This is a genomic window from Paenibacillus turpanensis (assembly GCF_011421635.1).
Taxonomy (GTDB): Bacteria; Bacillota; Bacilli; order Paenibacillales; family YIM-B00363; genus Paenibacillus_AK; species Paenibacillus_AK turpanensis.
Genome location: NZ_WTLI01000009.1, coordinates 1 through 210678 on the forward strand (window position 1 = coordinate 1; position 210678 = coordinate 210678).

Here is a 210678-nt window from a genome sequence, read left to right on the forward strand (position 1 = left end):
CGCCGGCAGCGAGGCTGCGTCGGCGCCCGGCGGCATGCGGCGCAAGCTGCAGAGCGCCGCTGCGCGCCTGCGCGAGGCAGAGGCGCTGCTGGCCGGGCTGCCCGGCGCCAGATCGGCGGTGCGCGCGCTGCAGGAGAAGGCGGCGCAGCTGGAGGACAGCCGTTTCACGATCGCGCTGTTCGGCGCCTTCAGCGCCGGCAAGTCCTCGTTCGCCAACGCCTTGATGGGCCAGCGAACGCTTCCGGTATCGCCGAACCCGACAACGGCGGCGATCAACCAGATCGTGCCGCCGGACGAAAACGGCGCTCCGGGCACCGCGAAGGTGCACATGAAGTCCGCTGAGCGCATTCAAGAGGATATAGAAGCTTCGCTGCAGGCGTTAGGCCTTCGTGTAAAGCCGGGAATCGCTCCGTACGAGGGTCTACAGCAGGCGGCGGAGGTTAATCCGTCCCATGTGCCGGCTTCCGGGAAGCCGCATCTCGCCTTCCTTAAAGCGGCGCTGGCCGGATGGGCTGACGCCGAGCCACACTTGGGATCGACCGTTACGGTCGATCAAGAGGGCTTCCGCGCCTATGTCGCGGAGGAGCGCAAATCGTGCTTCGTTGAGCGGATCGACTACCACCATGAATCGCCGCTCAGCGAGCAGGGGATCGTGCTCGTCGACACGCCGGGCGCCGATTCCGTGAATGCCCGCCATACCGGCGTTGCCTTCACCTATATTAAAAACGCGGACGCGGTACTGTTCGTCACGTATTATAACCATGCTTTTTCGCAGGCGGACCGCCAGTTCCTTGAGCAGCTCGGACGGGTAAAGGACGCTTTTGCGATGGATAAAATGTTTTTCATCGTCAATGCGGCCGACCTTGCATCGTCGGAGCAGGAGCTCGACGATGTGCTTCGTCACCTGCAGGATAACCTGCTGAAGTTCGGGATCCGCAACCCGCGGATGTATCCGGTGTCGAGCCTGCATGCGCTGGAAGCAAAGCTGGCGGGCGACGAGGCTGCACTGGCAGACTCCGGTTTCGCCCGTTTCGAGGCGGATTTCTTCCGCTTTGCTTCCACCGAGCTGGCGGAGCTTGCGGTTTCCGGCGCTGAAGCGGAGCTGGGCCGTGCCGCTGCGCTCATGGAGCAGTGGACGGAGGCGGCACAGCAGGGCGAAGAGCAGCGGCAGGCGAAGCTTGAAGCGGTTGCGCGGAGCAGGGAGCAGGCAAAGCGCCTTCTGGCCGCCGCTTCCTCTTCAGAGGAGGAAAATGCGGTGAAGCGGGAAGCCCAAGAGCTGCTTTATTACTTGAAGCAGCGGCTGCAATACCGCTTCGGCGATTGGTACACCGACAGCTTTAACCCGACGCTGTTCCCGGTAGGGGCAGACGTTCGTACCTCGCTGCGAATCGCATACGGCGACTTGACCCGTTCGATTCGCATTGAGCTGGAGAATGAGCTGCTTGCCTCGACGCTGCGGATCGAGACCTTCGCTAAGAGCCTGCTGCGGAAGCAGCGGGATCGGCTTTCCGAGCAGCTGCGCGAGCTGCTGCAGGATTTTGCCAGCGGGGAGCTGCCTGCTGAGCCCTTTGAGACGGCCGATCATGAGAAGCTGTTTACGCCGCCGGAGGCTGATGAGAAGCTGCTGATGTCCAATTTCAAGAACGCGAAGGCGTTTTTTGAAGGAGAGGGTAAGAAAAAGCTTCGCGCCGAGCTGGAGAAGCTGCTGTTCGCTTCGATCGAGCAGGCGGTTGAGGCCGCTGCCGAGCGGTTTGCTCCGCATTACGCAGACAGCTACCGTGAAGCGTTCGGTCAGCTGCGCGACATGATCGACAGCGATGCAGCAGAGCACGCAGACGGACTCGAAAATGCGCTCCGTATGAACGTCGATATGGATGATTTACTACGCAGACAAACGCAGCTGCAATCATTACTCGGGGAATAAATAAATATAGGGAAGCTGTACCGCGAGGGCTCATAAACCCGTGCGGTACAGCTTTTTTTGCGTGCTCGAGGAACGGGTGCAAGGATTCGGATGATATCCATGAATAGAGGGGATATTTTCCAGAAAATCGACGAATTTGTGAAAATACGCGGAAATATGAGTGCATCCCTGAATTGAATGTGGAAGGGTGCGGTGCTAAACTTGCTAAAGATTTTGTGGCTCGCAAGAGGATACGGGCTGCTGAGGAGGTTGCGGGGTGGAAGTATTTCGTCAGCTCAAGTCATTTTACTGGATGGATCGTTGGTTAATTAGTTTTTCGCTCGTTTCGTTGATGGCGGCGACGGGACTCGGGCTGGCATACCCTTATTTGCTGCGGTATTTAATCGATTATGTAATTATTCCGAAGCAGTTCGCACTGGTCCCGATGCTCGCCGGCCTAATTGTCGTGTTTATTGTGTTAAAGGCGCTCATGCAGTTTGCGCACGGTTTTAGCGGGGGACGGATTGCCAACCGTTTTGCCTACCGCATCCGCAATGCGCTGTACGAGAAGCTTCAGGTGCTGTCGTTTGCATATTATGACAAAGCGAAAACCGGCGATCTCATGTCCCGGCTGACCGGTGATTTGGAAGCGATGCGGCAGTTTATCGGCTTTGGCTTCGCGCAAATTGTAAACGTTGCAATTATGGTTACATTTGGCGCGGCGGCGATGCTGAGCATTTCGTGGAAGCTTACGCTGTTTACCCTGATCACGATGCCGCTGCTGGCCTTTACGGCGATCCGTTTTGAAGGGAAAATTCATCCTGCGTTCCGGTTAATCCGGCAGTCCATGAGCAGTATGACGACTGCCGCGCAGGAAAATATTACGGGAGTCCGGACGGTCAAATCGTTTGCCCGCGAGCCTCATGAAATTACGAAGTTTGGCGGCATCAGCCGTAATTATCAGACGAACCATATCGACACTGCGAACATCTGGGCAAAATATTTTCCCGCGATGGAGCTTTTTGCAAATATGAGTGTTGTCATCTTGCTTGGCGCCGGCGGCTTTATGGTGCTGAACAAGCAGGTGACACTGGGTGAGCTGGTCGCTTTTTTCAGTTTGATTTGGTACATTATTCCTCCGGTTTGGGGGCTTGGCTTTCATATTAATACGTACACGCAGTGCAAAGCGGCCGGGGAGCGGATTCTGGAGATCCTGCACGAATACGTTCACGTTAAGGATAAGGAGCACGCCGCGGTGCTGCGGGAGGAGCAGGTTAAGGGCCATATCGTGTTTGATCGGGTGACGTTCTCGTACGGGGGCAAAAACTCGGCTGAGGCGCTTCATGATTTTTCGCTGGATGCTCCACCGGGGTCGGTGATTGGCTTTCTTGGGGGAACGGGTTCTGGCAAAACGACGGTGATTCAGCTGCTGCTGAGGGCCTACAACGTGCAGGAGGGGCGGATTACGCTGGATGGGATCGACATCCAGGATACCGCGTATTCCTCGCTGCGCAGCCAGATGGCAGTCGTGTTTCAGGAAACATTTTTGTTTTCCTCGACGATCCGCAACAATATCGCCTACGGCTGTAAGCTTGTGACGGAAGAAGAGATCATTCGTGCAGCGAAGCTGGCCAAGGCGCATGATTTTATTATGGAGCTGCCGGAAGGGTATGACACGATTGTCGGCGAGCGTGGTCTCGGCCTTTCCGGAGGACAGAAGCAGCGGATTGCCATTGCGCGGGCGCTGATTAAGCAGCCGAACATTCTTGTGCTGGACGATGCAACAAGCGCCGTCGACATGGAAACGGAGCACGAGATTCAGCAAGGGCTTCGTGAGGTGATGAAAGGGCGTACGACGTTTATTATCGCGCACCGGATTTCTTCGCTGAAGCATGCCGATGAAATCGTGGTGCTTGACGGCGGTCATGTGGTGCAGCGGGGCACCCACGAGGAGCTGCTGGCACAACCGGGTCCGTATTTGGAAACGTACCGCATCCAATATGCGGATGCAGATGAGTCTGGCGAGAAGCGGAGGGTGGCGAATTGAGCGAGAACAGGCAAAAGCAGGAGCTGGGGCAGGAACAGGAACAGGAGCGCTTTATTTATAAAGACGACGATGTGCTGGAAAAACCGTTTGACTGGGCGCAGGCCCGCCGCTTAGGCCGCTATTTGAAGCCTTACCGCAGGCAGCTGCTGCCGATCGTGGTTGTGATGACGCTGCTTGGTACGATTACGAAGCTGGCGGTGCCTTTTTTGATCGGCTATGCCATAGACGAAGCGATACGCAAGCCGAATGCCGGCCTGCTGATGGGCGTGGTGGCGGCCATGGCTGCGCTGTATGCGATTCAGATGGCGGCAAACTATTTCCGCATTCGTTTTACAAACCTGATCGGCCAGCGCGTCATTTACGATTTGCGGGATGATTTATTCAGCCATATTCAAAAGCTGTCCTTCCGGTTTTTCGACAAGCGCCCGGCGGGCTCGGTGCTCGTTCGGATTACGAATGATGTGAATGCGCTGCAGGAGCTTTTTACCAACGGGGTTGTTAATGTGCTGATCGACTTGGTGCAGCTGAGCGGCATTGTCGTCATTTTATTGTGCTTGAATGTGAAGCTGGGGCTTGCCGTCATTATAACGGTACCGATTATGTTTCTTGTTTCGCACACGCTTCGGAAACGGATCCGCAAGGCGTGGCAAAATGTCCGCTTCAAGCAATCGCGGATGAATGCGCATTTGAATGAATGCATTCAGGGCATTCGGGTGACGCAGGCGTTTACACAGGAACAGGAAAATATTCAGTATTTCAACGATTTAAACATGTCCAACCGCAAGTCATGGAATGTCGCGTCCGGCTTAAACCAAACGTTCGGACCGATTATCGAGGTCACCTCGGCGATCGGCATGTTTATCCTGTTTTACTACGGCACGAATTTGGTTCAAGGAAATGAGCTGTCCATCGGGGTTTTGGTCATGTTTGCAAGCTATATCGGCAACTTTTGGGAGCCGATTAACCGGCTAGGGCAAATGTATGCACAGGTACTGGTTGCAATGGCTTCGTCGGAGCGGATATTTGAATTTATGGATGAGCAGCCGAACGTTCCTGAGCGGCCGGATGCGCCGGAGCTTCCGCCTGTACGGGGTGACGTTCAGTTTGAGGATGTCGTTTTCGAGTATGAGCCGGGACGGACTGCGCTGAAGGGGATCAGCCTGGATGTCAAGGCAGGACAGTCGATTGCGTTGGTCGGCCATACGGGCTCGGGCAAATCGACGATTATTAATTTGCTTTGCCGGTTTTACGACCCGGTGTCCGGCACAGTCCGGGTGGACGGGACCGATATTCGTGAGGTTACGTTGCAAAGTCTGCGTTCCCAGGTGGGCATCGTGCTGCAGGACACGTTCATTTTCTCGGGAACGATCCGTGACAATATTCGTTACGGACGCCTTAACGCAAGCGATGCGGACGTGGAGTTAGCGGCGCGCGCCGTGCATGCGCATGAGTTTATTGAAAAGCTGCCGAAGGGTTATGACACGGAGGTGGAAGAGCGCGGCGGCATGCTGTCGATGGGGCAGCGACAGCTTCTCTCGTTTGCCCGGGCGCTGCTGGCGGATCCTCGGATATTGATCTTGGACGAAGCGACGGCTAGCATCGATACGGAGACGGAGGCGAAGATTCAGGACGCGCTGCAGACGCTGCTCGCGGGCCGGACTTCGTTTATGATCGCCCATCGGCTGTCCACAATTCGTGGCGCAGACCGCATTGTCGTGCTTGATCATGGGCGGATCATGGAGCAGGGCGATCACGACGAGCTGATGGAGCACGGGGGAATTTACCGCGGCTTGATTGAGGCGCAGTACAAATTTTTGGCGGAGCAGGCAGGGTAGATAGTGTGGTATTTGGGGGAGGGGGCCTTATCGGAGGCCCCTTTTTTGTATGCGGGCCAATCACGAACCAAAATACGAACTTAAACACGAGCCTAAACACGAAGCGAAACATCAACTCAAAACAAACATCAACTCAAAACAAACACCAACTCAAAACAAACACCAACTCAAAACAAACACCAACTCAAAACAAACACCAACCCTAAGCCCAAGCTAGCATAAATACAATCATTTGAAGCCGGTTCAAATAGAGGGGAATTATTCCACTATTTCAACACGCAAAAAATGATAAGACCCAAAACTTCCCCAATTATTAAGTTATCGTAAAAATAACGGAAATGTTGGGTCTAATTAAAAAAATGATGTCGATATAGCGGAAGTTTAGGGTCTTATTATCATTCCTCGCCCTACCACGAACAGCTGAGATGTCCTCATCTCCTCATTCCTCGCCCTACCACGAACAGCTGAGATGTCCCCATCTCATCATTCCCCACCATCATCACCTGCATATCAATCCGATTCTGGCTGGCCAACATCCTCTATCGCTCACGGCTCCTACTGTTTTCGCCGGTAACTTCGTATGCGAAGCTCCCCGCTGCCAGGCTCGATGACCCCCTGATCCACTAACCGCGACAACATTTTTCGCACCGTCTTGCTGCTTTTTCGTAAATACTCTGCAATTTGTTTAGGAGCAACAGGCTCAGAGGACGCGTCCATATAGCGCAAGATACTATGTTCCTCAAAGGTTAGACATTCACTCTGCTTTCTATGACCTCCGGACCATAATCCAAGCGCTTGCTGCACGATTTGCTGGCATCGTTTTGGTTTCTCGTTGACGTCGTCGTACGAAAAACGCAGAATCTTCCAACCGTCAAGAACGAGATGATTTTGCCGCATTAAATGGTCCGAAAACCGACTCTTGTTAATGTCCCGCCAATGCGATGCGTAACCGTCGACCTCGATACAAATCTTTACATCGCCTACCAAATAGGCAAAATCCAAAAAACGACGGCCCTCAAGAAAGTCGTGAACCTTGTACTCCGGATAAAGGTTATGAAAATGTCCAACAGCCGGGAACCACACCTTTTGTAAAAACAAGTGCTCCGCATGTCCATGCTCCTCTTTACTGCTAATCACCCCACTGTGTTCCTGCAAAAACTGCTCGTACGCCATTTCGAAGCGAGTCACCCTGATCTACCTCCTCAAAATAAAAAATGCCACCTCTTTGAATTAAAGAGATGGCATGGGCCTCATGCGTTATTTTTTGTCTATGGTAAAGGAGACGTGCGTTATTTTGTTTTTTTTATATTTCATCAATCTTGAAAATAGTATACCAGTTTGTACGTAAGTCATCTACAACCGATTGGGAATGGAAGGTAGGATAGACCAAAAGAAATACGCTGACCCAAACGCTCATAAAAAGCATGGTCAGGCAAGCCAAACGTTCGGAAAAAGCAAGGTCAGTGCAGCCCAAACGGCCCCGTGCGAAGCTCCCAGCGCGCGGTGTTCTGCGTCACATGACGGTGGTCAACCACCACATGCCAATAAATTCTCGGGTAACACCTTTTTTAAAAAAACAAGAACACAAAACAAGAGCACAAAACAAGAACACAAAACAAGAACACAAAACAAGAACACAAAACAAGAACACAAAACAAGAACACAAAACAAGAACACAAAACAAGAACACAAAACAAGAACAACCTCTCTCACACAACAAGAACTCGATCCCTAAGAAAAAAAACAAGAACACATATTCGCCAAAACGCACGCTTTGCTGTATGATATTTTAGGCAGCATCATTTTTTCTGTTTCAATCAAAGTTGCAAATTGATTATGGAATCGGTAGTCTATTTAACAAACAACTTGTACGATTGCCCGTGTTACAGGGATTGAAGGGGGAAGCCTTGTTGTCGTCATCACGTACTTTATGGAGATTGGTCGGAGGGTCGGCTTTTATCGCGACCTTGCTGTTAGCCGTAGGCTTTGTTTATGCCGTTAAAACGGTCGTAGCGCCCCCGCCGGCCCAAGAAGCGCCGCCAAACGCCGTGAAGCAGGATAATGTGCTGTTAAGCGATGATAAAATTAATATTGTCGCCTTAGGCGACTCCCTAACGAGAGGGACCGGGGATGAAACCGGAAAAGGCTATGTCGGTTATACTCAAGAAAAGCTGTCTAAGCTGTATAAGAAGCCGGTGTTTGTTTTGGCGAATTACGCGGTCAGCGGCTATACGAGCACTCAGCTGCTGCAGGATTTGCAATCCAAGAGCGGGATCGCGGATACGCTAAAGCAGGCTCATGTTGTCCTTTTAACGATTGGCGGCAATGATTTATTCGCCTTTGGGACTGAGCCGAGCCTAGAGAAGGTAAGAGCAAATGTAGAGCCTACTCTCGATCGTCTGAAGCAGATTTTGACGCTGCTGCATGAGGTGAATCCGAAAGCGCGGGTCATTTATGTCGGCCTGTATAACCCGTTTATCGACATTCCGGAGCTGCGCATTCTGTCCTTGGAAGCTGCCGCATGGAATAATAAGGCCTACGAAATTGTACACCAGTGGGAACAAATGACGATGGTACCGACCTACGATTTGTTTGAACAGCGGGTGAGCGATTATTTATCCTCCGATCATTTTCACCCGAACGGTCTTGGTTATGAACGCATTGCCGAGCGAATCGTCCAGGTGCTCGAGTAGCATTGCATGGCTTTGCTGGAAGCAGCCTGACCGGATGGTGTCGGGCGTGAGAGAAAACACCGGGAGGGGCGTAACATGGGGGAAAAGAGAGTAGCACCCAATGACGACAAGCAGATCATTCTCGCGGTTAGTGATGTAAAAAAAGCAATCGGCGGCAGAATGATTATTAAAGGGATCTCCTTCGATGTGCGCGAAGGAGAAATATTTGGATTTCTTGGACCGAACGGTTCAGGTAAAACGACGACGATCCGTATGCTGGTTGATCTGATCAAGCCGACGGCGGGGGCGATCACGCTTTGCGGCAAGGATGTACATAAACAGCATGACGAGGCCCTGCAGCATGTCGGGTGTATCGTTGAAAACCCGGAGCTGTATCCATTTTTAACCGGCTGGGAAAACCTTGAGCATTTTGCCGGAATGCTTCCCGGCGTCGGGGAACAGCGTATACGCGAGGTGGCGGAGATCGTCGGTCTCGATCAGCGGATTCATGATAAGGTCAAAACCTATTCGCTCGGCATGCGCCAGCGCCTTGGCATTGCGCAGGCACTGCTTGGCAATCCGAAGCTGCTGATTCTGGATGAGCCGACAAACGGCTTGGATCCGCAAGGGATCAAGGAGCTGCGTACGTTTATTCGTAAGCTAGCGGATCAAGGGATGGGCGTGTTTGTCTCCAGTCATTTGCTTAGCGAAATTCAGCTTATGTGCGACCGGGTTGCGATTATCTTAAACGGTGAGGTCATCGCTGTGGGCGAGGTGGACGAGCTGCTGAAAGAGCGGACCAAGCAGGTAAGCTGGCGGCTGGAACCGGTGGAAACGGGCAGGTCGGTGATCGCCTCTTTCGAAGGTGTGACCATGCATCAGCTTGAGCTTTCCGAACAGGAGAATGCCGGAAACCCTGCGTCTTTGGGAACGGATAACGTGGAGTCGTTCACTGCATTTGGGCAGCATATGCCGGAAAGCTTGGGCGGCGGTGGTGCTCCCGGTACCGTGACGGTATGGATGGAAAAGCTGGACGATATCCCGCTGATTAACGAGCAGCTGGTCGCCAAGGGTGTACGGATTTATGCCGTTGAGCCGAAGCAGCCTGCGCTTGAGGATCTATTCCTTACGCTGACGGAGGGGAACCGAATTGACTAGCCTATATCCGCTTATTCGCAATGAAACCGTGAAAATATGGAAAAAACGGCGTTTTCATGTGATTATATTAATTTTACTTGTGCTGATTCCGATCTTTACTTATGCGCAGATGCGGGTAGCGCAGACTCAGCTTAAGCAGACCGGAAGCAGCGATTGGCGCGTTGCCACACAAACAAGAGTACAGGATTATACAAGCCGTTTAAGCTCGCCGAGGATACCGGAGGAGTGGAAGGAATCGATCAAAGTCGAGGTGCAGCGGCTGCAGTATTATCTCGACCGGGATATCGATCCGCAGGCGCCCAACGGCGTGACCTTTACCCGGGTATTTCTAGCAAACTCTATTAATTTGTTTTTACCGTTGATGGTAATGGTCATTGCTTCCGATATGGTATCGTCGGAGCATGCGACAGGCACGATAAAGCTGCTGCTTACAAGGCCGGTTCGGCGCTGGAAGGTGCTGTTCAGCAAGCTGGTTGCGCTGATCTTTTATGTATCCATGATCGTGCTGGCGACAACCGTGGTGTCCTATCTTATATCCGGTCTGGTGTTCGGCTTTAGCGGTTGGACTCATCCGGTGCTGACAGGCTTTCGAATTAATGGCAGCGAAGTCGATACCTCGCGTATTCAAGTGGTCCCGCAATGGCTGTTTTTGCTGATGACGGCGGGTCTCGCTTGGTTCTCCGCTTTGGTCGTCGCGATATTGAGCTTAATGGTATCGGTGCTGATTCGAAGCACTGCGGCCGGAATGGGCGTTATGCTGGCGGCGATTATCGCCGGAACCATTTTATCGAACATGGTTTCCTCCTGGGAAACGGCAAAATATTTTTTTATGGTCAATCTCGAAACGACCGTGTACCTGAACGGAACCGTCCCGCCCATCAAGGGAATGACGCTTCCTTTTTCCCTCGCTGTGCTGTCGGTTTGGGCAGCCTGCGCATTATATGTTTCGTTTAGGGTATTTACGCGGAAGGATGTTTTAAACTAAAATAAGTCTGGTCTCTTTTGAAAATATTGGAGGTGTACGGATGGTCGAACAGCTTGACATATTTGCAAAATCGCAAGCCGGACAGGCTTCGGATTACGATGCGGACGCCATACAGGTACTGGAAGGATTAACGGCAGTCCGTAAACGGCCGGGCATGTACATCGGCAGCACGACCTCTTCCGGGCTGCACCATCTCATTTGGGAAATCGTCGATAACGCAGTGGACGAGCATTTGGCAAAGCACTGCTCCGAAATTCGCGTTACTATACATGAGGATCAATCGGTCAGCGTAAAAGATAACGGGCGCGGCATTCCAACCGGTATGCACAAGATGGGGGTTCCGACGCCGCAGGTCGTCTTTACGATCCTTCACGCGGGTGGGAAATTTGGCGGCGCGGGTTATAAAAAATCCGGCGGTCTTCACGGTGTCGGAGCTTCGGTAACGAACGCCCTGTCCGCATGGCTCGTCGTCGATATTCAGCGTGACGGCAAGCTGTACCGCCAGCGTTTTGAATCTTGGGTGGACGCTGACGGAAAGGAGCATGTCGGAGAGCCGGTAACCGGTCTTGATGTGATCGGCAACGCCAAGACGACGGGGACGAAGGTCACGTTCAAGCCGGATCCGAAGGTGTTTCACGGCAATGTGACGATCAACTACGATTTATTGTCCGAGCGCCTGCAGGAAATTGCATTCCTTAACTCCGGCTTGCGCATTGTTCTGCGCGATGAGCGCAGCGACGATGACAAAGAGGAAACATTTGAGTACGAAGGCGGCGCGGCGGAATTTGTTCGGTATTTGAATGAAGACAAGACCGTCCTGCATGACGTGATTCATTTTCATGGCGAGAAGGAAGACGTGGAGGTTGAAATCGCGCTGCAGTATAATGACGGGTATACTGAAACGATTGCTTCTTTCGTTAACTCGATCCCGACGCGAGGCGGCGGCACGCACGAAACCGGCTTCAAAGCGGCATATACACGTGTGATGAACGACTATGCCCGAAAAGCTGGACTGCTCAAGGAGAAGGACAAAAATCTTGAGGGCGGCGATCTTCGTGAAGGCATGATGGCTGTCATCAACATCAAGATGGCCGAGGTGGAGTTTGTCGGTCAGACGAAGGATCAGCTTGGAAGCGCCTTGGCGCGCAGCGCGGTGGATGCTGTCGTGTCCGAAGCGATGGCGGTTTTCCTTGAGGAAAATCCGCAGTCGGCGCAGCTGCTCGTAAAAAAATCGATACAAGCGATGAAGGCACGCGAGGCGGCGAGAAAAGCGCGCGAGGACGTGCGCTCGGGCAAGAAGGGCAGGGGCGAGGGCCTCAGCCTAGGCGGCAAGCTGACCCCGGCGCAGTCGAAGGATTTTACCCGCAACGAGTTGTTTATCGTAGAGGGTGATTCGGCGGGAGGCTCTGCGAAGCAGGGCCGTGATTCGAAGCACCAAGCCATATTGCCGCTGCGCGGAAAGCCGCTCAACCCGGAAAAGGCCAAGCTGGCGGACATCATGCGCAACGAAGAATACCGCATGATCATCGCTGCGATCGGTGCTGGAGTCGGCGCAGATTTCGAAGTGGAAGAGAGCAATTATTCGAAGATTATTATCATGACCGACGCGGACATGGACGGTGCGCACATTCAGGTGCTGCTCCTGACATTTTTCTACCGCTATATGAAACCGTTAATCGACGCGCAGAAGGTGTTCATCGCCCGGCCGCCGTTATATAAAGTGAGCAAGAAAAGCGGCAAGTCCGAAGTAACACGCTACGTCTATTCGGACGAGCAGCTGCAGGAGGTCATGAAGGAGCTTGGAGGCTCTAAGGGCATCGAGCTGCAGCGCTATAAAGGACTTGGCGAAATGAACCCGGATCAGCTGTGGGAAACGACGATGGATCCCGAATCGCGAACGCTCTATCAGGTTCAAATTGAGGATGCGGCGAAGGCGGAGCGGCGCGTATCCACCCTTATGGGGGATAAGGTCGACCCGCGGAAGCGCTGGATTATCGAGAATGTTGATTTTACGGAATACGAGGAGTAGAGGAGGGACCTGAATGAGTTCGACGGAACAACTGCTTGCGGCGGTGCTCGAGGATATCGTCGGGGATCGGTTCGGCCGCTATTCCAAATACATTATTCAAGACCGGGCGATCCCGGATGTCCGAGACGGCCTAAAGCCGGTGCAGCGCCGAATCTTGTACGCGATGTACGATGCCGGCAATACGCCGGACAAGCCGTACCGGAAATCGGCCAAGACGGTCGGAGATGTGATGGGCAACTATCATCCACACGGTGACTCGTCGATTTACGAAGGTATGGTGCGGATGGCGCAGCCTTGGAAAATGGCCCATACACTGGTGGACGGGCACGGCAACTGGGGCTCGATCGATGACGATCCTCCGGCAGCGATGCGTTATACCGAGGCAAGGTTGTCAAAGATCGCCCTCGAAATGCTGCGTGACATTGAGAAGCGTACGGTACCGTTCAAGGATAACTTCGACAATACCGCGAAGGAGCCGGTTGTACTGCCTGCGCGCTTCCCGAATCTTCTCGTAAACGGCGTAAGCGGAATTTCCTCCGGTTTCGCTACGGAAATTCCCACGCATAATTTGCGGGAAGTGATCGATGCTTGCATCCTGATGATCGGCAAGCCGGATGTAACGTTGGAAGAGGTCATGACCGTCATGAAAGGACCCGATTTTCCGACCGGCGGCATCATTATGGGTAAGGATGGAATTCTTGATGCATACCGGAGCGGGAAAGGCCGCATGTACGTACGCGGCAAAACAGCGATTGAAGAGACGCGCGGCGGCAAGCAGCAAATCGTGGTGACCGAGATTCCATACGGGATCGTCAAATCAAAGCTGGTTCTGGCGATGGAAAACGTTCGTCTTGAGAAAAAGGTCGAAGGCATCGCAGAGGTGCGCGACGAAAGTGGACGGAACGGCCTCCGTATCGTCATCGAGCTGAAGAAGGACGCAGATGCTCAGGGCATACTAGCGTATTTGTTTAAGAAAACCGACTTGCAAATCGCCTACAATTTTAACATGGTGGCGATTGTAAACCGTGCGCCGCGGCAGCTGGGCGTGCTGGACATGCTGCGGGCGTATTTGGCCCACCAGAAAGAGGTTGTTACCCACCGCTCCCAGTATGAATTGGAGAAGGCGGAGGATCGCGCTCACGTGCTCGAAGGGCTTGTGAAAGCGCTCAATATTCTCGATGAAGTCATTGAGACCATTAAACGCTCGAAAAACCGGCAGGATGCGCAAAAGAACCTGATGAGTGAATACGGGTTTACCGAGCGGCAAGCGGATGCCATCCTGACGCTCCAGCTGTATCGTTTAACGAATCTTGAAATTACGACGCTGGAGAAAGAGCATAAGGAGACGCTGAAGACGATCGCTTACTTACGCGGGATTTTGTCCAATGAATCTAAGCTAATGGGCGTAATTCAGGATGAATTGACGGAAATCCGCGATAAATACAGTATCGACCGCCGTTCTGAAATTCAGGAAGAGGTTGAGGAGCTCAAAGTAAACCTTGAGGTTATGGTACCGGCTGAGGATGTCATCGTCGCTTTGACCGCGGAGGGCTATATTAAACGGACCAGTAAGCTTTCCTTTACCCGTTCCGGCGGTGAAGTAGAATCCACCGGCATGAAGGAAGGCGATTATCTCCGCACGCTTCTTGAGGTCAATACGATTGAGAATCTGCTTATTTTTACGAAGCAGGGGCAGTATTTTCTGCTTCCGGTCCACCAGGTTCCGGAATTCAAATGGAAGGACAATGGAACGGCCATCGTCAACGTCATTCCGCTTGTAAAGGACGATAAAATCGTAAGCGTCATTCCGGTGAAAGACGTTGCGGAGCAGGGCAAGTCACTTGTCTTTGTAACCAAGCGGGGCCAGGTGAAGCGGACGGAGCTGAAGGATTACGCGACAAACCGTTCCACCGGCATTGCAGCCTGCAAGCTGGCGGACGGGGATGAAGTGATCCATGTGCAGCTCAGTAACGGAACGAAGGATGTCCTGCTTATTACGAAGCTCGGCATGAGCATTCGCTTCAAGGAAGATGAGGTAAATGCTATGGGCCGCGTATCCGCCGGGGTAAAAGGGATTCAGCTGCGCGAAGACGATGAGGTGATTTCATCGTTGTGGGTTGATGGCGATGAAGGCGAAATTCTTGTTATCTCCGACTTGGGTTATGCAAAGCGTTCCTTGCTTTTGGATTATTTGCTGCAAGGCCGGGGAGGCAAAGGGCTGTTTACGTTTGAGTTCAAGGAAGGCAAGCGTGTGAAGCCGAATGGAAACGGCCTTATCGAGGCATTCCGCGTGACGGAGGAGCTCCGTTTTTCGGCGATCTTGAACAGCGGTGCGCAGGCCGTATTTTCCAGCGAGGCGGCGCCGATCGAGGATCGGAAGGCGATCGGAAAACAGGTTGTGCCGGTTGAAAAAGGCGACAGTATAAGTGACGTTGTTGTACTGCCTGCAAAACTATAAAATGTCATCAATCGAACCCGCATGATTCAGCCGCAAACGACTGCGCTGAGCGCGCGGGTTCGACTCGTTTCGCTAGGAACACGTGAAACATGTTGTGAGCGCTGTCAAATAGGCGAATAACTACTCGATTAATGTCATAAACTATTCTCCTTGCGAACCTATCCTTGGTTTAGCAACCTATGGTACAATAAAAACAAATAAGATGTATGGAGGTACATGATGTACGCAGTCGAATTTGCGAAGCTATGGCATAAGCTCAGCAAAGAGATGAAACATCATATGGAATCGAGCCTGTCCCCATCTCTCACTGAAAGCCAGTTGGTAGTTCTGGAATTTATTATGAATAACGACCGGGTAAAGCCTTCCGATCTAATCGAATTTTTATCAACGACTCCCGCTGCAGTGACGACATTGATAGACCGTATGGAGAAGAATGAGCTTATTGTTAGAGAAAGAGACAGCCAAGACCGGCGAATTGTATGGATTCACCTTACAGATAAAGGCTTAGCGGAAGGGAAGAGGGGCTTGGAAATCCGACAGCAATACTTACAGGATTCTCTCAGCCGCATTTCGGCTCATAACCAACAGGTGTTAATCTATTTACTAGGCAAAATTGCACATGAAAAGCTCTCTTCCTAAACGAAAGAGAGCATAGACAACTCGTAGTATATGGACTTATTCTAAATGCTTACGAATATCCTCAAGTCCTTTTTCAAGTTGGGGGTATAGGCTGGCCGGCAGAAGCGGATCGCTTTTGTCGGCTATTATTTGTTCTAGAGGAAGTACACGGTAGTGCCTTTTCCCGTCCTCACTGTAAAACTGATGAACCCAGGTAGGGAGCGTGGCCGCCTCAGAAACCTGTACTGTTCCGTCGGACATGTTTTTCACAATTTGCAAGTTAACGATGACTCCGTAATCCGTATACTTTCCGCGCTGATTGGAAATGAAATTGCCAAGCGAATAAATGACATAGCCTCGTTTCGGCTTCCCATCCAATCCTTCGGTTTCAATAAACTCATCCGGCTGTACGACATGAGGGTGACTTCCAAGCACAATGTGAGCGCCTGCTTGAATACACTGCTCGGCGATCTCGCGCTGTTGAGGAGTAGGCACGAGCTGGTACTCGTTCCCAAGATGCAAAGCAACAGCGACGACATCCGCCCCGGAAGCGCGAGCGCGAATGATGTCACTGACGATTTTTTTATCGTCGATATGATTAACTAAATAAGGCTTGTCCTTTGGTACGGGAATTCCGTTTGTGCCATATGTATAAGCGAGCAGGGCCAGCTTAATTCCGTTGCGCTCAAGCATCGGAATCACTTCCGCTTCTTCCGGTGAAGCTGCCGTACCGGACGCGATAATTCCTCTTTCCCTCAATACCTCAAGGGTATGAATCGCTCCGGCGGCATTCCGGTCCATAGCGTGATTATTGGCTGTTGTCAGCATCGAAAATCCGGCTTTCTTCAAAGCATCCGCCAATTCATCCGGCGCATTGAAGCGCGGATAACCGGAATAGCCGCCGTTATCCTCCCCGGCCAGTGGCGTCTCCAGATTTCCAATTACCCAGTCGGCTTCGGCGAACAGAGGCTGGACATGGGCGAAGAAGCCATCGTAATTGTATGTTCCAGTCGATGCATCGTAGCCGGATGGAATTTGCGGGCTGTGCATCATAATGTCGCCTACAGCCATAAGCCGTGCTGTACGCATGACCGGCGGACCGCTGCGATCGGCCAGCAGGGCCGGATCGGAAGAGGGGGCATCCTGTGCGGTGTTGACGAGCCCACCGCTTTCCGAACTTTCCTTGCTGCCGGCAGCGGATCTTTCAACCTGCGACTGTTCTTGCAATTCCAGCGAAGGCTTTTCGTTGGTTAGGGTCATATCCGGAGACTGGCTTTCCCCTTGGCATCCGGATAAAAGCAGCAAAGCGGATACAAAAAGGAACACCCCGCCAAGGCGGGCCGTGTTCCTGAGTACGTTTTTCATCGTAATCGGACTCCATTTTCCTTGAGTTACTTCATAGATTATACCAAATGTATTAATTTTACTCAGCTTTCCTGCCATCTTGCCAAAATTCCGGCTGGCAGCACAAGACCCGAATTCGTGATCGGCAGTCCGATTTCACCGCTTGTAATCGTCCCGCCATACTTTTTCACGAGAGTCATCGACATAATGTTCTTCAAAACGGTCGGTGACAGGCCGGTCGTGTACGAATTAATCAGGAAAAATAGCGGAGTATCGGATAAGATCGAGGTGCAAAACTGCACGAAAGGATATAAGCTGTCCTCAAGCTTCCATACCTCGCCTCCCGGACCCCGGCCGTAGGACGGAGGATCCATAATAATACCGTCGTATTTGTTGCCGCGTCGTTCCTCACGCTGCACAAATTTAAAGACATCATCCGTAATAAAACGGACAGGGCGATCGCTAAGCCCGGAAAGCTGCATATTTTCCTTCGCCCAATGCACCATGCCCTTAGCGGCGTCAACGTGCACCACTTCGGCTCCGGCAGATGCGGCTGCAACCGAAGCGCCTCCGGTGTACGCAAATAAATTGAGCACCTTAATCGGGCGACCGGCATTGCGGATCGTACCCATCATCCAGCTCCAGTTTGCGGCCTGCTCCGGAAATAATCCGGTATGTTTAAAATTGGTCGGGCGAATGTAAAATTTCAGATCGCGATAACCAATCGTCCATCGTTCGGGAAGCTGACGTTTAAAGTTCCATTGTCCTCCGCCCGAAGAGCTCCGAAAATAATGGGCATCGGCCTGCTTCCATTGGGCCGTTTCCGTGCGCAGCGGCCATATAATTTGCGGGTCGGGTCTGCGGAGCACGACATCGCCCCAGCGCTCCAGACGCTCACCGCCTCCGGTATCAATCAATTCATAATCCTGCCAATCTTGTGCTACATACATTTTGTATTTCCCACCCCGGTCATGTCTTTGTCCATGCAATGTACTTTATTCTACAATACTTACCCTCTTGTGGCAAAATACGCTACAATATACGAAAAAACAGGGTAGAGGGGCGCTCCATTTTTTATGAAACGAAATTCGATTCTTCTTCTATTTAGCAGTTTCCTCATCTTATTCTTACTTCTTGCAATGTTCTTATCCTCAGAATGGTTCATGTCGTTTGACCAATGGGTGGGAAACTGGATACGCGGACTTCGCTCGCCGTCTATGGATGGGCTGTTATCGGTTTTTAGCGCATTGGGCAGCGTGCCGTTTTTTGCAGCTGTGCTTGTAGTTGCTTTTTTGGGTATATGGCTCGTAGGAAAACGGATAAGGGATGCTTTTCTTGTCCTGCTTAGTCTTCTAGTCTCGTATGGACTTAATACTCTCATCAAAAATACTGTCGCGAGGCCTCGTCCAGAAGGGCTGGACAGGCTGCTTGAAGCGGATGGATATAGCTTTCCGAGCGGAAATGCAATGATTGCGGCAGCCTTTTACGGCTTCTTGGCTTATGTGCTGTGGAAAGGATCGTCCAAAAGTCCAGCTGTAACGTCGGGTACGGCAGCATTTGCGGGCAACGTTATTCTTGGAACGGGCTTGTTCCGTATTTATGCCGGTGTCCATTACCCGACAGACATCATTGCGGGCTTCTTACTTGGCGGCGCCATCGCAGCCGGCTTCGTATTGCTTAGGGAGAAGCTTTCCGGTAAACGGTAACCTTAAGGCTGGTTCTGGGATATTGTAATTAGAAGGTTAGGCAATGTGTTTCTTCATGTTTAAACGTTTGGGATAAGCAGGTATACATTTCCACTCGAGCGAGTAGAATAGGGTAGCGAAGGAACGAAACGGAAAACACTCGGTGGAACATAGCAGTGTGTCCTTGTCAGCTGAGGCTGACTTTTTTGTTTATTATAGGAAGAACAGTAATTTTTGGGTCTTTTATTGGGGTAGACTAAGGGGGAGGTGGGAATGATGTCCGTGTCCATGTCTATTTATCCGTCGGATCATGATGTATATCTATTTAGACAAGGTAATCTGCATTTCAGCTATCATACGTTTGGAGCGCATCCGTGCATCGTCGATGGCATATCCGGAGTGCGCTTTTCCGTGTGGGCCCCGCATGCCAAAGAGGTGCGCGTTGCGGGTGATTTCAACGCGTGGAACGGGTTCCGTCATCCGCTGCAGCCATCATGGGATTCTTCAGGCATCTGGAACGGCTTCATCCCCGGTCTGAAGCAGTGGGATCGGTACAAATATGAAATGGTTACATGGGACGGCCGCCATCTGCTCAAAGCCGATCCGTATGCCTTTCATGCGGAAACCCGCCCGGGTACGGGCTCCATCGTATACGACCTAAGCGGTTACGAGTGGGGAGATTCAGAATGGCAGCGCCGTAAGCAGGAAAGCAATCCCTATTCGCGTCCCATGAACATATATGAGGTGCATTTGGGCACCTGGAAACGGAAGCCGGACGGTCTTCCCTATAGCTATCGCGAGCTGGCCGACCAGCTTCCGGCTTATGCAGCGGAGCTGGGCTTTACCCATATTGAGCTGCTCCCGGTCATGGAGCATCCTTACGACCGTTCGTGGGGGTATCAGACTACCGGCTTTTATGCCGCAACGAGCCGATTTGGTACTCCGAAGGATTTAATGTACTTTGTGGACCGCTGCCATCAGCATGGGCTGGGGGTAATTTTGGACTGGGTTCCGGGACATTTTTGCAAGGATGATCATGGGCTGCGCCAATTTGACGGACAGCCGCTGTACGAATACCCCGATGAACGAATGGCGGAAAAGCTGGAATGGGGGACGCTCAGCTTTGATTTCGGCAAGCCGGAGGTCGTTAATTTTTTGATCTCCAATGCGATCTTCTGGATGGATGTTTACCATATGGACGGAATTCGTGTCGATGCCGTGGCGAGCATCCTATCCCATAATTTCAGCAAGCCTCCCGAGCGGCATGTCATGAACGTTTATGGCGGTCATGAAAATCTAGAAGCGATCGATTTTGTAAAACGGCTGAATATGGCGGTGTTTCAGTATTTCCCGAATGCGCTTATGATGGCGGAGGATTCCACCGATACCCCGCTGGTGACAGCCCCGGTGCATCAAGGCGGTCTCGGCTTTAATTATAAATGGAATATGGGCTGGATGAACGATATGCTGCGGTATATGAAAAAGGATTCGCACTACCGGAAGTGGCATCATGACTTGATCACTTTTTCATTTTTTTACGCCTTCTCTGAAAACTTCGTTCTGCCGTTCTCCCATGACGAGGTTGTGCATGGAAAACGTTCGTTAATCAGCAAAATGCCGGGGGATTACTGGCAGCAATTTGCCCAGCTGCGCCTGCTGTATGGCTACTTAATGACCCATCCTGGTAAAAAGCTGCTGTTTATGGGCGGGGAGTTCGGTCAATTTTCGGAGTGGAAGGACCTGGATCAGCTGGACTGGCATTTGCTCGGCTATGAAATGCACGGGAAAATGCTGCGCTTTGTGAAGGAATTGAATGCTTTTTATGGTAACGAGCCTTCGTTATGGGAGCTTGATCATAGTCCGGAAGGCTTCGAGTGGATTGATCCGCACAATAAAGATCAAAGCATCATTGCCTTTATGCGCAAATCCGCACACGGAGAGCATTTGCTTGTGGTGTGCAATTTCACACCTGTGCCGCATGAACATTACCGGCTTGGTGTCCCGGAGCCCGGTGTTTACCGCGAAGTCCTCAACACCGACGATCCTGAATACGGAGGATCTGGCGTCATTAATACCGCCGAAGCTGCTTCCGAAGCTTCGCCGTGGCATTACCGCGACCACAGCGTCGTATTCCGCTTGCCGCCCTTTGCGGCAGTCATCTTGAAACGATCGAAATGGAAAGAGGGGATTGGCGATGAGGAAAAAAGAAGTCGTGGCGATGCTGCTCGCTGGGGGAGAGGGGCGCAGGCTCGGGGCGCTGACCAAGAATTTGGCGAAGCCGGCCGTGTACTTCGGGGGGAAATACCGGATCATTGATTTTACGCTCAGCAACTGCACGAATTCTGGGATCGATACGGTAGGCGTGTTAACCCAATATCAGCCGCTCGTGCTGAATTCCTATATCGGCATCGGCTCATCCTGGGATCTCGACCGCAAAAACGGCGGTGTTACTGTACTTCCGCCGTTTGTCGAGCAATGCGGCGGCAATTGGTACAAGGGTACGGCGAATGCGATTTACCGTAATCTTAATTTTATCGAGCAATATGATCCGGAATATGTGCTTGTCATTTCCGGTGACCACATCTATAAGATGAATTACGATGCGATGCTCTCTTATCATAAAGAAAAAGGCGCCGACGCTTCCATAGCAGTAATTGAAGTAAAGTGGGAGGAGGCAAGCCGCTTCGGTATTATGAGTACAGCGGATGACGGAACGATTACAGAATTCGCCGAAAAACCGAAAGAACCGAAAAGCAATCTTGCTTCGATGGGCATTTATATTTTTAATTGGAGCGTGCTTCGAGATTATCTCATTCGCGACGAAAACAATCCAGAATCCTCGAACGATTTTGGCAAGGACGTCATTCCGCAAATGCTTCGGGACAAGGTCAAGCTGTATGCTTATCCGTTTCAAGGCTACTGGAAGGATGTTGGCACAATTGATAGCCTGTGGGAAGCGAATATGGACCTGCTCGAGGACACCCCATCTCTCAACCTGAATGACCGCAGGTGGCGGATTTATTCGGTCAATCCGAACCAGCCTCCGCAATACGCAGCGCCGAGCGCTGCCATCAACTGCTCTCTCGTCAATGAAGGCTGTGCTGTGTTCGGCGAAATCAAGCGTTCCGTCCTTTTCTATGGAGTTCAAGTCGGTGAACATTCGTATATTGAGCAGTCGGTGATTATGCCGAATGCGGTGATTGGCAATAATGTCCGCATTTATAAATCCATTATCGGAGAAAACTGTGTTGTAGAAGATGGGGCTGTCATCGGTGATGAAACCGGACAAACGATCACATTGATTGGGGCGAATGAAACAGTTCAGGCGGAAAGGATGGGTTCGGTATGAATAGCATCATGGGAGTCATCAACCTTGTCAATGAATGGGACCATTTGGAGGAGCTGACCTCGGCACGCTGCCCAGCTTCTGTTCCATTCGGTGGAAGGTACCGCCTGATTGATTTCGTGCTGTCGAATATGGTGAATTCTGGCATCGATGACGTTGCCGTTTTTTCGCATAATAAATATCGTTCCCTGATGGATCATCTTGGTTCGGGCAAAGAATGGGATTTGGACCGCAAACGCGGCGGGCTGTTCGTTCTGCCGTTTATTCATGATGATGCGTTCAGCATACCTAGAGGGGACCTGTACCAATTTTACAATCACCGTGATTACTTTTACCGTGGCCCGCAAGAATACGTATTGGTCACGCGCAGTCACATCATCTGCAATATCGATTATCGTGATGTGCTGCGGCAGCATCTTGAGCGAGGAGCGGACATAACGGCCGTTTATACGACTATGGAGCAGACTGATGCGGCCAAATACCGCAAGCTCGAAATCGATGATAACGGAAGAGTTACGGTAATAGAGAGCGAAGAGGGACGGCTGAACAGCCCCTGTATCTCCATGGAAATGTATTTGATGAAAAAATCCCTGCTGCTTGATCTTGTCGATACATGCCTATCCCAGGGTTATTATCATTTGGTTCGCGACGGAATTATGAAAAATGTAAACCGCCTTCACATTTCCGGTTACCGGTTTGATGGGTATACGGCCATTATTAACTCGATTCAAAGCTATTACCGCCATAGTATGAACCTGCTGCAGCCCTCTGTTCTCCGTGAATTGTTTTTCCAGCCGAACAGCTTAATTTACACGAAGGTTAAGGATGAGCCGCCAGCGCGGTATATGAACGAGGCCATCGTCAAGAACTCATTGATCGCGAATGGCTGTACGATCGAAGGCCGTGTGGAAAATTGCATTATTTTTCGGGGCGTAAAAATTCATAAAGGGTCTGTCATTCGCAACAGCATTTTATTGCAAAACGGCGAGATCCAAGAAAACGTTATGGTGGAAAATGCGATCCTTGATAAGGATGTGTTTATAGACCGTGGACGGGTGCTCTCAGGAGCGCTGACGGCTCCTTTTATCGCCTCGAAGAAAAAAATCATTTAATTCGGATCGTAGGAGTGGTGAGCGGTGAACGTTTTATTTGTTGCCGGAGAATCAGTTCCTTTTTTTAAGACCGGCGGGCTTGCGGATGTCATTGGCTCGCTGCCTCAGGAGCTTAAGCGCCAAGGGATTGACGTTCGTGTTATGCTGCCGAAATACGAGGATATGGCACCGCACTGGAAGGAAGAAATGAAGCATGTGAAGGCGATCAATGTACTGATCGGCTGGCGAAATAAATATTGTGGGATCAATATGCTGGAGCATGACGGGATTACGTACTATTTTATCGATAACGAGTATTATTTTAAGCGCAGCGGGTATTACGGCTATGGTGACGACGCAGAGCGATTTACGTTTTTTTGTGAAGCGGCGCTGGAAGTGCTGCCTCACTTGGACTGGCGGCCGGATGTGATCCACTGTCATGACTGGCAAACCGGGATGATTCCGGTGTTTTTGAAATCGCACTACGCGTTAAGTCCATTCCACCAAGGAATCCGTACCGTGTTTACCATTCATAATTTGAAATACCAGGGTATTTTTCCCGAATACATTCTTCAGGACATGCTGAACTTAGGCTATGAGCATTTTCACCCCGATGCACTTGAATACTTTGGCTGTGTCAACTTTATGAAGGGCGGGCTGGTGTATTCGGATGTGTTGTCCACCGTCAGCAAATCCTATGCCGAAGAAATTACGATGCCGTACTACGGCGAAGGACTGGATGGACTGCTGCGCAAGCGAAGAGGGGATTTGTTCGGAATTATCAATGGTATCGATTATCATTCCTATAATCCTGGAACCGATACAGCACTTCCCGTTCATTATCAAAAATCGTTAACGAAAAAACAAAAAAATAAGCTTGCTTTGCAGGAGGCTTTTGGGTTAGCTGTAAGCGAAGAGACTCCTCTGATTGGCATTGTGACGCGGCTCGTACACCAGAAGGGACTCGACTTGATTTCCCATGTGCTTGACGAGCTGATGCAGAAGGATGTGCAGGTTGTCGTTGTGGGAACGGGAGAGCCCCGTTATGAGGGCTTGTTCCGCTGGGCGGCGGAGCGGTATCCGCAAAAGCTTTCCGCACATATTTATTTTGACGAGGGCCTTGCCCGCAGGGTATATGCGGCGTCCGATTTTTTTCTGATGCCTTCCCTTTTCGAGCCTTGCGGAATCGGGCAGCTGATCGCGATGCGGTATTTATCGATCCCGATCGTGAGAGAAACCGGGGGACTGAAGGATACGGTGATGCCTTACAACCAGTACACAGGCGAGGGCTGGGGCTTTTCCTTCAGCCATTACAACGCGCATGACATGCTGTATACAGTGAAGCGTGCGATCGAAAGCTGGAAAGACAGGGGCACGCGTCAGCGTATTCGCCGAAATATGCAAAAGCAGGATTTCAGCTGGCATACGTCAGCCAATCAATACCGATCTTTGTACGAGTATGTGAAAAAGCACAAGTAGGCTGAATGAATTAGGCTCATTCGTAGGGAAGAGGGCTGTAAAGAAACCCTCTTTCCATAGGTCAGGAGAATAGCTCGCAATTGCTTAATATTTCATCTGTAGGGAGCAGGGTGGCTTCATGGATTCCTACTCTATTCTTTTTCATAAAGGATTGTACCGCATGATACCCAACCGCATAACCCGCAAATGGGGATAAGCCTACAGGCGGATATCCTTGTTCCGCTGCAAAGGTGTCACCAAACATATAGCTGCTGACGCTTGCAAATCCTTGAATGTCCAACGAGTTCTTTAGTACCGCTATGGAATATTCTAAGTCTTCTTCTTCCATAGAAGTGACCCACGGCCCTAAAAGCTCTTCTCCGTAAAGCTCCTTTGCGAACGATTCCGCTAATCCTTCAATAATTAAGTAATCACCAACGGTAACGTTACCATGATTCCAATCGAAATACGAGAAACGGATATTATGATGAAATTCATGGGCAATAATTGAAGGGATTCTCGGAATATTGTATGAGTTTGGATAAATAGACGTTTGTATAAATCCTGGAATGCCGCCAAATCCACAATAACCCTTTTGAAGTCTGAGCTTTTCCGGGTCGGCAAGGTACATTCCGAATTTCAGTGTATCCGCCTTGATTTGTAATTGATTGTTCTCTATATACTGCAAGCATTGATGTAAAGTTTGCGCTGCGGTTTCAAGAACGTTTATCGCTTTTAGCTTGGCTAAGGCTTCTTCGCCGGCTTTTGTGCTTGAAATATCAAGATATCCAAGCATTTTGGCCGCAGAAATTACATCGTATCCGTTAGGCTGCTTTGCCTTTAAGGGCACATTTATAGTATTCCACATCTCCTCAAAGGGCTTCATCATTGAAAAGCGGAAATAATTTTCTCTTTCACTGTCCATAGAAAACAAGGTTTCGTACTGTTTTAATGTATCTTCCACGATGATCTTCATATTTGTCCCCTTATGTTATGTTTGCTTCTCTACAAATTCCTTCATCGCCTTATTCATAAACTTTGCCAATCCTTCGCCATACTGATCGATGTTGTTCGTAAATCGTTCATCCTCGATATATAGCTGTCCTAATCCATAAAATGCATCAAGAGTATAAGTCGTAACGTTTTCATTTAGAAAGTCGTACCATTCTTGAATGCTGGCTTGTACTTCTGGAGAGGCTGGGGATTGCGTACAAAGGCCGGCGAGTGTACGGAAAATCGCATCCCATTTTTCAGACAAGTCGTTTTGTTCATTTACGGACATTTTCTCTACTTTGTGCTTTAGGTTATCGACAGATTGATCTCCCCAGCGCTGGCGTGCTTCTTGTTCATATGGGTCATCCCGAAAGTGAAATCCCTCGAATCGTTCTTCGTTTGTCATACGGATTTCTCCCCTCATATGTTGGATCGACTTATCAATGCTTTCAATCATTTTGTCGATGCTATTTCGTTTATGGATCAACATTTTTCGTTGTAAAATGAATGCTTCCTGTCGGTCAAACGATGGACTGTCAATCATCTTTTTGATTTCCTTTAGGGAAAAACCAAGCTCTTTGAAAAATAAGATTTGCTGCAATCGTTCCAGATTCTTCTCCGAATAAAGACGGTAGCCGGAAACGGTAGTCCCGCTTGGGGACAATAATCCAATATGATCGTAATGATGCAGTGTCCGGACACTAACGCCTGTTAGCGCTGCTACTTCCTTCACTTTCATTTCCATCTCATACACCCCTCCTTTGATTGCTACTATAAAGCATCACGCAGCGTTAGGGTCAATACATGAATCACAGCCATTAACGTAAAGCTATTTTACAGCAAAAAAATGACGGGAGACTGGCCCCCGCCATTTTTCATGGATCGATCTATTTGCTTGTATTGCGTTTAAGCAGCAAGGTAATTACAGCGAATGCCAGCACCATAAACAAGATGGCATCAATATGCTCGGACGGATCGCTGTGTGCTGGTGGAATCGTACTAGCCGACTCGCTTTTGGCGACAACAGCTGCCGGTCTGTCAAACATTCCTCCGGAGGAGGCTGGCTGCAATGCCGTGCCGCCGGCGGGTACCGTTTCAAAGATGGAAGGCACTTTATTGGCCATATCAAAACCGCCCCTTTGAAGATTGTCTATGAAGGTTCTGTTATTAGGATAGACAAGCCCGGAGCTAGTTAGTACGCATTTGGGAAATTTTATTTTTGAACTGGTCGATGGTAATCCCGGAAAACAGCGAAAAGCCCCCTTGCTCCAGAGCGATCAGCTTTCCGTCCATGACCGGATAGAAGCCTTGAAACCCTCCGTTAATCCGGTAGTAATTGCCAAATTCTAGCTTTCGGAGAAAGCAAACATAGGTGCCCGGCTCTAGTGGCCCGGGATATTCAATATTTATGGTGTCCGCTGCGGGAGGCAGCGGTTCCACGCCGGTCGTCATCACGCGCAGCGTGGATGCCGCTGGACTTCCTTTAAAAACGCGTTTTACCTGAAAGGTTTGAACAAAGTTAACGAGACGTCCGCTTGGTGTTGTACGGCTTGTCGGATACGTTTCCATTTCTTCTGTGAATTGTCCGAGAACGACGAGGTCGGCTGCTTGGTTGAGCTGGTTAGCCGAAGCATAGGTTTCCGGCTGTATAAGCTGTTCCCCCAAAGGCGCTGGCAAAAACGCAGTTTCCGGTGCAGGAGCTAGCAGGGTGAGCAGCAGTAGGAATCGTATCATGGGTTCAATTTGAGCCTCCTTGAGATTGTCATCGGAAGCATTCCCGTTAAATGAGGATAATATGTAAAATATTGTTTAATTAGCTGAGGATAAATCAAGGTGTGGGAGGGATACTAGAGGAAAATTGTTCAAATGGAGGGATTGCCATGGAACTTCGCAATGAAATGGTGCAAATCGGTTCTCATCGTATTTTTTATCGTTTGGCAGGCAGTGGATCGGAAACGGTTGTACTTATGCACGGGATACCAACCAATTCCATGCTTTGGTCGACGGTTATACCGCAGCTTGCATCCTCATATACAGTCATCGCACCGGATCTTCTTGGTTTCGGCCAATCCGGCCGCGCGACTGCGCAAGAATTGACACTGCCGAAGCAAGCGGAGCGTATGATTGCGCTCCTTGATCAGCTTGGTGTTCGCAAAGCCCATTTTGTAGGACATGATTTGGGGGGCGGCATCGCGCAAATCATTGCCGTTCGTTATCCCGAACGTGTGGCGAGCTTCGTCGTGGCGGACGGCGTGTGCTTCAGCAATTGGCCGCTTCCGCATGTAGTCTCCTTGCGCGCTCCGATTGCGCCGGAATTTGAGCCGTCACCTATTTTTATTGAGCGGATGATCCGCGGCGGCTTATATCATCAGGAGAGCATCTCGCCGGAGCTGATTCATGCGTTTGTTGCGCCGTTCGATCATCCGTCGGGTCCGGAGCAGCTGCAAAGCGCGTCATTTGCGCTTGAACATCATCAAACGGAAGAGCTCGTTCCGTATTTATCGAAGCTGAACGTTCCGGCCACCTTCTTATGGGGGCAGCACGACCGTTACTTACCGCCGTATTGGGGCATGAGGCTGCAGCAGACTGTACCAAACTCTCAGCTTCGCATTATTCCTCAAGCCAATCACTATTCGATGCTTGACAATCCGGGCGTGTTTGCGGGCGAGCTGCTTCAGCATTTGCAGCGTGCGAGTACGATGCAGCGGACACCAGTGCTTGTTTGAATCAAACAGGCTTAGAATAAATTTGCAAAAAATACTTTCATATGCTATAATGAAGTTCTGCTTGAATATTGACCTCAGATTATGATTCCGATTCACTGGCGCGGTCATTGGAGCCGCAAGGACGGGAGAGAGGCAGGGCTTTCGTTGTTTTGGTTGTTTCAGAGGAGCGAAGCCTTCTGCACCACAGTTTCATCGACAGGAAGATGAAGGTAGCTTTCATATAGGTATTCACATGGAATCGGGATGGGCTTTCAAAAGAAATTGAAGGTTGTTCCTGTGATGTTCGGAATATGGGTAGTTGTTTACATTGTGCAGGTACAGGTTTCGGTTATGTATTCAAGTTGTTCATTTGGAACGTCCGCAGAGCCCCGGCTTGCTGCGCTGAAACGATCAGCGCGGTGTTGGGTGAAGCAGCGGAAGTCGTTCCCTAATCAAAGCGGTCGCCCTAGAGGGTGGCCGCTTTTCCAATTCCAATTGAAGCGCACCTATCGTAGCCCTCGTTTGAGGTTTTCCTCGTATTGGAGACAGAACACTGCTTACTGTTGTCTAAATTGTGGCATGAAGTTTCATCGATTTGTCACTAAATTTGGGCAATGGAATGTTACAATGCAGTGGAAGTCATTTCCTAAAGGAGGAATTCGATCGTGAGCCAAGTGTTGACCGATGTCCTAAACAAGCAAATTGCAAATTGGAGCGTATTATATGTGAAGCTGCACCGTTTTCACTGGTATGTGAAGGGCAGTCAGTTTTTTACGCTGCATGCGAAGTTTGAGGAGCTGTACACTGAGGCGGGGCTTCATGTGGATTCTCTTGCGGAGCGGGTGCTTTCCATCTATGGAAAACCGCTGGCGAAGATGAAGGATTATTTGGCGGTAGCCTCTGTGAAAGAAGCAGAAGAGGAAGAAACGGCGAACGAGATGGTTGCTTCCGTTGTCGCTGACTTTGAAGCGATGATTTCCGAGTTAAAAGAAGGCATGAAAATTGCTGAGGAAGAGGATGATGAAACAACGGGCGATATGCTGCTTGCGATTCATACCTCGCTGGAGAAGCATGTATGGATGCTGTCCTCATTCCTTGGTAAATAATGATCGTAACCAGTAAGCCCCTCTTGCCGAAAATACGGCTCGAGGGGCTTTTTTCTGTCATAAGAAAATAAAGTATTTTTCTTATTGCTTAAGATAAGATAAGTCCCCTTTTTAAGCACTACATGCTACCCGCGTACGTTCTTTAATTAGTAATTGGAAATGGAATATAATGAAGAGGACGTAGCCCAAGCGAAGACGCGGGAGCGTCCTTTTTATTGAACTAACGGGCAGATTTGCTTCACAAAGGGCAGATAGGTATAGTGATTTAAAGATGGATAAAATAAATGAAAATCGGTGAAATATGAAGAACTTATTTTCTATTGGTGAGATGTCAAAGCTCCATAACACGACAATACAAGCATTGAGATATTACGATCAAATAGGTTTGTTAGTTCCAATCCATATCGATGAAAATAGCGGATATAGGTATTATTCAACCGAACAATTTGAACAGTTGAATACGATCAACTATCTCAAGGCTTTAGGGTTCTCACTCAAAGAAATCAAAGAGCAACTCGAACACCGGGATATAGAAAGTTTCCTAGACATGTTGGAAAAACAGAAGCAAATTACAGAAGCTAAAATCAACGAATTGCACAGAATTAGTTTAAAGTTTCAGAGTAGGATGGAGGAAATTCAAGAATCAAGAATAATAACGGATATTGGAATCCCACATTTAGAGGAAACTCCTGCGAGGAAAATTCTTCGAATGAAAGATAAAATATCGTCTGAACCCGATTGGGAAGTATCGCTTAGAAAATTAGAAAATATCTCAAATTTAGGCCCTTCGATTTTTATCGGAAGAGTCGGACTAACTATTGGTGTAGAGCATTTGTTAAAAGATAAATTTGATGAGTACAACTCCATATTCATTTTATTGGACGAGCATGATGTGAACCATGAACAAGTCGCGTATTTTCAAAGTGGCCTTTATGCCAGTATCAAGTTTAGGGGAAATCATAACAGTTCCCCCAAGTACTACAACATATTAATAAATTATATTCAACAAAACGGCTTGAAGATAGACGGTGACTCCATAGAAAGGACGATCATAGACCACTATATCTCCAAAGACCCGGAAGATTACCTTACCGAAATACAAATTCCCGTAAAAGATTGACTCTCTTCCTACAAGAGGGTCTATATTTTTTGTTGGATACTCATTTCGGAAGGAGATTGTTGAATGTTTGATTTTAGCACATTACTTTTCTTTATCGGCACCTCTGTCATACTTATTATTATTCCCGGGCCTGATCTTGTCTTTACAATTACACAGGGCTTGGCAAATGGGAAAAGGGCAGGGGTTACAACGGCATTAGGACTAAGTATAGGGAATATTGTTCATACGGCAGCGGCTGCGTTAGGCCTGTCTCTAATAGTCAAAACTTCGGTAATTCTTTTTACAATTATAAAATCACTGGGAGCGATATATCTATTGTACCTTGCCTATAAATCAATAAAATACAGAAAAAAAGGAATTGATTTAAACGGTATAGATAATAAGCGGGAAAGACTTTTTCAAAAAGGTATATTGATGAATATCCTTAACCCAAAGGTAGCCATTTTCTTCCTTACCTTTTTGCCGCAATTTGTCGATTACGAAAAGAGCAATGTGACGTTACAGATGCTGTGTCTTGGGTTTATTTTTATTATTATGACAGCAATACTGTTCGGCTTATTAGGTTATTTTTCGGGGATATTCAGGGATGCGTTATTACGTTCCCCACGTAATTTGGTCATAATGAATATATTGGCTGGTTTGATTTTTATCTGCTTGGCATTAAAGCTAATGACAATCAGACTTTAAATAGTGGAAACCATCGGTGGAATTCAAGTGAAAAAAATTTTCAACTAACGGCGAACGTTAGCTCAATAAAATAGCGACAGTCTAGGACTTAATTTTCGTCCCTGGCTGTCGCTATTTCATATTCTAGACTCAGTCTAAAACTTATTTTTAGGGAGTCTGACGGTATGACAATTCGAATAGGCTCCTCGAATAAAGTCATCTAGTTTAATACTTTATTTTCTGCTGACAGTTTCATCATTAGCGCTTACTGGAGCTATGCCGAGGTTAATTCCTCGCTAAACTGGGAATACCCGAAGCGGCGGCCGGCGAACTGGCCGATGTCGGGAAGCGGGATGTCGCTGCCCTGCTCCACAAGGCCGGAGCACTGGAAGCGGATCATGCAATGAAGCTTCCCTGTTTGCTTGGATTGATGGGCGGCGAAGTCCCGGATTGCTTCCAGCAAACGTTCATATTCTTCGTTTCCTTTGACGTAAGATAAACAAATGTCGGTATAAATCTCTATTCCAGTTTCGTTTTCTTTCACATAAGCGGTAGCGGTCCAGCCGTTCGGGTTGCCGTGCTCCGGTTCAAACCCGTACATATTCCAAGACACGGGAATTGCGTTCCACATGGTTAATCACTCCTTTGGCGATATCATCAGCTCAGGTCTGACAATTTGATCAAATTGCTCTTCCGTCAGCAATCCGCTTTGTAACGCAGCTTCCTTTAAGGTTGTGCCTTCCTTGTGCGCCGTCTTCGCGATGGCGGCGGCATTTTCATAGCCGATATGAGGATTTAAGGCGGTTACAAGCATCAGCGAACGCTCCAAATGGCTCTGTATGACCGGGAGGTTCGCTTCAATTCCTACCGCACAGTTTTCGTTAAAGGAAAGAATGGCGTCGGCCAGCAGGGTAACAGACTGCAAGAAATTATAGATGATGACCGGCTTGAACACGTTAAGCTCAAAGTTGCCCTGGCTCGCTGCAAAGCTGATCGCCGCATCGTTGCCCATGACCTGGCAGACGACCATCGTCATCGCTTCGGATTGCGTCGGGTTCACCTTACCCGGCATAATCGAGCTGCCCGGCTCATTGGCGGGGATTGTAATTTCGCCGATACCGCTCCGTGGTCCACTGGACAGCCAGCGCACGTCGTTCGCGACTTTCATTAGGTCGGCGGCCAGCGCCTTGATAGCACCATGGACATACACCAGCTCGTCGTGGCTCGTAAGAGCATGGAATTTGTTCGTTGCGGTAATGAATGGGATGCCGGTATATTTAGCGATTTCATCCGAGGTCATCTCACCGAAACGGGGATGGGCGTTAATGCCGGTGCCGACTGCCGTGCCCCCGATCGCCAGCTCTAGAAGGGAGTCCGAGCTTGCTCGGATCATTTGCTCGGTTTTCTCCAGCATACGGTACCAGCCGCTGATTTCTTGTCCTAAGGTGAGCGGCGTGGCATCCTGAAGATGGGTACGTCCGATTTTAATGATGTTGGCGAAATCGCTGCTCTTTTGCGCAAGCGTCTTCTTGAGCACCCCGATGGCCGGCAGCAGCTGCTCGTCGATGGCGGTACGGGCGGCAAGATGCATGGCCGTCGGGAACGTATCGTTTGAGCTTTGCGAACGGTTCACATCGTCATTCGGGTGAATGCGCAGGTCGCTTCCTTGTTCGGCCAGAAGCTGGTTTCCGCGAAAGGCAATAACCTCGTTGACGTTCATATTCGACTGGGTGCCGCTGCCCGTCTGCCAGACGACGAGCGGGAAGTGATCATCCCAGCGACCTTCGATAATTTCATCGGCCGCGGTAATAATTGCCTGCGCTTTCCGTTCATCCAGCTTGCCAAGCTTCTGATTGGCGATCGCTGCGCTCCGCTTCAAGATAGCAAACATACGAATTACCGCGAGCGGCATACGTTCTCCGCCGATTCGGAAATTTTGAAGGCTCCGCTGTGTTTGAGCCCCCCAGTATTTGTCCGCGGGAACTTGAATTTCACCGATAGTGTCCTTTTCTATCCGATAGTTCATAATAACCTCCTGATCTTCAGTCAATAACGCTAATGATTATCATTCTCACTTGGATTCTATCACACGAACCGGTTGGAGAAAAGAGGAAGTTTCCAACATGAAACGCAGCTTTTGTCGATTAGCTCTACTGCATATTCAGTTTTGCTTATTCCAGCATGAACCATACTAGGTACTGTTATTTTTCCCAAGTAAGCGAATATGGCGGCTTTTCCTGTTGGATCGAGGAGGCGCTGTACGCATTTATGCCTTGAAATCAACAAAAAATGGCTGCTCCGGTATCAGGGGCAACCATTTCTTGTATGTGCTTCACTTGCCTTTATGCTTTTCTTTAGCCTTCTGCTTGCGAAGCAGCCATTTGCGTTCCTGAAGCGCAAGCCGTTCTTCCCGGGAGATTTGCTTACGCTCACGCTTCCGGGCATCCAGCTCTAGCTTCATGGCTTCCTGGGCGTAGGTCGATACACCGGAGGCTTTCAACTCCTTGGCCACTTGACGTGCCAGCCTTTTCGGGTTCACTTTGCGTTCCGCAAGCGGTTGGACCGAAGCTTCACGCGTAACCGTCTCTAGGAGAGGAAGCATCCGAAATTGGATAAATTCCATGACTTCTCCATCGAGCGGCTCGGAGCCGAAAATATGCTTACATGCCCGAAGCCTTGTGCCGTTTACACTTTCTACAATGCCTACCCAATACTGTCCATCATAATGTACGGTTAGTTTCATCGAAACCGCCCCCTCTAATATGTTGCTATAGAGTGACGGACATCCCGAGGGGGGAAGGTTACTGACACGGAAACGTTCGTCCCGTGCGCCTGGACTACCGACCAGGTCTGTGTTTTTACACTCTACTTCCCATTAGTATGAAAGATGAAGGGACTATTTTACAAGAACCAAAAACGCTTTTAAAAAAATTGGCTCATTTCATTATGCAGCAGCATATTCCTATTCATTGGAAATTTCCGTTGAGTATGATAAATTTTGTAGAGGATAGCTTCCATTTACTGATGTTATTTTGTGGGCGGGACATGAACGAAAGAGCAGGCTTTGTGATAAAAATGTTTTTTTACTGGAGGTATGTATGTGTCCATTGAGACAGAGCAGGATTTGATTTCGCTTCAAAAAATCGGGAAGATCGTGGCACTTGCCCGAGAGGAGATGGTCAAGAGCGCCAAGCCCGGGATGACAACAGCTCAATTGGATGAGATCGGCAAAAGAATTTTGGATCAATATGGTGCGGTGGCTGCGCCTAAAAAGGAATATAATTTCCCGGGCACTGCATGCATTAGTATTAGTCCTGTTGCCGCGCACGGCATTCCTGATCATACGGTCTTAAAAGAAGGGGATATCGTCAATATCGATGTTTCCGCCGAGTTCGACGGTTATTACGCGGACACGGGCGCTACTCTTGTGCTGCAGCCCGATTCGAGCTCATGGAAGCAGAGGCTGGTTGAATGCTCAAGCCGTGCACTGCTCAAAGGCTTGGAGAAAGCCAAGGCAGGCACAAGGCTGAATCAAATCGGGCGAGCTATTCAGAACGAAGCACGGGCAAGCGGTTTTCAGGTCATTAAAAATTTGTCGGGCCACGGAATTGGAAGAAAGCTACACGAGGCGCCAGACTCCATCGTTAATTATTATGAACCGCGGGACAGCCGTTTGCTTCGTGCAGGACTGGTGCTTGCGGTAGAAACCTTTATTTCCAGCGGAGCGGAGGAAGTGGAGGAAGGCAGTGACGGCTGGGCGCTCGTGACACCGGACGGCAGCTATGTCGCGCAGTTTGAGCATACGATTGTGGTTACGGACAAAGCACCGATTATTTTAACGGCGGTGTGACTTTCCTCCGCATCGCTGATACAAATAGGAAGATTAGAACAGGATTTGTAGGTCAGAGCGGCTGTGTCCTGTTGGTGAATAAGGTCCCGGCAAGAGGTTTTATCCAAAAGATACGTTATCTACACAGAGCGGACTGCCCAATGGAGGCAGTCTTTTTTCTGCAGCTGGAACATTGGATGTTGTAACGAGGCTTGAAAATTATAGGCTCAGGCTATTGAAACGCAGCTGCGAGTGTGATAAATTATACCTCATTAGAACTACAGAACTGAGATAGACTTTTGGTCACGATAGTGAGGGATAGCTTTGCCGGAGCGCAAGCACAAAATTATAGAGGCCGCAAAGACGTCGTTTTCTTTGTACGGGTATAAGGGCACAACGATGGACCGCATCGCTAAAATTGCCGGTGTCGGTAAGGGCACGATCTACATTTTTTTTGAAAACAAGGAAGTGCTGCTGAACGAAATCATTACCGGTTTGGTTGATGAAATGAACAGGGAAGCGGATAAGGCGATTTTGGGTAAGGAGACGATTCGCGAGAAACATCATGCCGCGATTTACGCGCTTCTGATGTACCGCAAAGAGCATGAATTGCTCATCAAGCTGGCTCGCGAAGAGAATGACATCGGCACGGAGGCAGTAAAAAAAGCACTGCAGGAGCTGGAAACGCAAATTGTAGACTTAATATCGAGCAGACTGACGCGGGCTATCAAGAATGGATGGATAAAAGAATGCGATCCCGAAATTACTGCCTTTGTGATGTACAAAATGTATACGGCGCTTGTTTATGATTGGGAATCCAAGCATTCGCCTTTAACCGATGAGCGGATTTCTGAGCTGTTTGGTTTGTATTTGATGGACGGATTGGCTGTAAAGAAGTAGAGAAATAAGGTTTAAACAAAAGGGAGCGGAAAGAACATGATGAAGGTAGTTCGGCCGTTGGTTTATGTTGTCATGGCCGCATTAATTGGCGGCGGATTTTATATGCTGCAGCCGGGTACGGCGCTGATGAGCAATCCCGGGGCTTCGGCGTCCGCGCCAACGGCGTATCTTGAGCGGAATGAGCTGAACGCGAGCTTTAAGATCGGCGGACGGATTTCCGAGCTGCTCGTGAAGGAAGGCGACGTGGTCAAGAAGGGGCAGGTCATTGCACGTCTGCAGAACGACGAGCTGCTCGCGAAGGTGGAGCAGGCTAAGGCGGCAGTCGCGCTGGCCGGCGGGAAAATCGGCGAAGCGACCGGCGCAGTGGAAACGGCGAAGGTGAAAGCGGAGCAGGGGCAAGACGCCGTGGCGCTGACAAGCGGCACGGTCGAGGCGCAAATCGCGCAGGCGGAGGCCGCTGTGAAGGCTGCGCAGGCGAAGGTCGATGCGATGCATGCCGGCGCAAGACCGGAGGAGCGCAAGCAGGCGGAGATCCAGCTTGCCGCGACGAAAGAGGTGCTCGCGGTAGCGGAGACGAATTTGCAGCGCGCGACGGCGCTGTTTCAAGAGGGGCTGGCCGCAAAGACGGATGTGGATAAGGCGAATGTTTCTTATCAGGAAGCGAAGGCGAAATACGACGCGGCCTTCCAGCAAAATGAGCTCGTGACGCAAGGCCCGCGCGAAGAGGAGGTCCGCGCCGCCGAGGCGCAGCTGGAGCAGGCGCAAAGCGCGCTGCAGCTGGCACAGGCGAGCCGTGCGCAGGTGCCGGTGCGCCAGGGCGACGTGAAGGCCGCCGGTGCGGCGCAGCAGCAGGCGGAGGGCGCGCTGCAGTCGGCGCAGTCCGCGCGTCAGCAGGCGGAAGCGGCGCTTGCCGAGGCGCAGACCTACCTCGGCTACGCGGAGCTTATCGCTCCGGCCGACGGTGTGATCATCGCCCAATCGGCGCAGCTTGGCGAGCTGGTTGGCTCCGGTTTCCCGGTATTTACGCTGCAAACGGCGGAAGAAACGTGGGCGAAGTTTTTCTTGACGGAGAAGGAGCTGCCGGGCTTGAAGACCGGTGACCGGGTGGAGGCGACTCTCGTGTCAACTGGGGAGACCGTGCAGGGCGAGATTGCTTTGATTTCCCCGGGGGCGGATTTTTCAGTGAAGAAAGCATCGCAGAATGCAGGTCAAACGGACATCCGCTCGTTCGGGGTGAAGGTTCGCTTCAACCAGCTGCCGGAATCGGCTCGGGCAGGGATGACGGTTTTATGGCGAGGATTAAGTACTAGCGCTGCTGCTGCGGAGCCGGCGGCTGCCGTAGAGGGCGCAGCTGCGGAAGGCCAAGGTGAAGATACTGCACAAAGCATAGAAACACAGCCTAAGGGTGAACAGTAATGCGGCTTACAATTCGTAATGTCATCCGTGATGAATGGCGGACGATTTTTACCGACCGCAGGCTGCTCGCCATGCTGCTCATCATTCCGCTGCTGTATACCTTGTTATTCGGATTTTTATATATGAACGGACGCGCCACTGAATTTCCGACCGTAATTGCCGACCATGATGACTCACAGCTGTCGCGGCAAATGGTGCAGGCGTTCGATGAAAGTGAATCGTTCCAGGTGATCCGGTTCACTGAGTCGGAGGATGCGCTCAAAAAGGCGCTCGCTTCCGGGGAGGCGAAAGTCGGAGTCGTCATTCCGAACGGCTTTTCGGCTTCGTTGAAGCATGGCGACGTGCTGCCGGTGCTGACTCTAATTGACGGAAGCAATATGATGATCTCCAATGCTGCTACGCGGGGGGCGAACGAAATCGTAAACACCTTCAGCCTCGGTTTTTCGGCCAAAAAGCTGCAAATGCAGGGGCTGCGGGATGAACAGATCAGCGCTACCTTTCAAGCGATCCCTTTCCGGTACCGGGTGCTGTATAACCCTACTTTTAATTACCGCGATTTTCTTGTATACGGGTTAGTCGGCGCCGCGCTTCAGCAGGTGCTGCTGCTCGGTATATCGATAGCTGTGACCCGGGATAAGGAGCGCGGCGAATGGAGTCGTTTTGCCGTATGGCGGCGAAACCCGTGGCGGATTGCATTTGCCAAATCCGTTCCGTATTTTGTGATCGGTATGATAAACAGCTTAACCACGCTGATCCTGGGCGTCTATGGCTTCCATTTGCCGCTGGTGGGGTCTTCGCTGCTCATGCTGCCTCTCGCAGCTGCGTTTACCTTTGCGGTGCTTGGAATCGGTTATTTGGCCAGCTTGTTTTCGTCAAGCTCGCTTAATGCGACGCAAACAGCAATGCTCGTTGCGGTTCCCTCTTTTATGCTGTCCGGCTTTACGTTTCCTTTTGAGGCGATGCCGAAGGCCATTTCCATACTCGGTCATATGCTGCCGCTGACGTATTTTCTGGATGGAGTTCGGTCTGTTCTGGTTAAAGGCGCAGGCTGGGAGTCGGTGGCACACAATTGTATATCGCTTAGCTTAATTGGACTCATTACGTTTTTCATCTCATTTGTGATAAGCCGTTTTGTCATTTTTAAAAAGGATTCGGATGTTTTATCGGCGGAGAATTCCGCGTCACAAGGACGGTCGGCGCTGCCTGCAGGGCATACCGGCAGTCCGTTATCGATGTAAGGAGTGTTTGTGGTGAAAATGAAAACACGCATTTCGGCGGCTTCCGCCCTGCTACTTTTTCTAACGGCTCTGTTGATTGTGCCTTCAGGCATTGCAGCAGCGGCGGATGAAGTGGATTACTACGGGGAATGGCTGTCCGAGCAGGATAAGAAAGCGCAGCAGTTTCCGGTATCCGAGATGGTTCATATGGATGAGATTGACCTGGAGACGGTATTGCAGCGGGCGACGGAGGTTTCCAACAATATAAAGCTGTTGACGTTGAAAAGCAGCTATTTGAAGGCGAAGTCGAGTGATGTGAACATTCAGGCGTCGGAGCTTTCCACCGGTGAAGCGCGGACCGTAACCCTGCCTACGACGGCCGAGCAGTTTATGGGCAGCTCGAATTACACCGTGCCGAAGCCTGAGGTGTGGATGGGACCTGTGGCGGAAACGAACACGGTGGTGACTGCTGTCGTTTATGGACAGGCGAAAATGGTCAGCGGAATGAACCGCCTTATTGAGAAGCAGCGTTTCCAGATGATTGTAACGGCAAAGCAGGTGGATTCTGAATCGATTAACGCGCAGATTCAGCAAAATGAAGCGGCGAAAGGCGTTCGGCTGCAAATGACGGGTCAATATGCCACCCTGCTTTCATTGAAAAAGCAGGAAAAGCTGATGGAGCAATATTTGGAGCTGCTTACGTCAAAGGTGAAGGCGGCGAAGGTGAAGCTGCAATACGGACTCGCTTCGGAGGACGATGTGACGAATGCGGAGCGCGCGCTGCAAAAACAGCAGGATGATTTAGCGGTTGTAAAAAATAATGTGTTATTATCGCTGGCGCAGCTTTCCTTTGATTTGGGGATCGAATATAATCCGGATTTGAAGGTAGCAGATCTGCCTGAAGCGACCTTGGAGCCGGTGGAGCGTGCGGATGTGGAGACGCTGGTGGAGAAGTCGTTTGCCATGCAAATGGCCTATGTGAACTTAAACCAAGCCGGCTGGGAGAAGAGTTTTACCACCGATCCGAACTTTAACGGGCGCGAGGCTCTTAACACGAATATTGCGCTGCAAAGAGGGAAGATCGCTCAGCTGCGCGTCGATTTGCAAAAGAAAATTGAAGCGGTGTATACCGAAGCGGATAATCTTTACGAGGCGTACCGTGTAGAGCGGAGAAATAGAGACGATGCACATGCCGACTACGAAAAGATGAAGATTCGCTTTGAAAATGGTGTCATCGCCAAGCATGATTTGGAGCAGCTTGCGTTTAAAGTAACCCAGGCGGATACGATGCTCGAGCTGGCGTCCATTAAATATGCGGTTGCGGTGGAAAAGGAAAAGGCGATGGAGCAGGGGCTCATCCCCTAGGAGATATTATTTGGCCTGATGCGAGGAGAATAATACAAGTAATTTGGATAAGCTCGGCCAAATGAACGCGGCAGACGCCGGATAATCCAAAAAATTTGTATTGTTTGTTCGGGAATGAGCGGAAACGGCCCTATGCGAGGTGGACAATACAAGTAATTTGTATAAGTTTGGCCAAATGAGCGCGGCAGGCGTCGGATAATCCAACTAATTTGTATTGTTCGCTCAGTCATAGATAGCAGCATCATTTGGCTAAGTTGTTCAACCACAATAAGAGCGGCATTCTTGAACCTCATTCATTAAGGTGCGAGAATGCCGCTCTTCGTTGATCAATTGGAGATTATGCGATGAGCTGCTGACTACTTATTCTCTTCTTCTTTCTTTTCTTCTCCGCCGCCTTGACCACCTTGCCCGCCTTGGCCGCCCTGATCTCCGCCACCTTGACCGCCTTGGTCACCGCCGCCTTGACCACCTTGACCACCACCTTGTTCTTGACCTTGCCCGCCGCCCTGCTGCGCTTGATCTTGATTCATGTTGCATGCTGTAAGCGCGAGCAGAAGCGAAGCTGTAATGACTAATACTGATAGCTTTTTCATGACATAACCCTCTTTTCACGTAAATTATTGGGATTTCATGCAGTATTATTCCAATCCAATGGACGGTTATTCGCAAAAGATGCAAGACAGGGTCATTTTACGCTAGAACGCTCTATGTTCCTCAGGCAAAGCCGATACAGCATACAAAAAAATGGACAATCAACCCCGTGACGGTACAAATTATGTCAGGGTACGCAGCCGATCTTTATCAAATCGGTTCCCCCTCCTTCTTCACCTCGCTTTATCGCATTTTCAAGGTACAATGTAAGACATAGATAGCGTATCGCTACAAAACTCCGGTTTGCTATCCCGTTGGTGGATAGTATACCTACTACGAAACGAAGCATGGGGCAGCGGAGCCAGAGTTTGTAGTGGCCAGATTGTTTTCTTCATTCATCCAATAGGGGGAGACTAATGAGCACCTTTTTTACACGTTGGTATGATCGGTTCATGGGACCTTTAGAAAGGGGGAGCTTCCAGCATATTCGACAGCGTCTTCTTCAGGCTGCAAAGGGAAAAGTGCTAGAGGTAGGCTCGGGAACCGGCGTCAATTTTGAATGGTACAGCAGGGTGACGGTTGAGGAGGTCACTGCAATTGAACCTGTTGACGCGATGCGCGAACAATCTCTCCAACGTGCGGCGAAGGCTCCGGTCACGATCCATCTATATAATGCAGGGGCGGAGTATCTGCCCTTTCCTGATGAAAGCTTCGACACGGTTGTCGCGACGCTGGTCATGTGCACGATCCCTGATCCTGTTCAAGCAATGCAGGAAATGTATAGAGTATGCAAGCCGGGCGGACGTTTTCTCATGTTCGAGCATGTGCAGCACGAGCATCGATGGCTTCGCTTTCTGCAAGATGCTCTAACTCCGATGTGGAAACGATGGTGCGACGGCTGCCATCTGAATCGAGATAGTATCGGCCTATTAGGTAAAGGGGGCTTTACGATCGTGCGGGAGGAGAGGCTTCTTGGCAGCCTGTTTGTCGTGGTCGAAGCAGTAAAAGAGAGATGAAGAGTAAGATTCAGGTATAAAAAAATACCATTCAGGAAAAATATGGACAACCAAGAAAGGGGGGATTCGTGATGACAAAAACGCAGGAAGAGCAATTAATTCAACTGAATGAAAAAATGAGCTCCGTAATGAATGATTGGACCGCGTATTGGCAAACGTATTCTTCGATTGATACATGGCCGTTTTGGGTCAGCGCGTTAATTTTCGTACTTCCATTGGTTGTCTTTTATTTTGCCATCGATAAATCAAAAGTATTTCAAGTCGGTTTTTTCGGATTTACGGCTCATGTGATTGCAGTGTACGTCGATCTGTACGCCGTATTTCACCGAATGTGGATGTATCCGTACAAGGTTTACTCCTTTCCGCCTGCCAGCTTCGGTGTCGATGCGGCGCTTATTCCGGTAGCTTACGCACTATTGTACCAGTGGACGCTAAATCATCGGAAAAATTACTATCTCTACTCGACACTCCTAGCGGGATTATTTTCGTTTGTCATCAAGCCTCTCATGTCGTATTTTGACCTGTTCCGGCTGCTTGAAACGAATTATTTTACGTTGTTTCTGTTATATCTCTTCGGAGGCTTTGGAGCAAAGTGGCTTTCCGATTTATTTACATATGCACATAACCAATCGGTCAAAAAGCCGGCGAATCCGTAGATTCGTCGTTTTTTTATGAGAATCGCACTGCCCTTGTGATGTAAAGCATGACACCACTCCTACTATTGGATATAATTTACAACAAGTGAAGGGTGAGGGGAGCGGTTGGTTTTGGCGGAAATTGTTGCGTTGAATGCGAATCGAATTGCGGATCATCATATTTGCTGCGCAATGTCGGATAAAAAGTCTGTGAACGGGGTGCAGCTAAAAAAAGAATGGCTGAGCTGCCGCTTTGAAGAAGGGCTGCAGTTTCAAAAGCTTGATGTGAAGGGAAAAGTATTTATCGAGTACGTGCCTGCTGAATACGCCTGGGCTCCTGTAGATGCCCCCGGATACATGATGATCAATTGTTTTTGGGTGTCCGGAAGCTTTAAGGGGAAGGGCTATGGGGCGGCTCTATTGGACCAATGTATGGAAAATGCGAAGGAAAAGCACGGACTCGTCATCTTAACCAGTGCGAAGAAGAAGCCCTATCTTTCGGACAAAGCGTATCTAGTGAAGCATGGATTTGAGGTGTGCGATACGGCGCCGCCTTATTTTGAATTGATGGTCAAACGGTTCAACTCCAGCGCTCCGGATCCTGTATTTCGGGCAAGCGCGAAGCAAGGAATTCCCGGAGGAAAAGAAGGTCTGGTTGTCTATTACACGAATCAGTGTCCGTTTACCGATTATTACGCCAACGACGAATTGGAGGAGATCGGGCAGGAGCTTGGGGTTCCCGTGGAACGGGTCAGACTTACAAGCAGGGAAGAGGCCCAAAATGCTCCGTCGGCCTGGGCAACCTACAGCGCCTTTTATAACGGAAAATTTCTTACGCATGAAATTTTAAATAAGAAAAAGGCAGCCACACTGTTGCAGAGGGGCTAGCCAGGTTAAAAGGCCTCCACCGCTAATTCAGCCAGTATGAGCAGTTCAAAATGCCGGACAAGCCCGGTATGGTTGAGCTGCTTTTTTATGCGCTCATTCGAGTGAGTTCGATCAATCAAAATAATCCAATGCGCTGCAAAAATGTAGTATTGCCGAAGCTCCGTGTAAGCAAGATTGTTTCATTGTTGATAAGTAAGCGGTTTTTTATAATCAAACGCACGAGGAGGTGGTTTTTTCGTTTGTTATCGTGGAATCGCTTTCAGTATGAATAGGAAAAAGGAGGCGTAAGTGTGAAGCGACTGTACCGTAAAGCATGTCTGCAGGTTGTCATCGGTGCTCTTTTACTTTCAGGAGCTGCCGTAACGGGTCCGGCTGTGCCTGAAACAGCGGCTAAGGGATCCAAGGAGTATCACTATGATTTTGGCAGCGGGCGTGTGGAAAAGGGTTACACCAAGGTTAAGGATAACACTGCATACACAAAAGGCAGAGGTTACGGGTTTGCGGACGTTTCAAAGGTCAAAGCCGAAGACCGGGATACGTCCGACGAGCTGCGAAGCGATTTTGTAACCATGAACGGTACTTCCTTTATCGTCGACGTCCCCAATGGCGATTACAGCGTAACGGTCATTGCGGGTGACGAAGAGGCTGCTCTAGCGATGGATATTTATGCTGAGGGGCATAAGGAGGCACTTGGGCTGACCGCTTCTGCCGGACAATATGCGGAGGTTACGTTCGCGGTCGCTGTCATAGACGGAAGGCTCGATTTGGAGCTGCAGGGGACAGACCCGCGACTCAATGCATTAACCTTGGAAAGGCTGCCGGAACGCACAGCGGGAGATAAGCCGAATGTTTATCTCGCTGGAGATTCGACGGTGATGTCGTACCCTTCGCGTTATTATCCGATGGCCGGTTGGGGACAGCGGATCGCGGAGTATTTTACCGATGGCGTAACCTTTACCAATAAAGCGATCGGCGGCCGCAGCTCCAAAAGCTTCGTAATGGACGGCAGGCTGGATACGATCTTGACAGAAATTCGCCCGGGCGACTATTTGTTCGTTCAGTTCGGACATAATGACGCTTCCAGTGTCCCGGAACGACATACGGAACCTTTTACAACATACAAAGAATACTTAACGATGTATATTGACGGAGCGCGGCAGCGTAACGCTGAGCCGGTGCTGGTCACGCCGGTCGGGCGAAGAAGCTGGGATGAAAACGGCCGATTTAAAAATGACTTTCCCGATTATTGGCTGGCGATGAAGCAGGTGGCAGAGGAAAAGCAGGTTCCGCTGCTCGATTTGAATTCAAGAAGTATTGCATTCTATGACACGGTAGGTATGGAAGAGACGAAGGCGTTGTTTTTCTGGCTGGAGCCGGGAGCTTATCCGAATTGGCCGGACGGCACACAGGACAACACTCATTTTCAGGAAGCGGGGGCTTTAGCAATCGCGAAGCTGGTCAGCGAAGGCATTCGCGATTTGGAGCTGCCGATCAAGGCGTACTTAAAATAATGGTTCGCCAAGTAAGGAGGCCGTGTTCATGAAAAAGCTCAATTATTTAAAGGTGTTTCTTCTTTTGGCCATGATATTGACGTTATTAGGAGATTATACTGCGCTGCCCGTTCATGCCGAGCCGAGCAAATACAAGTTTGATTTTGGCGATGGTGCTGTGGAAAAAGGCTATAAGGGCGTATCTGCCACTGACAAATACGACGCGAAGAAGCGTTATGGCTTTAATACCCCGGAAAATATGCTGAATGTACCCGCCTCGGGAGAAGGAGCATTACGTGATGCGGTTAGGTTTGTTACATTTGGAACGAAAAGCGACAACACGTTTAATGTGGATCTCCCAAATGGGCTATATGAGGTAAAGGTCACCCTGGGTGACACGATGAGAGCCAGCGTTGCAGCCGAGGGTGTGTTCCAGGTCATCAATATGACCGGCAACAACGCAACGGCCTCCTTCCAAATTCCGATCACAGACGGACAGCTGAATTTACTTGTTACCGAAGGCAAGCCGGGAACGCCGTATACGTTAAGCGCTCTCGAGATTGATAAGCTTTCCCGCCATCCGGTGATGAACCGGACCATTTGGATCGGCGGCGATTCGACGGTATGCAATTATTATCCTCTTGATCGCAGCGTTCAAGCTGGTTGGGGACAATTGCTGCCTAACTTCGTAAACGAAAAGACCTTTGAAGTACGCAACATGGCCTCAGGCGGGCAGATTGCAAGAGGCTTCCGCAACGATGGACAGCTGGAAGCGATTTTGAAGTATATTAAGCCGGGCGATTACTTCCTGCTGGAAATGGGCATTAACGATACGAACCCGAAAAATACGACGACGGAAGAAGAGTTTAAAGAAATTATGCGCGACATGGTTCGCCAGGTGAAGGCCAAAGGAGCGACGGTGGTTCTCGTTACACCGCAGGGGAGAGCCTCTCACTTTACTGCGGATGGCATTCATTCGTCCGTGGACCGCTGGTATCGGCATTCTACAGTTGCGTTAGCTGAAGAAGAAAATGTTTCGCTGGTCGATTTGAATGTGCTTAGCTCGGCGTACTTCACATCCATTGGGCCGGAGGCTACCCTTGCTCTTTACATGCAGGGCGATACGCTGCATCCGAACCGGGCCGGAGCGACGGAGCTTGCCCGGATCGTGGTGGAGGAGCTGGCACGCCAAGGTATGGACGGTTTTGTGCCGGAGTCGAAGCCCCGCCGCTGAAACAGATGAACCGCTTTTGATAGAGGAAGACTCTCCTCCAGAGTGCCACCAGCTGGGAGGAGAGTCTTTCCTTGTTTCTACGTTGAAATTATACATATGTAGTAGCTGTGGATAATTTCCGTTTCCTTATGATTGACGCTGTAGAATGAGGCTATCTATAATGAAAACATGACAATGACAATTTTATCCACGAAACTATATATTCCAACTCCTCGCGCAAACGTTATCAATCGTCAACGTCTCTTTGATCGATTGAACGAAGGGAAGAGTCGCAAGGTAATTCTCGTCTGTGCACCGGCGGGGAGCGGAAAAACGACGCTAGTCAGCTGTTGGCTTCGAAATCGTACTGAGCATGCTGCTTGGGTATCGTTGGATGAGAGCGACGACGATCCCGCACGCTTTTTGCTGTATCTCATTGCGGCCATACGCACCATTGCGCCTAGTGTTGGCGATCGCTTACTAAAGCTTTTACAAACGCCGCAGCCTCCTCCGCCGGAGCTGATTATTTCCAATCTCCTTAATGAAATCACAGGCATTTCATCCCCATTCTTTCTTGTCCTTGATGACTATCAATTCATTGCTTCAAACTCCCTCATTAACGATGCAATGAAGCTGTTGATTGAACATATGCCGGAACAGCTGCAGCTTGTCCTTATTACCCGTGAGGAGCCGCGGCTGCCGACCGCTAAGCTGCGTGCCCGGAACCAACTAACGGACATTCGTGCTGCCGATTTATCTTTTACTGTGGTAGAAACCTCACATTATTTGAAGAGAAGCATGGAGTTAACGTTGTCCGAGGAACATATTTCTTATTTGCAGCAACTTACGGAAGGCTGGATTTCCGGTCTACAGCTTGCCGCACTTACCTTGAGGGGACAGAAGGAGCCCGGACTTGCGGTGCAAGCTTTTACCGGAAGCCATCCCTTTGTATTGGATTACTTGGCAGAAGAGGTGCTCCAGCGGCTTCCGGACTTGATTCAGCAATTTTTGCTTTATACCAGTATTCTTGATCGCTTTTGCAGCTCGTTATGCGATGCTTTGCTGCGGTCGGAGGACAGCAGGTCAGCTGGCGGTGCCGCATACGCTAACGCGAATTCACAAGAAACGTTAACCTATCTTGAGCGGTCGAATTTGTTTCTCGTATCGTTAGATAATGAACGCTGCTGGTACCGGTATCATCATTTGTTTTCGGATTTGCTGCGGAAGCGGCTGCGTCAAAGCAGTGCCTTTTTACATGCTGATGGCGAACGATTGGTGGTTGATTTGCATCTCCGCGCCAGCGAATGGTTCGAGCAGCATGGCCTGGAAATGGAGGCCTTTCAGCATGCGATTGCTGCCAAGGATACGAACCGTGCAGCACGACTGGTGGAGGGAAACGGAATGCCATTGCTTTTTCGCGGAGCGGCCGCACCGGTACTCGAGTGGCTGAAAGCTTTGCCTAAGAAGGAACTGGATGCAAGACCCTCTCTGCGGCTATTGTACGCCTCCGGACAATTAATGAGAGGGGAGATATCCAATTTAGAAGCAGGGCTGCAGGCTGCAGAAACTGTTCTGGAAGGCTGTGAAATGGATGAGCGGACCCGGGATTTGCTCGGTCATGCCGCTGCAATCCGGGCTGCGCTTGCGGTCAGCAGACATCAAGCGGAAGTGATCATCGCTGAATCGCAGCGTGCTTTAGAATTGCTGAGACCGAACAATTTGGCGGTGCGTGTATCGACAATTTGGGCGCAAGGTTACGCTTATCAGCTTCAAGGAGAGCGTGATCGGGCAGGTAGGGCCTATAGCGAAGCCTTAGCCTTAAGTCAACAGCTTGGCCACACCGTGATCGAGATGATGGCAATGCTGGGCATCGGTTACATTCAGGAAGCGGGGAATCAGCTTTACCAAGCGGCTGAGACGTATCGGCGACTAAGCTTGTTGGCTGGCGATTCGCCGCTTCCGGCCTCCTGCGAAGCTTATCTGGGCTTGGCGCGTGTGACCTATGAGTGGAATGATCTGCCTTCTGCGGAGCAGCATGGGCAGCGTGCCGTACTTCTCGCAAAGCAGCTGGGTCAAATGGATCAAGCCGCTGCAGCCCTGCTGTTTCTTGCGAGGTTGAAACTAGCCACGAAAGAGACGGATGATGCGGCAGTTATTCTTGCAGAGGCAGACGATTTAGCGCGTCAACTAAATCATGTAATTCAGCTGCGGCATATCGCAGAGGTGCGTGTGTCGATACTGCTGCAGCAAAGAAACGTGGCGGCAGCCGCACATTTGGCCCGTGAGCATCATTTGCTTTGCAGCCAGGCTCGTGTATGGCTTGCACATGGCGACCCCGACGCCGCTTTAGCGCTGTTGGAGCCCCTGCTAGAGCAGGCGGAAGCCAAGCGCTTGGAGGATGAACGGCTCAAGGTTATGGTGATTCAAGCTGCGGCATTAGAGATGCATGGGCAATTCGAAGCGGCATTGGAACAGCTGTCTTATGCGCTGGCGTTGGGGGAGTCCGGCGGAATGCTGCGGGTATTTCTCGATGAGGGAATGCCAATATGGTATTTGCTGCAGAGGGCGACCACCAAAGGGATTATGCCCGAGTATACCGGCAGGCTGCTTACTGCTTTTAAAGGTGAGAATGGGGTCGGAGAGCGGAGCAAGCATGAACGGGATGAGGTCCCATGGCATGTTTCCGCACACTTGATCGAGCCCTTGAGTGATCGTGAGCTGGAGGTGCTTCGTCTGATTGCAGCGGGTTTATCTAATCGCGAAATCGGCGAACGGCTATTTCTCGCATTAAGCACGGTAAAGGGCTATAACCAGATCATTTTTAATAAGCTGCAGGTTAGCCGTCGTACCGAAGCGGTTGCGCGTGCCCGTTCGTTAGGCTTGATATAGGTTCTTTCCTAACCACCCTACTTAAGTATCTATATTTATCATTGAGGCTAGAGGTATAATGGTCGCAAAAATGCGGTCAGGGAGGTCACTCATGAAAGCAATCCTTTGCACAAAGTACGGTTCGTCCGATGTTTTGAAGCTCGCAGAGATCAACAAGCCCATTCCCAAGTCTAACGAAATTCTCGTTAAAGTGCATGCTTCAACGGTGGCATCTGGGGATATCCGCGTACGGAGCTTCAACAGTCCGTTGCTGTTTTGGCTCCCGATGCGCCTCGTCTTAGGGATTACAAAACCGCGAAACCCGGTGCTGGGAGTAGAGCTGGCTGGAGAAGTCGAGGCGGTAGGGACCCGTGTGACGCGATTTAAGCCTGGCGATGCTATCTTTGCGTTAACGGGATTGCGGTTTGGCGCTCATGCTGAGTACGCATGCCTTCCCGAGAACGGGGTGATAGCCCATAAACCGGCGAATGCAGCTTTTGATGAAGCTGCCGCCGTTCCGATGAGCGGAACCTCGGCGTTGTACTTTCTTCGAAAAGGCAATATCAGCCGAGGGCAAAAGGTTCTTATCTACGGGGCCTCCGGGGCGGTGGGAACGGCCGCGGTGCAGCTGGCCAAGTTTTTTGGAGCACAGGTAACAGGAGTATGCAGCTCGGCAAATGTACAGCTGGTGAAGTCAATAGGCGCAGACCAAGTCATCGATTACACCAAAGAGGATTTTGCACAAAGCAAGGAGCGTTTCGATCTTATTTTTGATGCGGTTGGGAAAACCTCGAAATCACACTGCGATAAGGTGTTAACCCCAAAGGGACGCTTTGTAACGGTTGACGGTCAGGGGATCGCGAAAGAGCGCACAGAGGATTTGCTCTTTCTTAAGGAGCTAATAGAGAAAGGCAAGTTTTCTCCGGTGATCGATCGGCGTTATCCTTTGGAGGAGGTTCCCGACGCGCACCGATATGTGGAAAAGGGGCATAAGAAAGGGAATGTTGTGATTGCGATGATTAGGTAGGTTCGATTCAAAACTTTCTTAGATTAGGTTGGTGTCTATACGGTACAAGTTCACTATACATATGCTGACATCAGACCTAGTGAAGGAGGGATTTGGAGATGAGTTGTGTCGGCGCAGTTCCATACACTTCCACTGCAGCTATCTTGGTTCTTTACATTTTGCTCGTAATTATTCTTTCTGCCGGTTTCTTTGTATAGTGTACAGCATATTAAACAAGAGCCGGGTTGCCTGGTTCTTGTTTCATTTTTAACAACCTGCGATTAAGGTGCGATGGTAATGAATAACTCATTAGGATAACCTCGCTTCTTTTAGATTCGATTCAAATGCACTCGTCCATAGAATGGTGCAAAATGGCAAAAACCAAATGGGTGAGAGTCTATACATGAATCATTCATGACACATAACCTATAGTAGAAATAACAAAGGAGGGATCGACGATGGGTGCAGCGGTAAAAGGCTTTACTTCCACGGCTGAAATCTTGGTTCTTTATATTTTGCTGGTCGTTATTCTTTCGGTTGGTTTCTTCGTTTAATTCATATGACCAAAAAGGAACAGTGGCCTCCCTTGGGCTCCTGTTCCTTTTTATCCTACATAGGTTTTATTTTCTTCCCACCACAGTGATATATCCGATGGAATCACCATGCTGCTCCATGATCGAGTTGTATTTGTTGGATGTTTCCCAAATCGCCGGATTCAAAAAAATACCGTTGTCCATTTGCTGATGCAGGTCAGGAAACTCGGTTTGATCACCGAAAGGATGGGGGAATGCGTGAGGACCGTCAATATGGAAATGTTGAAATGCGGATGTATTGAGCAGTGTCAGCCAATCGTTGGTGTCCATAAGCTGCGGTATTTGAAAATACCTTGTGATTTCTTCATGAACCTCCGGGGGCATTGGCGCCCGACTTACCATCTCTTTATCGTACAAGGTTCCGCCTGGACGCAGTACTCGGAAGTATTCCGAAAGCGCTTTGGCGGTATCTGTAAAAATCGATACGGATTCAACCATGACGATATCAAAGGAATCGGCCGGAAATGGCAGCGCGCAGGCGTCACCTTGTAGAAACTCTACGTTAGCCTGCTCCTTTTCAGCGCGTACTTTCGCTTTCGCGATCATATCCAGGCGAATATCTAGACCTGTCACAGAATGCCCTTGAGAGGCGATATAGCAGGACGTTCTCCCGGTACCGCAGCCTACCTCGAGAACGTTAGCGTTGGCTGGAAGGGGATACTGCTTTAGCTGCTGCAGCGTTGCCGCAAACCCTCCCGGATGAGCATTGCCAATACCCAGCTTAGAGATCATATCCAAATATTCCATGAGCTCGATGTTCCTTTCAAGTAGAAGATACTCCCATCATATGAAAGGAAATGATGATTGCCCCCACCCATCTCCGGAAAAAACGAATCACTTGGGAGACCTGTCCCTCCTATAAAATGAAGTATAATTACGTTTGGTGCATTGATATGTTGGAGCTCAGGATCAGGTTAGCGAGCTGGGTTCGATTTTGCAGTCCGGTTTTCGTCAACATGGATTGGACATGTTTTTTAACCGCTGCTTCACTGATATAGAGAGCAGCTGCTATTTTCGCGTTACTATCTCCTGTAATAAGCAGCTTTGCAACTTCCAGCTCTCGAGGGGTAAAGCCGAAATTCACTCCGATCTCACGATGAGGTATTTCATCTGAGTTTCCGTCGGTGTATTGGATCACTTGCTTGATAAAGCCGGCCAGCTTCTGGCCGCGGGTATCCAAAACATAATATGGAGCCGGTGTTGTTCCATCGTAATAAAAATGAACCACATCAGAAAGGCATTCGAAGCCAAGGCTGCGATATGCGAGTGTGCAATAATCGAGCGGAGGCGGGGAGGTGACAATCACCTTACCCGACAGTATTTGTTCGAAAAGCACACGTACAATGTCCGAGCGAAGATCGTCTCTTTCTAAATTTTCTACGTCCGTGGTAAAGAGAAAGGTGCCGATAGAGCGCTGCGGCTCAACCCAGTATTCATTTTGCTGCTTCGCAGGCAATTGATGAAAATATGCTGCCGACAGAGGAGCTTGAAGCAAGTAATGCATTGAATACTTATGGATGGGCAGAGCTGCATGCAGGCCAACCATTTTGCCGGAAGGATCACGCAGCAAGCGGAGCTCGGCCCCTAAATCCAGCAGCGGTTTAACTTCGATTCCGGCCAGCCGGTACAAGCTTTGCTTGGGACTTAGCGTATATCGGAACATTTCCCCGGTTACCGGGTCGGAGCATAACATTTTGATATATTTGCTTTGATTTTTACGCTGCGCGATGTAATCGTTAACCTCGGTAAGATGCTCATGTGTCATCTTTTCCCAAGAGTTGACTGAAGGTTTGGACAAGCGAAAATGTGCTCGTAAAACCGAATTATTCGTAAGAGGCATCACCTCAGAAATGTGCCAAGCCGTATGTTCTCTGTTGGTAATGCATTGTTTTATATTCAAATAATAATGCTCAATAAGCGCTTGACGGTACTGTTCAAAGGTATCGGGCATCCGCTCTTGAAACATGCTGCGTATGCATTCGCGCACGAGGTCGTGCAAATGCCAGCCTCTAGCTGTTCGCATCACAAAAGAGAGTCGGATGAGTTGTTCGAAGAGGGAATAGGGAAGCTCTTTTCCGAGCAATGAGCTTAATAATTCTTGTTGGAAGGTTCGCGGCACCGAAGCGGCCATAACAAGCTGGCGAAGCTCATCGTGGTCGGTTTCTTGAAGCCATTGGTGAATGATACTATGCAGCCCGCCTTGTACCTCATCAAAATCTAGTATTCCCTTCATGGCACAGGGCAGCAGCATCGACAGGGAGAGAGGATGACCGAGCGTTTTCATCCACACCGTGTCCACGATAGTCTCGTCCCGAATGCCATGAATGTTCAAGTACGCCGCGGTATCCTCGTAAGTAAGCTCCGTGACAGGTAAAGAAACGATTAGCCTTTGCAGTGCTGTGGAATGTTTCCAGGGGCCTTCCAATGGGTAGCGTCCTGAGATAATAATCAACACCCCGATAGAGAGCCTAGGCAGCCATTGCTCTCGAAGCCACGAATCAATCGTTCCCGCTTCTTCATACTGGTCCAATAGGAAAACAACGATTTGCCTCGCTGCTTTTTCATTGATCAAGTTTATACATTGCTCTTCAGTCAGCGCCTCCGTCATTCTTAAGGATGGCTCTATTTGTGCGGTTAACTGCCGGCAAAACGAAAGAGGATTGTTACCATAGTCACGCAGGTTTACAGCCGCATGTATGAAACCATGCCGTTGCACCGCCTTCCGGAATTGACCGAGTAACTGGCTTTTGCCCATCCCCCCTGTACCGTGAATATTTATAATCCGTTCTCGTTTGCTTTGCAGGTTTAGGAGGTACTGTTCAAATAACTGCAGCTCGAAGGCTCGACCAACAAAGCCGGCATCCTGCCAATCCTCGATTTGTTCCCCTATCGTTTGAAAGCTAGTTTTATCATTAGAAATGTTCATCGGAACCGTCTCCAGTTCTTGATTTATAGCTAATAGTATACTACGAATGCTACCTTTGGGTAATTCTTCCTTCCGTTTGCGGGTGGTATTTTTAGACGTATAGCCAAGAAACGGAGGGTACAGATATGACGTTGAAACCGATTGAGTTCGATCCGTTCAACCCGGTTGATCGGGAGCTGCTGAAAAAGAGGGAGCGCATCAGCGGGTCCGATATTTTACTGCGTATGCTGCTATTAGAAGGAGTGGATTGTGTTTTTGGCTACCCCGGAGGGGCGGTCCTGTTTATTTATGATGCCATGTATGGAAACGAGTCTTTTCGGCATTTGCTGACGCGTCATGAGCAAGGAGCCATTCATGCTGCAGACGGATATGCGCGGGCAACCGGGAAAACCGGAGTGTGCCTAGCTACCTCAGGACCGGGGGCGACAAATTTGGTTACCGGCATCGCAACCGCCTATATGGATTCCATTCCGCTTGTGATTGTAACCGGAAACGTGGCAACCTCACTGATTGGAACCGATGCCTTTCAAGAAGCGGATATTGTAGGGATCACCCAGCCGATCACAAAGCACAGCTTTTTTGTACAGCGCGTCGAGGATTTGGCGGTCACGATCCGGAAGGCATTTTTCATTGCCGGTACGGGAAGAAAAGGGCCGGTGCTCATCGATATCCCTAAAGATGTTTCGGCAGCCGTTACGGAATTCATTTATCCGGAAATGTTTGAAATAAAGGGATATCGGCCGAATGAGGCGTTAGACATGAAGGCAATCGATCTGCTCGTAGAGGAGGTGCTGGCGGCAAGCAAACCGTTGATCCTAGCCGGCGGCGGATTGATTCAAGCTGACGCTTCACCAGCATTAACAGAATTTGCGCAGCGGAATCGAATTCCCGTTACAACAACGTTGATGGGTTTGGGCGTTTTTCCGTCTAGCGATGAGCTTTGGCTCGGAATGCCGGGCATGCATGGCACCTACGCCGCGAATCAGGCGCTGCTGCAGTGTGACCTGCTGATTGCTGTGGGTGCACGTTTCGATGACCGGGTGACGATGAGGCTCGACGGCTTTGCGCCCCAAAGCAAAATTGTTCATATCGATATCGATGCGGCAGAAATTGCCAAGCTGGTGCCGACAGCTCTTGGAATAACGGGGGATGCCAAGGTCATCCTGGAGGAATTAAATCGGCGACTGTGCACCCCTTTGCTGGAAAGGCCTTGGAATGAGCAGGTCCGAGGCTGGAAGCGGGAGAAGCCGCTGCGATATACAGACAACGGGTCGGAGCTCAAGCCGCAATTCGTTATGGAATTGTTATCGCGAACAACGAATGGCAAGGCGATCATTACGACCGATGTCGGGCAGCATCAGATGTGGGCCGCGCAATTTTACAAATACAATCATCCCCGTTCTTTTATTACCTCCGGCGGATTGGGTACGATGGGCTTTGGCCTGCCGTCGGCAATCGGCGCACAAATTGGGCGGCCGGATCAGCTTGTCATCTCTATTAACGGAGACGGCGGCGTGCAGATGTGCATTCAAGAGCTGGCCATATGCGCGATCAACCAAATCCCAGTTAAAATTGTGGTGATTAACAATCAAACGCTTGGGATGATCCGGCAGTGGCAGGAAGTTATTTACAGTGGGAGGTTCACTCATATTGATCTATCCGGAAGCCCGGATTTTGTAAAGCTGGCGGAAGCATATGGTGTGAAAGGCTTGCGTGCTGCCAGCAAAGTAGAGGCCGAACAGGTTTGGGAAGCAGCTCTAAATACTCCGGGGCCCGTATTGATCGACTTTATCGTGCCGAAAGACGAATTGGTTCTACCGATGATCCCGCACGGAAAGACCTTACATGACATGATTCTGGAGGTTGAGTAGCGATGCGGAAATATACCCTGTCGGTGTTTGTGAACGACCATCCGGGTGTCATGCAGCGCATTTGCGGCTTGTTCAGCCGAAGAGGCTATAATCTTGAGAGCATAACCGTGGGGGCATCGGAGGAAGCAGGAAAGTCGCGAATGACGATTGTTGTAAAAGGTCACTGTGCCGAGCTGGAGCAGATGATGAAGCAGCTAACCAAGTTAATCGATGTGATCCACGTAGAGTGTTTAAATGAAAAGGCTTTTCTATCTAGAGAACTCATGCTGGTGAAATGTGCGGTTGCCCCAGAGAAGCGCCATGAATTAATGAGTCTCGTCGAGACGTTTCGTTATTCGATCATTGATATTGGTCCGCACTCTATTATGATTCAAGTGGTGGGAGAGGTCGAGAAGAATGATGCCTTTCTTCGAGTCATTCACTCATACAATCTAAAGGAGATTACACGAACCGGTGAAACGGCGATGATCCGCAGCTGCCTGGAAGCAAGCGTGTAAAAAGCTGCACACCCTTTAGGAGCTCTATGGTATGCTGGGAAGGAATAAGGATATCATCGAGGCTTAGTAGAATGTGCGGAAAGCGGGAAATGGCCATCATGTACACAAAAGACAGTTTAATGCGGGATCTTATGAACATGGGGATTGATCGACATGGAACTCTGCTCGTTCATTCTTCATTTAAAAGTATCGGTGTGGTCGAGGGAGGACCGCACACAGTGTTAGATGCCCTCTCTGAATATATGTCGGAAGGTTTACTTGTGCTCCCTACCCATACTTGGTCAACGATTAATAGTGAAAACCCGAAATTTTACGTTCAGGACTCGCCGACCTGTGTTGGAGTGCTCACCGAATTATTTCGTAAACGGCCTGGTGTCATCCGCTCACTCCATCCAACCCATTCTGTCGCAGCTCTCGGAAGGGATGCGGAGGAATTCGTCTCTGGAGATGAAAAGAGCGAGACCCCCTGCGGCTATCAAACAACGTGGCATAAGCTGCTGCAAAGAAACGCCACGATCATGCTCATAGGAGTCGATTTGCGCCGAAATACATTTATTCATGGGGTAGAAGAGTGGGCAGGAATACCGGGCAGGCTTACCGATCATTACGAGAAGCTGTTTACGGTATTGCCTGACGGCACAGAAATCGAGGTTCCCTCGCGCAGGCATTGTGGAGAAAGCTGGTCCCATTATTACTGGAAAGTAAACGATATTTTTATTAAAGAAGGGGCAATGTATACCGGGCGTTTTGGATTCGCAGAGACGAGAGTCTGTAATACAGAGAAGATGACGGAGATTCTCTTTGAAATGCTTCACAAAAATCCGAATCTATTTTCCAACGGGGATCCATTACCAAGAGGATGAACAACTCATATGGAAAGAACGTGAATCTACATTATGAATATCGAAATTACAAGAATTAAGGAACGCAGTGTTTTGTTTACTCACCATGTCCCTTCGGGTTGGAAGCTGCATGTTCAGCTTATTATGGGGGACCGGTACAATTATTTGATAGATACGGGTTTGGGCTCGTTAAGCATGGCCCCGGTTCTTGAATATTGCAAGAACAATGATAAATCAACGATTATTATTAATACACACTATCATTGGGATCATATTTGGGGTAACCATGTTTTGAAAGACAGAATCATTGTTTCCCACGAGCTGTGCCGGGACATGATTGAAAAGCATTGGGAAGAAATGCTTCAAAAAAACAACCAATATGTATATGGCGATGTAGGGAAGGCCCTCCCTACGCTGACAATTAAGAACGAGTTGTATTTTCCGGATGATCAGATCCGATTACTGCATACTCCAGGGCATACCCTGGATTCTATTAGTGTTCTTGACGAGAAGGATGGGGTTCTGCATGTTGGCGATAACTTTGGTGATTCTGCGGAGTTTTTGCTCCCAAGCCTAGCGTGTGAGAAGGACGTGTACCGGAACACAATTCTAAAGTACATAGAACTGCAAAAGGATTTTGATGCTTTTATATCCGGGCATTATGTTACAAATGACAAGCAGGTCTTTGAAAAGATTTTAGCCTTGCTTTAAGCTGCGGTAAGTAGAGCAGATAGCTTCGATTCGTGGAACAGGGTGATCTTTCCTGCATGAATCGAGGCTTTTTTTATCGTGGGTCGAGCAGCGACTGCAGAAAAAGAGTGCGACGTTTGTAGGAGGCGGCAGTGATCAATAGTTCGTTATAAATATACCATTTGTTACATAAAAAAATTAAGTTAATCGTTTTCTAATCTTTTATTGACATATCTAGACATTTTATGATTACATAAAATTACCAAGGTTACTTCCACTTCATGCCGTGGGATTTCCATTTTTATGAAGGGATGGACCTGGGGTGAGAGCTTTACATCTTTCTTATAAGGGGGGAGGAGAGGGAAACATCGCAGTCTTTTGGAAGCGATTTCAATTCTTGTCTTTGACTAATGAAATACGGAGGGAACGTAATGAAAAAAAGGATGAACAAGGTAATCAGTCTAATATTGTTGTATTCACTGACGCTATCTTTGTTTGTAGGCGGCTTCGTAAATACAACTGTATCTGCTGCCGGTTTTTCTATCTCCAACAGTGGAGGGTGGTTTGAAACAGCCTATGTCGAATGGTCACCTGTAAGTAATGCGGAAGGGTATAACGTTTATGTGAAGCCTGCAAGTGCGTCAGATTCCCAATATAAACAAATCGATACTGAACTCATCCGTAGATACCCTACATATTGGAGAGCTGATGCTGTAGGGCTTGCGGCTGGAAATTATGTAATGAAAGTAGAAGCGATGCTTTCGGGTGGTTCCACCGTAAGTGCGGTTACAAACACGTTGACGGTAGCGGCACATGACCGATCTGGATTTGCTTTTGCAGCAAACTCACAATACGGCACAGGTTCAGGCGCTTATCATGATGACGGTACTCTTAAAGCTGGTGCTCAGGTAATTTATGTGACATCCGAGACAGCACAAACCGTAACTCTTGATGTAAAGGTAAGCAGCTCAGGTTCTGTACAAACCGGTGTGGGTATTGGTGAAATTTTGGCACTGAGACAAAAAGGCTATGATACGACGCCTCTCGCCATCCGATTTATCGGAAAAGTAACAGCTGCTGATATGAGTGGACAACTGAACGGCAGCGGTTATCTTCAAGTAAAAGGTAAAAGTAACTATTCAGAAATGAATATGACGTTTGAAGGAATCGGACAAGACGCGTATGCCTATGGATGGGGGTTGCTGCTTCGTTATGTCGGTAATGTAGAAGTTAGAAACTTAGGTATCGCCCTATTCCCCGACGATGGAATTTCCCTTGATACAGGTAATGTGAATGTTTGGCTGCATCATAACGATATTTTCTATGGAACGGCTGGAGGAGATGCGGACCAAGCAAAAGGCGATGGTTCAACGGATCTTAAAAAAGGATCTACCTATATTACCATTTCTTACAATCACTATTGGGATGCCGGAAAAGCGTCTCTGGTCGGTTTGAGTGAATCAACGGAATTTTTTGTAACCCTACATCATAACTGGTTTGACCATTCCGACTCCCGTCATCCGCGTATAAGAGTGGCCTCTGTTCATATCTATAATAACTTCTTTGATGGAGTTTCAAAGTATGGGGTTGGGACTACGACAGGAAGCTCAGCCTTTGTCGAAGCCAATTACTTTAGAAATACGAAATATCCAATGCTGAGCTCCTTGCAGGGTACGGATGCATTAGGAGACGGAACGTTCTCCGGTGAAGATGGCGGTATGATTAAAGCATACAATAACATCATTGTTGATGCTGCAAGTCTTATTTATGCAAACTCCAATGCAGGAACAGCTGCAGCTGATGCAAGTTCATTTGATGCATATTTAGCTTCGTCCAGAAATGAAGCCGTTCCAAGCTCATACCAAACAGTAGTAGGTGGAACATCCTATAATAACTTCGATACCCGTATCGATTTGGGCGTCGACGCTGCTGATATTGACAACGTAAGCGATGTTGAACAAATTGTTACGGCAGAAGCTGGACGCTTAAACAAGGGAGATTTTACTTGGGAATTTAATGATTCAGTGGATGATGCATCGTCTAGCCTTAATACAGCACTCATGTCGAAAATAAAAAACTATACGAGTGCCCTTGTTTCTGTTGGGGGGAACTCAACGGAGAACCCAACGGATCCGACGGAGCCGACAGATCCAACAGAGCCAACTGATCCGACAGACCCAACAGACCCAACAAATCCAACGGACCCGACTGATCCGACAGATCCGACAACTGGAGAGTATGTTCATAACTTTACAACAGATGGAAAAGCGAGCGACTTCTTCGCGATTCAAGGGAACCTTTCCACAAGTAAGGGAACGGTGGTCTACAATGGCTTAACATTAACCCAATGCTTGAAAATCGAAAGCTCGACCAAAATTGAGTTTACGACCACAGAAAATGCAACTTTAACATTAGTATTTAATACAGCAGACGGTACAAAAATCAAGATCGATGGAACAAGTTATGCCATGCAGGATGGTGTGGTACGTGTAGACCTTCAGCCGGGCGCACATACCATTACAAAAGATGAAGTTACGAATCTGTATTACATGGAGCTAGAATAATAATACAATTATAATTTGATAAGAGCTGCCAACTGTATTGCGATATTTGCATACAGTTGGCAGCTTTTTTGTCTCTTCACGTTCAAACAGGGAATCGGCTCTATCGAAGAGCTAAATGGTGTTATGCCATTGAGGATATCATGATTTTTTAGTGCAATTAACCAATATAACTAAAAAAATATGAAATTAATACTTGCAGACACCGTTGGATTGGGGTTATTGTCGAATCATTGGGAATTTTATCTAATGAAGGAAGGCGGAAATGACATGGGGAATGATACGATTATACGTTTTGATAAAGTAACGAAAAGGTATGAGGACGTAGTCGTTCTAGATAAGGTGAGCTTCGAGATTGAGAGAGGTAAATTTTACACGCTGCTGGGCCCTTCGGGCTGCGGAAAGACGACGATCCTGCGGCTGATTGCAGGTTTTATGGAGCCGACGGAAGGCAGCATTATGTGGGACGATAAGGTTATCAATCATGTTCCGGCGAATGAGCGGCAGGTTAATACCGTGTTTCAGGATTATGCGCTGTTCCCACATCTGAATGTGTTTGAGAATGTCGCCTTCGGACTAAGGATCAAGAAGCTGAAAAACAACGTGATCAAAGAAAAGGTGCAGGACGCGCTGAAGTTTGTCAACCTCGAAGGGTATGAGGATCGCGAGATTCATGAGATGTCGGGCGGTCAAAGGCAGCGCGTAGCGATAGCGCGGGCGATCGTGAACGAGCCGCGGATTATCCTGTTGGATGAGCCTTTATCGGCACTAGATTTGAAGCTTCGGACCGATATGCAATATGAGCTGAGAGAACTTCAGCGCAGACTTGGCATTACGTTTATTTTCGTCACGCACGACCAAGAAGAGGCGCTCGCGATGTCTGACGAAATTTTCGTTCTCAACAAGGGACGGATTGAGCAAAGCGGTACTCCTACGGACATCTATGATGAGCCGATCAATAGGTTCGTCGCAGACTTTATCGGGGAATCTAATATTGTGAGAGGGCGAATGATACAAGACTATCAGGTCGAATTTGCAGAAAAGGTATTTGAATGCGTTGACGGCGGTTTGCAGCCGAACGAGCCAGTAGAGATTGTCATCCGCCCTGAGGATCTCGAAATCACAATGCCGGATCAGGGCAAGCTGCAGGTGAATGTGGATACGCAGTTGTTCCGCGGAGTCCATTATGAAATTTGCTGCTACGACGATGCAGGAAACGAATGGCTCGTCCATTCGACCAAGAAAGTAACGGTTGGCTCTCGAATCGGACTCGATTTCGAACCGGCAGCGATTCATGTTATGCGGTTTGGTGAGTCGGAGGAGGAGTTCGACAAGCGGCTGGAGGCTTACACGGAAGACGGCGGTGAGCGAGAATGAACAATCAAATTCGGAGTATTTACTACATCCCATATTTATTGTGGATTGTTCTCTTCGTTGTCGCGCCTATGATTCTTATCGTTTATTATTCCTTCCATGACATGGAAGGTGGCCTTAGTCTGGATAATTACAGCAAGTTTTTCACACCTGTCTATTTGGAAATGTCGTTAAGTTCTTTCTTTTATGCAGCTCTAATTACATTTTTCTCCTTGCTCGTAGCGTATCCTGCGGCCTATCTGCTCACCAAGCTCAAGCATAAGGAGCTTTGGCTGCTGCTGATTATCCTGCCTACCTGGATTAACCTTCTGCTGAAGGCATATGCATTTCTGGGCATTATGGGGACATATGGCCCGTTAAACATGCTGCTTGAGGCACTTGGTTTCGGACGGCAGCAGCTGTTGTTTACGGATTTTAGCTTCATTTTTACTGCGGTGTATATTTTCATTCCGTTTATGATTCTGCCTATCTTCAATTCTCTTGAAAAGCTAAATCCTACACTTGTAGACGCGGCGCGTGATCTTGGATCATCCGGTTGGACAACCTTTCGCAAAGTGATCCTCCCCTTAACGCTTTCAGGAGTGAAGACGGGCTGCCAGGCGGTATTCATTCCGTCGTTGTCGCTGTTTATGATTACACGTCTTATTACCGGCAACCGAGTGATTACGCTTGGAACGGCGATTGAGCAGCATTTTCTCGTCACGATGGATTGGGGAATGGGGGCGACCATTGCCGTGTTTCTGATTTTGATCATGGCTGCAGTGATGTTTGCTCTAGGAGATAAGAAAAAGGAGGTGCGTGTGCGCCATGAGCCGTAAATATCAATGGTCTTACTTGTATTTGGTTGCAGTGTTCGCGGTGCTCTACGCACCTATCGCCTACCTTATTTTTTATTCATTTAACAGCGGCGGCAACATGCACACGTTTGAAGGCTTTACGCTGGATTGGTACAAGGAAGTGTTTCAGGATACGAGATTGCTGATCATTGTGCTGAATACGGCGGCAGTAGCGCTGTTGTCCTCTGCAATTTCCACGATTATCGGTATTTTTGGCGCCATGTTCATTCACAATATCCGAAAAACACGGATGCGCAGTACGGTGCTGACGTTAAACAACGTGCTCATTGTGAGTTCGGATGTCGTGATTGGGGCTTCTTTTCTAATCTTGTTCACGATGCTTGGGATAAGTTTGGGCTTCTATTCCGTGCTGCTGTCTCATATCGCCTTCAGCATTCCGATTGCGGTGCTGATGATCCTTCCGAAGCTGCAGGAGATGAGTCCGACGCTTGTAGACGCGGCACGTGATCTTGGCGCCAACCGCATGAATGTGCTGTCCAAGGTTATTCTTCCGATGATTAGGCCGGGGATCTTCAGCGCTTTCTTCATGGGGCTCACGTATTCGCTGGATGATTTTGCCGTAACCTTCTTTGTAACGGGAAGCGGGTTTTCCACTCTGTCAGTTGAAATTTATTCTAGGGCGAAGCAGGGGATTTCTCCTTCGATTAATGCGCTTTCTACACTGATTTTCTTAGTTACCCTTGTTCTGGTGCTGGGGTATTACTATACGCAGCGCCGAAGAACTTTAGCTGCACGGGCCGCAAGAGCGGCACAGGCTGGAGGTGAGTTGGGCCAATGAAGCCTTTAGTTCGCATGTTTGCCATTGTATTTGTGGTGGCTATAGGAATCCTGTATTGGATTCAATATTTGAATACGTCGGAGGGGTACTCAGGCGACAATACACTCACAGTGTACAACTGGGGGGACTACATTGATCCGGAGCTGATTGAGCAATTCGAAGAGCAGTCAGGGATGAAAGTGATCTATCAGACGTTCGACTCGAATGAAGCGATGATGACGAAGATCAAGCAGGGCGGGACCGTGTACGATGTCGCCGTGCCGTCCGAGTATGCGATAGACAAAATGAAACAGGAAGGCTTACTGTACAAGCTTGACCCGTCCAAGCTGCCGAATCTGGGCAACATCAATGAGCGGTTCATGGACTTGCCGTTTGATCCGGGCAACGAGTATTCGGTACCGTATTTCTGGGGGACCGTGGGCATCGTGTATAATCCGGAGCTTTTGGACGGTAAGAAGCTAACCGGCTGGAATGATCTGTGGGATGAGTCCTTACGCAATGAAATTTTGCTGGCGGATGGGGCGCGAGAGGTAATGGGCTTTGCGCTGAACAGTCTCAGCTATTCGCTTAATGATACGAATGATGATCATCTGGTGGAGGCAAAGCAAAAGCTTGAGAAGCTGACACCGAATGTAAAGGCGATCGTCGGCGACGAAATCAAGATGCTGCTTGCTGCCGAGGAGGCGGCAATCGGGGTCGTTTGGTCGGGAGATGCTTCGGAGATCATCAGCGAGAATGAGAAGCTGGATTATGTTGTGCCTTCGGAAGGGACAAACCTGTGGTTCGACAACATGGTCATTCCTAGGACCGCTCGCAACATCGACGGCGCGCATCAGTTTATCAATTTTATGCTCGATGCCGAAGTAGCCGCACAAAATGCCGAGTATGTCGGCTATTCCACGCCGAATGAGGAGGCGCTTGCGATCATGCCGGAGGAGATCACCGAGGACGAGCGCTTTTACCCTTCGGAGGAAATGACGGCAAAGCTTGAGGTTTATGAAAACCTGGGGAAAACGATGCTCGCGAGGTACAATGAGCTGTTCTTGGAATTCAAGATGCATAGAAAGTAAGTGGCGCAGACGTGAAAATGGCCACTAGGTATTGAGTGGCGTCCCAAGAATTATGTTTGTAATAGGTTAACGGAAACACAGCGGCGGAAAAGACTAATCCAAATGGGTTAGTCTTTTTCAGTTGGTGTGACAGCGCTGCCTGAGGCACGCTGGTCGCACACTCGACCGGTTACTGCCCAAGCCAGTGGAGTGAAATGGATTTTTCCTCTTTAGAACAGGGTATGATAAGCTTTACACATACAAAAATATCCAACGAAAAAGGAGGTGATGCCCAATGACAACGAACAAAAAACCCAATCGATTAGCGAATGAAAAATCACCGTACCTGCTGCAGCATGCCTTCAACCCGGTAGATTGGTTTCCTTGGTCAGAGGAGGCTTTTGAAAAAGCGAATCAGGAAAACAAGCCTATCTTTTTATCTATTGGTTATTCCACTTGCCATTGGTGTCACGTCATGGAACGCGAGTCCTTCGAGGACGAGGAAGCTGCGGAGGTGCTTAACCGCGATTATATCTCGATCAAGGTCGATCGGGAGGAGCGTCCCGATGTCGACCATCTCTATATGGGCGTATGCCAAGCGCTGACAGGACAGGGCGGGTGGCCGCTAACGATCTTGATGACGCCGGATAAAGAGGCGTTTTTTGCCGGCACTTATTTTCCGAAGCGCAGGCGCCACGGCCGAATCGGCCTCATTGAGCTGCTGGAGCAGGTGGCGGCGAAATGGAAGGACGATCGCGGCGAGGTCGTCGATTCCGCCCGCAAGATCATGGAAAGCACGGCGAGGCGGACGCTCTCGACCAAGGCGGGAGAGGTTTCGCTGGAGCTGCTGGACCAAGCGTACAGCGAGTATGGCCAAACGTTTGACGAAACGTATGGCGGTTTTGGCGAGGCGCCGAAGTTTCCGACGCCGCATCATCTCATGTTCCTGCTTCGTTATTACCATCGAACGGGAAAGGAGCATGCGCTGCTCATGGTCGAAAAGACACTAGACGGCATGCACCGGGGCGGCTTATATGACCATGTCGGATTCGGCTTTACCCGGTATTCGACCGACGAGCAGTGGCTCGTACCGCATTTTGAAAAAATGCTCTACGATAATGCTTTATTGGCCATGGCTTATACCGAGGCGTACCAGGTTACGGGCAAGCCGAAGTATTCAGGAATCGCCGAGCAAATTTTCACTTATGTGCTGCGGGATATGACCGATCAGGAGGGCGGGTTTTACAGCGCGGAGGATGCCGATTCGGAAGGCGAGGAAGGAAAGTTCTACGTCTGGTCAGAGGACGAAGTGCTGAAGGTGCTGGGACCGGAGCTTGGTGAGCTGTTTTGCGAGGTGTATGACATTACGGCGGAGGGCAATTTTGAAGGACACCACAGCATTCCGAATCTGCTTCAAGCGTCGCTTTCCCGGCTTGCCGCTACCCGAAGTGTGACCGAGGAAGCGCTGACGGCTCAGCTGGAGCAGGCCCGCGAACAGCTGTTTCAGCATCGGGAGCAGCGGGTTCATCCAGGCAAAGACGATAAAGTACTGACGTCCTGGAATGCGCTGATGATTGCGGCGTTGGCCAAGGGGGCAAGAGCATTCGATAAGCCGGAATACGCCTACGCCGCAGAGCGAGCTGCACACTTTGTGCTGACGCGGCTGCGCCGGGAGGATGGAAGGCTTCTTGCCCGCTGGCGGGACGGGGAAGCGGCGTTTCCGGGGTATATCGATGACTACGCATTTATGGTATGGGCGCTGATCGAGCTGTATGAAACGACGTTTGACATCAGCTGGATGAAGATAGCACTAGAGCTGAACGAGGATATGATCCGGTTGTTTTGGGATGAAAAAGACGGAGGATTTTATTTCTACGGGAGCGACGGCGAGCAGCTGCCCAGCCGAATGAAGGAAATATACGATGGTGCGATTCCTTCGGGCAATTCGGTGGCCGCGTATAACATAATCCGTCTTGCAAAGTATACGGATCGCGCACCGCTAAAAGAGCTTGCCGACCGTCAGCTTGCCGCGTTTGGCGGAACCGTACAAACGTATCCGCCGGGACATTCGATGTTCATGATCGCAATGGATTTCGCCCTGAGTCCCGGCAGTGAGATTGTCATAGCGGGTCAAGAAGGAGACGAAGAGCGTGCCAAAATGAAGCGGGTGGTCCGTGAGCGTTTTCTGCCGAATGCAATTGTCGTGCAGACGCGAGAAGAGCCGCAGCCGGAATGGGGGGATTTGTTTCCGTTTACCGCAGGAAAGCACGCATTGGAAGGGAATGCAACCGCATATGTATGCTCGGGATATGCCTGCCAAGCACCGGTTGGTACGTCCGGAGACCTGATAAAACAGCTGTAGCATAGACGTGGAAAAAAGCTGACTTTACCCCTAGTACACGAGGGAGAAGGTCAGCTTTTTTCAAGAGAGGGAGCACAGCATCCACTTTACACCTTTTCAGATGTTTGCTCCTTGGCTTGGAACGCAGCTCTTTCGGATTTCATTTGGATATCCGTCTCATTGCTTTCTTTGGCCGAGGTTGCAGGCGTGTCGGCAGTTGCAGAGGTAATCCGTCCAGTACGGTCGTGCTGATTTTGATTGGTCATGGTTACGTTCCATCCTTTGCTATTTCAAAAATATTACGGATCCGCATCGGGATTCCCACGTGTATCTTTTCCAAGTCATTGAGGAATTATGTTGCAGAGGAACTTCGTTCCATAGGAAAAAGCACGTGTCGGGTTTCCCCTTCACGAGCTTTCGATGGATTCATGCTGGTGATAAACCGGCATTATTTTTTCGCTGTGAATACTTTTACTTCCGCCCGCTTGCTTTGGTAGTACCACCAATTGATTGCGATCGCGGCTGCATAGAAAAGGATAAAGATGTAAAAAGCTGTTGTATACGTTCCGGTGGACTTGATGGACCAGCCGAAAAGCTTAGGAATAAAGAACGAACCATAAGCTGCGAACGCTGCGGTAAATCCAAGGACAGGTGCGGCTTCCTTTTGCGAGAAAATATAAGGGATCATTTGGAAGGTTGAGCCCGAACCGGTACCTGCTGCAAGGAACAGGACGAGGAAGGCAGCCAAAAATCCGCCAAAATGATTGATTTGAATGAAATAGGTAACTGCTAAGGATCCTAATCCCATCACAGTTAATACAAAGGCTGTTACTTTTTCTCCGCCAATTTTGTCGGAAATGTAGCCCCCTACCGGACGTGCGGCTGCTGCGATAAAAGCGCCAAGGAAAGCAAGAGAAACATGCTGCGGAAACTGTGCTTTTAAGAGCAGCGGGAACGCAGCCGAAAAGCCGATGAAGGAACCGAAGGTTGCAACATATAAGAAGGTCATAACCCAAGTATGCTTGCGCTTTACAATAACGAATTGCTCTTTCATCGATTGTTTGCCGCCAGGCAAATTATCCATACCGAACATCGCTACAACCGTCATAATGAGGATCGGAATGACCCAGATGAAAGCTGCGTTTTGCAGCCATATTTCTTGTCCATTCTTTAACAGCTGGCCCTCGCCGCCGATAAAGGCAAACGTGCCAGTTGTAATAATAAGCGGAGTTACAAATTGAACGACGGAAACCCCCATGTTTCCTAAACCGCCGTTAATGCCAAGCGCCGTTCCTTTTTCCTTCTTCGGATAAAATAACGAGATGTTGGCGAGCGAAGATGAGAAATTTCCTCCGCCAAGTCCGCACAATGCCGCTAAGATCAGCATCACGGAATACGGTGTATCCGGATTTTGGACAGCGATGCCGATTCCGATTGCCGGAATCATCAATACTGCGGTAGAAATTACGGTCCAATTCCGTCCACCAACGATGCCGACGGCAAAGGTATATACAAACCGCAGTGTGGCTCCAACCAATCCGGGAATAGCGGCTAGGGTGAAGAGCTGATCTTGGGAAAAGTTAAATCCGATATCGTTTAAGCGAACAGCCGCGACAGACCAGATCTGCCATACAATAAACGCTAGCATAAGGGAAGGGACGGAGATCCACAGGTTGCGGGTTGCGTGGCGTTTTCCCTCTGACATCCAAAAATCGTTGTTTTCAGGTTCCCATCTTGATATTCGTGGCATCGTAAAAACCTCCTAGTATAGTTCAAAGCTCTTGCTGGCTTCCAGTCCGATGGTCTGTAAAGCATCAGGTGGTCATGAAAGGATTATAGCGTCGATGGGAACGACCTAGCTGTAGCTTATATCACAGCGTTTTTTTCGAAGAGGTGAATATAAAAAAAGCCCGGCAGGGGATCTGCCAGGCTTTCGAGGTATGGAACGACAGGCTAGAGCATTACTTTACTCCAGCTCTAAGGAGAATTGGTGAAGCCACTCGTCGATGCCGTTTGAAGGAACGGTAAGCTTACGGTATACCGGAGTTGCCTTTGGATACCCGCCGACTTCGTTCTGGCTGTTGAGCAGCTTGCCGGTGCCGTTCAGCGTCTCCGAAACGATTCGCTTGTCAACGCTATCCCTGTCCTTCGGACGAGCCCCTGCATGCTGCGTTACATACGTCAGCACTTCGGAGGAGCGGCGGACAGTCAAACCGGCGGACGGCCAGGAAGGTTTAGAGCTGAGCGTTTTGACGCCGCCGAATGTCAAGGGAACCGCTTGACCGGAGCGGTTCAGCGCGGTGTTATCATCCATATAGGCCTCGCCGCTGTTTGAATTCGTTCCAACCAATCCTAGGCCGGAGACCGTATTCGCTCCGTGCTTCATATAATTGCCGACAACGCTGACCTTCGGTCCTTGAGGCGTGATCGAGGAGGAAGTCCATTCCCCGGGAACGTAGCCGAGGCGAATCGCCCATTTACCGGGATTATGAATGACGTTATTGACGACAACTCCGCTGGCAAAGCCTTTGAACCAAGGATTTCGTTCATAATTATGGGCAAAAAGATTCCCGACAATGGCTGCATCGGTTACGTAATCGTGGATGAGAGTACCCATGGAATGCGGACCCTTCTTATGTACCGAGTCATGCAGACCCTCGGCAATAATGTTGTTGCTGAACGTCAGCTTCCGGGAGGTGCCGGACGTGCCGTTAAAGCGCGGTCCGCTGGCCGACAACGTCTCGTCAACGCCCCATGCGAACGAGCAGTGATCGATGACAATGTTATAGGCGTTTGCGCCGTAAGTCGAAACGTCGGGCTCGTAGCCGCTGCCTTTTGCCGCCCCGGCGTCACCCATTCGAAAGCGGATATGCTTCATCAGCACATCGTGAGTGGAGATCCGCATGCCGCCGCGAATGAGAGTAATGCCTGGAGAGGGTGCTGTCTGACCGGCGATTGTGACAAACGGCTCGGAGATTTCCAAGGTTTGGCGATTTAGATCGATCACCCCGCCCACTTCAAAGACGATAATGCGCGGTCCCTTGGCAGCCAGAGCCGCTTTGAGCGATCCGGGGCCATCCGCGTTCAGGTTGGTAACCTTAATGACGGTTCCGCCGCGGCCGGCAGGGGAGTCTACTCCGAAGCCTTCGGCTCCGGGAAATACTCGAACCGGGTCCGCAGCGGAGCTTGAGCCGGCCGGTGCGGCGAACATCGCTGTGAGCAGAAGGGCAGAGCAAAGGATGGAAGGGAGCAGCTTGCGGGAAAACGGTCGATAAAATTTCTTCAACATCGTAACGCCTCCTTTGAAAATAAGAATAGTGTGATGAGCTAAAAGCGGTTGCGGCATTTCCTCCTTTCTTGATGGATACGCGGCACAAGAAATGTACTCTTTTTCCGTATACCATATATAGTAAAATCACACAACAATTATTTATAAAACGCTTACAAATTGGATCGGCTAAGAAACTGCAGGACGGCCGGCACATGTACATGGGTAACAAAAAAAGCAGCCTTCGGGCTGCTTTTTTGTGGCGAGGAAAGAAACCTTTGGATAGGATGATGCGGGTTACAGTCTTTGCGAATAGTACTCAAAGCTAGAAACCGGGCGGAATCCGCAGGATTCGTAAAGGCGGAGTGCTTGATCATTGACGGCGTTTACTTCCAGCCATAGGTTGGTGTAGCCTTCCGCGATGAGGGTGGACACGGTCTGCTTTAATATGGCTCTCCCAAGCCCCCGGCCGCGATGGGCCGAATCAACGACAAAGCCGAAAATTCCGGCTCCGTGGGTATCCTTCATGAGTCGAATCGTTCCAATCGGCTCTCCTTTGTAGTGGGCCATATAGGTATGGTCCGTGGTGCTCTCCAGTGTGGATTCGAGATATGGGCGGGAGAGCAGCTCGCTCATGCCGAATCCATCCTGCATCAGATCGATAAGCCGGGCAAGATCGGACTTTGAAGCGGGGATAAGGGCGATGCTTTCCTCCGATGACGGCGAATCGCCGGTACCAATCGCAGCAGCGGTGCTGTCATACCGCATCAAATGCTCCGTATGCGTATATTGCAGCTTACGGGATTTGGCATAGCCGATTGCCCCGATGGAAGCGGAGGGACAGATGTACAGCAGCTCTTCGGCACCACGGGAAAGCGCCTCAGCTTTTACCCGCTCGGCAAGGAGGCGGAATACGCCGTTCTGTCTGCAATCCGGGTGCACCATGCCGCTAACCTCAATCGTTTCACTGCCGGGAAATGCATAAAGCCCGACAAATCCGACTAAGCTTTCTCCGTCAAAGGCGAGAAAATCGTCACCAACGCCGGAATCCCGGCTTTCGAGCATATCCCAATTCAGCTTCAAAGGAAAAAGATCCGCCTTCAAGCATTGCTGCTCGAGCTGGCGGATCATCGTCAGGTCTTGTTCCGTTAAACCGAAGCGCTGTTCGATTTGAATTGGCAAGATTTATCAATCCATTCTATATCTATTAATGTTCCGTTCGTTTATTTTTCGCGGATCATCGTGTTCCAAAGCTCTGCGGAATCGTAGCCGAGACGCCAAGCGGCAACGCCGGCGAGATCGTATTTCTTGGCCAGTGCAATTCTTGCTTTGACGGTCGATTCATCCTCAAGCCAGAAAACGTACGTAAAGCCATCCTCTTTGTATTCCACCTTGTACTGCTGGAAGCGCTCGTCCCATGTGGAAACGGCTTTTTTCTCCTCGATCAGCTTCGGCAGATTTTTCATCAGAAGGGCTGAGTTGCTGACCAGATTGCCGGAGCTGTCCAGCTTCCATTGACGTACGTAGAACGGAATTCCAATGATGAGCTTGTCCCGTGGAATACCGTAAGCCAAAAATTCCTTAATGCCCTGCTCCACCCACTGTAAACCGGCTACCGAGCCCGGAGTCGGGCTGCCGCTGTAATGATGGTCGTAGGTCATGGTGATCACGTAATCGACGATTCCGGCGATGGCCTCGTGGTCGAACGCGGTCTTTTCATTCCAAGCTGCGCTTCCGCGCGGTAAATCAACGGAAATGATCAGACCTGCATCATGCGCGGTTTTAGTTAGATTACGTAGAAATTCCGTATACTTCGCGCGGTCGCTGCCGGCCATCGATTCGAAATCGACGTTAATACCATCAACCTTTAATTCCGCGCAGCGCTTTACAAGCGCGTCGATGAACTTTCTTTGCGCATCTGCGCTGGATAAAAACTGCGTCGTCAGCTTCGCATCGAATTGATTCGTAACCAGCGGATGGACCCCGATCCCTAGCTTCTTCAGCTCCGCCACGGTTGCCGCATTGCTCTTATCCGTCAGGTTGCCGGAAGCGTCGGTTAAGCTGAACCACGAAGGGGAGTCGACGTCAAGGCCCTGCGTTTGTGCGACATGGGAGCGAATCGTGTCTGCGCCGGAAACACCGTTCCAAGCCCAGAACTGCAGCTTGCGCAGGTTATCCCAAATCTCAATTCCCTCGTACGTGCGAATCGCGGAATTCGCGTACTTCATGGAATAAGCCAACGATTCCGGGATGGACTGGAATTCGCCGATCAGCGTATTATTTTGAAATACTTGATAGTAAGGATAGTTGTTCCAAATTTCCGTGCTGTTTTCGAGCACCTTCGCATGGGACCATTTTTGCGCGTAAGCAATAGCCTGCTCCAGCGTCATAAAAGAGTCGAGTACCGTATTAAACTGCTTGACTTCATATGGTCTAACGTTGGAATGGACCGTTTTGCCCGTGCGCTTATTGACTACCGTGGAGCCGCCCCACTTGGCCGCCTCTTTGATCGCATCTTCAATGAATGCAAAACGCCACTGCTCGTTCGTATAGCTGCCTTGGTACACTTGATACGTCAGCTCGCCGGAACGAAGCTTCTGCTTGTCGGCCTCGGGATAGTTGTCCCAAACCCATGTTTTACTGCTGTTGTCGATAATATGGGCATGTCCCCATTTTTTCGCTTCGGCTTTGGCCTGTTCAAGAGTGGCGAACGTCCATGTATCGAGAGTAGTATCACCTTGATACAGCGTGTAGCCCGGCTTGGCGTAATTGTTCCATACCCAGCCTTGTCCCCTCAAATCGCGTACGGAGGAATTGCCCCACTTTGCAGCTTCCCGGATCGCTTCCTGCAGCGTAGCAAATTCTCCCCATGGAAGCGGCTTGCCGTTCTGATACACCTTATAGCGGGCAAAATTATCCCAGCGCCATTTGCGGCTGCCAATTTCTTCAACGTGGCTGTTCGAAAAGCCCTTCGCATAGTTTACCGCCTGATTATAGTCGGCAAACTCTCGTAAAATATTGTCGTTTTGATATACCCGGAATTTTGTCGTAAGATCTGCCGCTCCTATGGTTCCGACGCTTTGCGCGAACACGGAAATCCCGATTAACGCAGCGCCAAACACCCGCCAACCTCGTTTTGCTGCCAATTCCCACACTCCCTATCTATCAAACTCGTACATAGTATTGGACGACAAATGATAGAAAAGGTTGCGCAGGAAAGTGGTGGAAAATGAACTCGAGTGCAGGTTGGTCTATTCCGCAGGTTTGGGGGAGAGGGGGATTGCATGTTCTACCCACATTGTGAGTTGGATTGGTTGCTTGGAGGTTTTAAGAGCTGCCGCGGGAAGCCTCGTAAAAATAGAAAAAGACGGGGCCTTTGAGCCCCGCCTTCGGATTAGCATTAGCTGCGGATGTACGCAACCATTTCTTCTTCAATATCCAATTGAATTTGGCTGCGGAAAACGCGTTGGTCGTACTTTTTCAAAAGATAACGCTCAATCGCTTCCAGCATGTTCGCTTCGACGTAATATTGGCTGCGGCCTTCGGCAAACACCTCGCAGGAGTACCCATGATCTTCGTCCCAAGCGAGCTGGGCTTCGACCTGCTCCGGTCGGATTTGCTTCCGTTCCGCTACGTGGAAGCAGATTGCATTAATAATTTCATCTTCGTTCAGCTTCATTCGTTAAAACGCCCCTCATTTTGCTTCCGGCGGTTTTTGAAGTATGTGAAGATGGAGCGAATCACCATGAATAGAACCACGATTGCTAGAATGTTAACCAGGAATCCTAGAAGACTGCCCAGTACGCCAAGATTGCCAAGCAGGCCGCCGAAGAGAAGTCCGGCTACGCCGCCAAGCAGTAACGCTCGTCCGAAACCGCCGCCGAAAAATCCGCCTTTGTTTGCGGCCGGAGCGGTACGCGCCGGTGTCGTTGGCGATACGCCAGGATTTTGGTTTGGCGTCTGATCCGCACGGTTAACGTTGTTGTTCGGCTGTTCGGTTACCGACTTGCGGGGCGATTTATAGCCGCTGCGCGATTTGGCATCGACAAGATCAGGAACAGAAATAGCAGCAGTGGTGTAAATAAGGGTCATGGCCATAAGGACGAGCAAAAGCTTTTTCACAGGAAGATACAGCTCCTTTTTAGTAATTACTATCCGCAGTGATTTCAAGTTTTATCCTCCGCAGTGTACAATAACTAAGTATAGAAAGGACGGCGGTGGAATGCAACTTATTAAGGAATACGTAGATTACTTGGTTTCGTTTCATGCGGAGCGGGATTATTTTGAGTGTCATGAGATTATGGAGGAATTTTGGAAGGAGCACCCCGAGCATCCGAACCGGATCGGATGGCTGATGCTCATCCAGGTGGCCGTAGGTGCGTATCACGCGCGCAGGGGGAACTTGCCGGGGGCGCGGAAAATGTGGGGCGCGGCGCTGGAGAAGGTATCCGGCGGCGGCGTAGATTTTGAGGCGATGGCCCTTGACGGGGCGCGCCTGGAGGCGGATTTGCGGGAGCGGCTGGCGGAGCTCGCCGCTGCGGGTGAAGAAGCGGAGCGGGACTACCGCTACCGCGAGATGGATTTGCCGCTGGCCGATGCGCAGCTGGCAGAGGTGTGCCGGCGCGAGGCGGAGCAGCGCGGCTTGATTTGGGGCGCGCCGAGCGATATGAGCCGCCGCGAGCTGATCGATCGCCACACGCTGCGCGACCGCAGCGATGTGATCGAGGCGCGCCGCGAGGAGCTGGAGCGGCGGCAGTCCGAGCGGGGCTAGCCGCCGGGTCTCGCGGGCAGCCGCGGAGCGCATCGCCGGCCCGGGGGCAAGCGCGCGAAAGCAAACTACATTAACAAGCTCCTCGCCATAAGGAGCATGAAAACTGTCGGGATCCTCATCCTCGACAGTTTTATTTTTTTGCACATCGCTATATGGATGGAGGGAATGAGGATTGGTTGTAGAATTATGGAAATACATACTATTTCTGAGGAGTGTTTCGTGAATGCAAGCAAATCAGACAAGCTATCAAGTAACCGAAGGAAATTACGACAGGCCCACCAGCATTACTTTAATCGCCATCCTTCTTATTTTAGGGGGAGGCATCTTAGCTGTTACCCAGTTGATTTCATTCGCTTCATTAACAGACGCTTCGGCGGATATCGGAGTTCCCGCAGTACTTCTGCAAGGTTCGATTGCCTTCTTGGGGATTCTTGGAATTGCGGCCGGAATTGGAGCGTGGACCGGGAAGAAGTGGGGGTGGTGGCTTGCCATTTTTTACTTCGCATACGCTATTGCCCGTAATGTCAATGCGTTGGTTTCGATCAATGATGTTGTAAACCTGCTTGGAGCGCCTGGTCAAGGTGTGGCATCTTACTATATAAAGTACGGTTTTCGCGTATTGTGGAATGCATTGCTGTTCTTGTTCCTGCTCCGGAGTGAGACCGTGAATATTTATTTTAAGACGGAAAATACTCCGAAATGGAAAGCGGCAGCCGTGGTGTTCGGCATCGTTATTTTACTTTTCATAGTGATAACGAATTTGGTCTAGATTGGCTTTGGCTTTCTCAACAAAACGAAGGGTCCCTCGCATCAAGGGACCCTGTTTGTTTATTTTGTTGCCGGCGCCGTCGTTTTGATAGTGATTGACGGGTTGTAGATCTGGCCGTCGCTGGAAAGGGAAAAGGTGCTCCGAGCCTCGTTGTACCCTAATTTTAGTTTTGGCTCAAAGAAAATTTCGTGCCGCTGTTCATAACAAATGGTTACCGGGCTTTCACCCTCGGCCACCAAGTCGTCTTTACCTGGAGCCTCCAGCAGCCACAACGACGGTACACCGCTCACTGCACATCCGCAGCCCTCGGAATCGTAAACCAGCTTAATCGCTTTTCCTTGATATGGCTCTTCCGACAGCCGCTGCTTCGCTTCTGGCGATAAGGTAATATGGATCATGAGTAACTCCCTCGTTTCATAAAAATAGTTCAAGTTGTCTCCTATCACGGGAACAACCACGCTGCATCTGCGCCGCAATCCCATCCAGCCTCACACCAATTAGACTCGGCAGACTGTTTTTTCTATAATAACAGGTATAGTCTTCCTTGACGAATGTTTTCATGTAGAATTAATCCGTTATAACAAAGGAGTGCTTTTATGGAGGCTGTAAAAACGAGCTTGCAGAGCTTTAAGGAACTGATCCAAAAAATCAAAAGCTACGAGGAAGCCGTAAGCGTCATGTACTGGGATTTGCGCACAGGCGCGCCGAAGAAAAGCGTTCCCGTACGCTCGGAGACAATCGGTCTGCTCTCCACCGAAATGTTCAAAATGTCCGTGTCCGACGACATGGGCCGTTACCTGGAGGAGCTGATGGCGCCGGGCGTGTTTTCGAGTCTGACGCATAACGACCAGCGGATGCTGGAGGAAGCGAAGAAGGATTACGACCGCAGCAAAAAAATCCCGCCGGAGCTGTACCAGGAGTACGTGATTCTCACATCCCAAGCGGAATCGGCATGGGAAGAAGCGAAGCCGAACAATGACTTCAAAGCATTCCAGCCTTACTTGGAAAAAATCATCGAGTTCCAAAAGAAGTTTATCGACCTGTGGGGTTATGAGGGTAATAAATATAACACGCTGCTCGATATGTACGAACCGGGGATGACGGTGGAAAAGCTGGACCAAGTATTTGGCGAGCTTCGCCAAAAGCTCGTTCCGCTGGTCGCGGCGATAGCTAAGGCGAAACAGCCCGAGGGAGATTTTTTACATAAGCCGTTTCCGATTGACAAGCAGCGTGAATTCAGCGTGTTTATTCTCGAGCAAATTGGATACGACTTCCAGGCGGGGCGCCTCGATGTAACTGCGCATCCGTTCATGACTGCGCTTAACCCGGGCGACGCCCGCGTCACAACACGCTTCGATCTGGAAGATATGAAATATGCGCTGTTCTCCACGATTCACGAGGGAGGCCACGCGCTGTACGAGCAAAATATCGATCCGGAGCTGGGCCGTACGAACCTGGGCACCGGTACGTCAATGGGCATCCACGAATCACAGTCCCGCTTCTGGGAAAATATTGTCGGCCGCAGCCGCCACTTCTGGACGAAGTATTATGGCGACCTGCAGCGCATGTTCCCGGAGCAGCTGGCCGGAATCGACTTGGACCGCTTCTACCCGGCTATTAATGAAGTAAAGCCGTCGCTCATCCGTACAGAATCCGATGAGCTGACGTATAATCTGCACATCATGATCCGCTACGAGCTGGAGAAGCAGCTGATTAACTCGGAGCTGAATGTTTCCGACCTGCCGAAGGCGTGGAACGAAAAATATGAAGAGTACCTCGGCATCACGCCTCCATCCGACACGCTTGGCGTGCTGCAGGATGTGCATTGGTCGGGCGGCGCCTTCGGATATTTCCCGTCCTACTCGCTCGGCAATATGTATGCTGCGCAAATGTATCACACGATGCGCAAGGAGCTGCCGCAGTTTGATGAGCTGGTTGAGCAGGGTGACTTTGCTCCGATTCGCGACTGGCTGACAGAGCACGTGTACCGCTTCGGCAAGCTGAAGACGCCGAATGAGATTATCCGCGAGGTGACGGGCGAGGAGCTGAACCCGGAATACCTGGTTCAATATTTGGAGGAAAAGTATAAGCCGCTGTATCAGCTGTAAACCGCACCGGATCAGCTGACCGTGCTTTGCTGCTGTGCCCAGCGTTTCGTGTCTTTAACTAAAATCATAAAGCCGTTCTGTGCAATCGGGGCACACCATGCTCCCGACTTGTGCGGAACGGCTTTTTTGCATTTTCCAAAAAAGATTCAAGAACCCCTTTCTAGACTGCCGCATATATTGAGGGTAAAACCCAATTTCGGAAGGGGACGACAGCAATGAGATCGAAACTAGCGATTTTACTGACCCTGATGCTGATCGCAACGGCAGCTCTAGCCGGGTGTTCCACCGGTGGAAATAAAGAAGAGCAAACGAAGGTGCGGATTGGCGAGGTAACACGCTCGATCTTTTACGCTCCACAGTATGTCGCGTTGACGAAAGGCTTTTTCAAAGAGGAGGGACTTGAGGTAGAGCTGACGACGACGCCGGGCGGAGACAAAACGATGACCGCGCTGCTCACCAATTCGGTAGACGTCGCGCTGGTCGGCTCGGAAACGTCCATTTATGTGTATCAGCAGGGTGCGCAGGACCCGGTAATTAACTTCGCGCAGGTCACGCAAACCGACGGCACGTTCCTCGTATCCCGCAAAAAAATTGACAATTTTACATGGGAAATGATCAAAGGCACCACATTCCTAGGACAGCGCAAGGGCGGAATGCCGCAGATGGCCGGTGAATTCGGGCTGAAGAAGAATGGAATCGATCTTTCCAAGGACGTTGAGCTGATCCAAAACGTCGAATATGCAAACATACCGTCCGCATTCGCTTCCGGCACGGGCGACTGGGTACAGCTGTTTGAGCCGCAGGCATCGATTTTTGAAAAGGAAGGCAAAGGGTATGTGGTCGCTTCCTTCGGTGTGGAGAGCGGACATTTGCCGTATACGGTTTATATGACGAAGCAAAGCTTTATGGACAAAAATCCAACCACCGTACAGAAGTTTACGAATGCGGTCTATAAGGCCCAGCAGTGGGTGAAGGAACACAGTGTAGAAGAGATTGCCGACGCGGTTGCGCCATTCTTTGACAACACCGATCCTGAGATCTTGAAAAATGTAGTGAAGCGTTACAAGGAGCAGGGCTCTTTTGCAGAAAATCCGATTGTGGACGAAGAGGAATGGAATAACCTGCAGAACATCATGGACGAAGCGGGCGAGCTGAAGGAGCGCGCGGAACACAGCAAGCTGGTCAACAATTCTTTTGCGGAAAAGGCGATGGAATAACGAATTTCGTCAGTTGGATTTAACCGGGGAGGTGTGTGTATGAAACCAGCTGTTCAACTGCAAGGAGTAACGCATGTATATGTGTCGAAGAAAAAAGCGATGCTGGCCGTGGAAAATATTGATCTGGACTTGTACCCGGGAGAGTTTGTGAGCTTAGTCGGTCCGAGCGGCTGCGGAAAAACGACGATCCTTTCAATCATCGCCGGGCTGCTCGATCCGACAATCGGCAGAGCGGAAATCGCCGGACGCAAGGTGACCGGCCCGAGCTCCCGCGTCGGCTATATGCTGCAGCAGGATTACCTGTTTCCTTGGCGGACGATCTGGCAGAACGCGCTGATCGGCATTGAGCTCAGCGGTTCCTTGACGAAAGAAAAGCGGGACTACACGCTTCATCTCTTGGAAGAAATGGGTCTGCTCGACGCTGTCGATCAGTACCCTTCTCAGCTTTCGGGCGGGATGCGGCAGCGGGCCGCGCTCGTCCGGACGCTAGCCGTCGAACCGGAGATCCTGCTGCTTGACGAACCGTTTTCCGCGCTCGATTACCAAACAAAGCTCCAACTGGAGGAGCTCGTCTCGCAGACGCTAAGGAGCCGCAGCAAGACAGCGCTGCTCGTGACGCATGATTTGTCCGAGGCGATTGCCATGAGCGACCGCGTCATCGTGCTCGACCGCAACCCTGGCCGCGTACGCAAGGTAATGGAGGTGCCTGCGGAAATCCGCAAGGCTTCTCCAATGCGTGCCCGGGAGCTGCCGGGTTTCCACGAGCTGTTCCGGGAGCTGTGGCAGGAGCTGGAGCAGGCCGATGAAAAAGGAGAGGATGCCACGTGAATACGATGCTGACGCAGCGTGTGCACGACGAATACAAGAAGCGCCAGCTGAAGCGTACATGGCTCGTCATGCTGACGCAGGCGTTGCTGCTCGTCGGATTTGTCGGGATTTGGGAGGTAGCGGGGCGCAACAAGTGGATTGACGTTCTGCTGTTCAGCTATCCGAGCAAAGTGATAGAGCTGCTTTACAGCAAGCTGCTGGACGGAACACTGCTGCCGCATATCGGGGTTACCGTGCTTGAGACATGCGCGGGCTTCCTGCTGGGCACGCTGTTCGGTACGGCGATTGCAGCATTTATCTGGTATTCCGAATTTTGGTCCCGCGTGCTGGATCCGTTTATTGTCGTACTCAATAGTATGCCGAAGGTTGCCCTCGGTCCGCTCATTATTGTCGGTTTCGGTCCGGGCACTTTTTCGATAATCGCTATGACGCTGGCCGTTACCGTTATTATTACAACACTCGTCATTTACAATAGCTTTAAAGAAGTGGACTCCAATTATAACAAGGTTATTCGCGTTTTTGGCGGAGGCAAGCGGGACATTTTTGTGAAATCGATATTGCCCGCTGCCTTTCCAACGATAGTGTCTACCTTGAAGGTCAACGTCGGGCTGGCGTGGATCGGCGCCATCGTCGGTGAATTTCTGACATCGGAGCGCGGACTCGGTTACTTGATCATATACGGTTTTCAGGTGTTTAACTTTACGCTTGTCATCGGAAGCTTGTTTGTAATTGCGATTTTTGCAACCTTAATGTATCAGGTTGTTGCATTCGTAGAGGAACGGATTGTTCGTAAAATGTGAAAGCTGCCCCGGAGCGAAATCCGGGGTTTACATAAACGTTTGCAGTACTTCTGGTGTTCCGGTACGATAGGAAAAAACAGGTGGAGAAATGGTGGGCTGGCACATGAAGCTGTTAATTTTGGGCGGTACATCCTTTGTAGGGAGACATATGACACAAGCGGCCATCGACCGCGGACATGAAGTCACGTTGTTTCACCGGGGGCAGACCAACCCGGGTATTTTTCCTGCCGCGCAAAAAGTGGTTGGCGATCGAATGGACGGGCTCGAGCCGTTAGCATTCGGAAAATGGGATGCGGTCATCGATACGAGCGGGTATTTGCCGCGCGCCGTATCTCTTAGCGCGCAATTTTTGAAAGAGCGAGCCGACCGTTATATTTATATTTCAACGCTTTCTGTTTATGCGGACAAGTCCTTCGCCGGAATTACGGAAGAGCATGAGGTCGAGCAGCTTGAGGATCCGGAATCGGAGGATATCCCGGCTTACTACGGCGCCTTAAAAGCAGCTTCCGAGCAAAGGGCTGCGGAAGCGTTTGGCGGCCGCCTGCTTGTGATCCGTCCCGGCGTCGTGGCCGGGCCGTACGACTCGACGGACCGCTTAACCTATTGGCCAAGGAGAGTGGCCGAGGGCGGAGCCATTCTTGTCCCGGAGCAGCAGGCTCCTTTCCAATGTATCGATGGCAGAGATCTTGCGGCATGGACGATGGCTATGGCTGAACAGAAGGAGACCGGAATATACAATGCCGTGGGTACACCGGGTGTATACACGTTTCGAGGGATGGTCGAAGCTTGCCGTTCCGCTGTGAACCGGAATGCGGAGCTTGTTCCGGTGGACGAGCACTGGCTGCTGGAGCAGGGGGTACGCCCTTTTACCGATATTCCGCTATGGATTGCTGCAAGCGATCGGGAGCGGTCCGGGTTTATGCAGGTGAGTGCCCGTAAGGCAGAGCTGAAGGGGCTACGCTGCCGTCCGCTTGAGCAAACGTTTGAGGACCTGTGGGCGTGGGATCGGGGACGTCTGGATAATCCGCACCGTACGGGAATGTCCCGCGGCAGAGAGGCCGAGCTTCTTCAAGCATGGCAAACTGTGAGTAAAGGAGGGGACTCCTTTGGGGATTCGCGTCATTAAGACGGCAATCGCTGCCGTCGTAGCGGTTTATATAGCTAACGCATTTGGGCTGGCCTTTGCGACGTCGGCCGGTCTGCTGGCAGTGCTGGGCACTGATATTACCCGCCGGAAAAGCCTGCATACGGCGTTTGTACGCAGCGTGGCGTCCATCATCGGGCTGCTTTTCGCGGTGCTTATTTTTAGTTTATTCGGTTTTTATCCCTGGGTAATCGGGGTGTTTATTTTGGCGGCGTATCCGGTGCTGTCGAAGGTGAAGCTGAAGGACGGCATCGTCACCAGTTCGGTTATTGTCATTCATGTATACAGTGTGAGATCGACGGATCCGCAGGTCATTTTGAATGAAGTGTTCCTTCTATTAATCGGTCTCGGCACAGCGATGGTCGTTAATCTAATTTATATGCCCCGGTCCGACTTGCGGATTAAACAGCTTCGCGAGCGGGTGGAGGATTCTTTTTCGGCTATTTTTCTGGAGTTTTCCCGTCATTTAAAGGAACATGAGCATATTTGGAACGGTGAGGAATATATACAGGCGCATGATGCGATCGAGGAGGGGCTGGGCCAAGCACGCCGATCCAGAGAAAATCAGCTGCTCCTCATCGATGATTATTCGTACACCTATTTTTTAATGAGGAAACAGCAGCTGGACAGCATTCAGCGGATGATGGAGCTCGTTGCGCAGGTGTATCGGACGCTTCCGCACAGCCGGTTAACAGCAGAGCTCTTTGAGGAGCTTAGTGTAGATGTCAAAAGCGAATATTATGCGGGCAATGTAGAAAAGCATTTAGTGGAGCTGGAGGCGAAATTTCGGTCTATGCCGCTGCCGGAAACTCGGGAGGAATTCGAGGTTCGTTCCGCCGTTTTCCAGCTTTGCCTGGAATTGGAGCGTTATTTGACGATAGCGAAGGGGAAGAAAAAAAACAAAAGTAAGAACGAAACAGCGTCACAGCAAGGGTGAAGTTCATCAATCATGTAAATCTCGAAAAAAATTGTCACCCTAGACGAATGTCCTGCATACAAATGTAACGAATGATTGTATGGAGGAGGTTAAGAAGATGTCCATTAGTTATAAAGACTTCGAGTGCAGAGAGATTATCACCAAAGCAGTGTGCGGCAAGGGACGGAAGTTCTCTCAAGTCGCTCATACGGTTACGCCGCCGAACCGGCCTACAAGCATTCTTGGGGCATGGATCATCAACCATCAGTACGAAGCGGTGAGATCGGCGGACGGCATTGAGGTCGTCGGTACTTATGATATCAACATCTGGTATTCGTACAACAGAAATTCCCAAACGGATGTAGCGAAAGAAACCGTATCTTATTCCGAGCTGGTTCCGCTGTCGTACTTAGACCCGAAGCACCGGGCATCGACAGAAGAGGTTTCGGCGGATGCAACGCAAGAGCCGAACTGCGTAGAGGCGAACATCAACGCCGCCGGTAACGGCGTTGTCGTTCGGGTAGAGCGCGAGTTCGAGGTTGAAATGGTAGCCGAAACAAAAGTGTGCGTTGTCGTTTGCGAAGGCGGCTGCGACGGTTTCGGAGATAAAGAAGCTGACTACGGCGACGAGTACGACGATTTGGAAGCAGACCTGCTGGAGGACGAAATCGACTAAGCTGTCTAGCCTGACGGTACGTTCCGGGGGATAGTGATAGTTCATTGTATGTGTTCCCGGGGGGTCTGTTGAGGGCGAGAGCCCTCTTTTTTTGTGCAAAATATGCGGTACGGCGGTAGGAGGGGTCGGATTGGCAGTGGCGGAAACAGCGGCAAGAGAAGAACTGGTAAGGACATTCCAAAACATGCTGGAAGAAAACCCTCATGCAGCGCGGGTACGCGATGCGGCGCTGACGCTGGAAGATCTGAGTCGGAACGGCATACGCACGCTTTCGGAGGAGGATACGGGTCAAGAGGGCGTACGGCGCCGTTTCATTATTCCCGTATACGGGCTGGAGGCGCTGGCTGTATGGTCCAACGCTCCGGATCGGCTGATTTCTGGGTCCGGGGGCGGCGATGCCCGTAAGTTCCGGGAGCTGATGCGGGAAGAGTATACGCTGTCGATCCGGAGCGCGATGAAGACGGCGATCCGGGCGATTTACGTGCTTGGGCTCGATTTCGGCGTCGTGGAGCTGGCCGCCTCCGAGCATGGACGCCCCGCAGTGACGAGGGTGGTGCCTGTGCCCCCGGCCAGCAGAAGGATGGAAGTGTTATTCAGCGAGGCGATCGAGCTGCACCGGATTTGTATGGAGGTGGAGGGGAAGCGGGAAAGCTCCGCCGTGCTGGGGACAGACCCGGAGTTCGTGCTAAGGCGACCGGGAGGCAAGGTGGTGCCCGCGTCCCGTTATTTTGAGAAGCGGGGGCCTGTCGGCTGCGATGCCGTTCGCTTCGGCCGAAGGCTGCTGTACCCGCTCGTGGAGCTGCGCCCGAAGCCGTCCTCGGATGTGCTGGAGCTGCTGCGCGCGCTGCGCGGGACGATGCGGGTCGCCTCCCGCCGCATCGAGGAAGGCAGCCTGGAATGGCTGGCCGGGGGGATGCCGGCGGCCGGGCTACCGCTTGGCGGTCATATTCATATGAGCGGCCTGTATTTGAACGGCAGGCTGCTCCGTGCCTTGGACAATTACTTAGCGCTGCCGCTAGTGCTTGTGGAGGACGATACGACTGCGGACCGGAGAAAGCGCTACGGCTTCCTCGGCGATTTCCGCAGGCAGTTTCACGGCGGCTTCGAGTACCGTACGCCGCCGTCTTGGATCGTGTCCCCGCGAATTTCGGCGGGAGTGCTGGCTCTGGCGAGCCTGCTTTCGGATCATTACCGAAAGCTGGACTATTTTCCGCTGCGTGATCCGCAGGTGCAGCGGCATTATTATGACGGGGCAAAGCAGGAGCTGCTGCCGATCGTGGAAAAGCTGTGGGGCGAGCTGGAGAAGGCCGAGAGCTACCGTGCACTGGAACGGTTTTTGCGGCCGCTGCGCGAGCAAATGCTTCGCCTGGAAAGCTGGGAGGAGCAGCGGGACATTCGGCCTGCATGGAAAATTGCTCCTTATGACCTTTCAGGTTTCTCTAAGGTAAATATGATATAATAGTAGAGTCATAGACAAGGATTGACAAAAACGGCACACTCTTGTGCGTTGTAAGGTGACTTTACTTATGGCTCAATATACTCCGATGATTCAACAATACTTATCCGTTAAGGCCGAGGTGCCTGACGCGTTCTTATTTTTCCGTCTCGGCGATTTTTACGAGATGTTTTTCGATGACGCCGTAAATGCGGCGCGAGAATTGGAAATTACGCTCACCGGACGCGAAGGCGGCGCGGCTGAGCGTATTCCGATGTGCGGCGTGCCCTATCATTCGGCGGACCAGTACATTGCAAGATTGATAGAAAAGGGCTTTAAGGTCGCGATTTGCGAGCAGGTGGAGAATCCGGCCGAAGCAAAGGGCGTCGTGCGCCGGGAAATCGTCCGGATCATAACGCCAGGAACGGTCATGGAAGGAAAGACGCTCGGCGACGGATCAAACAATTTTATCGCTTCGGCGGTTGTGCGCGGCGGCGATGTGGGACTTGCGTTTTGCGATTTGACGACCGGCGAGCTGTATGTAACGGAGCTGGCCGGGGCCAGCGAGGACGATCGGCTGCTGGCCGATGAGATCGCTACGTACCGGCCGGCGGAAATCGTCGCGGAAGCGGCGCTGCTGGAGCGTCTTGCCGCTACGGGCGAGTCCGCGGTGAGAAATGCGGTCAACTCGGTATGGAGCAGTGGTGACGCGGAGCCGCTGCAAACGGCGGGCGTTGCCGGGGTTTCGTCACTGGCGGAAGCGCCGCTAGCTGCGGCGGCTGCGCTGTATACGTATTTGCAGACGACGCAGAAGCGGTCGCTTGGGCATATTACGGCGGTGCAGAGCTACGATTCGCAGCAGTTTATGGTGCTGGATCCGTTTACGCGCCGCAATTTGGAGCTGACGGAGACCGTCCGCGAGCAGGGCCGAAAGGGCACGCTGCTTTCGCTGCTGGACCGGACGGTGACGTCGATGGGCGCGCGGCTGCTCCGCCGCTGGCTGGACAAGCCGCTGCTGAACCGCGATGCGCTGCAGCGGCGGCTTGATGCGGTAGACACGCTCGTGCGCGACTGGATGGCGCGCAGCGATGCGCGGGATTTGCTGAAGCCGGTGTACGATCTGGAGCGGCTGATCGGCCGCGTATCGTACGGCAGTGCGAATGCGCGCGATTTGGCGGCGCTGCGCACCTCCTTGCGGCAGGTGCCGGCCGTGCTTGAGCTTTGCCGCAGCTCGGCGGCTCCGGCGATTCAAGAGTTGGCGAGCCGGACCGAAGACTGCGCCGAGGTGCGGGAATGGATCGAGGCGGCGATCGTGGACGAGCCGCCCGTGTCGGTTCGCGACGGCGGGATGATCCGCGCCGGGTACCACGAGCATTTGGACAAGCTGCGCGAAGCAAGCAGCGGTGGCAAGCAGTGGATCGCGGAGCTGGAGCAGCGCGAGCGGCAGCTGACCGGCGTGAAGTCGCTGAAGGTCGGCTTCAACAAGGTGTTCGGCTATTACATCGAGGTGACCCGCGCCAACAGCGGGTCGCTGCCGGAGGGACGCTACGAGCGCAAGCAGACGCTGGCCAATGCGGAGCGCTTTATCACTCCGGAGCTGAAGGAAAAGGAAGCGCTAATCCTCGAAGCGGAAGAAAAAATGGTCGATCTTGAATATGCGCTTTTTACCGATTTGCGCGATCGGATTGCCGATCGGATTGCCGAGCTGAAGACGCTCGCGGAATCGATTGCAGCGCTGGACGCTTTTCAGTCGCTGGCAGAGGTCAGCGCATCGCGCGGTTACGTGATGCCGGAGCTGCATGAAGGCGGCGATCTGGTGATCGAGGAAGGGCGACATCCGGTCGTCGAGTCGATGCTGCCTGACCGAACCTTTATCGCCAACGACACGGTGCTGAGCCGCGAGGAAGGCGGCATGCTGCTCATTACCGGCCCGAATATGGCCGGCAAGAGCACTTACATGCGCCAGGTGGCGATGCTGTGCGTGATGGCGCAGATCGGCTGCTTTGTGCCGGCGCGCCGCGCGGTGATGCCGTTGATCGACCGCATTTTTACGCGGATCGGGGCGGCCGACGATTTGGCGGGAGGCCAAAGCACCTTTATGGTGGAAATGAAGGATATTCAGACGATGACGCAGAAGGCGACGCCGCGCAGTCTTGTCATTATCGACGAGCTTGGCCGGGGCACCTCGACCGGCGAAGGCATGGCAATCGCTCAAGCGGTCATTGAGCATATACACAATCATATCGGCTGCAAAACACTCGTTTCGACGCATTTTCACGAATTAGCTCACTTGGAGCAGTCGCTTTCGGGCCTGCGCAATTACTGTATGGCGGTCAAGGAAAGCGGCGGCCAAATTACGTTCCTGCGCAAGCTGACGCGAGGCGCCGCCGATACGAGCTACGGCATCTACTGCGCGCAAATCGCCGGGCTGCCGAAAACGATTATTCAGCGCTCCTATGCGCTGCTTAACGATTTTGAGGCGCGTGCCCGGTCGGCGGACGAGGCCCAAGGAGATGAGGCTCGGACGTATAAGGATCTTTCCGGCACCGCAGGCAGGTTGGCTGCGCTTCAGGCAGAGGCGCTGGCCTCGACCGCGGGGACTGACGCTGCTCCGGCTGCTCCGGCTGCACAGGCCGCGCAAGCAGACCGGGCCGCAGAAATGGGCTCTGGCTACGCGGCGCAGGAGGCTGCGTCTGCCATTGCCGCAGAGTCACCGGCTCCGGCAGGTGAATCGCTGTCATCGACAGAATCAGCTGCGCCTTATGAAGCGGAGCCCGCGGAGGCATCCGGTTCCGGGATCGTACAGCTGAGCATGTTCGATACTCCGGCAAGTCAACCGGAAGCGGCGGGCAAACGGAAGTCAAGCGCCAAGGATGAAGCTGTTTTGGAGCAGATCAAGGCCGTAGACCTAATCAACATGACACCTCTCGAAGCGATGAACCTTTTATTTGACCTAAAAAAGAAGCTTAGCACGAAGCTATAAATATAGAATGGGAGAGGAACACAGCATGGCAGTAAATCAAGCTTCAACACGATGGAAAATGTGGAGCGCTCTTGCCCTTTCGTCCAGCATCCTTTTATCCTCCGTACCTTCGGCGTATGCGCAGGACAGCGCGGCACAGGCTCAGGCAATCAGCGAGCAGGCTTTGGACGAAGTGAGACTGCTGATCGGCAATTACCACGTAAGCGGCGTATCGGTAAAAGAGCTGGAGAATAAGTCGCTTGAGGCGATCATGGAGCAGCTGAAGGATCCGTACACGCAATTTATTCCGAAGGAAGAGTTAACGGGCTATCAGCGTTCTCTTGAGGATCAATACGTTGGGATTGGCGTTCGTGTAAGCGAGGAAGCGCAGGGTCTGTACGTTACGGAAGTGTTTCCAAGTTCGCCGGCACTGACTGCCGGTCTGAAGGAAGGCGATACGATCGTTTCCGTCGGCGGGACATCCGCACAGGGCAAACCGATGGAAGAGGTCGTCGCCATGATTAAAGGGCCGGAAGGCAGCACCGTACAAATCGAGGTGCTTACTGGCGAAGGGCAGCGGAAAACACTGGAAGTGTTGCGAAAAGCGGTAGGGGTTCCTCCGGTTTACGGCTATCTCTTCTCGGGCGGCGTTGGATTGATTGAGGTCGCATCGTTTACGAGCGAAACGGACGAGCTGTTCGCGGCAAAGCTGAAGGAGCTTCAGGAGAAGGGCTTGAAGTCGCTTATTATCGATCTGCGCTACAATCCGGGGGGATATCTGGAAACGACGCTGAATATGGCGAAGCTCTTCCAGAAGGAAGGCGTGCTGATGCATGAAAGAGACCGTACCCGTGAAACGGTTGCAAAAACCTTCAGCGGCGGCCAAAACTTTGATGCCCCCGTTTATATTTTGGTGAATGCAAACAGCGCAAGCGCCTCCGAGGTATTCACAGGCATGATGCAGGATGCGGGAATCGCAAAGGCAGTGGGAACGAAAACGTATGGAAAAGGCAGTGTACAGGGCTTTTTTGAAATAACAGGCGGCGGACAGCTGAAGCTGACGATTGAAGAGTATTTGACGCCGAACTTCCGAAAGGTGAACCATGTTGGGTTGACGCCTGACATTGAAGTGGAGGGCGATTTGCTGCAGCTGTTTACGGCGATGCGTTTGGCGGGCGAAAACAGCATTCAAATCGTGCTGCAGCAGCGCGACGACCTGATCAACGGGCAAGACTACAACGTTGATTTTCCGACGAAGGAGCAGGACGGTAAAGTGCTGGTTCCATCCAGACTGCTTTCCGCTATGGTAGGAGCCAAAATCGCTTGGAACGGGGAGCTGGCGGCAGTAGATATGACGGTCGGCAGTGAGCTGAAGCGATTCACAAAAGAAATGATGATCAATGACAACGGAACGACTTATATTCCGCTGGAAACGTTCCAATCGCAATTCCCGACGTTTGCGTGGTCGAAGCAGGACGGAAAAGTCGTTATCGAAGCAAAATAGGCTTTCGGATAAGTAACGGATAAGTAAGGTAGAATCATGGAGCGAGATTGGTTAGGCTGGTGATGTGTGAATGGGTCAAATCATGGTGCTGGACGATCATATTGCAAACCAAATCGCCGCCGGCGAGGTCGTGGAACGCCCGGCCTCCGTCATCAAGGAGCTTGTGGAAAATGCGGTTGACGCGGGCAGCACACGAATCGAGGTTACCGTTGAAGAAGGCGGTCTTTCCTTCATTCGTGTCGCCGATAACGGCTCGGGGATTGCGCATGACGATTTGCGCACCGCTTTCCAAAGGCATGCGACGAGCAAAATCCGGACGGGGCGCGATTTGTTCCACATCCGCACCTTGGGCTTTCGCGGCGAGGCGCTCCCGAGCATCGCGGCTGTTGCGAAGGTGGAATGCGTCACCTCGGACAGCGGCAGCGGCTTGGGCCGCCGGCTCGTGATCGAAGGCGGGGAAGTGAAGGCGGAGGAGGACACCGCTGCTCCGCAGGGTACTGAATTTACAGTGCGGGAGCTGTTTTACAATACGCCCGCGCGGCTGAAATATATGAAGACGGTCCAGACCGAGCTAAGCCATATTTCAGACTATATTTACCGGATGGCGCTTGCGCATCCGGGGATTTCCTTCACGCTGTCGCATAACGGAAACGTGCTGCTGCAGACCGCGGGAAGAGGCGACCTGCTGCAGGCGGTAGCGGCCATTTACGGAACGTCGTGCGCAAAGACGATGCTTTCCGTTCAAGGGGAAAGTCCGGATTTCACGGTGGCCGGCTTTGTTTCAAAGCCGGAGCTGACCCGGGCCAACCGCTACGGCATGTCCTTCTTCGTCAACGGAAGGTATATCCGGCACTACGGGCTGCAGCAGGCGCTGCTGCAAAGCTACCATACGCTGCTTCCGGTTGGGCGGTACCCGCTTTCCGTGCTGCATATCGACATGGACCCGTCCTTGGTCGATGTTAATGTGCATCCGTCGAAGCTGGAGGTTCGTTTCTCCAAGGAAGCGGAGCTTAGCGAGACGCTGCAGGCGGCCGTGAAGTCGGCGCTCGGGCGCGAGCAGCTCATTCCGCGCGCGCAGCAGCCGAAGGCACGCGGCGAAGAGAAGCCGAAGGCGGTGCAGGAGCAGCTCGAGCTGTACCGCTCGGCGTCGCCTGCGCGCGCGCCGCTTACCGGCGCGTTCGGCGGCGGCCCGGCCTCGGCGCCGGGGCTGGCGGCGCGCCCAGCGCAGTCTGCGGCGGAGCTGCCGCGTCTGGCTCCGGCTGCGCCGAAAAGCTTCACGCGCTCGCCGGACCTGCCGCAGCGCCATTTGCCATCGCCGATCCCGGAGACGCGGATCCGCGAATGGCTCTCGCCGCCGCCGGAGGACGCGCCGCCGCCGGCGAAGGTGCCGGACGTCTACGCGTCCGGCGACGGCGACGCCGCTCAGGCGGCCGACCTCGCCTACGGGGCCGGCGCCGCTTCGGCGGATGCGCCGCCCTTCGGCGAAGGCGCCCTGCCGCAGCAGCGCAGCAAGCTTCCGCCTGCGGCGGAGGATGCCGCGGCGTCTGAGCCCGACGCCAAGCGCAAGCTGCCGAGCTTGATGCCGGTCGGGCATCTGCACGGAACGTACATCATCGCGCAGAGCGAGGACGGCATGTACATTATCGACCAGCATGCGGCGCATGAGCGCGTCAATTACGAATATTACGTCGCGAAGTTTGCCCGCCCGGAGCCGGTCAGCCAAGAGCTGCTGCTGCCGATTGCTCTCGAGCTGACGCCATCGGACGCAGCGCTGCTGAAAGGCAGGCTTGAGCTGCTGGAGGAAGCGGGGGTCGCGCTTGAGCCGTTCGGCGGCAATGGATTTTTGGTGCGCGCTTATCCGGAATGGCTGCCAAGCGGCGAAGAAAAGATAATTATCGAAGAAATGATCGATTGGGTGCTCGCTTCGCGAACCGCTCCAGACATCGGCAAGCTGCGGGAGAAGGCGGCGATCCTTTGCTCCTGCAAAGCGTCCATTAAAGCGAATCAAAAGCAGTCGCTGCTGGAGGCGGAAGCGCTGCTGAGCAGCCTCAGCCAATGCGAGCAGCCGTTTACGTGTCCGCATGGCCGGCCGATTATCGTTCATTTCTCTACCTATGAGCTTGAAAAAATGTTTAAACGCGTCATGTAACGGCAAGGATGAATGGTATTCATGTGAGCGTGTGCGCGCGGTAAAGGAGAGTTAACGCAATGCTCGTAACAACCTCCCTTGACCCGAGTCAAGCGGCTGTCGCGCGCGGCAGGGAAGCCGCGCTGCGGACCGGAGGAAGGTATGTCCCGCGCAAGGGCTTGTCTTTACAAAAGCTGCGCCAAGCGTACGGTGACCCGATCCTCCTGCTCGTGAAGGAGCAAGGCATGGAGCTCCACCGGGAGGATGGCCGGGAGCCGTTGTTTTTTCACCCGAGCACGGCGCTGCTTAGAATAAAGCGTCTTTTGCGCGGAGAGGCCGACACGCTGATTGACGCATCGGGCACTGCTGCAGGTGACCGGATCTTGGACTGCACGGCCGGCCTTGCTTCGGATGCGATCGTATTTGCCTACGCAGCGGGGGAGCAGGGCCGTGTGCTGGCTGTGGAAAGCGAGGCGCTACTGCATTTTATCGTTCAGACCGGCCTGCAGCAGTATCAATCGGACGTTCCTGAAGTGAACGAGGCGATGCGCAGGGTGGAGCTGGTGCAGGCCGATCATCTTGAACTGCTTGCGTCCCTCCCGGACCGCAGTGTGGAGGTCGTTTATTTCGACCCGATGTTCCGCATCCCGATCTATGATTCGAATGCATTGTCGCCGATCCGCGGGCTTGCGAATGCGGAAGCGCTGCGGGACGAGTCGATTGAGCATGCCAAGCGGGTCGCGACCAAAACAATCGTGCTCAAGGAGCATAAAGACAGCGGCGAGTTTGAAAGACTTGGATTTCGCCCGATTTTGCGCAATCCTTCGAAATTTAATTATGGAGTGATTCAAGTTTAATGTTGTCGTCGCCAGATCCGAATAAACCGAACTTGCTCGTGCTGGTCGGACCGACGGCAGTCGGAAAGACGGCACTCAGCATTTCCCTGGCCAAGCAGTGGAATGCAGAAATTATTTCCGGAGATTCCATGCAGGTTTATCGCGGAATGGATATCGGTACGGCGAAAATAAGTCCGCAGGAGATGCAGGGAGTTCCGCATCATTTGATCGATATCCATTCCCCGGATGAGCCGTATTCCGCCGCCGAATTTCAAAGCGGCGCGGAGCAGCTGATTGCAGACATTACCGCCCGCGGAAAGCTGCCTTTTATCGTTGGAGGCACGGGGCTGTACATTGAATCGGTTTGTTATGGGTACCAATTTACCGACGTACAGCAGGACGAGACGTACCGGGCCGAGATGAATGATCTGGCCGATGCTTTTGGTACGGAGCGGCTCCACGAGCTGCTGCTCGAGGCCGATCCGAACGCCGCGGGGCGAATCCACCCGAATGACCGGAAGCGTTTAATCCGTGCGCTTGAAGTCATTCGCCAAACCGGCAAACCGTTATCCAAGCAGGATGAAAAAAAGAACAAAGAAAGCCCCTACAATCTTTGCTTGCTCTGTTTGACGATGGATCGGGCGCAATTATACGCGCGTATTGAAACGCGTATCGATCAAATGGTACAATTAGGATTATTGGAAGAAGTACGCAATCTTTTACAATCCGGTTATTCCTCGGAGCTGCCTTCGATGCAGGGCCTTGGCTATAAGGAGATTGCCGCTTATTTGGAAGGAAATGTAACGTTGCCCGATGCGGTTGCGCTGCTGAAACGGAATACAAGGCGTTTTGCCAAGAGGCAGCTGTCTTGGTTTCGTCATATGGGTGATATGCATTGGATCGATGTCACACCGCCTTCTTCGGAAGAGGAACGGCTCGACCAAATCAATACGATAATACGCCAAACCTTAGGGGGCTAATTTGATGAACAAGACCATTAATATCCAGGACACGTTTTTAAACCAATTGCGAAAGGACAACATCCCGGTGACCGTTTACTTGACGAACGGCTTCCAAATCCGCGGATTGATTCGCGCATTTGACAATTTTACAATCGTTATTGATTCCGAGGGCCGTCAGCAGATGGTATATAAGCATGCGATTTCGACGTTCCAGCCGCAGCGTAACGTCAATCTGATGCCGGAGAACAACAACGAGGCGTAAGAGAAACTTTTTCTTGTCCAATTACGTCTATTACATAGCAGTTCCATAACGGAGCAACCCGATGAGGGTTGTTCTTTTGCTTCCAGGAGAGGGAGGGACAAGGATGGCTGAGCCAACAAAGAAGAAGAAAAAGAAAAAAGGAAAGCCGTTCAGCATTCGAAAGCTGGTAGTTGTTTTGTTTACGTTGTCGGCACTTATGGTTTTTACTTTTATTGTGGGTTATGCGGTCATTTATGTGAATGGTCAAAAAATATTAAGGGAAAACGCCAACAAGTTTGAAATGGAGGAAACGTCGATCATTTATGATTCCTCCGGTGCCGAGTTTACCAAGCTTTATATTACACAAAATCGGCAAATTGTATCGCTGTCCGAGATGCCGAAGCGGCTGCAGGAAGCGTTTATTGCAACGGAGGACCGGCGTTTTTATGAGCATGCCGGGATCGATTTTTGGGCGATCGGCCGCGCGATTGTAAAGGATATCATTCATCGCAGCGCGCTGGAGGGCGGAAGCACGATTACACAGCAGCTGGCCAAAAATTTGTTCACGAAATCGGAAAAAACGTTTTTCCGTAAAGCAACGGAGGCCTCCATAGCGGTGGCGCTGGAGCGTGAATATACGAAAGAACAAATATTGGAGCTGTATTTAAACCGGATTTACTTCGGCAACGGTGCGTATGGCGTTCGTGCAGCAGCGGAGCGTCATTTTGGCATCACCAATCTGCAGGATTTGTCGCTGGCGCAGATGGCCACCTTGGCCGGAATACCGAAAAATCCAGGTGCGTATTCCCCGACGAACGATCCGGAAAAATCGAAGGGCCGGAGGGCCGTTGTGCTTTCCTTGATGCGCCAGCAGGGTATCATTAGCGCGGAAGAGGAGCAGCAGGCCAAGGAGGTCACGTTCCCGGTGCGTAAGGGCAGCCAGGAGCGGAATCACTTCGTGGATTATGTCATTGAGCAAACGACGGAGCTGACCGGTATCAGCGAAGAGCAGCTGTATTTGGGCGGGTACAAGATTCATACGACGCTTAACGCGAAGGCCCAAGATGCGGCGGAAGAGGCGTTCGCAAAGCCGGAGCTATTCCAAAAGGACGGACCGTCCAAGAAAATGGAAGGCGGTATGGTCATTCTTGACCATAAAACGGGCGGGATCGCCGCGATGGTCGGCGGCCGGGACTATACGGCAAAGGGGCTGAACCGTGCTGTTATTCGGCAGCAGCCGGGTTCTACCTTTAAGCCGCTGGCGGTGTATGCCCCTGCATTGGAATCCGGCAATTGGAATCCGTACTCGATGCTGACGGACGAAAAGCTAACGTACCCCGGAGGTTATTCACCGTCGAACTGGGACCATACGTACCGCGGGCAGGTTACGATGGTGGACGCCATGAAGCGCTCCATGAACGCTCCGGCCGTTTGGCTGCTTAATGAAATCGGCGTAAAGCGTTCGCTGGATTACTTGGCCAAAACCGGGATTAAGGTTGACTCGCAAAAGGACCGCAACCTTGCTATTGCGCTTGGGGGCTTAACCTATGGGATTTCCCCACTCGACATGGCTAAGGCATATGGCGCATTCGCCAATAACGGCGTCATGATGCAGCCGTATGCAGTGCAGCGTGTTCTAGATAACGAGGACAGGGTGATCTACGAGTTTGAGCCATCGAAAAAGCAGGTGGTCAGTGGTAAGACCGCGTATTACATGACGGAGCTGCTTAAAGGGGTTGTCGAAGCGGGAGGAACGGGTACACAGGCGCAAATTAAAGGGCGAAATGTAGCCGGAAAAACCGGGTCAACGCAGCTAGATCTTAAAAATGTGAAGCGATCGGATGCGATGCGCGATATTTGGTTTGTCGGGTATACCCCAGAGCTTACGGCGGCGATATGGATGGGCTTTGATATCCCGGATGAAAAGCATTTTATCGTAGGCAGCAGCGGAGCTGCGGCAAAGGTGTTTTCCGTCGTCATGACGAAAGCGCTGGCCGGCACGAAGGCAGGCGATTTTACGAAGCCGGAAGGTGTGCAGGACCTCAAGGCGCCGCCTGAAGCGGTAACGGAGCTGAAGGGTGAATATTCGGAGGATCAACAGGCTGCGGTGCTTTCGTGGACACCGGTGAAAGAAGCAAATGTGGTCTACCGCATTTACCGTAAGGAGAAGCAAGAGGCGGAGTTCAAGATGATCAGTACGCACCCAAGTAATGATGTCGTGGATTTATCGGTAGCGGCAGGCGCGGAATATGAGTATTACGTTACGGCCGTACGTGCGGAAAACCAGCTCGAGGGTGCGAAATCCAATACGGTAGTCATCCAGATTCCCGCGAAAAAGGAATCCGATTTGCTTGATACGCTCCCATTGCCGGGCATCGGAGAAGATGCGGAGAAGCAGGGCGAGAAGTCTCGTGAGGGCAAACCGAATAACGGCAGTGACAGCGGCGCCGGTACCAAGACCGGTGGCGATAAGAAGGGCAATCAGCCGAAAGAAGACGATGAGAAGACGGAGGGGGATTCCGCGGGCAGCAACAGCGGCTCCACGGGCGGTACGAGGTCGCCGGGTACGCCTTCGGGCTCTGGAGATGAAACGAAGCCGAACAGCGGCAGCGGTACCGAAACCGGGACCGGCGGGTCGGGAACAAGCGGTGAGGGTTCTGGTTCCGACTCTACAACTGGTTCTGGGACAACTGGAACAGGCGGAACATCCGGCACTAGCGGCACTGGCAGCGATACAACCTCCGGAACGAATTCAGGTACGCCTTCGGGCAGGACCGGAAGCGCGGAGGGGGCTACCGCCAATAGCAGCCCGGATAAAACGGGAACCACAAGCCGGTCCACAGAACCGTCGAATCGTGGCTCTGCAAACATGGGAGTTCTTGAATCCGTTGTACAGTAGCACTATTTTTCCATAACTGGGATCTCAGCCATTGCTGAGTCGTTCTATGGGGCATTTGACAGAAAAACACTGTCAAGTGCCTTTTTTTTCATAAATTGTATGCGTTCTCATTGTAATGACAGTCTACGTCAGGTAATATATGGTTGTTGTAACAGGCGATTATAGATATAGGGGGAGGGGGAGTGGATATGTCGCAGCCGTCGCAGGCAACTGTTTTGCAGGCGCAGAATGTCGTACGAACATTCGGCAAGGGGGCGAACGCCGTTACTGCGCTCAAGGGCGCGAGTCTTACTGTACCGCGGGGAAGTCTTGTCGCATTAAAGGGAAGATCCGGATCGGGCAAAACGACACTTATGAATATGTTAGGCGGTCTGGACCAGCCAAGCTCAGGAACGGTGTGGCTGGAGCAAACCGACCTTTCCAAGCTTTCGGAGAAGGAACGAAATGAGCTTCGCCGCAGGCACGTCGGGCTTGTTTTTCAATCCTTCGCCTTAGTGCCGTACATGTCGGCGTATGAAAATGTAGAATTTGGGCTGCGAATCGCGGGCGTTCAGGCTTCGCTTCGCAAGGAGTACGCCGAATCGGCGCTTGCAGCTGTCGGGTTAAAGGAGCGGATGAAGCACCGCCCCAACGAAATGTCAGGCGGGGAGCAGCAGCGGGTCGCCATTGCCAGAGCTGTGGCCCACCGGCCGAAGCTGTTGTTAGCCGACGAGCCGACGGCCGAGCTGGACAGCCGAATGGGCTTGCAAGTTATGAAAGCGTTTAAAGAGCTTGTTGAGGCTCACGGGATGACCATATTATTGACGACACATGACCCGGCTATTATGGAGATCGTCGATCACGTATTCGCATTGGAGGATGGACGCATTGTTGAATCGTAACGGAACCACGGCGGTATGGAAAATCATGATTGCCGCAGCTGTGGCTTTGGCGACTGCCGGCTGCTCGCTGCTTCCCGAGGAGGAGCAGGCATTAAAGCCGCCGCTTGTGAAGCCGGTGAAGGAAAAGGTGGAAACGGCGGAGGTAAAGCGGGGCACTATCGCCAAGATGCTGAAGGGCGTCGGTACCTTCGAATCCTACGAGATTACCTATCACGAGACGAAGCAATCGGGACTTCGCGTTTCGGAAGTTTTGGTCAAAGCCGGCGATACGGTAAAAAAGGGCGATCTGCTTATTCAGCTGGAAAATGAGGGGCTGGAGCTGGTGGCAAAGCAAAAAATGCTTGAAGTGGAAAAGAAGAAGCTTGCGCTGCAGGAGCTGCAGTCGAAGGAGGGCGATCAGAGCACACAGGATCAGGCGAAGCTCCGGATCGCGGCACTGGAGCTGGAGATTGCGGAGGAGCAGCTGCGAATGGCGCAGGAGGACTTGGCCAACCGCCGGATCCTGTCGAAGGCGGATGGAGTGATCACGTTCTTGGCGGAAATGCGGCCGGGGGACAAGCTCGACGCTTACACGGTTTTGGCGGCGGTTTCCGACCAGTCTAAGCTGCGGATCGCTTACTCGACGAGCGCTGCCAATGATTTGCAGGCGGTGTCGGTCGGGATGGAGGCCAAGGTGAAGATCGGCACGAGCGAAGTGGCGGGATCGGTCGTCCAGACGCCGTCTTCCGCACCTTTTACCGAGGATAAGCGTCTCGCCGAGGCGTATTCCAGATCGTTGTATATTTCTTTGCCTAGACTGCCTGAGGGTGCTGGAATCGGCAAAATGGCCGATCTCTCGATCACGCTTCAAAGTAAAGAAAATGTACTGGTAATTCCGAACCGGGCGGTACGCACCTATTTAGGACGTACCTATGTACAGCTTCTGGACGGTGAAAGCCGCAAGGAAATCGATATTCAAAAGGGCATTGAAACCCAAACGGAAACGGAAGTGCTCGAAGGCATTAAAGAAGGTCAGCAGGTCATTTTGCAATAATCCATCGGAGGGACGGACATGGCGCTGTTTACGATGATTTTGCGCAAAATGGCGCAAAACCGTTGGTTGATGCTCTCCTTATTCGGAGGGATGATTTTGTCGGCTGCTCTTGCATCCAGTATGCCGATCTATAAACATGCAATATTACAGCGGATGCTGGTGAAAGAGCTGGAACAGTCGCAAATGAAGACGGGAACGTTTCCTGCATCGTTTACGACGAGAGTCCATGCGAGCGGAGATACCGCGCCGGAGCTGCGGTTGAAGCTGTTCCATGAGACCGACGCATATTTAAAGCGCATGGAGCAGGAACGGCTGCCCGTCGATATGCTGGCTTCAGTGAGGGAAAGGTATACGGACATGTACACCTTTGTAGCCGCAGATTCGAGCCGCTATGACCCGACGGTCGAACGCGACGCACAGCTTCAAGCGATCAGCGGATTGGAAGAGCATATCCGGCTGATCGACGGGAGAATGCCAAGCGCATCTCCAGTCAATGGGGTGTACGAGGTGCTCGTGGTTGAGCGGGCGCTGAATCATTTGGATCTTGTCCTGGGGCAGGAGCTCATCATGCAGGACAAGGCTTCGCCAACGCCACTGCGGGTGATGCCTGTGGGCGTGTTTGAGAAAAAGGATGACCGCGATGTGTTTTTTTCAGCAACTTCCTTGGGCTCCTATCAATCCGCTTTATTTGTCCCGTTTGAGTTGTTTGAGAAATCGTTTACGGTGGAGCAGGTCATTCCGGTGCGCGGGAGCGAATGGCATTTTGCACTTAACTACAACCACATTAAGCTGCAGGATGTGCAGACGATTCTCGCACTGCATAAAGAAGCGGAGGGCTTCTTTGCGGAACGTTATGCGAATTACACGATGAGCTTTCCGCTTGATCAGATTCTCACTACGTACTTTGAAAAAGAACAGCGCCTGCAAACGCTGCTGTGGTCCTTAAATGTGCCTGTGATGGCGCTGTTAATGTTTTATTTATTGATGGTAACCGGCTTAATTATGGACCGGCAAAAAACGGAAATATCCGTCATCCGCAGCCGCGGGGCCAGCAGGGCTCAAGTGATGGGCTCTTACTTCGTAGAAAGTGTACTGCTCGCCGCGATCGCTCTCGTACCAGGCGTATGGCTGGGATTAGGCTTAACGAAAGTTCTCGGCGCTTCCAACGGCTTTCTCGAATATGTGAACCGCAGCGCACTTGCCGCGGAGCTGAGTGCGGAAGCCTGGAAATACGGAGCTGCTGCGGTTGGAGCTGCTGTGCTGCTTATGCTGATCCCCGCTTTCTTGGCTTCCAGAATGACCATCGTTAGTCAAAAGCGTGCGTCGGCGAGAGGCTTGCAGCGTCCATTGTGGCATAAGTGGTTTCTCGACCTCGTGCTCATTGCGATAGCTCTTTATGGTTATACGATGTTTCGGCGCAGAACTGCGGATCTTACGGCACTGGGGCTGGATTCGTCGGATTTGGCGATCGATCCGCTTTTATTTCTCGTACCGAGCTTGTTTGCCGTCGGATTCGGGCTGCTGCTGCTTCGTTTGTATCCGCTGGTCATTCAAGGAATATACGCCATGTTTCGCAGCAGATGGTCGCCCTCTGCTTATAACAGTCTGATTCAAGTAGGGCGTTCGATTCATCAATATCAATTTCTAATGATTTTTATTATTTTGACGATGTCGACGGGGATGTTTAGTGCCAGTGCGGCCCGCACAATGAATGAAAATATGGATGATCAAATCCGCTACCAAGCCGGCTCCGATGTCGTGCTTACGTTCCAATGGCAAAGCGATGCGCCTGCCGGGGACGATGGAGCGTCTTCGCTCGGTAGCGGAAAACGTGTGCAATACACGGAACCGCCGTTTGACGCTGTTCGCGATCTCCCGGGCGTTCAGGATGCTGCACGTGTATTTATAAAGGGCGGGGCGGTTTTCTCGGCCGGTAATGACCGCGGGACGGCAAAGCTGTTCGGTATAGACACGGATGAGTTCGGACGGGCGAGCTGGATGAAAGACGGGCTCCTTCCGCATCACTACTATGATTATTTAAATCTCATCGCCGAGGACCCGAGTGCGGTGCTCATTTCCAGGACAATGGCGGAAGCGTACAATGTCAAAGAAGGCGACACGCTGATGGTCGGCTGGGAAAAAGTAGAGGCGAAGCCGTTCATTGTTTATGGCATCATCGACTATTTCCCGACCTTTAATCCGATGCCGCAGCCTTCGGAAAAAGCAGGAGAAAAACCGGTGGCTCCGATGCTGATTGTCGGCCATCTGGATACGATCCAAAACCGTCTTGCTTTGGAGCCTTACGAAGCGTGGGTAAGCCTTACGGAGCCGGTGGCGCGCAAGGAGCTTTTAGAGGGTATCGAAAAGGCGGGATTGCCTTTGGAATCCTACAGCGACACGCTGCAGCGCTTAACCGACTCCAAAAATGATCCGTTCCGCCTCGCGATCAACGGCGTGATGACTCTCGGCTTTATTGCCTCGGTCTTCGTCTGCTTCTGCGGATTTTTGCTGTACTGGATCCTGACGCTGCGCGGAAGAACGCTGCAGATCGGCGTGTTCCGGGCGATGGGGATTTCGTTAAAGGAAGTGATTACGATGCTTACGCTTGAACAGCTGCTGACTTCGGGCGCCGGCCTCGTGATCGGTCTGGCCGCAGGCAACGTAACGAGCCGGTTGTTTGTGCCGCTGTTTCAGCTTGGCTTCGATCCGAAAACGACCGTACCGCCTTTTCAGGTTCAAATGGAGGCGGCTGATCTGTTAAAGCTGAACCTGTTTTTCGGGACGATGATTGTACTGGCGCTTGGAATATTGGCGTTTATGCTGACGCGGATTAAGATACACCAAGCTGTGAAGCTGGGAGAGGATTAATCAAATGATTCAATGTGAAGAGCTTGTCAAAATCTACAAGGCGGCCGAGCTTGAGGTCGTTGCTCTGCAGGGGCTGGATCTTCGGGTGGACGCCGGGGAAATGATGGCGATCATCGGCAACAGCGGAAGCGGGAAATCGACGCTGCTGAATATGCTGGGCGGATTGGACCGTCCTTCCGCCGGTAAGCTTCACGTGGACGGGCAGGATTTACTGCAGTTTAAGGAGCGGGATTTGGTTCGGTACAAGCGGGAAACGGTTGGCTTTGTGTGGCAAAATAATGCGCGCAATCTCGTCCCCTATTTAACCGCAATGGAAAACATTGAGCTGCCGATCCTGCTTCAAGGCAAACGCAAGCGTATGCGCGCTCTTGAACTGCTCGAAGCGGTGGGGCTGTCCCATAAAGCAAAGCATAAGCTTCACGAGATGTCGGGCGGCGAGCAGCAGCGGATTGCCATTGCCATCGCTTTGGCCAACGGACCGAAGCTGCTTCTTGCCGATGAGCCGACCGGATCGCTGGATACGGCGATGGCTAAGCAAATCCTGGATCTATTCCGCGAGCTCAACCGCACACTTGGGTTGACGGTCGTCATCGTCACGCACGATCCGATGCTGGCGCGTAAGGTCGATCGGGTGGTAGCGATTCGCGACGGCAAGACCTCCTCGGAGATGATCCGCAAAGTATCGTATGCCGAGGAATTAGCCGAGCTGGGCGATGGGGACAAGCAGGACGGTTCGGCGGATTCCCATGTTGAATATGCGGTTATTGACAAGGCCGGCCGTCTGCAGATTCCGTCTTCCCTGTTGGAACAGGCAGGCATGTCGGATTCTAGCAAAGTACGAATTGCCTGGGAAGAGGGACGTATCGTTCTGCTGCCTCCTGAGGAATAATTATGCTATACTTTCTTGGTGTCAATTCTCAACTACGAAGAGCGGGTGAATACAATGAACACTTGGAACAAAGCAATGATTACTCTCAGCCTCTTTGCGCTGGTGGGGCTGACGGCCGGCTGCGGAGGAAAAACCGAGCCGAATCATGCCGGGGGAGGCGCGCAGCCGAACGCACCGCAGGAGGAGACGAAGAAAAAGCTTCAGTGGGACAACCCTCCTGAGATGACGATCGATCCGTCAAAAAAATACAAAGCGACGTTTCAAACCTCTAAGGGCAGCTTTACCGTCGAATTATTTGCCGATACTGCTCCCAAGACGGTGAACAACTTTGTATTTTTGGCAAAAGAAGGCTTTTATGAAGGAGTGACCTTTCACCGGATCGTTCCAGGCTACATTATCCAATCCGGAGATCCTACGGGCACCGGTATGGGGTCGCCGGGCTATCAGTTTGAGGACGAGCTGGGCGGCGGTCGAAAGTACGAAACCGGAATTGTTGCGATGGCTAATTCAATGAAGGCGGATACTAATGGCAGCCAATTTTTTATCTGCACCGGAGAGAACAGCAAGGCGCTGAACAGTCAGCCGAACTTTACGATTTTCGGCAAAGTGATTGAGGGCATGGACAATGTGTTGAAAATTGATGCTGTTCCAACGAAGCGCGATGCGCGCGGCGAGCTTAGCAAGCCTACCGAGCAGGTGACGATTGATTCTATCACTATCGCTGCGGAATAACCGGTCGATTTCAGAGTGTAATTCGAGATCATAAATGTAACGTAAAATAACGGGGCTTATGCTCCGTTATTTTATTTTTCTACAGGAGTTGACATGATTCGCGGCGAATAGTACAACAGAAGGATGAAAAATTTAGGTGTTCTTCAAGGAGGGGAATGGATTGGCGATTATAAAGGAATTTAAGGATTTTGCCGTCAAGGGTAATGTGATCGATCTGGCAGTCGGTGTAATTATCGGCGGAGCGTTCGGGAAAATTGTTACCTCGCTAGTGAACGACATCATCATGCCGCCGATCGGGCTCTTGCTTGGGAAAGTTAATTTCACCAACTTATTCATAAACTTGTCGGGAACTCCTTATGGTACATTGGCTGAAGCGAAGGAAGCGGGTGCTCCGACAATCAACTACGGCCTTTTTATTAATAATGTGCTTGATTTTTCCATTGTTGCCTTCTCCATTTTTCTTGTCATCCGGCAGCTCAATCGTTTCCGCAGACGCCAGCAGGAGAAATCCATAAAGGCCGAGCCGCAAACGAAGGAATGTCCATACTGCTTGTCGGACATCCCGATCAAAGCGGTGCGCTGCAAGCACTGTACTTCACAGCTGGAAATATCCGTACAAATAAATAAGTCGCATTAATCGGAGGATCGGCACGATGAAGGCATGGAGAGTATTGCGGCGTACGGTAATCCTACTGCTTGCGGCCGGTCTGCTATGGACCGGATACGTACAGTGGAGGATCGCCTCGGTCGAGCACAGCAAGCTTCCCGAACGGACAGACTGTGCCATCGTGCTAGGCGCCGCACTATGGAACGGTGCACCAAGCCCTGCATTAAGAGAGCGGCTCGATTATGCAATTCAGCTGTACCGGGAGCGGACGTTCCATACGTTCATCGTAAGCGGCGGGTACGATACCCCTCAATCTGAATGGACAGAAGCGCAGGGGATGAAACGGTATTTAGTACAGCAGGGCATTCCTGAACAGGCGGTGCTTGAGGAGAATCAGGCAACGAGCACGCTGGAAAACGTGCTTTTTAGTAAAGAAGTGATGAAGGCTCACGGGCTGCAGACCGCAGTCATTGTGACGCATCAGTACCACGGCGCACGTACGCAGGAAATTGCCGAGTTTGTTGGAATGGAGCCCGTTCATGTGGCGGTGACCGCATCCAATGTGCTTTGGATGCCTTGGCATAAAGCGAGGGAGACGCTGGCCTTTGCCAAATGGCGGTGGGACAGACTGACATATAAAACAGAAGAGTGATTGTACATAGGGGAGAGACAGAAGAAAATGCGAGTTTTTTTTCAACAAACCGTATTATTATGCGGTATGGCTGTGCTGGCAGGCTGCGCAGGCGACCCGTCGGCAGCTTCCAAGTCGCCGGATTCGAGTGAAGCGTTACATACGAGCCATGCCGAGCTAACTCATGCGGGGGGATTCAAGCCGACGCTTGAGGTGAACGTTACCGTAGAAGGAAATCAAGCGACGGTACAAATAGAAACGGATTTGAACATCGAAAACAACTTAGGAAAAGAGCGGCGCAAAGGGGAAGGCCATATCCATATGTACGTAGATAGCGGGGAAAAACAATCCGTAGTCAGTAAAAGGGTTGTATTAACGGAGCTCTCCAAAGGCGAGCATTCGGTAAAGGTATCGCTCCACAATAATGATCATACGCCATACGATGTAACGGATTCCGTTGCGTTTGAAGTGAAGTGAAATCGATGAGACGTTTGTTCAAATTCAACCTCAGCATCAAGCTGAAAATGATCATTCTCGCTGCCGCCGTGCTGACCGTTTTGACATTGTTTCATCTCGCATATACAGCAATGATGCTCCGCTCCGCCATCAATGAGGCATACTCCAGCCAGCTCAAAGGGATCACAACCGCAATTAACGGGCGATACGAGGAGTCGCATTCGATTGAGGATGTGCAGCAAATCTTTGATTATATCACTTATCGTAATCCGAGTGTGCTGGAACTGACGATGTTTGATTTAAAAGGGAAGGTGCTAGCTTCCACGGATCGAATTACCGTTGGTGAAGTCGAGCCGAATGTGGTGCCGCTGCTCGATTCGAAGACGCATATTTCCCGCTCTACGACAGAATACGTTGGGATTCCGACCGTTAAGCTGCTGGAGCCCTTGATTGAGGACGGTCATATTATCGGGGCAGTCGGTTTTACCATAAATGCTTCGGATGAGGAGCGGATGATTCAAACCCGTATTCAGCGAACCATCGTTGTCAGCGTCATTGCGGGCCTCATTCTTATCCTGCTGTTGTTCACGCTGCAGCGGAGAATCCTGCTGAAGCCTCTGCTCAAGCTTCGCGAAGCGGCGTTTTCCGTGAAAAGCGGTAAAGCGTATGAGCCGGTGAACATCCCCGGAAGTATGGAAATTAACGAGGTGGCCTCCGCTTTTAATGAAATGGTGGAGACGCTGGATAAGCAGTACAAGGATTTACAGGATGCAATGGTCAATCTGCGCAGCACACAGGAAATGCTGATCCAAGCGGAAAAAATGTCCGCTCTCGGCAGCTTGGTGGCAGGTGTAGCGCATGAAATCAACACCCCGATCGGCATAGGTGTGACGGCCGCTTCCTTTGTGAAGCAGCGTACCGAAGAGATGGAGAAGCTGATCCGCGACGGAAAGCTGAAGCGCTCCGACCTGCAGCACTATATCGAAAATATGTCGGAAACGACGGACATGATTTTGTCGAACCTGCATCGGTCAAGTGAGCTTGTCCGCAGCTTTAAGCAGGTGTCCGTGGATCAATCCAGCGAGGTTCAGCGGCGTGTTTTTATAAAAGGTTACATCGAGGAAGTAATCGTAAGCCTGAAGCCGCAGCTGAAACGAACCCGGCATCAAGTTACCGTTGAGGGTGACGGGGAGGTAGAGGCTTTCACCTACCCGGGAGCCATCTCGCAAATAATAACCAATTTTTTGATAAATTCGGCTACCCATGCATACGGGCCTGAGGAAGCGGGGCGAATGGAGCTCCACATTTCCAAGCGGGACGGAAAAGCGGTGCTGGTATATCGGGATTACGGAAAAGGCATGGAAGAGGAAACACTGCGTAAAATCTTCGATCCGTTTTTTACGACGAATCGAAGCGGCGGAGGAACAGGACTCGGCATGCATATTGTGTATAACATCGTGACTCAACGGCTGAACGGCACAATTCAGTGCCACAGCTCGCCGGGCGAAGGCGCTGTGTTTACGATAGAATTTCCAACTCAGGTGGAGGTTTGACCATGCTTGACAACAACAACGAATTGCAGGATGAATTATTATTTGCTGATGAGGAGACGGAGATAGAGCGGCAGTCTTGGGCGGTTGAGGCAGGAAAATGGAAGATCGCCATTGTTGACGATGAGTCGGAGGTTCATCAGGTTACGAGAATGGTGCTGTCCGATTTTGAATACGCGGGCAAAGGCATTGAATGGGTGAGCGCCTACTCGGCACAAGAGGCTCGTGAAGTGCTGGCGGCTCATACCGATCTCGCCGTGATTTTGCTGGATGTAGTGATGGAAGAGGAGCATTCCGGTCTGCATCTCGTTCGTTATATTCGCGAGGAGCTCGGGAATTCGGCGGTGCGCATTATTTTAAGGACAGGCCAGCCGGGACAAGCCCCGGAGCGGGATGTGATTACGCATTACGACATCAACGATTACAAGGAAAAAACCGAATTAACGGCACAGAAGCTGTATACAACACTGGTTGCCGCGCTTCGTACGTATCAGAACTTAAAAATTATCGAGAACAATAAGCTCGGTTTAGAAGAAATTATTAAATCCTCGTCGACCATTTTTGAAATGCAGTCGATGAAAAAGTTTTCTTCGGCGGTGCTTTCTCAGCTGGTATCGATATTGCAGCTAAACCGCAACGCGATCCATGCCAATATTTCCAGCTTCGCGGTAAGCGGAGGAGGCCAGGAAGCTGTGATTGTGGCGGCAACGGGAGATTATTCGGGCGAAGTGGACCGGAGGCTGCGCGATGTGGCGCCGGAGCCGATTTTGCGTGATATTGAGCAGGCGTTTGCAGCAAAAACAAGCCTATTTATGGAGGATCGTTTTGTTATTTATTTCCGCAGCAAAACCGGGGCGGAAAACGCGATTTATATGCAGGGCTCCAGCCCGTTGGAGGACTGGGACCGCTATTTGATTGAAATTTATTCCTCGAACGTATCGGTGGCCTTCGACAATATCTATTTGAATGAAGAGCTTGAGCATACGCAAAAGGAAATCATCTTTACGCTTGGTGAAATCGTGGAGACTCGGTCCAAAGAAACGGGGTTTCACGTTAAGCGTGTCGCGGAATACTCTAAGGTGCTGGCCCAGCTGTATGGGCTGTCCGAGGAGGATGCGGAGCTGCTTCGATTGGCATCTCCGATGCACGATGTCGGCAAGGTTGGCATTCCCGATCATATTTTAAATAAGCCGGGCAAGCTGACGAGCGAGGAATTTGATGTCATACGGACGCATACGACAATCGGGTATTCCATGCTCCAGCATTCCGATCAAAAAATAATTCATGCGGCGGCGTTAATCGCCCTGCAGCATCACGAGAAGGCGGACGGGAGCGGGTACCCGAACGGCTTGAAGCTGGATGAGATTCATATTTTTGCGCGGATCACGGCGCTCGCGGATGTGTTCGATGCGCTCGCTTCGGAACGAGTGTATAAAAAAGCGTGGCCGATGGAGGAAATCATTGCTTATATTCGGGAGCAGCGCGGAAAGCAATTTGACCCTCGTTTAGTGGATTTGTTTTTGGAGCATGTGGAGCAATTTTTGTATATTCGAGATAAATACGATGACAGCAAAATCTTTTAGGATCGGATAAGGACGGAGGAACATCATGTCATCGAGATCGATTACCTATGTGCAGGGTGTCGCCCTGTACATGGGGGCGGTGCTCGGGTCGGGAATATTAATCCTGCCCGGCAACACGGCGGAGCTGGCAGGCCCCGCCTCGATCATATCGTGGGTGCTGATGTCTTTGCTCAGCATTCCGCTAGCTTATACGTTTGCCCGGCTCGCTCTTGCATATGAGCACTACGGCGGTGTTGCGACGATCGTCGGACAGGCCTATGGCAGAACGTGGAGCGCCATCGTCGGATGGCTCTTTTTTGTGTGGGTTTGCTGCGGCCAGGCGGTTGTCGGCTTGACGGGAGCCGGCTATATCAGCGCCGTGTTCGGGCTGCCGGAGGCAGCGACCTATGGCTTCGCATGGCTGTTTCTGGTTGCCGCCGCTGTAACCAATTGGCTGGGCATGCGTGCCAGCGCAGCGTTTTCCCTGGTGCTCAGCGGCACGGTGCTCGTCTTGCTGCTGCTGACGATCGGCTTTTCGCTGCCGGATGTTCGTGCGGAGCATTTCACGCCATTTGCACCGGGCGGAATCAGCGGAATCGGCCAAGCGTGCGTGCTTATTTTTTGGGCTTTTTTTGGCTGGGAGAGCATTACGCATCTCGTGCCGGAGTTTCGCCGGCCGCAGCGCGACGTGATGCGGGCGACATGGTCCAGTGTGTTCCTCATCGGCGCGGTGTATACGCTTCTTTCGGTTGTTACTGTCGGCACGGGCGGGTACGGCGCAGACGGAACGAACGCCCCGCTTGCGGCGCTGATGAGCCGGGCCATCGGGGTCAGCGCCGGCTTCGCGACGGCGATTGTTGCCTGCATTGTTTGTGCGGGCACGCTTAATGTATACTTGGCCAGCTCTTCACGCCTTTGCTATGCGATGGCGGAAGAGAGGAAGCTGCCCCGTTGGTTTTTGCAGCGGAACAAACAGGGGACACCGCAGCGAGGCGTGCTGTTTTTCTTTGTCACCAACACGCTTACGCTGGCGGCTAGTCTGCTGTTCAAGATACCGGTTGAAGAGCTCATTCTGGTGCCAACCTCACTTGGTATCTTTGTGTATATCATCGCTTCGTTCGCCTGTGTGAAGCTGCTTTGGAAGGACCGGATCGGCCGGGTCTCGGCGCTGCTTGCCGCTGTATGCTGCACGGCCGTTGCGCCGTTTTCCTACGGTTACTTAGTGTGCCCGATCGTCGTTGCCGCGGTGTGCGTCGTCTATTTACGCTGGCGTGAGGCAAGTGACGGCGTACAGCTGGAGAAGACAGGCATAGAAGGATGATAAACGATTCCGTTCATGTGAGAGACCGCCTAATTCCGCTCCAGTTCGATCATGCCGCTATTGGCAGTTTTACGGAATGGTGCGGCGGGGCAAAGGCTTGTTCCGGTTAGGAGGCAGGCACAGGCATAGGACAACGTATGCAAGCCATACGATGTAGGAAGGGGAACCCCTGCAGGCTCATGTCTACCTAAGCCAGCACCTACCCGAACGAGGTGAATTCGATGAATGGGCATGTGAGTTCGAACGACCCGGTTTCCGCCGCCAGAGCCTCCAGGCAAATTCAGGTCGTGCTCCGCAAACCTGATCCGATCAGCGCTCCGCTTGCGGAAGCGGGCAGACAGGCCGCCGGAAAGCAGCTGGCCAGCGAAGGGCCGTTCGCGGAAATTTTTAAAGAGCTCGAGCATATGATCGGCCTGGACAATGTGAAGGATCTCGTGTACGAGATTTACGCCATGCTGCAAGTCGCGCAGTACCGTACAGATGCAGGGCTGCAAAGCAACTCCCATGTGTATCACATGATTTTTAAAGGCAATCCCGGTACGGGGAAAACGACAGTAGCCCGCATCGTTGCGCGGCTATTTCATGCGATGGGCGTGCTTTCCAAAGGGCATCTGGTCGAGGTGGAGCGCGCAGACCTAGTCGGTGAATACATCGGACATACGGCGCTGAAAACAAGAGAGCTGATGAAAAAAGCGATGGGCGGCATCTTGTTTATCGACGAGGCGTACAGCCTGGCGCGCGGCGGGGAGAAGGACTTTGGCAAGGAAGCGATCGATTGTTTGGTCAAAGGGATGGAGGACAAGAAGAACGATTTTATTTTGATTCTTGCCGGCTATCCGGATGAGATGGATCAATTTCTGGCGACGAATCCCGGGCTGCCGTCACGGTTTCCAATCCAAGTGGAGTTTCCGGATTACAGCGTCGAGCAGCTGCTGCAAATTGCCGAGCTGATGGCCAAAGAGCGAGAATATGTGCTCATGCCGCAGGCGGTTAATAAGCTGAAGCAGCACCTCGCGGATGAGAAAACGAGCGCGTGGTACACGTTCAGTAATGCACGATATGTGCGCAATGCGCTGGAAAAGGCGATTCGTCATCATGCGGTACGCGTGCTCAACGAGTATCCAAACGTGCCGTCCCGCCAAGAGCTGATGTCGATTCGCCCCGAGGATTTGAAGCTGAACAAATAGCCTCCTTGACTTTGCACCGCGAAATCGGTAAGATGAATACCGAAAATGGTATATTTACGCAGGCGATGACGAAAAAAAGTACTTGCTGCACTGTGCATCAGCGAACCGGGGAGAGTGGAAGCCCGGGAACAGAAGCGGGGAAGAGGCATTTCGGAGCCGATGCATGAAAAGAGGGTGTGCTGGCGTTGCGGCGTATTGGGCCGATAACAGCATACCAACTAGGGTGGAACCGCGGGCATAACGCTCGTCCCTTGGCATTGCGCAGCTGCGCAGCCATGGGGCGGGTGTTTTTTTATTCAAAGAGGAAGTCATTGATGCAATCAGTAGAAGGAGAGCGATCGTTCATGGCAGTAACAATGGAACAAATCGTAGCATTAGCCAAGCATAGAGGGTTCGTTTTCCCGGGCTCCGAGGTTTATGGCGGATTAGCGAACACATGGGATTACGGTCCTTTGGGCGTGGAGCTGAAAAACAACATTAAACGCGCATGGTGGCGCAAATTCATTCAAGAATCGCCGTACAACGTTGGCTTGGACGCTGCTATTCTTATGAATCCGCAGGCGTGGGTCGCTTCGGGACACGTCGGCAATTTCAACGATCCGATGATCGACTGTAAAAACTGTAAGGCTCGTCACCGCGCAGACAAGCTGATCGAGAATGCGCTCGGCGAGAAGGGCATGGAAGTCATCGTCGACGGCATGTCTTTTAAGCAAATGGAAGATTTAATCCAGGAGCACCAAATTAAGTGCCCGGACTGCGAGGCGCTTGATTACACGGAAATCCGCCAATTTAACCTGATGTTCAAGACATTCCAGGGTGTAACGGAATCCAGCACGAATCAGATTTACCTACGTCCAGAAACGGCGCAGGGCATTTTCGTCAACTTTAAAAATGTACAGCGTACGATGCGCAAGAAGCTGCCGTTCGGCATCGGCCAAATCGGCAAAAGCTTCCGTAACGAAATTACACCGGGCAACTTCACGTTCCGTACCCGCGAATTCGAGCAGATGGAGCTTGAATTTTTCTGCAAGCCCGGCGAGGACATGAAATGGTTCGAATTTTGGCGCGGCTACTGCCGCGATTGGTTGCTCTCCTTGGGCATTAAGGAAGAAAGCATCCGCTTGCGCGACCACAATGAAGACGAATTGTCGCACTACAGCAATGCGACGACCGATATTGAGTATAAATTCCCATTTGGCTGGGGCGAGCTGTGGGGCATTGCCGACCGTACCGACTTTGACCTGAAGCAGCACAGCGAGCATTCCGGTGAGGACTTTACGTATATCGAGCAGGAAACGAATGAGCGCTACATCCCGTACTGCATCGAGCCGTCGCTCGGCGCGGACCGCGTGACGCTGGCCTTCCTGATCGACGCTTTCGAGGAGCAGCAGCTAGAGGGTGACGACAGCCGCGTTGTGCTTCGCTTCCACCCAGCGCTTGCGCCGTTTAAGGCAGCGGTATTCCCGCTGTCCAAGAAGCTTTCCGAGGGCGCGGAAAAGGTATTCGCCGACCTCTCGAAGCACTTCATGGTCGATTACGACGAAGCGGGCTCGATCGGCAAGCGCTACCGCCGCCATGACGAGATCGGTACGCCGTTCTGCATCACGTACGACTTTGACTCGGAAACTGACGGTGCGGTAACCGTCCGTGATCGTGACACAATGGAGCAAACCCGTGTAGCGATCGCCGATCTGCCTGCCTTCTTGAATGAAAAAATTCAGTTTTAACCGGTATTAAGCCGGGAATAATGAGAAACCCCGGACTCGGTTCGGGGCTTTTTCTCTAAAATGGTACATTCCTTTGTACGTCATTCGGGAATACTTTATTGTTGAAGCAGTAGGACATATGCGAGGGAGATGCATGCGAATGGCTACACATGAAGTGGCATCAAAAATGAAAGAGCGCGCAGTGCTTGTTTCGGTGGCAGTTACGAAGGGCGGGCGCGATGCTGAGGAAGAGGCGCGCTACTCGCTCGGCGAGCTGGCGAAGCTGGCGGAAACGGCCGGCGTCGAGGTGCTGGAGACGCTGACCCAAAACCGTGAGTCCCCGGATCACACATGGTTTATCGGTAAGGGCAAGGTGGAAGAGCTGAAGCAAATGATTGGGGCGCTTGGTGCGAACACGGCGATTTTCGACCAGGAGCTGTCCGGCGCACAGGTTCGTAATTTAGAAGCGTTTCTGGACGTGAAAATTATCGACCGGACGCAGCTGATCTTAGATATTTTTGCGCAGCGCGCCAAAACGCGCGAGGGTATTATCCAGGTAGAGCTGGCACAGCTCAGCTACCTGCTGCCGCGTTTGGCGGGACAGGGCAAAAACTTATCCCGTCTCGGGGGCGGCATCGGGACGCGAGGTCCCGGTGAAACGAAGCTGGAGACGGATCGCCGGCACATCCGTAACCGCATTTCCGAGCTGAAGCGCCAGCTGGGTGAGGTCGTGCGACATCGCCAGCTGCACCGCGAACGCCGCCGCAAAAGCGGGGTGTATCAGGTGGCGCTGGTCGGTTACACGAACGCCGGCAAATCGACGCTGCTGCGGCAGCTGACGAACGCCGATGTGTTCGTGGAGAACCAGCTGTTCGCGACGCTCGACCCGACCACGCGGATTTTGGAGCTTCCGTCCGGCAAGGAAATTGTAATTACCGACACGGTCGGCTTTATTCAAAATTTGCCGCATGATTTGGTCGCGGCGTTTCGGGCAACGCTGGAAGAAGCCTGCGAGGCGGATTTGATCCTGCATGTGGTCGACAGCTCCTCGGATATGCGCGAAATTCAGATGAAGGTCGTGCAGGAGGTTTTAGAAGAGCTGGGCGCTCATCAGAAGGAGCAGATTACGATTTATAATAAGATCGACCGCTGCGGACCGGCGGAAATGCCTCTGCTCGGCGGGGACAATGCGATTCGCATGTCCGCTTACAACGACGAGGATCTGGAGCAGCTGAAGCTGAAAATTCAGGAGCATGCCTCCGGAGGCGTGAAACGTTTCCGCATTCCGGCCGGCTCTGGCGATGTCATTTCGTACGTGTACCGCATCGGCGATGTTGTCGCACAGGATACGGACGGAGATGATATCGTGCTCGACGTTCATGTGAATGCGGCGGATTTTGAAAAAATGGGTTATATGTTAAGCGAATACGAGCAGCAGCAATAAATTGTAGGCATACAGGGTGGGAGCGGAAAACATGGTTGCAGAAGACAGGCTGGAGCGCCTGGTTGAGGAAACCGAGCTGCGCATCGCTCCCGCCGTCCAGCGAATTGAACGGACGGCGGAGCGCTGCCAATGGAAGGTCATTCAAGCGTTCCAGAAAGCGAAAATAAGCGATTATCATTTTTCAGGCTCGACCGGCTACGGTTACAATGACCGCGGCCGCGAGCTGCTGGACGAGGTGTATGCAGACGTATTCGGAGCGGAGGCGGCTCTGGTGCGTCCGCATTTCGTCTCGGGGACGCATACGATCGGTACGGCTTTATTCGGTGTGCTTCGACCAGGGGATAAGCTGTTGTACATAACGGGAACGCCGTACGATACGCTGCACAAGGTGATCGGGACAAAAGGAACGGCCGGCGGCTCGCTGCACGATTGGGGAATCGGCTATGACGAAGTCGCTCTTACGGACGACGGCAATGTGGACTGGGAGGGTGTTCGTGCGAAGTGGGACGATTCCGTTCGCGTTGTCGGCATCCAGCGCTCACGGGGGTATTCGTGGCGCAAAGCGTTTACGGTAGCCGAAATCGGCGAAATGGTTCGTTTCGTGAAGTCGATCGATCCGAAGGTGATCGTCTTCGTCGACAATTGTTACGGCGAATTCGTCGAGGAGCTTGAGCCGCCGGCCGTGGGCGTAGATCTGATCGCCGGCTCGCTCATTAAAAATCCCGGCGGCGGTCTTGCGCCGACCGGAGGCTATATCGCCGGACGGCGCGAGCTGGTGGAGCTCGCCTCCTACCGGCTCACCGCGCCGGGCATCGGCGGAGAGGTCGGCTCGATGCTGGGCTCGATCCGCGCCATCTATCAAGGGCTGTTTCTCGCGCCGCATATGGTCGGCCAAGCGGTTCGCGGCGCAGTGTTTGCCGCAGCGCTGCTGGAGGCGCTCGGGTTTGAAACACACCCGCATTGGCAGGCGGAGCGCTCCGACATTATTCAGGCGGTTCGCTTTGACAATGCCGAGCAGACGATTGCCTTCGTGCAGGGGATTCAAAAGGCTTCGGCCGTAGACGCTCACGTTGTGCCGGAGCCGTGGGATATGCCGGGATATGAGCATCCCGTGATTATGGCGGCCGGAACGTTCATTCAAGGCGGCAGCCTTGAGCTGAGCGCGGATGCGCCGATTCGTGCACCGTACACCGCTTACATGCAGGGCGGGCTTACGTATGCCCACAGTAAGCTTGGAGTTTTGACCGCTGTTCGAATCATGGCGGGAAAAGGTTTGCTTCCGGGACTGTAATTAAACCTAACATAACTTGACACATATAATGTAAGGGGCTACAATGGAAAAAGGATGAAATAATGGTGACTCACCAAGTGGAAGGTTGATGAGTAATGGGTGATGACATCCGCCGCAATATGGCCCTTTTTCCGATTGGAATCGTGATGAAGCTGACGGACCTGTCTGCCCGTCAAATCCGCTATTACGAGCAGCATGAGCTCATTATGCCTGCGCGCACCTCGGGGAATCAGCGTCTCTTTTCGTTTAACGATGTCGAGCGTTTGCTGGAAATTAAGTCGCTGATTGAGAAGGGCGTGAACATTGCTGGCATCAAGCAAGTTTTGATACCGGTTACTCGCGATTCCGAAGAAGCGACGGTCATTACGGAGCAGACGGAAACGAAACGAAGAGAAATGAACGACCAGCAGCTGCATAAGATGTTGAAGCAGCAGCTATTTGCTGGCCGCCGTCCTGGCAAGGTGTCGCTGATCCAAGGCGAGTTATCAAGGTTTTTCCATCAATAACGCACATAAGGAGAGGATACAGTGAGCTTTACGAGAGAGGACATTTTACGTCAAGCCAAAGAAAGCAACGTTCGTTTTATTCGGTTGCAGTTTACAGATTTGCTCGGCACGATTAAAAACGTCGAAATTCCAGTAAGCCAGTTAGAAAAAGCTCTGGATAACAAAATGATGTTCGACGGTTCCTCAATCGAAGGATATGTTCGGATCGAAGAATCCGACATGTATTTGTATCCCGACCTGAGCACATGGGTTGTGTTCCCGTGGGTAACAGAGGATCGCGTCGCACGCCTCATTTGTGACGTGTATATGCCGGACGGAACACCTTTTGCAGGGGATCCGAGAGGGATTTTGAAGCGTGTTCTGGAGGAAGCCGAAGAGATGGGCTATGCGTCCATGAACGTGGGTCCGGAGCCGGAGTTTTTCCTGTTCAAGACCGATGAAAAAGGCCATCCGACGACAGAATTGAATGATCAGGGCGGTTATTTTGACCTTGCCCCGACCGACTTAGGCGAAAACTGCCGTAGAGAAATCGTACTTACACTGGAAGAAATGGGCTTTGAAATCGAAGCTTCCCACCATGAGGTGGCTCCGGGACAGCACGAAATCGACTTTAAATATGCCGACGCCATTCGTGCGGCGGATCAGATCCAAACGTTTAAGCTTGTCGTAAAGACTGTGGCGCGGAAGCATGGCTTGCACGCAACCTTCATGCCGAAGCCGTTGTTCGGAATGAACGGATCGGGCATGCACTGCCATCAATCGTTGTTTACGGATGAAGGCAATGCGTTCTACGAGGAGTCCGACAAGCTGGGCTTAAGCGAAACCGCTCGTTATTACATGGCCGGCGTACTGCGCCATGCACGTGCTTTCGCTGCCGTTACGAATCCGACGGTCAACTCCTACAAGCGTCTTGTTCCTGGCTATGAAGCACCGGTATATGTTGCTTGGTCGTCCAGCAACCGCAGCCCAATGATTCGAATTCCGGCTTCCCGCGGCTTAAGCACGCGTGTCGAAGTTCGTAACCCGGATCCGGCGGCGAACCCGTACCTTGCTCTTGCGGTTATGCTGAAAGCAGGCCTTGACGGCATTAAAAACAAATATCCGCTTCCTGCACCGGTAGATCGCAATATCTACATCATGTCGGAAGAGGAGCGCGAGGATGCGGGCATCCCAAGCCTTCCGAGCTCCTTGAAGGAAGCAATCGACGAGCTGCTGCGCAGCGATGTAATCTGTGAAGCACTTGGAGACCACGCTCTCGCTCATTTCGTTGAGCTGAAGGAAATTGAGTGGGATATGTACCGCACCCAGGTTCATCCGTGGGAGCGCGACCAGTACATGACGCTGTACTAGGCTTCATTTTCGCAGCTGAGCATGGATCGATCCATGTTGCAATAAGAGACTAAGAAACCCGTAAACGGGCACTTTTCGATGGGTGCTCCTTTACGGGTTTTTGTTCACGGAAGAGAGTCCTTCTTAGTTAAATGGACTAGACATCATAAGCGGATTAGCGATGAAGATAGATAGTTACATGACATGGGGAAAAAGAATCAAAGGGAGAGATCGTGTTGCTTGTACATCTGGGTGAATTTGAGATTGCCACAGGCAAGGTTGTTGTTTCCGATCCATGCTATAAGCTGGGTTCTGATCAAATTTGTATGGGGATGCTCGACCAAGTAGTAAACGGTATGTGGCGGGCGCAGGTAGAAAAGACAGAAGTTCGTGATTGGGGAGAGGTGAACGCCAAAATTACCGCTTATCACCATTCCTTTGTGGAGCAGTTGGATCACTTGTTATGGGTAAAGTGTCCGTTTGTTGTTGGTGTTGACAGCGGGCAAGCGGGGATATTTGATGCGGAAAAATATCGGGTTCCGGATGCCGGTGCACAGTCGGAAGCTTCGGATGCTGACAGTGATTGGTACCTGGCCTGCTGTGATATTACAGAGAGCGCGGAGGAAGCAGGCGTGCTCGAAGGCGGGGTTGTTTCCCGTTCCGGTATGGGGGATGGAGGATACGGCGCCTACTATGCAGTCAACGAACAGCAGCAGGTCATTGCGGTTAAGATCGTGTTTATGAAGGTACCAGAGTGGCAGTAGCATTCATAATATAAAACGGCTTCGTTTCTCGAATGGCAAGTATCCTGTCAAATGATAGGACTTTCCCTTTCGGACGCGAAGCCGTTTCTTTGTTATTGGAGCAGAGTTACCGAATTAATGGACCTGCCGGAACAGCCCGATCACCTTGCCCAAAATTTTTACATTCCGAAGCCGAAGCGGTTCAAATGAAGGATTTTCCGGCTGCAGGCGAACGTGATCCTTTTCTTTATAAAAGGTCTTTACGGTAGCCTCATCATCCTCGGTCATGGCGACGACGATTTCACCATTATTAGCGGTGGCTTGCTGACGGACGATTACGTAATCCCCGTCATGAATTCCTGCCTCGATCATACTGTCGCCCATAACATTCAGCATAAAAACCGAATCTTCTTTGACCATCGTTGTCGGAAGCGGGAAATAATCTTCTATATTCTCTTGTGCCGTAATAGGCAACCCAGCGGTAACTTTGCCCACTACGGGAACCTTTGCAATTGACATGGATAGGATCGGATTCGAAGGATCGTCTGACTCATCCAAAATTTCAATTGCTCTCGGCTTCGTCGGATCGCGGCGAATTAAACCTTTCTTCTCCAGACGATCCAAGTGTCCGTGTACGGTTGAGCTGGAGGCTAATCCGACCGCCTCGCCGATTTCTCGTACGGAAGGAGGGTAACCTTTGGCTCTCACTTCGGTTTTTATAAATTCAAGTATGGCTTGCTGGCGGTTCGAAATTCTGCCCACGTAAAACGTCCCCCCATGATATGGTAATCGTTATCTACTACTATATCACAGAACCTTCGTTCGTACAAACATAGGTTCGTTCATTAAAAAAACACAGGGGAACATTTGTTCTAAATTTTTGTTGACTAGAACGTTTGTTCGTGTTATTATAGCTTATATAACGAACAAACGTTTGGGGGATGTTATTATGACGTATACTTCTACCAATTCCATTCGGAAGAAAACCTATTTTAAGATTAAAACTTCAACGGTCAGGTTGTTTATTATAGCGCTTTTTATGCTTGTTCTTTTCAGCTTTACCATGATATTGTCGGCCTTTGCCAATTCGAATGAGCGTTTACCGTCGTCCGATCCTTCTCTAGAGGCGGTGAATCGCACTGGTGTGGTTGATGCTAGTTCCAAGTCAACTGTGAAGCCGGGAAAAACCGTTTATATTTCACCTGGAGAAACCTTGTGGTCAATCGCGGAACGTTATGCTCCTGACCATATGGATAAACGAGCTTATATCCATGAGCTTAAAAAGTTAAATCAAATGAAGAGCAGCTCGATAACCGTCGGGCAAAAGCTTGTTCTTCCTTAATAAAGCGTATGCTTTCTAAAGACTGTAGCCACAGCTCCTGCCTAAGGGGCTTTTTTTGTTTTTCACCCTTTTCTGTTTCTTGACATTCTCTACGGGGCATGTCAAAGTAAGGGGGATGAAAAAGGAGGACAAGCAGCATGGATGACGCAATGATTCAAAGAATTAACGAGCTTTCCCGCAAGAAAAAGACGATCGGATTAACGACCGACGAAGCGATGGAGCAAGCGGAGCTTCGCCGGAAATATATAGATGCTTTTAAGGCCTCGTTAAGGCAGCAGCTGGACAATATTGAATTTGTCGACGAAGAGCCGAAGCAAAAGCCTCATTAATACAAGGATCGGTCCACAAGGGCGGGACGGAATTGTTAATACATTAATCGAAGCAATTGGAGAACGCCGACTATATGATTTTATTGCATGGAGGAATTCGAGTTGTCGCGTAAATGGGAAAGGCTTGTAGAGAAAAATCAGAAGGCTGTAAATAAACAGCGTATCAAATCGGGCAAGCAGGCGATCCAGCCTAAATCGGGCGATGAAGAGATGGAGAAGTTCATCGGGCGGCAATGGTTAATTCCGCTGCTGCTTGTCGGGGCCTCAGTTGTATTTGCTTTTATATTTAACGGCGCCTACACAGCGGATTACTTGTACTGGGTAACGATTGCGATGTATGCGGCTCTCGGCTTATTTCATTATTTTGTACGCCGGCCCTTCATTAAGATCGGCAAAAATCGTCTCTCCCTAGTTAAGTATGGAAGAGAGCGTTTCTTCGATGCGGCGGATATTAAGTCGATTTCCGTAGCGCCTGGTACTGCTGTTATTGAGGTGAAGGAAAAAAATGCGAAGTTCAAGCTGTCCAAGACAATGCAGCGGCTGCCTATCGACCAAATTGCCGCTCGTTTGGCTTCGTTTGCACGGCGGCATTCCATTGCGTTCCATGATCCGAGCGGAATGGCTGCCGATAAATAGGGGAGGGATCACTGTTGGCGATTCAGGCGGTTTTATTTGATTTGGACGATACGCTCTTATGGGATGAGCGCAGCGTGGAAGAGGCGTTTCGGGCGACATGCCAGACGGCTCAGCAGCAAGTTGGAGTCGATCCGGTAGAGCTGGAGAAATGCGTGAGAGAAGAAGCGCGCCGAATTTATTCGAGCTATGAAACGTTTGCGTTTACACAAATGATTGGCATCAACCCTTTTGAAGGGCTTTGGGCTCATTTTACCGGAGGCAATCTTCCCGAGTTTCGAAAGCTTGAGCAGCTGGCTCCTGGTTATCGTACGGCTGCCTGGACCGAGGGTTTAAAGCGGCTTGGCGTGGAGGATGCGGAGTTAGGCGCAAAGCTGGGTGAGCAATTCGGTGCAGAGCGCCGGGCAAGACCTCTCACATACGAGGAAACCTTTGAGGTGCTTGATACGTTAAAGTCCAAATACCGTCTTCTCCTCCTTACAAACGGTGCGCCCGATTTACAGCAGGAAAAGCTTGACGGCGTTCCGAAGCTAGCAGCATATTTTGAGCACATTGTGATTTCCGGCAATTTCGGCCGTGGAAAGCCTGACCCGGATTTATTCCATCACGCCATCGGCTTGCTGGGGATTTCGCCAGAAGAGGGCGTAATGATTGGCGACAAGCTGACGACGGATATTTTGGGCTCCAACCGGATCGGCATGCGCAACATTTGGATTAATCATCACAACGTGCAGCGTTCGGGTGAAATCGAGCCGGTTTACGAAGTAAAGCGTCTGCGCGATATTTTGCCGATTATTGAGTCCTTATAATATTTTGTAAAAGAGAAGAGGCGCTGGCCCACATGGAGGGCGGCGCTTTTTTGCTGCAAAGTTTATCTCCAAAGCCAATGAGATAAGTTAGAATTGGGCAATAAAAAAGTCCTCGAGCAATAGCTCAAGGACTTCACATGAACACGTTAGTTAAATGGGCCTGCCGAAGATTACTTTTGGAATGCAGGGTCGGCAAACGGATGAGCGATCCAGCCTTCGGTTTCGATAAACAGGCGAACGGCTACGATTTTACGGTCGGACATGAGGGTGAAGAAGTGTGCCGTGCCTTCTGGTACGGAAATAACATCGCCTGCGGAAAGCTCTACGTCAAAGTAACCGACGTCGTCGGAGCCCTTGATGATGAAAATGCCGTTGCCCGCAGTAATCGCGCGAACCTCGTCCTCGGTATGGGTATGAACATTTTCAAACTTCTTGAGAAGCTCTTCAATGTTTGGCGTTGCCTCGGACAAAGCGATGACGTCCCAAGTGCGGTAGCCGCGGCGGCCGGCTAGGTCGCGGATTTCGCTATCGAAGGTGCTCAGGATTTGCTGCTTTTCCTCGTCGGAAAGCACGAATTTCTCTTGAAGATCGGCCGGAAGCTTGGAAGCGTCCCAGTGTTCGTAAAGAACACCCTGGTTATTCAGGAACTCCTTTACGTTTTCTTCGCCGGAAATATATTGATCCGTATTACGGATACGTACTTTTGCCATCTAAATTCCCCTCTTTACAGTTAAGATTTTACACGTATTATATAGCAATACAAAGTTGCTGTCGATCTGTGAATGTGAAACATTTTCAAATTCCGAGTATTTTGCTAAACTATAAAGAATAACGTCGGTTAGGAAGCAGGGATATTGATGAGTAAGAGAACATTACAAGAGCAACTACAGAACAAAATTTTAATCCTAGACGGCGCGATGGGCACGATGATCCAGCAGGCCGACCTTACTGCGGACGATTTCGGCGGCGAGGAATTTGACGGCTGCAACGAGCTGCTTGTCGTGACGCGTCCTGACGTGATCTCCCGCATTCATGAGCAGTATTTTGAAGCGGGTGCCGATATCATTGAAACGAATACGTTCGGCGCGACTAGCGTCGTTTTGGCTGAATATGATATTCCCGGCCGGGCACGGGAGCTGAACCTGGCGGCGGCGCGCCTTGCGGTAGAGGCGGCAAATAAGTACAGCACGCCGGAGTGGCCGCGTTATGTGGCGGGTGCGCTCGGACCGACGACGAAAACGCTGTCGGTTACCGGCGGCGTCACGTTTGATGAGCTTGTCGAGAGCTATTATGAGCAGACGATCACATTAATTGAGGGCGGCGTCGATGCGATTCTCATTGAGACGAGCCAGGATACGCTGAACGTGAAGGCGGCGGGGATCGCCGTGCAGCGCGCTTTTGAAGAGTCCGGCAAGAAGCTGCCGGTGATGATTTCCGGTACGATTGAGCCGATGGGCACGACCTTGGCGGGACAAAACATCGAAGCGTTCTACATTTCGCTTGAGCATTTAAAGCCGGTTTCGGTCGGCCTGAACTGTGCGACGGGACCGGAATTTATGAAGGATCATATTCGTTCGCTTTCCGCGATTGCGCAAACGGCGGTAAGCTGTTACCCGAATGCGGGGCTGCCGGACGAGAACGGCCATTACCACGAATCGCCGGAGTCCTTAGCGAAGAAGATGGCCGGCTTTGCCGAGCAGGGCTGGCTGAACATTGCCGGCGGTTGCTGCGGAACGACGCCGGACCATATCCGCGCGATGGCGGAGACGCTGAAGCACTACAAGCCGCGTCTCGCTTACGGCGACCATCCTCCGGCGGTCAGCGGCATCGAGACGGTGTACGTCGAGGACGAGGCACGGCCGCTGATGGTCGGCGAGCGCACGAACGTGCTCGGCTCGCGGAAGTTTAAGCGCCTCATTGCCGAAGGCAAGTATGAGGAGGCGTCCGAGATTGCGCGTGCGCAGGTAAAGAGCGGCGCGCATGTCATCGACGTCTGCGTGCAGGATCCGGACCGCGACGAGGCGGAGGATATGGAAAAGTTCCTTGAGCACGTCGTGAAGAAGGTCAAGGCGCCTCTCGTGATTGATACGACGGACGCCAGCGTGATTGAGCTTGCGCTGAAATTTTCGCAGGGCAAGGCGATCATTAACTCCATTAACCTTGAGGATGGAGAAGAGAAGTTCGAGAAGGTGACGCCGCTCATTCACAAGTACGGTGCAGCTGCGGTCGTCGGAACGATCGACGAGCGGGGCATGGCGGTGAAGGCGTCGGACAAGCTGGAGGTCGCGAAACGCTCCTACGACCTGCTTGTCAATAAATATGGCATGAACCCGCGGGACATTATTTTTGATCCGCTGGTGTTCCCGGTTGGAACAGGGGACGAGACCTATATCGGCTCGGCGAAGGAGACCATTGAGGGTCTGCGGATCATCCACGAGGCGTTGCCTGAAGTTTCCACGATCCTCGGGGTCAGCAACGTATCGTTCGGCCTTCCGCCGGCTGGCCGCGAGGTGCTGAATGCGGTGTTCTTGTATCACTGCACGAAGGCAGGCTTAACGTACGCGATCGTCAACACGGAGAAGCTTGAGCGGTATGCGTCGATACCGGACGAAGAAAAACGGCTTGCGGAAGAAATTATTTTTAACACGAACGATGAGACTGTTGCAGAATTTGTCGCTTATTTCCGCGAGAAGAAGGTTGTCGTTAAGGAAAAAGCGTCCAATCTATCGCTGGAAGAGCGCATCAGCTCTTACGTGGTGGAGGGCACAAAGGAAGGGCTGGTGCCTGACCTTGATGAGGCGCTGCAAAAATATACGCCGCTTGAAATTATTAACGGCCCGCTGATGACGGGGATGGACGAGGTTGGGCGGTTGTTTAACAACAACGAGCTGATCGTTGCCGAGGTGCTGCAGAGCGCAGAGGTAATGAAAGCGGCGGTTGCCCATCTGGAGCCGTTTATGGAGAAGTCGGAGTCCTCGGTCAAGGGGAAAATCCTGCTCGCTACGGTAAAAGGCGATGTGCATGACATCGGCAAAAACCTGGTTGAAATCATTTTGACCAACAACGGGTACCACATCGTGAACCTCGGCATTAAGGTGCCGCCGGAGCAGCTGATTGAAGCGTACCGCAAGGAAAAGCCGGATGCGATCGGCTTGTCCGGCTTGCTCGTAAAGTCGGCGCAGCAGATGGTTACGACCGCGCAGGATTTAAAAGCGGCCGGCATCGATGTGCCTATTCTTGTGGGCGGTGCGGCATTGACCCGGAAGTTTACGAAAACCCGTATTCAGCCAGAGTACGACGGTGCCGTTCTATACGCGAAGGACGCGATGGACGGACTTGATATCGCGAACAAGCTTTCCAATCCGGAGCATCGCAAGCGGCTTATTGAAGAGCTGCGTGAAAGCCTCGAATCCGATGTGCAGGTCGGTGGGCGCAAGGCTAGCCAAGAGCTGCCGAAGCTGACGCGCGTCAAGGATTCCAAGGTTTCGCGAGACGTTCCGGTACGGATGCCGCCGGATCTTGAGCGCCACGTGCTGCGCGATTACCCGATCAGCCATCTGCTGCCTTACGTAAACATGCAGATGCTGCTCGGCCACCACCTTGGATTGAAGGGGAAGGTGGAGAAGCTGCTGGCCGAGAAGGACGCAAAGGCGGTTGAGCTGAAGGAAGTCGTTGACGATATTTACCGCGAAGCGATGAGCTCGGGACTGCTCAAGGCACATGGCATGTACCGCTTCTTCCCGGCCCAGTCCAAGGGCGAAGAAATATATATTTACGATCCGGAAGATCACAGCCGCGTGATCGAAACGTTTACGTTCCCTCGCCAATCGGTGGAGCCGTTCCTTTGCCTTGCGGATTACATTCGTTCGGTAGACAGCGGGGAAATGGATTATGTCGGCTTCCTCGTTGTAACGGCTGGACATGGCGTGCGTGAAAAGGCGCAGGAGCTGCGCGAAAAAGGCGATTACCTTCGTTCCCACGCGCTCCAAGCGGCGGCGCTGGAAACGGCGGAGGGCTTCGCCGAGCGTATCCACCATATGATGCGCGATGTATGGGGAATCCCGGATCCGGCAAACATGACGATGCAGGAAGTGTTTGGCGCCCGTTATACCGGGCAGCGCTTCTCATTCGGTTACCCGGCGTGTCCGGACTTGGAGGATCAAGCGCAGCTGTTCCGGCTGTTGAAGCCGGACAGCATCGGCGTCGAATTGACGGACGGCTTTATGATGGAGCCGGAGGCGTCGGTCAGCGCGATTGTATTCGCTCACCCGGAAGCGCGTTATTTCAATGTAGATAAGGCGGAGTGATCCTGGTGGATTTATATTTCCTTGGAACCGGAGCGGGAATTCCTTCTACGCAGCGCAATGTAACCTCCATTGTGCTGCGCCTGCTTGACGAGCGGGGCACGATCTGGATGTTTGACTGCGGCGAAGGAACCCAGCAGCAGGTGCTGGCCTCTCCGATTAAGCTGGGTAAGCTGGAGAAGCTGTTTATTACCCATTTGCATGGCGATCACCTATACGGCCTGCCCGGCGCGCTGACGAGCCGCTCCTACCAAGGCGGCGATACTCCCCTGACGGTTTACGGACCGCAGGGGCTTCGTCGTTTTGTGGAGACGGCGTTGGAGGTCAGCGGGGCGCATCTGAGCTACGACCTGCATATCGAGGAACTGCAGTCGCCCGGGCTCGTCTTCGAGGACGAGCAGTTTGCCGTCTATGCGGACGAGCTCGACCATCGCATCGTCTGCTACGGCTACCGCGTTGAGCAGAAGCCTTTGCCCGGCCCGCTGCTGTCGGATAAGCTGAAGGCGGACGGGGTCAAGCCCGGCCCGGTTTACGCGCAGCTGAAGCAGGGCCGGGACGTAACGCTGCCGGACGGGCGCGTGCTGGCCAGCAGCGACTACGTCGGGCAGCCGGTGCCGGGCCGCATCGTCACGGTGCTCGGCGACACGCGCCCCTGCGAGGCGGCCGTGCGGCTTGCGCGGGACTGCAGCGTGCTCGTGCACGAGGCGACCTTCGCCGAGCAGCACCGGGAGCTGGCGCACCAATATTATCACGCCACTGCGGGAGATGCTGCCCGGGCGGCGGCCGAGGCGGGAGCGAAGGCGCTGGTGCTGACGCATATTAGCTCCCGGTATCAAGGCGACGCGGCGGATATGCTGCTGGCAGAGGCGCAGCTGCATTTTGCCGAGACGAAGCTGGCCAGCGACCTATGGAGCTGTACAATCCCTTAGAAATCAAACAAAATCTTTACAATGGCGAAACGATCCGTTAACCGTTCCTTGTTACCCTTTACACAGGCTCTGTATGCAGACCTGCGGCAAAGGGTATTTCTTTTGCCCTGAGGGCTGTATGGCGGGACCGATCATCGAAGAGATCTCCGTTCAGCGAGGAAATTATAAGCATGTTGGAGGGATGACACATGGATACGGGAAGTCATTTGTTGTTTGGGGCTACGCTGGCAGGCCTTGCCTGCGTGGATGCGGCAGTAGCGGGGAGCGGGGCGCTTTTTGCAGCGGTATTAACGGGGACGTTGATCGGATCGCATGCGCCTGATTTTGATACGTTCGCCCGTTTACGGGGGATGGAGGCGTATATCCGAACCCATCGGGGAATTACGCATTCCTTGCCGGCCTTATTCCTGTGGGCGCTTGTCATTGGGCTTCCGGTCGCTTTCGGGTACGGGGTGATGAATGAGTTTTGGCATGTGTACGGCTGGACATTGGTGGCCGTCGTGCTGCATGTGTTTTTGGATTTATGCAACGCGTACGGTGTGCAGTGCCTGCGCCCGTTTACTCGGAAATGGCTTCATTTGGACGTGTTAAGCCTGCATGAGCCGTTTTTCCTCGTCATTCATGCCGGTGCGCTGGGCTGGTGGCTCTGGTCGGGCAAAGCGCAGGCAGCTCTTTTTATAACGCTCTACGCCATCACATTTGCCTATATTGCATTACAATATTTGCATCGGCAGCGGCTGCTCCGCAAAGTGCGCCGAGCGCTCGGACTGCGGGGTGTCTACCACCTGCTTCCCACTTTGCATTGGTTTCATTGGCAGTTTGTGCTTGAAACCGATGACGCTTTTCATACCGGCTTTATTCAATACGGACGGGTGAACCGTGTTGAGGTCCTGGCAAAAGGGGAACGCAATCCGGTCATTGAGGCGACGCTTCAGCTGGATGGAGTGCGCACGTTTTTTTATTTTGCGAAGCGGATTCATTGTGTTTGTACGGAAGCGTCGGACGGATATGTCGTCAAATGGCGTGATGTGCGTTTCTGGCACAACGGGCGTCTTCCCTTCGGTGTGGATGTAAAGCTGGACCGCAATCTAAATGTGGTGGAGTCTCAGCTGGGCTGGAACAAGAAGGCTTGGCAGGGGCCTTACGTGTAAGGAGGCTGCTGCAGCCCAGCAGCCACCGTTCCATATGAAGCGGCTGCCGGCGGGCGGTCCGCTGTTCCTCCTGCTGACGCTGAAACTCTTGTTCTTTTTCATAAACGTATGTGTGTAAGTCTTGACCTAACATGTTGGTTCCCTCCAGTGTTGATGTGCATTTAGGATATGCACTTGGTGTCGTGTCGTTCTTGATGCCAATTGTACTGGAGCGGCAAAAAGAAAAAAGGTCAAAAACGTGCTGCATCTTTTCACTTTTTCTTGTGTTGCGTAGCCCTTATGATGAGATTACAAGGGGTGATAGGTGGATGCAGCTTGCTTCGCATTATTTGCAATTGCGCAAGAGCTTCAGCGGCTTTCGGCAAAGACAACCATTTAAAACGAGGGTAGAGGAAATCGCGGGAGCGCTGTACTGCTCGGAACGGAATGTGAAGGTGATTGTGAAGCGCCTTGCGAGTGAAGGCTGGATCGAATGGAAGCCGGGCAGGGGGCGAGGGATCGGCTCGACGTTAACGTTTCTTGCCGACGCCCAGCACATTTTGCTCCAGGAAGCCCAGGCGCTCGTTCGCCAAGGACAGCTCCAGGACGCGCTTTCTCTTTTAAAAGAATACGATCAAAGCTCGGATTTGAAGGCGACCTTCATGAACTGGCTCGGCGAATATATGGGGTATCATGAGGAAAGCATGCCGGAGCTTCCAAGAGATACATTGCGTATTCCGATGTCCGGTAAAATTATTTCGCTTGACCCGGCCTACGGGGTGTACTCCTTTGAGGGGCATTTGGCGAGGCAGGTTTACGATACACTCATGGTTTACAACTCGAAGCGCGGGGCCGTTGAGGGGCGGCTTGCGCATCATATGGAGCACTCGCCGGATTGGACGCGCTGGACCTTTCATTTGCGAAAAGGAGTAATGTTCCATCATGGCCGCGAATTGAACGCTGAGGATGTTGTGTTCACGTTTGAGCGCTTACTGCGGGAAGGGCATTACCGGCGTATGTTTGCTTTCATCGATCGGGTGGAAGCGTACGGAAAATATACGGTTCATTTTTTGCTTCGTAAGCCGAATGTGCTGTTTCCTCGGTTTTTATGTGCGATTATGACTTCTATTCTCCCAAGAGATGTTGTAGAGAAGCAGGTGCATTCGATCGATATGGAACCGGTGGGTACGGGCCCGTTCAAAAATGTAGAAATGCAGCGATCGCGTTTTATTCTGGAAGCGAATCCGGTTTATTTTTCGGGGAGGCCCTTTCTGGACCGGCTTGAGTTTTATCTCATGCCGAGCAAGAGTGAGGATTGTCAAAGAGACGCTAAATGGAGGAAGCTTGTAACGCTTTCCGATATTCCTTCACTTAAAGAGGCGCGGGACGGTCTTGTCGCTCATGGAAAGAGCTACTGCAGCTCCACGATCTCGTTGAATGTGAATAAGCCCGGACCCCAGCAGTGTGTGAAGTTCCGCCAGGCTCTTCGCAGAGGGCTTAACCGGATGGCGCTGCTGCAGCTTGCCGAGTTGGATGCGTGGACGCCGGCTACCGGTTTTCGTGCCCCTATTCAAGCATATAAATTCGATATAGAGTACGATTTTGCAGAGGCGAAGCAGCTGCTTCAGCAATCCAACTATGCTGGGGAAGTATTTATGCTTGGCACAGCGTCTTGTATGGTAGGGGCTGCCAAGATCATCCAACATCAAATGGAAGCGCTCGGGATCAGGATGGAATATGTTGAGCTGGATAGTGAATCGATGGTCCAACCGGAATCGATGCTAAAGATGGATGGAGTGCTTTGCGGGGTAATCCTTGACGAGGATGAGGTTACTCTAATGGAGGTCTTTACCGCTGATTATAGTAAGGTGTATCACCATTTAAGTCCTTCGATTCGGGACCAAGTACTCCATTTGTTTGAAGCGGCGATGGGGGAACCGAATGACATGGCCCGTTCTCAAATTTTCGATGAGATTGAGCAGCAGCTGCGAGACGAAGCGCTCGTTCTTTTTTTGACCCATAATCGGCATTCAACGGTATATCATCCTTCCTTGGAAGGGGTTCAGCATAATTCACTAGGATACATTGATTACAAGGATATTTGGATTCGTCCTACGTTTCCAGCACAGTAAGTTTCAACGAATGTGTTGACTGCGTTCCTTTCCAAGTGGTTTACTATGAGGAGTAGGATTCATTCAAAACGGAATACAGTGCAAAGCTAAAGCATAGCGGCCATTTCTGATTTCAGAGAATTGGCCGTTTTTTTATGCAAAAAATGATATACCGTAGAAAGGGATTTTGATATGAACCTCGAAATTTCATTGTTATTGTTTGTGTCATGGTTTGCGTTAATGGGAAGCGGGGCGGGTTTCTTCGTAAGTAAGGCTGCAGATCAGCTTTGTATAAAGGGGTATGGTCACAGAGGAGAACCAAATCGTCCGTATGCGGATACGATGATCGGTCGTTTGAGCGGGTCGATAAACGATAACAAGCGGGTGTTAGTAGTGGGGGCGTTACACGGCCTGCTGTATGGCGCCGCAGCCTTCCTGTTCGGACCGGTCCCGGAGCTGCTGGCCGCGCTGCTTCTTGTATCCGTATTACTCTTTGTTACGCAGACGGATATAACGATACATATCATTCCTGATAAAATGATTGCATACGGAAGCATGGTTATTTTTATGGTACGACTATGGATACATCCTCTGCCGTGGTGGGACTATTTTGCCGCATCGTTACTTGGGTTTTTGCTCATGTATACATTCGCGTGGATCAGCCGGGGAGGTGTGGGCGGCGGTGATATTAAGCTTTACTTATTTCTTGGGTTGGTGCTTGGGATTGAAGCGATGTTGTGGTCGTTATTTCTCGCTGTTTTCCTCGGAGGGATCGCGAGCGGTCTGCTTCTGCTAACGAGGAAATTTTCACGCCATTATATGCTTCCATTCGGTCCTTTTATCGCCGCAGGCTCCCTTCTTTCTTATTTTTATTTTGGAGCAATAAGAGTCACGTCAATTGACAGCTTTTGGTTATGAGTTTCTTCCGGCGCGGGTACAATAAAGATAGCCTGAGTAATGAAGGAGGAAGCGACGTGGATTTGACGAACCAGGATTGGGCGACCATTGAACAAGCGTTACGAGAAGCGATTCATTCCGGATCCGATTACCGAAAGATTATGAATTATCGTTCCGTGCTGACGAAGCTGCATTCTGTCCATCCTAATGATTTTGAAGCTTACACTGCAGGTAGTGGTGAACAAAAAGGCGGATTTGGCAGCATGCCTGAGCTCGATGGTTTCCGGTACGACTACGATGACAATTCCGAGCTTCGTTAATACTTTCCCGGGAAAGCGCACAATGCGACAAATTCCTTCTCGGTGATCGAAATCGTCACTGGTTGACGGGGTTTATGTCGAACGACCGTTAAAAAGAACGGGAATGGTGCAGCAGGAAATCTGCGAAGACGAACTGCTGTACCCCTTTCCATTGGAGGTGGGGGATATCGAAAGGTTTCGTTTTTTTAAGGGTCTTTTCTGGGGCCTGGTTGTATCCATACCCATTTGGGCGGTTCTTATTGTGTGGATCGTGAAAATGGTACAATAACGTCTTAAACTAAGCTCATAAGAGCTTTTTTTCGTGGTTGAAAAGCGAACATACATTCTAGTAGAATAGAAGGAGGTGTATCGAGTAGAGGAGTTGCTTTAGTTACGATGAATCCGCTAACAGGGAAGATGAATTCGATTTCCGAAGTGATCGATTTTGTTCGCTCGGATCGCGAATTAAGTGAAAATATAACCCACTGGCATACCATCCCGCCCCGCGAGGCGGAATATTCTGCTTTTCCGGAAATGCTCCACCCCTTGATTCGGAGCTCCCTTGAGGCAAAAGGAATTCAGCAGCTGTATTCCCATCAAGCGCAAACGTTTCTGGAGGCGCTTGGAGGGCGGCATACGGTAACGGTAACCCCGACGGCGTCGGGCAAAACGTTATGCTACAACCTGCCGGTGCTGCAGTCGATTGTTCAGGACGATGCGGCCAGAGCGCTGTATCTTTTTCCTACGAAGGCGCTTGCTCAGGATCAGGTGGCTGAGCTTCAGGAAACGGTAGACCGCATGGGGGTGGATATCAAGACGTATACCTACGACGGGGATACGCCGCCGACCGTCCGTCAGGCGATTCGCAACGCAGGCCATATCGTCGTGACGAACCCGGACATGCTGCATTCCGCCATCCTGCCCCACCATACGAAATGGGTCAAATTATTTGAAAATATTAAATATATCGTCATCGACGAGGTGCATTCCTATCGGGGCGTGTTTGGAAGCCATGTGGCGAACGTCATTCGCAGGCTGAAGCGGATCTGCCGCTTTTATGGCTCGCAGCCGCAATTTTTGTGCGCTTCCGCTACGATCGACAATCCCCGGGAGCATACGGAACGGCTTATCGGTGAAAAGGTCGCCTTAATCGACCGCAATGGAGCGCCTGCCGGAGAGAAGCATTTTGTCTTTTACAATCCTCCGGTTGTCAACCGTCAGCTGGGAATCCGCCGCAGCAGCGTGCTCGAGACTCGTAAGCTGGCTGGGCTGCTGTTAAGGCAGGGGATACAAACGATTGTTTTCGCAAGAAGCCGCGTCAGGGTTGAAATTTTATTAACCTACCTTCAAGACACGATTAAGCATGAACTGGGAGCGAAGTCGATTCGGGGGTATCGCGGCGGATATTTGCCTAAGCTGCGGCGCGAAATCGAGAGAGGACTGCGCAGCGGGGAAATCCGCGGCGTTGTAAGCACCAATGCACTTGAGCTTGGCATTGATATCGGCCAGCTTCAAGCGTGCGTAATGAACGGTTACCCTGGAACGATTGCGAGTACATGGCAGCAGTCCGGCCGTGCGGGCCGCAGACAGGAAAGCTCGGTTACGTTTATGGTAGCGAGCAGCAATCCGCTCGATCAATACGTCATTCAAAACCCGGACTATTTCTTCCATCGCGCACCGGAGCAGGCGAGAATTCATCCGGATAACCTGATTATCTTATTAGATCATGTGAAATGCGCTGCTTATGAGCTTCCGTTCGAGAAAGGGGAGACCTTCGGAGAAGAAAAGCTGGAGGATTTGCTTGAGTTTTTGTGCGAGGAGAAGGTGCTGCATTCCACCGGTGACCGATGGTACTGGATGGCGCAGGCGTTTCCGGCTAATAACATTTCTTTGCGGGCGGCAGCGCAAGAAAACTTTATTATTATCGACATGACCGACGGGCATCGGGTGATCGGTGAAGTCGATCGATTCAGTGCGCCGACGCTCATCCATGAGGAAGCGATCTATATTCATGAAGGCGTCCAATTTCAGGTGGAGAAGCTCGACTATGCGGAGAAGAAAGCTTACGTTCGCGAAGTGAATGTGGACTATTTTACCGATGCCAATATGGCGGTTGAGCTGAAGGTGCTGCATGTCGACCGGACATCGGCCAATGAGGGCGATGAGCATTGCTACGGAGAGGTTACTGTCGTTGCAAGGCCGACGATATTTAAGAAAATTCGTCTGCGCACGCATGAAAATATCGGCTCTGGGCCGATCCATTTACCTGAAGAAGAGCTGCACACGAGCAGCTACTGGATCACTTTTCATGAACAAACGACAGGAGCCTTTTCGGGTAACGACATGCAGTTTGCCTTACTCGGGCTCGCCAATGTCCTCGTGCATATCGCTCCGTTGTATTTGATGTGCGACCCGATGGACATTCGTGTTGTCCCGCAGGTGAAATCCATTCAAACGAAGCAGCCGACCATCTTCTTATACGACCGTTATCCCGGCGGAATCGGGTTAAGCGAAAGATTGTATGAGGTTCGTGAGGATTTGCTGAGACAAGCGGAGTCGCTTATCTCTGGCTGCACTTGCTTGAGCGGCTGTCCGGCATGTGTCGGACCGATTGAAGAAGTAGGGTTAACAGGCAAGCAGCTGGCGCTTCGCCTCTTGCGGCATGGACGAATTGGCAGAGGCACAATGGGAGATGGACGTCATGAGCTCGCTTAAGGATCGGTTGAAACGGCTGACCCAGTCAAGCGCTGCTTCGACGAATAACAGCGAGGCTTCACTGCATCAAGAGCTGCCTTCCCTGAAGCCGGCTGCCGCTCCTGCAGAAGACCCATGGTCAGAGCTGGAGGCTGTCATTTATACCAATGAGGGCGGCAGCTTCGTCATGCGAACGAAGCATTATCCGCTATCTTACCGTCATGGCCATGTTCCCCTCACATGGAACGATTCCGGTCATGAGGGGATCAGGCTGTTAGGTTCAGCTGCATTGGAATGTGATCGGGAGCAGCTTTTATTTTTGGATACCGAGACGACGGGGCTGGGCATTGGTGCCGGAAATGTTGCTTTTATGATCGGCATCGGATTTTACAGCGAAAATCGTTTTACTATCGAACAGCTGTTCATACGAAATCCGGCGGAGGAGTACGCGGTGCTCTTATACCTGCAGCACAAGCTGCAGCAATACAGCCATCTCGTTACCTACAACGGGAGAAGCTTTGATTGGCCGGTAGTAAAAAACCGGTTCGTGCTCCATCGGCTGCAGGCTCCGGCGGAACCGGTCCATATGGATTTGCTTTATCCATCACGCAGGCTGTGGAAACGAACGATGCCTTCCTGCAGTTTGGGGACGGTAGAAGGAAGACAGCTAGGGTTTTATCGAATGAATGACGTACCCGGTTCTATGGCGCCGGTGCTCTATGTGCAATATCTTACGAGCGAAAACGTGGAGGATATCAAAGGCGTATTTATTCATAATGAACATGACATTGTATCTCTTGCAGCCTTGTGCGGTTATTTGTGCGATTTAATTGGGGGCCAGCCGCTCTGGAAGCAAAAAAGCGCCGAGGAGTTATTTCGTCTCGCCTGCTGGTTTGATCATATCGGCCGTACGCCGCAAACGGAAGAGGTGCTGGAAGCGCTGCTTCAATATCCCGAACGTGAAAAATCAGCTTTTTTTCTGGGGATCGCCCAGCTGTATAAACGAAATGGCCGGCATCAGAAGGCGGTTGAACTATGGAAAGCCTATATTGCAATGCATAATGACCGTGTAATTCCCGCCGTACTAGACCCTTATATCGAACTGGCCATGTATTATGAGCATAGGATCAAGGATTGGCAGGAGGCATTGCATTGGGCGGAAGCTGCTTTGAGCAGAGCGAGAAAACGAGTCTCGATGGCACGCGGCGGCGAAGCGGGAAGAGAGCTGCTGGCAAGCTTGGAGAAGCGCTGTGAAAGACTTCATCGTAAACAATATAAGCATTCAGAGCGTAAGGTGAGCATATCGAGAAGAAGCATAACCTCGACTCGGGTGGAACAGGTTTCCATTTCGGATTTGCTGTAGACGACCTGGCAACTGAACACGGGGCTGGCTGGAGAATAAAGGTCATTTTGTTTGGATGAACAGCTCGTGATGACCTTTAAGCTCCGCCAGCAGCACTTCTTTATGGTGTGAAATCTTTCTGCGGGCCAGCTGCTCCATTAACCAGGAACGGTCTACTCCGGCTTCCTTGAAATTTCCGTCAACCAATTTACCGTCCAAAATTAAGGTGACTGGTATAGGGTCGGCAGCCGCTTTTACTCGCAGATTCTTATTTGTGGGCGGAGCATAGTCGGGCTTTGGAAAAACGCTCAAGGAACCGTTGGTTTCCAGAATGGCATGCTCCAATTCGCTAACGGAGAGATGTCCCTGCTGACGAACAAGGCTCTGCAGCTGATTCATATCCATATTATTTTTTTTCATCGTTTTATACTCAATTTTTCCTTTATGAATAATGATCGACGGCTCGCCTTCTAATAGCTTTCTCAGCTTATTGTTCTTTTGAGTGACGAATAAGGATGAGAAAATCAAAACGGCCCACAGGCCCGTGGCGAACAGTACCTTCCAGATATCCACTTCATCATCGTAAACCGCGTTTCCAAGCAGTTCTCCAAGGATCAAGACGGATATAAAGTCAAAGGGAGTAAGCTGCGAAAAGTGAGTTTTCCCCATGATTTTCGTATACGTAAACAACGCGAGAAAACCAATAAATAGCTCTAAGGCAATGTTTAAATAAGAACTCATGGAGTCATCACAAATCCTTTAACTATAGATTGTTCTTGCGCAGAATGCTTTGGAAGGATGGAGATTGTTCCCAATCTTTGATCTTAATTTGCCCGATGATCGTTATAATACTCCGCCTTTTACCTTATGGTATAAAACTAGAGAAGGTAAGGTATTCGAATGAAAAGTAAACTTTTGGTACATAGTAGGTAAAAAACTCAGCTGGTCGGAGGAGGAGTTGTTTTGCCTGAATTGCCTGAGATGGAAACGTACCGGATGCTTCTTCAACCTTTACTACTAGGAAAGACGATTACTGAGGTGCAGGTGGAGAGGGTGAAATCAGTCGGTCTGACCGAAGCGGGACCTTTTATTCATGAGGTAGAAGGCAGGACGATCACCGGCATTGAGCGCAGGGCAAAGCATCTTGTGTTTCGGCTTGACAGTGGTAAATCGCTTTTATTGCACCTTATGCTGGGCGGATGGATGTTCTACGGCACGGAGGAGCAAAGACCGAATCGAACCGTTCAGGTACGGCTCTCGTTCGGGGATAAGCATTTGCATTTTATCGGGCTGCGATTAGGTTATTTATTTTTATTGAATGAGGTGGAGCTGGAACGTAAAACCGGCGGGCTAGGCCCGGAGCCGATGGATCCTACTTTTACCGAAGAGGCTTGGTGGTCTCAGCTCCGTTCCCGTCGCGGTGTTCTAAAGCCTGTCCTGACGGATCAAAAGGTGTTTTCGGGAATTGGAAACTGCTATGCCGATGAAATTTGTTTCGACGCCGAGCTTCGTCCGGATTCACCGATTTCTTCTCTTTCCGACGATCATATACGGACATTGTATTCTTCGATGCGTTCGGTGCTGCGCGAAGCGATCGTTCACGGAGGATATATGGAATATCCGCTTTACGAAGGGGACTTGCATACCGGCGGCTATAACGATAGGTGCCGAGTGTATGATCGGGGCGGAGAGCCGTGCGTTCGGTGCGGCGGTCCGATTACGCAGGAGCAGTTGTCGGGACGTAAAGTGTTTTATTGCCTGCGCTGTCAAGAGCTTCCTTCCGGAGTGTTTGCTAGGGGCGCGTATGACCGGGGACAACGGTGATGTATGTAGGCTGCCATATCAGTATTCGAAAAGGGTTTTTGGCAGCTGCGCAGACGGCTGCGGCCATTGGCGGAAATGCGTTTCAATATTTCCCCAAAAACCCGCGCTCCCTATCAATCAAAGAATGGGACAAGGCAGACGCGGAAGCGTGCTCGAATTTTTGTAAGGCGAATGACATTCGTTCGATTGCTCATACGACGTACGCGACGAATTTGGCGGTTACGGGATCGCTTCGGGAACCCACGATTCAGTCGGTTAAAAATGATCTTTCGATTGCGGATTCATGCGGGTCGATAGGGCTTGTCGTTCATTTTGGAAAATTTAAAGAAAAGAACCCGCTTATAGGCTACCGCAACATCATTTCGGCGTTAAATGAGATTCTGGCGGACTACAGCGGCGAAGCGCTCATTTTATTGGAAAATCAGGCAGGAGAAAGCGGCAAGGTCGGCTCAACGCTGGAGGAGCTTACCCAAATTCGCGGCTTGTCGGACTATCCGGATAAGATTGGCTTTTGTCTCGATACATGCCATATATTTGCAAGCGGGGTATGGACTCTTGAGAATGGGGAAGAGCTTAAGGCCAAAGGGAAAGAGCTTGGATATTTTGAGCATCTAAAAGCAGTTCATTTGAATGATTCGAAGCATCCCTGCGGCTCCCTTCGCGACCGCCATGAGAATATCGGCAAGGGTTATATCGGTGAAAACGGATTTCAAAGGCTTTGCATCCCAAGTGAGGTGTTAAGGGAACTGCCGATTGTTCTTGAAACTCCTGTGCCCGAAGAGTATACTCATGGGCAGGAAATCGCTTATGTGCGAAAGCTGTTAGGCGGGGAGTAGAAGGGGGAAACAAATGTGATCCGTTTGGACCAGGTTTCATTGCGTAGAGAAGAAACGCAAATTTTATCCGATATATCTCTACATATAAAAAAGGGAGAGCATTGGGCCCTGCTCGGCCGTAATGGCTCAGGAAAAACGTCTTTGCTTGAAATCATTAACGGCTATATGTTCCCAAGTACCGGAAAGGTGCATGTGTTAGGCGAAACGTACGGTCAATGCGATCTCCGCGAAATTAGAAAGCGGATCGGTTATATATCGCAATCGTTGTTTGAGAAAATGCAGCCCGCTGATCCGTTGTGGCAGGCAGTCGCTTCCGGAGAGTATGCGTTTTTGCGTTTTTACACAGAAATTCCAGCAGCGGTGAAAGAAAAAGCGATCGAAAGATTACGTCAAGTAGGGCTGGAGCGGCTTCAGGATCACCCTTTGGGAACGTTGTCGCAAGGGGAACGGAAGAAGGCTCTGCTTGCTAGGGCGCTCATGCAGGAGCCGGAGCTGCTTATATTGGACGAGCCCTGCTCGGGGCTGGACATATTTGAGCGCGAGAAGCTGCTGCGGGTCATCGAACAGATTGGTGCGGAGAAGCTGAGCATCGTGTATGTCACGCATCATTTGGAGGAGATCATGCCGTTTTTCACGCATGCCGCGGTGATTGAACAGGGAAGCGTCATTGCCTCCGGTGAAAAGCGTGAGGTATTGACGGAGGACAATGTTCGCCGCGCTTTTGATGTGAATGTAGATATTGATTGGACTTACGGACGCCCATGGCTGCGCGTTCGTGGACAATAGGAGCGGATTGCTGTGTCGTCTACTAACGTTGAAGCTGCGTCCCGCTGGATCTCGACGAGCAATCGAGGTTCTGCGGTGTATGCATTAGAAGAATGGAGAAGGTTGTTCCCGGGAGCGAGAGGAAAGCATCTCGTGCCTTCGGAAGTGCTTATCGTCGAGGTTCCTTTATCCTCTAATGAGGTGTTGAAGGGGCTGAAGGCGGAAGAGCCCGTTTTTGTCCGGCATGTTCAGCCTGTACTGGTCGAAGTGCCGGTAGCCTCGAATGTCGAGCAAACGGTAAGAGAGGCGTTGGATCGAGCTGATTTACCACAATTGAACGGGCAAAAGACGGCAGTTCAGGTTCGCAGGACGGAAAAGGCCGGCGAAGACGCTTCGGTCGGGGAGTGGAAAGCGTCTTTCGAGCGGGAGCTCACAGAGAGGTATGGAATGATTCCTACCGTGAATGAAGCGGCATGGATTGTATCCGTGTTTGTAACAGAAGAATGGGTATGGATCGGCTGCTCCACTCCGGATGAGAATTTGTCGGATTGGCCTGGTGGTGCAATACGTTTTCGGCGCGAGGAAGGTCTTATTTCAAGAGCGAAATTCAAGCTGCTGGAAGCGGAGGTTCGCTTTGGATTGAAGCTGGATTCATTTTCGTCGGCGCTCGATATCGGGGCGGCGCCGGGGGGCTGGACTTCGCTTCTATTGGAGCGGGATCTTCAGGTTACGGCTGTGGATCCTGGTCAGCTGGATGCTTCACTGCTATCCAATCCAAGGCTAACCTATCTGCGCAAAAATGCTGCGGATGTCAAGTTTCGCGAGGGCGAGTTTGATCTGCTCGTCTGCGATATGAGCTGGAGCCCAAGACAAATGCAGAAGCTGATCAAAGAGCTGTTGTATTCGCTGCAGGCTGGTGGAACGGCGATTATTACCTTGAAGCTGATGCACGGCAAGCCATTCCAAACGATCCGAGAAGCCAGAGAGGCGTTCGGTTCAGGCGGTTTGACGGAAGTTGGGGCGAAGCAGCTGTTTCATAACCGCGATGAGTTAACGATGATTTTCCGCAAAGGATAGTGGAATCAAATATTCGTGTTTTACAAAGGCATGGATCGTTTTTACGAACGATTCATGTTTTTTTTTGTGCCTTTGTTAGATTTTGGCGAGACAAATGGATAGAAACGCGATATAATAATAGTCAATGTTAGGTTTAGTAACATATAATGTTCGGTTTGGAGGCGAAGAGGTGCATTTTACGGAACGTGAAAAGGAACGCTTGTTAATTACCGTTGCTGCTGATGTTGCGCGCCGCCGTTTAGCCCGAGGAGTTAAGCTGAATTATCCGGAGAGCATGGCGCTTTTGACCTCGGAAATCTTGGAAGGGGCACGGGATGGAAGATCGGTGGTCGAGTTGATGGAATATGGGAAGCAAATTTTAACTGAGGATCAAGTGATGCCGGGGGTGGCAGAGATGATCGGTGAGGTGCAGGTGGAAGCGACGTTCCCGGATGGGACGAAGCTTGTCACGGTGCATCATCCAATTGGAGCGCCGACAGCCGGCCAAAGCGGGGGTGCTTTGGAATGATTCCAGGACAATACCGGATCAAACCGGGGTTGGTTGAGCTTAATGCGGGCAGGGAGAGGATCGAGCTCGATGTCGTGAATACGGGGGATCGTCCGATTCAGGTGGGTTCACATTACGTGTTTTATGAAGTGAACCGGGCGCTTCGCTTTGACAGGCCGACTGCTTACGGCATGAGGCTCGATATTCCGGCAGGTACGGCCGTCCGGTTTGAGCCGGGGGAAGAGAAGCGGGTCACTTTGGTGGAGATCGGCGGACGACGCCGTGTTCAAGGCTTTAACGGGCTTTCTGCATCGGAGTCGCTGCAGCCGGGATCACCGGATCAAGAAACGCTGGAGAAGCTGAGGCAGTGGGAGGCGAGATCATGAAACCGACAAGATCTATGGACCGGGAATCCTATGCTTCGATGTTCGGTCCGACAACGGGGGATGCGGTCAGGCTGGCGGATACGGAGCTGTGGGCCTGTATCGAGAAGGACTTCACGGTATACGGCGAAGAGGTGAAGTTTGGAGGCGGCAAAGTAATCCGCGACGGCATGGGGCAATCGCAGGCAACGCGCGCTGAAGGCGTCCCGGATACGATTATTACCAATGCGATCATAATCGACCATTGGGGGATCGTGAAGGCGGACATCGGTATTCGCGACGGCTTGATATGCGGCATCGGCAAAGCCGGTAATCCGGATATAATGGATGGCGTGCATCCGAAGCTGGTGATTGGCGCGTCCACGGAAGTGATCGCCGGCGAAGGCATGATCGTAACGGCGGGCGGGATCGATACGCATATCCATTTCATCTGTCCGCAGCAAATTGAAACGGCGCTCGCTTCCGGCGTAACTACGATGATCGGCGGCGGAACGGGACCTGCCGCCGGAACGAATGCGACGACCTGTACGCCGGGCGAGTGGCATATTCATCGGATGCTGGAGTCGGTTGAAGCGTTTCCGATGAATATTGGCTTCCTTGGCAAAGGGAATAGCTCGACACCCGAGCCGCTGCGTGAGCAGATCGAGGCCGGGGCGATCGGGCTGAAGCTGCACGAGGACTGGGGAACAACCCCTGCTGCTATCGATACGTGTCTAACCGTCGCAGATCAATACGATGTGCAGGTCGCGATTCATACCGATACCTTGAACGAATCCGGCTTTGTGGAGGATACGCTTGCGGCTATTAACGGCCGCACGATCCACACGTATCATACGGAGGGTGCGGGCGGCGGACACGCGCCTGATATTATCCGCGCTGCAGGCATGCCGAATGTCATTCCGTCTTCGACCAACCCGACGCGTCCGTACACGGTTAACACGGTGGAGGAGCATCTGGATATGCTTATGGTTTGCCATCATTTGGACAGCCGCATTCCGGAGGATGTCGCGTTCGCGGATTCGCGAATTCGCCCGGAGACGATCGCGGCAGAGGACATTTTGCATGATATGGGCGTGTTCAGCATTATTTCATCCGACTCCCAGGCGATGGGCCGAGTGGGAGAGGTTATCATCCGCACCTGGCAGACCGCGGACAAAATGAAAAAGCAGCGCGGGCCGCTGAGCGAAGACTCGGTGGACGGCGATAATTACCGGATTAAGCGCTACGTTGCGAAATATACGATTAATCCGGCGCTCACCCACGGCATTTCCCATCTGGTCGGCTCGGTAGAAGAAGGCAAGTTTGCCGATTTGGTTGTGTGGAAGCCGATGTTTTTCGGCGTGAAGCCGGAAATGATCCTGAAGGGCGGCGTCATCGCCTACAGTCAAATGGGCGATCCGAACGCCTCGATTCCGACGCCGCAGCCGGTCTATGGCAGACCGATGTTCGGGTCGTTCGGGCGCTCGATCTACAGCAATTCCATAACATTTGTATCCCAAGCCGCGTTAGCGCAGGGAGTTCCGGAAAAGCTGAAGCTGCAAAAGAGAGTGGAAGCAGTTCGGGGCTGCCGCTCCGTTGGCAAGGCGGATATGATTCATAACAGCGGTACGCCGCTGATTGAAGTGAACCCCGAGACGTACGAAGTGAAGGTCGACGGCGTCGCGGTAGGGTGTGAGCCAGCGGAAGTGCTGCCGATGGCGCAGCTGTATTTTATGTTTTAAGGAGGTGGGGCTGTTGCCCGGCCGTACGATAACAGCATGGCTTTCTTTTGTACAATTTCTCGATTCGGCGCTTCCGGTCGGCAGCTTTTCCCATTCCTTCGGTCTGGAAGCTTACGTCCAGCATGGCCGAATTCAAACGTCGGAGGATGTGCGGAATTACATCCTGTCTATGCTTTATCAAAGCTGGGCGACATCGGATGCTCTGGGTGTGAAGGCCGTATACGAATACGCGCCCGAGCAAAGATGGGAGCAGCTGTGGGATTTGGATCAGCTGCTGCATGTGCAGCGACAGGCCGAGGAAACCCGCGAGGGGATGCGTAAAATTGGCCGCAGGCTGTTTCAGCTGGGGCGGACGATTTATCCGCAGCTGGAATGGACTCCGCTGGAGGAGGCAATGAAAAGCGGCAGCTGTGTCGGCACCTTGCCCGTTGTGCTGGGGTGGATTGCCTGGCAGCTCGGCATTCCTCGCGATCAAGCGGTGCACGGGCTGCTGTACACGAGCTGCAGCGCCGCGGTGAATTGCTCTTTGCGGTTGATGGCCATCGGCCAAACCGAAGGGCAGGCGATGCTTGCGGAGCTGATCCCGCATATTGAAGCGGCCTGGTCCCGCAGCTCCGGGTTGGATCCGTTCGACTGCTCGTCGAACGCCTTCATCGCCGAGCTCGAAATGATGCGGCATGAAACGCTGTATTCCAGATTGTTTATGTCTTAATCCAACGATGACAACTTTACTAAGGGGGAAGTTACAATGTGTCAAAATGGACAACATCATCACCACCATGAATGGGAAACACCGGTCATGGCCAAAAAGAGACCGATTCGCATCGGAATCGGAGGCCCGGTGGGCTCCGGTAAAACCGCACTCGTCGAAAAGCTGTCCAAACGTCTGCGCGACAAATACAGCATCGGCGTAATTACCAACGACATCTATACCAAAGAGGACGCGCTTATTCTCATGCGAGCGGATGCGCTGCCGGAAGAGCGTATTATCGGGGTCGAAACAGGCGGCTGCCCGCATACGGCGATCCGTGAGGATGCTTCCATGAATTTTGAAGCAGTGGAAGAGCTTGAGGCTCGTTTTAACGATTTGAAAATGATCCTAATCGAAAGCGGCGGCGATAACCTTGCAGCAGCGTTCAGCCCGGAGCTGGTGGACCGGTTCATATATATTATCGACGTCGCGCAGGGAGAAAAGATTCCGCGCAAGGGCGGCCCTGGCATCATGCGTTCGGATCTTTTGATTATTAACAAAAAGGATCTGGCTCCTTTTGTCGGTGCGAGCCTGGAGGTCATGGAAAAGGACTCCCGCACGATGCGAGGCGATCGTCCGTTTGTGTTCACCAATTTACGCGATGAGGATGGGCTGGAGCAAGTCATCGCTTGGCTGGAAAACGAGCTCGTCTCATGAGTGTTTCAGGGCTGCTGAACGCCGAATTTGAGCTCACAAGCGCCGGAACACGACTGGCCCGCAATGTCCATCGATACCCGCTGAAGGTGCAGAAGAGCTTTCCGGTCGGCGGCGGCCAGGCGGCGATCGTCATAATGGACGCTTCGCCCGGCCTTCTCGAAGGAGATGTGTATGATATATCCTTAGTGGCGGGCCGCGGCACCAAGGTGTACGCAACGACGCAGTCCTACACCAAAATTCATCCTTCCACGCAGGGCAAGCCGGCAAAGCAACAGATCAAGTTAACCGTGCGAGAGGATGCGCTGCTGGAGTTTTTTCCAGAGCCGGCCATGCCCTACGCGGATTCGCTTTACGAGGGGGCCGTCGATATTAGCCTTGTAGGAAATGCGGTGCTGCTCTTCGGGGAAATCCTCTGCCCAGGACGTGATTTGCGGGGGGAACGATTCCATTACCGCTCGTACCAAAATACACTTCAAGTGAACAGGGACGGGAAAAGACTTCTTTTCAACCGTGTACGGCTGCAGCCGCAGGAACCGCATTTCTTTTCACCCGCCGTGTTGGATGGAAGCTTGTATATGGGCACGTTCTACGCCTTTGGACTGACCGATCCGCGTGCGACGGTTGAGGCGCTGCGTATGCTTTGCAGCGAAGCGCCGGATTGGGGCTCGAAGCTTACGGCAGGCATAAGCCGAACCGAGGGCGGAGGCGTGGTGGTGACGATGTCCTCGGCCTGTCTGCGCAGCATGAAGAGCTGCATGCAGAGCTTGCGGGAGGCGGTCCGACGTGACGCTCTAACTATGCAGCCGCTGTATTTTTTGGCGAGCTTATAATTGTAAAGCCGAATGCTCCACTCCTTGTGCGTGGACTTCGGCTTTTTGTTTTCTGCGGCGGTTGTATTTTGTCCAAGGTTCTGCGCATTGCAATTGCATTTTGTATAAGGTTAATTTGGCTCGGTTTCCTTGTCTAGATGCTTGATCTGTACCGCTTGTCAGGAGTCCGAGAAAATGTCATCGATTGTTAAGGGAACACGCAAACAATGGGGAGGATTTTGCTGCACGGCTTCCTTGCACCCGGAGCCTCCAATGTAAAATTGGATATGGGAGTTGCTCCTTGCGAGAAGATCGAGCTCTGGCAAAAGTTCCCGATTGCTCTCAAACGGGATCGGTGTCGATGCGGACAGCACTACCTTCGCCGGCTGGAGCTGGGAGATCGCCGCTTCCAGCGCTCCCGGGGCGGGGGAAGCTCCAAGAGTGCTCGTTCGCCATCCATTCAGCATGGCATGAAGCAGAATCATTAAGAGCGGAATCTCATGACGCTCTCCGGGTAAGCAGGCTCCTAGCAGCAGCGGGGCATTTGGAGATTCTCTGAAGGTTCCTCTCACTTGGAGCAAATAGTCTCTGACAGCGAGGCTCGCCATATGCTCCTGATGCTCGGACCATTTCCCGGCCACCCAATGTTGTCCAATTACCGAAAGATACGGGCGGACGACCTCATCCAGCAAATAAAGAAGTCCAAACTGATGAAAGGTTTGCTGCAGGAGAATATGGATTGCCTTATCGTCGCATCGTTCACCGGAAAGAAGCAGCTGTTCGACCACGGGATTAATCTCGGCATCGGAGCAGTTGTCGTTCTCATTTTCCCGGGTAAAATGTTCCGTTACGGTTGTGTTATGGCTGATGTTATTTTTTACGGATAATTTGTGGTTAGCGGCAAGAATCGCGTTGCGGACAGAATAGCCTCTGTTAATTAAGTCTTTTATATTGTTAAGGGTTTGGATGTCCTCGACACTATAAACACGGTACCCGTTTTCGAGCCGCTTGGGAACGACCGCTTTGTAGCGCTCCTCCCACTTGCGGATGACGAAGGTGGATAACCCTGTTTTGTCGGCGGCTTGGCGAATGCTGTACCACCCATCAGTCATGGTTTTTGACGCTCCTTCTTACTCCAAGTATCTTATGGTGAAAATTGTACCATGAGTGTATAACCTATCACAACAATCTATATACAAAGATTTGACAATAGTTCGTAAGATTACGTATAATAGAAATGAGAGATTTATCCGTGGAAATATCATGTTGCCGACCATAGCGATCGAAGACGTCGTTGAAGGAGGAAGGACGCATGCAGAAAGAATTGCGAAGACAATTGCGGTGCACAGTGCTGAAGGAAGTGTACTATACAACAAGAAGCCGTAGAAGCAGAAAGACTATCCCCGTCTCTATTGAATTTGAGGACCCGGAAACATTTTTCGCGTTGGAATATTTGGCTGACAAGGGCCTGATTTACTTACGGCAGCAGGATCAGGAGCATTATGTAGCGAAAATTACGTCCTCCGGGAAGCAGTATGTTGAGCAGGGGAAGGATATTGTGGCTGCATATTAAGAACGAAAAGGCGGTCCGTTACAAACGGAATCCGCCATTTTTTTTGTTTCGGGAGGAACGGATCAGGACGAGGAACGAGGCGGCAAAAACAACAGCTTCGATAACCAGCAGTGCGATAACGGGAAGTGAGGTCTTCTTAAAGTGAATAAAGCTGTGAAACGCATCTAATGTTTCGCTAATTCGGAGAATCCAATTCATGTCCGGTAAAATGCCGAGTGAGGCTGCGACCAGCACCCACAGATCCTTTAGCTTCCAAGCAAGCAGCGACACTCCCGCTCCGGTTAAAGCGAACAAAAGCACCTGCCATGGAAAGCTTAATTCGTAGTGCGGCACGGCGTCCAGTGCAAAGTGGGAGGCGAATGCCACAGTCAGACCGAGTATCTTCGGACGGCGGAGCAACGTGTAAACAGCGGCTCCGGCGGCAAAATGCGTTGCGCCAAGCATGGATAGGCACTCTCCTTTTTTGTATGTATTCTATAGCTAAGGTTACCAAATATTACTTTACAAAGAAATATTCATTCGATATAGTTTATTTTACGCAGATCGATCCGAACCGAGGATCGGTCTGTTTTTTTTGTGCTGTGCAAATCAGAGTGAATGGGAGGGGGGGAATTTATGAAGGAAGAAACAATGTTACAGCCGGGCGTGCTGGTAGCGGGCAGATACCGCGTGATGAGAAAGCTTGGACAGGGCGGCATGTGCGAGGTGTTTTTGGCGGAGGATCAAAGGCTTCCGGGCAAGCACTGGGCGATTAAGATACCGAGAATGGACGTGCCGTTTTACAGCCAGGTCCGCCAAGAGGCAATGCTGCTGGCAACGTTTCAGCACCCGAGTTTGCCGCAAATCGCTGATTTTATCCCTTTAGGGGACGGTGCTCGTTACGCTATGGTGATGGAATATATCGAAGGTGAAAATTTGCAGCAGTGGTTTGAGCGAAAGCGGAGGGAGCCTTCTTTACAGGAAGTTGTTGATGTTGCTGTACAGCTCTGCGAGGCATTGACTTATTTGCATGGGCAAATTAAAGATCCGATTATTTATCGGGATGTGAAGCCATCCAATATTATGATTTCCCGAGAGGGCAGGCTCAAGCTGATCGATTTCGGGACGGCCAGGCAGTACAAAGCAGGACGGGCGCAGGATACGGTGCCGCTTGGAACGCTAGCGTTTGCTTCTCCTGAGCAGCTTCGCGGTCATCAGACGGATGTGCGATCCGACGTATATGCGGTTGGGACGCTGCTTTATTATTTGCTGACTAGAGGCAGCTTGTACATTCAGAGCGTAAAATCCGCTAGCCAGCTCCATGCAAAGCTGTCTTTGAAAGTTAGCGAGGTTTTGCGGCAGGCGCTTCGTGAGGATCCGCAGGAGCGCTTTGCTTCCATTGCCGCGCTTCAAGCAGCACTCGTACAAGCAGCGGCGGCGGATTTGCCGGGCGTTGCAGGAGGCGGCTTGCTGCGGAAGCAGGGAAGCGCAGGTGCGTATGCTGCGGGGGTGCCGACGCGAACCATACTAACCGTGGGCAGCTTGTATTCCGGGGCTGGCGCTACGACGACGGCTCTGCTGCTGGCCGCGCTCCTCGACCGGGCGGGGATCCCGCACGCCTTTGTTGAGCTTCCGGGAAGCGAGCCCGAGCTGATGTATCGACTGAGCGGCGGACAACCGCATACGGATGAGGAAAGTATACATCCTCTGGGCGAGGATACGGGTTCAACGCCCAAAGGTACTGGGCCCTATCAGCCCTGGTCTGCCGACCCCATGTGCACAGATCATACGCATTGGTACCCGGCGGAGCGGGGCGGGGCGCGTTGGGAGCAGACGGAGCTTTATCGTCTGCTTGCTTCGATAAAACAGCCGATCGTCATTTTGGATGCGAGCGGCCATTTGCCTGACGAGAAGGTGCGCGTGGCCTGTGAGGCATCCGATTTGTTTTGGCTTGTCAGCGGACCGGATCCGCAGAAGCTGCTTACCATGCGAGCGCAGCGGCTGCATGATATGATGCAGTCCGCCAAGGCTGCAGGCAAGACGGCTGGCTGGATTGCAGCCCGGTTTTCGGCTGCTTCTTACGCAGCCGTCATGGCGGAGGCGTTCGGGCTGCCCCCGGCGGCGGTCATTCCCGAGCTGCCTGGGAAGGAATTGTTCCGAGCCAAGTGGAATGGGGACGGGCGTCTCCACTCGCTTCTGAAGGAAGAAGAGCTGCGCATTACGCTCACGAAGCGACTGGGTGAGCTGCTTGGAAGAGATGTCTCCGCTTGGGTTTCCCGCATGGAGAAAGGCGGGGGCTTGTTTAAGTGGATCAAAAAGAAACATTTATTTGAAAAAATGGGTTGACCAATCGCTTGAACCTCGGTATTATATTGCCATATAACATATTGTCGAATGCGGAAGCACCGCTGACCGAAATCTTAGGATTTCGATCTGCGTGTGCTTTTTTTTATTTTCTGAAACGAAAGGGGAGGTAAGGTTGTGCAAGGCAGAAATGGGCGTTTGTACACCGTATGGGCGGTAGTTTCTTATTCACTTATCGTGTATGGCGCTTGGCTTCTGATTTTACAATACGTGCCGAGGGAAGGGGGATAAGCCTATGGAGAGATTGCTGCTGGCAGTTGCTGATGGGGATGAAGACTATGTTGCTGCTTTAGCTTCTTTTTTGCGGGAGTCGGAGCTTTTTTTCCGTTTTGAAGTGCTGGAGTTTACAAATTGGGAGAAGCTTGCTGCGTTTGAAGCGCAGCAGCGAAGCTGCGAGCTCTTGGTGGTGTCTGCTTCTTTGGCGAGGGCGGTTGAGCGTCTTCCGGAAAGCGCCGTTATTGTGGCGCTGCTTGATTCTCCTCATGAAGCGGACCAGCCGGAGGGCTCCGCTGCAGCGATTTTTAAGTATCAATCGCTCGTTGAGCTCGTCAACAAGCTGGGGAATGTGTATATGAGCTTCCGGCAGCAGCCTATGAGACAGCACGGAAACGGGCCTGGGGCAGGCGCTTGTACCGTCGTTACCTTTTTTGCGGCCTCCGGCGGGACGGGAAAAACAACCGCTGCAATCTACAGCGCCGCAGATCTTATTAAGCGGGGAAAGCGTGTGCTGTACATTAATTTGGAAAGCGCCAATTGTGTTTCTTCCTATTTGTCCGAGAGAACTCAAAGCTCAGTGGATTTAGGGCGTATGCTCTACCATATTCGTGCCGTGCAGCCGGAGCAGGCCATGGAAGCGGCAGCGGAAGGCAAGGTAATGGAAAGAGGCATTGCGTACAACCGTCCGCTTCATGTGCGGGAATGGCTCGAGCTGCGCGCGGACGATATTGAAGGGATTGTTACAGCGGCGAGAGCTTCTGAAGCATATGATATGGTTTTGCTCGATCTGGAGAGCGGTTTATCCACGGTTGCGTTAGCCGCACTTCAAGCATGTGATTTAACGGTGTGGACATGTACGGGAGACGCAGCCTCAGAAGAAAAGCGGAGACTTTGCCAACGTGCATTGGAAGAGCTGCAGCTTTGGGGGCAGTTGAAGACAAAGTGCATGTTTCTGCAGACAAAACGGGTCCCCACTGCATATCCCCCTGCTTCGGGAAATAAGCACCTGCCCTATATGCCGCAATGGAAAACCTCGCAATCGCTTGAGGATGTTTGGCAGTCGCCCTATTACGCGGAGCAGGCTGCGAGCTTGTGGGGGGCGCTGCTAGAGGACGGTGATCGCGATGGACCAGCAGTTGTACGCGAAGCGGTGCCGGGAGGCCGTCCGCACTAAGCTTGAATATTTGGAAAGCTGCAGCGATGAGCAGCTGAAAGGCATCGTTGAAGCCGTCGTCTTCGGGATATCGGCGGAGTCTTACCTTACCGCAGCGGAAAAGGAGCAGCTGGTCAGCAGGGTTCTGTACTCGTTTCGTGGTCTTGATGTGCTGGAGCCGCTGCTGCACGATTCGCAGGTGACGGAGATTATGGTCAACTCACACGAGGAAATATTTTTTGAAAAGGGCGGTCGTCTCTTTACCTATGATTTGGCATTTGAATCCGTGGAGCGTCTGGAAACCGTCATCCAGACGATCGTAAGCAGCGTAAACCGAACCGTGAACGAAGCCTCGCCGATCGTTGATGCGCGGCTGGCCGACGGGTCCAGGGTCAACGTAGTACTGCCGCCTGTTGCCCTTAAGGGACCGGCGCTGACGATCCGCAAATTTCCGGAACGTCCGCTAGGGCTGCAGGACTTAATCGAAAAAGGGGCATTAACACCGGAAGCCGCGGATTATCTCATTGCTGCTGTCAAGGACCGCAGAAATATATTTATCAGCGGAGGAACCGGCTCGGGCAAAACGACGTTTCTTAACGCGTTGTCCCAGCATATTCCGTCCCATGAGCGAATTATTACGATCGAGGATTCGGCGGAGCTGCAAATTCGTACGGTGCCGAATCTAATCAGCCTCGAGACGAGGAATCCGAACACAGAGGGGAAGGGTGAAATTACGATACGGCAGCTGATTAAAAGCTCCCTTCGTATGCGCCCGAGCCGCATCATTGTGGGGGAGGTTCGGGGAGCAGAGGCGCTTGATATGCTGCAAGCAATGAATACGGGGCATGACGGCTCGTTGTCCACAGGACACGCGAACTCGGCCCGGGACATGCTCAGCCGGCTGGAGACGATGGTGTTAAGCGCCGTTTCCTTGCCCTTGGAAGTGATTCGCCAGCAGATCAGCTCTGCGCTTGATGTGATGGTGCATTTAAGCCGGATGACTGACTTCAGCCGTAAAGTCGTGGAAATATGCGAGGTAGGGGCTGCCGACGGAGGCGCTGTGAAGCTTAAACCGCAATTCGTCTATGATCCATCTATGGAATGCTTGCAGGCGGTGACGAAGAGTGTAGACGAAGGAGGACATGTCCGTTGATTGTGGTCATTATAGCTGCGGCAGCGCTTTGTACGTATGGCGTGCTTGTGTGGCGCGATCGAGGCAAGGTCCGCGATGGAAAGCGAGAAAAAGGCTTTTCTTGGCGGACTCGTATGAACATCCCGGTGAGGACGGACAAACTCAGCGGGACAGAAAGCTACGATACATATGTGCTGTCCCAGAAGGAGCTGTTTGTAGTGGGCGCAGCCGGTTTTGCTGCAATGGCGCTGATCGGACGTCTGTTTTATGAACCGCTGCTGCTGAGTGTTATAACTGGGCTCTTGGGCTTGTCAGCCGTCCCGTTCTACCGCAAGGCAGTGGCAGCAAGGCGGAAGCAGCAGCTAACGCTGCAATTTAAGCAGGCCCTTTACTCGGTCTCCTCTTCATTGTCCGCAGGGAAATCGGTGGAAAATGCCTTCCGTTCGGTGAACGAAGACTTGTCGCTCTTGTATCCGCAAGGAGATGTGCCGATGATGAAGGAGCTTGAGCGAATTGTTGCTCTCATTGAACTCGGCGAGCCCATCGAAAAAGCATTGGAGCAGTTTGCCGCTCGCAGCGGGGTTGAGGAAATCCAAACCTTCTCGGATATATTCCGCATTGGCAAGCGAAGCGGTGTCGATTTGGTGCATGTGGTACGACTCACCTCTCAATCGATCGGGGAAAAAATCGATATGGAGCAGGAAATTTCCGTCATGCTCGCTCAAAAGCGTTTTGAATCCAAAGCGCTGCTGCTGGTTCCCCTCGTCCTGCTTGCTTTTTTGAAATATAGTTCACCGGACTATGTTGCGCCTCTTTATGCAGCGGGAGGGATCGTAGTAATGACAGCAGCGCTTCTCGTATTAGGCGGTGCGTTCTGGTTCGTCAATCGGTTGATGAATATTAAGGTGTGATGGGAAATGGCAATTGCAATGATCGGGCTTTTGATAGTTTGGCTCTTTGGCGCCGGAGCGGGTAAGGCTTATCGCGCCAACAATGTTCGAAATGGCTTCTTGGCGTCTTTCAGCTGGTACATCGATAGGCTTCGATTGGCACAGGTTTTCGATGCTTTTCTTGTACGACTGCAGTATAAGTTCAGTCAGCTTGGAGAGATGACAGGCTTGTTTGAACGAAGCAAGCTTTGGCTTATTGAAACAACAGGCATCAGTTATGCTGTGCTGTTGTTTACGATTTTGCTGGCCTGGCTGGTCGGCGGAGACCCGGTTCTTGTAGGAGCGGGTCTTCTAGGGGCTCTGGTGACTCCGCTATTTCGCATCAAAAGCTTGGACGCACGTGTATTGACTCGGAAACGTCAGATGATGCTTGAGCTGCCGAATGTACTGAATCAGCTGGCTCTCTTTATGCACGCCGGCGATCCGATCACGAAGGCATTGTCGCGGTGCGCCGTGCCGGCAAGCGGAAATAAAGCGGTTCACCCGCTCTATGGCGAGCTGGCAAGATTGAAGCTGGAGCTGGAGCAGCAGCAGCCGTTTGCCGAGAGTATAGAGCGGTTTAACAAGCGCTGCGGTTTACAGGAGGTTTCCTTGGTTTGTACGACGATATTGCTTAATCACAAAAGGGGCGGTAATTATCTTGCGGCTTCGCTGCAGGAGCTGGGCAGAGGATTATGGGACAAGCGAAAAACGACAGTCCGAACCTTGACGGAAGAGGCGTCTTCAAAAATGCTTTTTCCGATGGTCGTCATTTTTCTTGTTGTACTTGTTATTGTCGCTTATCCAGCGATTATGCTGCTTGAAAATTCATAAGGGGAGAGAATGTGGATGAAGACGATTTCGATTGTAAATGAATGGAACAAGCTGAAGAGGGACGAGAGCGGAATCGGGACGCTGGAAATGCTGCTGATTATTGCAATCATCATTATCATAGCGGTTGCTTTCCGTAAATGGATTAGCAAATGGGTATATGAAATGTTTACCGATTCGCAAACCAAGCTGGACCAAAACCGCACGGACCCAGGAAATATTAACCCTCCAGCCAGCGGCAGCTAATGGCCAAAGCGAAATGGAAATGGCTTGGAAATGAAAAAGGCTCATTTACGCTGGAAGCGGCGCTTGTAATGCCAGTCATTATGCTGATCGTGATCAGTCTGCTGCTTCTTGCGGTTGGGCAGCTGCGCAGTGCGCAGCTATATAAGTTTTCCTATCAAATTGCCGACCGTACCGCGTTTTCGTGGAGCAACAGTCACCGAGAGTATAAAACAGGGGCTTTAACCCCGGGATTTTACGACCCGCTATATTGGCGGCTGACCGATAATGCGCCGGTAAGGGTGGATAAAGGAAGCGTTCCGGATGACGGGCTTCCAGGAGCGAAATTGGCCAAGGGTCTTCCTGAAGCATCATTTGGCGATGCCTATTCGGCGATGGATAGATCGGGGCTGTTTTCGTATGTGCAGGTTTCTTCTTCAAGCAATGTGCCATGGCAGGGCCGGAAAACACTCATTGCGAATGCCTCGATAACAGAGCCGGCGGAGTTTATCCGCAATACCGATCTCATACTTAACGATCTTCCCAAATATGTTCAGAGGGCAACAGCTCCCGCACAAGCATCTGCTGCGCAAAACGGAACCCAGCAAAATTCCGGCAGCAATGAGGCTGCTAATAAACCGAGAGAGCTGGTATTCAGTAATCATGCTGAGGCACTCGCATACCTGCGAACGATTGTAAAAGGAAGTTATTCTTCTAGAAGTACAACCGAGAACGGGACGTGGCGAATGATCGATGCATTGGATCGGGACGGCATTGCCCATCAGGTGTATGTGGGTCCCAAAACTTACGGCGGAGACATCAAGGATCAGCTTTTGAAGGATGCGGAGCTGGTGTCCAAGGGGGAGGTGAAGGGCGTGGTTTGGCATTTTTTTCGCAAGGAGGGAGCGGGCCAGCCGGGTCCAAGCAGAAGTCTAGCTGCAGAGCTTCAGAAGAAGGGAATTATGGTGGTCATCCATGAGTAAGCAGCCCTCTGAAGATCATGATCCGCTTCCAAGCCGCAAATGGTGGGACAAGAGTGTAAAAAACGAGCGCGGCTCTGTATCGGTGCTGCTGCTCCTTCTGTTTGCGGCATTTTTCTTGTTCTGTGGGCTGCTGGTGGATATTGCGAGAATTTACATGGCGGATAATCGGGTGGAGACGGCCCTCCGTGCAGGTGCCCGCAGTGCTTTGTCAGGATATGACACCGGCGTGAAAGAGTATGGATTGTTTGGGGTTAGCGTGGGTGACGAACAGATCAAGCAGTGGTCGATAGAAGTTGTGCAGGCGCATCTTCGAGGTCAAGGAAAGAGCGGCTGGACTGCGGCTGCGGTTGAATCTAGCAAGCTGCATACAACGGCGCTCTACCCGTTGGCGGATCATACGATTTTTCGCCAGCAGGTGATGGAGCGGATGAAGTATGTTGCTCCCGCTGAATTCGCGGTATCCATTACGGAGGGCTTCCGTAAAACTCGTGCGGAGGCCGCCGCCGTACAAACGTATACGGAGCAGATGAAGCAGCTCGAGCAGCTGCAGGAAAAGCGGGAACAAGCCTTGAGGGCGGCAAAAAGTAAAGCGGAAGAGCTGATTAGGGATGCGAATCGCTTCCATAACAACTTTACGTCGTATATTGCACAAGCCACTCACCCGGAAATGCCTTCTTATTCTGCAGGTGATGCGGCATTATCCCAATATTCCGGAATGACGAAAACGCTGAACGAGCTATTTGCACATTTGCAGGAGGCGAACCAAGTTGACCGTGAAATGGCCGGTTATGCCGATCAGACGGAGCAAAGCTGGAGAAGCCAAACCGCTAATGCTTCCGCAGAGTGGCATGGATTAGGGCTTCTCGGTGAGGATTATTTTGCAAAATACCGGAGTGATGCAGCGGAATTGGTTGCTTACGTGGGCAAGCTCTGCAATCAATGGTCTGCGCGAAAAGGCGGCCAAGAGCTTCGGCAGGCGAATGGTGACATCAAACAAGGGGCCCAGCGCTGGGGACAGCAGCTGATGCAGAAGGAAGCAGAACGGCAAGCGGCGTATGACCGGCAGAAGCAGGCGGAAAAAGGAAAAAAGCAGGAAGCGGAAACGGAAGGGAAAAAGGCGTTGTCCCAAGCGCTTAAAGGAGCCTGCGAGCGGGTCGATTTGCCTTATTACATCAAGCTTTTGGGCAATGGGGGTGCGTTGAAATACTTGCAATATAATGAGAACCAGGCTGCTGCGGGATCAGATTACCAGGCTCCTGAACCGGTCGGCTCGAGCGGCCTCGGTGCAATTCAGTTTTTATCGACGGTTTCCAGTGCGGCAGAGCTGCTGAGGAATGATATGTATTTGAATGAATTTGCGTTGACCACCTTTAATCACCGATTGAGAGCAGATGAGTATAATCATGTTTTGGAGAAGCAGGAGGCGGAATACATCCTTTACGGACTTCCAGGCTGTGAAGCGAATATTTCGGCGGCTTACGCGGAAATGTTTGCTGTCCGTACGGCACTCCGAACAGCAGAGGCGCTGCTCCAGCCGGCTAGGGCGGCAGCGGGAACTCCGGCGCTTGCCTTCTTTACTGCTTTAGCGGAAGGGGTGCGGCAAGCCTCTTTGGACATGGAGAAGCTGATTAACGGAGAGAGCGTGGAGCTCTTTGCCAAAACCCCATCGATTCGTCTCAATTATGGGGATTATTTACGAATTTTTTATTTGCTGCACAGCAGCGATGACAAGGCGATGGCACGAATGCAGGCTCTCATTGAGCTGCAAACAGGGACGGATTTAACGAAGGCGTATACGTCGGTTCATGCTTCGGTTGAAGCAAGGGTGCCTTATTGGTTTATGCCCCGTGTGCTGCGCGGATCGGAAGGAGGGAAGGGCTCCTATGCAATCTATAAACAAGTGTCTGACAGCTACTAAAGGCCCCACATCTAAACGTTCGTATTGGAGGGGGCAGCAGGGCGGGTATACGCTGGAGGCCGCTGTCGTTTTTCCCATTTTTGCCGTGGCCGCAGTGATTTTTATTGTCATGATTCATATTGCAATTATTGAAATGAATGTAAGGTCTGCACTGAATCAAGCAGTGAAGCTGGTGGCCGTCTATTCCTATCCAGCGGCAGCGGTAATGAATAAGACTAATCTTCCCGTTGATGTCATTGCCGGTATACAAGAACAGCTGCCGGAGGCGGTTAAGCCATTGCTGTCTGCAATCACATCTCCTGTTGATCGCGCTGCGCGGGATGCGGCTGAGGTACTCATTTACAACCACGCAGACCCGAAAAGCGATGGAACGAAGCGGCTGTATCGAGATCGGCTGGAGGTTTCGGAGCTGGAGCTGCCCTCGCTCTTTGGTTCAGGCGAGCCAATGGTGAAAATGACGGTTCAATATAAGGTGCCGATCACACTCCCGTTTTTCACGATTGACGTAACGCTTGTGCAAACGGCTTCGGAAAGAGCTTGGCTCGGGGCGTCGTAAGGGCTGATGTACGCTTAGCGAAAACCAAGTTGTTCGACTCGAATTTGTTGTTTTTTCATTTAGGAAAGCGGGAGGTTTTCGTGCATGGTGAAGCTGGCCCTGCTCAGCTGTTTTTTGTTGGCGGTGCTTTACACAGACTTACGCAGCCGGCGAATTCCCAATAAACTATGTGCGGCGGCTTTTCTTGCGGCTATCGTTTATCAGGGAACGGTGTCTTCGTTTGCAGGGCTTGGGGAAGCAGCCGCAGGAGCCTTGGCCGGAGGCGGGCTGATGGTCATTTTGTATGCAGCGGGGGCGACGGGGGGAGGAGACGTGAAGCTGTTTACAGCCGCAGGCGCGTGGATTGGAGCCGCGGCAGCCGCAAAAGCAGTTTTGATTGCAGTTCTGATCTCCGGGGCTGTTGCTGTGATTTACTTCGGCTGGAAAGGAAATCTTGGTTCCTATTTTCGTGAAATTTATCGATTCCTCCTTTGCAGCGCTGCTTTGCGGGATCCTTCCATCGTTTTACGGGATGCGGCGCTTCAGAAGAGCCGTTTTCCTTTTGCCGTAGCGGCGGTTCCGGCCATTTATGCAGCGTTACATTTTCCCTTTAGGTAAGGAGGTGTTTGTCATTGACACTGCAGTTGCAGCTTCATGGACGGCCGGTTCAATTTGAATCGGCAGGAGGAAAACAATTGCTGACGGTATCCGTTGCGGATCGGCTTGAGCTATCTGGCTCCGAGGTAAGCATGCTGCGCCACTGCCGCATTCCCAGCTTACTGGTTTTGTCGGTAGAGGAACGTAATTTGGATGTCCGGCTGTGCTATAACGTTACGGGAAGAAGGTCACTTTCGCAGCAGCTGCGTTCCGGAGCTTTTTCAAGAACGGAAGCATGCCATATCTTGCTACAGATTATATCTATCATACAGAGCGGAGCACCATATTTATTAAAGCAGGATGGCTTTGTGCTTGATGAGCAATATATTTTTACCAGTGAGCTTTCGGGTGAATATCGGTTGTTGTATTTGCCATTACGAAGAGAGAAAGAGGATGCCGCGTTTTCCGAGCAGTTTTTGGATTTGGCGGAGCGGCTGTTTGGCGGGAATGGGGAATTTCGAGACTTTGTCCGGAAGGAAGGAGGGCCGCCGTCGGTAATCGTTCACTGGAAGCGGCTAGTGGAGGGCTTTGAATTTCCATCCTCCGGTGACGACCGATTATTCAGGGATCATCTAAGTGAGGGGGCGGCGCGAAGCCATCTCAAGCTTGCAGCTACGCATTCCGAGAATGCGGGAGGGACGATGTTCTCTGCGCCTGGACAGTCAGCGGGCAACAAGGAAGAAAAAAAGCAGACGGCACAAACCTTGCTTGATGTAATGAATGCTGCGCGTGTCACCCCCAAAGCAGCGGAAGGCGGGGGCGAGCTTATTAACCCGAAGGGGGGACAGGGGAAGCCGCCGTCGAAGCACTCCGCTTTGGGGCGGGGGATGGGAGAATCTCCGGAATGGTTTGCAAGCATGCTGGAGGAGGAGTTTGAAGAGGGCGCTACTCCAGGAAAAGGACGCTTTAAGGAGCTTTTGACAGACAAAGGCGTTGGGCTTTGGACGGTGTTGACTTGTACAGCGGGAATTGCCGTCGTCTGGTTACCTTCTGAAGGCCTGTTGTATACAGCGCTGGGATGCTTATCGGAAGTGGTGAGACGAGTAGTGCTCGCCATGGCGGCAGCACCCGCTTTAGCGGCGGAGTCGGACGTATACGATACAGGGGAACTGCAGGGAGAATTCTTAGCTGTCAAAAATGATGTTCAGATGAGCGAATGGTGTCAAACATCTTTTTTACCGGAATCCGATGCAACGGTCTTTTTAGGTGCGGGCTGGAAGCCTGATCCGACCCGGCTTCTGCTAATCGAGCATGAGGGGAAGGAACGAACGGTGCCTTGGAAAACAGAACGTTTTGTCCTTGGAAGAGGTCCGGAGGGGGTAGATTATGAAGCGGCGAGTTCTGGCATTTCCCGTCAGCATGTGGAATGGAGCACAAGCGATAAGGGGATATTTATCAAGGATTTAGGCTCGCGCAATGGAACTCGTCTTAATGGAGAGCTGCTGCAGCCGTTCACATTGTATCCGTTAAAAGAAGGGGATACGGTAACTGTTCTTACTTTTGAGGTTACTTTGCGTATCGCCTAAAAATACGGTTATAATAAAATGCAGGAATTCATTGGGAAAGGATGATCCGTTTTGGCTAGAACACCTTCCAACATGGTAGCCCTAGGGACGAAAGCGCCCGATTTTTCGCTGCCGAATGTCGTTTCCGGTACGACGGTTTCGCTTCAAGACATTAAGTCTGACCGTGCAACTTTGGTCATGTTTATTTGTAACCACTGTCCGTTTGTTAAGCATGTGATGGATGAACTGGTACAGCTTGGCCGGGACTATATTCCAAAAGGCGTGTCCGTAATCGCGATCAGCTCCAACGATGCGGAGCAGTATCCTGATGATTCGCCGGAGGAGATGAAAAAGCTGGCGCAGGAAAAAAGCTTTCCGTTCCCTTACTTATACGATGAAACCCAGCAGGTTGCCAAGGCGTTTGATGCAGCATGCACGCCGGACTTTTACATTTTGGACGGCTCCTTGTCGATCGTGTACAGAGGGCAGCTGGATGATTCGAGACCGGGCAATGATGTGCCTGTAACGGGGAAAGACATCCGCACCGCGTTGGACGCACTGCTTAGCGGAAGCCCTGTATCGCAGGAGCAGCGACCTAGCCTAGGCTGCAATATTAAGTGGAAATAAATCGCATAACGGAGACATTGCCCTGGACAAGGGGATGTCTCTTTTTATTGTCGTAAGTTGTATCTCGCCTAGTCGTTTGGTATGTTTAATATTATACCTATTTTTGCCGAGGTGAACGGCGTGTACGAACTTTATGGCGAATGGTCGGACGGCCGTCATCAAGACAGCCGCCTATATTTTTTGGTTTGGGCAAGAATGGAAAGTGGAACGGAAGAAGAGGGTCGTACGATGCCAATCGACGCCTTATACGAACTGCTTGAGCATACGGTGCCGGAGGAAGAGCGATCGATCCTGCGTCAGATGTTTCACGCATCCGAGGAGGGGACTCGGTTACAGGCGGAGCTCTGCCCGGAGTTCGCAGGTCCCCTTTGCCGATGTTTGCTGTCCATTGGACGTAATCATGCCGCTGCTATATCGGCTGATGTCAAGCCTGCGGAAAGCTGGCAGCGCTGCGCCCGATTGGCGGAGCGAGCTTTGCTTATTGTGCAAAGCGGAGCGTATCTTCCGGGGATGCGAAACGACGGAAAGCGCTGGACCCCGGCGTGGGTCACGGAAAATTTGGCCGGAGATCAGCCGCTCGTTAGGGATCGTACTGCTGCGGAGATCGAAACCGTTGCGGATTTGGAAATCCTGCACTCTCTCGTCGATGCGTTTGTCAAAGGTTTAGTTTCGGAACGCTTGAAGACGGTCGTGCTGCAGGAGGTCAATCCTTCGTATGTGGTGCCATTGACACCAATTGAGCACTGGTTATCCGTGATCTTAAGCTCGGAGCAGCCTCATGAGCAGAGCCTTGAGGCCATTGAATGGATTGCCGAGGAATGGGTGGATTGGGCCCAGTCTCGCTTTGAAGCCGCAAGGCAGGAGGATCTACAGACCTGGCTGCGGCTTGAGCCTTCCGAGGAAGAGAGCAGGCCATGGACACTATCCTATTTTATCGGTGAAAAAGGAAGCCCGGACAAATTGACTCCAGCCCGGCAGGTTTGGCTGGAAGGGGCATCCCCGAACGGAGACGCAAAAGCGCAGCGGCTGCTGGAGGATTTGGTTGCAGCTGCAGACCGCAGCCCCGAAATTGCCTCCAGCCTAAAGGAGGCTGCCCCGGAACGCTGCCGCTTGTCGGTGGAGCGGGCCTATATGTTTTTGAAGGAAACTGCGGGGGAGCTGAGCGAGGCCGGGATTGGCGTTCTTGTGCCGTCATGGTGGAAGCGGCCGGAGCCGGTTGGCCTTCGCATGACTGTACAGGATGATCGCCCCGAAGAGGGAACGGCTGCTGGAGGCGCAATGCCTTCTTTACTTGGCTTCGATGCGCTGGTCCGTTACCGCTTTGAGCTTTATTACGAGGGAGAAGCGGTTCCCGACGAGGTTGCTGCGGACTGGATCAAGCGGAAAGAGGGGCTCGTCACATGGAACGGCCGCTGGCTGGAGCTGACGCCGCAGCGTGCCGAGCAGCTGTCCCGCTGGCTCAGCGAGCGGAAAGACGGCCGCATGAGCACGGCGGATGCGCTGCATCATGCACTCGCTTCAGAAGGCGGACAACAGGCAGAGGATCGGCTTCCCGTCATTCATACGGCTGCGGAAGGCTCTTTTGCTCGAATGCTTACCATTCTGCGCGAATCATTCGAAATTGCCGAGCTGCAGCCGCCGCCGTCGTTACACGGATCGCTGCGGGAGTACCAGCTTCGCGGATACTCCTGGCTGGCCGCCATGCTGACGCATGGCTTCGGTGTTTGCTTGGCGGACGATATGGGCCTAGGCAAGACGATTCAATGGATCGCGCTGCTGCTGCATTTAAAGGAGCAGGGAGAGCTGGACGGCCCCGTGCTGCTGCTCTGCCCGACCTCGGTCATCGGCAACTGGGAGCGGGAGCTGCAGCGCTTCGCGCCGTCGATCCGGGTGCTGCTGCATTACGGCCCGGAGCGGGCGCTAAACCATCAGCAGCTCCAAGAGCTGATGGATGACCATGATGTTGTCATCACCAGCTACACCACGGCTCAGCGCGACGAGGAGCTGCTGGCCCCGATAACCTGGGGCATGGCCGCATTTGATGAAGCACAGCAGCTCAAAAACAGCGCGGCAAAGCAGACGCGGGCGGCGAAACGGCTGCGCGCTGCCAAGCGCGTAGCGCTGACCGGGACGCCGGTGGAAAACCGGCTGTCGGAGCTGTGGAGTATTATGGATTTGGTGAATCCGGGATATTTGGGGTCCTATGAGCGCTTCCAGGCTTCGTTCGCGGCTCCGATCGAGCGCGGAGGCAGCACAGAGGCACAGCAGCGCCTGCAAAAAATATTGCGGCCGTTTCTGCTGCGAAGACATAAAGAGGATCCCGATGTCGCACCTGATCTGCCGGATAAGCTGGAGCATAAGCAATATTGCCAGCTGACGCAAGAGCAGGCGGAGCTATACGAAGGCGTCGTGGATCAAATGCTGCTGCGTGTGACGGAATCCGACGGAATGAAGCGCAGAAGCCTCATTCTGTCGTCGATTACCAAGCTCAAGCAGCTGTGCAACGATCCCGCGCATTTTCGAAGAGAAACGGAGCTTACGCTGGGGCGCTCCGGGAAACTGCTGCGCCTAACCGAGCTGCTTGATCAAATTGTCGAAGCGGATGAACGCGTAATTGTGTTTACGCAATACGCGTATATGGCAAAGCTGCTCGTACGCTTTTTGACCGAGCGTTACCGCGAAGAGCCGCTGCTGCTGCACGGAGGAGTTCCCAAGGCAAAGCGCGACGAGCTTGTTCGCGTGTTTCAAGAGGAGGCGGACGGCCCTCATATTTTTGTGCTGTCCTTAAAAACCGGGGGCTTTGGTTTAAACCTAACTCGTGCTAATCACGTCATTCACTACGACCGCTGGTGGAATCCAGCCGTAGAAAATCAAGCCACTGACCGGGTGCACCGAATTGGGCAGAGGGAGCATGTGCAGGTGCATAAGCTCATTACCGCCGGAACGCTGGAGGAACAGATCGACCTGCTGATGGAACGGAAGAAGGAGCTTTCCGAAGGAGTAATCGGCAGCGGTGAGCAATGGCTTACAGAGCTTTCCAGCGAACAGCTGAAGGACATCCTGATGCTGAGAGAGGAGCATGTTGGGGGGCAGAGCTGAGCATGACAAATGATCAGGGGATCGAGTGGAAAATTATCCCGGGAAAACTGCAGGCCCGCTTTTCACCGAATGGAGGAAAGCCGTTCCGGGTAAGCCTGCAGGTTCGTGAATGGGATACAGCATCGAAGCAGGAAGCAGCGGGAGCTGCCGCCGAAGCACTTCGTTATGAAGCGGAGCTGCGGTCAGGCATGTTACCGGAGGAATTAAAGGAACGGATGGATGCCCGGGGCATTATACTGCTTCCGCCGTTTCAGGAGCTTGCTGCTTCCAGCTGCACTTGTAATTTTACACAGCCGTGCAGCCACGCGAGAAGCGTGTGGACGCACTTTTATGAATATATATCACATCGCGGGATCTTGGATGCGTACCGGTTGCGGGGGTTACCGGAGGAGGAGCTGTGGCCGCTTGTACGGGCGAAAAGAGCCGAAGCCGCTGCTGCGGTAAACGCAGGAGCGGGGCGCTCTTCCACAGCCTCCCCAAATCCGGTAAGCTACGAGCCGGCAGCCGATATGGAAGAAGCCAAGGAAGTAACCTCCATGCTGAAGGAATATGGGGACCCGCCGTTTTGGAATCGGCCTCAGGCATTATATGAGGTACTGGATCTGGTTTACGAATCAGCCGCAGAGGCGGCAGCTCAAACGCTGTCCGAGAAGGGAGGCCGTTCATGAACGGGAGAATGACCGAGCGTTTTCTTGTGAAATATGCGGCAGTGGCGCGGCAGGCATCGTATTTAGATAAGAAGTCGTCGCTTCTTGGCGAGTCGAATCCGTATTATGTGCTGGAATGGCTGCTTTTGCCTCCGTCCAAGGAGGAGCTGGAGCGTTTGTCTTCGATCGATTATGCTCGTTCCCCTGGCTTGGACCGGAAGAAGCAGATCCCGTTTTTGCAGGTTTTTTTTTCGCAAACCGTTCCGGATCTTGCGTTTTCGGTGTCCAATCGTCTAGCTTTTGCGCTTCGCAGATCCGCTTTAGCCGATCTTCGCCGATTGTTCGGTGAGTCCGCGTGGACAGAAGCGTCGGGCCGGTTGGTTTCGAGATTGCAGGAGACGCTCAGCTTGTGGAGCAGGTTCCAGCAAACGTGGGCGGAGCTGACGAAAGAGGCGGAGGAAGAGTTTGCAAGAAAGCGGAAGGAGCTTCTGCAGGAGGAGGCAGAGCAGCCCAAGGAAGTCATGGAGGAGCAGCTGCAGCGCTTGCAGGAAACGCGTAATGAACGGATTAACGCGATTCCCAAAGAGCTGCTGAGCGGTCCGTTCGCCGAAGAGCCGCTGCTCGCATTGTTTTATTATAAAAATTGGGAAACCCCTTCCTCCTATGTAGAAGGCTTCATCGAAGCAATCCGCCATGCCGGCGTAGATCCTTACGCTGCTGCGGCCGAACAATCGGAGCCTGAATCGCTTGTCGAATGGGAGGCTCAGGAACGGAAAACATTTTTGGATTGGGCCGCGGGGTATTTTTCCGAAACCGATCTAAATAGAGCAAAGCTGGATATGCAGGAAAAACAGCGTGTATGGGCCCGTTGGCTGGAGCGTCTCCCTGAACTGGCAAAGACAAACAGAGTGCTAGCGGAAGAGCTGATTCAAACGACAGTGAATATTCACGGCGCGGAACGGCTTTTTGTAGAGGACGGGACGTCGGCTCCATGGCTTCCTGCCTTTATCCGCACACTGCTTGAAGGAGATGAACGGCGTGCGCAGGAGCTTGCCTTGTTTGTGCGCGACCGCATTATTTTGAAGCAGTGGCCGATTTTTGCGGAGAAGCTTCTTTCACCCGCCATCTCTAAGGAGAAGCACATCTGGGTGTTTTGCCTAGACCCGGTGAGCATCGAGCAAAGGCTTTTGCGGAGCTCGGCTGCGAAAGCGGGACCGGCGGCCATGATTGAGGCCTTGTGTGAAGCGTATGCATTCGGTTTGAAGACGGGTCTGCCATTCCGCTGGTTGGAACCGCATTTAGCGTATTTATGCGATAAGGAGCCGGGAGTCATTACAACGTTCCCGTTCAAGGTAAGCAGCTTTGCGGAGCTTTCTCCGGTGCTGTCGGTGGATGCGGCGCTGTTAACTCCCGTGTTTAAAAGGGAAGCAGCCGCACCGGCAAGACGAAAAATAGCGGAGCTGCTGGTTCAGCATATGGCGGCGGGAGCGGATCATGTTGATCAGCAGGAAAAGAAGGCAGCCCGGCTGCTCGCTTCGGAAAAGCCGGATATGGTGAAGCTGTGGCTTGAGCGTTATGGAAGAGAACCGGATATGCTGCCGAAAGCAAGCTGGGAAAGGGCGGCCCGCACGTTGGACGTAAAGTGGCTGGGATTTGCGCTGCCGGGCAAGGAAGCGGAGCATGCTCAGGTGTTGAAATGGCTGGAGACAAACAGCGAATGGATCTCCTTTGAGGGGGATGCTTCGCCTAGCTCCGGCGGAGGTTCAACCAAGGTAAGCTACCGAATCTTGGCCCCGGGTGTGCTGGACGCGGCCGGCGGCCGGCTGCTCGCCAGAGTGAAAGTGAGGGCGGAGCTGGCGGATCAACAGGAAATCCGTTCTTTGCTCGACGATTTAGCGGACTTATAAGGGGTAAAAGGGGGATGCTTATGGCGGCCCGTTCATTTCGTCGATCGCTTTTATCGCTGCTTACCTTTTGGAAAAAAGCGCGAAATCCGAAGCCGGACACGGCGCAAAGCGCTCAGGCGAAAATTACTTTACGCCATGAACAGATCGAGGCTCTGCTGGATCTCCAGGCGGACTACGCACAGCGTTCGGAGGAAATGAAGAAACATTTTCCAGAGCTGGCGTTTTCCATTGAACGGCTTTATACTCCGGGAACGGACTGGGAGTGGTTTCCGAAAGACACGGAAAAGCTGCCGGCTGATGGGGAAAACTATATCATCGTCAGCCATGAGGGCGATGCTCCTCCGGAGCAGCTGATGATTCGGGTGCTCCGGCCGGGGATCCGTTCCGTGGGGGACCGGAAGGCTTTGGTAAAGGCAAAAATATCCGTGCATCACCGCCGAAAGGCGGGGGAAGCGACTTCGCTTCTTGACGATCTGAACAATTTATAAGGAGGAACAGAATGGCTCCTTTGTACGTAGGTATCGATTTTGGCACGACCAATTCTTCGGTGGCTGTACTCGATCCAATCACACTTCAGCCCGAGCTGCGCAAGGTGGACGTCGGCGAGCAGCCTGAGCTGATCCGGACCATTTTGTCCAAGACAGAAGAAGGGGAATGGACGATCGGCAACCAAGCCGCCGCAATCGGCGCGCTGCGCGACCGTTCGGTAATGTCGGTCAAAACGGAGCTCCGCAAAAATATCGATTTTGTACTGGAGCTGGATGGCCGACGCCATGATGTCACCTCGTTAATCTCTATATATTTGAAAGAACTGCTGCACCGAGCGGGAATTGAAGACCCCTCGGAAATTGAACGGCTGGCGCTCAGTATACCGGTAAACTACGATGAACGCCGCAAGTCGATGATGGAGCAGGCGGCTGTTTCGATCGGCCTTAAGCCGGGCACTGTATGGTTCGTCGATGAGCCGGTAGCCGTGCTGTGGGACTGTCTGCGTATTCCAGGCAAATATGTGCTCGTATTTGACTTTGGCGGCGGTACGCTTGATTTGGCGATCCTTGATAAGCATGAAACGGAGGATACGGCGCATGAAACCGGCGACCGTTTCAGCGGCGAGGTCATCGTTAAGCATGGCCTCGATATCGGCGGGGACGATCTCGACGACCGGCTGATCAAGTACTTTGTGGAGCAGGGCCGTCAGCAGGGAAATCCGGTTTGCGCAAACATTGCGCCGGAGGTGTTTGACGATCCGGAGCGCCTTCACAAGCTGAAGACCCATCCAAAGTTTACGTTTTATTATCAGCTGAAGGCGGCAGCGGAGCGGGTTAAGCGGCAGCTTTCCAAGCATGAAGAGGTATCGTTGTCGATTCCGGCGCTCATTCCGGGAGTGGACGAAGGGATCAAGGGATTGACGGTGACGGTTCGTCAATTTATGGAAATGACGGCGGGCATTCAAAGCCAAATGCTGCAGGGGCTGCGCAAGCTCGAGATGCTGTTCCGCGAAAAGACGAAAAAGTCGCGGCATGATATCGATGCGGTGCTGCTTTCCGGGGGAAGCAGCTTGGTAACGTTTGTACCTGACTTGCTCGAGGAGCTGTTCCCGAACGCAAGGATTGTCTGGGATGAGGCGCACTTGCAAACCCGCATCACCCGAGGCAATGCGCGTTATGCGCTGTCTGAGGATGACTTGGCAATCGGCGATACGATCAATGCCGCTTACGGCATTTACAACCATGCGGGCAAGGAAACGATACCGATCATTTACGAGGATGAGCGGTATCCGATTCAAAAGGTAAAGCGAGTTGCTACAACACGCGCAAATCAGACGAAAATTGAGATCAGTCCGATGGTGAAACGGCGCGAGGATCAGCAGTATGTGCCGCTAACGCGAAACGGCCAGCCGGTTGCTTGGAGGCTGACGATTTTGCCGCACGAGAAGGCGCTTGACGTGAGCCGGATCTCGGTTACCTATACGATTGACAAAAGCCGCGTGCTGCGAATTCGCGCTTATGATAATTGGTTTGAGCAAGAGGTAGGGGTTAAGGAAATCCCGCTTCAATCATAAATAAAGTGGAGGGCAGAAGCAGTGGGCGAGCTTAAGAAGCAAATTAATATGGATTACATGGTGGGACAACTCGAGGCCCTCCTGTCGATCCCAAGCCCGAGCGGATTTTGCCGGGATGCATTACGTGTATTGAACGCCGAACTCGGTCAGCTCGGCTTCACAGCCGAATCGCTGGCCAAAGGCGGTCTTATTATAACCGTACCGGGAGCTGACCCGGCCAAAACGGTCGGCGTATCGGCGCATGTCGACACGCTTGGGGCGATGGTTCGCTCCATCAAAAGCAGCGGCACGCTGCGGATGACTTCGGTGGGCGGTTATATGATGGGATCGATCGAAAATGAATACTGCACGATTCATACGAGGAGCGGCAAAACATATTCGGGAACGATTCTTACGACGAAGCCCTCCGTCCATGTCTACCCGGAAGCGCGGGAGCTGAAGCGCGAAGAGGCAGTCATGGAGGTGCGTATTGACGAGGATGTAGCCTCGAAGGAGGATGTGGAGCAGCTCGGTATCGGAGTAGGGGATTTCGTATCCTTCGATCCACGTACGAAGGTGCTGCCGAACGGCTGGATCAAATCCCGCCATCTCGATAACAAAGCGGGAGTTGCGGTTATTCTCGGATTACTGGAATGGCTCAACCGAACGAAGACCGTACCTGCGTATACCTTAAAGCTGATTATTACCGCTTATGAGGAAGTAGGGCACGGCGCAGCGTACATTCCCTCCGATATCTCGGAGCTTTTGGCCATTGATATGGGGGCGATCGGCGACGATCTGCAGTGCACCGAAAAGGATGTTTCGATCTGCGCGAAGGATTCCTCCGGGCCTTACGACTATGACATGGTGTCCTGCTTGATCGAGCTGGCCAAACGGGAGTCCTTGTCGTACGCAGTCGATATTTACCCGCAGTATGGCTCTGATGCGTCCGCCGCGCTGAGGGGCGGAAACAATATCCGGGCGGCGCTGATCGGCCCCGGCGTCCATGCGTCGCATGCGATGGAACGTACGCATCGAGATGCGCTGCACCAGACCGCTGCGCTGCTGGCCGCTTATGTTACTGCAGTATGAGGGCCTTGGAAGAATGGAACCGCCGGGCGGGGGAGTCCCGCGACGGCTTATGGTTCCTTTACATTTACACCCCGATGTGCGGAACCTGCGCGCTAGCCGAACGGATGCTGCAAATTGCTTTGGAGCTTGAGCCCGACGCACCGGTGCTGAAAACGAATATTCACGCTTTGACGGACATCACGGCAGCCTGGCAGATCGAAAGTGTTCCTTGCCTGCTTAGGCTGGAAGACGGGGTTGCGACCAAAAAGCTGTATGCGTTTCAATCGGTGCCGAATGTGGTGACCGTGCTGCGCCGCTGGAAGATTCGCGAGGTGAAATAGGGCCGGACCCTTGATCATGGCTTCGCAAGTGAGGTGCCACTTTTCGTGCAAGCCCTTGTCCTATATAATGAAGGCTCATAGATAAACTATTATTGTTAGTTAGGGAGAGGAACCAGATGGCGAAAATTAAGCTTTTTTCGGATAGCACTTGCGATCTCGGCAAAGAGCTAATAGAGCAGCACGATATCGGCATTGTGCCCTTGCATGTCATCTTCGGCGAAGAATCCTACAAAGACGGCGTAGATATTGATGCCCCGGAGCTGTACAGCAAAGTAGACCAGACCGGGAGCTTGCCGAAAACAGCCGCACCTTCTCCAGGTGAATTTGTAGAAGCGTTCCAGCCGCATATTGAGAAGGGAGAGACGATCCTCTACATTGGCTTGTCCTCCGACATATCCGCCACGTATCAAAATGCAAGATTGGCTGCACAGCAGTTTGAAGAGGGACAAGTCTACGTTGTAGACTCCCGCAACCTTGCGACCGGAATCGGTATTCTAGTATTGAAGGCGGCTGACCTTGCCGAGCAAGGCATGGCTGCTGAGGAAATTGCGGCTACGATTGAAGGGTTGACCTGCAAGGTAGAGACCTCCTTTATCATCGATACACTCGATTATTTGTATAAGGGGGGCCGTCTTTCCAGCCTGCAAAACTTTATCGGAAGCCTGCTCAAGATCCGACCGATCGTAAAAGTAACGGATGGGAAAATGATTTTGGCGGAGAAGATCCGCGGCCAGCGCGAGAAGGCACTTGATAAACTGTTAACCAGTGCGCTAGCCGATAAGGATTTCATTGACCGTGCGCGTATGTTTGTTACGCACTCTATGGCGGACCGGGAGGCGGAACTAGTTCGCGAAGCGCTCCATAACGCAGGAATAACCAATGTACATATCACAACGACCGGCTGCGTCATTTCCAGCCACTGCGGACCGCAAACCCTAGGGATTGTTTACTTGAAAACATAAAAGGATGTGCGCTTTCATGAAAGTGAAAATCATCTCAGACGGCAGCTCCGATTTGCCGAAGGAAATCATTGAACTTCTAGGTATTGAAATTGTTCCTTTATTCGTTCACTTTGGCACGGAGCAGTATTCCTCGAGCGAGCTGACTGCCGAGCAATTTTACAGCAAAATGAAGCAAGCCGATGAACTTCCGAAAACATCAAGTCCTTCCCCATACGACTTTCTGAAAGCGTACAGAAACGTTCCCGAAGGATACGACATCGTGGTCATTGCCTGCTCCTCCGGGCTGAGCAGTACCTACAATCACGCTGTGATGGCAAAAGAGATGCTGATTGAAGAAGGGTATGCAGGGGTTATCGAGGTGCTGGACGCTCGAACAACCTCGCTCGGCCTTGGCCTCATTGCGTATCAAGCGGCGAAAATGGCGCAGGCGGGAGCAGGTGCTATGGACATTATCCGAACGGCTCGCCAGCATATCCAGGACGGAGCAACGTATTTTGTGCTGGATACGCTTGAAAATGTGATCCGCGGCGGCCGCCTTGACCGTGTGCGCGGTACGGTGGCCAGCATGCTGAACATTAAATTGCTGATGCGTAATAGCGAGGAAGGCAAGGTTGAGGTCATCGATAAAATTCGCGGCTCGCAAAACGCGATCAAGAAAATGATGGACAAAATTGGAGAGGCCCGCCACGATTTCGGGCAGGCCGTCGTTGCCATTGCACACAGCAATTGCGAGGAAAAAGCGAAGGCGGTACGGGACATGCTGCTTCAACGTTATCCTTTTAAGGACGTCGTATTCGGAAATATGGGTCCCGTTATTGGGACATACGCCGGCGAAGGGGCGATCCTGATCGCGCATTAATCCAGAGTAGGGCGGTGGCCAGCAGAAGAATACCGCACCAGGAAAACATCGTTGTCACCGAAAGAAGATCAACCAAGGCAAAGCCGACGACAGGACCCACTGCTGAGCCTAGATCAAGCGCAAGGGTATACGCCGTCATGACGGTGATCTTTGCGGCAGGCTGCTCCCGTTCTGCGGTATCGGACGCAAGTGCATCCATGACGGTGGTCAGCAGTGTATTCGTCAGCTGAAGAACAAACAGCATGATCAGCCATACTGCTGCGGAGGCCGCAGGCAGCAGCGCCAGAATGAGGCCCGACCCGGCAAGTCCGAACAGGAACCAAGGGAGACGGCCTTTTTTGCCGTCGCTCAGCCTTCCGAACAAGGGCGAGAGCAGAGGCGAGACGCCCCAGCGAAATGCCTGCAAAATGCCGGCCACTGCTGCCGCAGTAAGGATGATTCCGGGAAGCGTGAGCCCGCTTGGAAGCTGCTCGGCCATCGCCTTGCTGATGGTGGAGGCGAAGACCCCGAAGAACACGGCAGCGACAATAAAGCCGGTTACGCACATCCGGATCGGACCTGCTTGCATAAGAATTGTCCAGATGGGGAGGCGCCCCTTATCTTGCGGTTCGTCGGCTGCCGGCGCGGCTGCGTTATCGCTCGGAATGTAATAAACGGCGGGGATCAGCAACATCACCATGAGGACGGTAACGATCACGATGGCCGTTTCAAAATGACTTGCCGGTACGAGCCCGCCTGTGAGCATTCCGAGCAGACCGCCAAGGCTCCAAAGACCGTTGTAGAGGCCCATCGCCTGTCCCTTTTTGTCAAAGGAGGAGCAGTCGATTACGGTCAGGAAGCCCCCGAGGCGCAAAATCCCCCATGAAATGCCCCATAGGCAGCGGACGATGAACAGCAGCAAAAAGCCGTCAATAAAGGCGTAGGACAACGATGTGAGAATGGCCAGGGCAGCGGCAATGACGATGCCGTTCCGTTTTCCGATCGTATGATACAGCCAGCCGATGGCGGGGCTCAGCGGCAGCCTTATAAATCGATTTACGGCGAGCAGCACGCCGACCTGCCACATGGAGTCCAGTCCGAAGCGTTCGGGGTATAGAGGCATAAAAATGTACAGCATGGAGTCTGCAATGAGGCAGACGGCGGTGATAAAAGCGACGAACAAAATCGGTTTTCGGTTAATCATGGGAGGTTCTCCTAGTTATTATCGTTGACAACCATCTTATACTGGAAGCAATGTTTGAAAAAGGGTAAGATATCGAATATTATTTTTCATCTTTACGATGGACGGAGGAATGAAGATGGATCAAGAACAGAAGCAGCTGGTCATTGCTGAATATAAAACGGGCGTGTACATTGGTGAACTGTTGTCGTCGGAGGGACCAAAGGCTAAGGTGCGTGTTCTGGCTGTCCGCAAGCACCCGGAGCAGGGCGACTTGCATCAGCCAATGGAAGCCGACGTGGCGATGTTTCATCAGCGCAGGGCGCTTGCTTACCGCGAGGTGGCGAATGTGCCTGCGGCATCGGTAAGGCCGTACCAAGGCGGAATGGTTCCAGCCTACGAGGAATCGCTGCGGGCCTCCTTGGCAGCGGAAATAGAACGGCTGCAGGGCGTGTCACGCTGGGCCGAGCGTTCGCTTCAGGAGCTAAGCCTGCTTCGCACGGATTATGGTTTTGACAAGAGCTAACAACAAAAAGAGCGAGCATGGCGGAAGCATACCACCATAGCTCGCTCTTTCCATTATGCGTCCATAGGCACGTTTTCGTTGACGTCCGCCTCGTAATCGACTCCGCTTAAGTGGAAGCCGAAGAGCCGGAAAAATTCTTCGCGATAGCCTTCGATATCGGAGATCGCAGCTAAATTTTCCGTCGACACTTGAGGCCACAGCTTGGCGACAGCTTCTTGAATATCGCCCCGCATTTCAAGGTTGTCCACACGGATGCGTCCCTTCTCGTCGAGCTGAGGACCGCCGTCTGTGTACAAGTATCCGGCGAACAGGCGGTACATTTGCTCAATTGTTCCTTCGTGTACGCCCTGCTCCTTCATGATCTTATAGAGCAGCGAAATGTATAAAGGCACAATTGGAATCGCAGAGCTCGCCTGTGTCACCAGCGCTTTGTTCACCGAAACGTAAGCACGTCCTCCGGACGCGTGAAGACGGTCGTGAAGGCGATGCGCCGTAGCCTCCAAATGCTCCTTCGCCCGTCCGATCGTTCCTTCACGGTAAATGGCATGGGTAACTTCCGGTCCAATATAGGAGTAGGCCACGGTGGTGGCGCCTTCTGCTAGAACACCCTCACGCTGCAGCGTGTCGATCCACATTTCCCAATCCTCGCCGCCCATTACAGTGACCGTGTTTTGGATCTCTTCTTCGCTAGCCGGCTCGATCGTCACATCGGACACTTCACCGCTGTGGAAGTTAACCGTTTTGTTGGTATACGGCGCTCCAATCGGCTTCAGTACCGAATTAAACGTTTCTCCGCTTACCGGGTGTGTGCGGCGTGGGGAAGCAAGGCTGTATACCACCAGGTCGACTTGTCCAAAATGCTCGCGCACAGCGTCCACCGTTTGCTGCTTGATTTCGTTTGAGAATGCGTCGCCGTTAATGCTCTTGGCAAAATAACCGGCTTCGCGTGCAGCCTGCTCGAATGCAGCCGAGTTATACCAGCCCGCTGTCGCCGTCCGGCCGTTTTCCGCCGGGCGTTCGAAGAAGAGGCCGATGGTACCGGCTCCCATGCCGAAGGTGGCGGCAATGCGGGAAGCAAGCCCGAAGCCTTGGGAAGCCCCGATGACCAGGACGCGTTTCGGTCCGTTGATCGCAGGCTGGCTTTTTACATATTCAATTTGCTCCTGCACGTGCTTCGCGCAGCCAACGGGATGCGCCGTTGTGCAAATAAATCCTCGTGTTTTCGGCTTGATAACCATACTCACGTTCCTTTCGGCTTTGAATAGGCACTATTTTCCTTTGACTGTTCCTTATTCTACTCTAAGTGCTGTGGTCAAGCCAAGCCAAAAAAATGATTTACAGCAATTAACCATTGTATTAATATGGGATTTATTTTTCTTTTGTGGAGAGGACGTAATCATTTGAAATTTAGAGAGTTTCATCCGAACGTAAGAATTCGGTTTATGATGAATTTTTTAAGCTCGCTCGCGTTTAATCTTGTTATTCCATTTATGACCGTCTACTTGGCGCAAAAAATGAATCCTGCCCTCGCTGGTCTTGGTGTAGGGGCAGGCGTCGTGATCGGGCTTGTAGCCGGGCTGTACAGCGGTTATATTGCCGACCGAATCGGGCGCAAGAAGGTAATGCTGATGGCCGAAGGGGTATGGCTTGCCGCTTTTGCGCTGATGGCCTGCATCAATTCGCCGTGGGCGGATCAGCCATACGTGACGCTCGCGCTCGTCGCGGTTGTGAGCGCCTGCTGGAGCCTATATGAGCCGGCAGCCAGCGCGATGCTGCTTGATGTGACGACCCCGGAGTCACGGAAGTTTATGTACAGCTTTTTTTATTGGTGCAACAATTTAGCGATTGCTCTCGGCGGAGCAGTGGGCGCATTGTTTTTCGGTGAATATTTATTTGTGCTTCTGCTTGTTTTGACCGCCAGCGGACTGATTCAATTTATTGTCACTTACTTTTTTATCGAAGAAACGAAGGTCGGGAACAAGGAAGGCTTCGATGCAGGGGAGGCCCGAAAACAAACGGCTGCCGCTGCTGCAGCGGGCGGTCTTCGTTCGATTTTGGTTCATTACAGAGAGGTTTGGAAGGATAAGCTGTTCGTGCTTTACATTACCGCAAGCATGCTCATCGTATCGATGGAGTTTCATTTGACGGGTTATGTTGGGGTGCGTCTTGCAGGAGAGATGTCGAATACAACACTGCTGAACGGGTTTGGCCAGCACTGGACGGTAGACGGCTACCAAATGCTGGGCATGCTGCGCACAGAAAATACGGTGCTGGTTGTTCTGCTGTCGTTCCTCACTCCTGTGATTATGAAGCGCTTTAAGGATCGGAATGTGCTCTATATCGGGTTTCTAATTTACATCACCGGATTTACATATATCGCCTTCGGCAATTCCCCGCTTGCGCTATTGATCTTTATGCTGCTGGCCACGCTCGGCGAGGTTATGTATGTTCCGGTTAAGCAGGCCTACATGGCGAACATTATTCCGGACCATGCGCGCAGCTCGTACATGTTTGTCAACGGACTGACTTACAAGGGAGCGACGCTGATCAGCGCACTTGGCGTATCCGCCGGCGGATGGCTGCCGCCATCGATCATGGCGGCAGCGATTGGATGCATCGGCTTCGGCGGGCTGCTGCTGTTCCGCTTTATAATGCCTGCGCTTGAGCGGCGCTCTGCGCAAACTCCTGCTTAATTTTCTCCAGCAATCCCGGAGCGGTCATCGCGTCATACGCGGTGGCCGCTAATGTTTTGGCGCCAAGCAGCATGCCCTCAAAGGCGCGGTCCTTCATGGCGAGATCGCGGAATTCGGTCGTGTGCAGCTGATGCTTTTCATCCACAACTTTAATGTATGGATGGATAGCGGGACAGCGGACGGATACGTTGCCGAGGTCGAGAGAGCCATGGTCTTGGCCGGTTTGCACCTCTCGCTCATCAATACCGTGCTCCTTCAGGTTGGCGGTAAAAAGCTCCGAAAGCGTTTCGTTGGTGCGGAGCTCGTCGTAGGAATACTCGTAATTGGATACGGAAAGCTTGCAGCCCGTTTGCAGCGCGGCTCCCTCGGCGCAGCGGATCAGCTTCGCCGCCAGCTCGTCGGTGTACGGACGCGTCGCGGAACGCACATAGAATTGTGCTACGGCGTAGTCCGGGATAATGTTCGGCGCTTTGCCGCCCTCGGCGATGATGCCGTGAATGCGCGCGTCGCTGCGCGTTTGCTGGCGCAGCGCGTTCACTGCGTTGAACAGCTGGATGACGGCATCCAGCGCATTGATGCCTTCGTGCGGACTGGCGGCTGCGTGTGCCGTTTTGCCGGTGAATTCAAACTGCAGCGCGTCCATCGCGAGCGAAGCGCCCGACTTCTCATAGGCATAGTACGGATGCGCCATTAGCGCAAAGTCGCAGTCGTCGAACAAGCCTTCGGCCGCCATCGTTACTTTGGCGCCGCGCGTTTCTTCGGCCGGGGTACCGTAGACGCGGATAATCCCGCCCGGTCCGCCGTTTTCCATCGCCGCCTTCAAACCGAAGGCCGCGCCGATGCCCATCGTACAGATCAGATGATGGCCGCAGGCATGGCCAATGTCCGGCAGGGCGTCATACTCGCAGAGAAATGCCGCAATCGGCCCCGGCTTGCCGCTGTCGTATTCTGCGATAAATGCAGTAGCAAGCCCGAGTACGTTACGCTGGACGGTAAAGCCTGCTTCCTCGAGCGCCTCGGTCAGCTTCGCGCATGCTTTAAATTCTTCGTTTCCAAGCTCCGGATTTTCCCCAATATAAGTAGATATTCCGGTCAGCTGCTCTGCCCGACGTTCAATTTCGTTATAAATCAATTGTTTCGTATCCATCGTGAAAAGTCTCCTTTTTCGGCGCTTGTTTTACGTTCACTACCGAATATTGTATAATAGCCGGAGCGAAAAATTAAGCTTTGCTTAAGGTAAGCTCGGACAAACTCTGTTATAGTGATGAAGATCGAACTCAAAGGGAGGATTTAATACGAATGACAACTAATAACGAAAATACACGTCCGGAGGACGAGCAGGTGCGGGATCAGAACGATCAGCAGCGCGAAGAGGTGCACCAAGCCGTTTCCGAAGCGGACGTCCGCAATACACAAGAACAACCGGCGCAGGCGCGTCCGCCGGGAAGCAAATGGCCGTGGATCTCGCTTGCTGTCGTTGCCGTTTGCGCAGCGGTAGTATTCGTTTCGTTTGGCAAGCCCGGTACGAGCGCGGCGGTTGCTACCGTTAACGGGGAAAATATTACACAGCAGCAGCTTTATGATGCAATGGTGAAGCAGGGCGGCGAGCAAACGCTGGATGCTCTCATTACTGAAGCGCTGGTTAACCAGCAGGTAAAGAAAAACAACATTACCGTTACGGATGAAGAAGTCAATGCGGAAATTGAAGAAATTAAGAAGAATTTCCCGACAGAAGAAGAGTTCAACATGATTTTGGAGCAAAACAATCTTACGATGGACTCGCTAAAGGTCGAAATGAAAAAGCAGGTTTCCCTGAACAAGCTGCTTGAGCCTCAGGTGACCGTAACAGAAGAGGATATGAAGATTTATTACGACAGCAACAAGCCTCTCTTTGTAAAGCCGGAGCAGGTTCGCGCTTCTCACATTTTGCTCAAAACAAAGGAAGAGGCGGAAGTGGTGCTGAAGCAGCTTCAGGAAGGCGCAGATTTCGCAACGGTGGCGAAAGAAAAATCGCAGGATCCGGGTTCGGGAGCTAGAGGCGGGGATTTGAGCTACTTCGGGCGCGGAGATATGGTTGAACCGTTTGAAAATGCTGCTTTTGCGCTGAATGTTGGCGAGATGAGCGGGATTGTAGAGTCCCAGCATGGCTTCCATATTATTAAGCTGACGGACAAGAAAGCGGCGGAAAACCCGACGTTTGAGGAGAAAAAGGAAGAGATCAAGAAGCAGCTTATGCAGCAGAAGACGGCCGAGCTTTATCCGGATTGGCTGCAAAAGCTGAAAACCGACTCGAAAATCGAAAACTTTTTAAACAATAAACCGGATACAGCTGCATAAGCTAGTACCGTGAAAACAAGCAGCGCCGTGCGCTTTTGGGAACCAGCCCGAGAGCGTGCGGTGTTTCTTTTTGCAGAACGTTTGGAGTATAATGAGAATTGCCATTTTTTAACCGGAGGTTGGTTCGGATGTCATTTAAGGACCAAAGCAAAATCGCACAAGAAACGCTGCAGCAAAGAATCGAAACCGTCCGGGAGCTCGGGGAAAGCGATTGGGAGGCCTATTCGCTGGCCAAAGACACGGAGACGGGCGAGCACTATATTCATTATGCATACATACATCGCGACATTGCGAGAGGCGTCGAGCAGGAATCGTTCCACTATTTGCTGCCTGTGGATTCGGACGAGGTGCTTGCCGTTCTTTTTGAAGGGAAGCAGTATTTGTATCCGCAGGCATGGCAAAAGCCTTTTTTACGTAACGGACCCGACGGGTTTTATGTGTGGTACGACCCGACCGGAGAGGGCGGAGACAAGGATGAGCAGCTCGGACAGGCGATGCGGGACATGCTGCTAAAATTCAAGCAATCGGGCAAAACGGACGAGACGGATGTAAAAAGGCTGCTGAATGATATCGAGCGGCTGTACAAGGAGGAAGACTAATGAACGCGGAAACGATGGAGCTGTTTCGCACGATAACGGAAATGCCGGCGGCGCCGGGCTTTGAAAGAGGGCTGAGACGGTTTGTCCGCGCAGAGCTGGAAAAGGTATCGGATGAGATCGTACAGGACCGAATGGGCGGCGTATTTGGGGTGCGCAGAGGCGATGAGAAGGGCCCGGTCGTCATGGTCGCGGGTCACCTGGACGAAGTCGGATTTATGATTACGAGCATCACGGATAAAGGAATGCTCAAGTTTGTGCCGCTTGGAGGGTGGTGGAGCCAGGTTCTGCTCGCTCAGCGTGTACAGGTGGTTACGGATCAAGGCGTGCTGATGGGCGTCATCGGCTCGACCCCGCCGCATCTGCTGGACGAAGCGTCCCGCAGCAAGCCGATGGACATTGGGCATATGTACATCGATATCGGCGTGGAGGACCGCGAGGAGGCGGAAGAGCTGGGCGTGCGCCCGGGCATTTCGGCGGTGCCGGTTTGTCCGTTTACGCCGATGGCCGGCGGCAAGAAGATTATGGCGAAGGCGTGGGACAATCGCTATGGCGTCGGCCTTGCGATTGAGCTGCTTCGCGAGGTGCACGGCAAGCCGCTGCCGAACGTGCTGTATTCGGGCGCGACGGTGCAGGAGGAGGTTGGCCTGCGCGGGGCCGAGACAGCGTCCCGGCTTATTATGCCGGATATTTTTTACGGGCTGGATGCGAGTCCTGCGAACGACATGAGCGGCGATAAAAATGCCTTCGGCCAGCTCGGCCGCGGCGCACTGCTGCGGATTTTTGACCGGACGATGATTACGAATTCCGGTATGGTGGAATTTGTGCGCGATACCGCTGAAACGCATAAGATTAAGTACCAGTATTATGTGGCCCCGGGCGGAGGAACCGACGCCGGACGTGTGCATTTGAACGGGATCGGCGTGCCTTCGACGGTCATTGGCATATGTGCGCGATACATTCACTCCGCGGCGTCGATTATTCATATCGACGACTACGCAGCGGCGAAGGAGCTGCTGGTGAAGCTTGTCCAGTCCACGGACCGTACAGCGGTGCAGACGATTATCGGGGATTAAAGTTGGATACATTCCAACGTAAAGCACTATGGAACGGCATCGAGTCAGTTAGGACGACAATGATACTTTAATACATGATGGGCACGGTACAAACGTGACCCGTACTAAGGTAACGAACTACAGGAGATTGTGAATGATGGAAGAATTAGAGCCAAAGAGACCCGGGCAATCCTACAGCATGATGACGGATGTTGTGTTTCCCGAAGATACGAACTATCATGGCACGGCATTTGGCGGTATGATTATGCGCTGCATGGACAAAATTGCGACTGTCGCCGCTATGCGGCATGCCGCAGGGGGCGTGGTCACCGCATCCGCCGGGCCGATTGAATTTTATAAGCCGCTGCGGGCGGGGCAGGCTATTGAGCTTACATCGAAGGTAGTGTGGAGCAGTAAAAGCTCGATGGAGATCGATGTGCGCGTCACTGGCGAGGATTTTGAAAGCGGGGAGCGTTTTCCGACGGCAAGCGGCGTTTTTATTTTTGTCGCCGTTGACCATGAAGGAAAGCCGCGTGCAGTCGCCCCGATTAAGGCGGAAACCGACGAGGAGCGTCGTCGTTTCGAAGAGGCACAGGTCCGATATTTGGAGCGCAAAGCGAAAAAGTAGTCGGATGAGCTTGCTTGCTTTGTCAATGACTCGGGTAATGGGGTAATCCTAAGTGGTCGGATTAAGAGGGTTCCACGTTCGTCGACGATAGCAGCATAATATATGGGGAGTTACGAGCGGGCGGTGACTGTGAACTGCCTTCGGTAAATGGGGTGTAGTCAAAGTTGTACACCGCCTTCTACACGTGGAGGTAGCATAAGCTGTACACTGCCTTCTACACGTGGAGGTAGCATAAGCTGTACACTGCCTTCGACACTGGGGAGTAGCATAAGTTATACGCTGACTTCGACATATGGGTTGTAGCTGTATCCGACATTAGCCGCTTGAAAAATGGGTGCTGTTACTCCGGCAATGGAGTATCGGCAGCCGACAACAACCGATCGCCACGAGATAATACAAATAATTTGTTTAACATTTCTGTTCCCGCACGTTTCTCACTTGTGTTATACAAATAATTTGGATTAAAAGGCGCTGACAACGTATGAATCAGGCTCTGAGAGCAAAACAATACAAATTATTTGTATAAACTGATGCGTAATCTGTATTTTATGAAAAACAATACAAATCATTTGTATTAGCGGATGCCTAATCTGTACTTAATAGGAATTAATACAAATCATTTGTATTTGTGGCGGATCAACAAAAACACAGGTGCTTGTGTCCAATATCGAACCAATGGAAGCGGCACTTTTGAATGCAAAAGTAACAAGCACATAAAAGCCGACACTTATCGTGATGAATAAGCGTCGGCTTTTTGCGTTTTTATATGGATTATCTATGTTGCACTAACAAATAATCGCTAATGAATGTTTGCAGCCGGAGATTTTTTTACGCTAACACTAGCGATATCCGGTTGTCTTTTTCAACTTTTTCAAGATTTCAAACTGTGAGTGGCAAATTTCTATGTTTATCCGCTTACTAAACTTGAGTAACAATAAAAAAATGAGTATACTATACATAGAGCAAAAGGTAACACATATGACAAAAGGCAAGTCCAACGCTAACGGCAAGCTAAATGTCAAATGGTAGGCCCACCGCAATGGCAAATGGAATGCTAAATGCTAGGCCCATGGCTAATGGCAAGTCCAACGCAGTGGCAAGCTAAATGCCAAATGGTAGGCCCACCGCAATGGCAAATGGAATGCTAAATGCTAGGCCCATGGCTAATGGCAAGTCCAACGCAGTGGCAAGCTAAATGCCAAATGGTAGGCCCACCGCAATGGCAAATGGAATGCTAAATGCTAGGCCCATGGCTAATGGCAAGTCCAAGGCAATGGCAAGCTAAATGACAAAAGGCAAGTCCAACGCCAACGGCAAGCTAAATGCCGAAAGATAATCAAAAGCTAATGTAAAACAAACGCTCATGGTAAGACTTTTTACGAAAAGGCAAATTCAAACACGATGGGGTGGCCAACATGGAAATTGGAATCAGCACATTTTTGGAGGCAACGACGGATCCGGTGACCGGTAAAGCATTCAACCACGCGGAAAGGCTGCGCAACGCGGTGGAGGAAATCGTCCTTGCCGATCAAGTCGGCTTGGACGTGTATGGGATCGGCGAGCATCACCGCGCCGATTATGCGGGCAGTGCGCCTGCGGTCGTGCTGGCTGCGGCAGCTCCAATGACAAAAAACATCAGACTCACAAGCGCCGTTACCGTACTTTCTTCCGATGACCCGGTCCGGGTGTATCAAGCCTTTTCCACCTTGGACGGATTATCGAACGGACGCGCGGAAATTATGGCGGGCCGCGGCTCCTTCATTGAATCGTTCCCGCTGTTCGGTTACAGCTTAAACGACTACGATGAGCTGTTTGAGGAGAAGCTTGAGCTGCTGCTTAAAATTAGAGCTTCAGAAAAGGTAAGCTGGCAAGGCGGACATCGCCCGGCGATTAACAATCTCGGCGTGTATCCGCGTGCCGTGCAGGATCCGCTGCCGGTATGGATCGCAAGCGGCGGTAATCCGGAATCCGCGGTCCGCGCGGGGATGCTGGGGCTGCCGATTGCTTTTGCCATCATAGGCGGAATGCCGGAAAACTTTGCACCGCTCGTATCTTTATATAAAGAGGCGGCTGCTCGGGCTGGACATGACCCCGAAAAGCTGCAAATTGCGACGCATTCGCATGGTTTTGTGGCGGATACGACGGAGCAGGCTGCCGATCTCTTTTTCCCGCCGACCCAGGCGCAAATGAATGTGATCGGCCGGGAGCGGGGCTGGAGCTCTTATACTCGAGCTACCTTTGACGCCGCACGTACACTGCGGGGAGCTCTTTATGTCGGGGACCCTGAGTTCGTTGCAGAAAAGATCATCCTGCTGCGCAAAAATTTGGGAGTAACCCGTTTTTTCCTGCATCTGAACGTCGGTACTATGCCGCATAAAGAAGTGCTCCATGCGATCGAACTGCTGGGCACGAAGGTGGCGCCGATCGTGAGGAATGAGTTAGCAAAGAGTGAATCCACACCAAATAAATAACCCTCAACAATACAACGCGAGCCCAACAGACGGGCTCGTATTTTTTTACCCTTTCTTTTCCCTTCTGTGACAGGCTTTTCTTTATTATTAACCATTGTTCAACTAATGCAGTTATAAACCTCCTGCTTTTTCCGTACATTAAGGCATAGCAAGCCTACGGAACAGGAGTTGATATGATTTGAACGAGCCTCGTGGAGGATCGCAGCAAGCGATCCAAATGACAGAACGACTCGGCGCCAAAAACTACCATCCGCTTCCCATTGTCATTTCCAAAGCGGAGGGCGTTTGGGTAGAGGCCCCTGAAGGCAATCGCTACATGGATATGCTGAGCGGGTACTCCGCGCTTAACCAGGGGCACCGTCATCCGAAGATCATTCAGGCGCTGAAGGAGCAAGCGGATCAGGTCACGCTGACATCGCGAGCCTTTTACAACGAGCCGCTGGCTCATTTTTACGAGCGTCTGACGAGAATTACCGGCAAGCAGATGGTGCTCCCGATGAATACCGGTGCGGAAGCAGTGGAAACCGCCATTAAGGCGGCAAGGCGCTGGGCGTACCGGAAAAAGGGTGTTCCCGACGGTGAGGCGGAAATCATCGTTTGCGAAGGCAATTTTCACGGAAGAACGATCACGGTGACGTCTTTTTCATCCTCGCCGGAGTACAAAGACGGCTTTGGCCCATTTACGCCCGGCTTCAAGATCATCCCTTACGGTGATGCGGCCGCGCTGCGTGAAGCCATTACCGACAAAACGGCGGCTTTTCTCGTTGAGCCGATTCAAGGGGAAGCGGGAATCGTCATTCCTCCCGACGGCTACTTAAAGCAATGCGCGGAGCTTTGCCGCGAGCACAACGTGCTTCTGCTGGCCGACGAGATTCAGACCGGCTTTGGCCGTACAGGCAAGACGTTCGCCTGCGACTGGGATGATGTCGTGCCGGACATGTACATCCTTGGCAAAGCGCTGGGCGGCGGCGTGCTTCCGGTATCGGCAGTCGCTGCCGACGAACCGGTGCTGGGGGTATTTGAGCCGGGCTCGCACGGCTCCACCTTCGGGGGCAATCCGCTGGCAGCAGCCGTCGCATCGGCGTCGCTCGATGTTATGGAGGAGGAGCGGCTGCCCGAGCGTTCGCTTAGACTTGGAACGTTTATGCTGGAGCAGCTCCGCGAAATCAAGCATCCGGATATTAAAAACATCCGCGGTAAAGGTTTATTTATCGGCATCGAGCTGCATGGCATGGCCCGCCCGGTTTGCGAAAAGCTCAAGGCTGCCGGCTTGCTCTGCAAAGAAACGCATAAGCATGTGATCCGTCTGGCGCCTCCGCTTGTCATCTCGGAAAACGACCTAGAATGGGCCATTCAAACGATTCGCACCGTATTTGGAAAGGAGAATGCTTAATGATTCCGTATCGTCCAGAGCCATTTACGAATTTTAAAGATGCTGCAGAGGAGGAAGCGTTCCGAACGCAGCTGCAAAAAGCGGCACAATCGCTCGGTCAGGAGTATCCGTTAGTGATCGATGGAAAACGAGTGATGACCGACGAGAAGATCGTCTCTCGTAACCCGTCCCGCAAAGCGGAGGTGATCGGCTACAGCGCCAAGGCAACCCAGCAGCATGCCGAGGAGGCGATGCAGTCTGCCTACCGCGTGCTGCAGTCGTGGGCGCGGACTTCGTCCCGCGAGCGGGCCGGCGTCCTGTTTAAGGCCGCTGCCATCTTGCGCAGAAGAAAGCATGAGTTCAGCGCGTGGCTTGTACTCGAGGCTGGGAAATCGCGGGCGGAAGCCGATGCGGACACCGCGGAAGCGATCGACTTTATGGAGTATTACGCTCGTCAAATGATCGAAATGGACGAAACGAGCGCCAAGAAGCTCGTTTCCATCCCGGGAGAGGACAATGACCTGCGTTATATCCCGCTCGGGGTCGGGGTAGTGATCCCGCCATGGAATTTCCCGCTGGCGATCATGGTCGGCATGACCACGGCTTCGATCGTGGCCGGAAATACGGTGGTGCTTAAGCCAGCCAGCACGACGCCGGTTATCGCCTACAAGTTCTACGAAATCCTTGAGGACGCAGGCATGCCTGCCGGTGTCGTGCAGCTCATTCCGGGCAGCGGAGCGGAAATCGGCGATTTCCTGGTGGAGCATAAGCTGACCCGGTATGTGGCCTTTACAGGATCGCGTGAGGTTGGGCTGCGAATCTTTGAGCTGGCCTCTAAAACCTCCAGCGGTCAGCTGTGGCTGAAGCGTTTTATTGGCGAGCTCGGCGGTAAAGATTCGATCGTCGTTGACCGCGATGCCGATCTTGAAGCAGCGGCGCGAGGGATCGTTGTCAGCGCCTTTAATTTCTCCGGGCAAAAATGCTCGGCCTGCTCGCGTGCCATCATTGTTGATGAGGTTTACGATCAAGTGCTGGAACGAGTTGTGGAGCTGACAAAAGCATTAACCGTCGGGGATGCTTCCGATCCGCGTTTCGACACGGGACCGGTGATCGATGAGCATGCTTATCAGCGGATTTTGCAATATATCGAAACCGGAAAAGGCGAGGGCCGGCTCATGTGCGGCGGCGGTCCGGGCAGTGAAGAAGGCTACTTCATCCTGCCGACGATTTTTGCCGATGTATCGCCGGATGCGGTCATCATGAAAGAAGAAATATTCGGGCCGGTGCTGGGCTTTACGCGGGCGCGCGATTTTAAGCATGCGCTGGAAATCGCTAACAATACGGAATACGGCTTGACCGGAGCCGTGTACAGCCGCAACCGCAGCCATTTGGAGCTTGCCCGTTCCGAATTTCATGTTGGGAACCTGTATTTTAACCGGAAGTGCACCGGCGCAATTGTCGGCGTGCATCCGTTCGGAGGCTTTAATATGTCGGGCACGGATTCTAAAGCGGGAGGCCCGGACTACCTGCTTCAATTTACACAGCCGAAGCTGGTATCCGAGCAGCTGTAGCGGTTAGGAGCTGCCTATGTCAATGACGGGCTTGATGCGGAAATTGGTGCTTACGGCGGCAGGCAACAAAGCGGTCAGCGGTTTTTTTCAGAAATACGGCATGCGAATCGGTGTTCAGCGCTTTGTGGCGGCCGAACAGCTGGAGCTGACTGTAGAGGCGGTAAAGCAGCTTAACCGGCAGGGACTGCTGGTCACCCTCGATTACTTGGGAGAAAGCGTAAGCAGCCGGGAAATGGCCGATGAGGCCGCGGACATGGTGCTTCGCACGATGGACGCGATACGGGACCACCGCTTAAACTCTAACGTCTCGGTGAAGCTGACACAGCTTGGCCTCCTCATTGATCCGGCGCTCTGTCTTGCGCAAATGAAAAAGCTGCTGGCTCACGCCAAATCGCTCGGCCAATTTGTGCGGATTGATATGGAGGATTCGCCGGTTACGGACATTACGATCAAGCTGTTTTTGGAGCTGTTCGAGCAGTATGGCGCCGATACCGTGGGACTGGTGCTTCAATCGTATTTGTATCGGACGGCGGCGGACCGAAAGCAGCTCGCGGCGCTTGGGGCGAATTTGCGAGTGGTGAAGGGCGCCTACAAGGAGCCTAAAGAAGTGGCGTTTCCTGCCAAAGCAGATGTCGACCGGAGCTATATTGAGCTGTGCGAGGCGCATATGGAGGACGGCTGCTATACCGCCGTTGCCACACATGACGAGCGGATTATCCAGCATATCATTCAATTTACCGAGAAGAAGAAGATTCCGAGGGATCGATTTGAATTCCAGATGCTTTATGGAATTTCGTCGAGTCTGCAGCTTAGGCTGGTAGAGCAAGGGTATCGCGTTCGGGTATATACTCCCTACGGGGAACAGTGGTACCCGTATTTCAGCCGGAGGATCGCCGAACGTCCCGCTAATCTTTGGTTTGTAATACGAGGCTTTTTCCGAAAATAATTGTATCTTGGGGGAGGGTGTCGGCATGAAGCAAATGACCATTTCCATGATCGGCGTTCCGATGGATCTCGGTGCGGACCGCCGCGGTGTCGATATGGGACCTAGCGCTCTGCGCTGCGCGCATTTGCAGCAGCGGATGGAGAAGCTTGGATACACCTTCCACGATAAAGGCAACCTCGTCGTGGAACGCCCGGGGGATTACGGTCCGGAGGGCGAGAAGCTAAAATACTTACCCGAGATCATCAAAGTAAGTACGGAGCTTTGCAGAAAAGTAGATGCGGAGATTAAGCAGGGCGCTTTCCCTCTCGTAGTTGGCGGCGATCACAGCATTTCCATCGGAACGTTAAAGGGGATCCTTCAGCACAAGAAAAGACTTGGGGTCATCTGGTTCGACGCGCATGCCGACGTGAATATTCCTGAAACATCCCCTAGCGGGAATATTCATGGGATGCCCCTTGCTGTGGCGATGGGATATGGTCACCCGGATCTGACAGGCATTGGCGGCCAAGAAGCGAAGCTGAATCCTACGGATGTCGTTATCGTCGGTGCAAGATCCGTGGATGAAGGTGAGCGAGATTTTATACGCAGTAAAGGGGTACACATCTACACCATGCACGATATTGATCGGATGGGGATGACAAAGGTGATGGAGGAGGCCATTGCGGCTGTATCCAAGCATACAGACGGGGTTCACCTCAGCCTGGACTTAGATGCCATTGACCCTTTGGATGCCCCGGGAGTAGGGACTCCTGTACCGGGCGGTGTGACCTACCGGGAAAGCCATCTTGCGATGGAAATGCTTGCTGATGCGGGGATTATCACAAGCGCCGAGCTGGTTGAGGTGAACCCGATTTTGGATACGATGAACCGTACAGCGGAGGTCGCCGTCGCGCTGGCCGGATCTTTATTTGGCGAAAAAATTATGTAGCTTATGTAAAACTACAAATATTTTGTTGCGTCCAAGCCCAAATCTGGGCTCTCCGCCATATGATACAGTAACTTCATTTGGAAAAACGGAGGGATGCGGCATGAAAACCATTCGATATGTTGCGCTCGGCGATTCGTTAACGTTTGGCTATGGAGTCAGTGGAGAAGCTTCCTTTCCTGAAGTGCTCCGCAAGCTCGCCGAGCATAGCTTGGACTGTCCAGTAGAGCTCCACAATGCAGGTATTGTCGGGGCAACCGCATCGGATACCGCACAGCTGCTTCATACCGACCCGGCGCTGCAGGCCAAGGTGAAGACGGCTGAGCTCATAACGATCACGGTCGGAGGCAATGATTTATTAAACGCAGCCAGAGTTTATTATACGAATGGGGATGCACAGCTGCTGACGCAGGCTTTGAAAACGTATTTGCATGCTGTTCGTGAGCTTCTTGGACGAATTTCGGAGGTGCAAGGGGGCTCTGAAGACTGTGCAATCCGTTTGCTGGGGCTGTATAATCCATTTCCGGAAATTGAGGAAGCGGATTATTGGGTGAGACGCTTAAATCGCCTGCTGACTCGTTTTCATAAACGAAATGTGTGTGTTATTCAGCTCTACGATGTGTTTGAGTCGAGAGAAGAAGGATTGATTTCGGACGACATGGTCCATCCGACAGCAGAAGGGTACGAGCAAATGGCGTTGAAAACAGCCGATGCGGGGTACTCGCCTTTAGACACGAAATTGTGCGGTATGTTGAACAAGGATTAGCTCATATTCATGTAACGGGTTCGTAAATGAACTTAATTCGAGTCGAGGAGGGAAAACCATGCGCATCCGCGAGTTTTTTATGGATGTGGAAATGAATGCAACCCAGTCGCTGAGCGAAGAGCTGGAGCAGGCGAAATCAAGAATTGCGGAGATCAGTCATACCTGCCCCGACGATGTGGTTGTGAAGCAAATTATCCCGTCGGGAGAACAGCGTTACACGGTGATGCTGATTGCTACGATCTGGGACCAGCAGCAGGGCGCGCTCGTATAAAACGGTCGAAAAATACTTGCTGTTCGACAAGAGGTTTAGACAAACATTTTATATCACTCCACTTATACTAGAATGAAAGATTACGATATTTCGTACCTGGGAGTGAGAAGAAATGTTGAGTTGCAGCGTTCAAAACTGCGGGGTTCACGTAAAGCATCAACTGGCGATTATGGATAACGGGCAGCACCGTTTTGTGCTTTGCGGCCAGCATCAGCTCATGTATGCGCTTGGAGAGCTGCCGATCGGCCTGCTTCGTGTGTATCCGTCTTTAATGGAATCGCATGATTGTGAAATCTGCTCTTCCCCAGCGGGATTGTACGCGGATGAGGTCGAAGTACATTTATGCGAGCGTCATATGCGAAAGCTGTTGACCCGCTCGCTTAATACGCTTGAATATCATATTTTGCGTTCGACTCACGGCGATTTCATGCTGATTCAGGACGATTTTTATGCCAAGGGAGGCTACGCGCTTCAGCCGATGGCCTCGCAGGTTGAAACGATGCTTCCGTGACGCTACAATGAGAAGAACTAAAACAGCGAAGGAGCATCGATCATGGCAAAATGGCGCGAAATCACGACCTTGGACGAATGGAAAGACGTCTATGCTACGTCGGAACAACGTCCGGTCGTCCTTTTTAAGCACAGCACCGCTTGTCCGGTAAGCGCAGCGGCGCTTGAGGAATTCGACGATTATTTAGGCGGGCAGCCTCGCGAGGATGTGGAATATGTGCTGGTGAAGGTGATTGAATCCAGACCGGTTTCCAACCAAATCGCAGAGGATCTTTCTTTAAAGCATGCATCACCGCAGATCATGAGAATTGAGAAAAAAGAGCAGACCTGGAACTCCTCGCATTGGTCGATTACAAAGAAGCATATGACGGCCGTACTGGATTAACGATATGAAAATCGGGATCGTAGCCGATACGCATATGCCTGCAAGGGCGAAGCGTCCCCCGTCTGCATTGATGAAAGGCCTCGAAGGGGTCGACCGCATTTTACACGCCGGGGACTGGACGGAGCTTGAAGTGCTTTATTGGCTGGAGGAGCTCGCTCCGGTCGATGGGGTAGCCGGAAATAACGATGGCGACGATATTGAACGCCAATTCGGACGGCAGAAAATTATCGAAGCGGGAGGGTACAGGTTCGGCCTTGTCCATGGCGACGGTTATCGTTCGACTCCGGAAAATGCGTGGGCGGCGTTTTTTGCGGCAAAGCCTGAAATCATTATATTCGGACACTCCCATGTTCCTTACAAAGAACAGCGTGGAGAAACGCTGCTGTTTAATCCGGGTTCACCTACGGACAAAAGGCGGCAGCCCCAGTTTTCGTACGGAATTATTGAGCTTGGCGAACAAGGGATTGACGCAAAGCATTATTATTACGACAGTAAGGAATAGCTGACCCGAAATAAAATCCGGAAAGCCTCGTGTGACCACACGCAGGCTTTTTTGCTATAATGGCAAAAAAGCGTATTTGCGAAAAGCTGAGGGGAATAGGACCAATGAGCCGTAATGAAAATGAGTATTTAAACCTGCTTCGATATGTGCTGGAAAATGGGAAGCGGAAGGAAGACCGGACAGGCACAGGCACGATTTCTACGTTCGGTTATCAGATGCGCTTCGATCTTTCTGAAGGATTTCCGCTTTTGACCACGAAGCGTGTTCCCTTTGGGCTTGTAAAAAGTGAACTGCTTTGGTTCATGAAGGGCGATACTAACATTCAATATTTATTGAAGCATAATAACAATATTTGGAATGAATGGGCGTTTAAGAAATGGGTGGAAAGTCCGGAGTATAGCGGGCCGGATATGACGAACTTCGGACTTCGTTCGCAGCAGGACGAGGCGTTTCGTCTCCAGTACGAGGAGCAGATGGAGGCGTTTAAAGCACGGATTGTAAGCGATGACAGCTTTGCCCGGCAATATGGGGAGCTTGGAAACATATACGGCAAGCAGTGGCGGGAGTGGCGCACATCGACCGGCGGCACGATCGATCAGCTGAAGGATGTGATTGAAGCGATCCGCAAGACGCCGGATTCACGGCGCCTAATCGTTTCAGCCTGGTCGCCGGAGGATGTCCCTTCCATGGCGCTGCCGCCTTGTCATACAATGTTTCAATTTTATGTAGCGGAAGGCAAGCTTTCCTGTCAGCTTTATCAGCGCAGCGGAGATATTTTTCTCGGCATTCCGTTTAACATTGCCAGCTATGCGCTGCTTACGCATATGATCGCCAAGGAATGCGGGCTTACGCCCGGTGAATTCGTTCATACACTTGGCGATGCGCATATTTATATCAACCATTTGGAGCAAATTAAGCTCCAGCTGTCACGAGAGCCGAGGGAGCTTCCTCGCCTGAAGCTAAATCCGGACATTTCCTCAGTATTTGACTATGAGGTGAAGGACGTACAGCTGGAAGGATATGAGCCGCATCCAGCTATTAAAGCCCCCGTGGCGGTGTAATAGGACCAAGCTTGTGCAGCCCGGTCATGTTGTTTCCCGAAACGAAGGCTTGGATAACGAGCAGTCCCCCGGAACCGGGATGGCAGGCTCGAATTCAGCTAATTTGAACAGTAAATAGCAGGTTTCGGGATAGTGATGCTCCAAAAACCGCAGCGTTGTGCGGTTGAGCAGCGTATCATTCCGGTAGGAAGAGACAACGCTTTTGACGAACCGGTAAAAATCGACGGTCGTTTTGCCCACATGAAGGGCAAACTGGCGCTGGGCCGGAAAGTTCGGCGGGGTAAAACGCAAATAGCCGCGCATTGCTTTATTTTTAACAATATAAGCTTGCAGCTCTTGGGCGAATCGTCCTGCCTGTTCGGAAAGCATGATTTCGACGGGGTCGAGAATGTTGCGCAGCAGTATGGCGTGACCGAGCTGATCCTCCAGCCATAAATCAAGCAGATCCGCCAGCGGAAGGGGAGGCGGAGTATCCCCGTTCACCCAGTATGCGAGCATGCGCACATATTCCTGATTCTCATTCAGTGTGCCGTTCAAATATGTAGGGGTCAGGTTTAAGTTGACTTCATTCGCGATCCGGAGCCGCTGCATTCTTCCTTCAAACTGGAAATAGCCGAAAGCAACGGGGTAGACATTTCGGGCAAATTGAACCCAGATCGGAGAGGCGGGCGCGTTACCCGCAGATGCAGCGCTCGGTACGTTGGACAGCAGCTCGGAAAAACGGTTAATATACACTTGCGTCTGCTCAATCCAATTGCTTTCTTCAGGCGCAAGATGGTCGCGGACAAAATACGCGTGGTCTTCCAGGACTTCCAGCCAAAAACGGTGTTCTTGCTCCAGAGTGAGCTGCATTTCCGTTACCGCCACTCGGATCCCTCCTAACAGGAATTCATTCACTATAAGACATATATGCAGTAATGTCCCACAACTTGATGATGAGGTGTATAAAAATATGGTTGAGCCGGGTTTCATTAATTTACTTTGGGCGATGGATGACCGGCGGGTGATCGGCTACCAGAACACGCTGCCTTGGAGGCTTCCTGCTGATTTAGCTTATGTGAAGCAGGTTACGATGGGACACCCGTTGGTGATGGGCAGACGTACCTATGAGTCGATCGGACGACCGCTGCCAGGACGGACGAATGTGATTGTGACGAGACAAAAGGACTATGCTCCAGAAGGCTGCGTGGTTGTTCATTCCTTCGAGGAGGTGCGGGAACGATTTGCCGGTCAGCCGGTCTTTATTTTTGGAGGCGCCGATTTGTTCCGCAGCTTCCTTCCGCTGGCCGATAAGCTTTACGTGACCCGAATTTCCGGCACATTCGAAGGGGATACCTTTTTCCCAGAGTACGATGAGTCGCAATGGGAGCTCGAATTCCGCCGGGAAGGGATGGTTGACGAGAAAAATCGTCACCCTCATGTGTTTGAAGTGTACCGGAGAAAGGAACAAGCCTGATGTCCGAAAAACCGTATGTTTTGTTTTTGTTATCCGATTCGCTCGGGGAGACTGCAGAGGCCGTTGCCAAAGCGACAATTCGGCAATTTAACGCGGAGCAGGTGAAAATCAGGAAGTTCGGACATATCCGTTATGAGGCCGAAATCCGTACGATTCTAGATGAGGCGGCTAGAACAGGGGGCTTTGTCGCGTATACGCTGGTCCAGCCTCATTTGCGCGAGGTGATGAGGGAAGAGGCGCTGCGCTTATCAATTCGCACTGTCGATATTATGGGGCCGATGATGCAGGCGTTTATCGATACCTATGATGATTCCCCGAAGCGCCAGCCGGGCTTGCTGCATAAGATGGACGAGGACTATTTCCGCCGGGTCGAGGCTATCGAATTCGCTGTGCGGGCCGACGATGGTCGAGATCCTTCATGCTTGCTGGAAGCGCAAATCGTGCTTGTCGGAGTGTCCCGAACCTCCAAAACGCCTCTCAGCGTCTTCTTGGCGCATAAGGGCTATAAGGTGGCGAATTTGCCGCTCATTCCGGAGGTTAAGCTTCCGAAGGAGCTGTTCCATATTGACAGCCGCAAAATAATCGGGCTGACGATGAACGAGGAGCAGATGCTGAAAATTCGCAATGAACGGCTGAAAACGCTGGGGCTTCCGGCAAACGCGCAGTATGCCACACGTGAACGGATTCGGGAGGAGCTCCAGTATGCCAGGAGCTTGGCGGAAAAGCTCGGCTGTACGCTGCTCGATGTAACCGATAATGCGATTGAAGAGACAGCCAATGTCATTTTGGAGCTGCTCCAGCAAGGATAAGCGGTTCGTAAAAAATGGATGTAAGTCAGGTGCGTTTTTGATACAATGTGAATAGGACTTACGACTTACGATGTAACGGGTGATCGATACCGAGTGAGAGCTAATAAGGGAATCGTTTGGCAATATATAGAGCATTTTATCGGCGCTGCTAAGGTGTTGCCGAAGACGAGCTGCTCCACCACACTCGGTGAGCTGCGCAATAGCCCGGAGCTTTGGACCTCGTGGGAGGCCTATCCGGGCCTGTTTTTTCTGTTAGGAAATAACCAGCTTCAGTATATCGGACGGGCATTCTCTTACGGGGGGCTCGGGACGCGGCTCCGTCCGCTCCACTTGATTCCGGTCTCACCGGAATGGGACCGGCTGGTGCAAAATCCATCCACAGAAATCGGCATTGTCGCGTTTCAGCAGGAGGATTGGCATTGGGTGCCGTCTTTGGAATTATTTTTGATCGCGCGATTAGGTCAGCCTTATTTTAACCGCTCAAAAACAAACAGCTCCCTATAAAGGGAGCTGTTCTGGAAAGCCTGTTGATGACTCAGCAGGCTTTTCTTCTCTTTGCAGTTGACTTTACTGCGTAGTTATTTTTGTGCAGGCTGCGCAATTTTTTCGGCGGTGCCAAGGATGAAGGCGTCGATGACATGCTTTACGCCATCGTCGTTGTTGGACAGGGTCACGTAATCCGCTGCCGCCTTCAGCGCAGGCACGGCGTTGCCCATGGCTACACCTAGTCCGGCGGTGGTAATCATCTCCATATCGTTCCAGCTGTCACCGAATGCGATTGTTTCCTCAATTTGGCAGCCGCAATGGGAGGCTAAAAACCGCAGCGCGTCACCTTTCGTCCCTTCTTTATGGACAAATTCTAGGAAGTTCGGCTTCGACTTCGTAATATGCACATCACCGCCAATCAGCTCCTTCAAAACGATGGCGTGACGATCAAGCACCTCAGGCTCATCGATAACAAGCATCTTTGTCATGGACTGGCGGACCAGCTGCTCAAAATCGGGATGCACGGTGTAGGGGATTTTGGAGAGGTCGGCGTAAGCTTTCGCTTTATCATTATCTTCTTGCACGTACAGGATATCGTCGTGATATAACTGCAAATGCAGTCCATGCTCTTTGCAGTATTCGTATAATTTTACCGCGCTTTCCGCGGGTACCGAACGCTCGTACAGCACGTTCTCGTCAAGCAGTGTTTTTACCAGGGAGCCTTGGTACGTAATAAGCGGTACATTTAATTGCAAACTGCCGGCAATTTGTTTGGCGGAAGCGTACATCCGGCCGGTGGCAAGTGTCACTACGACACCCTTGTCCATCGCCTGCTTCAGCGCCTCGCGTGTTCCCGCTGAGATTTGGCGGTCGTCGTTCAAAAGTGTATCGTCGATATCGATGAGTATCAGTTTGTACATAGTATCTCTCCCTTTATCTATTCTGGTTTAACCTTACGATGTTTCCAACGGAAACGCAACATGAAATCAGGAAGGATTGAGAAACATGGATGATGCGAAAATTGATGTGCGTTATATAGGGCGTTTTATCCGCAAATACCAGACAGACCTTGCCCATGTCAGGCATGTCGCTGCGCTTAGCGGGAAGCTGTTTCGAGAGCTGATAAGCGTTCATAAGCTTGACGCAAGCTGTTCGGAGCTGCTGGAAGTATCGGCGCTAATGCATGACGTCGGTCATTTTATAAGCGAGCGAAAGCATCATGAGCATGGGGAGTATTTGATTTTGAATGATCCGCTGCTGGACGGAATGGAGGAGGGGGCGCGCAGGACGGCGGCATGCCTTGCCCGAAATCACCGCAAACGGGGCGACGCCGGTTTGGAGCAGTGGACCGATTCAACGCAGCTTAACGCGGTCCGATCCTTGATTGCAATTCTGCGTATCGCAGATGTGCTGGATTACGAGCATCGCCAAGAGGCGAATATACGGGCAGAGGTTGTCATGCGCGGGGAGGAGAGAACGATTGCTCTCACGACGAAGGGGATGGATCTGCAGCGCTATGAGAAAAAGATTCGCAAGAAATCTCAGCCAGCCGCCGATCACTGGCAGCATGTCCTGCTCTTCCAAAGTGAAGGCTGCGTGTTTCGCATTGAGCCTAATAAAGAAACAGCCGGGTAGCTGCCCGGCTGTTACATTTAAAAGAGCTTCACTTGATTTCGTCCATTCTGCTTTGCTTGGTAGAGCGCCTTGTCCGCTTGCGCGATCAGCTCCTGCGGTTCACTGAAGCTATTAGGCACGACTCCTGCCGCCCCTACGCTGATCGTGACCACACCGCTTACATTCGAGCGAACATGGGGGATTGCTAAGTCCTCTACGGCTTTTCGCAGTCTTTCGGCTACAAAAGCGGCCCCGCTGCGGGGAGTGTCCGGCAAAATGATCACAAATTCTTCTCCGCCAAATCGCGATACAAAGTCGGTGTTCCGTTCCAAATGGTTAGTGAGTGTTTCCGCGACCAGTTTCAAGCACGCATCCCCGCCTTGATGCCCGTAATAATCGTTATAATCCTTGAAATAGTCAATGTCGAGCATGATCACGGACAGCGGTGCAGAATTTCTAGCGCTGCGCTTCCATTCCCGGTACATCGTTTCATCAAAATATCTCCGGTTGGGTATACCGGTCAGTCCATCCATATGGGAAAGCCGCTTCAGCATTTCGTTGGCTTCCTGCAGCTTCTGCTCCTGCTGCTTTCGTTCGGTGACGTCCCGTCCGATCCCAAGAAAGGCTTCTTGACCATTATAAGTAATGGGGGAAAGCGAAAACTCCATATTTATGAGAGAGCCGTCCTTTCTTACAATACGGGCCTCCGCCGGCTCTAAAGGTTTGTTTTTTTGTGCGGCATTTTTGATAAGGTTGATTGAGCTTTCGTGATCATCAGGATGAATGAGGTTATAAATATTTTGACCAAGCAGCTCTTCCGCGTGCTCCATGCGTAAATATTCCTTCACCTTATCGTTGGCAAATACGACAATGCCTTCACAATGAACAAATACTGGATCCGGACACAGCTCGATCAGCTTCCGGTATCTTTCCTCGCTTTCACGAAGCGCATAAAGCGCTCTGCGCTTCTCCGTTACGTCCCGGAACTGCCACATTGAGCCGAGATTTAGCTCATCCGATGCAATCGGCGAGCAGATCCGCTCTAGAATCGTCCCATCCTTTAAGAGCAGCTCATCCGGTATATTCGGCTTCAGCAAATGCTTAAACAAGCCTCCGGTTCCGGGGCGATCCTGCTCGGAAAGCTGCTGCACCTCGTCGATCGGGAGACCGATGAGGCTTTCACGTGGCAGCGTCAGCCGAAACAATTGAAGAAACTGATCATTCACGAATACGATAGTTCTATTTTCATCCTCTATCAATACAGCCGCAGGCAAATGCTCAACGACGGATTCGAGGCGGATGAGCTTTTTTTCTATATCGGATAATGAAGTGGAAGTGCCGTTACGGTCATTGTCTTGATTAAACGACATAATTCGATCTCCCTCGACTGAAATGCATAGTTCTATAATACCATTAACCTATGCTCCTTCCCATGAAAAGTTACTGAAAATCGCCTAAATAAATTCTTAAAGTTGCGTTAGGGAAAAAAAGTATTGAACAGGCAATAATATTGTGATAGGTTAATATTATAGGTAATGTGCAATAAGCACGGCCTATCTTTTTTGGGGAAAATGTTGCCCTGGGGAAAACCTATTGCTTGTACGAAACATTATATTATGGGTGGGGAAAAGGAGAGATTTTACAATGGGTAAAATGAAACGAGTCTTGATCACGATTTTTACACTCATCATCGCGATAGCTGCAGCAGGCTGCGCACAGCAGACACAGGCTCCAAATCAAGCATCGGAACAAAATCCAGCGGAATCCGGCAATACGAAGAAGCTGGCAATTACGACTACCATCGGTATGGTTACGGATATTGTAGAGCAGGTTGGGGGCGAGCATGTCGAGGTGACGGGCTTGATGAAGGCTGGCGTTGACCCTCATTTATATAAAGCTTCGCAAGGGGACATTAAAAAGCTCGATGAGGCCGATTTGATTTTTTATAACGGCTTGTTCTTGGAAGGAAAGATGCAGGAGATTTTAGAGAAAATCAGCAAGGAAAAGCCTGTTGTTGCTGTGTCTAAAGGGGTAGACAAAAGCGTACTGCTTGCCGGCGACGCTTCTCTGGGAGAAGAATTCGACCCGCACATCTGGTTTGACGTTACGCTTTGGATGAAGGCGGTCGAGGTCGTTCGCGATACCTTAGTCGAGCAGGATGCTGCGCGTGCCGATGACTATAAGAAAAATGCAGAAACATACTTAAAGAAATTGGAAGAGCTGCACACATACGCAAAAGAGCAGCTGGCTTCGATTCCAAAGTCGCAGCGCGTACTTGTTACAGCGCATGACGCGTTCGGATATTTTGGCCGTGCATACGAGGTCGATGTAAAAGGTCTTCAAGGTTTATCCACTGCATCTGAATATGGCTCGAAGGATGTTTCGGAGTTAAGGGATTTCCTTGTTGATAACAAAATTAAAGCGGTGTTTGTAGAGTCCAGCGTTCCGAAACGTTCGATTGAAGCCGTAGTTCAAGGAGCGAAGGAGAAGGGTCACGAGGTTTCGATCGGCGGAGAGCTGTTCTCCGACGCCATGGGAGAGCCGGGAACGGAAGAAGGAACCTATATCGGTATGGTCCGCCACAACGTAGACACGATTGTTAAGGCATTGAAATAGTTTATATTACTGCAGCTTACGAGATCGGAAAGGAAGTGCTGGCGATGAAAGCAACAGAAACACCGCTGTCTATTCGAGATTTGACGGTAGCATATCAGCGAAAGCCTGTTTTGGAAAACATCTCGTTTGATATACCCGAGGGAAAGCTCATTGGCATCGTAGGTCCGAATGGGGCAGGTAAATCAACGCTGATTAAGGCGGCCCTGGGTCTTATTCCGAAGGTAACCGGAGACGTCTCCGTATACGGGAAATCCTATAAGGAGCAGCGGGGCATCGTCGGTTACGTTCCTCAGCGTGAATCGGTGGATTGGGACTTTCCAACGAATGCGCTCGATGTCGTGATGATGGGGCGATATGGTCATCTAGGCTGGTTCAAGCGGCCAGGCGCAAAGGAACGAAAAATCGCACTGGATTGCTTGCGCAAAGTCGGTATGGAGGCATTCGCGGATCGGCAAATCAGCCAGCTTTCAGGCGGACAGCAGCAGCGGATCTTTTTAGCTAGAGCGCTTGCGCAGGATGCCAGCTTGTATTTTATGGATGAACCGTTCGTCGGTGTCGATGCGGCGACGGAGAAGGCCATTATTACGCTGCTGAATGAGCTGAAAACACAGGGGAAAACCGTGCTCGTCGTTCACCATGATTTAGCGACCGTCAAAGAATACTTTGATTGGGTGATGCTGCTGAACGTGCAGCTGGTCGATATCGGCCCAGCGGAAGAAGTGTTTCATAAACAAAATTTACAGCGTACGTATGGAGGCAAGCTGGCTTTTATCGGTGAAGATCAGGATGCGCCCCTTATTGTGACTTCGAGGTGATGACGAATGTTGAATTGGGTTGAATTGTTGACGGATCCGAATACGCAGTGGATATTGATGGGCAGTATGCTGCTGGGATTGTGCAGCGGGGTGCTTGGCAGCTTTGCTTATTTGCGCAAGCAGTCGCTCATGGGAGACGCGCTCTCCCATGCTGCACTGCCGGGCGTTTGTATTGCGTTTATGCTGACCGGAACGAAATCGATTATTTTCTTTATGATCGGAGCGGTTGCAGCTGGGCTGCTCGCTACCTTCGGTATCGGTTACGTTACGAGGAATTCACGGATTAAACAGGATGCCGCGCTCGGTATCGTATTGTCCGTATTTTTCGGCTTTGGAATCGTGCTGCTGACGCAAATTCAGCACAGCGCAAGCGGAAACCAAGCCGGGCTGGATAAGTTTTTGTTCGGTCAGGCGGCCTCGATGATTGCCTCTGACGTATATACGATGATGGTTGTCTGCATCGTGCTTGTAGGGGTTTGCGCTCTCTTGTTTAAGGAATTTAAGCTGATGAGCTTTGATCCCGGCTTTGCCCGCGGCCTCGGCTTCCCTGTGGCGTTTCTGGATCAGCTCATGATGCTGTTTATCGTGATCGCCGTTGTTGTCGGCATTCAGGCGGTGGGGGTTGTGCTTATGGCGGCGTTATTAATTACGCCGGCCGTAGCGGCGCGCTACTGGACGGAGCGGCTTGGCGTCATGGTCGTCTTATCGGGCATTTTCGGTGCTTTAAGCGGGATTGTCGGCACTTTGCTCAGTACGCTTGCCAACAATTTGCCGACCGGTCCACTCAGTGTCTTAGCAGCGACCGTGTTCTTTACGGTATCCGTGCTGTTTGCTCCTCAGCGGGGCATTGTGGCGAGAGCGATCCGTCGTTCAAGGACGAATAAGCTGATCATAGAAGAGCAGCGGCAGCAGCGTGTTCGTGTGGCGAAGGAGGTGCATCACGGATGAACGATTTCTGGATTTTGCTTACGGGAATCCTGGTTGCCTCCGCGTGCAGCCTCGTCGGCGTATTTTTAGTGCTTCGCAAGATGTCCATGATCGGGGATGCAATTTCCCATAGCGTGCTGCCGGGTATCGTGGTCGCGTTTTTGCTCAGCGGTTCGCGTGATTCTCTGTTTATGATGCTTGGGGCCGCAGTAGTCGGTCTACTGACCGTTTTCCTGATTCAAATGTTTACGAACGGCGGGGTGCAGGCTGATGCTTCGATTGGAGTTGTGTTTACAGCACTGTTCTCCGTTGGTGTCGTCTTGGTAAGCATTTATACGAGACAAATCGATTTGGATTTGGACTGTGTGCTGTACGGTGAAATTGCATACGTCCCATGGAATACACTAGAGCTGTTCGGCCATGAGCTGGGTCCGAAGGCCGTGTGGGCTTCAGGTGGAGCCCTATTGCTGAGTGCAATCGTCATTGGTTTGTTCTATAAGCAATTCAAAATCGGTTCTTTTGATCCGGCGATGGCGGCCGCCCTTGGAATTCCGGTTGTGCTGTTCCATTATATCTTGATGACGCTCGTTTCCATTACGACTGTTGCTTCATTCGAAAGTGTCGGCGCCGTGCTCGTTGTCGGTATGCTTATTGTACCGGCTGCTACAGCGTACCTGTTGACGGAGAAGCTTGGCTGGATGATCGTATGGAGCATTAGCGTAGGTGCGCTCAGTGCAGTGCTCGGCTATTACATGTCGTACCTGCTGGATGCGTCGATTGCCGGATGTATGATTACTGTGGCCGGCATTCTATTTATCCTTGCTTTGCTTTTCTCCCCGAGTCACGGTGTTGTGTGGAAGCGACTTCGTCTTCGTGCACTTGCGTTGAAGCAGCAGAGCCTGTAAGGGAATGATTTTAGGTAAAGATTTAGGCTGTCCTGTCGGGCAGCCTATTGTTTTTCTAGAGATCATGTTACAATAGAAAGCAATGGTAAAAAATCACCGTCGGGACAAGCCAAGGAGGATAAAGGGAATGAGCATTCCAAATGCAAAAATTGTTGATTGCACGATAAGAGACGGAGGCCTGGTGAATAACTGGGATTTTAGCGTCGAATTTGTTCAAGATATGTACCGCGCGCTCAGCTTAGCGGGCGTTGAATATATGGAGATCGGATATAAAAACTCGCCAAAGCTGCTAAAAGGTGCCGACGCAGGACCGTGGAGGTTTTTGGACGAAGGCTTCCTGCGTGAAGTCATTTCAAAAAAATCGGATACCAAGCTTTCTGCCCTGGTGGACATCGGCCGCGTTGACGAGAATGATATTTTACCGCGCGAGCAAAGCGCACTCGATTTGATTCGTGTTGCCTGCTACATCCAAGACGTTGACAAGGCGGTCGACTTGATTAACAAGTTTCATCGGATGGGCTACGAGACAACGATTAATATTATGGCGCTTTCCCATGTGATGGAGAACGATCTTGTAGAAGCGTTCGAGGAAATTAAGAAAAGTCCGGTTGACGTAGTTTATGTCGTCGATTCGTACGGTAACTTCGACCACAAGGACACCAATTACCTCGTGTCGAAGTTCCAATCGATGCTGCCGGAAAAAACACTCGGCATCCACGCGCATAACAATATGCAGCTTGCATTCTCCAATACGCTTCTCGCACACGAGAAAGGCGTTAGCTTCCTGGACTCCAGCGTTTATGGAATGGGCCGTGCTGCCGGTAACTGCAACACGGAGCTTCTCGTTGGATACCTGAAGAACCCGAGATACGAGCTTCGCCCTGTGCTTGAATTCATTGAAAAGCATATGCTTGCCACGAGAGAGAAGTGGGAGTGGGGATATATCATTCCTTACATGGTGACAGGACTTTTGAATGAGCATCCTCGTGTAGCGATGGCTGCCCGCGCAAGCGCGGATAAGGACAAGTTTGCGGAGTTCTACGACAAGCTGACTTCTCCGGAAGTAAACCCTGCGCAAAGCATCGAGTAGTTGAAACGGAAGATACATATATGCCGGTTACAATGGCTGAAACGTTGAGCTCACGCTGCTTGTAAGCAGCTATACGCCGGTTTACTATGGAATGTCTAGAAGAACAAGACACTATACAAACGGGAATCCGTTTGGTATAGTGTCTTTTTTATCGGCGATTTGCAGTGCGGAATCTGCTAAAATAAATAAATCAGGGCCACAAAGCTCGCAATCTATAATCCGTTACTATTCTTTGAGGAGCGATACGGTTTGAAAACTCTTATTATTGCGGAAAAACCGGACATGGGGCGAAATATCGCCGCCGCAATAGAACCGAAGGCGAAAAACAACCGTTCCTATATTGAAGGGGAGCAGTATATTATTACTTGGGCAATCGGTCATTTGATCGGTTTAGCCGAGCCCGATTCCTACGATGCTAAATATAAGAAATGGAATATTAATGATCTCCCGATTATCCCGGACGTCTTTCAGCTTGTGCCGAATCCAAAAACGAAGGATCAGCTCAAGGTGATCGCCGACCTCGCCAAACGCTGCGGCATGCTGGTAAATGCATGCGACGCCGGGCGCGAGGGACAGCATATTTTCTCGCTCATTCAGCGTCACTTGAAGCTAAAGCAACCGGTGAAACGGCTGTGGATTTCCGATTTGACCCCGGAAACGATTAAGAAGGGGTTTGCCGAGCTGAAGGACGGCGCGGAATACGAAAATTTGACGAAAGCGGCCAGAGCACGAAGTGAGGCGGACTGGCTGATTGGCATGAACGGCTCCAGAGCTTTCACAACCAAGCATCAGGTGCTGCTGTCGGTCGGCAGGGTGCAAACTCCGGTTCTTGCTTTGCTGTATGATCGGCAAAAAGAAATCGATGCGTTCAGCTCCAGTAAATTTTACGATGTGGAGGCATTTTTCCGGCAGAAGGATACGGAATATAAAGGGATGTGGCAGGGGGAGAAGCTCTCGGATCCGGCGAAAGCGGAGGCGCTGGCTGCGAATGTCAAAGGGAAGCAGGGCGAAGTAGCAAGCTATGAGGTAAAAGAGACAAAGGAATACCCGTTTAAGCTGTACGATCTTACGCTGCTGCAGCGGGAGGCGAATGCCAAATACGGCTTCTCTGCCAAAAAGACGCTCGACGTCGCGCAGGCGCTCTACGAGAAGCATAAGGTGATCAGCTATCCGAGAACGACCTCGAACTACGTAACGGAGCAAAATATTCCGGAAATGCATAAAGCGCTGGATCAGCTGCGCGGAACCTCCTACCGGCCATTCGTGGAGCAGGCAGAAAAGCGATTCGTGCACAAAAATAATAAAGCCGTGTGCAACCCCTCTAAAGTCGAGGATCACCATGCGATATTGCCGACTCATCGCATCGCGAAGGGATTATCTGCTGATGAGGAGAAAATTTACGATTTAATCGTGAGACGGTTTTTATCGCATTTTTATGCGGCTGCAGAGTACAAGGTTCATACGGTAATGACGGAAGTCGAACGGGAGACGTTTAAAACGACGGTCAAGGAGCTGCTTTCGCTAGGCTGGAAGGTCATCTATGCCGACCAGAAGAAGGAAAAGAGCAGCAGCAAATCCCGAAGCAAGAGCGATAAGGAAGACGATGACGAGCAGAAGTCTGCCGAGGAGGAAGTGACGACCCCATTTCATTTGGAGTCTGCGCTTGGTGTGCTCTGCTTCGAAAGTACAGCAAAAGAGAAGGAAACGCAGCCTCCGAAGCCCTACACGGAGGGGACGCTGCTTAAAGCGATGGAGAGCGCGGGCAAGCAGATCGAGGATGAGGAGCTTCGCGACGCGATGAAGGATTCCGGCTTAGGCACCCCGGCTACACGGGCGGCTATTATTGAGCGGCTTAAGCAGGTTGGTTATATGCAGATGCAGGGCAAGAGGCTGATGATTACGCAGAAAGGCCGCAAGGCCATTGAGGTCATTCGCGGTGCCGGGATCAATCTGCTCGCTTCGCCGGAAATGACCGGGCAATGGGAGCGGCGGCTGAACGAGATTGCCAAGGGGATTGCCTCCGATCAAACCTTTATGGAAAACGTGAAAAAGTTTGCCGCGATGATTGTTGGTAAGGTCAAGGTTCAGCCTCGGGTGTCCAAGGAAGACTTCGAGGGCGAAGAACCGGCAGCCAAGCCTGCGGCGAAGAAACGTGCTGCGGGGAAGAACGGCGCTTCTGCTGCAGGGAAGGCCGCGTCCGCCACTATGGCTGCGGCGGGGAGCGACGATGCTGCCGCAGCTCCCAAAAAGCGGACAAGCCGTCGGCAAGCCGTCGATAACGCCAATGCCGAAACTGCTGCAGCTCTAGCCGAGCCTCCAGCAGCAGGGGCGGCGCCGCAACGCTCGTCTGCTGCCGCTGCCGCAGCGAGAACGGCGGTCAGCCTAAAGGCCGCGGCTGACGGTGCCGCACGAGGGCATAGCTCACGCGCAGCAGCAGCTCCTGAGGAAACGGTCCGCCAATTCGCAGGATTGGCGCCTTGTCCGTCACCTGGCTGCGGAGGCAAAATCATTATGGGGCGCCGCGGATACGGCTGCTCCCATTATAAAGAAGGCTGCCGCTTTGTCATTTGGAAAGAACAGTTCGGCACCACGTTGGATGAAAACGATATTATCCGCTTGATTGAAGTTGGCATCACAGAAGAGAAGCTGTTACAGGATGAGGCAGGAAATACCGCATCAGGAAGGCTTCTATTACAAAAGAATGGAATGGGCACCCTGCAGGCTGTAAGATCGGCAACATAATTGTAATGACGTCGAATCATCGGCTGCTTCCTCGAGGCCGTATCCATTCTTCTCTCATCCATTCGGACAAATGAAGCATTGTGTCTTATAACAATCTAGAGCAGCCTGTTGTTCCGCTGCATTCCAAATAGCCCGGGGCCGATTAGAAGCCGCCGGGCTATTTTTCGTATTTCCTAAGAACGGTGTGCCGTCGAATCCTTATTTGCCGCGTTGTTCTTTGCGCTTAGAATCGGGGCTGCCTTGATCGCCGAACTGATCCAAACGGGATGGCTCTGCCACTTTACCGTCATTGTCCGGTTTATTGTTGCGTCCGCTCATTTGGGCACCTCCTTACTACGGGTTTACCGCAACAAGTAGTCTCCCACAAGGAAGCAATTTTTAACACTCGTTTTACACGCAGCGGTTGGACAGATGGTACAATAACGTTGCGGTACACGTACCACAAAACCTAAGATTCATGCCGAGGAGAGAGTGCACAGTGGGTAACAAACCTTTGATTTATGCTCATCGCGGAGCGTCCGGTGATGCGCCGGAAAATACAATGGCGGCCTTTCGGCTTGCACTGGAGCAAGGGGCAGAGGGGATTGAGCTTGACATTCACCAAACAAAGGATGGCCAACTGGTCGTCATCCATGATGAAACGCTGGAGCGTACAACGAACGGCAGCGGGCTTATTACTTCCTTGACTTACGATGAAATCCGTTCCGTTGACGCCAGCTTTCATTTTGAATCATACCGGGGAGAGCATGTTCCTTTATTGTCGGAGGTCCTTGATTTACTTTCCAATACCCAAATCGAACTGAACATAGAGCTGAAAAACGGGATTATTCGATATGAAGGCATGGAAGAACGAGTCATTCGCCTCGTACGTGAGTATGGGATGGAGAACCGGGTTGTTTTCTCAAGCTTCAATCATTACAGCGTCGTGGATTTGATCCAGGCTGTACCCGATATGGACTGTGCTCTCCTCTATACTGCAGGGCTGTATCATCCGTGGAAATATGCCAATTCATTAGGGGCGCGTTCCCTGCATCCGCTTTTTTATAGTGTCGATCCCGAGATGGTTCAAGGGGCTCACGATGCCGGCCTAAAGGTTAGACCGTACACGGTGAATGAAGAGAAGGACATACGTGCGATGATCGCAAACGGAGTAGATGCCGTCATCACAAATTACCCAAGCCTCATGAAGCAAATTTTGACTGAACAGTCTTCGTAAATCGCTGTGCACAGTCAGGATATAGACTAATCGAATTCGTTATGCTTCGGCGGAATATCCAAATAACTCATCACTGCATAATAGAGGGCTAAGAACATACATACGAAAAATAAGCTCATCACATATACCTCCAATCATTCTTTTTGCCAAAAACAGGGACATTTCCCATTGTACCAACTACAGCATGCAAAGGCTGTCGGTTCATGAATGGGAAATCCGTTCGATTTTTGACTGCCGAGAGGGTAAAGTATATGCGGCTGACGTCGAAATGATGCGAGCTTGTCGAAAGAAATCTGCTTTTAGGCGTTAAGATTACTTGCTAGATTCCAAACGCTTCGCAAAAGTCTGCAGGCTTTCTTCTCCGTTAACAAAAATTCGTTTTAATTCTAGTGCGGGCTGCTCCGTTGTGGTGCGGCCCTGCTGGATGGTAAAGGCATAACGATAGCCGTTTTCTTTCAGCAGCGAGAGGGTAGTTTTATTGTATTGTCCATACGGATAGCAAAACACTTCCACCTTCGTCCCCAGCTCTTCCTCGATCAACCTTTTAGATTCTTTAATTTCATGCTCCTGTTTATCCTTGCTAAGCTTCGGCAGCTGCGGATGTGTCATGCCATGCGCTTGAATATCCCAACCGGCTTTATGGAGCTCGCGGATTTGCTCCCAATTCATAAAATTTTTCGTACCCGCAACGCCAGGGGAAACGAATACGGTTGCCGGGAATTGATATTTTTTCAAAACGGGATCCGCCGCCGTCAAATTATCAACATAGCCATCGTCAAAAGTTAGCAGCACCGGCTTCTGTGGAGGCGCTTTCTTGAATTCGTAAATCTCGATAAAATCTGCGAGTTTTAAAGGGGTATAGCCCTCGTTAAATAAATACTCCATTTGCTCGGCAAATTGCTCAGGCGTTACGACCGCACTGTTGCCCGGTTCAACCGAAACACTGTGGTAGTTGAGAACTGGAATAGATATGGGCTGCTTAGGATCAGGTAAATACACCTTCTCTGTAACGACAGAGGCAGGCGGGGCGGGGGGTATAACTGCAGGTTGGATCGGCAAAGCTTGGCTAGGAGGAGCATTCGTGCTCTCCTTTTGAGGCGTGACGTTCATATCCTCCGGATCATTGGACATGTCTGCGTTTGGTTCATCCGCGCTGCTCTGATTTTCGCTGTCGGGCGGAATCGGCTGAGCATATACATCCGGCACTTCATTTGTTAGAGCAGCTTTGTCCGGCATGTACGCGAGCCCAACTAGAGATAAGCATATACAAACAATGATGCATCCAAACGTAATGAGTGCGATCCTTGATTTGTTCATAGTCATCCTCCGGAGAATGGCATTCTTTTCTCCAGTATATGATAGGTTGTCCGTTTGTGATGAATAAAATTTACAAAAACCACAAGCAATGAAAATATCCCATTAATATTGTTTTGTTACAATGCTCGTAATTTGTAGGGGCAGAACTTGATCCGGGCCGCCGGGGAGGAGCTAGCGTGAAAAAACAGTTGGGAAAACGGTTGAGCGGTTTGCTGCTGTTGGGATACGTCGGGTTCAGTATGTATTTGATTTCTGTTTTGGCAAGCGATTATTTCATGAATTGCAGTGTAATGGAACGGACAGGGTGGATTGCATTGCTCGGCTTGATTTATACGCTGCTGATATCCTATTCCTTTCGTCTTCTCGGGGGTCCGGGGACCGTTCAAGAGCAGGTGGAACGTATTGGAAGTTAACTCGTATATAAAGTCGTTGCTTTGAATCGTAGGAGGATGATTTCAAATGAATGCTCATGAAATTGATTACCGTGTATACGGAGAAGAAATGCAATATGTAGAAATTGAATTGGATCCCCAAGAAAGTGTCATTGCAGAAGCAGGAGCCCTGATGATGATGGCTGCTTCGATTCGTATGGACACGATTTTTGGTGATGGCAGTGACAGCGGCAAAGGGTTTATGGGTAAGCTGTTTGGCGCCGGCAAACGGCTGCTGACGGGTGAAAGTTTGTTCATGACGGTCTTTACGAACGAAGGTCAAGGTAAACAGCATGTATCCTTTGCTGCGCCTTATCCCGGAAAGATCATACCGATGGACTTAAGTGAGCTTGGCGGAAAAATTGTGTGTCAAAAGGATTCGTTCTTGTGCGCAGCAAAAGGCGTTTCTGTCGGAATCGAGCTTCAGCGGAAGCTCGGTGTCGGCTTTTTCGGCGGCGAAGGCTTTATTATGCAGAAGGTAGAAGGCGACGGTCTGGCATTTTTACATACCGGCGGAACTGTGTGTGAGCGCGTATTGCAGCCGGGTGAAATGATCCGGGTGGATACGGGCTGTTTGGTTGGATTCACGAAGGATGTCGAGTATGACATCGAGTTCGTAAAAGGAATCAAAACCGCATTTTTTGGCGGGGAAGGATTGTTCTTTGCAACGCTGCGCGGTCCTGGAAAGGTTTGGATCCAGTCGCTTCCGTTCAGCCGCATGGCCGACCGGATTTTGTCTGCCGCTGGACCGGGCGGCCGAAAGGAAGAGGGAAGTATATTAGGAGGTTTAGGCAATTTCCTCGATGGGGATAACCGATAAGACGGTTGCAATTGCCATCTATTTTCGTTACCGTTAACGGGACCCCCTCTTGGAGGTCCCGCTTTTTATTTATTTTGGAGAGGAATAGGCTATGTCTTCAATCTTGATTGGACTAATAGGAAGTACGCTGATTTCCTGGATCGCTTATCGTAGGAATTCTTTAACCAGGGACGGAGCATTGGCTGCTGTGGCCGTAGGAACAATTTTGTATGCCGCAGGAGATTTCTCGTGGTTCGGAACAATGATCCTATTCTTTATTACTTCCTCTATATTGACCAAGTGGAAGTCAAGACAGAAAGAAAAGCTGGAAAGCGGGTACGCTAAGTCCGGCAATCGGGATGCGGTTCAGGTGCTGGCAAATGGAGGCACAGCCGCGCTTTTATGTGTGCTGCATGCCTTTTTCCCCAATTTCGGTTGGTGGATCGCATTTATGGGGGTTATGGCTGCGGCAACAGCCGATACATGGGCGACCGAAGTGGGCGGTTTAAGCCGCTCAAAGCCGAGATCGGTCATCACTTGGCGGCAGGTTGAGCCCGGGCAGTCAGGCGGGGTTACCCCTGCAGGGACAATAGCTTCGGCTGCAGGTGCTTTGCTGATCGGAAGCTTTGCGGTAATTAGTGCGGGCTTGCTAAAACAAGAAATGCAAATGTCAGAGACGTTGTCCAAATCCTTGCTTACACTTCTTATCATTACAGCCTCCGGAACGTTCGGGGGATTGGCTGACTCGTTCATAGGCGCTGCCGCACAACGAATGAATCGATGTGTTGTTTGCGGCAGAGAGATCGAGGCGGGTATGCATTGTAATGCAGTAGCGGTGAAAAGCCGAGGGATTTCATGGATGAATAATGATGTAGTGAATGTGATTGCGACTTGGGTCGGCGGTGGAACGGCCTTCATATTGGCGAAATTACTGCTTTGATAAAAAGGGGTGGACGATGGTGAAGTATGTACGCCTGAAGACGAATCTAGAAGAACGCTGTATTGAAGATCGATTGCAATATAATCCGGAAATTATTGAGTTTTTTCTATCGGAGCATGATCTGAATGACCGTCAACGGTTGGTCGATGCCATTCGGTATGTGAAGTCCAAGCATGCTAAAGTGTATCTTCATCATCCTCCGAAGTATAAAGGCAACAGACTCGATATTATGGCGGATTCATCAGAGCTGCGACAATTTTATTGGGATTCGAGCCGTTGGTTGGCGGAAATTTGCCAGCAAGAACAAATTCGATGTGTGATTCACGCCCACTATGCACAAACAGAGAGCTCTTACAGTATTAACGAGTCACAATCTATTGAAATGAGGAAGCGGATTTCCGAGATTTTATCCTTCTCTGGAAATGTGTTTCTTTGGGAGGATACGATTGAAGGACTGTTCTCGTACGCCAATCCGTATTTGATGACCCAGATTATAAAGCCGTTATCCCTACCGCTTATCGTGGATGTCAGTCATTGTTTTATTGCGTTGAAAGCGAACAACTCGAGACTTATCCAAATCCTGAAAGAGACGAGCTCGCATGCTCAATACTATCATGTTGTAGATAGCATGGGTGAGCGTCATGATTCCTTACCTCTTGGGGTGGGAAAGATCGACTGGCTGCAGGTTGCGCCGCTTATAGCCGATCGAGATTTTATCTTTGAAATCTCACTGCCTGGTGATCACTCCGATTGTACTTTGATGATCGAAAGCGTTAAGTATTTCAACCAAGTTCTGAATCTCGCATACGCAGATAAATGAGAGTCCACGAGGCTATGACACGATTTTACCTTCGGATGAAGAATTGCGGCCAGTAAGCATGGTTCGGATAAATTGAATTCGTTTGCCGACATAATATTCGTAGGATTGTCCTTGGAGTTCTTTCGGAGTAACGCTGCGTTCTAAGCAATTGTCGATAATCTTAACGGATCCGTCCCTGTAGAAAGTAAAGGTTAAATCTTCTTCAGATTCTCTGCCGATATAACGATAACGCTCTGCCATGGTAACCCCTCCTTAGCGAACATTTGTTCTGTTTACAGAATAGCAAACATTTGTTCGTAAATCAAGGGGTGTTTCTTTTCCCGTATCATTTTTCTGAATCGTGCCAAACTAATGCGCATCGGGAGGTGATACCAATGGGCAAAAGAAGCAGTAAAGCTTATAATGAACAGCAAAATCGAGATGAATTCGCGGAAGAAATCGTAACGTTAAATGCGGAGAAGATGAAGGAGTATTCTCCGAATGTCAATAAAATCCCGAAAAACGTTACCAACCCTTAATCCAGTAAAGCTGATTATGGCCGAATGGACACGCGTGTACCGACGGATACCATTTCTGCAAGCTGGTTCACGTCTTTGTTGTACATGCGAATACAACCGTGCGATGACATTTTTCCAATGGAAGACGGATTGTTTGTGCCATGTATGCCGTAATGCGGCTTGGAAAGCCCCAGCCAGTAGGAGCCATATGGCCCGCCTGGATTCGGGGCTTTGTTTTTAATGGTAAATTCCCCGATTGGAGTTCGGGTGACCATCCGGCCGATTCCGACAGGAAAGGATCTTACGACACGCTCTTCCTCTAAGACATGAAGCATGCGATCAGACAGATCGACAATAATTCGATAGTTAGGTATTTTACTCACCCCCGTTTTTACAATATTCTCTAAGATTGAAAAGGTTCGGAACATCAAAAAAACGCCCCATCAAAGGGGCGCGCTGCATCCGGTTCGTTTACTCCGCATCGGCTTCAACGACTTTGATGACATAAATTCTCCGGCGAACAGGAACTCCATTTACACAAATCCACATGGAAAGCACGGTTTTTCCCGGACACAGACCTGTAATTTTGAGCGATTTTTGACCGATAATCTTGTATGCGGCAATGGAGCGGTTCGCGCAGCTGATGCCGCCGATGTGTTGGCTGGTTTTCAGCTTGATCGGCAGTCTGACGGTACTTCCCACGGGAACGATTACTTTGCGAATATTTGGTACCATCGTTTCCACCTCCTTTGCTGAACTTATGACATTTTATGCAGCGGAGGCTTAATCAACTTGTTCGCTTGTCCACAAAAGAGAGCCTATTTCATAATGAATCGGACAAACGGGGTATGAAATGGGAAGGGTCAAGCATATAAATTTCACTATCGCTGGTAAAAAAGGTGATGGGAGATGAGTTTTTGCTTGGGAAGGTTTTGTCGATCGTCAGCGGCAGTTTTATGATTGCCATAGGCATTAATTTTTTCCTTTTGCCCTATCACATATTGGACGGCGGTCTAATTGGTATCGCTCTTATATCGCATTATGTTTTCGGGGGGAAAGTGGGCCTGAACTTGATTTTATTGAGTGTTCCTGTGTTTGTGCTTGCCTGGAGATTTGCTAGGGAGCAGTTTTACAGCAGCGCAACAGGCATGATGGCTTTTGGGTTTATGATTGATGTGCTGAGACCTTACCGATACCAATTTCAGCAGTGGACGGATTTAACCCCTGTGTGGAGTGCGGTGGGCGGGGGATTGCTGATCGGGCTAGGGATTGGTGTTATGCTGCGTTTCGGTGCGAGCACCGGTGGAACCGATCTGCTTGCATCCATGCTTGCCGACCGGTTTCCGGTTAATGTAGGTGTGCTTGTGTTTGTCATTGATGTGCTAGTCATCGCTGCGGGAGGAGTTTTGATTTCGGCGGAAACGTTCATTCTTTCCTCTATAACCGTAGCTGTAGGCGGGCTTGCGACCGTTGCCTCGACGATGCAGGTATCGTTACGCTAATACTCGGTCTTGTGATCCGATTCCGCCCATGCAAGGAAAGGCTTTAGATGGTCTTCAATCGTCATTTGCTTCATCGGGATAGAACGCTGCTCGGGGACCAAATCAAGCTGTTCATATATAAATTGATCGTCAAAATTTATTTTTGCCGCATCGTGCTTGGTTCCCGCGTAGTAAACTGCCTTTGGCCGTGCCCAATAAATCGCCCCAATGCACATTGGGCATGGCTCGCAGCTGGAATATATGATACAGTCATCCAGCTGAAAAGAGTTCAGTTTACGGCACGCTTCGCGAATCGCTTGTACTTCGGCATGGGCAGTCGGATCATTCGTCTCGGTGACAACATTGCACGCCTCTGCTATAATAGCGCCGTCTTTTACAATGACTGCTCCGAATGGGCCGCCTTTTGCGGATTTTACATTTTCATAAGCTAACTCTACGGCTCTCTTCAAAAAAGTTTCGTGGCTCATCATTCGCTCTCCCTTACCGGACATGTCGTTACTTTCAGATTGCCCTAACCTCGAGGAAACATGCTTGGCACATCGAACCGATGAAATTCATCGGTTTTTTGCGTTTTTATGTATTCGCGATTAGTTTTATGTGATAATTTCTCGTTCGTGGACCGTCAAATTCACAGAAGTAGATCCCTTGCCACATGCCAAGCAATAAATTTCCGTCTTGGATAATGATGGTTTGCGAGGAACCTACGGTGATCGCTTTAAGATGGGCCGCGGTATTTCCTTCATTATGACGGTCCTTTGGATGCTGCCATGGATAAACCTCGTTCAGCCGCATGAGCACATCCTTTTTGACATCGGGATCGGCGTTTTCGTTGATGGCGATCCCGGCCGTCGTATGCGGGCAGTACACAACGGCTATGCCATTCACAACTCCAGAAGTCCGCACGTGAGCATTTACGGTTCTCGTAATGTCGTGAATTTGGTCGCGCTGCGACGTAAGTATGGTTTCCGTATAGAGCATACGCTGCCTCCTCCTTTTTCGTTCATGATTTATTATAACGACTTGGCCATTAATTTTCACGGGAGGGCAATAGCCGTTAGCTTGGATTCTCAATTGATATTGAGGGTTCACAAAAATGAATGTAATCACTTTGTTTTTGGAGGGACGCATGGTATATTAAGATGTTTGATAGTTTAGAACGAATGGGAGAGGGATTTTATGCAAAATGAAAACATTTTGTTACTTGCTGAGGAAAAGGTACGGGAAGCACTTGGGCATGATAAAAGCGGCCATGATTGGAATCATATTCGCAGGGTGGCCAATGCGGCTTGGAGGTTAGCGAAACTGGAGGGGGCCGATCCATTTGTATGCCGTTTGGCTGCGCTTTTTCACGACATGATAGATGATAAGCTGGTGGACAATGTGGAAAAGGCGACGGATGAGCTTTTTCATTGGATGAAAGGTAATGGAGTCGATGTCTCCGTTCGTGGACATGTGATTGAAATTATAAGCACGATGTCATACCGGGGAGGAGTTAATCGGCCTGCTATGAAGACACTTGAAGGGAAAGTGGTTCAGGACGCTGACCGTCTCGATGCCTTGGGGGCCATTGGCATAGCGCGTACCTTTACATATTCCGGGCATAAGGGACGGGCAATGCATGATCCTGAAAAAGCACCTCGTGTCAACATGACGATTGAACAGTACCGGAGCGGTGAGGATACTGCAATCAACCACTTTTACGAAAAGCTGCTCAAGCTCAAGGACGGGATGAATACCGATACGGGGAAAAGGTGGGCCGAAGAACGTCATCAGTTTATGCTGCAGTTTCTCGATCAGTTTCTGCTGGAATGGGAACAAATGGATTTGACGTAAGCTGATATGGCGTGGTAAATTGTTATTCCGCCGCTGAGCAGCGGTGGCGTTTGAAACGCTGAGATCAGCTTTGCAAGGTATGGAGCTGACACTTTTGAGATCGATACTTGGTTGAAAATGGTGGTTGCGTTTCGAAGATCGCTATGATATATTGTAATTCCGGCCGCGAAACGGCGG

At 51.5% G+C, this 210678-nt stretch carries 194 protein-coding genes; 156 read left to right on the forward strand and 38 right to left on the reverse strand.

All coding sequences use genetic code 11. The features are described from left to right. From GQS10_RS09670 to GQS10_RS09680, 3 genes are all read left to right on the forward strand, one after another. The coding region (locus GQS10_RS09670; protein WP_207952212.1) for a dynamin family protein at positions 1 to 1924 on the forward strand (1924 nt) is incomplete at its 5' end. Between the two features lie 256 nt (positions 1925 to 2180). Then, complete coding sequence (locus tag GQS10_RS09675; protein WP_166241483.1) at positions 2181 to 3950, forward strand: ABC transporter transmembrane domain-containing protein; 1770 nt, start codon at positions 2181 to 2183, stop codon at positions 3948 to 3950. Then, positions 3947 to 5785, forward strand: a complete 1839-nt coding sequence (locus GQS10_RS09680; RefSeq protein ID WP_166241485.1) for an ABC transporter ATP-binding protein — start codon at positions 3947 to 3949, stop codon at positions 5783 to 5785. The genes GQS10_RS09675 and GQS10_RS09680 overlap by 4 nt, the downstream gene beginning before the upstream one ends. 555 nt (positions 5786 to 6340) lie before the next feature. Here GQS10_RS09680 and GQS10_RS09685 read toward each other — a convergent pair. Further along, entirely contained in the window at positions 6341 to 6973 is a 633-nt protein-coding gene (locus GQS10_RS09685; RefSeq protein ID WP_166241487.1) for a MarR family transcriptional regulator, read from the reverse strand. Positions 6974 to 7154: 181 nt separating this feature from the next. On the opposite strand from GQS10_RS09685, the gene GQS10_RS09690 reads away from it, so the two are divergent. The 7 genes from GQS10_RS09690 to GQS10_RS09720 all read left to right on the forward strand — a co-directional run bounded on the left by GQS10_RS09690 (position 7155) and on the right by GQS10_RS09720 (position 15726). Continuing rightward, positions 7155 to 7520, forward strand: coding sequence for a hypothetical protein (locus tag GQS10_RS09690; protein ID WP_166241489.1), 366 nt, complete (start codon positions 7155 to 7157; stop codon positions 7518 to 7520). A 175-nt stretch (positions 7521 to 7695) separates the two neighbouring features. Beyond that, positions 7696 to 8478, forward strand: a complete 783-nt coding sequence (locus GQS10_RS09695) for a GDSL-type esterase/lipase family protein (RefSeq protein ID WP_166241491.1) — start codon at positions 7696 to 7698, stop codon at positions 8476 to 8478. A gap of 75 nt (positions 8479 to 8553) precedes the next feature. Further along, positions 8554 to 9615, forward strand: coding sequence for an ABC transporter ATP-binding protein (locus tag GQS10_RS09700; RefSeq protein ID WP_166241493.1), 1062 nt, complete (start codon positions 8554 to 8556; stop codon positions 9613 to 9615). Further along, the gene (locus GQS10_RS09705; protein ID WP_166241495.1) at positions 9608 to 10600 is read left to right on the forward strand and encodes an ABC transporter permease; all 993 of its coding nucleotides are present in this window, start codon (positions 9608 to 9610) and stop codon (positions 10598 to 10600) included. Before GQS10_RS09700 ends, GQS10_RS09705 begins: the two co-directional genes overlap by 8 nt. Positions 10601 to 10640: 40 nt before the next feature. Then, positions 10641 to 12629, forward strand: coding sequence for a DNA topoisomerase IV subunit B (parE, locus tag GQS10_RS09710; RefSeq protein ID WP_166241497.1), 1989 nt, complete (start codon positions 10641 to 10643; stop codon positions 12627 to 12629). Between the two features lie 13 nt (positions 12630 to 12642). Next, positions 12643 to 15087, forward strand: a complete 2445-nt coding sequence (gene gyrA / locus GQS10_RS09715; protein WP_166241499.1) for a DNA gyrase subunit A — start codon at positions 12643 to 12645, stop codon at positions 15085 to 15087. A 219-nt stretch (positions 15088 to 15306) separates the two neighbouring features. After that, a complete protein-coding gene (locus tag GQS10_RS09720) occupies positions 15307 to 15726 on the forward strand; it encodes a MarR family winged helix-turn-helix transcriptional regulator (RefSeq protein ID WP_166241501.1) in 420 nt (139 codons plus the stop codon). Positions 15727 to 15762: 36 nt separating this feature from the next. Here GQS10_RS09720 and GQS10_RS09725 read toward each other — a convergent pair whose 3' ends face one another. Next, positions 15763 to 17070: a CapA family protein gene (locus GQS10_RS09725; protein WP_166241502.1), complete on the reverse strand. Its 1308-nt coding sequence runs from the start codon at positions 17068 to 17070 to the stop codon at positions 15763 to 15765. Between the two features lie 62 nt (positions 17071 to 17132). Next, entirely contained in the window at positions 17133 to 17999 is an 867-nt protein-coding gene (locus GQS10_RS09730; protein ID WP_166241504.1) for a class I SAM-dependent methyltransferase, read from the reverse strand. A gap of 231 nt (positions 18000 to 18230) precedes the next feature. Here GQS10_RS09730 and GQS10_RS09735 point away from each other — a divergent pair, with 231 nt between their 5' ends. The 5 genes from GQS10_RS09735 to glgA all read left to right on the forward strand — a co-directional run bounded on the left by GQS10_RS09735 (position 18231) and on the right by glgA (position 24650). Continuing rightward, positions 18231 to 18755 carry a phosphatase PAP2 family protein gene (locus GQS10_RS09735; protein WP_166241506.1) on the forward strand — a complete coding sequence of 175 codons (525 nt, stop codon included), beginning with the start codon at positions 18231 to 18233 and terminating at the stop codon, positions 18753 to 18755. Positions 18756 to 19007: 252 nt separating this feature from the next. After that, on the forward strand, positions 19008 to 21050 hold the full coding sequence (gene glgB, locus GQS10_RS09740; RefSeq protein WP_424991782.1) for a 1,4-alpha-glucan branching protein GlgB: 2043 nt from the start codon (positions 19008 to 19010) through the stop codon (positions 21048 to 21050). Continuing rightward, positions 20953 to 22083: a glucose-1-phosphate adenylyltransferase gene (locus tag GQS10_RS09745; RefSeq protein ID WP_243735100.1), complete on the forward strand. Its 1131-nt coding sequence runs from the start codon at positions 20953 to 20955 to the stop codon at positions 22081 to 22083. Before glgB ends, GQS10_RS09745 begins: the two co-directional genes overlap by 98 nt. Next, positions 22080 to 23192, forward strand: coding sequence for a glucose-1-phosphate adenylyltransferase subunit GlgD (glgD, locus tag GQS10_RS09750; RefSeq protein ID WP_166241510.1), 1113 nt, complete (start codon positions 22080 to 22082; stop codon positions 23190 to 23192). Before GQS10_RS09745 ends, glgD begins: the two co-directional genes overlap by 4 nt. Positions 23193 to 23216: 24 nt before the next feature. Next, a complete protein-coding gene (gene glgA / locus GQS10_RS09755) occupies positions 23217 to 24650 on the forward strand; it encodes a glycogen synthase GlgA (RefSeq protein WP_166241512.1) in 1434 nt (477 codons plus the stop codon). 61 nt (positions 24651 to 24711) lie between these two features. On the opposite strand, the gene GQS10_RS09760 is transcribed toward glgA, so the two are convergent. The 4 genes from GQS10_RS09760 to GQS10_RS09775 all read right to left on the reverse strand — a co-directional run bounded on the left by GQS10_RS09760 (position 24712) and on the right by GQS10_RS09775 (position 27356). Beyond that, positions 24712 to 25605, reverse strand: coding sequence for a DUF2268 domain-containing putative Zn-dependent protease (locus tag GQS10_RS09760; RefSeq protein ID WP_166241514.1), 894 nt, complete (start codon positions 25603 to 25605; stop codon positions 24712 to 24714). Positions 25606 to 25620: 15 nt separating this feature from the next. Then, positions 25621 to 26367, reverse strand: coding sequence for a MerR family transcriptional regulator (locus GQS10_RS09765; protein ID WP_166241516.1), 747 nt, complete (start codon positions 26365 to 26367; stop codon positions 25621 to 25623). 142 nt (positions 26368 to 26509) lie between these two features. Beyond that, positions 26510 to 26746: a hypothetical protein gene (locus tag GQS10_RS09770; RefSeq protein WP_166241518.1), complete on the reverse strand. Its 237-nt coding sequence runs from the start codon at positions 26744 to 26746 to the stop codon at positions 26510 to 26512. 64 nt (positions 26747 to 26810) lie between these two features. Beyond that, entirely contained in the window at positions 26811 to 27356 is a 546-nt protein-coding gene (locus GQS10_RS09775) for a hypothetical protein (RefSeq protein ID WP_166241520.1), read from the reverse strand. Between the two features lie 146 nt (positions 27357 to 27502). Between GQS10_RS09775 and GQS10_RS09780 the strand changes: the two genes are divergently transcribed. From GQS10_RS09780 to GQS10_RS09795, 4 genes are all read left to right on the forward strand, one after another. Beyond that, a complete protein-coding gene (locus GQS10_RS09780; RefSeq protein WP_166241522.1) occupies positions 27503 to 28348 on the forward strand; it encodes an alpha/beta fold hydrolase in 846 nt (281 codons plus the stop codon). A gap of 644 nt (positions 28349 to 28992) precedes the next feature. Beyond that, the gene (locus tag GQS10_RS09785) at positions 28993 to 29433 is read left to right on the forward strand and encodes a ferritin-like domain-containing protein (RefSeq protein WP_166241524.1); all 441 of its coding nucleotides are present in this window, start codon (positions 28993 to 28995) and stop codon (positions 29431 to 29433) included. 301 nt (positions 29434 to 29734) lie between these two features. Further along, positions 29735 to 30553, forward strand: a complete 819-nt coding sequence (locus GQS10_RS09790) for a MerR family transcriptional regulator (RefSeq protein ID WP_166241526.1) — start codon at positions 29735 to 29737, stop codon at positions 30551 to 30553. Positions 30554 to 30616: 63 nt separating this feature from the next. Next, positions 30617 to 31240 (forward strand): LysE family translocator, encoded by a 624-nt coding sequence (locus tag GQS10_RS09795; RefSeq protein WP_166241528.1) that lies wholly within the window; start codon positions 30617 to 30619, stop codon positions 31238 to 31240. Between the two features lie 253 nt (positions 31241 to 31493). On the opposite strand, the gene GQS10_RS09800 is transcribed toward GQS10_RS09795, so the two are convergent. The 3 genes from GQS10_RS09800 to GQS10_RS09810 all read right to left on the reverse strand — a co-directional run bounded on the left by GQS10_RS09800 (position 31494) and on the right by GQS10_RS09810 (position 33962). Continuing rightward, complete coding sequence (locus GQS10_RS09800; protein WP_166241530.1) at positions 31494 to 31850, reverse strand: hypothetical protein; 357 nt, start codon at positions 31848 to 31850, stop codon at positions 31494 to 31496. A 6-nt stretch (positions 31851 to 31856) separates the two neighbouring features. Then, a complete protein-coding gene (gene fumC / locus GQS10_RS09805; RefSeq protein WP_166241532.1) occupies positions 31857 to 33245 on the reverse strand; it encodes a class II fumarate hydratase in 1389 nt (462 codons plus the stop codon). 306 nt (positions 33246 to 33551) lie between these two features. Next, positions 33552 to 33962 (reverse strand): YjdF family protein, encoded by a 411-nt coding sequence (locus tag GQS10_RS09810; RefSeq protein WP_166241534.1) that lies wholly within the window; start codon positions 33960 to 33962, stop codon positions 33552 to 33554. 351 nt (positions 33963 to 34313) lie between these two features. Here GQS10_RS09810 and map point away from each other — a divergent pair, with 351 nt between their 5' ends. The 5 genes from map (at position 34314) to GQS10_RS09835 (ending at position 39946) form a co-directional block, all read left to right on the forward strand. After that, complete coding sequence (gene map / locus GQS10_RS09815) at positions 34314 to 35069, forward strand: type I methionyl aminopeptidase (protein WP_207952213.1); 756 nt, start codon at positions 34314 to 34316, stop codon at positions 35067 to 35069. A 303-nt stretch (positions 35070 to 35372) separates the two neighbouring features. Then, positions 35373 to 35948, forward strand: coding sequence for a TetR/AcrR family transcriptional regulator (locus GQS10_RS09820; RefSeq protein ID WP_207952214.1), 576 nt, complete (start codon positions 35373 to 35375; stop codon positions 35946 to 35948). 36 nt (positions 35949 to 35984) lie between these two features. Next, positions 35985 to 37364: an HlyD family secretion protein gene (locus GQS10_RS09825; protein ID WP_243735089.1), complete on the forward strand. Its 1380-nt coding sequence runs from the start codon at positions 35985 to 35987 to the stop codon at positions 37362 to 37364. Further along, the gene (locus GQS10_RS09830; RefSeq protein WP_166241538.1) at positions 37364 to 38602 is read left to right on the forward strand and encodes an ABC transporter permease; all 1239 of its coding nucleotides are present in this window, start codon (positions 37364 to 37366) and stop codon (positions 38600 to 38602) included. Before GQS10_RS09825 ends, GQS10_RS09830 begins: the two co-directional genes overlap by 1 nt. A gap of 12 nt (positions 38603 to 38614) precedes the next feature. Further along, a complete protein-coding gene (locus GQS10_RS09835) occupies positions 38615 to 39946 on the forward strand; it encodes a TolC family protein (RefSeq protein WP_166241540.1) in 1332 nt (443 codons plus the stop codon). A 356-nt stretch (positions 39947 to 40302) separates the two neighbouring features. Here the strand turns inward: GQS10_RS09835 and GQS10_RS22915 are convergent, their stop codons facing one another. Continuing rightward, entirely contained in the window at positions 40303 to 40539 is a 237-nt protein-coding gene (locus tag GQS10_RS22915; protein ID WP_207952215.1) for a hypothetical protein, read from the reverse strand. A 414-nt stretch (positions 40540 to 40953) separates the two neighbouring features. On the opposite strand from GQS10_RS22915, the gene GQS10_RS09845 reads away from it, so the two are divergent. From GQS10_RS09845 to GQS10_RS22920, 8 genes are all read left to right on the forward strand, one after another. Beyond that, on the forward strand, positions 40954 to 41553 hold the full coding sequence (locus GQS10_RS09845; RefSeq protein ID WP_166241542.1) for a class I SAM-dependent methyltransferase: 600 nt from the start codon (positions 40954 to 40956) through the stop codon (positions 41551 to 41553). A 71-nt stretch (positions 41554 to 41624) separates the two neighbouring features. Next, positions 41625 to 42209 (forward strand): CBO0543 family protein, encoded by a 585-nt coding sequence (locus GQS10_RS09850; protein ID WP_166241543.1) that lies wholly within the window; start codon positions 41625 to 41627, stop codon positions 42207 to 42209. Positions 42210 to 42380: 171 nt separating this feature from the next. Beyond that, positions 42381 to 43076: a GNAT family N-acetyltransferase gene (locus GQS10_RS09855; RefSeq protein ID WP_166241840.1), complete on the forward strand. Its 696-nt coding sequence runs from the start codon at positions 42381 to 42383 to the stop codon at positions 43074 to 43076. Positions 43077 to 43366: 290 nt separating this feature from the next. Continuing rightward, positions 43367 to 44587: a GDSL-type esterase/lipase family protein gene (locus GQS10_RS09860; protein WP_166241545.1), complete on the forward strand. Its 1221-nt coding sequence runs from the start codon at positions 43367 to 43369 to the stop codon at positions 44585 to 44587. A 70-nt stretch (positions 44588 to 44657) separates the two neighbouring features. Beyond that, positions 44658 to 45800, forward strand: coding sequence for a rhamnogalacturonan acetylesterase (locus GQS10_RS09865; protein WP_424991783.1), 1143 nt, complete (start codon positions 44658 to 44660; stop codon positions 45798 to 45800). Positions 45801 to 46052: 252 nt separating this feature from the next. Beyond that, positions 46053 to 48668, forward strand: coding sequence for a winged helix-turn-helix domain-containing protein (locus GQS10_RS09870; protein ID WP_341805040.1), 2616 nt, complete (start codon positions 46053 to 46055; stop codon positions 48666 to 48668). A gap of 91 nt (positions 48669 to 48759) precedes the next feature. Beyond that, positions 48760 to 49674, forward strand: coding sequence for an NAD(P)-dependent alcohol dehydrogenase (locus GQS10_RS09875; protein WP_166241551.1), 915 nt, complete (start codon positions 48760 to 48762; stop codon positions 49672 to 49674). Between the two features lie 437 nt (positions 49675 to 50111). After that, a complete protein-coding gene (locus GQS10_RS22920; RefSeq protein WP_207952216.1) occupies positions 50112 to 50207 on the forward strand; it encodes a YjcZ family sporulation protein in 96 nt (31 codons plus the stop codon). A 66-nt stretch (positions 50208 to 50273) separates the two neighbouring features. Here GQS10_RS22920 and GQS10_RS09885 read toward each other — a convergent pair whose 3' ends face one another. Beyond that, complete coding sequence (locus tag GQS10_RS09885; protein WP_166241555.1) at positions 50274 to 50993, reverse strand: class I SAM-dependent methyltransferase; 720 nt, start codon at positions 50991 to 50993, stop codon at positions 50274 to 50276. A gap of 127 nt (positions 50994 to 51120) precedes the next feature. Next, the gene (locus tag GQS10_RS09890) at positions 51121 to 53172 is read right to left on the reverse strand and encodes a helix-turn-helix transcriptional regulator (protein WP_166241557.1); all 2052 of its coding nucleotides are present in this window, start codon (positions 53170 to 53172) and stop codon (positions 51121 to 51123) included. A 125-nt stretch (positions 53173 to 53297) separates the two neighbouring features. Here GQS10_RS09890 and ilvB point away from each other — a divergent pair, with 125 nt between their 5' ends. The 10 genes from ilvB to GQS10_RS09940 all read left to right on the forward strand — a co-directional run bounded on the left by ilvB (position 53298) and on the right by GQS10_RS09940 (position 66053). Beyond that, a complete protein-coding gene (gene ilvB / locus GQS10_RS09895) occupies positions 53298 to 55043 on the forward strand; it encodes a biosynthetic-type acetolactate synthase large subunit (protein WP_166241559.1) in 1746 nt (581 codons plus the stop codon). Positions 55044 to 55045: 2 nt separating this feature from the next. Further along, positions 55046 to 55540 (forward strand): acetolactate synthase small subunit, encoded by a 495-nt coding sequence (gene ilvN, locus GQS10_RS09900; RefSeq protein WP_166241561.1) that lies wholly within the window; start codon positions 55046 to 55048, stop codon positions 55538 to 55540. A 98-nt stretch (positions 55541 to 55638) separates the two neighbouring features. Further along, on the forward strand, positions 55639 to 56403 hold the full coding sequence (locus GQS10_RS09905; RefSeq protein WP_166241842.1) for an AAC(3) family N-acetyltransferase: 765 nt from the start codon (positions 55639 to 55641) through the stop codon (positions 56401 to 56403). A 123-nt stretch (positions 56404 to 56526) separates the two neighbouring features. Beyond that, positions 56527 to 57093: an MBL fold metallo-hydrolase gene (locus GQS10_RS09910; protein ID WP_279537974.1), complete on the forward strand. Its 567-nt coding sequence runs from the start codon at positions 56527 to 56529 to the stop codon at positions 57091 to 57093. Positions 57094 to 57503: 410 nt separating this feature from the next. Next, positions 57504 to 59636 carry a pectate lyase family protein gene (locus GQS10_RS09915; protein ID WP_166241565.1) on the forward strand — a complete coding sequence of 711 codons (2133 nt, stop codon included), beginning with the start codon at positions 57504 to 57506 and terminating at the stop codon, positions 59634 to 59636. Positions 59637 to 59903: 267 nt separating this feature from the next. Next, positions 59904 to 61010, forward strand: coding sequence for an ABC transporter ATP-binding protein (locus tag GQS10_RS09920; RefSeq protein WP_166241844.1), 1107 nt, complete (start codon positions 59904 to 59906; stop codon positions 61008 to 61010). Then, complete coding sequence (locus tag GQS10_RS09925) at positions 61007 to 61825, forward strand: ABC transporter permease (RefSeq protein WP_166241567.1); 819 nt, start codon at positions 61007 to 61009, stop codon at positions 61823 to 61825. Before GQS10_RS09920 ends, GQS10_RS09925 begins: the two co-directional genes overlap by 4 nt. Next, positions 61815 to 62642, forward strand: a complete 828-nt coding sequence (locus GQS10_RS09930) for an ABC transporter permease (protein WP_166241569.1) — start codon at positions 61815 to 61817, stop codon at positions 62640 to 62642. The genes GQS10_RS09925 and GQS10_RS09930 overlap by 11 nt, the downstream gene beginning before the upstream one ends. Then, positions 62639 to 63712, forward strand: coding sequence for an ABC transporter substrate-binding protein (locus GQS10_RS09935; RefSeq protein ID WP_166241571.1), 1074 nt, complete (start codon positions 62639 to 62641; stop codon positions 63710 to 63712). The genes GQS10_RS09930 and GQS10_RS09935 overlap by 4 nt, the downstream gene beginning before the upstream one ends. 274 nt (positions 63713 to 63986) lie before the next feature. After that, complete coding sequence (locus GQS10_RS09940) at positions 63987 to 66053, forward strand: thioredoxin domain-containing protein (protein WP_166241572.1); 2067 nt, start codon at positions 63987 to 63989, stop codon at positions 66051 to 66053. An 86-nt stretch (positions 66054 to 66139) separates the two neighbouring features. Here GQS10_RS09940 and GQS10_RS09945 read toward each other — a convergent pair whose 3' ends face one another. The 7 genes from GQS10_RS09945 to GQS10_RS09975 form a co-directional block, all read right to left on the reverse strand. After that, on the reverse strand, positions 66140 to 66298 hold the full coding sequence (locus GQS10_RS09945; protein ID WP_166241574.1) for a hypothetical protein: 159 nt from the start codon (positions 66296 to 66298) through the stop codon (positions 66140 to 66142). A 182-nt stretch (positions 66299 to 66480) separates the two neighbouring features. Further along, complete coding sequence (locus GQS10_RS09950; protein WP_166241576.1) at positions 66481 to 67782, reverse strand: MFS transporter; 1302 nt, start codon at positions 67780 to 67782, stop codon at positions 66481 to 66483. 216 nt (positions 67783 to 67998) lie between these two features. Then, positions 67999 to 69321 (reverse strand): pectate lyase family protein, encoded by a 1323-nt coding sequence (locus GQS10_RS09955; RefSeq protein WP_166241578.1) that lies wholly within the window; start codon positions 69319 to 69321, stop codon positions 67999 to 68001. Between the two features lie 276 nt (positions 69322 to 69597). Continuing rightward, complete coding sequence (locus GQS10_RS09960; RefSeq protein ID WP_166241580.1) at positions 69598 to 70482, reverse strand: GNAT family N-acetyltransferase; 885 nt, start codon at positions 70480 to 70482, stop codon at positions 69598 to 69600. A gap of 41 nt (positions 70483 to 70523) precedes the next feature. After that, entirely contained in the window at positions 70524 to 72446 is a 1923-nt protein-coding gene (locus tag GQS10_RS09965) for a glycosyl hydrolase family 18 protein (protein ID WP_207952217.1), read from the reverse strand. Between the two features lie 254 nt (positions 72447 to 72700). Next, positions 72701 to 72979 carry a DUF2653 family protein gene (locus tag GQS10_RS09970; protein ID WP_166241582.1) on the reverse strand — a complete coding sequence of 93 codons (279 nt, stop codon included), beginning with the start codon at positions 72977 to 72979 and terminating at the stop codon, positions 72701 to 72703. Further along, positions 72976 to 73422, reverse strand: coding sequence for a hypothetical protein (locus GQS10_RS09975; protein WP_166241584.1), 447 nt, complete (start codon positions 73420 to 73422; stop codon positions 72976 to 72978). Before GQS10_RS09975 ends, GQS10_RS09970 begins: the two co-directional genes overlap by 4 nt. A gap of 100 nt (positions 73423 to 73522) precedes the next feature. On the opposite strand from GQS10_RS09975, the gene GQS10_RS09980 reads away from it, so the two are divergent. Together GQS10_RS09980 and GQS10_RS09985 are read left to right on the forward strand one after the other, a co-directional pair. Continuing rightward, a complete protein-coding gene (locus GQS10_RS09980) occupies positions 73523 to 74071 on the forward strand; it encodes a DUF309 domain-containing protein (protein ID WP_166241586.1) in 549 nt (182 codons plus the stop codon). Between the two features lie 223 nt (positions 74072 to 74294). Further along, positions 74295 to 74840: a hypothetical protein gene (locus tag GQS10_RS09985; RefSeq protein ID WP_166241587.1), complete on the forward strand. Its 546-nt coding sequence runs from the start codon at positions 74295 to 74297 to the stop codon at positions 74838 to 74840. A 59-nt stretch (positions 74841 to 74899) separates the two neighbouring features. Here GQS10_RS09985 and GQS10_RS09990 read toward each other — a convergent pair whose 3' ends face one another. Then, a complete protein-coding gene (locus GQS10_RS09990) occupies positions 74900 to 75238 on the reverse strand; it encodes an iron-sulfur cluster biosynthesis family protein (RefSeq protein WP_166241589.1) in 339 nt (112 codons plus the stop codon). 198 nt (positions 75239 to 75436) lie between these two features. Here GQS10_RS09990 and GQS10_RS09995 point away from each other — a divergent pair, with 198 nt between their 5' ends. The 33 genes from GQS10_RS09995 (at position 75437) to GQS10_RS10155 (ending at position 116253) form a co-directional block, all read left to right on the forward strand. Then, the gene (locus GQS10_RS09995) at positions 75437 to 76948 is read left to right on the forward strand and encodes a carboxypeptidase M32 (protein WP_166241591.1); all 1512 of its coding nucleotides are present in this window, start codon (positions 75437 to 75439) and stop codon (positions 76946 to 76948) included. A 215-nt stretch (positions 76949 to 77163) separates the two neighbouring features. Next, positions 77164 to 78165 (forward strand): ABC transporter substrate-binding protein, encoded by a 1002-nt coding sequence (locus tag GQS10_RS10000; RefSeq protein ID WP_166241593.1) that lies wholly within the window; start codon positions 77164 to 77166, stop codon positions 78163 to 78165. A 39-nt stretch (positions 78166 to 78204) separates the two neighbouring features. Continuing rightward, positions 78205 to 78993: an ABC transporter ATP-binding protein gene (locus tag GQS10_RS10005; protein WP_166241595.1), complete on the forward strand. Its 789-nt coding sequence runs from the start codon at positions 78205 to 78207 to the stop codon at positions 78991 to 78993. 5 nt (positions 78994 to 78998) lie between these two features. Beyond that, positions 78999 to 79793 (forward strand): ABC transporter permease, encoded by a 795-nt coding sequence (locus GQS10_RS10010; RefSeq protein WP_166241848.1) that lies wholly within the window; start codon positions 78999 to 79001, stop codon positions 79791 to 79793. A gap of 103 nt (positions 79794 to 79896) precedes the next feature. Then, a complete protein-coding gene (locus tag GQS10_RS10015) occupies positions 79897 to 80919 on the forward strand; it encodes an NAD-dependent epimerase/dehydratase family protein (protein ID WP_166241597.1) in 1023 nt (340 codons plus the stop codon). Then, positions 80900 to 81874, forward strand: coding sequence for an aromatic acid exporter family protein (locus GQS10_RS10020; RefSeq protein ID WP_166241599.1), 975 nt, complete (start codon positions 80900 to 80902; stop codon positions 81872 to 81874). The genes GQS10_RS10015 and GQS10_RS10020 overlap by 20 nt, the downstream gene beginning before the upstream one ends. A gap of 97 nt (positions 81875 to 81971) precedes the next feature. Then, entirely contained in the window at positions 81972 to 82529 is a 558-nt protein-coding gene (locus GQS10_RS10025; RefSeq protein WP_166241601.1) for an outer spore coat protein CotE, read from the forward strand. Positions 82530 to 82665: 136 nt separating this feature from the next. Beyond that, positions 82666 to 83988 (forward strand): putative amidoligase domain-containing protein, encoded by a 1323-nt coding sequence (locus tag GQS10_RS10030; RefSeq protein ID WP_341805043.1) that lies wholly within the window; start codon positions 82666 to 82668, stop codon positions 83986 to 83988. Between the two features lie 67 nt (positions 83989 to 84055). Next, positions 84056 to 86947, forward strand: coding sequence for a DNA mismatch repair protein MutS (mutS, locus tag GQS10_RS10035; protein WP_166241605.1), 2892 nt, complete (start codon positions 84056 to 84058; stop codon positions 86945 to 86947). A gap of 25 nt (positions 86948 to 86972) precedes the next feature. Next, the gene (locus GQS10_RS10040; RefSeq protein WP_166241607.1) at positions 86973 to 88430 is read left to right on the forward strand and encodes a S41 family peptidase; all 1458 of its coding nucleotides are present in this window, start codon (positions 86973 to 86975) and stop codon (positions 88428 to 88430) included. Positions 88431 to 88500: 70 nt separating this feature from the next. After that, positions 88501 to 90579 carry a DNA mismatch repair endonuclease MutL gene (gene mutL / locus GQS10_RS10045; RefSeq protein WP_166241609.1) on the forward strand — a complete coding sequence of 693 codons (2079 nt, stop codon included), beginning with the start codon at positions 88501 to 88503 and terminating at the stop codon, positions 90577 to 90579. A gap of 59 nt (positions 90580 to 90638) precedes the next feature. Next, entirely contained in the window at positions 90639 to 91415 is a 777-nt protein-coding gene (locus GQS10_RS10050) for a class I SAM-dependent methyltransferase (RefSeq protein ID WP_166241611.1), read from the forward strand. Continuing rightward, entirely contained in the window at positions 91415 to 92374 is a 960-nt protein-coding gene (gene miaA, locus GQS10_RS10055; RefSeq protein WP_166241613.1) for a tRNA (adenosine(37)-N6)-dimethylallyltransferase MiaA, read from the forward strand. Before GQS10_RS10050 ends, miaA begins: the two co-directional genes overlap by 1 nt. Before the next feature lie 4 nt (positions 92375 to 92378). After that, entirely contained in the window at positions 92379 to 92618 is a 240-nt protein-coding gene (hfq, locus tag GQS10_RS10060; RefSeq protein ID WP_166241615.1) for an RNA chaperone Hfq, read from the forward strand. Positions 92619 to 92721: 103 nt separating this feature from the next. After that, positions 92722 to 95496, forward strand: a complete 2775-nt coding sequence (locus tag GQS10_RS10065) for a transglycosylase domain-containing protein (RefSeq protein WP_166241617.1) — start codon at positions 92722 to 92724, stop codon at positions 95494 to 95496. Between the two features lie 188 nt (positions 95497 to 95684). Then, entirely contained in the window at positions 95685 to 96377 is a 693-nt protein-coding gene (locus tag GQS10_RS10070) for an ABC transporter ATP-binding protein (RefSeq protein ID WP_166241619.1), read from the forward strand. After that, positions 96364 to 97410 (forward strand): efflux RND transporter periplasmic adaptor subunit, encoded by a 1047-nt coding sequence (locus tag GQS10_RS10075; protein WP_166241621.1) that lies wholly within the window; start codon positions 96364 to 96366, stop codon positions 97408 to 97410. The genes GQS10_RS10070 and GQS10_RS10075 overlap by 14 nt, the downstream gene beginning before the upstream one ends. Before the next feature lie 18 nt (positions 97411 to 97428). Then, the gene (locus GQS10_RS10080) at positions 97429 to 100278 is read left to right on the forward strand and encodes an ABC transporter permease (protein ID WP_243735091.1); all 2850 of its coding nucleotides are present in this window, start codon (positions 97429 to 97431) and stop codon (positions 100276 to 100278) included. Between the two features lie 4 nt (positions 100279 to 100282). Continuing rightward, positions 100283 to 101167, forward strand: coding sequence for an ABC transporter ATP-binding protein (locus GQS10_RS10085; protein ID WP_166241623.1), 885 nt, complete (start codon positions 100283 to 100285; stop codon positions 101165 to 101167). A gap of 54 nt (positions 101168 to 101221) precedes the next feature. Next, positions 101222 to 101899: a peptidylprolyl isomerase gene (locus GQS10_RS10090; protein ID WP_166241625.1), complete on the forward strand. Its 678-nt coding sequence runs from the start codon at positions 101222 to 101224 to the stop codon at positions 101897 to 101899. A gap of 166 nt (positions 101900 to 102065) precedes the next feature. After that, a complete protein-coding gene (gene mscL, locus GQS10_RS10095) occupies positions 102066 to 102536 on the forward strand; it encodes a large conductance mechanosensitive channel protein MscL (RefSeq protein WP_166241852.1) in 471 nt (156 codons plus the stop codon). A 16-nt stretch (positions 102537 to 102552) separates the two neighbouring features. Further along, positions 102553 to 103158: a YdcF family protein gene (locus GQS10_RS10100; protein ID WP_166241627.1), complete on the forward strand. Its 606-nt coding sequence runs from the start codon at positions 102553 to 102555 to the stop codon at positions 103156 to 103158. Positions 103159 to 103224: 66 nt separating this feature from the next. Further along, positions 103225 to 103614 (forward strand): hypothetical protein, encoded by a 390-nt coding sequence (locus GQS10_RS10105; protein WP_166241629.1) that lies wholly within the window; start codon positions 103225 to 103227, stop codon positions 103612 to 103614. Between the two features lie 5 nt (positions 103615 to 103619). Beyond that, on the forward strand, positions 103620 to 105146 hold the full coding sequence (locus GQS10_RS10110; RefSeq protein WP_166241631.1) for a sensor histidine kinase: 1527 nt from the start codon (positions 103620 to 103622) through the stop codon (positions 105144 to 105146). Positions 105147 to 105148: 2 nt separating this feature from the next. After that, positions 105149 to 106726, forward strand: a complete 1578-nt coding sequence (locus GQS10_RS10115; protein WP_166241633.1) for a DUF3369 domain-containing protein — start codon at positions 105149 to 105151, stop codon at positions 106724 to 106726. 25 nt (positions 106727 to 106751) lie between these two features. Further along, positions 106752 to 108026 (forward strand): APC family permease, encoded by a 1275-nt coding sequence (locus GQS10_RS10120; RefSeq protein WP_166241635.1) that lies wholly within the window; start codon positions 106752 to 106754, stop codon positions 108024 to 108026. A 221-nt stretch (positions 108027 to 108247) separates the two neighbouring features. Continuing rightward, positions 108248 to 109213, forward strand: coding sequence for an AAA family ATPase (locus tag GQS10_RS10125; RefSeq protein ID WP_166241637.1), 966 nt, complete (start codon positions 108248 to 108250; stop codon positions 109211 to 109213). A 344-nt stretch (positions 109214 to 109557) separates the two neighbouring features. Continuing rightward, positions 109558 to 110940, forward strand: coding sequence for a glycine--tRNA ligase (locus GQS10_RS10130; RefSeq protein WP_166241639.1), 1383 nt, complete (start codon positions 109558 to 109560; stop codon positions 110938 to 110940). A 133-nt stretch (positions 110941 to 111073) separates the two neighbouring features. Next, on the forward strand, positions 111074 to 112363 hold the full coding sequence (gene hflX, locus GQS10_RS10135; protein ID WP_166241641.1) for a GTPase HflX: 1290 nt from the start codon (positions 111074 to 111076) through the stop codon (positions 112361 to 112363). A 31-nt stretch (positions 112364 to 112394) separates the two neighbouring features. After that, a complete protein-coding gene (locus tag GQS10_RS10140) occupies positions 112395 to 113654 on the forward strand; it encodes a methionine gamma-lyase family protein (protein ID WP_166241643.1) in 1260 nt (419 codons plus the stop codon). Between the two features lie 95 nt (positions 113655 to 113749). Further along, positions 113750 to 114160: a MerR family transcriptional regulator gene (locus GQS10_RS10145; RefSeq protein WP_166241645.1), complete on the forward strand. Its 411-nt coding sequence runs from the start codon at positions 113750 to 113752 to the stop codon at positions 114158 to 114160. A gap of 21 nt (positions 114161 to 114181) precedes the next feature. Beyond that, entirely contained in the window at positions 114182 to 115510 is a 1329-nt protein-coding gene (glnA, locus tag GQS10_RS10150; RefSeq protein ID WP_166241647.1) for a type I glutamate--ammonia ligase, read from the forward strand. A gap of 215 nt (positions 115511 to 115725) precedes the next feature. Next, the gene (locus GQS10_RS10155; protein ID WP_166241649.1) at positions 115726 to 116253 is read left to right on the forward strand and encodes a DUF4241 domain-containing protein; all 528 of its coding nucleotides are present in this window, start codon (positions 115726 to 115728) and stop codon (positions 116251 to 116253) included. 114 nt (positions 116254 to 116367) lie between these two features. Here the strand turns inward: GQS10_RS10155 and lexA are convergent, their stop codons facing one another. Next, complete coding sequence (gene lexA / locus GQS10_RS10160; protein WP_166241651.1) at positions 116368 to 116994, reverse strand: transcriptional repressor LexA; 627 nt, start codon at positions 116992 to 116994, stop codon at positions 116368 to 116370. A 187-nt stretch (positions 116995 to 117181) separates the two neighbouring features. Between lexA and GQS10_RS10165 the strand changes: the two genes are divergently transcribed. The 4 genes from GQS10_RS10165 (at position 117182) to GQS10_RS10180 (ending at position 119345) form a co-directional block, all read left to right on the forward strand. Further along, complete coding sequence (locus GQS10_RS10165; protein ID WP_243735092.1) at positions 117182 to 117574, forward strand: LysM peptidoglycan-binding domain-containing protein; 393 nt, start codon at positions 117182 to 117184, stop codon at positions 117572 to 117574. 137 nt (positions 117575 to 117711) lie between these two features. Next, positions 117712 to 117903: a DUF896 domain-containing protein gene (locus tag GQS10_RS10170; protein ID WP_166241653.1), complete on the forward strand. Its 192-nt coding sequence runs from the start codon at positions 117712 to 117714 to the stop codon at positions 117901 to 117903. 102 nt (positions 117904 to 118005) lie between these two features. Next, the gene (locus tag GQS10_RS10175; RefSeq protein WP_166241655.1) at positions 118006 to 118539 is read left to right on the forward strand and encodes a hypothetical protein; all 534 of its coding nucleotides are present in this window, start codon (positions 118006 to 118008) and stop codon (positions 118537 to 118539) included. A gap of 14 nt (positions 118540 to 118553) precedes the next feature. Continuing rightward, the gene (locus GQS10_RS10180; RefSeq protein WP_166241657.1) at positions 118554 to 119345 is read left to right on the forward strand and encodes an HAD family hydrolase; all 792 of its coding nucleotides are present in this window, start codon (positions 118554 to 118556) and stop codon (positions 119343 to 119345) included. Between the two features lie 170 nt (positions 119346 to 119515). Here the strand turns inward: GQS10_RS10180 and GQS10_RS10185 are convergent, their stop codons facing one another. Then, positions 119516 to 120055, reverse strand: a complete 540-nt coding sequence (locus GQS10_RS10185) for a 1,2-dihydroxy-3-keto-5-methylthiopentene dioxygenase (protein WP_166241659.1) — start codon at positions 120053 to 120055, stop codon at positions 119516 to 119518. A 147-nt stretch (positions 120056 to 120202) separates the two neighbouring features. On the opposite strand from GQS10_RS10185, the gene metH reads away from it, so the two are divergent. The 8 genes from metH to GQS10_RS10225 all read left to right on the forward strand — a co-directional run bounded on the left by metH (position 120203) and on the right by GQS10_RS10225 (position 133072). Next, positions 120203 to 123652, forward strand: a complete 3450-nt coding sequence (gene metH, locus GQS10_RS10190) for a methionine synthase (protein ID WP_166241661.1) — start codon at positions 120203 to 120205, stop codon at positions 123650 to 123652. A gap of 5 nt (positions 123653 to 123657) precedes the next feature. Then, positions 123658 to 124578, forward strand: a complete 921-nt coding sequence (rnz, locus tag GQS10_RS10195) for a ribonuclease Z (RefSeq protein WP_166241663.1) — start codon at positions 123658 to 123660, stop codon at positions 124576 to 124578. A gap of 188 nt (positions 124579 to 124766) precedes the next feature. Next, positions 124767 to 125729 (forward strand): metal-dependent hydrolase, encoded by a 963-nt coding sequence (locus GQS10_RS10200; protein WP_166241679.1) that lies wholly within the window; start codon positions 124767 to 124769, stop codon positions 125727 to 125729. A 308-nt stretch (positions 125730 to 126037) separates the two neighbouring features. Further along, on the forward strand, positions 126038 to 127840 hold the full coding sequence (locus GQS10_RS10205) for an ABC transporter substrate-binding protein (RefSeq protein ID WP_166241681.1): 1803 nt from the start codon (positions 126038 to 126040) through the stop codon (positions 127838 to 127840). 171 nt (positions 127841 to 128011) lie between these two features. Then, positions 128012 to 128737: a prepilin peptidase gene (locus tag GQS10_RS10210; protein WP_166241683.1), complete on the forward strand. Its 726-nt coding sequence runs from the start codon at positions 128012 to 128014 to the stop codon at positions 128735 to 128737. A gap of 56 nt (positions 128738 to 128793) precedes the next feature. Continuing rightward, positions 128794 to 129036, forward strand: a complete 243-nt coding sequence (locus GQS10_RS10215; protein WP_166241685.1) for a hypothetical protein — start codon at positions 128794 to 128796, stop codon at positions 129034 to 129036. Between the two features lie 375 nt (positions 129037 to 129411). Then, complete coding sequence (locus GQS10_RS10220; RefSeq protein WP_166241687.1) at positions 129412 to 131730, forward strand: DEAD/DEAH box helicase; 2319 nt, start codon at positions 129412 to 129414, stop codon at positions 131728 to 131730. Next, positions 131687 to 133072 (forward strand): ribonuclease H-like domain-containing protein, encoded by a 1386-nt coding sequence (locus GQS10_RS10225; protein ID WP_166241689.1) that lies wholly within the window; start codon positions 131687 to 131689, stop codon positions 133070 to 133072. The genes GQS10_RS10220 and GQS10_RS10225 overlap by 44 nt, the downstream gene beginning before the upstream one ends. 42 nt (positions 133073 to 133114) lie before the next feature. Here GQS10_RS10225 and GQS10_RS10230 read toward each other — a convergent pair whose 3' ends face one another. Continuing rightward, the gene (locus GQS10_RS10230; protein WP_166241691.1) at positions 133115 to 133792 is read right to left on the reverse strand and encodes a DUF421 domain-containing protein; all 678 of its coding nucleotides are present in this window, start codon (positions 133790 to 133792) and stop codon (positions 133115 to 133117) included. Between the two features lie 222 nt (positions 133793 to 134014). Between GQS10_RS10230 and GQS10_RS10235 the strand changes: the two genes are divergently transcribed. The 10 genes from GQS10_RS10235 (at position 134015) to GQS10_RS10280 (ending at position 142382) form a co-directional block, all read left to right on the forward strand. After that, positions 134015 to 134875 (forward strand): Fpg/Nei family DNA glycosylase, encoded by an 861-nt coding sequence (locus GQS10_RS10235; RefSeq protein ID WP_166241693.1) that lies wholly within the window; start codon positions 134015 to 134017, stop codon positions 134873 to 134875. Beyond that, positions 134875 to 135711, forward strand: a complete 837-nt coding sequence (locus GQS10_RS10240) for a deoxyribonuclease IV (protein WP_166241695.1) — start codon at positions 134875 to 134877, stop codon at positions 135709 to 135711. Before GQS10_RS10235 ends, GQS10_RS10240 begins: the two co-directional genes overlap by 1 nt. Before the next feature lie 15 nt (positions 135712 to 135726). Next, positions 135727 to 136497, forward strand: a complete 771-nt coding sequence (locus tag GQS10_RS10245; protein WP_166241697.1) for an ATP-binding cassette domain-containing protein — start codon at positions 135727 to 135729, stop codon at positions 136495 to 136497. A gap of 12 nt (positions 136498 to 136509) precedes the next feature. After that, positions 136510 to 137553: an SAM-dependent methyltransferase gene (locus GQS10_RS10250; protein ID WP_166241699.1), complete on the forward strand. Its 1044-nt coding sequence runs from the start codon at positions 136510 to 136512 to the stop codon at positions 137551 to 137553. A gap of 169 nt (positions 137554 to 137722) precedes the next feature. Next, positions 137723 to 138061: an urease subunit gamma gene (locus GQS10_RS10255; protein WP_166241701.1), complete on the forward strand. Its 339-nt coding sequence runs from the start codon at positions 137723 to 137725 to the stop codon at positions 138059 to 138061. Then, positions 138058 to 138426: an urease subunit beta gene (locus GQS10_RS10260; protein WP_166241703.1), complete on the forward strand. Its 369-nt coding sequence runs from the start codon at positions 138058 to 138060 to the stop codon at positions 138424 to 138426. The genes GQS10_RS10255 and GQS10_RS10260 overlap by 4 nt, the downstream gene beginning before the upstream one ends. Continuing rightward, entirely contained in the window at positions 138423 to 140144 is a 1722-nt protein-coding gene (gene ureC / locus GQS10_RS10265; protein WP_166241705.1) for an urease subunit alpha, read from the forward strand. Before GQS10_RS10260 ends, ureC begins: the two co-directional genes overlap by 4 nt. 13 nt (positions 140145 to 140157) lie before the next feature. Then, complete coding sequence (locus GQS10_RS10270) at positions 140158 to 140856, forward strand: urease accessory protein UreF (protein ID WP_166241707.1); 699 nt, start codon at positions 140158 to 140160, stop codon at positions 140854 to 140856. A 36-nt stretch (positions 140857 to 140892) separates the two neighbouring features. Further along, positions 140893 to 141552: an urease accessory protein UreG gene (gene ureG / locus GQS10_RS10275; protein ID WP_166241709.1), complete on the forward strand. Its 660-nt coding sequence runs from the start codon at positions 140893 to 140895 to the stop codon at positions 141550 to 141552. Beyond that, positions 141525 to 142382: an urease accessory protein UreD gene (locus GQS10_RS10280; RefSeq protein WP_166241711.1), complete on the forward strand. Its 858-nt coding sequence runs from the start codon at positions 141525 to 141527 to the stop codon at positions 142380 to 142382. The genes ureG and GQS10_RS10280 overlap by 28 nt, the downstream gene beginning before the upstream one ends. 158 nt (positions 142383 to 142540) lie before the next feature. Here GQS10_RS10280 and GQS10_RS10285 read toward each other — a convergent pair whose 3' ends face one another. After that, on the reverse strand, positions 142541 to 143473 hold the full coding sequence (locus GQS10_RS10285) for a MerR family transcriptional regulator (protein ID WP_166241713.1): 933 nt from the start codon (positions 143471 to 143473) through the stop codon (positions 142541 to 142543). 200 nt (positions 143474 to 143673) lie between these two features. On the opposite strand from GQS10_RS10285, the gene GQS10_RS10290 reads away from it, so the two are divergent. Beyond that, the gene (locus GQS10_RS10290) at positions 143674 to 143934 is read left to right on the forward strand and encodes a hypothetical protein (protein WP_166241715.1); all 261 of its coding nucleotides are present in this window, start codon (positions 143674 to 143676) and stop codon (positions 143932 to 143934) included. An 18-nt stretch (positions 143935 to 143952) separates the two neighbouring features. Here GQS10_RS10290 and GQS10_RS10295 read toward each other — a convergent pair whose 3' ends face one another. After that, positions 143953 to 144378: a hypothetical protein gene (locus tag GQS10_RS10295; RefSeq protein WP_166241717.1), complete on the reverse strand. Its 426-nt coding sequence runs from the start codon at positions 144376 to 144378 to the stop codon at positions 143953 to 143955. Between the two features lie 171 nt (positions 144379 to 144549). Between GQS10_RS10295 and GQS10_RS10300 the strand changes: the two genes are divergently transcribed. The 21 genes from GQS10_RS10300 (at position 144550) to GQS10_RS10400 (ending at position 167912) form a co-directional block, all read left to right on the forward strand. After that, positions 144550 to 146259 (forward strand): serine/threonine-protein kinase, encoded by a 1710-nt coding sequence (locus GQS10_RS10300; protein WP_166241719.1) that lies wholly within the window; start codon positions 144550 to 144552, stop codon positions 146257 to 146259. Between the two features lie 253 nt (positions 146260 to 146512). Next, complete coding sequence (locus GQS10_RS10305) at positions 146513 to 147667, forward strand: AAA family ATPase (RefSeq protein WP_166241721.1); 1155 nt, start codon at positions 146513 to 146515, stop codon at positions 147665 to 147667. Continuing rightward, positions 147618 to 148799 carry a TadA family conjugal transfer-associated ATPase gene (locus tag GQS10_RS10310; RefSeq protein ID WP_166241723.1) on the forward strand — a complete coding sequence of 394 codons (1182 nt, stop codon included), beginning with the start codon at positions 147618 to 147620 and terminating at the stop codon, positions 148797 to 148799. Before GQS10_RS10305 ends, GQS10_RS10310 begins: the two co-directional genes overlap by 50 nt. A gap of 2 nt (positions 148800 to 148801) precedes the next feature. Continuing rightward, on the forward strand, positions 148802 to 149689 hold the full coding sequence (locus GQS10_RS10315) for a type II secretion system F family protein (RefSeq protein ID WP_341805044.1): 888 nt from the start codon (positions 148802 to 148804) through the stop codon (positions 149687 to 149689). 6 nt (positions 149690 to 149695) lie between these two features. Continuing rightward, positions 149696 to 150541: a type II secretion system F family protein gene (locus tag GQS10_RS10320; RefSeq protein ID WP_166241727.1), complete on the forward strand. Its 846-nt coding sequence runs from the start codon at positions 149696 to 149698 to the stop codon at positions 150539 to 150541. 15 nt (positions 150542 to 150556) lie between these two features. Next, positions 150557 to 150784, forward strand: coding sequence for a Flp1 family type IVb pilin (locus GQS10_RS10325; protein ID WP_166241729.1), 228 nt, complete (start codon positions 150557 to 150559; stop codon positions 150782 to 150784). After that, positions 150784 to 151743 (forward strand): hypothetical protein, encoded by a 960-nt coding sequence (locus GQS10_RS10330; protein WP_166241731.1) that lies wholly within the window; start codon positions 150784 to 150786, stop codon positions 151741 to 151743. Before GQS10_RS10325 ends, GQS10_RS10330 begins: the two co-directional genes overlap by 1 nt. Continuing rightward, complete coding sequence (locus GQS10_RS10335) at positions 151736 to 153661, forward strand: hypothetical protein (RefSeq protein ID WP_166241733.1); 1926 nt, start codon at positions 151736 to 151738, stop codon at positions 153659 to 153661. The genes GQS10_RS10330 and GQS10_RS10335 overlap by 8 nt, the downstream gene beginning before the upstream one ends. Continuing rightward, positions 153627 to 154217, forward strand: coding sequence for a hypothetical protein (locus GQS10_RS10340; protein ID WP_166241735.1), 591 nt, complete (start codon positions 153627 to 153629; stop codon positions 154215 to 154217). Before GQS10_RS10335 ends, GQS10_RS10340 begins: the two co-directional genes overlap by 35 nt. An 84-nt stretch (positions 154218 to 154301) precedes the next feature. Beyond that, complete coding sequence (locus tag GQS10_RS10345; RefSeq protein ID WP_166241737.1) at positions 154302 to 154814, forward strand: prepilin peptidase; 513 nt, start codon at positions 154302 to 154304, stop codon at positions 154812 to 154814. Between the two features lie 14 nt (positions 154815 to 154828). After that, positions 154829 to 156379, forward strand: coding sequence for a DUF6382 domain-containing protein (locus tag GQS10_RS10350; RefSeq protein WP_166241739.1), 1551 nt, complete (start codon positions 154829 to 154831; stop codon positions 156377 to 156379). Positions 156380 to 156451: 72 nt separating this feature from the next. Beyond that, positions 156452 to 156985, forward strand: a complete 534-nt coding sequence (locus GQS10_RS10355) for a redoxin domain-containing protein (protein ID WP_166241856.1) — start codon at positions 156452 to 156454, stop codon at positions 156983 to 156985. Positions 156986 to 157066: 81 nt separating this feature from the next. Further along, positions 157067 to 160084: a DEAD/DEAH box helicase gene (locus GQS10_RS10360; RefSeq protein WP_166241741.1), complete on the forward strand. Its 3018-nt coding sequence runs from the start codon at positions 157067 to 157069 to the stop codon at positions 160082 to 160084. 2 nt (positions 160085 to 160086) lie between these two features. After that, positions 160087 to 160752, forward strand: coding sequence for a hypothetical protein (locus GQS10_RS10365; RefSeq protein WP_166241743.1), 666 nt, complete (start codon positions 160087 to 160089; stop codon positions 160750 to 160752). Continuing rightward, complete coding sequence (locus GQS10_RS10370; protein ID WP_166241745.1) at positions 160749 to 162638, forward strand: hypothetical protein; 1890 nt, start codon at positions 160749 to 160751, stop codon at positions 162636 to 162638. The genes GQS10_RS10365 and GQS10_RS10370 overlap by 4 nt, the downstream gene beginning before the upstream one ends. Positions 162639 to 162658: 20 nt before the next feature. After that, positions 162659 to 163126 (forward strand): hypothetical protein, encoded by a 468-nt coding sequence (locus GQS10_RS10375; RefSeq protein WP_166241747.1) that lies wholly within the window; start codon positions 162659 to 162661, stop codon positions 163124 to 163126. An 11-nt stretch (positions 163127 to 163137) separates the two neighbouring features. Continuing rightward, positions 163138 to 164700, forward strand: coding sequence for an Hsp70 family protein (locus GQS10_RS10380; RefSeq protein WP_166241749.1), 1563 nt, complete (start codon positions 163138 to 163140; stop codon positions 164698 to 164700). 48 nt (positions 164701 to 164748) lie between these two features. Continuing rightward, entirely contained in the window at positions 164749 to 165771 is a 1023-nt protein-coding gene (locus tag GQS10_RS10385; protein ID WP_166241858.1) for a M42 family metallopeptidase, read from the forward strand. Positions 165772 to 165776: 5 nt separating this feature from the next. Then, positions 165777 to 166091, forward strand: coding sequence for a thioredoxin family protein (locus GQS10_RS10390; RefSeq protein WP_243735094.1), 315 nt, complete (start codon positions 165777 to 165779; stop codon positions 166089 to 166091). Between the two features lie 116 nt (positions 166092 to 166207). Next, the gene (locus GQS10_RS10395) at positions 166208 to 167053 is read left to right on the forward strand and encodes a DegV family protein (RefSeq protein ID WP_166241753.1); all 846 of its coding nucleotides are present in this window, start codon (positions 166208 to 166210) and stop codon (positions 167051 to 167053) included. A 16-nt stretch (positions 167054 to 167069) separates the two neighbouring features. Then, positions 167070 to 167912 (forward strand): DegV family protein, encoded by an 843-nt coding sequence (locus GQS10_RS10400; protein ID WP_166241754.1) that lies wholly within the window; start codon positions 167070 to 167072, stop codon positions 167910 to 167912. On the opposite strand, the gene GQS10_RS10405 is transcribed toward GQS10_RS10400, so the two are convergent. Further along, a complete protein-coding gene (locus GQS10_RS10405; RefSeq protein ID WP_166241756.1) occupies positions 167866 to 169095 on the reverse strand; it encodes an MFS transporter in 1230 nt (409 codons plus the stop codon). The two genes, GQS10_RS10400 and GQS10_RS10405, sit on opposite strands and share 47 nt — an antisense overlap. Before the next feature lie 115 nt (positions 169096 to 169210). On the opposite strand from GQS10_RS10405, the gene kapB reads away from it, so the two are divergent. After that, entirely contained in the window at positions 169211 to 169597 is a 387-nt protein-coding gene (kapB, locus tag GQS10_RS10410; protein ID WP_243735095.1) for a kinase-associated lipoprotein KapB, read from the forward strand. A gap of 53 nt (positions 169598 to 169650) precedes the next feature. Here kapB and fabV read toward each other — a convergent pair whose 3' ends face one another. Then, positions 169651 to 170835: an enoyl-ACP reductase FabV gene (gene fabV, locus GQS10_RS10415; RefSeq protein WP_166241860.1), complete on the reverse strand. Its 1185-nt coding sequence runs from the start codon at positions 170833 to 170835 to the stop codon at positions 169651 to 169653. A 204-nt stretch (positions 170836 to 171039) separates the two neighbouring features. On the opposite strand from fabV, the gene GQS10_RS10420 reads away from it, so the two are divergent. Continuing rightward, the gene (locus GQS10_RS10420; protein WP_166241760.1) at positions 171040 to 172290 is read left to right on the forward strand and encodes an MFS transporter; all 1251 of its coding nucleotides are present in this window, start codon (positions 171040 to 171042) and stop codon (positions 172288 to 172290) included. Here GQS10_RS10420 and GQS10_RS10425 read toward each other — a convergent pair. Beyond that, positions 172244 to 173437 carry a M20 family metallopeptidase gene (locus tag GQS10_RS10425; RefSeq protein ID WP_166241762.1) on the reverse strand — a complete coding sequence of 398 codons (1194 nt, stop codon included), beginning with the start codon at positions 173435 to 173437 and terminating at the stop codon, positions 172244 to 172246. The genes GQS10_RS10420 and GQS10_RS10425 overlap by 47 nt on opposite strands. A gap of 152 nt (positions 173438 to 173589) precedes the next feature. Between GQS10_RS10425 and GQS10_RS10430 the strand changes: the two genes are divergently transcribed. From GQS10_RS10430 to GQS10_RS10500, 15 genes are all read left to right on the forward strand, one after another. Then, complete coding sequence (locus GQS10_RS10430; RefSeq protein ID WP_166241763.1) at positions 173590 to 174627, forward strand: peptidylprolyl isomerase; 1038 nt, start codon at positions 173590 to 173592, stop codon at positions 174625 to 174627. A 128-nt stretch (positions 174628 to 174755) separates the two neighbouring features. Then, positions 174756 to 175226 carry a hypothetical protein gene (locus GQS10_RS10435; protein ID WP_166241765.1) on the forward strand — a complete coding sequence of 157 codons (471 nt, stop codon included), beginning with the start codon at positions 174756 to 174758 and terminating at the stop codon, positions 175224 to 175226. Further along, positions 175226 to 176299 carry a M42 family metallopeptidase gene (locus GQS10_RS10440; RefSeq protein WP_166241767.1) on the forward strand — a complete coding sequence of 358 codons (1074 nt, stop codon included), beginning with the start codon at positions 175226 to 175228 and terminating at the stop codon, positions 176297 to 176299. Before GQS10_RS10435 ends, GQS10_RS10440 begins: the two co-directional genes overlap by 1 nt. Positions 176300 to 176435: 136 nt before the next feature. Further along, positions 176436 to 176906, forward strand: coding sequence for an acyl-CoA thioesterase (locus GQS10_RS10445; protein ID WP_166241769.1), 471 nt, complete (start codon positions 176436 to 176438; stop codon positions 176904 to 176906). A 1415-nt stretch (positions 176907 to 178321) separates the two neighbouring features. Then, positions 178322 to 179377, forward strand: coding sequence for an LLM class flavin-dependent oxidoreductase (locus GQS10_RS10450; RefSeq protein ID WP_166241771.1), 1056 nt, complete (start codon positions 178322 to 178324; stop codon positions 179375 to 179377). A 178-nt stretch (positions 179378 to 179555) separates the two neighbouring features. Further along, on the forward strand, positions 179556 to 180770 hold the full coding sequence (locus GQS10_RS10455; protein WP_279537972.1) for an ornithine--oxo-acid transaminase: 1215 nt from the start codon (positions 179556 to 179558) through the stop codon (positions 180768 to 180770). Next, positions 180770 to 182320, forward strand: coding sequence for an L-glutamate gamma-semialdehyde dehydrogenase (gene pruA / locus GQS10_RS10460; RefSeq protein ID WP_166241773.1), 1551 nt, complete (start codon positions 180770 to 180772; stop codon positions 182318 to 182320). The genes GQS10_RS10455 and pruA overlap by 1 nt, the downstream gene beginning before the upstream one ends. Before the next feature lie 22 nt (positions 182321 to 182342). Further along, positions 182343 to 183266, forward strand: coding sequence for a proline dehydrogenase family protein (locus GQS10_RS10465; protein ID WP_166241864.1), 924 nt, complete (start codon positions 182343 to 182345; stop codon positions 183264 to 183266). 25 nt (positions 183267 to 183291) lie between these two features. Next, positions 183292 to 184194, forward strand: a complete 903-nt coding sequence (gene rocF, locus GQS10_RS10470) for an arginase (protein ID WP_166241775.1) — start codon at positions 183292 to 183294, stop codon at positions 184192 to 184194. A 100-nt stretch (positions 184195 to 184294) separates the two neighbouring features. Continuing rightward, a complete protein-coding gene (locus tag GQS10_RS10475) occupies positions 184295 to 184957 on the forward strand; it encodes a GDSL-type esterase/lipase family protein (protein ID WP_166241777.1) in 663 nt (220 codons plus the stop codon). Between the two features lie 58 nt (positions 184958 to 185015). Then, the gene (locus GQS10_RS10480) at positions 185016 to 185228 is read left to right on the forward strand and encodes a hypothetical protein (protein WP_166241779.1); all 213 of its coding nucleotides are present in this window, start codon (positions 185016 to 185018) and stop codon (positions 185226 to 185228) included. A 112-nt stretch (positions 185229 to 185340) separates the two neighbouring features. Next, complete coding sequence (locus GQS10_RS10485; protein ID WP_166241781.1) at positions 185341 to 185739, forward strand: hypothetical protein; 399 nt, start codon at positions 185341 to 185343, stop codon at positions 185737 to 185739. A 42-nt stretch (positions 185740 to 185781) separates the two neighbouring features. Further along, positions 185782 to 186123 carry a bacillithiol system redox-active protein YtxJ gene (ytxJ, locus tag GQS10_RS10490; protein ID WP_166241783.1) on the forward strand — a complete coding sequence of 114 codons (342 nt, stop codon included), beginning with the start codon at positions 185782 to 185784 and terminating at the stop codon, positions 186121 to 186123. Between the two features lie 4 nt (positions 186124 to 186127). Beyond that, the gene (locus tag GQS10_RS10495) at positions 186128 to 186625 is read left to right on the forward strand and encodes a metallophosphoesterase family protein (RefSeq protein ID WP_166241785.1); all 498 of its coding nucleotides are present in this window, start codon (positions 186128 to 186130) and stop codon (positions 186623 to 186625) included. 104 nt (positions 186626 to 186729) lie between these two features. Then, on the forward strand, positions 186730 to 187686 hold the full coding sequence (locus GQS10_RS10500) for a thymidylate synthase (protein ID WP_166241787.1): 957 nt from the start codon (positions 186730 to 186732) through the stop codon (positions 187684 to 187686). Between the two features lie 24 nt (positions 187687 to 187710). Here GQS10_RS10500 and GQS10_RS10505 read toward each other — a convergent pair whose 3' ends face one another. Then, positions 187711 to 188553: a DUF2935 domain-containing protein gene (locus GQS10_RS10505; protein ID WP_341805041.1), complete on the reverse strand. Its 843-nt coding sequence runs from the start codon at positions 188551 to 188553 to the stop codon at positions 187711 to 187713. Positions 188554 to 188638: 85 nt separating this feature from the next. Between GQS10_RS10505 and GQS10_RS10510 the strand changes: the two genes are divergently transcribed. The 3 genes from GQS10_RS10510 (at position 188639) to GQS10_RS10520 (ending at position 190455) form a co-directional block, all read left to right on the forward strand. After that, complete coding sequence (locus GQS10_RS10510) at positions 188639 to 189142, forward strand: dihydrofolate reductase (RefSeq protein WP_166241789.1); 504 nt, start codon at positions 188639 to 188641, stop codon at positions 189140 to 189142. Beyond that, positions 189142 to 189951, forward strand: coding sequence for a pyruvate, water dikinase regulatory protein (locus GQS10_RS10515; protein ID WP_166241791.1), 810 nt, complete (start codon positions 189142 to 189144; stop codon positions 189949 to 189951). Before GQS10_RS10510 ends, GQS10_RS10515 begins: the two co-directional genes overlap by 1 nt. A gap of 93 nt (positions 189952 to 190044) precedes the next feature. Beyond that, positions 190045 to 190455, forward strand: a complete 411-nt coding sequence (locus tag GQS10_RS10520) for a hypothetical protein (protein ID WP_166241793.1) — start codon at positions 190045 to 190047, stop codon at positions 190453 to 190455. Between the two features lie 74 nt (positions 190456 to 190529). On the opposite strand, the gene GQS10_RS10525 is transcribed toward GQS10_RS10520, so the two are convergent. Continuing rightward, positions 190530 to 191357 (reverse strand): Cof-type HAD-IIB family hydrolase, encoded by an 828-nt coding sequence (locus tag GQS10_RS10525; RefSeq protein ID WP_166241795.1) that lies wholly within the window; start codon positions 191355 to 191357, stop codon positions 190530 to 190532. Between the two features lie 85 nt (positions 191358 to 191442). Here GQS10_RS10525 and GQS10_RS10530 point away from each other — a divergent pair, with 85 nt between their 5' ends. After that, entirely contained in the window at positions 191443 to 192072 is a 630-nt protein-coding gene (locus GQS10_RS10530) for an HD domain-containing protein (protein ID WP_166241797.1), read from the forward strand. A 17-nt stretch (positions 192073 to 192089) separates the two neighbouring features. Here the strand turns inward: GQS10_RS10530 and GQS10_RS10535 are convergent, their stop codons facing one another. Beyond that, complete coding sequence (locus GQS10_RS10535) at positions 192090 to 193421, reverse strand: sensor domain-containing diguanylate cyclase (RefSeq protein WP_166241799.1); 1332 nt, start codon at positions 193419 to 193421, stop codon at positions 192090 to 192092. Between the two features lie 274 nt (positions 193422 to 193695). On the opposite strand from GQS10_RS10535, the gene GQS10_RS10540 reads away from it, so the two are divergent. The 7 genes from GQS10_RS10540 to GQS10_RS10570 all read left to right on the forward strand — a co-directional run bounded on the left by GQS10_RS10540 (position 193696) and on the right by GQS10_RS10570 (position 202362). Beyond that, positions 193696 to 194667: a metal ABC transporter solute-binding protein, Zn/Mn family gene (locus GQS10_RS10540; protein ID WP_166241801.1), complete on the forward strand. Its 972-nt coding sequence runs from the start codon at positions 193696 to 193698 to the stop codon at positions 194665 to 194667. 44 nt (positions 194668 to 194711) lie between these two features. Next, positions 194712 to 195482, forward strand: a complete 771-nt coding sequence (locus GQS10_RS10545) for a metal ABC transporter ATP-binding protein (RefSeq protein ID WP_166241803.1) — start codon at positions 194712 to 194714, stop codon at positions 195480 to 195482. 6 nt (positions 195483 to 195488) lie between these two features. Continuing rightward, positions 195489 to 196430, forward strand: coding sequence for a metal ABC transporter permease (locus GQS10_RS10550; protein WP_166241805.1), 942 nt, complete (start codon positions 195489 to 195491; stop codon positions 196428 to 196430). Beyond that, positions 196427 to 197314 carry a metal ABC transporter permease gene (locus GQS10_RS10555; protein WP_166241806.1) on the forward strand — a complete coding sequence of 296 codons (888 nt, stop codon included), beginning with the start codon at positions 196427 to 196429 and terminating at the stop codon, positions 197312 to 197314. Before GQS10_RS10550 ends, GQS10_RS10555 begins: the two co-directional genes overlap by 4 nt. Positions 197315 to 197441: 127 nt before the next feature. After that, on the forward strand, positions 197442 to 198404 hold the full coding sequence (locus GQS10_RS10560) for an aldolase catalytic domain-containing protein (RefSeq protein ID WP_166241808.1): 963 nt from the start codon (positions 197442 to 197444) through the stop codon (positions 198402 to 198404). Positions 198405 to 198653: 249 nt separating this feature from the next. Further along, positions 198654 to 201146, forward strand: a complete 2493-nt coding sequence (locus GQS10_RS10565; protein ID WP_166241810.1) for a DNA topoisomerase 3 — start codon at positions 198654 to 198656, stop codon at positions 201144 to 201146. Positions 201147 to 201624: 478 nt separating this feature from the next. Beyond that, positions 201625 to 202362, forward strand: coding sequence for a glycerophosphodiester phosphodiesterase (locus GQS10_RS10570; RefSeq protein ID WP_341805042.1), 738 nt, complete (start codon positions 201625 to 201627; stop codon positions 202360 to 202362). Positions 202363 to 202674: 312 nt separating this feature from the next. On the opposite strand, the gene GQS10_RS10575 is transcribed toward GQS10_RS10570, so the two are convergent. Continuing rightward, positions 202675 to 203679, reverse strand: coding sequence for a polysaccharide deacetylase family protein (locus tag GQS10_RS10575; protein WP_243735096.1), 1005 nt, complete (start codon positions 203677 to 203679; stop codon positions 202675 to 202677). Positions 203680 to 203855: 176 nt separating this feature from the next. Between GQS10_RS10575 and GQS10_RS10580 the strand changes: the two genes are divergently transcribed. From GQS10_RS10580 to GQS10_RS10595, 4 genes are all read left to right on the forward strand, one after another. Then, a complete protein-coding gene (locus GQS10_RS10580) occupies positions 203856 to 204092 on the forward strand; it encodes a hypothetical protein (protein WP_166241814.1) in 237 nt (78 codons plus the stop codon). Between the two features lie 46 nt (positions 204093 to 204138). Beyond that, the gene (locus tag GQS10_RS10585; RefSeq protein ID WP_166241816.1) at positions 204139 to 204930 is read left to right on the forward strand and encodes a TIGR00266 family protein; all 792 of its coding nucleotides are present in this window, start codon (positions 204139 to 204141) and stop codon (positions 204928 to 204930) included. Between the two features lie 91 nt (positions 204931 to 205021). Continuing rightward, entirely contained in the window at positions 205022 to 205849 is an 828-nt protein-coding gene (locus GQS10_RS10590) for a DUF92 domain-containing protein (RefSeq protein ID WP_166241818.1), read from the forward strand. A 19-nt stretch (positions 205850 to 205868) separates the two neighbouring features. Next, entirely contained in the window at positions 205869 to 206669 is an 801-nt protein-coding gene (locus GQS10_RS10595) for a sugar phosphate isomerase/epimerase (RefSeq protein WP_166241820.1), read from the forward strand. A gap of 12 nt (positions 206670 to 206681) precedes the next feature. Here GQS10_RS10595 and GQS10_RS10600 read toward each other — a convergent pair whose 3' ends face one another. Then, the gene (locus GQS10_RS10600; RefSeq protein ID WP_166241822.1) at positions 206682 to 206909 is read right to left on the reverse strand and encodes a hypothetical protein; all 228 of its coding nucleotides are present in this window, start codon (positions 206907 to 206909) and stop codon (positions 206682 to 206684) included. Between the two features lie 134 nt (positions 206910 to 207043). Between GQS10_RS10600 and GQS10_RS10605 the strand changes: the two genes are divergently transcribed. Next, positions 207044 to 207187, forward strand: coding sequence for a hypothetical protein (locus GQS10_RS10605; RefSeq protein ID WP_166241824.1), 144 nt, complete (start codon positions 207044 to 207046; stop codon positions 207185 to 207187). A gap of 14 nt (positions 207188 to 207201) precedes the next feature. Here the strand turns inward: GQS10_RS10605 and GQS10_RS10610 are convergent, their stop codons facing one another. Continuing rightward, a complete protein-coding gene (locus tag GQS10_RS10610) occupies positions 207202 to 207540 on the reverse strand; it encodes a L,D-transpeptidase family protein (protein ID WP_166241870.1) in 339 nt (112 codons plus the stop codon). A gap of 97 nt (positions 207541 to 207637) precedes the next feature. Beyond that, positions 207638 to 207901 (reverse strand): pilus assembly protein N-terminal domain-containing protein, encoded by a 264-nt coding sequence (locus GQS10_RS10615; protein ID WP_166241826.1) that lies wholly within the window; start codon positions 207899 to 207901, stop codon positions 207638 to 207640. Between the two features lie 182 nt (positions 207902 to 208083). Between GQS10_RS10615 and GQS10_RS10620 the strand changes: the two genes are divergently transcribed. Then, the gene (locus tag GQS10_RS10620) at positions 208084 to 208668 is read left to right on the forward strand and encodes a YitT family protein (protein ID WP_243735098.1); all 585 of its coding nucleotides are present in this window, start codon (positions 208084 to 208086) and stop codon (positions 208666 to 208668) included. Here GQS10_RS10620 and GQS10_RS10625 read toward each other — a convergent pair. Both GQS10_RS10625 and GQS10_RS10630 read right to left on the reverse strand, forming a co-directional pair. Beyond that, positions 208665 to 209135, reverse strand: a complete 471-nt coding sequence (locus tag GQS10_RS10625; RefSeq protein ID WP_166241830.1) for a nucleoside deaminase — start codon at positions 209133 to 209135, stop codon at positions 208665 to 208667. The genes GQS10_RS10620 and GQS10_RS10625 overlap by 4 nt on opposite strands. A gap of 106 nt (positions 209136 to 209241) precedes the next feature. Then, positions 209242 to 209646, reverse strand: coding sequence for a secondary thiamine-phosphate synthase enzyme YjbQ (locus GQS10_RS10630; RefSeq protein WP_166241832.1), 405 nt, complete (start codon positions 209644 to 209646; stop codon positions 209242 to 209244). A 198-nt stretch (positions 209647 to 209844) separates the two neighbouring features. Here GQS10_RS10630 and GQS10_RS10635 point away from each other — a divergent pair, with 198 nt between their 5' ends. Beyond that, positions 209845 to 210501, forward strand: a complete 657-nt coding sequence (locus GQS10_RS10635) for an HD domain-containing protein (protein ID WP_166241834.1) — start codon at positions 209845 to 209847, stop codon at positions 210499 to 210501. The last annotated feature ends 177 nt before the right edge of the window (positions 210502 to 210678 follow it).

Bases quoted from the DNA above. Each gene is read 5' to 3' on its own strand.
- GQS10_RS10360 (WP_166241741.1), top strand. From the start codon at position 157,067: ATGTTTAATATTATACCTATTTTTGCCGAGGTGAACGGCGTGTACGAA.
- GQS10_RS10220 (WP_166241687.1), top strand. From the start codon at position 129,412: ATGAATCCGCTAACAGGGAAGATGAATTCGATTTCCGAAGTGATCGAT.
- ytxJ (WP_166241783.1), top strand. From the start codon at position 185,782: ATGGCAAAATGGCGCGAAATCACGACCTTGGACGAATGGAAAGACGTC.
- GQS10_RS10230 (WP_166241691.1), bottom strand. From the start codon at position 133,792: ATGAGTTCTTATTTAAACATTGCCTTAGAGCTATTTATTGGTTTTCTC.
- GQS10_RS09770 (WP_166241518.1), bottom strand. From the start codon at position 26,746: ATGGCCAATAAAGTGCCTTCCATCTTTGAAACGGTACCCGCCGGCGGC.
- GQS10_RS10420 (WP_166241760.1), top strand. From the start codon at position 171,040: ATGATGAATTTTTTAAGCTCGCTCGCGTTTAATCTTGTTATTCCATTT.
- GQS10_RS09745 (WP_243735100.1), top strand. From the start codon at position 20,953: ATGCTGCTCGCTGGGGGAGAGGGGCGCAGGCTCGGGGCGCTGACCAAG.
- GQS10_RS09940 (WP_166241572.1), top strand. From the start codon at position 63,987: ATGACAACGAACAAAAAACCCAATCGATTAGCGAATGAAAAATCACCG.
- GQS10_RS09720 (WP_166241501.1), top strand. From the start codon at position 15,307: ATGTACGCAGTCGAATTTGCGAAGCTATGGCATAAGCTCAGCAAAGAG.
- GQS10_RS10510 (WP_166241789.1), top strand. From the start codon at position 188,639: ATGGTTGAGCCGGGTTTCATTAATTTACTTTGGGCGATGGATGACCGG.
- GQS10_RS09905 (WP_166241842.1), top strand. From the start codon at position 55,639: ATGTACACAAAAGACAGTTTAATGCGGGATCTTATGAACATGGGGATT.
- GQS10_RS10500 (WP_166241787.1), top strand. From the start codon at position 186,730: ATGAGCCGTAATGAAAATGAGTATTTAAACCTGCTTCGATATGTGCTG.
- GQS10_RS09825 (WP_243735089.1), top strand. From the start codon at position 35,985: ATGATGAAGGTAGTTCGGCCGTTGGTTTATGTTGTCATGGCCGCATTA.
- GQS10_RS09980 (WP_166241586.1), top strand. From the start codon at position 73,523: ATGCAACTTATTAAGGAATACGTAGATTACTTGGTTTCGTTTCATGCG.
- GQS10_RS10605 (WP_166241824.1), top strand. From the start codon at position 207,044: ATGGGCAAAAGAAGCAGTAAAGCTTATAATGAACAGCAAAATCGAGAT.
- GQS10_RS09910 (WP_279537974.1), top strand. From the start codon at position 56,527: ATGGGGGACCGGTACAATTATTTGATAGATACGGGTTTGGGCTCGTTA.
- GQS10_RS10015 (WP_166241597.1), top strand. From the start codon at position 79,897: ATGAAGCTGTTAATTTTGGGCGGTACATCCTTTGTAGGGAGACATATG.
- GQS10_RS10185 (WP_166241659.1), bottom strand. From the start codon at position 120,055: ATGGCAAAAGTACGTATCCGTAATACGGATCAATATATTTCCGGCGAA.
- GQS10_RS09990 (WP_166241589.1), bottom strand. From the start codon at position 75,238: ATGATCCATATTACCTTATCGCCAGAAGCGAAGCAGCGGCTGTCGGAA.
- GQS10_RS09935 (WP_166241571.1), top strand. From the start codon at position 62,639: ATGAAGCCTTTAGTTCGCATGTTTGCCATTGTATTTGTGGTGGCTATA.
- GQS10_RS10430 (WP_166241763.1), top strand. From the start codon at position 173,590: ATGACAACTAATAACGAAAATACACGTCCGGAGGACGAGCAGGTGCGG.
- parE (WP_166241497.1), top strand. From the start codon at position 10,641: ATGGTCGAACAGCTTGACATATTTGCAAAATCGCAAGCCGGACAGGCT.
- GQS10_RS09955 (WP_166241578.1), bottom strand. From the start codon at position 69,321: ATGTTGAAGAAATTTTATCGACCGTTTTCCCGCAAGCTGCTCCCTTCC.
- GQS10_RS10115 (WP_166241633.1), top strand. From the start codon at position 105,149: ATGCTTGACAACAACAACGAATTGCAGGATGAATTATTATTTGCTGAT.
- GQS10_RS10240 (WP_166241695.1), top strand. From the start codon at position 134,875: ATGTATGTAGGCTGCCATATCAGTATTCGAAAAGGGTTTTTGGCAGCT.
- GQS10_RS10140 (WP_166241643.1), top strand. From the start codon at position 112,395: ATGGTTGCAGAAGACAGGCTGGAGCGCCTGGTTGAGGAAACCGAGCTG.
- ilvN (WP_166241561.1), top strand. From the start codon at position 55,046: ATGCGGAAATATACCCTGTCGGTGTTTGTGAACGACCATCCGGGTGTC.
- GQS10_RS09700 (WP_166241493.1), top strand. From the start codon at position 8,554: ATGGGGGAAAAGAGAGTAGCACCCAATGACGACAAGCAGATCATTCTC.
- GQS10_RS09800 (WP_166241530.1), bottom strand. From the start codon at position 31,850: ATGTGGAACGCAATTCCCGTGTCTTGGAATATGTACGGGTTTGAACCG.
- GQS10_RS10525 (WP_166241795.1), bottom strand. From the start codon at position 191,357: ATGTACAAACTGATACTCATCGATATCGACGATACACTTTTGAACGAC.
- GQS10_RS10635 (WP_166241834.1), top strand. From the start codon at position 209,845: ATGCAAAATGAAAACATTTTGTTACTTGCTGAGGAAAAGGTACGGGAA.
- GQS10_RS10515 (WP_166241791.1), top strand. From the start codon at position 189,142: ATGTCCGAAAAACCGTATGTTTTGTTTTTGTTATCCGATTCGCTCGGG.
- GQS10_RS09945 (WP_166241574.1), bottom strand. From the start codon at position 66,298: ATGACCAATCAAAATCAGCACGACCGTACTGGACGGATTACCTCTGCA.
- GQS10_RS10405 (WP_166241756.1), bottom strand. From the start codon at position 169,095: ATGATTAACCGAAAACCGATTTTGTTCGTCGCTTTTATCACCGCCGTC.
- glgD (WP_166241510.1), top strand. From the start codon at position 22,080: ATGAATAGCATCATGGGAGTCATCAACCTTGTCAATGAATGGGACCAT.
- GQS10_RS10050 (WP_166241611.1), top strand. From the start codon at position 90,639: ATGCTCGTAACAACCTCCCTTGACCCGAGTCAAGCGGCTGTCGCGCGC.
- GQS10_RS09920 (WP_166241844.1), top strand. From the start codon at position 59,904: ATGGGGAATGATACGATTATACGTTTTGATAAAGTAACGAAAAGGTAT.
- GQS10_RS10005 (WP_166241595.1), top strand. From the start codon at position 78,205: ATGAAACCAGCTGTTCAACTGCAAGGAGTAACGCATGTATATGTGTCG.
- GQS10_RS09775 (WP_166241520.1), bottom strand. From the start codon at position 27,356: ATGATACGATTCCTACTGCTGCTCACCCTGCTAGCTCCTGCACCGGAA.
- GQS10_RS10425 (WP_166241762.1), bottom strand. From the start codon at position 173,437: ATGGATACGAAACAATTGATTTATAACGAAATTGAACGTCGGGCAGAG.
- GQS10_RS10090 (WP_166241625.1), top strand. From the start codon at position 101,222: ATGAACACTTGGAACAAAGCAATGATTACTCTCAGCCTCTTTGCGCTG.
- GQS10_RS10210 (WP_166241683.1), top strand. From the start codon at position 128,012: ATGAACCTCGAAATTTCATTGTTATTGTTTGTGTCATGGTTTGCGTTA.
- GQS10_RS10495 (WP_166241785.1), top strand. From the start codon at position 186,128: ATGAAAATCGGGATCGTAGCCGATACGCATATGCCTGCAAGGGCGAAG.
- GQS10_RS10330 (WP_166241731.1), top strand. From the start codon at position 150,784: ATGGCCAAAGCGAAATGGAAATGGCTTGGAAATGAAAAAGGCTCATTT.
- map (WP_207952213.1), top strand. From the start codon at position 34,314: ATGTATGTGTCCATTGAGACAGAGCAGGATTTGATTTCGCTTCAAAAA.
- GQS10_RS10445 (WP_166241769.1), top strand. From the start codon at position 176,436: ATGGAAGAATTAGAGCCAAAGAGACCCGGGCAATCCTACAGCATGATG.
- GQS10_RS10560 (WP_166241808.1), top strand. From the start codon at position 197,442: ATGAGCATTCCAAATGCAAAAATTGTTGATTGCACGATAAGAGACGGA.
- GQS10_RS09950 (WP_166241576.1), bottom strand. From the start codon at position 67,782: ATGCCACGAATATCAAGATGGGAACCTGAAAACAACGATTTTTGGATG.
- GQS10_RS10585 (WP_166241816.1), top strand. From the start codon at position 204,139: ATGAATGCTCATGAAATTGATTACCGTGTATACGGAGAAGAAATGCAA.
- GQS10_RS10540 (WP_166241801.1), top strand. From the start codon at position 193,696: ATGGGTAAAATGAAACGAGTCTTGATCACGATTTTTACACTCATCATC.
- GQS10_RS22920 (WP_207952216.1), top strand. From the start codon at position 50,112: ATGGGTGCAGCGGTAAAAGGCTTTACTTCCACGGCTGAAATCTTGGTT.
- ureG (WP_166241709.1), top strand. From the start codon at position 140,893: ATGTGTCAAAATGGACAACATCATCACCACCATGAATGGGAAACACCG.
- rocF (WP_166241775.1), top strand. From the start codon at position 183,292: ATGAAGCAAATGACCATTTCCATGATCGGCGTTCCGATGGATCTCGGT.
- GQS10_RS10335 (WP_166241733.1), top strand. From the start codon at position 151,736: ATGAGTAAGCAGCCCTCTGAAGATCATGATCCGCTTCCAAGCCGCAAA.
- GQS10_RS10145 (WP_166241645.1), top strand. From the start codon at position 113,750: ATGGGTGATGACATCCGCCGCAATATGGCCCTTTTTCCGATTGGAATC.
- GQS10_RS10120 (WP_166241635.1), top strand. From the start codon at position 106,752: ATGTCATCGAGATCGATTACCTATGTGCAGGGTGTCGCCCTGTACATG.
- GQS10_RS09790 (WP_166241526.1), top strand. From the start codon at position 29,735: ATGAAGAACTTATTTTCTATTGGTGAGATGTCAAAGCTCCATAACACG.
- GQS10_RS10305 (WP_166241721.1), top strand. From the start codon at position 146,513: ATGGAGAGATTGCTGCTGGCAGTTGCTGATGGGGATGAAGACTATGTT.
- GQS10_RS10345 (WP_166241737.1), top strand. From the start codon at position 154,302: ATGGTGAAGCTGGCCCTGCTCAGCTGTTTTTTGTTGGCGGTGCTTTAC.
- mutL (WP_166241609.1), top strand. From the start codon at position 88,501: ATGGGTCAAATCATGGTGCTGGACGATCATATTGCAAACCAAATCGCC.
- GQS10_RS09930 (WP_166241569.1), top strand. From the start codon at position 61,815: ATGAGCCGTAAATATCAATGGTCTTACTTGTATTTGGTTGCAGTGTTC.
- GQS10_RS10550 (WP_166241805.1), top strand. From the start codon at position 195,489: ATGTTGAATTGGGTTGAATTGTTGACGGATCCGAATACGCAGTGGATA.
- GQS10_RS09830 (WP_166241538.1), top strand. From the start codon at position 37,364: ATGCGGCTTACAATTCGTAATGTCATCCGTGATGAATGGCGGACGATT.
- GQS10_RS10400 (WP_166241754.1), top strand. From the start codon at position 167,070: ATGAAAGTGAAAATCATCTCAGACGGCAGCTCCGATTTGCCGAAGGAA.
- GQS10_RS10010 (WP_166241848.1), top strand. From the start codon at position 78,999: ATGCTGACGCAGCGTGTGCACGACGAATACAAGAAGCGCCAGCTGAAG.
- GQS10_RS10040 (WP_166241607.1), top strand. From the start codon at position 86,973: ATGGCAGTAAATCAAGCTTCAACACGATGGAAAATGTGGAGCGCTCTT.
- GQS10_RS09730 (WP_166241504.1), bottom strand. From the start codon at position 17,999: ATGTATGTAGCACAAGATTGGCAGGATTATGAATTGATTGATACCGGA.
- GQS10_RS10485 (WP_166241781.1), top strand. From the start codon at position 185,341: ATGTTGAGTTGCAGCGTTCAAAACTGCGGGGTTCACGTAAAGCATCAA.
- GQS10_RS10340 (WP_166241735.1), top strand. From the start codon at position 153,627: ATGCAATCTATAAACAAGTGTCTGACAGCTACTAAAGGCCCCACATCT.
- GQS10_RS09845 (WP_166241542.1), top strand. From the start codon at position 40,954: ATGAGCACCTTTTTTACACGTTGGTATGATCGGTTCATGGGACCTTTA.
- GQS10_RS10355 (WP_166241856.1), top strand. From the start codon at position 156,452: ATGGTAGCCCTAGGGACGAAAGCGCCCGATTTTTCGCTGCCGAATGTC.
- GQS10_RS09855 (WP_166241840.1), top strand. From the start codon at position 42,381: ATGTCGGATAAAAAGTCTGTGAACGGGGTGCAGCTAAAAAAAGAATGG.
- GQS10_RS10100 (WP_166241627.1), top strand. From the start codon at position 102,553: ATGAAGGCATGGAGAGTATTGCGGCGTACGGTAATCCTACTGCTTGCG.
- GQS10_RS10310 (WP_166241723.1), top strand. From the start codon at position 147,618: ATGGACCAGCAGTTGTACGCGAAGCGGTGCCGGGAGGCCGTCCGCACT.
- GQS10_RS09760 (WP_166241514.1), bottom strand. From the start codon at position 25,605: ATGAAGATCATCGTGGAAGATACATTAAAACAGTACGAAACCTTGTTT.
- GQS10_RS10450 (WP_166241771.1), top strand. From the start codon at position 178,322: ATGGAAATTGGAATCAGCACATTTTTGGAGGCAACGACGGATCCGGTG.
- GQS10_RS10205 (WP_166241681.1), top strand. From the start codon at position 126,038: ATGCAGCTTGCTTCGCATTATTTGCAATTGCGCAAGAGCTTCAGCGGC.
- GQS10_RS10385 (WP_166241858.1), top strand. From the start codon at position 164,749: ATGGATTACATGGTGGGACAACTCGAGGCCCTCCTGTCGATCCCAAGC.
- GQS10_RS09850 (WP_166241543.1), top strand. From the start codon at position 41,625: ATGACAAAAACGCAGGAAGAGCAATTAATTCAACTGAATGAAAAAATG.
- GQS10_RS09985 (WP_166241587.1), top strand. From the start codon at position 74,295: ATGCAAGCAAATCAGACAAGCTATCAAGTAACCGAAGGAAATTACGAC.
- GQS10_RS10170 (WP_166241653.1), top strand. From the start codon at position 117,712: ATGGATGACGCAATGATTCAAAGAATTAACGAGCTTTCCCGCAAGAAA.
- mutS (WP_166241605.1), top strand. From the start codon at position 84,056: ATGGCTCAATATACTCCGATGATTCAACAATACTTATCCGTTAAGGCC.
- GQS10_RS09690 (WP_166241489.1), top strand. From the start codon at position 7,155: ATGGAAGGTAGGATAGACCAAAAGAAATACGCTGACCCAAACGCTCAT.
- fabV (WP_166241860.1), bottom strand. From the start codon at position 170,835: ATGGTTATCAAGCCGAAAACACGAGGATTTATTTGCACAACGGCGCAT.
- GQS10_RS10260 (WP_166241703.1), top strand. From the start codon at position 138,058: ATGATTCCAGGACAATACCGGATCAAACCGGGGTTGGTTGAGCTTAAT.
- GQS10_RS10325 (WP_166241729.1), top strand. From the start codon at position 150,557: ATGAAGACGATTTCGATTGTAAATGAATGGAACAAGCTGAAGAGGGAC.
- GQS10_RS10290 (WP_166241715.1), top strand. From the start codon at position 143,674: ATGCAGAAAGAATTGCGAAGACAATTGCGGTGCACAGTGCTGAAGGAA.
- GQS10_RS10200 (WP_166241679.1), top strand. From the start codon at position 124,767: ATGGATACGGGAAGTCATTTGTTGTTTGGGGCTACGCTGGCAGGCCTT.
- GQS10_RS10130 (WP_166241639.1), top strand. From the start codon at position 109,558: ATGGCAGTAACAATGGAACAAATCGTAGCATTAGCCAAGCATAGAGGG.
- hfq (WP_166241615.1), top strand. From the start codon at position 92,379: ATGAACAAGACCATTAATATCCAGGACACGTTTTTAAACCAATTGCGA.
- GQS10_RS09810 (WP_166241534.1), bottom strand. From the start codon at position 33,962: ATGAAACTAACCGTACATTATGATGGACAGTATTGGGTAGGCATTGTA.
- GQS10_RS10295 (WP_166241717.1), bottom strand. From the start codon at position 144,378: ATGCTTGGCGCAACGCATTTTGCCGCCGGAGCCGCTGTTTACACGTTG.
- GQS10_RS10165 (WP_243735092.1), top strand. From the start codon at position 117,182: ATGACGTATACTTCTACCAATTCCATTCGGAAGAAAACCTATTTTAAG.
- glgB (WP_424991782.1), top strand. From the start codon at position 19,008: ATGATGTCCGTGTCCATGTCTATTTATCCGTCGGATCATGATGTATAT.
- GQS10_RS09875 (WP_166241551.1), top strand. From the start codon at position 48,760: ATGAAAGCAATCCTTTGCACAAAGTACGGTTCGTCCGATGTTTTGAAG.
- ureC (WP_166241705.1), top strand. From the start codon at position 138,423: ATGAAACCGACAAGATCTATGGACCGGGAATCCTATGCTTCGATGTTC.
- GQS10_RS10475 (WP_166241777.1), top strand. From the start codon at position 184,295: ATGAAAACCATTCGATATGTTGCGCTCGGCGATTCGTTAACGTTTGGC.
- GQS10_RS10380 (WP_166241749.1), top strand. From the start codon at position 163,138: ATGGCTCCTTTGTACGTAGGTATCGATTTTGGCACGACCAATTCTTCG.
- GQS10_RS10065 (WP_166241617.1), top strand. From the start codon at position 92,722: ATGGCTGAGCCAACAAAGAAGAAGAAAAAGAAAAAAGGAAAGCCGTTC.
- GQS10_RS10085 (WP_166241623.1), top strand. From the start codon at position 100,283: ATGATTCAATGTGAAGAGCTTGTCAAAATCTACAAGGCGGCCGAGCTT.
- GQS10_RS09995 (WP_166241591.1), top strand. From the start codon at position 75,437: ATGGAGGCTGTAAAAACGAGCTTGCAGAGCTTTAAGGAACTGATCCAA.
- kapB (WP_243735095.1), top strand. From the start codon at position 169,211: ATGGATCAAGAACAGAAGCAGCTGGTCATTGCTGAATATAAAACGGGC.
- GQS10_RS10375 (WP_166241747.1), top strand. From the start codon at position 162,659: ATGGCGGCCCGTTCATTTCGTCGATCGCTTTTATCGCTGCTTACCTTT.
- GQS10_RS10300 (WP_166241719.1), top strand. From the start codon at position 144,550: ATGAAGGAAGAAACAATGTTACAGCCGGGCGTGCTGGTAGCGGGCAGA.
- GQS10_RS10630 (WP_166241832.1), bottom strand. From the start codon at position 209,646: ATGCTCTATACGGAAACCATACTTACGTCGCAGCGCGACCAAATTCAC.
- GQS10_RS10555 (WP_166241806.1), top strand. From the start codon at position 196,427: ATGAACGATTTCTGGATTTTGCTTACGGGAATCCTGGTTGCCTCCGCG.
- GQS10_RS10105 (WP_166241629.1), top strand. From the start codon at position 103,225: ATGGCTGTGCTGGCAGGCTGCGCAGGCGACCCGTCGGCAGCTTCCAAG.
- GQS10_RS10395 (WP_166241753.1), top strand. From the start codon at position 166,208: ATGGCGAAAATTAAGCTTTTTTCGGATAGCACTTGCGATCTCGGCAAA.
- GQS10_RS09970 (WP_166241582.1), bottom strand. From the start codon at position 72,979: ATGAAGCTGAACGAAGATGAAATTATTAATGCAATCTGCTTCCACGTA.
- GQS10_RS10070 (WP_166241619.1), top strand. From the start codon at position 95,685: ATGTCGCAGCCGTCGCAGGCAACTGTTTTGCAGGCGCAGAATGTCGTA.
- GQS10_RS09915 (WP_166241565.1), top strand. From the start codon at position 57,504: ATGAAAAAAAGGATGAACAAGGTAATCAGTCTAATATTGTTGTATTCA.
- GQS10_RS10080 (WP_243735091.1), top strand. From the start codon at position 97,429: ATGGCGCTGTTTACGATGATTTTGCGCAAAATGGCGCAAAACCGTTGG.
- pruA (WP_166241773.1), top strand. From the start codon at position 180,770: ATGATTCCGTATCGTCCAGAGCCATTTACGAATTTTAAAGATGCTGCA.
- GQS10_RS09885 (WP_166241555.1), bottom strand. From the start codon at position 50,993: ATGGAATATTTGGATATGATCTCTAAGCTGGGTATTGGCAATGCTCAT.
- GQS10_RS10480 (WP_166241779.1), top strand. From the start codon at position 185,016: ATGCGCATCCGCGAGTTTTTTATGGATGTGGAAATGAATGCAACCCAG.
- GQS10_RS09865 (WP_424991783.1), top strand. From the start codon at position 44,658: ATGATATTGACGTTATTAGGAGATTATACTGCGCTGCCCGTTCATGCC.
- GQS10_RS10000 (WP_166241593.1), top strand. From the start codon at position 77,164: ATGAGATCGAAACTAGCGATTTTACTGACCCTGATGCTGATCGCAACG.
- miaA (WP_166241613.1), top strand. From the start codon at position 91,415: ATGTTGTCGTCGCCAGATCCGAATAAACCGAACTTGCTCGTGCTGGTC.
- GQS10_RS10615 (WP_166241826.1), bottom strand. From the start codon at position 207,901: ATGGTACCAAATATTCGCAAAGTAATCGTTCCCGTGGGAAGTACCGTC.
- fumC (WP_166241532.1), bottom strand. From the start codon at position 33,245: ATGAACTATCGGATAGAAAAGGACACTATCGGTGAAATTCAAGTTCCC.
- GQS10_RS10125 (WP_166241637.1), top strand. From the start codon at position 108,248: ATGAATGGGCATGTGAGTTCGAACGACCCGGTTTCCGCCGCCAGAGCC.
- GQS10_RS10365 (WP_166241743.1), top strand. From the start codon at position 160,087: ATGACAAATGATCAGGGGATCGAGTGGAAAATTATCCCGGGAAAACTG.
- GQS10_RS10545 (WP_166241803.1), top strand. From the start codon at position 194,712: ATGAAAGCAACAGAAACACCGCTGTCTATTCGAGATTTGACGGTAGCA.
- GQS10_RS10535 (WP_166241799.1), bottom strand. From the start codon at position 193,421: ATGTCGTTTAATCAAGACAATGACCGTAACGGCACTTCCACTTCATTA.
- GQS10_RS09780 (WP_166241522.1), top strand. From the start codon at position 27,503: ATGGAACTTCGCAATGAAATGGTGCAAATCGGTTCTCATCGTATTTTT.
- GQS10_RS22915 (WP_207952215.1), bottom strand. From the start codon at position 40,539: ATGAAAAAGCTATCAGTATTAGTCATTACAGCTTCGCTTCTGCTCGCG.
- GQS10_RS10285 (WP_166241713.1), bottom strand. From the start codon at position 143,473: ATGACTGATGGGTGGTACAGCATTCGCCAAGCCGCCGACAAAACAGGG.
- GQS10_RS09725 (WP_166241502.1), bottom strand. From the start codon at position 17,070: ATGAAAAACGTACTCAGGAACACGGCCCGCCTTGGCGGGGTGTTCCTT.
- GQS10_RS10625 (WP_166241830.1), bottom strand. From the start codon at position 209,135: ATGAGCCACGAAACTTTTTTGAAGAGAGCCGTAGAGTTAGCTTATGAA.
- GQS10_RS09795 (WP_166241528.1), top strand. From the start codon at position 30,617: ATGTTTGATTTTAGCACATTACTTTTCTTTATCGGCACCTCTGTCATA.
- GQS10_RS10465 (WP_166241864.1), top strand. From the start codon at position 182,343: ATGACGGGCTTGATGCGGAAATTGGTGCTTACGGCGGCAGGCAACAAA.
- GQS10_RS10575 (WP_243735096.1), bottom strand. From the start codon at position 203,679: ATGAACAAATCAAGGATCGCACTCATTACGTTTGGATGCATCATTGTT.
- GQS10_RS09765 (WP_166241516.1), bottom strand. From the start codon at position 26,367: ATGGAAATGAAAGTGAAGGAAGTAGCAGCGCTAACAGGCGTTAGTGTC.
- GQS10_RS10435 (WP_166241765.1), top strand. From the start codon at position 174,756: ATGTCATTTAAGGACCAAAGCAAAATCGCACAAGAAACGCTGCAGCAA.
- GQS10_RS09890 (WP_166241557.1), bottom strand. From the start codon at position 53,172: ATGAACATTTCTAATGATAAAACTAGCTTTCAAACGATAGGGGAACAA.
- GQS10_RS10370 (WP_166241745.1), top strand. From the start codon at position 160,749: ATGAACGGGAGAATGACCGAGCGTTTTCTTGTGAAATATGCGGCAGTG.
- hflX (WP_166241641.1), top strand. From the start codon at position 111,074: ATGCGAATGGCTACACATGAAGTGGCATCAAAAATGAAAGAGCGCGCA.
- GQS10_RS10530 (WP_166241797.1), top strand. From the start codon at position 191,443: ATGGATGATGCGAAAATTGATGTGCGTTATATAGGGCGTTTTATCCGC.
- GQS10_RS10590 (WP_166241818.1), top strand. From the start codon at position 205,022: ATGTCTTCAATCTTGATTGGACTAATAGGAAGTACGCTGATTTCCTGG.
- ilvB (WP_166241559.1), top strand. From the start codon at position 53,298: ATGACGTTGAAACCGATTGAGTTCGATCCGTTCAACCCGGTTGATCGG.
- metH (WP_166241661.1), top strand. From the start codon at position 120,203: ATGAGTAAGAGAACATTACAAGAGCAACTACAGAACAAAATTTTAATC.
- GQS10_RS10110 (WP_166241631.1), top strand. From the start codon at position 103,620: ATGAGACGTTTGTTCAAATTCAACCTCAGCATCAAGCTGAAAATGATC.
- GQS10_RS10440 (WP_166241767.1), top strand. From the start codon at position 175,226: ATGAACGCGGAAACGATGGAGCTGTTTCGCACGATAACGGAAATGCCG.
- GQS10_RS10320 (WP_166241727.1), top strand. From the start codon at position 149,696: ATGGCAATTGCAATGATCGGGCTTTTGATAGTTTGGCTCTTTGGCGCC.
- GQS10_RS10600 (WP_166241822.1), bottom strand. From the start codon at position 206,909: ATGGCAGAGCGTTATCGTTATATCGGCAGAGAATCTGAAGAAGATTTA.
- gyrA (WP_166241499.1), top strand. From the start codon at position 12,643: ATGAGTTCGACGGAACAACTGCTTGCGGCGGTGCTCGAGGATATCGTC.
- GQS10_RS10025 (WP_166241601.1), top strand. From the start codon at position 81,972: ATGTCCATTAGTTATAAAGACTTCGAGTGCAGAGAGATTATCACCAAA.
- GQS10_RS09925 (WP_166241567.1), top strand. From the start codon at position 61,007: ATGAACAATCAAATTCGGAGTATTTACTACATCCCATATTTATTGTGG.